172 protein-coding genes, 5 pseudogenes and 1 riboswitch are annotated in these 182,659 nt (G+C 39.0%); of the genes and pseudogenes, 149 read left to right on the top strand and 28 right to left on the bottom strand.

Annotation, left to right across the window (positions count from 1 at the left end; all coding sequences use genetic code 11):
* The 5 genes from HP552_RS09120 to HP552_RS09100 all read left to right on the top strand — a co-directional run.
* Nucleotides 1-364, top strand: a 364-nt coding sequence (locus HP552_RS09120; protein WP_175395207.1) for a hypothetical protein, incomplete at its 5' end; no start/stop codon positions are given.
* A 404-nt stretch (nt 365-768) separates the two neighbouring features.
* On the top strand, nt 769-1,422 hold the full coding sequence (locus HP552_RS09115; protein WP_175395206.1) for a PDDEXK family nuclease: 654 nt from the start codon (nt 769-771) through the stop codon (nt 1,420-1,422).
* Complete coding sequence (locus HP552_RS09110) at nt 1,415-3,409, top strand: TnsB C-terminal domain-containing protein (protein WP_175395205.1); 1,995 nt, start codon at nt 1,415-1,417, stop codon at nt 3,407-3,409. Before HP552_RS09115 ends, HP552_RS09110 begins: the two co-directional genes overlap by 8 nt.
* A complete protein-coding gene (locus tag HP552_RS09105; protein ID WP_175395204.1) occupies nt 3,369-4,397 on the top strand; it encodes an ATP-binding protein in 1,029 nt (342 codons plus the stop codon). The genes HP552_RS09110 and HP552_RS09105 overlap by 41 nt, the downstream gene beginning before the upstream one ends.
* Nucleotides 4,397-5,869: an RING finger protein gene (locus HP552_RS09100; RefSeq protein WP_175395203.1), complete on the top strand. Its 1,473-nt coding sequence runs from the start codon at nt 4,397-4,399 to the stop codon at nt 5,867-5,869. The genes HP552_RS09105 and HP552_RS09100 overlap by 1 nt, the downstream gene beginning before the upstream one ends.
* A 53-nt stretch (nt 5,870-5,922) precedes the next feature.
* On the opposite strand, the gene HP552_RS09095 is transcribed toward HP552_RS09100, so the two are convergent.
* Nucleotides 5,923-6,921 (bottom strand): DGQHR domain-containing protein, encoded by a 999-nt coding sequence (locus HP552_RS09095; RefSeq protein WP_175395202.1) that lies wholly within the window; start codon nt 6,919-6,921, stop codon nt 5,923-5,925.
* Nucleotides 6,922-7,064: 143 nt separating this feature from the next.
* Here HP552_RS09095 and HP552_RS09090 point away from each other — a divergent pair, with 143 nt between their 5' ends.
* Both HP552_RS09090 and HP552_RS09085 read left to right on the top strand, forming a co-directional pair.
* Nucleotides 7,065-7,424: a helix-turn-helix domain-containing protein gene (locus HP552_RS09090; RefSeq protein ID WP_175395201.1), complete on the top strand. Its 360-nt coding sequence runs from the start codon at nt 7,065-7,067 to the stop codon at nt 7,422-7,424.
* Between the two features lie 130 nt (nt 7,425-7,554).
* Complete coding sequence (locus HP552_RS09085; RefSeq protein WP_175395200.1) at nt 7,555-9,831, top strand: AAA family ATPase; 2,277 nt, start codon at nt 7,555-7,557, stop codon at nt 9,829-9,831.
* A 681-nt stretch (nt 9,832-10,512) separates the two neighbouring features.
* Here HP552_RS09085 and HP552_RS35590 read toward each other — a convergent pair.
* Nucleotides 10,513-11,376: a cupredoxin domain-containing protein gene (locus HP552_RS35590; protein ID WP_312884252.1), complete on the bottom strand. Its 864-nt coding sequence runs from the start codon at nt 11,374-11,376 to the stop codon at nt 10,513-10,515.
* Nucleotides 11,377-11,687: 311 nt separating this feature from the next.
* A complete protein-coding gene (locus tag HP552_RS09075) occupies nt 11,688-12,728 on the bottom strand; it encodes a flavin-containing monooxygenase (RefSeq protein ID WP_175395199.1) in 1,041 nt (346 codons plus the stop codon).
* Nucleotides 12,729-12,933: 205 nt separating this feature from the next.
* Here HP552_RS09075 and HP552_RS09070 point away from each other — a divergent pair, with 205 nt between their 5' ends.
* Together HP552_RS09070 and HP552_RS09065 are read left to right on the top strand one after the other, a co-directional pair.
* Nucleotides 12,934-15,588, top strand: a complete 2,655-nt coding sequence (locus tag HP552_RS09070) for a heavy metal translocating P-type ATPase (protein WP_175395198.1) — start codon at nt 12,934-12,936, stop codon at nt 15,586-15,588.
* Nucleotides 15,589-15,862: 274 nt separating this feature from the next.
* The gene (locus HP552_RS09065; RefSeq protein WP_175395197.1) at nt 15,863-16,192 is read left to right on the top strand and encodes an ArsR/SmtB family transcription factor; all 330 of its coding nucleotides are present in this window, start codon (nt 15,863-15,865) and stop codon (nt 16,190-16,192) included.
* A gap of 184 nt (nt 16,193-16,376) precedes the next feature.
* Here HP552_RS09065 and HP552_RS09060 read toward each other — a convergent pair whose 3' ends face one another.
* Nucleotides 16,377-16,865, bottom strand: coding sequence for an arsinothricin resistance N-acetyltransferase ArsN1 family A (locus HP552_RS09060; RefSeq protein WP_175395196.1), 489 nt, complete (start codon nt 16,863-16,865; stop codon nt 16,377-16,379).
* A 159-nt stretch (nt 16,866-17,024) separates the two neighbouring features.
* Between HP552_RS09060 and HP552_RS09055 the strand changes: the two genes are divergently transcribed.
* From HP552_RS09055 to asnB, 15 genes are all read left to right on the top strand, one after another.
* Nucleotides 17,025-17,453, top strand: coding sequence for a MarR family winged helix-turn-helix transcriptional regulator (locus HP552_RS09055; protein ID WP_175395217.1), 429 nt, complete (start codon nt 17,025-17,027; stop codon nt 17,451-17,453).
* A gap of 68 nt (nt 17,454-17,521) precedes the next feature.
* Nucleotides 17,522-18,910, top strand: coding sequence for an NAD(P)-binding domain-containing protein (locus HP552_RS09050; protein ID WP_175395195.1), 1,389 nt, complete (start codon nt 17,522-17,524; stop codon nt 18,908-18,910).
* Nucleotides 18,911-18,998: 88 nt separating this feature from the next.
* The gene (locus tag HP552_RS09045) at nt 18,999-20,036 is read left to right on the top strand and encodes a flavin-containing monooxygenase (RefSeq protein WP_175395194.1); all 1,038 of its coding nucleotides are present in this window, start codon (nt 18,999-19,001) and stop codon (nt 20,034-20,036) included.
* Nucleotides 20,037-20,329: 293 nt separating this feature from the next.
* Nucleotides 20,330-20,659: an ArsR/SmtB family transcription factor gene (locus HP552_RS09040; protein WP_175395193.1), complete on the top strand. Its 330-nt coding sequence runs from the start codon at nt 20,330-20,332 to the stop codon at nt 20,657-20,659.
* A complete protein-coding gene (locus HP552_RS09035; protein ID WP_175395192.1) occupies nt 20,656-22,107 on the top strand; it encodes an arsenic transporter in 1,452 nt (483 codons plus the stop codon). Before HP552_RS09040 ends, HP552_RS09035 begins: the two co-directional genes overlap by 4 nt.
* A gap of 2 nt (nt 22,108-22,109) precedes the next feature.
* On the top strand, nt 22,110-22,535 hold the full coding sequence (gene arsC, locus HP552_RS09030; protein ID WP_175395191.1) for an arsenate reductase (thioredoxin): 426 nt from the start codon (nt 22,110-22,112) through the stop codon (nt 22,533-22,535).
* 1 nt (nt 22,536) lies between these two features.
* Nucleotides 22,537-22,980, top strand: a complete 444-nt coding sequence (locus HP552_RS09025; protein WP_175395190.1) for a protein-tyrosine phosphatase family protein — start codon at nt 22,537-22,539, stop codon at nt 22,978-22,980.
* A gap of 417 nt (nt 22,981-23,397) precedes the next feature.
* Nucleotides 23,398-23,955: a YdhK family protein gene (locus HP552_RS09020; RefSeq protein ID WP_175395189.1), complete on the top strand. Its 558-nt coding sequence runs from the start codon at nt 23,398-23,400 to the stop codon at nt 23,953-23,955.
* Nucleotides 23,956-24,316: 361 nt separating this feature from the next.
* Entirely contained in the window at nt 24,317-25,309 is a 993-nt protein-coding gene (locus HP552_RS09015; RefSeq protein WP_175395188.1) for a stage II sporulation protein P, read from the top strand.
* Nucleotides 25,310-25,561: 252 nt separating this feature from the next.
* The gene (locus HP552_RS09010; protein WP_175395187.1) at nt 25,562-26,470 is read left to right on the top strand and encodes a WD40/YVTN/BNR-like repeat-containing protein; all 909 of its coding nucleotides are present in this window, start codon (nt 25,562-25,564) and stop codon (nt 26,468-26,470) included.
* 227 nt (nt 26,471-26,697) lie between these two features.
* The gene (locus tag HP552_RS09005; protein ID WP_301882200.1) at nt 26,698-27,318 is read left to right on the top strand and encodes an NAD(P)/FAD-dependent oxidoreductase; all 621 of its coding nucleotides are present in this window, start codon (nt 26,698-26,700) and stop codon (nt 27,316-27,318) included.
* 186 nt (nt 27,319-27,504) lie between these two features.
* Entirely contained in the window at nt 27,505-28,896 is a 1,392-nt protein-coding gene (locus HP552_RS09000) for a sensor histidine kinase (protein ID WP_175395186.1), read from the top strand.
* A gap of 89 nt (nt 28,897-28,985) precedes the next feature.
* A complete protein-coding gene (locus HP552_RS08995; protein WP_175395185.1) occupies nt 28,986-29,693 on the top strand; it encodes a response regulator transcription factor in 708 nt (235 codons plus the stop codon).
* A gap of 165 nt (nt 29,694-29,858) precedes the next feature.
* A riboswitch (cyclic di-AMP (ydaO/yuaA leader) is annotated at nt 29,859-29,992 on the top strand.
* Nucleotides 29,993-29,997: 5 nt separating this feature from the next.
* Nucleotides 29,998-30,471: a C40 family peptidase gene (locus HP552_RS08990; protein WP_175395184.1), complete on the top strand. Its 474-nt coding sequence runs from the start codon at nt 29,998-30,000 to the stop codon at nt 30,469-30,471.
* Between the two features lie 210 nt (nt 30,472-30,681).
* Entirely contained in the window at nt 30,682-32,577 is a 1,896-nt protein-coding gene (asnB, locus tag HP552_RS08985; RefSeq protein ID WP_175395183.1) for an asparagine synthase (glutamine-hydrolyzing), read from the top strand.
* A 294-nt stretch (nt 32,578-32,871) separates the two neighbouring features.
* Here the strand turns inward: asnB and HP552_RS08980 are convergent, their stop codons facing one another.
* Nucleotides 32,872-34,461: a multicopper oxidase family protein gene (locus tag HP552_RS08980; protein ID WP_175395182.1), complete on the bottom strand. Its 1,590-nt coding sequence runs from the start codon at nt 34,459-34,461 to the stop codon at nt 32,872-32,874.
* A gap of 149 nt (nt 34,462-34,610) precedes the next feature.
* On the opposite strand from HP552_RS08980, the gene HP552_RS08975 reads away from it, so the two are divergent.
* From HP552_RS08975 to HP552_RS08905, 16 genes and pseudogenes are all read left to right on the top strand, one after another.
* Complete coding sequence (locus HP552_RS08975; protein WP_024634433.1) at nt 34,611-34,931, top strand: metal-sensitive transcriptional regulator; 321 nt, start codon at nt 34,611-34,613, stop codon at nt 34,929-34,931.
* Between the two features lie 311 nt (nt 34,932-35,242).
* A complete protein-coding gene (locus HP552_RS08970; RefSeq protein WP_024634434.1) occupies nt 35,243-35,446 on the top strand; it encodes a cation transporter in 204 nt (67 codons plus the stop codon).
* A 47-nt stretch (nt 35,447-35,493) separates the two neighbouring features.
* Nucleotides 35,494-35,730, top strand: coding sequence for a glutaredoxin family protein (locus tag HP552_RS08965; protein ID WP_024634435.1), 237 nt, complete (start codon nt 35,494-35,496; stop codon nt 35,728-35,730).
* A gap of 181 nt (nt 35,731-35,911) precedes the next feature.
* Entirely contained in the window at nt 35,912-36,241 is a 330-nt protein-coding gene (locus HP552_RS08960) for a four-helix bundle copper-binding protein (protein WP_081718281.1), read from the top strand.
* Nucleotides 36,242-36,497: 256 nt separating this feature from the next.
* Nucleotides 36,498-36,695 (top strand): cation transporter, encoded by a 198-nt coding sequence (locus HP552_RS08955; RefSeq protein WP_024634437.1) that lies wholly within the window; start codon nt 36,498-36,500, stop codon nt 36,693-36,695.
* 19 nt (nt 36,696-36,714) lie between these two features.
* Nucleotides 36,715-39,150, top strand: a complete 2,436-nt coding sequence (locus tag HP552_RS08950; protein WP_175395181.1) for a heavy metal translocating P-type ATPase — start codon at nt 36,715-36,717, stop codon at nt 39,148-39,150.
* Nucleotides 39,151-39,308: 158 nt separating this feature from the next.
* Complete coding sequence (locus HP552_RS08945) at nt 39,309-39,926, top strand: TVP38/TMEM64 family protein (RefSeq protein WP_024634439.1); 618 nt, start codon at nt 39,309-39,311, stop codon at nt 39,924-39,926.
* Nucleotides 39,927-40,093: 167 nt separating this feature from the next.
* The gene (locus HP552_RS08940) at nt 40,094-42,082 is read left to right on the top strand and encodes a peptidoglycan D,D-transpeptidase FtsI family protein (RefSeq protein ID WP_024634440.1); all 1,989 of its coding nucleotides are present in this window, start codon (nt 40,094-40,096) and stop codon (nt 42,080-42,082) included.
* Nucleotides 42,083-42,466: 384 nt separating this feature from the next.
* The gene (locus tag HP552_RS08935) at nt 42,467-43,357 is read left to right on the top strand and encodes a multicopper oxidase family protein (RefSeq protein ID WP_175395180.1); all 891 of its coding nucleotides are present in this window, start codon (nt 42,467-42,469) and stop codon (nt 43,355-43,357) included.
* Nucleotides 43,358-43,402: 45 nt separating this feature from the next.
* A complete protein-coding gene (locus HP552_RS35775; protein WP_376768949.1) occupies nt 43,403-43,696 on the top strand; it encodes an S-Ena type endospore appendage in 294 nt (97 codons plus the stop codon).
* A gap of 377 nt (nt 43,697-44,073) precedes the next feature.
* Nucleotides 44,074-44,169 (top strand): annotated as a pseudogene (locus HP552_RS34935) (ArsR/SmtB family transcription factor); the annotation flags it as partial.
* Between the two features lie 78 nt (nt 44,170-44,247).
* Nucleotides 44,248-44,430, top strand: a pseudogene (locus tag HP552_RS08925) (VOC family protein); the annotation flags it as partial.
* A gap of 266 nt (nt 44,431-44,696) precedes the next feature.
* On the top strand, nt 44,697-45,782 hold the full coding sequence (gene xerS / locus HP552_RS08920; RefSeq protein ID WP_024634443.1) for a tyrosine recombinase XerS: 1,086 nt from the start codon (nt 44,697-44,699) through the stop codon (nt 45,780-45,782).
* 526 nt (nt 45,783-46,308) lie between these two features.
* Nucleotides 46,309-47,019: an HAD family hydrolase gene (locus HP552_RS08915; protein WP_175395179.1), complete on the top strand. Its 711-nt coding sequence runs from the start codon at nt 46,309-46,311 to the stop codon at nt 47,017-47,019.
* A 9-nt stretch (nt 47,020-47,028) separates the two neighbouring features.
* Nucleotides 47,029-48,399 carry a sensor histidine kinase gene (locus HP552_RS08910; RefSeq protein WP_175395178.1) on the top strand — a complete coding sequence of 457 codons (1,371 nt, stop codon included), beginning with the start codon at nt 47,029-47,031 and terminating at the stop codon, nt 48,397-48,399.
* Between the two features lie 56 nt (nt 48,400-48,455).
* On the top strand, nt 48,456-49,037 hold the full coding sequence (locus HP552_RS08905; protein WP_175395177.1) for a response regulator transcription factor: 582 nt from the start codon (nt 48,456-48,458) through the stop codon (nt 49,035-49,037).
* Between the two features lie 80 nt (nt 49,038-49,117).
* On the opposite strand, the gene HP552_RS08900 is transcribed toward HP552_RS08905, so the two are convergent.
* Entirely contained in the window at nt 49,118-49,552 is a 435-nt protein-coding gene (locus HP552_RS08900) for a helix-turn-helix domain-containing protein (protein WP_175395176.1), read from the bottom strand.
* 102 nt (nt 49,553-49,654) lie between these two features.
* Between HP552_RS08900 and HP552_RS35360 the strand changes: the two genes are divergently transcribed.
* The 12 genes from HP552_RS35360 to HP552_RS08840 all read left to right on the top strand — a co-directional run bounded on the left by HP552_RS35360 (nt 49,655) and on the right by HP552_RS08840 (nt 62,040).
* Nucleotides 49,655-49,915, top strand: coding sequence for a helix-turn-helix domain-containing protein (locus HP552_RS35360; RefSeq protein WP_175395175.1), 261 nt, complete (start codon nt 49,655-49,657; stop codon nt 49,913-49,915).
* A gap of 58 nt (nt 49,916-49,973) precedes the next feature.
* Entirely contained in the window at nt 49,974-51,377 is a 1,404-nt protein-coding gene (locus HP552_RS08890) for a DUF3801 domain-containing protein (RefSeq protein ID WP_175395174.1), read from the top strand.
* Nucleotides 51,378-51,443: 66 nt separating this feature from the next.
* The gene (locus tag HP552_RS08885; RefSeq protein ID WP_175395173.1) at nt 51,444-53,309 is read left to right on the top strand and encodes a VirD4-like conjugal transfer protein, CD1115 family; all 1,866 of its coding nucleotides are present in this window, start codon (nt 51,444-51,446) and stop codon (nt 53,307-53,309) included.
* Nucleotides 53,310-53,404: 95 nt separating this feature from the next.
* On the top strand, nt 53,405-53,719 hold the full coding sequence (locus HP552_RS08880; protein WP_175395172.1) for a hypothetical protein: 315 nt from the start codon (nt 53,405-53,407) through the stop codon (nt 53,717-53,719).
* A gap of 56 nt (nt 53,720-53,775) precedes the next feature.
* Complete coding sequence (locus HP552_RS08875; RefSeq protein ID WP_175395171.1) at nt 53,776-54,588, top strand: VirB6/TrbL-like conjugal transfer protein, CD1112 family; 813 nt, start codon at nt 53,776-53,778, stop codon at nt 54,586-54,588.
* Nucleotides 54,589-54,722: 134 nt separating this feature from the next.
* On the top strand, nt 54,723-55,118 hold the full coding sequence (locus tag HP552_RS08870) for a PrgI family protein (protein WP_175395170.1): 396 nt from the start codon (nt 54,723-54,725) through the stop codon (nt 55,116-55,118).
* A complete protein-coding gene (locus HP552_RS08865) occupies nt 55,069-57,438 on the top strand; it encodes a VirB4-like conjugal transfer ATPase, CD1110 family (protein WP_175395169.1) in 2,370 nt (789 codons plus the stop codon). The genes HP552_RS08870 and HP552_RS08865 overlap by 50 nt, the downstream gene beginning before the upstream one ends.
* A gap of 173 nt (nt 57,439-57,611) precedes the next feature.
* On the top strand, nt 57,612-59,609 hold the full coding sequence (locus HP552_RS08860; protein WP_246310814.1) for a C40 family peptidase: 1,998 nt from the start codon (nt 57,612-57,614) through the stop codon (nt 59,607-59,609).
* A gap of 32 nt (nt 59,610-59,641) precedes the next feature.
* A complete protein-coding gene (locus HP552_RS08855) occupies nt 59,642-60,415 on the top strand; it encodes a hypothetical protein (RefSeq protein ID WP_246310813.1) in 774 nt (257 codons plus the stop codon).
* 24 nt (nt 60,416-60,439) lie between these two features.
* Nucleotides 60,440-60,721: a hypothetical protein gene (locus tag HP552_RS08850; protein ID WP_175395166.1), complete on the top strand. Its 282-nt coding sequence runs from the start codon at nt 60,440-60,442 to the stop codon at nt 60,719-60,721.
* A gap of 55 nt (nt 60,722-60,776) precedes the next feature.
* Nucleotides 60,777-61,040, top strand: a complete 264-nt coding sequence (locus HP552_RS08845; RefSeq protein WP_175395165.1) for a hypothetical protein — start codon at nt 60,777-60,779, stop codon at nt 61,038-61,040.
* A complete protein-coding gene (locus HP552_RS08840) occupies nt 61,024-62,040 on the top strand; it encodes a YvbJ-related protein (protein WP_175395164.1) in 1,017 nt (338 codons plus the stop codon). The genes HP552_RS08845 and HP552_RS08840 overlap by 17 nt, the downstream gene beginning before the upstream one ends.
* Before the next feature lie 136 nt (nt 62,041-62,176).
* Here HP552_RS08840 and HP552_RS34925 read toward each other — a convergent pair whose 3' ends face one another.
* Nucleotides 62,177-62,374 (bottom strand): hypothetical protein, encoded by a 198-nt coding sequence (locus tag HP552_RS34925; protein WP_246310812.1) that lies wholly within the window; start codon nt 62,372-62,374, stop codon nt 62,177-62,179.
* The gene (locus HP552_RS34920; protein ID WP_246310820.1) at nt 62,322-62,435 is read right to left on the bottom strand and encodes a helix-turn-helix domain-containing protein; all 114 of its coding nucleotides are present in this window, start codon (nt 62,433-62,435) and stop codon (nt 62,322-62,324) included. The genes HP552_RS34925 and HP552_RS34920 overlap by 53 nt, the downstream gene beginning before the upstream one ends.
* A gap of 401 nt (nt 62,436-62,836) precedes the next feature.
* Here HP552_RS34920 and HP552_RS08830 point away from each other — a divergent pair, with 401 nt between their 5' ends.
* The 8 genes from HP552_RS08830 to HP552_RS08795 all read left to right on the top strand — a co-directional run bounded on the left by HP552_RS08830 (nt 62,837) and on the right by HP552_RS08795 (nt 71,641).
* Nucleotides 62,837-63,157, top strand: coding sequence for a hypothetical protein (locus tag HP552_RS08830; protein ID WP_175395163.1), 321 nt, complete (start codon nt 62,837-62,839; stop codon nt 63,155-63,157).
* Nucleotides 63,158-63,643: 486 nt separating this feature from the next.
* A complete protein-coding gene (locus HP552_RS08825; RefSeq protein WP_091161974.1) occupies nt 63,644-64,204 on the top strand; it encodes a restriction endonuclease subunit S in 561 nt (186 codons plus the stop codon).
* An 18-nt stretch (nt 64,205-64,222) separates the two neighbouring features.
* Entirely contained in the window at nt 64,223-65,815 is a 1,593-nt protein-coding gene (locus tag HP552_RS08820) for a type I restriction-modification system subunit M (RefSeq protein WP_175395162.1), read from the top strand.
* Complete coding sequence (locus HP552_RS35585; protein ID WP_175395161.1) at nt 65,805-67,043, top strand: restriction endonuclease subunit S; 1,239 nt, start codon at nt 65,805-65,807, stop codon at nt 67,041-67,043. Before HP552_RS08820 ends, HP552_RS35585 begins: the two co-directional genes overlap by 11 nt.
* A gap of 23 nt (nt 67,044-67,066) precedes the next feature.
* Nucleotides 67,067-70,222, top strand: a complete 3,156-nt coding sequence (locus HP552_RS08810) for a type I restriction endonuclease subunit R (protein WP_175395160.1) — start codon at nt 67,067-67,069, stop codon at nt 70,220-70,222.
* Nucleotides 70,223-70,493: 271 nt separating this feature from the next.
* Nucleotides 70,494-70,781 carry a phage integrase N-terminal SAM-like domain-containing protein gene (locus tag HP552_RS08805; RefSeq protein ID WP_175395159.1) on the top strand — a complete coding sequence of 96 codons (288 nt, stop codon included), beginning with the start codon at nt 70,494-70,496 and terminating at the stop codon, nt 70,779-70,781.
* Nucleotides 70,778-71,395 carry a tyrosine-type recombinase/integrase gene (locus HP552_RS08800; protein WP_175395158.1) on the top strand — a complete coding sequence of 206 codons (618 nt, stop codon included), beginning with the start codon at nt 70,778-70,780 and terminating at the stop codon, nt 71,393-71,395. The genes HP552_RS08805 and HP552_RS08800 overlap by 4 nt, the downstream gene beginning before the upstream one ends.
* A gap of 33 nt (nt 71,396-71,428) precedes the next feature.
* Nucleotides 71,429-71,641 carry a hypothetical protein gene (locus HP552_RS08795; RefSeq protein ID WP_175395157.1) on the top strand — a complete coding sequence of 71 codons (213 nt, stop codon included), beginning with the start codon at nt 71,429-71,431 and terminating at the stop codon, nt 71,639-71,641.
* A 45-nt stretch (nt 71,642-71,686) separates the two neighbouring features.
* Here HP552_RS08795 and HP552_RS08790 read toward each other — a convergent pair whose 3' ends face one another.
* Nucleotides 71,687-72,115, bottom strand: a complete 429-nt coding sequence (locus HP552_RS08790; protein WP_175395156.1) for a hypothetical protein — start codon at nt 72,113-72,115, stop codon at nt 71,687-71,689.
* 576 nt (nt 72,116-72,691) lie between these two features.
* On the opposite strand from HP552_RS08790, the gene HP552_RS08785 reads away from it, so the two are divergent.
* The 3 genes from HP552_RS08785 to HP552_RS36010 all read left to right on the top strand — a co-directional run bounded on the left by HP552_RS08785 (nt 72,692) and on the right by HP552_RS36010 (nt 76,131).
* On the top strand, nt 72,692-73,963 hold the full coding sequence (locus HP552_RS08785) for an S-layer homology domain-containing protein (protein ID WP_175395155.1): 1,272 nt from the start codon (nt 72,692-72,694) through the stop codon (nt 73,961-73,963).
* 310 nt (nt 73,964-74,273) lie between these two features.
* Nucleotides 74,274-75,371 carry a WG repeat-containing protein gene (locus HP552_RS08780; RefSeq protein ID WP_175395154.1) on the top strand — a complete coding sequence of 366 codons (1,098 nt, stop codon included), beginning with the start codon at nt 74,274-74,276 and terminating at the stop codon, nt 75,369-75,371.
* Between the two features lie 619 nt (nt 75,372-75,990).
* On the top strand, nt 75,991-76,131 hold the full coding sequence (locus tag HP552_RS36010) for a DUF2538 family protein (RefSeq protein ID WP_512698965.1): 141 nt from the start codon (nt 75,991-75,993) through the stop codon (nt 76,129-76,131).
* 323 nt (nt 76,132-76,454) lie between these two features.
* Here HP552_RS36010 and HP552_RS08775 read toward each other — a convergent pair whose 3' ends face one another.
* Together HP552_RS08775 and HP552_RS35770 are read right to left on the bottom strand one after the other, a co-directional pair.
* Nucleotides 76,455-77,210, bottom strand: coding sequence for a hypothetical protein (locus tag HP552_RS08775; protein WP_175395153.1), 756 nt, complete (start codon nt 77,208-77,210; stop codon nt 76,455-76,457).
* Nucleotides 77,211-77,382: 172 nt separating this feature from the next.
* A complete protein-coding gene (locus HP552_RS35770) occupies nt 77,383-77,778 on the bottom strand; it encodes a type III toxin-antitoxin system ToxN/AbiQ family toxin (protein ID WP_376768948.1) in 396 nt (131 codons plus the stop codon).
* A gap of 776 nt (nt 77,779-78,554) precedes the next feature.
* On the opposite strand from HP552_RS35770, the gene HP552_RS35345 reads away from it, so the two are divergent.
* Both HP552_RS35345 and HP552_RS08765 read left to right on the top strand, forming a co-directional pair.
* A complete protein-coding gene (locus HP552_RS35345) occupies nt 78,555-78,680 on the top strand; it encodes a hypothetical protein (RefSeq protein ID WP_281366025.1) in 126 nt (41 codons plus the stop codon).
* The gene (locus HP552_RS08765; RefSeq protein ID WP_175395151.1) at nt 78,667-79,236 is read left to right on the top strand and encodes a hypothetical protein; all 570 of its coding nucleotides are present in this window, start codon (nt 78,667-78,669) and stop codon (nt 79,234-79,236) included. The genes HP552_RS35345 and HP552_RS08765 overlap by 14 nt, the downstream gene beginning before the upstream one ends.
* 470 nt (nt 79,237-79,706) lie before the next feature.
* Here the strand turns inward: HP552_RS08765 and HP552_RS08760 are convergent, their stop codons facing one another.
* Both HP552_RS08760 and HP552_RS08755 read right to left on the bottom strand, forming a co-directional pair.
* Nucleotides 79,707-79,898, bottom strand: a complete 192-nt coding sequence (locus HP552_RS08760) for a hypothetical protein (RefSeq protein WP_175395150.1) — start codon at nt 79,896-79,898, stop codon at nt 79,707-79,709.
* Between the two features lie 58 nt (nt 79,899-79,956).
* Nucleotides 79,957-80,163 (bottom strand): hypothetical protein, encoded by a 207-nt coding sequence (locus HP552_RS08755; RefSeq protein ID WP_175395149.1) that lies wholly within the window; start codon nt 80,161-80,163, stop codon nt 79,957-79,959.
* Nucleotides 80,164-81,836: 1,673 nt separating this feature from the next.
* On the opposite strand from HP552_RS08755, the gene HP552_RS08750 reads away from it, so the two are divergent.
* The 28 genes and pseudogenes from HP552_RS08750 to HP552_RS08615 all read left to right on the top strand — a co-directional run bounded on the left by HP552_RS08750 (nt 81,837) and on the right by HP552_RS08615 (nt 111,705).
* Nucleotides 81,837-81,998: an aspartyl-phosphate phosphatase Spo0E family protein gene (locus tag HP552_RS08750; RefSeq protein ID WP_175395148.1), complete on the top strand. Its 162-nt coding sequence runs from the start codon at nt 81,837-81,839 to the stop codon at nt 81,996-81,998.
* An 89-nt stretch (nt 81,999-82,087) separates the two neighbouring features.
* The gene (locus HP552_RS08745; protein ID WP_175395147.1) at nt 82,088-82,924 is read left to right on the top strand and encodes an ArdC family protein; all 837 of its coding nucleotides are present in this window, start codon (nt 82,088-82,090) and stop codon (nt 82,922-82,924) included.
* Between the two features lie 785 nt (nt 82,925-83,709).
* On the top strand, nt 83,710-83,913 hold the full coding sequence (locus HP552_RS08740) for a hypothetical protein (protein ID WP_175395146.1): 204 nt from the start codon (nt 83,710-83,712) through the stop codon (nt 83,911-83,913).
* 25 nt (nt 83,914-83,938) lie between these two features.
* Nucleotides 83,939-84,118 carry a Spo0E family sporulation regulatory protein-aspartic acid phosphatase gene (locus HP552_RS08735; RefSeq protein WP_312884247.1) on the top strand — a complete coding sequence of 60 codons (180 nt, stop codon included), beginning with the start codon at nt 83,939-83,941 and terminating at the stop codon, nt 84,116-84,118.
* Nucleotides 84,119-84,232: 114 nt separating this feature from the next.
* Entirely contained in the window at nt 84,233-84,748 is a 516-nt protein-coding gene (locus HP552_RS08730) for a hypothetical protein (RefSeq protein ID WP_175395145.1), read from the top strand.
* 1,413 nt (nt 84,749-86,161) lie between these two features.
* Nucleotides 86,162-87,391 (top strand): helix-turn-helix domain-containing protein, encoded by a 1,230-nt coding sequence (locus HP552_RS08725; protein WP_175395144.1) that lies wholly within the window; start codon nt 86,162-86,164, stop codon nt 87,389-87,391.
* A pseudogene (locus tag HP552_RS08720) lies at nt 87,384-87,566 on the top strand (flagellin); the annotation flags it as partial. The gene HP552_RS08725 and the pseudogene HP552_RS08720, both read left to right, overlap by 8 nt.
* Before the next feature lie 544 nt (nt 87,567-88,110).
* Complete coding sequence (locus HP552_RS08715) at nt 88,111-88,365, top strand: sialate O-acetylesterase family protein (RefSeq protein ID WP_175395143.1); 255 nt, start codon at nt 88,111-88,113, stop codon at nt 88,363-88,365.
* A gap of 99 nt (nt 88,366-88,464) precedes the next feature.
* Nucleotides 88,465-88,884, top strand: coding sequence for a VanZ family protein (locus HP552_RS08710; protein ID WP_175395142.1), 420 nt, complete (start codon nt 88,465-88,467; stop codon nt 88,882-88,884).
* Between the two features lie 115 nt (nt 88,885-88,999).
* Nucleotides 89,000-89,782: a tyrosine-protein phosphatase gene (locus HP552_RS08705; RefSeq protein ID WP_175395141.1), complete on the top strand. Its 783-nt coding sequence runs from the start codon at nt 89,000-89,002 to the stop codon at nt 89,780-89,782.
* 74 nt (nt 89,783-89,856) lie between these two features.
* Nucleotides 89,857-91,950: an S-layer homology domain-containing protein gene (locus HP552_RS35580; protein WP_175395140.1), complete on the top strand. Its 2,094-nt coding sequence runs from the start codon at nt 89,857-89,859 to the stop codon at nt 91,948-91,950.
* A 524-nt stretch (nt 91,951-92,474) separates the two neighbouring features.
* Nucleotides 92,475-93,251 carry a YveK family protein gene (locus HP552_RS08695; protein ID WP_175395139.1) on the top strand — a complete coding sequence of 259 codons (777 nt, stop codon included), beginning with the start codon at nt 92,475-92,477 and terminating at the stop codon, nt 93,249-93,251.
* A complete protein-coding gene (locus HP552_RS08690; RefSeq protein WP_175395138.1) occupies nt 93,232-93,927 on the top strand; it encodes a CpsD/CapB family tyrosine-protein kinase in 696 nt (231 codons plus the stop codon). Before HP552_RS08695 ends, HP552_RS08690 begins: the two co-directional genes overlap by 20 nt.
* Nucleotides 93,928-93,977: 50 nt before the next feature.
* The gene (locus HP552_RS08685) at nt 93,978-95,789 is read left to right on the top strand and encodes a polysaccharide biosynthesis protein (RefSeq protein WP_175395137.1); all 1,812 of its coding nucleotides are present in this window, start codon (nt 93,978-93,980) and stop codon (nt 95,787-95,789) included.
* Between the two features lie 42 nt (nt 95,790-95,831).
* Nucleotides 95,832-96,818, top strand: a complete 987-nt coding sequence (locus tag HP552_RS08680) for a stalk domain-containing protein (RefSeq protein WP_175395136.1) — start codon at nt 95,832-95,834, stop codon at nt 96,816-96,818.
* Nucleotides 96,819-96,847: 29 nt separating this feature from the next.
* Entirely contained in the window at nt 96,848-97,732 is an 885-nt protein-coding gene (gene galU, locus HP552_RS08675; protein WP_175395135.1) for a UTP--glucose-1-phosphate uridylyltransferase GalU, read from the top strand.
* A 101-nt stretch (nt 97,733-97,833) separates the two neighbouring features.
* Nucleotides 97,834-98,988, top strand: coding sequence for a DegT/DnrJ/EryC1/StrS family aminotransferase (locus HP552_RS08670; protein WP_281366024.1), 1,155 nt, complete (start codon nt 97,834-97,836; stop codon nt 98,986-98,988).
* Complete coding sequence (locus HP552_RS08665; protein ID WP_175395213.1) at nt 98,985-99,662, top strand: sugar transferase; 678 nt, start codon at nt 98,985-98,987, stop codon at nt 99,660-99,662. Before HP552_RS08670 ends, HP552_RS08665 begins: the two co-directional genes overlap by 4 nt.
* 15 nt (nt 99,663-99,677) lie before the next feature.
* The gene (locus tag HP552_RS08660) at nt 99,678-100,295 is read left to right on the top strand and encodes an acetyltransferase (RefSeq protein WP_175395134.1); all 618 of its coding nucleotides are present in this window, start codon (nt 99,678-99,680) and stop codon (nt 100,293-100,295) included.
* 1 nt (nt 100,296) lies between these two features.
* A complete protein-coding gene (locus tag HP552_RS08655; protein ID WP_175395133.1) occupies nt 100,297-101,388 on the top strand; it encodes a glycosyltransferase family 4 protein in 1,092 nt (363 codons plus the stop codon).
* 21 nt (nt 101,389-101,409) lie between these two features.
* Nucleotides 101,410-102,528, top strand: a complete 1,119-nt coding sequence (locus tag HP552_RS08650; protein ID WP_175395132.1) for a glycosyltransferase family 1 protein — start codon at nt 101,410-101,412, stop codon at nt 102,526-102,528.
* Nucleotides 102,529-102,587: 59 nt separating this feature from the next.
* Nucleotides 102,588-103,682 (top strand): glycosyltransferase family 1 protein, encoded by a 1,095-nt coding sequence (locus tag HP552_RS08645; protein ID WP_175395131.1) that lies wholly within the window; start codon nt 102,588-102,590, stop codon nt 103,680-103,682.
* Nucleotides 103,683-104,133: 451 nt separating this feature from the next.
* Nucleotides 104,134-105,582: a hypothetical protein gene (locus tag HP552_RS08640; RefSeq protein WP_175395130.1), complete on the top strand. Its 1,449-nt coding sequence runs from the start codon at nt 104,134-104,136 to the stop codon at nt 105,580-105,582.
* A gap of 579 nt (nt 105,583-106,161) precedes the next feature.
* Nucleotides 106,162-107,691 carry a lipopolysaccharide biosynthesis protein gene (locus HP552_RS08635; RefSeq protein ID WP_175395129.1) on the top strand — a complete coding sequence of 510 codons (1,530 nt, stop codon included), beginning with the start codon at nt 106,162-106,164 and terminating at the stop codon, nt 107,689-107,691.
* 88 nt (nt 107,692-107,779) lie between these two features.
* Nucleotides 107,780-109,162, top strand: a complete 1,383-nt coding sequence (locus HP552_RS08630) for a UDP-glucose dehydrogenase family protein (RefSeq protein WP_175395128.1) — start codon at nt 107,780-107,782, stop codon at nt 109,160-109,162.
* Nucleotides 109,137-110,168 (top strand): GDP-mannose 4,6-dehydratase, encoded by a 1,032-nt coding sequence (locus HP552_RS08625; RefSeq protein WP_175395127.1) that lies wholly within the window; start codon nt 109,137-109,139, stop codon nt 110,166-110,168. Before HP552_RS08630 ends, HP552_RS08625 begins: the two co-directional genes overlap by 26 nt.
* Before the next feature lie 100 nt (nt 110,169-110,268).
* Nucleotides 110,269-110,973, top strand: coding sequence for a hypothetical protein (locus HP552_RS08620; protein ID WP_175395126.1), 705 nt, complete (start codon nt 110,269-110,271; stop codon nt 110,971-110,973).
* Nucleotides 110,974-111,267: 294 nt separating this feature from the next.
* Nucleotides 111,268-111,705, top strand: a complete 438-nt coding sequence (locus HP552_RS08615) for a hypothetical protein (RefSeq protein WP_175395125.1) — start codon at nt 111,268-111,270, stop codon at nt 111,703-111,705.
* 147 nt (nt 111,706-111,852) lie between these two features.
* On the opposite strand, the pseudogene HP552_RS08610 reads toward HP552_RS08615, so the two are convergent.
* A pseudogene (locus HP552_RS08610) lies at nt 111,853-112,047 on the bottom strand (helix-turn-helix domain-containing protein); the annotation flags it as partial.
* A 416-nt stretch (nt 112,048-112,463) separates the two neighbouring features.
* On the opposite strand from HP552_RS08610, the gene HP552_RS08605 reads away from it, so the two are divergent.
* The 14 genes from HP552_RS08605 to HP552_RS08540 all read left to right on the top strand — a co-directional run bounded on the left by HP552_RS08605 (nt 112,464) and on the right by HP552_RS08540 (nt 128,267).
* Entirely contained in the window at nt 112,464-113,156 is a 693-nt protein-coding gene (locus tag HP552_RS08605) for a CpsD/CapB family tyrosine-protein kinase (protein WP_175395123.1), read from the top strand.
* Nucleotides 113,157-114,982: 1,826 nt separating this feature from the next.
* A complete protein-coding gene (locus HP552_RS08600; RefSeq protein WP_175395122.1) occupies nt 114,983-115,729 on the top strand; it encodes a YveK family protein in 747 nt (248 codons plus the stop codon).
* Nucleotides 115,730-115,860: 131 nt separating this feature from the next.
* Nucleotides 115,861-116,748, top strand: coding sequence for a UTP--glucose-1-phosphate uridylyltransferase GalU (gene galU, locus HP552_RS08595; RefSeq protein ID WP_175395121.1), 888 nt, complete (start codon nt 115,861-115,863; stop codon nt 116,746-116,748).
* 10 nt (nt 116,749-116,758) lie between these two features.
* Nucleotides 116,759-117,445, top strand: coding sequence for a sugar transferase (locus tag HP552_RS08590; RefSeq protein WP_175395120.1), 687 nt, complete (start codon nt 116,759-116,761; stop codon nt 117,443-117,445).
* Between the two features lie 30 nt (nt 117,446-117,475).
* Nucleotides 117,476-118,417 carry a GDP-L-fucose synthase family protein gene (locus HP552_RS08585; RefSeq protein WP_175395119.1) on the top strand — a complete coding sequence of 314 codons (942 nt, stop codon included), beginning with the start codon at nt 117,476-117,478 and terminating at the stop codon, nt 118,415-118,417.
* A gap of 14 nt (nt 118,418-118,431) precedes the next feature.
* Nucleotides 118,432-119,430, top strand: coding sequence for a GDP-mannose 4,6-dehydratase (gene gmd, locus HP552_RS08580; RefSeq protein WP_175395118.1), 999 nt, complete (start codon nt 118,432-118,434; stop codon nt 119,428-119,430).
* A gap of 14 nt (nt 119,431-119,444) precedes the next feature.
* Nucleotides 119,445-120,860, top strand: coding sequence for an oligosaccharide flippase family protein (locus HP552_RS08575; RefSeq protein WP_175395117.1), 1,416 nt, complete (start codon nt 119,445-119,447; stop codon nt 120,858-120,860).
* On the top strand, nt 120,853-121,350 hold the full coding sequence (locus HP552_RS34910) for a glycosyltransferase (protein WP_246310811.1): 498 nt from the start codon (nt 120,853-120,855) through the stop codon (nt 121,348-121,350). The genes HP552_RS08575 and HP552_RS34910 overlap by 8 nt, the downstream gene beginning before the upstream one ends.
* Before the next feature lie 291 nt (nt 121,351-121,641).
* Nucleotides 121,642-122,535, top strand: a complete 894-nt coding sequence (locus HP552_RS08565) for a glycosyltransferase family 2 protein (RefSeq protein ID WP_175395116.1) — start codon at nt 121,642-121,644, stop codon at nt 122,533-122,535.
* Nucleotides 122,532-123,800 carry an O-antigen ligase family protein gene (locus HP552_RS08560; protein ID WP_246310810.1) on the top strand — a complete coding sequence of 423 codons (1,269 nt, stop codon included), beginning with the start codon at nt 122,532-122,534 and terminating at the stop codon, nt 123,798-123,800. Before HP552_RS08565 ends, HP552_RS08560 begins: the two co-directional genes overlap by 4 nt.
* A complete protein-coding gene (locus tag HP552_RS08555; RefSeq protein WP_246310809.1) occupies nt 123,797-125,071 on the top strand; it encodes an O-antigen ligase family protein in 1,275 nt (424 codons plus the stop codon). The genes HP552_RS08560 and HP552_RS08555 overlap by 4 nt, the downstream gene beginning before the upstream one ends.
* A gap of 14 nt (nt 125,072-125,085) precedes the next feature.
* On the top strand, nt 125,086-126,336 hold the full coding sequence (locus HP552_RS08550) for a glycosyltransferase family 4 protein (protein WP_175395115.1): 1,251 nt from the start codon (nt 125,086-125,088) through the stop codon (nt 126,334-126,336).
* Nucleotides 126,337-126,350: 14 nt separating this feature from the next.
* On the top strand, nt 126,351-127,721 hold the full coding sequence (locus HP552_RS08545) for a sugar phosphate nucleotidyltransferase (protein WP_175395114.1): 1,371 nt from the start codon (nt 126,351-126,353) through the stop codon (nt 127,719-127,721).
* Nucleotides 127,722-127,733: 12 nt separating this feature from the next.
* Nucleotides 127,734-128,267 carry a VanZ family protein gene (locus HP552_RS08540; RefSeq protein ID WP_175395113.1) on the top strand — a complete coding sequence of 178 codons (534 nt, stop codon included), beginning with the start codon at nt 127,734-127,736 and terminating at the stop codon, nt 128,265-128,267.
* A gap of 67 nt (nt 128,268-128,334) precedes the next feature.
* Here HP552_RS08540 and HP552_RS08535 read toward each other — a convergent pair whose 3' ends face one another.
* From HP552_RS08535 to HP552_RS08525, 3 genes are all read right to left on the bottom strand, one after another.
* The gene (locus HP552_RS08535; RefSeq protein WP_175395112.1) at nt 128,335-130,128 is read right to left on the bottom strand and encodes a glycosyl hydrolase family 28-related protein; all 1,794 of its coding nucleotides are present in this window, start codon (nt 130,126-130,128) and stop codon (nt 128,335-128,337) included.
* A gap of 487 nt (nt 130,129-130,615) precedes the next feature.
* On the bottom strand, nt 130,616-130,987 hold the full coding sequence (locus HP552_RS08530; protein WP_175395111.1) for a helix-turn-helix domain-containing protein: 372 nt from the start codon (nt 130,985-130,987) through the stop codon (nt 130,616-130,618).
* 856 nt (nt 130,988-131,843) lie between these two features.
* Entirely contained in the window at nt 131,844-132,833 is a 990-nt protein-coding gene (locus HP552_RS08525; RefSeq protein ID WP_175395110.1) for an LCP family protein, read from the bottom strand.
* Nucleotides 132,834-134,720: 1,887 nt separating this feature from the next.
* Between HP552_RS08525 and HP552_RS35765 the strand changes: the two genes are divergently transcribed.
* The 3 genes and pseudogenes from HP552_RS35765 to HP552_RS08515 form a co-directional block, all read left to right on the top strand.
* Nucleotides 134,721-134,849, top strand: coding sequence for a DNA methyltransferase (locus HP552_RS35765; protein WP_376768947.1), 129 nt, complete (start codon nt 134,721-134,723; stop codon nt 134,847-134,849).
* Between the two features lie 219 nt (nt 134,850-135,068).
* Nucleotides 135,069-136,610, top strand: coding sequence for an S-layer homology domain-containing protein (locus HP552_RS08520; RefSeq protein ID WP_175395109.1), 1,542 nt, complete (start codon nt 135,069-135,071; stop codon nt 136,608-136,610).
* A gap of 1,231 nt (nt 136,611-137,841) precedes the next feature.
* Nucleotides 137,842-138,556 (top strand): annotated as a pseudogene (locus HP552_RS08515) (cation:proton antiporter domain-containing protein); the annotation flags it as partial.
* 545 nt (nt 138,557-139,101) lie between these two features.
* Here HP552_RS08515 and HP552_RS08510 read toward each other — a convergent pair.
* The 4 genes from HP552_RS08510 to HP552_RS08495 all read right to left on the bottom strand — a co-directional run bounded on the left by HP552_RS08510 (nt 139,102) and on the right by HP552_RS08495 (nt 143,361).
* A complete protein-coding gene (locus tag HP552_RS08510; protein ID WP_175395108.1) occupies nt 139,102-139,623 on the bottom strand; it encodes an NUDIX domain-containing protein in 522 nt (173 codons plus the stop codon).
* A 3-nt stretch (nt 139,624-139,626) separates the two neighbouring features.
* A complete protein-coding gene (locus tag HP552_RS08505) occupies nt 139,627-141,360 on the bottom strand; it encodes a ribonuclease J (protein WP_281366023.1) in 1,734 nt (577 codons plus the stop codon).
* A gap of 101 nt (nt 141,361-141,461) precedes the next feature.
* Nucleotides 141,462-141,881, bottom strand: a complete 420-nt coding sequence (locus HP552_RS08500) for a universal stress protein (protein ID WP_175395107.1) — start codon at nt 141,879-141,881, stop codon at nt 141,462-141,464.
* Between the two features lie 16 nt (nt 141,882-141,897).
* Nucleotides 141,898-143,361, bottom strand: coding sequence for a SulP family inorganic anion transporter (locus HP552_RS08495; RefSeq protein ID WP_175395106.1), 1,464 nt, complete (start codon nt 143,359-143,361; stop codon nt 141,898-141,900).
* 136 nt (nt 143,362-143,497) lie between these two features.
* Here HP552_RS08495 and HP552_RS08490 point away from each other — a divergent pair, with 136 nt between their 5' ends.
* Complete coding sequence (locus HP552_RS08490; RefSeq protein WP_312884253.1) at nt 143,498-144,067, top strand: recombinase family protein; 570 nt, start codon at nt 143,498-143,500, stop codon at nt 144,065-144,067.
* An 81-nt stretch (nt 144,068-144,148) separates the two neighbouring features.
* On the opposite strand, the gene HP552_RS08485 is transcribed toward HP552_RS08490, so the two are convergent.
* Nucleotides 144,149-144,688 carry a cupin domain-containing protein gene (locus tag HP552_RS08485; RefSeq protein ID WP_175395104.1) on the bottom strand — a complete coding sequence of 180 codons (540 nt, stop codon included), beginning with the start codon at nt 144,686-144,688 and terminating at the stop codon, nt 144,149-144,151.
* A gap of 311 nt (nt 144,689-144,999) precedes the next feature.
* Here HP552_RS08485 and HP552_RS08480 point away from each other — a divergent pair, with 311 nt between their 5' ends.
* The 17 genes from HP552_RS08480 to HP552_RS08400 all read left to right on the top strand — a co-directional run bounded on the left by HP552_RS08480 (nt 145,000) and on the right by HP552_RS08400 (nt 159,101).
* Nucleotides 145,000-146,067: a flavin-containing monooxygenase gene (locus HP552_RS08480; RefSeq protein ID WP_175395103.1), complete on the top strand. Its 1,068-nt coding sequence runs from the start codon at nt 145,000-145,002 to the stop codon at nt 146,065-146,067.
* Nucleotides 146,068-146,114: 47 nt separating this feature from the next.
* The gene (locus tag HP552_RS08475) at nt 146,115-146,573 is read left to right on the top strand and encodes a MarR family winged helix-turn-helix transcriptional regulator (RefSeq protein ID WP_175395102.1); all 459 of its coding nucleotides are present in this window, start codon (nt 146,115-146,117) and stop codon (nt 146,571-146,573) included.
* Nucleotides 146,574-146,653: 80 nt separating this feature from the next.
* A complete protein-coding gene (locus HP552_RS08470) occupies nt 146,654-148,060 on the top strand; it encodes an NAD(P)-binding domain-containing protein (protein ID WP_175395101.1) in 1,407 nt (468 codons plus the stop codon).
* Between the two features lie 335 nt (nt 148,061-148,395).
* The gene (locus HP552_RS08465) at nt 148,396-149,115 is read left to right on the top strand and encodes a winged helix-turn-helix domain-containing protein (RefSeq protein ID WP_175395100.1); all 720 of its coding nucleotides are present in this window, start codon (nt 148,396-148,398) and stop codon (nt 149,113-149,115) included.
* Nucleotides 149,115-149,543: an arsenate reductase/protein-tyrosine-phosphatase family protein gene (locus HP552_RS08460; protein WP_175395099.1), complete on the top strand. Its 429-nt coding sequence runs from the start codon at nt 149,115-149,117 to the stop codon at nt 149,541-149,543. Before HP552_RS08465 ends, HP552_RS08460 begins: the two co-directional genes overlap by 1 nt.
* Before the next feature lie 122 nt (nt 149,544-149,665).
* Nucleotides 149,666-150,655: a PstS family phosphate ABC transporter substrate-binding protein gene (locus HP552_RS08455; protein ID WP_024634425.1), complete on the top strand. Its 990-nt coding sequence runs from the start codon at nt 149,666-149,668 to the stop codon at nt 150,653-150,655.
* 83 nt (nt 150,656-150,738) lie between these two features.
* Nucleotides 150,739-151,656: a phosphate ABC transporter permease subunit PstC gene (pstC, locus tag HP552_RS08450; protein WP_024634426.1), complete on the top strand. Its 918-nt coding sequence runs from the start codon at nt 150,739-150,741 to the stop codon at nt 151,654-151,656.
* Entirely contained in the window at nt 151,657-152,550 is an 894-nt protein-coding gene (gene pstA / locus HP552_RS08445) for a phosphate ABC transporter permease PstA (RefSeq protein WP_024634427.1), read from the top strand. It abuts the gene before it with no gap.
* A 19-nt stretch (nt 152,551-152,569) separates the two neighbouring features.
* The gene (gene pstB, locus HP552_RS08440) at nt 152,570-153,322 is read left to right on the top strand and encodes a phosphate ABC transporter ATP-binding protein PstB (protein WP_024634428.1); all 753 of its coding nucleotides are present in this window, start codon (nt 152,570-152,572) and stop codon (nt 153,320-153,322) included.
* Nucleotides 153,323-153,446: 124 nt separating this feature from the next.
* On the top strand, nt 153,447-153,770 hold the full coding sequence (locus HP552_RS08435; protein WP_024634429.1) for an ArsR/SmtB family transcription factor: 324 nt from the start codon (nt 153,447-153,449) through the stop codon (nt 153,768-153,770).
* Nucleotides 153,771-153,925: 155 nt separating this feature from the next.
* Nucleotides 153,926-154,252 (top strand): ArsR/SmtB family transcription factor, encoded by a 327-nt coding sequence (locus tag HP552_RS08430; RefSeq protein WP_175395098.1) that lies wholly within the window; start codon nt 153,926-153,928, stop codon nt 154,250-154,252.
* 107 nt (nt 154,253-154,359) lie between these two features.
* On the top strand, nt 154,360-155,655 hold the full coding sequence (locus HP552_RS08425) for an arsenic transporter (protein ID WP_312884243.1): 1,296 nt from the start codon (nt 154,360-154,362) through the stop codon (nt 155,653-155,655).
* Nucleotides 155,656-155,693: 38 nt separating this feature from the next.
* Nucleotides 155,694-156,113: an arsenate reductase (thioredoxin) gene (gene arsC, locus HP552_RS08420; protein ID WP_175395097.1), complete on the top strand. Its 420-nt coding sequence runs from the start codon at nt 155,694-155,696 to the stop codon at nt 156,111-156,113.
* Nucleotides 156,114-156,170: 57 nt separating this feature from the next.
* Nucleotides 156,171-156,536 (top strand): arsenite efflux transporter metallochaperone ArsD, encoded by a 366-nt coding sequence (gene arsD, locus HP552_RS08415; protein WP_175395096.1) that lies wholly within the window; start codon nt 156,171-156,173, stop codon nt 156,534-156,536.
* 19 nt (nt 156,537-156,555) lie between these two features.
* On the top strand, nt 156,556-158,337 hold the full coding sequence (gene arsA / locus HP552_RS08410; RefSeq protein ID WP_175395095.1) for an arsenical pump-driving ATPase: 1,782 nt from the start codon (nt 156,556-156,558) through the stop codon (nt 158,335-158,337).
* Nucleotides 158,338-158,354: 17 nt separating this feature from the next.
* Nucleotides 158,355-158,636, top strand: a complete 282-nt coding sequence (locus HP552_RS08405) for a HesB/IscA family protein (RefSeq protein ID WP_076215288.1) — start codon at nt 158,355-158,357, stop codon at nt 158,634-158,636.
* 27 nt (nt 158,637-158,663) lie between these two features.
* On the top strand, nt 158,664-159,101 hold the full coding sequence (locus tag HP552_RS08400; protein WP_076215291.1) for a protein-tyrosine phosphatase family protein: 438 nt from the start codon (nt 158,664-158,666) through the stop codon (nt 159,099-159,101).
* 97 nt (nt 159,102-159,198) lie between these two features.
* Here the strand turns inward: HP552_RS08400 and HP552_RS08395 are convergent, their stop codons facing one another.
* Nucleotides 159,199-159,714 carry an arsinothricin resistance N-acetyltransferase ArsN1 family A gene (locus HP552_RS08395; RefSeq protein ID WP_175395094.1) on the bottom strand — a complete coding sequence of 172 codons (516 nt, stop codon included), beginning with the start codon at nt 159,712-159,714 and terminating at the stop codon, nt 159,199-159,201.
* 383 nt (nt 159,715-160,097) lie between these two features.
* Here HP552_RS08395 and HP552_RS08390 point away from each other — a divergent pair, with 383 nt between their 5' ends.
* From HP552_RS08390 to vcpD, 8 genes are read left to right on the top strand one after another with little or no spacing between them, the layout of a single operon-like run.
* Entirely contained in the window at nt 160,098-160,400 is a 303-nt protein-coding gene (locus tag HP552_RS08390) for a carboxymuconolactone decarboxylase family protein (RefSeq protein WP_024634194.1), read from the top strand.
* Between the two features lie 12 nt (nt 160,401-160,412).
* A complete protein-coding gene (locus HP552_RS08385; RefSeq protein WP_175395093.1) occupies nt 160,413-161,681 on the top strand; it encodes an ATP-grasp domain-containing protein in 1,269 nt (422 codons plus the stop codon).
* Complete coding sequence (locus tag HP552_RS08380; RefSeq protein ID WP_175395092.1) at nt 161,678-162,892, top strand: MFS transporter; 1,215 nt, start codon at nt 161,678-161,680, stop codon at nt 162,890-162,892. The genes HP552_RS08385 and HP552_RS08380 overlap by 4 nt, the downstream gene beginning before the upstream one ends.
* Nucleotides 162,885-163,709: a putative arsinothricin biosynthesis methyltransferase ArsM gene (gene arsM, locus HP552_RS08375; RefSeq protein ID WP_024634197.1), complete on the top strand. Its 825-nt coding sequence runs from the start codon at nt 162,885-162,887 to the stop codon at nt 163,707-163,709. Before HP552_RS08380 ends, arsM begins: the two co-directional genes overlap by 8 nt.
* Nucleotides 163,710-163,745: 36 nt before the next feature.
* Complete coding sequence (arsL, locus tag HP552_RS08370) at nt 163,746-165,020, top strand: arsinothricin biosynthesis radical SAM protein ArsL (RefSeq protein WP_175395091.1); 1,275 nt, start codon at nt 163,746-163,748, stop codon at nt 165,018-165,020.
* Between the two features lie 16 nt (nt 165,021-165,036).
* Entirely contained in the window at nt 165,037-165,750 is a 714-nt protein-coding gene (locus HP552_RS08365; protein WP_217506358.1) for an MIP/aquaporin family protein, read from the top strand.
* A 31-nt stretch (nt 165,751-165,781) separates the two neighbouring features.
* Nucleotides 165,782-166,897, top strand: coding sequence for a GTP-binding protein (locus HP552_RS08360; RefSeq protein ID WP_175395090.1), 1,116 nt, complete (start codon nt 165,782-165,784; stop codon nt 166,895-166,897).
* 15 nt (nt 166,898-166,912) lie between these two features.
* Nucleotides 166,913-167,320, top strand: a complete 408-nt coding sequence (gene vcpD / locus HP552_RS08355; RefSeq protein ID WP_175395089.1) for an ArsD-related vicinal cysteine protein VcpD — start codon at nt 166,913-166,915, stop codon at nt 167,318-167,320.
* A 109-nt stretch (nt 167,321-167,429) separates the two neighbouring features.
* Here the strand turns inward: vcpD and HP552_RS08350 are convergent, their stop codons facing one another.
* Complete coding sequence (locus HP552_RS08350) at nt 167,430-167,879, bottom strand: MarR family winged helix-turn-helix transcriptional regulator (protein WP_175395088.1); 450 nt, start codon at nt 167,877-167,879, stop codon at nt 167,430-167,432.
* A gap of 375 nt (nt 167,880-168,254) precedes the next feature.
* Here HP552_RS08350 and HP552_RS08345 point away from each other — a divergent pair, with 375 nt between their 5' ends.
* From HP552_RS08345 to HP552_RS08335, 3 genes are read left to right on the top strand one after another with little or no spacing between them, the layout of a single operon-like run.
* A complete protein-coding gene (locus HP552_RS08345; RefSeq protein ID WP_175395087.1) occupies nt 168,255-169,355 on the top strand; it encodes an ABC-three component system protein in 1,101 nt (366 codons plus the stop codon).
* Nucleotides 169,355-169,861, top strand: a complete 507-nt coding sequence (locus HP552_RS08340) for an ABC-three component system middle component 2 (RefSeq protein ID WP_081718267.1) — start codon at nt 169,355-169,357, stop codon at nt 169,859-169,861. Before HP552_RS08345 ends, HP552_RS08340 begins: the two co-directional genes overlap by 1 nt.
* Nucleotides 169,858-170,373, top strand: a complete 516-nt coding sequence (locus HP552_RS08335) for an AAA family ATPase (RefSeq protein WP_175395086.1) — start codon at nt 169,858-169,860, stop codon at nt 170,371-170,373. Before HP552_RS08340 ends, HP552_RS08335 begins: the two co-directional genes overlap by 4 nt.
* Here the strand turns inward: HP552_RS08335 and HP552_RS08330 are convergent.
* Complete coding sequence (locus HP552_RS08330) at nt 170,281-171,237, bottom strand: IS30 family transposase (RefSeq protein WP_076210700.1); 957 nt, start codon at nt 171,235-171,237, stop codon at nt 170,281-170,283. The genes HP552_RS08335 and HP552_RS08330 overlap by 93 nt on opposite strands.
* Nucleotides 171,238-171,257: 20 nt before the next feature.
* Between HP552_RS08330 and HP552_RS08325 the strand changes: the two genes are divergently transcribed.
* The 4 genes from HP552_RS08325 (at nt 171,258) to HP552_RS08310 (ending at nt 174,731) form a co-directional block, all read left to right on the top strand.
* Nucleotides 171,258-172,766: a hypothetical protein gene (locus tag HP552_RS08325; RefSeq protein WP_175395085.1), complete on the top strand. Its 1,509-nt coding sequence runs from the start codon at nt 171,258-171,260 to the stop codon at nt 172,764-172,766.
* 374 nt (nt 172,767-173,140) lie between these two features.
* On the top strand, nt 173,141-173,284 hold the full coding sequence (locus tag HP552_RS08320; protein ID WP_175395084.1) for a hypothetical protein: 144 nt from the start codon (nt 173,141-173,143) through the stop codon (nt 173,282-173,284).
* Between the two features lies 1 nt (nt 173,285).
* The gene (locus HP552_RS08315; RefSeq protein WP_175395083.1) at nt 173,286-173,450 is read left to right on the top strand and encodes a hypothetical protein; all 165 of its coding nucleotides are present in this window, start codon (nt 173,286-173,288) and stop codon (nt 173,448-173,450) included.
* Between the two features lie 441 nt (nt 173,451-173,891).
* The gene (locus HP552_RS08310; protein ID WP_175395082.1) at nt 173,892-174,731 is read left to right on the top strand and encodes a hypothetical protein; all 840 of its coding nucleotides are present in this window, start codon (nt 173,892-173,894) and stop codon (nt 174,729-174,731) included.
* A 47-nt stretch (nt 174,732-174,778) separates the two neighbouring features.
* On the opposite strand, the gene HP552_RS08305 is transcribed toward HP552_RS08310, so the two are convergent.
* Nucleotides 174,779-175,120 (bottom strand): helix-turn-helix domain-containing protein, encoded by a 342-nt coding sequence (locus HP552_RS08305; protein WP_175395081.1) that lies wholly within the window; start codon nt 175,118-175,120, stop codon nt 174,779-174,781.
* A 130-nt stretch (nt 175,121-175,250) separates the two neighbouring features.
* Here HP552_RS08305 and HP552_RS08300 point away from each other — a divergent pair, with 130 nt between their 5' ends.
* Nucleotides 175,251-175,577, top strand: coding sequence for a hypothetical protein (locus HP552_RS08300; protein ID WP_175395080.1), 327 nt, complete (start codon nt 175,251-175,253; stop codon nt 175,575-175,577).
* A gap of 71 nt (nt 175,578-175,648) precedes the next feature.
* On the opposite strand, the gene HP552_RS08295 is transcribed toward HP552_RS08300, so the two are convergent.
* Nucleotides 175,649-176,686 (bottom strand): tyrosine-type recombinase/integrase, encoded by a 1,038-nt coding sequence (locus HP552_RS08295; protein WP_175395079.1) that lies wholly within the window; start codon nt 176,684-176,686, stop codon nt 175,649-175,651.
* Between the two features lie 65 nt (nt 176,687-176,751).
* Nucleotides 176,752-177,006, bottom strand: a complete 255-nt coding sequence (locus tag HP552_RS08290) for a helix-turn-helix domain-containing protein (RefSeq protein ID WP_175395078.1) — start codon at nt 177,004-177,006, stop codon at nt 176,752-176,754.
* A 132-nt stretch (nt 177,007-177,138) separates the two neighbouring features.
* Between HP552_RS08290 and HP552_RS08285 the strand changes: the two genes are divergently transcribed.
* From HP552_RS08285 to HP552_RS08265, 5 genes are all read left to right on the top strand, one after another.
* Nucleotides 177,139-177,810 (top strand): TnsA endonuclease N-terminal domain-containing protein, encoded by a 672-nt coding sequence (locus tag HP552_RS08285; protein WP_175395077.1) that lies wholly within the window; start codon nt 177,139-177,141, stop codon nt 177,808-177,810.
* Nucleotides 177,810-179,789, top strand: a complete 1,980-nt coding sequence (locus HP552_RS08280) for a TnsB C-terminal domain-containing protein (protein WP_175395076.1) — start codon at nt 177,810-177,812, stop codon at nt 179,787-179,789. The genes HP552_RS08285 and HP552_RS08280 overlap by 1 nt, the downstream gene beginning before the upstream one ends.
* Nucleotides 179,790-179,807: 18 nt before the next feature.
* Entirely contained in the window at nt 179,808-180,788 is a 981-nt protein-coding gene (locus HP552_RS08275; protein ID WP_175395075.1) for an AAA family ATPase, read from the top strand.
* A gap of 3 nt (nt 180,789-180,791) precedes the next feature.
* A complete protein-coding gene (locus tag HP552_RS08270; RefSeq protein WP_175395074.1) occupies nt 180,792-182,279 on the top strand; it encodes a hypothetical protein in 1,488 nt (495 codons plus the stop codon).
* Nucleotides 182,280-182,375: 96 nt separating this feature from the next.
* A partial coding sequence (locus HP552_RS08265; RefSeq protein ID WP_175395073.1) for a hypothetical protein occupies nt 182,376-182,659 on the top strand: 284 nt, incomplete at its 3' end.

The raw sequence follows: 182,659 nt of genomic DNA, 5'->3' as shown, positions 1-182,659 counted from the left end.
GCATTTCGTCGGTAACACCGCTGGTTTTGGACATGGGATCAATGACGGTCGACCGTTCTGGACGGGAAGGTTTTCTAATTCAACGATGGATGAGATCCTATTTTACTTCCCAGGTGATGATAACTGGTGGCTTGGCTCTTATAATGGATCGGAATTAAAGTGGAATCTTGCTGGTAACACTGTTGGCTTTGGACACGGAATCAATGACGGCCGGCCGTTTTGGGTAGGAGATTTCAATGGTGATGGAAGAGAAGATATTCTGTTTTATTTTCCTGGCGATAATAACTGGTGGATAGGAACTTTCACTGATAGTAAACTTGTGTGGAAGATATATACCAGTAATTTAATGATATCTCATCAATAAATGTAGAAACTTAACCGAAAATTTAATATGCAATGAGCGGTTTGCAGTTTTTAGCACGCTGCTCTTTTTTCGTTGAATGCAGGTGTATAAAATCGTTGTTTATTGGATACCATATGAGAAACGCTGTAAACAACATGGATAGGTAATTTGTGAAGGTGGTAGTGACAGAAAGTTACCCACCAGACTGGAGAATGACACAAAGTTGTACGGTGAACTTAAAATACTTGCATTAAAAGTCTTGATACTCAAGGCTTTTTTTCTTATGCACTAATCTTAACTTCACAAAATAAATGAAGTTAAGATTAGTGCATAACTTAAAAATGAACATAAACTTCTTGCATAACTTCTAGCAATAGGTTAATCTATTTTCAATAAATATTGGAATTAATTTCAAGGGGTGATTTATGTATAGTCCAATCCCATTAACTAAGTCAGAAAAAACAGGAGTTGGGTACTGGGAAGCCTACAGTCCTAAACTTAAGCGAGATGTCACCCTTCTGGGTGATCTAGAATACGATTACTGGCTCTTTATTGAAACAGATCCTAGAATTCTATCGTATTGTGAAAGACCAATTTTAATTGAATCCTCTTTCACAAGTAAAATTATCACCTCCGTACCTAGTTATTGGGTGAAATATCAAGATAACACCGAAGCAATCATCAAAGTTAGATTTTCAAAAGTAGAGAAGTCAAAAAATGGAAAATTAAAAAATCAGTTGTTAATAGAAGAACAATGGTGTAAAGAAAAAAATATTAAACATTGTGTTGTAAATGATCAAGAAATTCGCTCTAACCCTCTTCTTCTCTCCAACAAGAAACTTCTTATCTCAATAGTGTCTAATAGGCTGCATCCAATTGATACAGACATACATCTAATCTCTCAAATACTTAGTCTGAAAAAAATAACTATACAGGAATTAAAAGCTAGCTTAGATAGTAAGATTCCTTTTTTACGAGTAACTGAAGGCGTTTGCTGGATGATTTATAAAGGATTTATTAAAAGTAGTTTAGATAGAGCACCAATAGGTCCAAAATTGGAGGTGTGGATCGATGAGTAAAAGAAAATTAATAGAGAACACTGAATTAGGTCATGCTATTGACTTATCACAGTGGTCTACAGTTAACATCGATAAATTATCCAAACATAATCAAATTGTTTATGAGAAGAGAAAGAAAGCCGTAGAAATGTATTTTGCTGATCATTCTCATTTTGAAATAGAAGATAAGACAGGACTGCATCGTAACGAAGTGGCCCGATTGGTGAAAAGATGTCTTGCACTCGATGCTCAAAAGGCTCCATGGGGATACAGGGCCCTTATACCTAACAAAAGAATAACCGTTTATAAGCGTGAAAATCTTCCAAATGCTGAATTTGAATCATCTGGTATGAACGGATCTTTTGAACTCTTACTTGAAACATATCCTACTATCCGTGATGAAATTCATCGGTTGTATTACAGAAAAAAATCACGCTCTGTCTCAGATCCTGTTACAAGAGGTAAAGACATTCACAGAGCAATGGTAAAGGAATGTAGGAAAGTTGGTTTGAAAGCACCCAATGATTATCCGTTTAATACAAAGGAAGTGGCAAGGCGAAGTCTATACTCTTATCTTAAAACTTTAGAAGACCACGATATCAACAAAGCCTCAGGTCGATACGGTCAGGATATATCCAAGTTAATCAAGAGCACTGGTTCTGATGAAGTGTACAGACAGATCATAAGACCCTATGAGCAAGTACAGTTTGATGGCCATAAAATTGATCTACATGCTGTTTTAGTTCTAAAGACTCCTGAAGGTGATGATATCTATACCGTTATAGATAGAATTTGGTTACTTGTTATCTTTGATGTAGGTACTCGGACCATTTTGGGACACTATTTGAGTTTTAACCGTGAATATTCTTCAACCGATGTTTTACATTGTATTCGTAATAGTGTTGTACCTTGGGTACCTAAAATTTTGACAATCCCAGGATTGCAATATCCAACTGACGGAGGATATCCCTCTACGATCATTGAAGAAACTCAGTGGGCAATATGGGATGAAATTCTTTATGATCAGGCAAAGGCTAACTTGGCCACTATAGTCAAAGACAGATTAAAACAAGTTGTGAAGTGTAGAGTGAATCCTGGGAAAGTTGGTTTTCCTATTAAAAGAGCTCATATCGAAAGATGGTTCGGTATTTTTGAAGAAAATGGATTTCACAGATTACCTAGTACAACAGGTAGCAATTCAAAGGATCCGAGAAGGGCGAATCCTTCTAAATTAGCTAAGAAGCATCGTATAACTGTACAGCATGTTGAGGAATTGGTTGATGTCATGATTGCAGACTACAACGGTACCGAGCATGAAGGAGTGAACTTTATGACGCCACTTGAAACAATGAAAAGTCGGCTTCAAAATTTTTCTGTAAACCAACTACCAGAGGAGCAGAGGAACGAAGTAGCTTTTTTATCTTTACAAACAACACGTGAAATCAAAGGTGACGTTAAGCATGGTCGACGTCCATATATTCAATATGAAAATGTTAGGTACACAAGCTCATTGCTTTCTCGTTCACCTGGTTTAATTGGAAAAAAAGTCGATATTTTTGTTAATGTGGATGACCTACGAGTAATAAGAGCATTTCTACCTGATGGTTCCGAACTAGGAAAACTAAAAGCAGCAGGAAAGTGGGGCATTACACCGCATACCTTACAGGTTCGTAGAGAGATATTTAGGCTTAAGCGAAAAAAGCTAATACGTTATTCTTCTTCAGAAAACCCTATAGAAGTTTATCAAAAATTTCTAGGAGAAGGAGCAAAAACGAGCAGTAGAAAGGCTGGAAAAGCATACGAACTATCCAGAAATCAAGAAAGAAATAAAGATGTCTCACTTGAGCAAGATGATCATATAGATCAGCCTAGTTTGCCAGGTGAAGTTTGCCAAACTGAAGTTAATTCAAATAATACGATTTCCGCGAATCCTAAAAAAATAGTAAAACCGACAGAGGAGGATAAACATGGAGATTCAAGGAAATTTAGAAGAGCTATTATCTACTGAAAAAGAACAAAATTCTCCTCCAAGTTTAAAACGCCCACTTCTGCCTAAAGGAGCTCATCCTGTTGAAACTGGTAAATACGATATCCCTACCAATGAAATTAACAATCTTTATGCAAGGGTGAAGGAAAGTATTGAAGACCGATTACCCGGAACAGTTGTCCATGGTAGACCACGTCTAGGAAAAACCCGTGCCATTGCTTATCTAATGAAGGCATTACCTATGGATTTCGAAAAATTGCCTATGTACAATTTGTTATGTCGTGAGCATACAAAACCAAATGAAGATGTTTTTTTTACGGAAATATTAAAGGATATAGGACATGGATTCTACTCTTCAAGAAATGCTGTTCTTAAGCGGGAGAGGTTATTGAAATTTCTTATTGAACAAGCGGATGCTGCTGGACAAAATCGAACTGTCTTTTTTTTAGATGATGCACAGAGGCTTCATGAAATTCAATATGGCTGGTTAATGGATATTTCTAATGAATTGGATCGTTATGGGATAAATCTAACTGTATTTTTAGTCGGCCAGAACGAACTACTTAATCAAAGATCTGTCTTTTTTGAAGAAGAAAAGTATCAAATCATTGGAAGATTTATGGTGGAGCCATACAAATTTCATGGAATTAGATCAGAGGACGATTTAAATGAGTGTTTGCTTTGTTACGATGAGGGGGCTTTTTACCCATACGATTCTGCGTGGTCGTTCACGAGATATTATTTTCCTGAAAGCTTTGAGAAGGAAGAATTCAGGCTGAGTAATTATTCAAAACAACTTTTTGATGTTTTTGTTTCATTGAGACAAGAAGCTGGGATCAGCAAGTCATTCGAAATTCCTATGCAGTATGTAACTAGAACAATAGAATTTGCTTTGAAAAAATACGGGTGTGAAGGAAATGATGTAGAGAGTCTGAATCAAGCCCTATGGAAAAGAGCAATCAAAAGCTCAGGGTATATAGAAGCAGAAATTTATAGAGGTCCAGATTGATGAGCCCGCCTAAAGATGTTTATACATGGAGAGCAAATTGGATAAAGCCTTATGAATCGCCTTGGAGTATATTCGAAAAATTTAAAATTGCTAATGAAGTTCTGGATTTAGATATTATTAGAAAGTTTGGAATAGATGAGGTGAAAAATCTTCGTGTTATTAGACCTAGCCATTATGATTTAGTTAAAATGTTCTCTTTAAATGAACAGTTAATTAAAGACGTATTTGGTATTGACCTAGTTCAAAGAAATCGTAAAAATTTAGATGAACTAATAAGGCTTTTACCTCAAGACCATTTATTGGGTGTAGTTAGTCCATGGGAAAGTGTTTATTTAAGAGAAAAATTGTACTTTTGTGTTCAATGTTTAGAGCAAGGTTATCACTCAATATTTCATCAGTTCAAACTATTGCATCATTGTCCATTCCACAATAAAAAACTCATACAATGTTGTCCAGAATGTGGCTCGGAATATGACTATTCATTATCCAACAAAATGTTTGATTCCCCATTCATATGTAGTTGTGGTCATGAATATTGTCAAATAAACCAGGATCAACTTTTTTATGATTCTTGGAATCAACCCCAAGAACATTACAATACACTTCCACCTGAGCTTCTTCAATGGCTAACACTAACAAATCATCAGAAGTCCAGGCTTAAAAAAATGTACTTTATCCCTCAAACTGATTTTGAAAAACATCCAAATTCATTAATAAACTTTTTAACTGTTACAAATAAAGCGAACAATATTCCAGGCCATAACTTTGTAGAGAGTAGTAAAAGTATTAAAACAATAAGAAGTTTTGAAGAGAAAAAATTTGCATTCAAATATTCAAAGAAAGGTGATTTCTCAAACCTAAATGAATTTTATATCAAAAAGGCTAGATTTGATATATTGCAGAAAGAATTTTACCAAAACTACAAACGGATTATTGCTGGTGTCTCCAAGCATATAAGGCAAACCATCTTAGCTGAACATAAATCTTGTCTATATGAATTGAAAAATTTCAAAGGGCGTGGACCAATTTGTAGTTATGCTTATGCGTATATAGCTTGGCGTAGAACCATTCAAAATTTTGATCATTTCTCATTAGTCGATAATATGGGGCGTCCAAAACGTCTTAATAAACCTATCTTTGAGTTTCCCTCAAGTGCTTACTTTCTCTATGACCTATATGATCAATGGAATAATCAGATAGATGATATTACCTTGAGTAGTCGAGCGGCCACGAAATGGTTGTTAAATCGAATCTTGGATCAATTTTTGCTAAAGTGGTTTGATAACTGGCTTCAACATTCTAAAGAATTCATTTCAGAAGGAATTATGCCAGCAGTTCCTCAATTTGAAGATAAGTATCCTCTATTTATTGCTGTTTTCTCAAATGAGAGTAATGAAGAACTTGAATTTCATTGGTGGGACGATAAAAGAGAGTATAATGAGCTTGCGTGCCCATTTTCAAATAACAAGTGAGTTCATAAAGGTATAGGAAACTGTTTCATAACCTATACCTAGATCTTTTAATTTTATTTTTCTAAATTCATAATATCGAATAATTCTATAGCTAAAGTCTTAGAACTTGAAATACCTTTTAAATATTTAAAAGGACCATATATAGACCAATCAATCTTTTTTAAGCGTTTCACTGACTTAATAAATTCTTGATGGTCTATTTGTGTTGAGTTTTCTTTTTTACAGTGGAATAGCATTTTGGATGCTGCCATTGCTAATGCATCCAAACATACGATGTGAGTAAGTTTGTATTCTTTATAGTTTAACCATTCATGAGGATATTCTTGACGCATTATATTAAAAAATACAAGAACTATATCTACCTTTTCGTGTTTTGATAAGTTAGTAACTCCAGTGTCTTTGAAAAAATACTTTAACATACGATAAAGATTCTGAAGAGTAATATGTCTTCCTTTACTACGTTTACCTGTGATGCTACCAATATGATAGAAAGGACTATCGTTTAATATCAACAGCTCAGTAGACATCCAGCTTAGCTCGTCGTTTTCTCTTTTCAAAAACTTACTTAAAGAAGTACCTAGCCCTTTGGCTTTTGTATTAATTATATCAAAGAATTGAATTTCTTCATCGTCATCTAAATAATGAAACACCATGAAGGGAACATTTATTTCTGATTGTGTTTCCTTCGTATAACGTTTTATACCACCTAGCCGGTGCTGTCCATCCATTAAAGATGCTTTATTCTTGCAGAATAATCTTCCAAACATTGGTCTACTAGAATCATACGCTGTGAATTCCCACATACCAGATGCATTCAATAGAATCGGTGTGAATAATGCGTTATCCCCTTTAGAAAGGTATAAAGCAAATTCATCAACACGTTTTTGATCAACTGGCCGTTGATATCCTTTTCCAGATGGGTCGTTATATGGTTTAACATAGGTTAAATCCACAGCAATTGAGGATGGAAACGCGCTTTGATAAGCGATTTTTCCCCTCATTTTAGTTTGAACTACATTTTCTATAACTATTTGATGAGGTAATTGTCTCATTAAGTACACTCCTATAGAATTTTTATTATATCTAAATAAAATATATACCTTAAAATATATAATTACTAATGGTAATATATAGTTTGAGTATATTTATTTCATACATAAGTACACCTACTCTTAAAAGAGAGGTGATTGTACTTATGATAAAAATCAGTGCTTTCGTAGGTGAGCGAATAAAATCGTTAAGAAAATCAAAAGGATTGACCCAAGCGAACTTAGGTGAACAAGTAGATCTCCCACAGCCTTATATTGGTGGGATTGAAAAAGGGGAGAGAAACATTTCTTTGGAGACCCTGCAGAAACTAATTGAAGCTTTAGATGTTACACCAGCAGAATTATTCCGTCATTTTGAAAATGAACTACCAAACAAAGAGATGTTTGAAATCTTAGACAGAATTAACGAGGTTCTTTCACAAAGAAATATTGAAGAAATTAGAATAGTTGAGAACTTTATTTATGATCTTCTTAAAACAATTGATAAATTGAAAATTTCTAGTTAAATCTGTTCTTTAGTTATGTTCTTTAAAGCAGTTGATTCAGGTTTAATTAGTTTTTATTTCTAAAGGGAAAACTTGTTTTCTATTTCCTATATTTCTAAAAAATTATTGTCCAAGAGGTGTAAATAATCAAATGATAGAGAAAATTAGATTAAAAGAAATCGCATCTTATAATAATTTTGGCGTTAAACTAGAAAATCTTAAAAATGTCAACTTCATCTTTGGAAATAATGGATCTGGCAAGACAACATTATCAGAGTTTATTCGAAATCCCGTAAATTTCCCAAGTTGTTCTATGGAGTGGAAAGGCAACCAAATGACCACATGCGTTTATAATCGTAATTTCGTAAATGAGAACTTCTTAAGTAATTCCATTAAGGGTATTTTCACACTTGGCAAGGAATCTGTAGAATTACAAACAAAGATTGACGAGTTAAAGGGAAATATTATTAAGCATGATGAAGAGATCAGAAAGAAAAGAATACTACTAGGAGAAAAAAGTCACGACAGAGCGGTTATTGTCGATGAGTTTAAGGAAAAGTGCTGGAGGCTAAAGAAAAGCATTGATCCGGATTTTAAAGAGTTAATTGAGGGGTATAGAAATTCTAAAGAGAAATTCATGCAAAAATGTATAGAGGAATCAAAACTAATAAATTCCACAACCAGTATAAGAACTTTGGAGGAAATTAAGATTCTTAAGGAAGGTTTATATAATGGAAAGGTCGAGCTAGTAGCAATGCCTACACTAATCAATTATGATAATACTTTTGAAAGCGATCCAATTTTTAAAAATAAAATTATTGGAAAAGAAGATGTAGACATCGCAAGGCTTATAACAAAATTAGGAATAAGCGATTGGGTTAAACAAGGAATACTAAAAATCCATGATACAGATGGGATTTGTCCATTTTGTCAGCAATTACTTCCAGATTACTTTACAGAACAAATAAATTTATATTTCGATGATACATATGAACAAAATATTGAAACACTTGGAAATTCCTCTGAAAATTATTTGTTGCACACAGAAGAAATTATCTCTAAAATCAAATCGTTTTGTAATGTTCACTCCAATAATACTTTTGTAGATCTTGAGGAAATAAATTCAACATTACGTTTAATTGAATCAAAACATGAAGAAAATAAATTACTTTTAAAACAGAAAATCAAAGAGCCAAGCAGAAGCATTGAATTGGTTGAAATTTCAGAATTAGTTCAATTACTAAACATTTCAATAACAGCATCAGTAATAAAAATCGAACACCATAACAAACGTATGGAGAATATAAAGCTTGAGCGAGAAAAATTATCAGCGGAAATCTGGTTATACATAGCAGATCAAATAAGCGAAGACTTGAAAATTTTTGATAATATTATAGCAGATAAAGATAAGATGATCAGAGGAATTGAAAATTCTATATCAAAAAAAATCGAGTATAAAATCTCTCATGAAAAAGAACTGGCTATAAATCAACAACAGATAACAAGCGTCGAACACTCGGTAAATGAAATAAATAAATACTTAAATTCTTTTGGCTTTAAAAACTTTAAGTTAGCAGCTGCTGCCGAGGAAGGAAATTATAAAATCATCCGTGAGAATGGTGAAGATGTAAAAGATACACTAAGCGAAGGAGAGAAAACATTTATTACTTTTCTCTATTTTTATCAATTATTAAAAGGTAGTAACGACATCAGTAAAATAACTACAAATAAAGTTGTTGTAATAGATGACCCAATATCTAGCTTAGATAGTAGTGTTCTCTTTATGGTGAGCAGTTTAGTGCGTGAAATCATGTTTGATGTTAATAGTGGGAAGTCAGATATTAAACAGTTATTTATATTAACTCATAATATATACTTTCATAAAGAAATAACTTTTAACAAAGGCTCCAAAAGGTTTGGAGAAGGGACTTATTGGATAATAAGGAAAGATAACAATATTTCATCAGTAAAATATTTTGAGGAAAACCCTATAAGTACTTCTTATGAACTCCTATGGAAAGAACTTAAATATTCAGATAATATCAGTTTTGTCTCTATCCAAAATAGTATGAGGAGAATACTAGAAAACTATTTTAAATTTTACGGTGGTATAAGTCTTGATGTACTTGAAGATAAGTTTGATCACGAGGAAAGAATGATCTGCCGCTCCCTAATATCTTGGGTTAATGATGGTTCTCATTTCATTAGCGAAGATTTGTATGTAGAAAATAATACAGATTTAATTCAAAAATACCTTGTTGTGTTTAAAGAGATTTTCATAAAGAATGGTCATTCTGCTCATTATTCCATGATGATGAAGGAAAATGTCGAACCAGTCTCTCCTGAAGACAAAATCAAGGATTCCAAACAAAGTATGAAGGAGATCTTATCTGGAGTACAGGAAGTTGCAAGTGTAATTTCCGAGTAAGAAATGCTTTCCGTATTTATCAACGAAAAAACGCATATAAAGGTTACCTTATGGGTATATTGCTATTAGGTAGCTAATTGACCTTAACTCACAATATAAGTAAAAGCGTGAACTAATTAGTGAATAAAAAATGCCTTCATAATGGTATTATCCCCTGTTAGTAGACAGTGTAAAAAGAGGACATGTTACAATGAGCTCAAACTCCAGTGAAGAAAGTCCAAACCTTTAATCGATATAGCGAAGAATCGAAGAAAGAGGCGGTTCGTCTGCTGTCTCAGGAATTATTGTTCCATTCAAGGTCGCTATTTTAGCGGCTTTTTTATTTTATCTGTACAAGTTCTTATCCCAAGCCAAGGACAAGAACTTGTACAGATTACCGTAATGGGCAAGAACATGATCCGATTGCTGATTAGGTATATAACTAATCGGTTTCCACCCGTTAATCATTAAGCTAACGGGCAGGATAGTTCAATTGAACAAGGGTATAATCTCACCAAAAAAAAGAGGTGCAATTTGTTCCTAGCACATAGCATATGCTCAGCGTACTTTCTTGGAAAGAAGTTGTTAATATGACATTGAACATCACATTGTATGGGTTTGGATGAAAAAAACTCTCTTTAGGGAGAGTTTTTAGTGAAGGTAAATTCATTTCATGATGAAACCAGAAATAAGCTGAAGATATTACGTAACCGTGATCGTTCCATAATACATGTACATGCCACAATTGAATTGATACGTTCCAGGCTTCAAGTCATTTAAAGTCACGAAGTTATCTCCCTTTTCGAGATACACATCTAATCCTAAATCAGTAGATTCAACGCTTCTTATACAAGTATAACCTGAGTGTTTTATGAAATTTATTTTTGTTGGAACACCCGCTTTTATCTTTATATTTTCATGGATGAAACCCTTAGCTGTTACATCGACTGAAACGATTTGATACCCTACATTTTCTTGAAGGGTACTTTGATCGCTTGATTGTGAGTCTTGTGATTGAATCGCAGAGGTTTGGTTATCGTATAACTGGAAAAACAGTAATATCCCGATCGAAACGGTTCCAAAAGCAACCATAAGTACACCCCAAATAAATGGTAAACTAATACCATTTTTCTTGGTTTCATGAGTTTGGCCCGTTTCTTGATTGGCCAATTGGAGAACAACGCTCATAATAAAAATAAAAAGGATGTCAATAAATAATACCATCATATAGGAAAAACCCACCATGGCCCCGAGCATTGCGCCCATCAATCCACCCATAATTCCTGCAAGCATCCCATCCAAAGCAGCCATTAAGCTTACAGGTTTTCCAATGAAGTATCCCGCTCCCAAACCAAACAAAATGGCGATTATTGATGGGACTTCTAAACTGTGTTGAAACACTAGGCCTAATTGAAAACCGAGTGCAAGACTAGATATCATACCAACGGTCATTGCAATCATCATACCAGCCATACCTGCAAGTTTCTCTTTTCGTTTATAGGCAACTAAACCAATGTATCCAGTGAATAATACAATCATAACTATGCTTAATATGGTTAATATCACATTTTTACCCCCTTAACATCTGGTGACTGAGATAGAGTGAATGTAGTTTCTATTCAATGTAAAGATCGATCTAATAATATATAAAATTTTATATAGTTCTGTACTACGAATTGTAGTGCAATTATTGAAATTACAATAGATCAAATTTCAATAATTCAATAATTGTTCATACATTTATGGCGAAATTGGTCTGTAAGCGAAAAATCAAGATGTTTGATGAGCGATAAGGATTATTCGAAGAATGTGTAGTAGCAAATCATAAGCCGGCCCGATATTGGGCCGGCTATAAAACATGGGCGAAGGCTTTTTGTTTATTTTATTTGGCTCACAATATACTCCGCATCTGCTCCAACGCCTCCGATCAGAGCCGATCCTCTGGATGACTGCCAAGGGATTCCTAGAAAAAACAACCCCTGAACATCACTCACGCCTCTTTGATGCCGCACCCCGCCTTTTTCATTAAATAGCGTTTTTTCTTTGATCCAGGTGTAGTCTGTACGAAAACCGGTAGCCCATATCACATTATCAACCTGCAATTTGCTGCCATCTTCGAACTGTACATGTCGATCCATAACTTGAACCGCCCGTGGTACAAGTTTGATTTTTTTATTACGGATCATCTTTTTTAGGTCTATACCGAAAATAGGGTCGGCTTTCTTTTGAATAAACTTGCCCAATTTGCTTTCAGCACTGACATTCATAATCCCCAATCTTCTGAACCAAGAAAAAATGCTCGTTCCCATGACTTGCAAAGGCATGAAGTGTAATGGACGGCCAACGGATAAAAAAACGTCCCGCTCCTTGGCCAACTCCACCGCAATTTGTGCTCCTGAATTTCCGGCACCAATGACGATAACAGTTCCTTTGTTCAATCGTTTGGGATGGGAGTACGCCGAAGTGTGAATCTGAAATACGCTTTCATGGAATTGATCAGTAGCTAAAGGTATGTAAGGTGACTGAAACGGGCCCGTGGATACAATGACATTTGTTGCTTTTAACATCCCCTTGGTTGTATTTATATCGAAACTTTGCTCGGCTGCTTCAAGCGAAATGACTTCCGTAGATAGCTGAATTGGCAATGTAAAGGTAGTAGCATATTTCTCCAAGTAAGTCGAAATTTCGTCCTTGGTTGCATATCCGTTCGGATCACCTTCTAGCGGCAAGCCTGGTAGCGAACTGTACGATCTTGGTGTAAACAAAGTTAAACTATCATAACGTTGTCTCCATGATTCCCCTATGCGATTAGACTTGTCAATCAATAAAAACCGAAGGTTTCGATTCTTTAAAAAATATGATGCAGCAAGACCAGCCTGTCCCGCACCAATAACAATGACATCGTATCGTTCTATCATGGCTCTCTCCCTTAAAGTCCATTTATTTCAATCTCTTATTACATAACTGAATGAAGGTAATCTACACCTAAGAACAAAGATGTGGTTGAGCATTGACGTATACATTAGTGGATGCTAATATGATTAACATATTAATAGAAACTAATATATAATGCAATACTTTACCGTACAATGATGTGAAGTAAAGAAACGGAGTTGATTGGCCATGTCTGAACGAAATCATCCGGATTCCTGTTGTTCTGAAACGGGAGGATGCAACTCATCAGCAAAACAACCGGAGTCACAACAAATTCAGCATGAAAGTTGTTGTTCAAGCCATTCCTGCACCGATTCTATTCAACCCAGCATCAAACCAGGTGCCACGTTTAAACAGCAGATTCAGTTCACCGTAACTTCCAAACCAACGAAAAATAGTGACTGCTGTGCGGATGAACAAGACTGTTGCAGCAGCGAGGGGCAAGAAAAAGGCAAAGAAGACTCTTGTTGTTCCAGCTCTGCTGCTTCCGTTCCAAGGGTCTCTAAGTCCGATTTGAAATTAGATACAGGACAGATGCTTCAATATCGGGTTCAGGGCATGGATTGTTTTTCTTGTGCTGAAACGATTCAAAAGAGCATCTCCCGCATGGAAGGTACAGAAGAGGTTCAAGTGAATTTCAGTACGGCCAAGATGAGTGTTACCGTCTCTGATCCATCCATCGGAAATCGAATTGAATCGCAGGTCAAAAAACTGGGGTATTCCATTGAATCCATTGCTCAGAAGCAAACCGGACAGACTTATATTATTGAAGGCATGGATTGCGGGGCTTGTGCTGTCACCTTGGAAAAACATATGCTCAAGTTTCCTGAAGTCCGTGAAGTTAACGTAAACTTCTCGACAGGGAAGATGCGGATCGATCATGATTTAACGAATGATAAAGTGAAGGAAGAGGTATCCAAAGCGGGGTTCACGGCATTGTTGCCTACCAATAATCGGTCTTCATCTGATATGGTGGAAGAGAAATCGAAGAAGCCCATACCAGCAACCTTGTACTCCGGCATATTTTTGGTTATGGGATTTGTGGGCTCGTACGGCAATGTATCGGAAATGCTCATCACATTGCTCTATGCCCTGGCTATCGTTATAGGTGGATATAAACCTGCCCGAAGTGCCTATTATGCAGTACGAAGCGCTTCACTCGACATGAACGTATTGATGACCGTTGCGGCTATGGGCGCCGCACTAATTGGCGAATGGTTTGAAGGCGCCACAGTCGTTTTCCTGTTCTCGTTAGGGAATACCCTGCAGAATAGAGCGATCGAAAAAACAAGAAAATCCATTCGTGGTCTAATGAACTTGGCTCCTCCGGAAGCATGGGTCAAACAGGGGCAACAATTGGTGCGCACACCCGTAGAAGACATTCATATCGGGGATGTCATCGTCATCAAGCCCGGTGAAAAAATACCGCTGGACGGTGAAGTTACAAGGGGTCACTCTGTGGTCAATCAGGCTCCAATTACCGGTGAATCCGTCCCTGTGGAGAAGGAACTTAGAAGTATTGTTTATGCAGGCTCGGTAAACGAAAGTGGTTCTCTTGAGGTAAGCGTCACAAAACTGGTGGAAGATACCACGATTGCGAGAATCATTCATCTGGTGGAGGAAGCACAAGAGAAGAAAGCCCCTTCGCAAGCCTTCGTAGACCGTTTTGCACGAATTTATACCCCAATTACATTTGCTATCGCTCTTTTAATCATGGTAATCCCTCCTCTGTTTGGATGGGGCACTTGGGGCGATTGGTTCTACCGAGGGCTTGAGTTGCTTGTCGTGGCCTGTCCTTGTGCATTGGTCATCTCCACACCGGTCGCCATCGTGTCTGCCATCGGGAACGCAGCCAAAAACGGCGTGCTAATCAAAGGCGGAACATTCCTAGAGGTTGCTGGCTCGATCAAGGCGATTGCCTTTGATAAAACAGGAACACTGACAGTGGGTAAACCTCAGGTATCTGCGTTATTTACGCAAAAGGTCTCCGAAGAAGAATTACTTCGCATTGCGCTAACGATTGAAGAGCATTCGCAACATCCAATCGCATCAGCCATCGTGGAGCACGCGAATCAGCGGGAAATGTCCCCGCTCCAAGGTGAACAGTACGGAGCTCTCGTGGGTAAAGGTGCGTATGCAACCATTCAAGGCACCAAATATTTCGCTGGTAATCCAAAGCTATTTCAAGAAATGGGCGTACCGATAGTGCATCTGGAAGAGCAGGCTTCCCGACTCCAACAGGAAGGAAACACCTTGATCCTTGTCGGTACGCAATCCAATCTGCTCGGCATGATAGCCGTGTCTGATGCAATTCGGGAGACTACAATAACCACGATGCAGGCGCTGAAACAATCGGGCATCGAGCAAGTCGTGATGCTTACCGGAGACAATGAGGGCACGGCACGCAAAATCGCAAGGGAAGCTGGACTTGATCGTTATTTCGCCGAATTGCTTCCGGAAGAGAAGGTTTCCGCAGTGGAGCAGCTTCAAAAAGAAGGCAAGCTCGTGGCCATGGTAGGAGATGGGATCAATGATGCTCCTGCGCTGGCTACAGCCAACTTGGGCATTGCAATGGGAGGAGCCGGCACGGATACGGCCATGGAAACAGCAGACATCGTCCTGATGGCCGATAATCTGGAAAAACTTCCTCATACGATGAAACTGAGCCGCAAAGCGCTTCGAATTATTAAGCAAAACATCTGGTTTTCGCTGTTAGTAAAAGTCGTTGCTCTTTCTTTCATTTTCCCTGGCTGGTTAACCTTATGGGCAGCCGTGATGAGTGACACAGGAGCGGCATTGCTGGTGATTTTGAACAGCATGAGATTGTTGCGAATGAGAAGCTAAGATCTGAACGTTATTTAGAGACGAGGTTAATTTCTGAAACAAACAGCATTCGCGAAAATTGATCATTGCTACGTTACTGAGTGCGTTATTGCGGGGAGTAGGATAAATCATATATGACTACTCCCAGAACAACCCTGTACTTTCCGAATTCCACGAGTAGTTGTTTGAAGCTCATAAGCCTTAAACCTTGAAGTACAACGGTTGAATTGAATCTTCTATGGCAACATGCTAAATTTAAATTAGTATCAATAGTGTAAGGTTTGGGGGGATAAAATTGAATACAACCGGCTGTGAGGTAAAAGCCAAGTTTCTGAGAGGATTCAGCGACAAAACGAGGTTGCTAATTCTAGATTCCATACATCAGAAAGAAAAAACGGTTTCGCAAATTGTAGAAGAGCTTGGGGGCAACCAATCCAACATTTCGCAGCATCTCGCCTGTTTAAAAGGATGTGGAATTATCATAAGCAGACAGGAAGGAAAGTACATCTATTATTCCTTAAGAAATGAACAGATCAGGAACCTATTGCAAGCCATGGATGATGTGTATGCACAAGTGGAGAATGAAGTAGCCTCATGCGATAGAAATGAAGCGTTGAACCTATAAATTTAACTGTCATGTACTTTTGACAGAAAATAACCTAAGAAGCTGATTCCTTCAGGAATCGGCTTCTTGTCGCTGGTAGCAGGATTATTTACCGAGGTGCAATTTTTACTGAATTGTACTCTAATAATTCGAAGGTTTTCTTAGAAGACCAATTATGACAAACAATACATATACGATACGATGCTTAAAGTAATTTCTCCATTGCCATCACATCTACAAAATTCCCCTCTAGAAAGCCATGATTCTGAAATACACCTACCTCTCGGTATCCGGCTCTATGATACAAGCTCTGCCCAAGCGTATTAAATGGAAAGGTGAAAAGAACAAACTTATAGAAGTTATGCTGCATACCGATTTTCTCTAATTTCCCAAGCAACTGTTTGCCTATCCCTTTGCCGCGGTGATCACGATGAATATAAATCGAAAGGTCACCGACACCGTCATAAGCGCTTCTAGGATTGTAGACATTAATGGATGCCCATCCGATAACACATTGGTTCACTTCAGCGACGAGTACGGTGTAGCGTCGCTGGTGTTTTTTAAACCATTCATACATATACACCTCGTCTTTTAACTCGGTTTCTAGCGTGGCAATGCGGTCTTCGATACCTTGGTTGTAGATAGTCAAAATGCTACCCAGATCCCCTTCGGTAGCTTGTCGTATTATTACCATGATGATCACTCCTACGTTTGTTTTTTACATGTTTATATATCATACTGTAATTCGAAATGGGAAGGGCAAAGAATAAAACAAAAAAACATTTGCGTTTTGCAAATAATAAGGGTGTAACTATAACAAGAGGTGAGGGAATTGGAAAACAACTTAAGAGTGATGTTTCAGATCATGACACGGCGTTTTGGATTATTGGATAAAAACTGCTGCACCGCAGGAGGGTTGGATATTTCACTCGTTCAAAGTCATATCATTTATGAAATTGATCGTAAACATAATCCCTCCATTCAGCAGGTGGCAGATGCACTTTCCATTGACATCACAACGTTTAGCCGTCAGGTTCAAAGTCTCGTGAAGTTGGGATTGGTTCAAAAAACGCCATTACCAGAAGATCGGCGGATTTACATATTATCCTTGACTACACAAGGTAAATTTGTCGCTACTGTCATTGATGAGCAGATGAATAATTATTTAAAAGAAGTTTTTTCGCATATGTCTGAGTTTGAACGTGATATGGTGATTAATGCGGTCAAACTGCTAAACGAGAGTATGGCGAAATCCAGCGTATGCTGTACACCACTGGGATAATAATTAGTTATCCCATTTGCTTCATATAATACTTGTAAAATGCAAGTAATTTTGAGGAGGAAAATATAATGTTTAAAAGTATCCCTGTTAACCAAGTGAACTGCTGCGAATCACCCGTAAAAGAAACAAACCAATTACCTGTTGCGATCATTGGAGCTGGACCGGTTGGTCTTGCGGCAGCAGCACAACTCATTTCAAAAGGTGAGCCATTTATGTTGTTTGAATCCGGAGATGAAGTGGGAGCAAACATTAGAAAATGGGAACATGTACGTCTGTTCTCACCTTGGGAATATAACATCGATAAAGCTGCTAAAGAATTGCTGCTTTCCACGAATTGGGTCGCTCCTCAAAACGAAACCATCCCAACGGGTAAGGAGATTGTTGAGCATTATCTAAAACCCTTGGCTGCACTACCTGAAGTAAGTCCATACATGCATTTGAATACGAAAGTTACTGCGATCAGTCGTAAAGGGTTAAGCAAAGTGAAAACAAGTGGACGCGAGAAACTTCCGTTTGTTATCCATGTTGAACAAAACGGATCCCCGTTTATTTATGAGGCGCGGGCAGTTATCGATGCTTCTGGAACATGGTCCAATCCAAACCCGCTTCGTTCAGACGGTATTTTTTCAGAAGAAGAAAAAGCGCTTGAAAGCCACATTTCATACGGTATTCCTGCTGTATTAGGGAAAGAGAAAAATCGTTATAAAGGCAAGAAAGTTCTTGTTGTAGGAAGCGGACATTCTGCGATCAACACTTTGCTTGAACTTGCAGAGCTTCAAAAAGAGGAATCGGGAACTGAAATTGTTTGGGCAATTCGTAAGGCAAATATTGAAGATGTGTATGGCGGTCGAGAATTAGACGGGCTACAGGCAAGAGGAGAACTGGGTACCCGAATTCAAAAGGTGGTTGAATCCGGTACAGTAAAAGTCATGACGGCATTCCATATTGAAGAACTTAAACAACAAGGTGGAAAAATACAGGTTTCCGGAGCCATTCGAAATGTAAAAGTGGTTATTGATCATATTGATGAAATCGTAGGTAATACAGGTTCTCGTCCTGACTTATCGATTGTCCGCGAAGTGCGGGTATTAATGGACCCCAGTTTAGACTGCGTTTATGAGCTCGCGCCATTAATTGATCCCAATATACACAGCTGCGGTACAGTTAGACCTCATGGCGAAAAGGAACTACGTCAACCTGAAAAGGACTTTTATATCGTTGGTGCTAAAAGTTATGGAAGAGCACCAACCTTCTTAATGGCGACGGGATACGAGCAAGTCAGATCCATTGTAGCGGCTTTAGTGGGAGATATGGATTCAGCACAAAAAGTAGAGCTGGAACTGCCGGAGACAGGTGTTTGCAGTCTGGGTGCTAGTGGTGCAGATAGCTGCTGTGAACCCGTACAAGTGGAGGAAGCCTCTACGAATTGCTGCTCTCCTTCAAAATCGGAAAGGTAGGATCAAATTCTTGCTACGGATAAACAAGAATTCAAAGCTACTACATCCTTAACGTGATGCAGTAGCTTTTTTATAGAAGGAGGGCAAAATGGAAAACATTATTTATGATTGCATTGTCATTGGCGGTGGTCAATCAGGTTTGGCAGCAGCATATTACTTACAGCAAGCTAGACGGAGCTTTATTCTACTCGAAAAAAGTGAAGAACATTTAGGATCATGGGCAAATTATTATGATAGCTTAACGTTGTTCTCACCCGCAGCGTACTCCTCATTGCCAGGACTTATATTTCCAGGCGGTGCAAATTATTATCCGCGCAGAGATGAGGTTGTTCAATACTTAATTTCCTATGCGGCTACATTTAAGTTTCCAATATACTCAGGGCAAGAAGTAATCAAGGGGGATAAGGAAGGCAATATCTATACGGTCCATACCTTGAGCGGAGAAAAGTTTCTTACACGGTCCATCATTTGCGCAAGTGGGGCATTTGTAAATCCTCGTATTCCAGACATTCCAGGGATGGATCAATTTAAGGGGGAAATGCTTCATGCCAAAGACTATCGAAATGAGGCAGAGTTTAAAAACAAACGCATCGTTGTTGTGGGCGGAGGGAATTCAGCTGTCCAAATAGCCGTTGAACTTGCCCGGGCGGCCCATGTAACAATTGCATCCAGAAGTCCGATCAAATTTAAGCCGCAGGTCATTGCGGGGAAAGATATTCATTTTTGGCTAACCATACTTAGACTCGATCAATCGACTTGGGGTAAACGCTTACTGCAGAAAAACAGTGAAGGTGTCCTTGATAATGGTTTTTATAAAGATGCAATTGATAAAAATAGGCCAGACACTAAAAATATGTTTAAAGCTTTTACGGAAAAAGGTGTAGTGTGGTCAGATGATGCTCGTGAAGATGTGGATGCCGTTATTTTTGCTACAGGTTATATTCCAAATTTTGAATATCTTAACGGATTGAATGTTCTTGATTCCCTGGGTAACCCCTTAAAACAAATCGATGAAAATATTCATTTTGTAGGTATACCCTGGCAGACATCATTTGCTTCGGCGACGATTCGAGGTGCAGGGGAAGATGCGAAGAAAGCGGTCCTAGCGCTTGCGAAAAAATTGTGAGGTATTGGATTTAGAAATGGTATAAGCTGTGAACTAAAATGAAGGGGAGTCATTGAGTATCAGACGAAGGATATTAAAGATGGAAGACGGTCACTCTTTCATTAAGTCAAAATGTGTATTTTTAGTTCGAGAGAAAAGATAGCGACGTTAAAGTCGGTAATTTTATTACCGGCTTTTTCGTGAATTGAATTTTATATAATTTTATATATATTCGCAATTGATTATATAATTGGTTTATTATATGATTATATCATTAAATGAAGCCAACGAAGATAATCACAGGGGAGGTACATATGGAACAAAAAATTCAGGAAATGGCTGAGGCATATAAGTTATTAGCTGATAAAACGCGGTTGACCATTATTGCGCTACTTCAGGAACAGGAACTTTGCGTATGTGATATCACAGACATTATTGGGATGTCTCAACCAAACGCCAGTCAGCACCTTCGAAAACTGAAGGCAGCTGGTTTTCTTAATGAAAAGAAAAAAGGGCAGTGGGTTTACTACTCCCTTAATCCTGAAGCGAAAGCATATGTTCAATGTGTGTATCCGTACCTGCCTTCCATGAAAGACAACATAGCAGGATTGAAAAACTGCTGTGGTCCTGAGGAGGAAGCATGACACTCATTGCAATTTTAATCTTTTTGCTTACACTCACTTTTGTGATTTGGCAACCTAAGGGACTTAATATTGGGTGGTCAGCATCTGCTGGAGCTGTTCTCGCTCTCCTATTTGGGGTCGTAAGTCTATCCGATGTGGGTACGGTTACAGGAATTGTATGGAATGCCACGCTTGCTTTTGTAGCCATTATTCTGATTTCACTTATTTTAGATGAGATCGGTTTTTTTGAATGGGCTGCTCTACACATGGCAAGGCTCGCAAGAGGCAATGGTAAGCTGATGTTCGTTTATGTTGTGCTACTTGGTGCAGGGGTAGCAGCGTTCTTTGCGAATGACGGTGCCGCACTGATATTAACGCCTATTGTGCTTGCCATGGTTCGAGCGCTCAAGTTTGATCAAAAGATGATTTTGCCTTTTATTATTGCAAGTGGTTTTATTGCAGATACAACTTCGCTCCCACTTATAGTCAGCAACCTCGTCAATATCGTTTCTGCTGATTACTTTGGTATTGGTTTTGTGGAGTATGCAAGTCGGATGATTATCCCTAATTTCTTCTCAATATTAGCGAGTCTTCTGGTCTTGTTCTTGTTTTTTAGAAAAAGTATTCCAGGGAACTACGAAGTCAGTCAGCTCAAAACGCCAGTTGATGCAATCAAAGACAAGAAGCTGTTCAAATTCTCTTGGGTGATTTTAGCCGTGCTTCTTGTCGCGTACCTGATGAGCGAGTTCATTCAAGTTCCGGTGTCTGTCATCGCTGGGATTATTGCAATCTTGTTTATTTTGGCTGCACGCCGCAGTCAGGCAATACAAACGTGGAAGCTCATTAAAGGGGCTCCATGGGCAGTCGTGATTTTCTCAATTGGTATGTACGTCGTAGTTTATGGACTACGAAACGTGGGATTAACGGATGAACTTGGGAAAGTCATTCAAGCCATTGCCGACAAGGGGCTCTACATCTCCACAATCGGCATGGGATTCCTAGCTGCGATATTGTCTTCGGTCATGAACAATATGCCCACAGTGATGATCGATGCGCTAGCTATTGATGCGACCAATACGCAAGGTGTGATTCGAGAATCACTGATTTATGCCAATATTATCGGCAGTGACTTGGGTCCAAAAATCACACCGATCGGCTCGCTTGCAACACTATTATGGTTACACGTACTGTCCCGTAAGGATGTAAAAATCACATGGGGGAGTTATTTTAAAATTGGGATTGTGCTCACTATCCCAACGCTCTTTATCACATTGACAGGACTATATTTGTGGCTTCATTTGATCCATGCAACAAGCGTAAATGTTTGGTTAATCATTGCGGTTATCACTGTAGTATTGATTGTTATCGCTATGTTGGTAAAAGCTTTGATTAACACAAAAATGGGCAAAGCGAAATTTCAAGATGAACTAGTAAAAGTTAGCCAAACCGAAGATAAAGGAGATCAATAAACATGAACAACAAACCACTTGTTTACTTTTTGTGTACAGGAAACTCTTGCAGAAGCCAAATCGCCGATGGATTTTTGAAAGCACTTGGAAGTGATAAATACGAGGTGAGAAGTGCTGGTCTAGAAGCTCACGGCTTAAATCCCCGTGCTGTTCAAACCATGAAAGAAGCTGGAATTGATATTTCAAATCATACATCGGATGTAATTGATCCTGAGATTTTAAAACAAGCAGATTACATCATCACGCTTTGCGGTCATGCCAATGATAATTGTCCCGTTGTACGTAATGACAAGGCTGAAAGATGGCATTGGGGCTTCGATGATCCAGCAAAGGCGACAGGTACGGAGGAAGAAATCACAGCTACATTCGCTGATGTCCGTGATTCAATCAAAGCTCGTATAGAGCAATTCTTGAAAGAGGGTAAGTAAAATGAATCATGCCGAGAAAAAGTACCATGCACTCATTGCTGACAAAATCTTTATGGGCGGAGCGGCAGACGTTGAGGCAATGGTTCTTAACGAAGGCATTGAAGTCGTGGTGGATCTGCGGGAAGAAGCAACAGAGTGCGCGTATCCTGCGGATCATGTGAAGTGGGTGAAAGTTCCGCTTGATGACAATACAAAAGAAAATGAAGCCGAGCTTTTTAAACATGCAATTGATGAGGTTGTTGGAGCTCATAACGCCGGCAAGAAAGTTGCCTTTCACTGTGGAGGAGGCAAGGGCAGAACGGGGACCGTTGCAGCTGGTATACTATTAGAACTAGGTTTGGCAAGTACACTTGATGATGCTGAAACAAAGGCAAAAGAAATCAGAAATATCATCAATATTAAGCCTGTGCAAAAGGAATTATTACAAAAAATATATTCCAAATAGATTTGATAAAGTCGAATTAGGAAACAATATCGTCCGGATTTTGCTTTCGGGGAACGATAGCTCACTGTAAACAAGGAGGCCGTCGGCCAAGAGGGCGAGCTGCTTTTGTTCTACTACCGGGAAACGTTAGTTCAATACAACAAAGAAAGCAGCTGATCAATGTGATCGGCTGTTTTTGTTCAACTAACGGGCCAGGATAGTTGAATTAAACAAGGGGATAATATCACCAAAAAACTAGAAATGCAATTTGTTCCTAGCATTTGCTCAGCGTACATTCTTGAAAAGAAGTTGTTAAAATGCTCAAATCAATCGGAGTATCTTCACAATATCTTCAAAGTTTTTGGGTAAAATGTTAAAGTGACTCGATTACACCCACCCATAAGTACAAAAAAATAAAAGTAAAGGTGCGTGAAAGCAGTGAAAAAATCACTTGTTTTACTTAGCTTGGCAGTTATATTGGTGTTGAGTGCCTGTGGGAACAAGGAAAACAGCAACAATTCCAACACGGCTACAGAAAGCGAGCACTCGAATATGGGTGAGATGGATCATTCAGGATCGGGTGAGGTTCCGGAGGGTATAAAGGATGCGGAGAATCCTACTTATAAAGTTGGAGACGAAGTCGTCATTCAAGCTGATCACATGGAGGGTATGAACGGAGCAAAGGCAACAGTAGTAGGCGCATATGATACGGTAGCCTACACAGTAACTTTTACTCCGACTACTGGAGGAGACCCAATACCGGATCATAAGTGGGTTATTCAAGAAGAAATCAAAGATGCAGGCAGTGAGCCCTTAAAAGAAGGGGACAAGGTTACCCTTGAAGCTGATCATATGGAAGGCATGATGGGTGCTGAGGCCACTATTGACTCAGCTGAGAGAACAACGGTTTATATGGTCGATTATACACCAGCAACCGGTGGAAACCCGGTTAAAAATCACCAATGGTTAGTAGAGAGTGAACTTTCTACAAAATAGCTCTTTATGATGAATGACGTCAGTAATGACGTCATTCTTTCTTATGCTGCAATATGTAGCGAAGTTAAACTACATACTTTATAGACTGTCGTGTTCAAAATCTCAAAAAATTAAAGAATATCTTTCAGAAGATCTAGCCTCTTAGTCGCTAACCATTGTTGGTATACACATGAAAAGAAAAAGTAAAAAAATTGAGGTCGAGAACAGGCAATTAATTCAATAAGATCGATATATAAATCCAAAGGAAGGCTTTCAAAGGCCTTCCTATTTTTATTGCGGGTAAGGGAAGGGCATTTGTTCTATTCTATGAAAAAGCGAATAGAAATGGTAGAGACAAAACGAAAAGGAAGTGAGGAACGAAATGGCACGTAGAAGAAGAAGGAGTAAGTTAGTCGTTTTTACATTTCTAGCATCCTTCATAATTTCCTTGAAGGTTATCCCTATGTACATTGACTTCATTCCTGAAGAGGAAAGCCTACCTCCACGCAACCAGGTAAAGATGAACAACATTACTTCAGATCAAACAGTCGGAATAAAATCTAAAGAAGTAACCAAACTGAGTAAGGATAATCAGGCTTCTAAAGATAAGATAACCAAATCAACGACTAAAACAAAAAATGAAAATACAAACCATGAGCATGTGACTAAGAAGCCAAATAATATAACCGTCACGAAAAACAAAGACCAGCAAAAAAGTGGTTCTAGATCCACACAACCACAAATTCTTATTTATCATACTCATAACCGTGAATCTTGGTTGCCGGAGCTGCAAGGCAAAACCTCTGCAGATGAAGCATTTGACTCTAATATTAATGTCACCTTACTAGGAGAGGACCTCACTAAAAAACTAACAGCAAAGGGGATGAATGTGATTCAATCTACTGCTGATTATCCAAGTGTAGTTAAGAACTTCGATTACGCTAAATCGTATAGTTATTCGAAGGATACATTGAGCCAAGAATTGTCTAATCATAAATCCATTGACTATGTCTTTGATATCCATCGTGATTCACAACCCAAAGATCAGACGACCATAGAGTTTGATGAACTTAACTATGCACAATTATATTTTGTCGTAGGAAAAGAAAATCCCAATTGGCAAGAAACGATGGAGTTTGCCACCAAATTACAGAATAAATTAAACAAGAAAATACCCGGAATATCAAAGGGGATATACTCAAAAGATCATTCTAGCGGTAACGGACAATACAACCAATCGCTTGCTGAATCTAGTGCCCTGATCGAAATCGGTGGTGTAGAAAATGTACTTGAAGAAAATTATAGAACGATTTCGATCTTGGCCGATGTAATCCATCAAATCTGGCATGAAGACCATGGCTCAACCCTCTCATAACAGTAAGTATGCACTCACCCTAATTAGCTCTGCTGATTGGGTTTTTTTATTGATTTTCCCCCACTAAAAGCTGATCATGGGCTGATACATGGAAATCGTGTTGACCATTGGCTATTGATGCGCTTGTATATTTAAGCTATTACATCTTGTAGATATAGGGTGTCCTCCTTTATATTTTCGTCAAAACACGCAGAATCTTCACAATTTTTCTCTATACTGACCTAAAATTATTTTAGACAAGGAGAATGACCCATGCCAAAAAAGAAAAAAGGGCTATCCCTGGGTGTTGGATTTTATCTCGCATTATCATTAGTAGTGATTGTCGGTTTTATTTTCTGGGGGGAGAGTAGAGAAGACAGGACTGCAAATTTGGATCTATTAACACCTCAGTCCACCACCCATCCGCATATCTTTAGTTTTGCAGATGATGATACAACCATATGGATGGGAACTCATAATGGTATATATGAATTTATAGATCAAAAATGGCAGCGAACTCGTAAAGAACTTATGACAAGTGATGTAATGGCAATTGAAACGAATCCGAATAATCCCATGAACATCTTTGTCGCGGGCCATGGTTTTGTGAAACGTTCTAATGATGGTGGGGAGACCTGGGAAACTGCAGAGAATGGACTTCCAAATAAAGCAAAACCCAATGAGCCGGATGTGCACTACTTAGCGATGGACCCGAGGAATTCAAGTCGATTAATTGCGTTGTTGGCTAGTGCTGACAACAATGTGTATCAAACGAAGGATGGTGGGAAACAGTGGAACAAAATCGGAAGTATCCCCCAAGGGGCGTATTCGATTTCTATACTTCCTTCGGCTAAAGAGACCATTTTGGCTGCAACGGAATCAGGGCTGGTTCGCTATAATGTCAAGGGCAGAGATTTGGAACAAATCCAGATTACAAACGAGCCCGCATACGGAGTACTGTCTTTGTTCGATGGAGGAACGATTATCATGACAGAGAGTGGATTTTTAAAATCTACTGATTTGGAAATATGGTCTGACCTCGACGTAGACTTAAATGGTGAGATGCCTTTGGGGATCAAAAGTTCAAAACAAGATCCCAATCGGCTCATCATTGTGACAGATCAGTATTCGGTTTATGAAAGCAATGATGGTGGAGAGAACTGGTCTTTAGGGGAATCGTGAAAGAATAAACCTAGGTAGCTCCTTTATTATGAAAAAGAATTTAAATCAAATTGTATATATAAAGAAAAAGCTTGATAATTATACTATAGGGGGGTATTCTAAAGTCATCAAATGCAACGGTGGACTTAAGTAAGAGTTGCTTTGATTCAGTCATATGAAATACATGAAGAGGGCAATAAACTAAACGCATTCTTTATAACATTAATTCGGTTAAAGGAGAAAAAGAAGTGAACAATGAAAGATTGATGATTGCAGTTTCCCCACCGATTCAAGTAGGAGGAAGCTTGTTTACTGCAGTACAACTTTCAGCTATCAGTAAACTTATGGGTCCAGAGCAAAAGACCGAGATGACTCCGTTTAAACAATTTTATATTGAAATATCGGCTGAATCGGAAGGCGTCGTAACTGACAATCTTCGAAGCATTGGACTTGAGGTAAACCCTGCAGGTTATGCAACTAAGGCCTTGATCGCTTGTAATTTCTGCAGAGGGGCTGAAGATTCCGGACTAGACATTGCTCAAAAGTTAAATCAAGCTATAGCTGGGATATTGACACCGACACCTCTGAAGATCGGATATGCTGGCTGTGCACTCGGGACTAGTGAACCCCTCTTGAGAGATATCGGAATCGTTAAAATGAAAGACAAATTCGATATGTATATAGGTGGAGATCCAAAGGGAATCAAAGCTTCTTTGGCTGAACTTTTTCTAGCTGGTTTAACGGAAGCGGAAGTGACACAAAAGGTAATGAAAATAATCGATTATTACAAAATTCATGCAAAAGGTAAAGAAAAATTCAGCAAGTTTTTGAAGAGAATCACTGCTGAAGAATTAAAGAGAATGCTTTAATTCTATAGTATTTGGCAAAAATAAAATTAAAGCACTGCAAGTGGGGAACCGTCTAATAACAAATGAAGTGCATACTACGTAGCGTGAAAAACAATTCGTCCTTTCTGAGTCAAAATAAATTTTATGAGTCGCCATAATGGCGACTGTTTTGTTTTCCTAATATGATTTCAAAAGGTGATATATTCGGTGTGGAATAAAATTCATTTAAAACTTAGCTTTACCATTTTCAGCTTGTTTATTGGGATTTTAATATTGCTAAGTATTGTACTTAACCTCATATTCACGAATTTTTTGTCATCAAAGGTACACGATGAAGCTAATGAGTTAGCAGCACATTTGTCTACTATGCTTGAGGAGCAAGGCAACAGTGCGGAACAAATGGCTGATTTTACAGGCGTCCAGATGTACATCTTGAGTTCACAAGGAAGATTCATTGAATCAAAGACTTCAGACGCCTCCATTTATCCTAACTATATCTGGGATAATCGCAAATTGTTAGAAGGGAAGAAGGTGGAAAGAGAATTCACTTTTAATAACGAACTTTACCTGCTTCATGGTATCCCCGTAACCACTAATCCAACGGTCAAAGGGATTTACGTGATTAGTTCTCTAGAAAATATGAAAGATTCGATCCAAACGATTAGAAATTTACTGTTTATCACTGGATTTGGAGCACTGTTATTGGCGTTGGGTTGCATATTTTTTCTATCCAAAAGATTATCGAATCCATTATTAAAAATTGAAAGTGCAACTCGCCAAATTGCCAAAGGAGAACTGAATCTTGAAATTCCTGTGGAAACTAAAGATGAGATTGGTTCATTGTCACAAGCCATAAACGACCTCGCTAAAGAATTAAAACAATATCGAGATAATCGTTCGGAGTTCTTTGCCAACGTCTCTCATGAATTGAAAACACCCATTACTTATATGGAAGGGTATGCAGACATATTGGCTAAAGATCTTGTGGAAAATGATGAAGAAAAGAAAAAATATCTACAAATCATTTCTGAGGAAGCACGACGTTTAAATGTAATCATAAATGATCTCTTTGAATTGTCTAAGATGGAAGAAGGTAAAATTGACTTGAAACTGATGTCTGTAGAACCCACTTCGATTATTCAAAGGTCTATAGATAAGGTTCAATTAAAAGCCCAAGAAAAAGATCTTACGATTCGAAGTAAGTTGAGTCCCGTACCCCATATTTTTGTAGACTCTAACCGACTGGAACAGATTATTTTGAATCTATTGGATAATGCCATTCGTTACACAGCCGAGGGGTATATTCAAGTTTCTTTAACTTCTGAATTAGAAGGGGTTGTAATAAGCATTTGCGATACGGGGCCCGGAATTTCAACAGAAGAACTTCCCAATATATTTGAACGTTTTTACCGGGTTGAGAAATCCAGATCCCGGGCATATGGAGGAACAGGACTGGGGCTGTCCATTGTTCAAAGTCTTGTTTTACAACAAGGAGGAACAATTCATGTGGAAAGTAAAATTGGAGAGGGGACGCGATTTAAAGTGATGTTCCCGTCCATCACCTCTTCTTCATTAAAATCACACAGCTTCAAAATATAATATGTGAAACAAATGAGCTAATGATCGTTCAAATTTACGGTCAGAAACCGCATATTACTAAAGATTAATGAAATGGATGGGATGACCATATGAATAAATTGAAAGCATTAGTTATTGATGACGAATGGAACATGAGAAATCTGTTGCGAATTTATTTAACTAAAGAGGGTTTTGATATTACGGAAGCTCATAATGGAACCGAAGGACTGTCCTATCTTCAGAAAAATTCGTATCATGTCATTTTATTAGACGTTATGATGCCGGATATGGATGGATGGCATCTTTGTGAAAAAATCAGATCGTTTACTGAAACACCTATATTGATGCTTACAGCTCGAGGGGATGTGAAGGATAAGGTACATGGGTTAGGTGTCGGTGCTGATGATTATATGGTGAAACCTGTAAATTCTGATGAACTCATTGCTCGCTTGTTTGCGCTTGTTCGACGCTCTTCACAGTCTTTAAGCCTTAAAGAAATCGGTAAAAAAATCATGTATACTGACATGATTATTTATCCAGATCGAAGACAGGTTATGGTACTCGACACAAATCTGGATTTGACCCAAAAAGAACTTGATATATTGCTTATATTGGCCGAGAATCCACAAAGAGTTTTCTCTAGAGATGAAATCATTGAACGTCTCTGGGGAAGTGACTTTTTTGGGGATAACCGAGTCGTAGACACCCATGTGAAAAATATCCGGGAGAAGTTGCAGTTGGCTGGATTGGAACAGAACCCCATTCAAACGGTTTGGGGCATAGGGTATAAGTGGTTGTATAGTGTAGAGGAGCCTTGAACTTATAACTAGAATTCGGCAATACAAAAAGAACATGTGCTAAGAAGCGATCGCTCCCTAACTTCAGCAGGAGACGGTCGTTTCTTTTTTAGAATAAGATATACGAGAATTCCACATTAAATCCACACAATTTAACAATATAATACTCTATAGGTTACAAATATTTAACTATTTTTGCCGAATTTCGTATTGAAAACGGGGGAACCATTTGTTGGGTGAATTATTCTTGTAAGAAAAGAATATAGGGAGCCTTTAACCGAATCCTTAAGCTAACTCCGTAGGCATCTAAGGGAGGAACAAAAGTTTGAAGAAAGTCATTTTATCGTTTCTTGGAGCAGCAGTTTTATTTACCTCCACAGCAACAGGTGCATTTGCTAGTCAGGCAAAGCTAACAGAAGAAATAAAAGAAGTGGTTGGAACGCCATACCTTTATGGTGGGACAACAACATCTGGTTTTGATTGTTCCGGTTTTATCCTGTATGTTTTTAATAAGTTTAAACTAGATTTGCCGCGCACCTCTAGTATGCAAGCAGCAAAGGGATCGTTTGTAGAGAAAGAAGAATTACGCCCAGGGGATCTCGTTTTCTTCAATACGAATGGTCGCAGCATTTCACATGCGGGAATTTATGTAGGTAACAATCAATTTGCACATTCATCAAGCAGTAAGGGTGTTCGAATTAGTAGCTTATCTGAAAGTTATTATAAAACCAAATATGTAACAGCTCGTAGAGTGGTTAGCGAGCAGAACTATCTTAAAATGGTTAACGATAGTCATTAAAATGGACAAGCCCGTGGGTAATTCACGGGTTTGTCCATTTTGTTTAGCAACTTGCCTCGAACAGATAGAACCATTCTCCAGTGAACTAAACTAATAAATAAGTAAATAACTTATCTAAACTGTGATTTATGATATGGACGGTAATCTTTCACAGATTCCACATACATAAAAGCTAAACTAATCTTATATTGATTAGAGGAGAATAGCCCTATGTGTGGATTTGTAAGTTTATATAACAAATATCGTATGCCAGTAGATGCAAACATTCTGCAACATATGACCGACTCCATAGCTCATCGTGGCCCAGATGATGAAGGGATATATATCCATGATCATATCGGTCTGGGTTTTAGGAGACTAAGTATACTGGATATTGAGCACGGGGCACAGCCCATGACCAATGAGAACAAAGATATTTGGTTGGTATTCAATGGAGAGATTTATAATTATAAAGAGTTGAGGGATTGGTTGAGTCAGAAGGGGTATACATTTTATACAGATTCCGATACCGAAGTATTACTGAGGCTTTATGAGGACGTTGGAATTAAATGTGTCAACTATTTACGAGGCATGTTTGGGTTCACCATATGGGATCAAAGGAGTGATCTTTTATTTGCGGCACGGGATCATTTCGGAATCAAGCCTGTTTATTACAGTGAGACCGCCTCCGGATACATGATTGGCTCTGAAATTAAAACGTTGCTGGCTTCAGGTAGGATTGATAGGGAAGTGGATGAAAATGCTCTTTATCAGTATCTCACATTTCAATATGTACCTGAACCTCTAACGATGTTCAAAGAGATCCATAAACTGAAAGCAGGCCATTATTTGATTGTACAGAATAATGGAATGACCATCAGACCGTATTACGAAGTGAAGTTTGAGCCCCATGAAAGTAGGTCGTATTCCGATTTAGTAGAGGAAACACGATCAGTAATAACGGAATCTGTTCGTATTCATAAGAACTCAGATGTCCCTAGGGGAGCATTCTTATCGGGTGGTATTGATTCAAGCAGTTTAGTAGGTTTACTTCATCGCTTGGAGCCAACCCAAACATTCAGCGTTGGATTTGATATGCCGGGCTATAGTGAATTGGATGATGCTAGGAAGACAGCAGCCTATTTAGGGACTGAGCATCATGAAATTCGGATTAATGCCCGCGACTATATAGATATACTACCTTCTCTAATATGGCATATGGATGAGCCAGTAGCAGACCCATCAGCCGTGGGTCTCTACTTTGTATCGAAGTTGGCTAGTCAGCATGTTAAGATGGCATTTTCAGGTGAAGGTGCAGATGAATTTTTTGGTGGCTACAACATTTATCGGGAACCCTATGCTCTCCGCATGTTTCAGGGTCTTCCAGGTCCATGGAGAAGTCTTGCAGGACATCTTGGACGATTAATGCCTACCGGCATGAAAGGCAAAGGATTCTTGGAAAGAGGGAGTCTTATTCTGCAAGAACGTTACTTTGGAAATGCGAAGATTTTTATGGATCATGAAAAAAGCAAGGTATTAGCACCATGGTTATCGGAGCAGGGAGTATGTAAACCAACCCAGCAGGTGACTAAGCCACTTTATGAACAAGCGAAGTTATATGATGAAGTCACACAGATGCAGTATATTGATATTCATACGTGGCTACGTGGGAATATCCTAATGAAAGCAGACAAAATGTCGATGGCAAATTCCTTGGAACTTCGCGTTCCCTTTGTAGATACCAAAGTATTTGAATTAGCTGCTACCATCCCTACAAAGTATAAAGTTACACCCACAGCAACTAAATTATTACTCCGTGATGCTATGAAAGATGTGGTTCCACCTGATGTACAGCAACGAAAAAAATTAGGTTTTCCTGTCCCAACGAGAGTATGGTTAAAAAGTGAATGGTATTCATGGGCTAGGAATCTGATTATGACAGCAGACGTAGATCAATGGATCAATAAAACGTATGTATTGCAGCTACTTGAGATCCATAAGGAAGGGAAATTGGATGCAAGCCGTAAATTGTGGACCATTCTTGTATTTATCTTATGGCATCAAATATATATTGAAGATCGTGCGTATTCCTTTTCAGGTCCATCTTCCAATAGAATGATATTGTAATAAAAAAGTCAGTAACGTCGCCAATATAGTTCTGAAATATCGTCCCCTCGGATTAGAGTTCATTTTAATGAGTTCTCTATACCTGGGGGATTTTGGTATGCTAGCTAATAGAAGAGAATGATATGCATTTAAGCGCAACAGTATCGCTTTTTTACAATTAAGGTGTTTCTAAAAAAATGCGGCAACCAATCCTCGGTTACATTCCGGGAAAGATCGCCGCATTATAATTTCTTCTGTTTATCTTTTAACGTATTATTAGCAGATCTTAATAAAGAGTAAATCAATGCTACTTATTTATTCCGCTACGTTCTCCACACTCGGATCAGGTGTATAGTTACTTTCATAATCTGTATACATGACTTCCGTTACCATTCCCGCGGAAGCATGATGCAAGTCATGGCAATGGAACATCCAATTTCCAGGGTTATCGGCTTCAAAAGCAACAACATAAGTTTCCCCTGGTTTAACATTTAGTGTATCTTTTATGATCGTTGACCCCTGATAGGATTGACCATTTTTACTTAGCACTTGGAAAAACTGTCCATGGAGATGCATAGGATGGTCATCCGTTTTGGACTGATTCACAAAAGTAACTTTGACCTTGTCACCTTTCTGGACTTTTATGACATCTGTATCCGGAAATACCTTTCCGTTAATGGTGTACACCATTTCTCCATCTTTCATTTCCGTATTTAAATTCATTGTCACGTTTTGATCAAATATCTCATTCAACGAAAATAATGGATCTGACATGTTACCATACTTTTCGAAGTCAAACACAGGAAGCGTAGCTGAAGCATTGGAATTGTCATTTTGAACTTTTGAACCTTCGTATTGGATAACGGCTTTCATATTTTGTTTCGGCGACTCAATTCCATGTTCTTCAAGTAGCCAGGAGCCTGGATTATCCGCTGTAAATTCAATATCATAACGTTCTCCAGGAGCTATAGAAAGTAATTGATCTTTTATCATCTCGGGTTCATTTAGGGGCTGTCCATCCGACGCTATTACTTTAAAATTGTGGCCATGTAAGTGCATTTGATGACTGATGTATCCTGCATTAATTAAGCGAATTCTAACTTTATCGCCCTCTTTAACCATGAGTTTATCAATGGCAGTACCTGATTTCCCGTTTATCGTGTATAGGTCATACATGCTCATATCATGTCCGCCCATACCCGTAGTGTTCTCGTCCATGTTCATATCCGATCCGGACATATTCATTTCATTATGATTCATCTCTTTCATACCCATATTGTCGGAATCACTCGTATTCATGTCGCTGGAACTCATCCATTCATCTAACATGAGAGTATAGTCCCGGTCATAGTCATTTTTCAGTTCCTCAACAACAAGGGAACCGTACAAGCCTTTATCCACTTGGTTTACACTGTCTTGATGAGAATGATACCAATAGGTACCTGGTACATTAGCTTTGAACGTATACGTAAATGTTTTACCTGGTTCAACGGCATCTTGTGTAACGCCAGGAATGCCATCCATGTTATTCGGAACGGGGTAGCCGTGCCAATGAATGGAGACAGGCTGATTCAACTCATTTTTTAGATTGATTTTTACGTTGTCTCCAACCTTTACACGGATTTGAGGTCCGGGGACAGAATTGTTGAAAGTCCAAACAGGTAATATCTTACCTTTGGAAACTTCAAGATTGCTCTCTTGTGCGGTGATCGTAAATTCTTTGCCATTTACCACTGGAGTACTAGATGTGAATTTCACAGGACTGGAACCAGCCGAAGTAGGATTATTCGTGTTTGAATGATCCATTCCTTCCATTGCATTATTTTTAATCGCATTAGTACATCCCGTAGCGAGAATAGCTAAAGAACCAATTACGATAAACCTCTTTAAAAGCATCAATTTCATATTCTTTCCTCCACCGTTTTGTATTTGATTGGTAATAACGATAATAGTATAGAAAATATATGTAGAAATAATGTAGATGAATTTCATTTTGTATAGTATAGGGGGGCTATAGTATAATATAAGATAAAATAATGAGGAGTGATCGGAAAATGGGAGACCTAATTCAAGAGCATGAGTCATGCAACACGGAAGAACGCAGGAGCCATCATTCTGAGAAAACAAAGAATAATTTAATTAACCGACTTAACAGAATTGAAGGACAAGTTAGAGGGCTAAAAGGATTAATCGAAAAAGATACCTATTGTGATAATGTGCTGAATCAGATCTCTTCAGTCCAATCGGCTTTGAACGGTGTTGGAAAACTTTTGTTAGAGCATCACATGAAAAGCTGTGTAATTGAACGAATTCAGGAAGGTGAAAACGAAGTTATAGATGAATTGTTAGTGACCATAAATAAATTAATCAAATAGTGCTGTAAACAAAAGAGGGTTTGCAAAAACTCTTTTTTTGTTTACAGCTAAATACTTTGACAAATATAGTGAGGGGGGGTATGGTATTAATGAAGGAGGTGATGTACATTAAAAGTCATTCATTTGGACAATATAGGATGAAGTTAATGGTCCAATGACAAACAATCATTGAGGCCTAATGCTCCTATCCGCTGCAGGTGCACTTAATGGAGTCAACAAAGCATATTGAAGTAGTGAATGAATTAATCAAAAGAGTTCATGCCTCAATGAAATAACATATATTTAAACTCAATTAAAGGGGAGTATGAAAAATGGAAAATGTCACACTAAAAGTAAAAGGTATGTCATGTGGGCATTGTGTAAATTCAATTGAAGGTGCCTTAAATCAAATAGGCGTAGAAGGAAAAGTAATTCTCGCGGAAGGTAAGGTTGAAGTTAAATTTGACGAAACCAAACTAGAGTTTTCGGATATTAAAGAAGCAATTGAAAATCAAGGCTACGACATAGTCGAATAACATGATCTTCTTGAATCATTACTTCAAGTTAGAAGAAGGTGAAGCGTATGCATGTCGAGGTATTTACAACGCCAACTTGTGAAGATTGCAAAAATTTCAAAAAATTCTTAAATGATCATCAAATACCGTATACAGAGTTTAGTATAGCTGATCATCCAGAAAATGCTGTCCTTCTGCGCGAACGAACAGGTAAAAATTTGGTCCCTACAATTTTCATTGAAGGTAAAGTTTATTTCGGATTTGTCTTCAATCGTCAAGAAATTGAAAAAACACTTCTTGGATAAGAACCCTAAATGATATTTCGGTTCACTCCATCGATTGTGAAATGTGCACAGAATTATCCTCTTTCACACTCTAGAGTAGTAGATTATCTTCTGAAATGCCGCCATGAATAGAAATTTCTATATGGGGTAAATATAGAATAAGGGACTACCCTACTACTTTAGATACGAGAGGAGAATTATAATGTCACATCAAAAGTACAAAGAGTGTATTGAAGAGTGTTTAAAATGTATGGTTGCATGTAATCATTGTTATGTTTCTTGTTTAGATGAGGAGCATATTGGAATGATGAAAGAATGTATTCGCTTGGATCGTGAATGTGCGGATATCTGTGAATTTGCCGCTCATGCCATGTCGATCAATAGCAAATATGTTAAAGAGATATGTCTTGCTTGCGCAGACGCTTGTGAAGCTTGTGGGAACGAATGTAAAAAACATGATCATGAGCATTGTCAACAATGTGCAGAAGCGTGTTTTGCTTGTGCAAAAATGTGTCGTGAAATGGCCGCTTAATAAAAGAAATGTAGCACAGAAGGAGTTTTCTCAGAATCAGTTCATAAATTCTGAGAGAACTCCTTTTATTAAATTCCTAAGAAATAATTCGAATTTTGAAAAGGAAGAATAACATAATTACATATCAACAATAAAATGGGCTTAAAATTTTCGGGTATTGCGCTTGACAAAATATAGGGTAGGGGGGTATGCTTTATACATGAAGTGAAGTTAATATTACTGAAATAAAAATCTCATATATAAGGAGAAGTGAATTATGAAAAATGAAGTGTTAAATGTGAATGGCATGTCTTGTGTACATTGTGTCAACTCAATCGAAGGTGCTTTGAAATCGCTCGGTGTTCAAGGGAATGTTAATCTTGAAAATGGCACTGTTACCGTAGTATATGATGAAAATAAGGTGACTCTAGAGACCATTAAAGAGGCTATTGAAGAGCAAGGATATGAAGTCTAAAAGGTGAGGTGTATATATAGTGTCAACAATTGAAGAGAAAAAATCACAAACATCAATTCAACTCTCAGGTATGACTTGTGCTGCTTGTGCTTTAAAAATTGAGAAGGTTTTGAACAAGCTGGAAGGTGTATCAGAAGCTAACGTAAACTTTGCGATGGAAAAAGCGACAGTAACATATGACCCAAGTAAAGTCGACATCGGTAAGATGGAAGCAAGCATTGAGAAGCTTGGCTACAGTACAGTTAAGGAAGCCGTTGATTTGGAACTTGTCGGTATGACTTGTGCGGCTTGTGCCTTAAAAATCGAGAAGACTCTGAATAAGTTACCTGGCGTAAGCACGGCCACCGTAAATTTCGCCATGGAAGTTGCTCATGTCGAATATAATCCGGCAGATGTTTCTGTGACTGATATGCAAAAGAGAGTAGAGAAACTCGGCTATCAAGCTGTACCGAAACAGGAACAAAGCGACCCAGCTGAACGTCGACAAAAAGAATTATCAAAACAAAAAAGAAAACTTCTTATTTCTGCGATTTTATCGTTTCCCTTACTCTGGGCAATGGTAAGTCACTTTTCATTTACTTCGTGGGTATGGTTACCAGATCTCTTTATGAATCCATGGTTCCAATTGGCATTAGCAACGCCAGTTCAATTTTATATCGGAAGACCCTTCTATATTGGTGCATATAAAGCTTTACGCAATGGCAGTGCAAACATGGACGTTCTTGTTTCATTAGGGACCTCAGCTGCTTATTTTTACAGTCTGTATTTAACCATCGTTTGGGCAATTGAAGGCGGTAGCGTACATCATGGACCTGCGATGTACTATGAGACAAGTGCCGTGTTGATTACCTTAGTGGTTATGGGGAAACTGTTCGAATCCCTGGCAAAAGGACGTACGTCAGAAGCTATTAAATCCCTAATGGGACTTCAAGCCAAGACGGCGATAGTTGTCCGAGAAGATCAAGAATTGACCATTCCCGTGGAAGAAGTGATTGTAGGTGATGTTGTAATTGTTCGACCAGGGAGTAAAGTGCCTGTGGATGGGGAAGTTCTGGAAGGACTCTCGTCTGTGGATGAATCGATGCTTACTGGTGAAAGTCTCCCTGTAGAAAAAAAAGTGGGGGATGCTGTTATCGGAGCAACCATGAACAAAAACGGTGTGCTTCGAATGAAAGCAACAAAAATAGGTAAAGAAACAGCTCTTGCACAAATTATTAAAGTTGTCGAGGAAGCGCAAGGATCAAAAGCTCCTATTCAACGGGTAGCAGACGTCATCTCAGGGATTTTTGTGCCGATTGTTGTAGGAGTCGCTGTAGTGGCATTCTTGGTATGGTACTTCGGAGTAACACCGGGTGATTTTGCTGGTTCTTTAGAAAAAGCAATTGCCATTCTGGTTATTGCTTGTCCTTGTGCACTTGGGCTTGCTACACCAACCTCCATTATGGCTGGTTCTGGACGTGCAGCTGAACTTGGAATCTTGTTTAAAGGTGGAGAACATCTGGAACAGACCCATAAAATTGATGCAATTATTCTCGATAAAACAGGTACAGTAACAAAAGGTAAACCTGAACTTACCGATGTTTTGGTCGAGGGCGATGAAACAGAATTCCTTAAACTTGTGGGGGCAGCTGAGAAAAATTCAGAACATCCATTAGCTGAGGCTATAGTTGCGGGCATTATGGAAAGAAATATTGAACTGCTCAGAACAGAATCCTTTGAGGCCATTCCAGGCTTTGGAATCAAGGCTGTTGTGAGTGGTAAAGAGTTATTAATTGGTACACGTCGTCTAATGGATAAATTCGATGTAGAAGCAAAACAAGCTTACAACATGATGTCTACTTTAGAGGAATCCGGGAAAACAGCTATGCTTGTCGCTATTGATAAAGAGTATGCGGGGATGGTTGCTGTGGCAGATACCATTAAAGAAACCTCTCAGGCTGCTGTCAGCCGTTTGAAGGAGATGGGTATCCAGGTCATTATGATTACCGGGGACAACGAACGGACGGCAAAAGCGATTGCGGCTCAAGTTGGCATTGACCACGTCCTGGCTGAAGTTCTCCCTGAAGGTAAAGCGGAAGAAGTTAAAAAACTGCAAGCACAAGGTAAAAAGGTAGCGATGGTAGGAGATGGTATAAACGATGCTCCGGCCCTTGCTATGGCAGACATCGGAATGGCTATTGGTACAGGAACAGACGTTGCTATGGAAGCTGCTGATGTAACATTGATGCGTGGCGATCTTTCAAGTATCCCTGACGCTATTTATATGAGCCGTAAAACTATGGCTAACATTAAACAAAATTTATTTTGGGCACTCGGATACAATACGCTGGGTATTCCAATAGCTGCGATCGGCCTTTTGGCTCCATGGGTAGCTGGTGCTGCAATGGCATTAAGTTCAGTATCTGTTGTTCTTAATGCACTTCGGCTACAACGTGTGAAAATACGTAATTCTTAAAAACTGACGTGATAAAATCATTGTATAATATAAAGATAGGGGTACGTTTGTTTTACATTATATAAAGTATCAGTAACAGGGGTACCCCTATGTGTACGTTAGAAAAACATTGCCAAAACTCACTTGTAAACTAGAAATTCGTTCAGGAGAATGTTAGGTTGAAAAAATGGATTATATTCTGTATTAACCTGGTTGTATTTATGCTTGTTTTCATGAAGCGGGATTTATTGTATGCATGGATAGCTGGGGATAATACGGCTAGCTTACCTCTGATGTTTCTTGTAATTACTATTCTTGCTATGTTTCCTGTGATCCCGTTTGGCATTGTAGGTGGAGTGATCGGCGCTAAATATGGTGTAGTATTGGGCAGTACTATGAACGTGGCCATATCCACTTTAGCTGCGATTATTGTCTATCTATTGGCAAAATACTTACTTTATTCTTGGGGAAGAAGGATTACCCAGAGATTTACATCTCTAGATCAACTACATGCGATGAGTAGCCAGCGCCTGTTTTGGATGATTCTATCAGCTCGCATCATACCCATTTTACCAGCTGCGGCAATCAATATTTACGCAGGAGTATTCCATTTAAATTTTAAGATTTTCATACTCGCAACCTTATTAGGTAAAATCCCCGCAATGATGACCTTTGCCTATATAGGGCATGAAATATGGAATGAAGGAACACGACTAGTACAAGTCAGTTTGATGTATGCTTCATTTTTATTACTGGTTTTTATCGGCTATAGAATATATCTTCGATATAAAGAATAAATACAATTCAATAAGGTGACTAAAAAGGCTCTACGTCCTCGTAGAGCTTTTTTGGTTTGCCTTCAGCTATTTGAAATTTGGTTGTATTGATATAACAAAAAAACACACTTCCTTCAAATTTAAAATTTACACTGTTACTTAAGAACGACCAAGAGGAGTATTATCAGATGAACAATCATTACGATGCAGAAGAACCAAAACCAATCAGTTCTAAGTTTCGCATTAACTTTTTCTTTTTTGTATCCTTTGTCATTTTTTCAGTTATCATCATTCGTCTCGCTTATATGCAATTCGTAGAAGGCCCCGAGCTTAGCCGTTTACAAAGTGAAAGTGTCACCAGAACAAGTCCTTTGTTGCCCGTTCGTGGTTCCATTTATGATTCATCAGGTAAAATAAAATTGGCATATTCCGAGCCCATTCAGTCGTTATACATCACATTGTATAAAAATTATAGTCAACAGGAGGGGGGGCCTAAAAATCCCAATCGTGAGGAAGCTGGTCAATTTGCAGAAAAATTGTATGAAGTATTTCAGGAATTTAAAGATCCAGGGAGTAAAGAGTTCTCGGTAGATGATATTTTGAATGCGATGGATCTGGAATATCGACAGACCCAAGGTTATTCTCCGAGATTGATCAAGAGTGACCTATCTGATAGAGAAGTCGCTTACTTTCTTCAGAATAGAAATATCATTCCTGGATTGAGTGTAGTGGAAGAAAGCAAACGCAAATATGATAAGGATGGCGTGGCTGTTCAAGCTATTGGTTACATGAAAACATTCAAAACATCAAAGACACTAGCAAAATACAAAGAAATTGATCGTTTAAATCCAACTCAAACCAATCCTGGGCTTGTATACTCTGAGCTAGAAAATGTTGGTGTTGATGGTCTTGAACTTCAATATCAGGACGTGTTACGAGGACAAAGTGGTTTTAAAGAGATCCCCATTAATGCGTTAAATTTGCCTGAAGAGGGAGGAAACATGCTCCCTCCAGAAAAAGGATACGATATCATCTCGACCATCAACAAAAACGTACAAGTTCAAACAGAACAAGCTATAAAAGAACAGTTGAATTGGTTACAGCGGACTCCAGTTTCAGGAAAACTTCATACTAATGCAAAAACAGCTTTTGCTGTCGCAATGGAAGTAGATAGCGGTAATGTCGTGGCTATGGCAAGTATGCCTGATTATGATCCGAATGCGGAATGGGATTATGAAAAGATTAAGTACATCTATAGAAATGGTACAGTTGAATCCTTTCCTCCAAACGACACCGGAAAGCACCCAGAGTCAACCGTATTATTGGGGTCAACAATAAAACCATTAAGTGTTTTGATTGGCTTAAATGAAGGTTTTTTTGCTCCGAATTCAACATATCAGGATCGCGGATACGCGGAGTTTGGTAAAGATCGTACCAGAGTCAGAAACTCTTCAGGAAGCGTATATGGTCTTTTAAATCCAGAGACAGCAATCACGAAATCATCAAATGCTTTTATGATTGACATGATCGGTGAGCAGCTTTGGAACAAGTATAATGTGGAAGGTATTAAAGTATGGGACAGATATATGAAAGAATTCGGCTTAGGCGTGGATACTGGAGTGGATTTACCCAAAGAATTTAGAGGCAGAATTGAATATAACCAAGAAAATCAATCTGCACTCACAGGCTTGGCTTTTGCTTCATTTGGACAACAAGGCAAATATACAACAATGCAGCTCGCACAGTATACCGTGATGTTAGCGAATAAAGGACAACGTCTTGAACCACACCTGGTAAAAGAAATACGTGACTCTGAAGGTAATGTCGTTAAAAAAATTAAACCAAAAACACTAAATACAGCAAATTATGATGACAGATACTGGCGCACCATTCAACGTGGAATGTCTACCAATGTAGATGCCGCGTTCAGTGGGTTTCCCTATGATTTCGCGAGAAAGACAGGCACCTCTCAACAGACTATTTATATAAATGGTCAATCGATTAATGTTGAGAACGGCGTATTTATCGCCTTTGCACCTCGTAAGAATCCAAAACTGGCAGTAGCCGTGGTTGTACCTGAAGGGGGGTATGGATCAAGTAGCGCAGCACCCATTGCTCGTGAAATATTTGATGCCTATGATAGGGAATATGGACTGGGTAGCAATCCAGCAAAATGAGCCGTCAAATAAAAACAAAAATATTATTCAATTGATTTATAGTGACCATATGATAGCAAGAGTTGTTAGTAAGAACTGGGGGATAGGGCAGAATTCCGATTGTTGCACGCTTTTCTTGTTTGGACTTGAAAAGTGAAGAAGAAGTCACTTAGGGGATATCGTTTAGGCTCCTGCGACACAACACAGAAATAACTATATCGGAGAACAACAACGTAGGCTGAAAATCATAAATGTCCTTGGATGTACTAGCGAGCAAGCATTTGATATAAACTAAGGTTCATCTTAGACATAGTATTCGGCTATGGAAATAAAGTAATAGCACAAGCCTCGAATTTCATATATATCCTCCATTGTAAACAATTCCATTTGGGATGGAGGAGTACTATGGTTATCACACCGGATATCCCGGATCTTCCCTTTACCGTCGAAGAGGGAATGAAGTGCTTTGTGTTAGTTGCGGAGCCTGTAACGAGAGAACTATTGCCTGGAATAAAAATGAAGGGCTGGGGGTATAACGGTTCCATTCCGGGTCCAACTATACGAGTTAAACAAGGCGATTGGGTTAAGATCAGGGTTATAAACCATCTACCGGAGGCAACCAGTGTCCATTGGCATGGCCTGGATATCCCCAACTCTATGGACGGTGTTCCTGAAGTTGAACCAACACCCAAAATTAGACCAGGTGAATACTTTGATTATTGTTTTCAGATTATGAATGCACCGGGAACGCATATGTATCATACTCATCACAATACAGTTACTCAAGAATTAATGGGACTAGGGGGTGGATTTATAATAGAATCGGGATGTAATGACTATATTCATAGAGATTACTTCATCATGCTTCAGGAATTTCATCTTCAAGGCCTGCCTAAGGGTGAATTGAGGAAAGGAGATTACGATTTAGACCCCTTAACGGACAGTTTTAATTTTTTCACAATGAATGGGCGTTGTTTTCCATATTCTAATTCTTTACCAGTTAAATATGGCGAAAACATTCGTATTCGTCTTGGGAACATAGGAATGAATGCACATCCCATTCATCTTCATGGACATCAATTTCTTCTCACAGCTGCAGACGGTAATGAAATCTCAAGTTCCGCCAGATTACTTCGAAATACGATAGAAGTTTCGAGTGGAACGACATACGACTTACTCTTTTGCGCGAATAACCCAGGAACATGGCCCTTCCATTGCCATATGCCACATCATATATCCAATAACTTCACTAAACCAATTGGTGGAATGTTTAAGACAATTGTCTATGAGAAATAAGAAAAAAATGATAACCCAGTAAAGAAAGCGAATGGAGGGGCTAAAATCTCATTAAGTGGAGAAATATTTTTTGATCCAAAGACGGGATTAGAGAACCTTACGATCTGGTCCTCTATAAATAACAAAGAACTACATACATCAATAACCATATATAATGATCAAAAGAATACAACCTCACTTTTAGTTCATATATTCTATAATGATGGTTCGTACATTTTTCCAGTATACCCCGGAAATTCAAGAGCATGTAGCTGTCAAAACATAACCCAAATAATTGTAGCACCTGAATCAGAAATTACGAATAACTGTAGTGGGAAATTTATTATGGAAATATTCTGACTACATTCAGCAGTTCTAATGGTAATTAAATGAAAAAATGAAAAGAGATCCTCAAACCTCTCGCTATGCACACATTGTGGCAGCAGACCGCAGATGGCGAGGGACAAGAACATATTCCCATTGAAGTCGCTATTTTAGCGGCTTTTTTATGTTATCGGTACAAGTTCTTGTCTCAAGGTAAGGACAAGAACTTGTACCGATTGCCGAAATGGACAAGGACAAGAACATATTCCGATTAGATGATCATCTAAATATAAGCATATGTAGTTAAAACCTCAATAACACTTAGAGGTTCACCGAGTATCGGGAGAAGGCTGTTAGCATTTAAAAATTAAACTAACTCTCAAGAGTAATTAAAGCTTTTTCTGGACAAAATTCTTGAGTATGTGCAGGAATGTCTTGATCTACCCCAATCAACCGTATCTCAACATTTGCAGAAACTTCGCAGTGCCGGTGTTGTCGCTACAGAACGGATCCATTATGTGGTATTATTTGGATTGAAGATAAAGCTCTACGGAGGACGTACAAAATATGTAGGAAAGGGTGTAATTATGAAATTAAATCATCTGAACCTAACAGTTACTGATGTTCCTGCTGCTCGCGAGTTTTTAGAGACTTATTTTGGTATGAAATGTGAAGGTACGAGGGGAAACGCATTTGCAGTTATGTTTGATGATGAAGGCTTTATTCTCACTCTAATGAAAGGTAAAAACGTACTCTATCCTAGTGACTTTTCATGCATCCATGGGTGGTACTTCTACTGCTGTCGCTGCGCCAAATATACCGGAATTTTGCTCCCCGCCGGAAATAATGTTTAATTTGATGTTAAATTTATCCTTGATTATCTTCCCAAACCAACCCGGCTGCTGGTATGGATATATATGGTATGGTAAGAACGATATCAAATAATCTCATATAATTACGTAAAATAATAATTTGACGAATAAAAATATTGAATTATAATATGTACAAAGTATCCTTTAGAAAAAAGGAGAATCCCATGGAAAAGCAAACAAAAATTAAATATTTAGAACGTATTGAAGAAAAACTTGATGATTTGCCCTGGTATGTTACAGAGTATATAGATAGCAGAAAAAGAAAATTATCACCAACCACCATGCTCAACTATTGCCATGATTATATAATTTTTTTTGACTGGCTAATTTCTGAGGGGCTTGTTAAATGTAGTCGTAAAGAAGTTGAGTTAAGTACACTGGAATCATTGACTATACGTGATGGGGAAAATTTTCTTTTCTTTTTGGAGAATCAACTAGGGAACTCTAAAAGTACTGTGAACAGAAAATTGGCTGCACTTAAATCATTGTTTAATTACTTACAGAATAAAGCTGAAACTTCTGAATTAGCTCCTTATATTAAGCGTAATCTGATGGCCAAGTTAGAATTAAATCCTGTTTTAAGCACAGCTCAGTCGAGTGCACAAAAAATCAGTGGTAAGATTCTGAAGCATGAGGAGTTCAATCTATTCAGACAATTTATTGCAAATGATTATGGTGAATTGATTAAAGGAAATAAGAGATTATATAACTATTTTTTATTTAATCGTGAGCGTGATACAGCCATCGCTTCTTTGATTCTGGGATCTGGATTGAGACTGTCCGAAGTGGTTGGCGCTAATATTGAAGATGTAGACTTGACTGAAAATTTACTACGAGTAGTCCGTAAAGGCGGTAAGGAGCAGTATGTTTACTTTAGTGATCTTGCATTATATGACATCAAAGAATATATAAAAATTAGAGATCAAAAGTATAAACCCAGCTCAAAAGAGATAGCCTTATTTATAGCTGCTCCTGTAGGAAGAAAAGGAGGCACACGAAGACTTACTCAAAGAGCCATAGAAAAGTTAGTTCAAAAATATGCTAATCTTTATGGTAAACCATCTTTAAATGTGCATGCATTGAGACATTCATTTGCAACTCGATATCATAAGGCTAACAATGATGTTCCAAAACTGAAAGATCAACTAGGTCATTCATCAGTACAGACAACGATGATATATACACATTTATCAGATGATGATTTGAAGAAAGCGGTTAATAAAATGGATTTAAATTTTTTTATGCAATAAACTTTAAGTTCAATTGTTAACTCAGTAGATCATTATTGAAGATAAAGTTATTGCATATTGGATGGATGCTATGATTTAAGCAATAACCTTATCTTCATTCATTTGATGATGATTTGAAGAAAGCAGTTAATAAAATGGATTTAAATTTTTTTATGCAATAAACTTTAAGTTCAATTGTTAACTCAGTAGATCATTATTGAAGATAAATAAAGTTATTGCATATTGGATGGATGCTATGATTTAAGCAATAACTTTATCTTCATTTTTTGCTTGTGCAATAACCTTAAGTTCACTAATGGGACGCCCTTTTAAAGGTCACAGAAGAAAGAAACCGATGCGGGAATTAAATCGTACTCATTTGATATGATGGTCGCGATTTAATTCCTTTTTTGTACACGGAAATTTGGACTAAGTTCTAAAGATCGGGACTACGCGCTCAGATTTTTTGTATATAAGGACTCATTTTGCCCGAATGAATAACTGCTAAAATGGATTAGTAACCAGTTATTAGGTGAAGGGAGAACGTATGGACTACATTACAGACTTTTCTTACATTGACGACTTAATTGATCATAAAGGAGTGAGGAATGCTGTTATTGATGTAGACAACACAATAACTAAAAGTAACATCGTTCAGTTTTATCTATTTATTAAAAAACAAGAACTCGGTGAGAAGTTATGGCCGCTATACTTCTCATCTTTTGTTCTTCGTGCCCCATACTTTTTGGTATTGGATGCCGTGTCTAGGGATGCCTTTAATAAACTATTTGTATTGAGGAAATTTAAAAAGTATTCTTATGCGCAGTTGGAACACTATTCTAAGTTATTTTTTGAAAAGACCTTAAAGGAGAAATTCATTAGCTTTACCCATGATTTAATCTTTCATCTGAAAGAAAAAGGCGTTCATGTAGAATTGCTTTCAACAAATTTTGATTTACTGGTAAAACAGTATGGTCAGTATTTTGACGTACCTTATCGTTGTTTGAATGTAAAACCAGAAGGGAATGGAGTAACAATTGATTTCTCAAATCTTGATGGATTTAAGAGTAGAGAAATTGCAAAGTTTGATCCTGCTGTAACATTATCGATTGGGGATTCAAAATATGATTTGCCAGCTCTTAATCATGTAGATTATCCTTTTGTGGTTGCGAAGAAGGATGAAAAATGGATGGGACAGATAAATAAAGAACCTCGCTTTATTAAAGCCGACATAATTCAAATTGGCGAGACATTGTAGGGGGCAACCATGGTATTTGTTCTTATATTTTTATGGACAATCGCTGCTGTGCTCCTTGTAAATAATCCGAAAAATGAATCCACTCGATGGGTTGCCTTTTCAGCTTTTGCAGCTGGAGGTGGCGGTTTGTCTCGTGCGATGACAGAAACAGCCATTCCTTACTTACATACGCATGAGTTGATCACGCCGACGATTGAAGATGTACTCTTTAAGTTACACATCATTGGTTCATTCATGAATCATAATGGGTTGCCCTATTGTTTTTTAATGTTTGCGATTAGTTATAGCGGATTCTTCAACAAACAATTGAAGAACAAGCTTGCTTTTATGTTGATGATCCCAATAGTATTTATGCTTTTCAATACATCATTTTATCCAGACATAGAAAATAACTTTCGAATTCTCTTCATGTGGTGTGTACCATATCTACTGGTCGGGATGGTCCTGCTAACGGTAAGTTACTCTAAAGAGAGCATTCAATTAATTAAAAGGAATCGCTTCTATGTTATTTTGTTTACTTTCCCACCGATCATCTTTCAAATTTTTGTGAACTACACATTTAAAGCGTTCTTTAATTTTGAAGAAGTATGGAGATTAATGCCTTTAGTTATAACCCTCTTGTTCATGACTTTTATTATTTTAGTTTCCAAACATGGACTTTTAGGTGTAAGGCTCAGATTTGACAACACTAGGCGTGAAAGCGCAATGCGTGCGGTTACTTCGGGGGCATCAGCACTGAACCATACTATAAAAAATGAAATAGGAAAAATTGATATTCTTTCTGACCGGATTAGGTATGAGGCTGAACGGGAAAATCCAAAACCTATTGTAAAAGACATTGATACTATATTGGATTCCACTTCACATATGCTCTCAATGGTTGACCGGATACAGAAGCATTCTCAAGAAATCATACTTATACCCGATTACCATAAAGTCTGTGAAGTGATCGAATCAGGCGTTGAAATGAGTTTACCTTATTTGGAAAAGAAGAATATTGACGTTGTTAGATATGTTAGAACGCATGAGAAAGTGTACTGTGACAGTGTACATCTTCAAGAGGTTCTAAGGAATCTAATTAAGAATGCATCAGAGGCAATGGAACATAACGGGCAGCTGAGGATATCTGCATACGATACTCGAAAGGCTATCGTAATTGAAATACAAGACAATGGTCTAGGCATCGAACAGGAGGATATAACCCGTATTTTCCATCCATATTACACAACTAAAAACAGAAGTAAGAACTTTGGCTTAGGCCTGGCTTATTGTATGAATGTTATGCAGAAGCACAATGGGAAAATTACTGTACAGTCCAAGAAGGGTTCGGGTACAACTTTTATTCTACAAATTCCTATAACTACTGAACAAAACGTATAACGCCTCATTGTGTGTTTAAAACGAAAGTTTTTTTACCCGCTATAGGAGGGAATTCGATGACCCAAATAAATGTAATGTTGGTTGAGGATGATCCAGTGTGGGAAGACTGCTTATCTTCTTTCATTGAGAGAGAGAGGGACTTAAACGTAGTCAGCTGCGCGCCGAGTAAAGAAGCTGCAATTAAAGCATACAAAGAAAACAACGTTGATGTTGCCTTAGTCGATGTCATGTTGAGTCCTAACGAATGTGATGGACTGGATACGGCCTTAGAGTTAAAACAGCTAGGACTTAGCAATATAATTATGCTGACTGCGTTAAATGACAAAGAGATCATCCTGGATGCCTTTGATAAAGGTGCAGTTAACTATATTACTAAGACGTCTTACAGAGACATTCCGAGGGCTGTGAGAGAAGCTTTTGGTGATAATCCAAGTATTCATCCTGATGCATCGGCTGTACTTATAGCTGAACTGAAAAAGGAGCGAAAGTTAAAATATATCTTAACTCCTACAGAGAGAGAGGTCTACGATCTTCGGGAAAAGGGGATGAATAAAACCGAGATTGCAAAGGTATTATTCAAGTCTGTAGAGACTGTAAAGAAGCAAATCAAACAAATACAAGTCAAAATAAAGGGCTAACCCAAGAGGTTAGCCCTTTATTTATTTGAGGGGTATAAATTTAACCCTCCCTCGATTTTGTCGAAGCCTGTACGATATAGCTATAACCTGTTATTTAATATCGAATAAAAAATGTTCTGTAAATTATCGCGTGATTTTTCATCCAATTCATCTAAAGCTGTGATTAAAGGGGTGATTTGCTTTATTATTGGCAGAATGTTGAGCGAGAGCAAGGTTTGTATGGTTTTAATTTCTGCATCTGTTAGTTCGTCTAATACACCAAGCAATTGTCTTTTTCCAGAATGATCAGACTCGGAACTAGGCAATGAGCCGGCAGGAAGAATGTCATAGAGCGAAACTTTGAGAGCATCGCAAATCTTTATTAGGATTTCGATATTGGTTGAGCTACCGTTTTCGATTTTGCTGATTGTACTTTGTGATGTATCCGATAACTCAGCCAATCTCGTAGTAGACATTTTTACTGCTTTTCTGAATTGTTTTATATTAGCTCCGATAATGTTGTTTAGTTGATCCATTCATTTCACGCACCATTGCTGAAAATTTTACTTAAATCATAACAGAAAGTAATAAGAGATGCCCATCAATCAATAATTTATTCGAATAAGAATAAAAAGTTGTTGACTAAAATATTCGATTTCGAATATTATGAAATCAAGGAGGTGCGAGTTATTTATAAACTTAAAAAAAAGAGAAAGGAGAAAGGTTGGACTCAGCTGAAGCTTTCGGAAAAATCGGGAGTTCCACAACCAACTATATCCCAAATTGAGAAAGGAAATCGAAAGTATCCGACTCATGAAAATATAAGAAAACTTGCTAAGGCGCTGGAGGTCGATATTAGGGAACTTGAGGATGAAAATGAAAGTGCAACAACAGTGTGATGGTCTTTAAAGAAACGTGTACTGTTCCAGAGGTGAATTCGAAATAAGGAGCGATAGAATGTCTGATATCGGCGGTGATGTTTCGACAATTGTTACACGAATGGCTTCTGATTTATCAAGAGAAACCGCTAAAATGACTAATGAATCAATTAAACAGATGTTGATATTCTTAATCAATAGAGCTAAAGAGCAGGGCGACAAACCGGGAGAAAAATCCTTGAAAAAGCTTCTTACCAGTAAGGATGAGATAAAAATGTTTGATCTGGAGAAAAGCAGATTAAGGGAATTTGCGGATAAAGCAAAACGCTATCAAATTGCCTATGCTGTGGTTGAAGATGGCGGTCGACACTCTGTTTTCTATAAACAAAGTGACGAAGTTCGTGTCAAAAGTATTATTGAAAACCTTATACAAAAAGAGCTGACAGCGACTGATCTTACCGTTAAGCAACATCAGCCTGAAAAGGTTTTACCCTATCAAGTGGTTGGAGAATCAAGCATAAGGGTTCCTAATGCAGTTCTAAATATGGATATTGAATTTCAACGCGATTTAGCTGAAAAGGCAGGAGTTAATTTAAAAAGCCTTCAAATGGATAAAGTGAGTATTGAAACTGAGAAGGTACTAAGAGATAACCAAAATGCAGTAAACAACGGTGAATCGAAATACAGTGTTGTCGGTGTGTCTGAAATTAAAGTTAGTGATGCCGTATTAGATATGGATATTGAATTCCAACGTGGTTTAGCTGAAAAGGAAGGAGTTAATATTGCTCCTTTCACTGATCTGTCAAAAAACATTGATGGCGAACATTATTTACAATCTGTTGATCTTGCTAGACAGGCGGCAGAAATAGCCATTCCGAAACTACAGTCTGAGCTTAACGTTGGCTATGATGAGGCGAGAGGAATTATTGATCGGATGGAGTCAGAGGGACTTATATCTGCTTATGAAGGGACTAAACCACAGGTATTCATTGGAGAACAGTCTAAGGATGCTGAGGTTGAGAAGAAATCACAAGAAAATATTCCTGAATTTCTCAAGCAGAGAGGGGATAGACAACCCGAGGTAAGTAAGTCTGTACCGGAAAATCAAGTTACTTATAAAAAGCTTGTAGGAAATAAAATAGAGGTTCCACATGTAACACTGGATATGAATAACCCTCAACACCGTGAATTAGCAGAAAGTTACGGAATAAAAGTCAATGAAATTGACTTCAAACGTGAAACGTCTGACTTGGTTATTGAGAAGGCGGAATTGAAGGGGAGGGAATCACTAACAGAAAGGTTAGGCGCGGCTGACAAGGAGGCAACACAGGGTGACAGATCTTCACTAGTTCATGACATGATGAGCAAAATTACTACTCGCATGAATTTAGATGAAAGAAGACAACAGATCAAGCCTCTTGTTGAAGCTCAAAAACAGGCTCCACCTACAAAAAATAAAAACAGAGAGAAGGGAGGGAGGTAGCTTTGTCAAAGTTAGGAGCTGCGGAACCTTTACCCAACATGCTTGCAGGGACAAAGGAGGGCGCTAATGACTGATCAAGAAAAAAGAAGAAGACAGACTAGGAATTTTTTGATCTTCTGTGGGCTCCTTTATGTTGCTATCGCTTATATAACCTCTCATGTACATCATGTAATTGAGCTTTCAGGGAAGCCGTTTGATATTCAAAATGTAGATGTAAAGCAGCTTACCGAAGCTTCTAAAGCCAGCATGATCAACAACATTTTCGTTTTCCCTAGTGAGAAAACACTCCAAATTTTGTCCTTTGAATTAATCACTGTATTCATTTTTGCATTGTATAAGATCACAACTCAAAAAAACCTAATGCCGGGAAAAGAACATGGTACAGCAAAGTGGGGAGGTAATACAGACCGAAGCCGAATACGGAATAATAAGGATCAATTTGCGAATGTTATCTTAACGGAGACTGAACGACTTAGCCTCGATACAAAGAAGGTAAAGAAAAACTTAAATCTCTTAGTTATTGGGGGAGCTGGTACAGGTAAAAGTAGATTTGTTGTAAAGCCCAACATTCTACAGGCAAATACAAGTTTTGTCATAACAGACCCTAAAGGTGAGTTGCTTCGGGACACAGGTCATTCACTCGAGCAGCAGGGATATAAGGTTAAGGTCTTTAATCTAATAGACATGTCGCAAAGCTGTAGATACAATCCCTTTGCCTATGTCAAAAAGGAGAGTGATATCCTAAAGGTCATTAACAACCTGATCAAGAACACCAATGGAAATAAAAATGGAGCATCAGATCCATTCTGGGAAAGTGCAGAAAGAGCACTATTACAAGCGATATTCCTCTACATTTTCTATGAACTGCCAGAGTTCGAACATAGATTTGCAACAGTATTTACGATGTTGAGGCTGGCAGAGGTAAAAGAAGACGAAGAAGATTTTAAAAGTGAATTCGATTTTCTGTTCGAAATGTTACGTGAAGATAATCCTAACCATATCGCGGTCAAGCAATACGATATTTTCAAAATGGCTTCCGGTAAAACTGCAAAGAGCATTCTAATATCAGCAGGTGTACGTTTATCACCATTCGGTATTGAGGAAGTGGAACGTCTACTAAGTGATGATGACCTGGAGTTGCAGGCGTTAGGGGATGAGAAGACAGCACTGTTTGTATTGATACCGGATAGTGATTCAACCTTTAATTTCCTAGTAGCCATGATGTACGCTCAATTATTTGATTCACTGTATTATCAGGCTGATTTTGTGAGTGGTGGCAGCTTAAAGTATCATGTGAAATTCTGGCTTGATGAATTTGCGAATATCGGGCAAATTCCGGAGTTTGATAAACTAATCGCCACAATGCGAAGCCGTAATATTTCAGTAGCTCCAATTATACAAAACATGACACAGCTTAAATCGCTCTATAAAGAAACATATGAAACGATTATAGGTAACTGCGACACCATTCTGTTCTTGGGTGGACAAGAGCGTTCAACTCTTGAGTGGGTGAATAAAGGCCTTGATAAACAGACGATTGATACAAAAAATACAAGTCAATCGAGAGGGAGGAATAGCTCGTCAAGTATCAGCTACGGCAGTCAAGGCCGTGATCTAATGACAATTTCCGAGCTTGCACGAATGCCAGATCATAAATGTGTTCTCTTTGTAAGGGGGCTTGATCCTTTTTACTCTGACAAATACAAACTAGAATCCCATCCGAATTATAAGCTGCTCTATGAAGCGAATGAGAATAACTACTTTGATTCTTCCATGGGGTGGAAACAATCATCATCGAATTCTGATCTAATTTCTGAATTGGTGAACATGAGAGTTCCGGAACAAGAACTTGCTGAACGGATGGATGAATTATCTATTGTAAATGTTGATGAGTTGGATATTTTAGAAAAGCAAATGGATGAGTTAATCTAACGAAAGTTAGATCAATCGTTGGTGTTCTACGCAACTAATCCCTATTTTTTCGATTGGAAAACTAAAATTAAAATGTGAAAGAGGTAGATTTTTAAATGAAAAACTTATTCATGAGCATGATTAAAAAACCTATGGCCGCTAAAGTTCTGTCCTTGTCTTTTGCCTTAATGCTAATGACTACTAGAATTTACGCAGCCGCAGAGGGCATGGATCAGTTTGACGGGGTTGTTGAAGTGATTGCTACTTGGGCAGGAAGAATTGGCCTCGTTGTTGCCTTCTTTGGGGGTATTCAAACAGCATTAGGTTTTAAACAAGATGATGCCGATGGAAAAGTTCGTGGTATGAAGACAATGGCGGCAGGGTTTATGGTCTTTGGTATCTCCAAATCACTGTCACTTTTCGGATTGTAATTATAAGGGGCTTAACGGCCCCTATCCTATCTCAAAAAAAGTGGGTGGTGAAATAGTTGGCAACGTCTCCGGTTGATGATATAAAAGCTGCTTTTGAAGGATTTAGCGGAATTATTACAGAGGTTACAGGGATGGTCAATCAGGGGCCATCCGAGTATCCGGGAGTATACTCAGTTATAACCGAAATACATCAAGCCATCCTGCCTGTAGCATACAGTTTGCTAACTCTATACTTTTTGTTGGATTTCATGAATAAGTCAATGAATTTCGCGTTTTTCAGGTGGGAAACGGTCGTGTCTTGTATGCTGAAACTGGTTTTCGCCAAGTTGATTATGGAACATACACTCGATTTTCTGAACATCATTTTCTATCTATCATCGTATATCTCAAGTCTTGTAGGAACCACAGGTTCGGATGCATCACTTTATAAGATAGATTTTTCAGCTATGGAAGCTGAGTACGAAAGTATGGGCTGGTTCGATAAAAAGCTTTATGCAGTTAAGCAGATGCCTTTTGAATGGATTCTGCAGGGTATCAAGATAGTTATCATGTTGATCGTTTTTGGGCGACTATTCCAGCTATTAATATATACGGCTGCTGCCCCTATTCCAATAGCTGCATTTATACACGATGAACTGAAAGAAAAAGCCAAAAGATTCGTATTTGATTATGCTGCGGTCTGCTTGCAGGGGATTATTATCATTATCGGATGTATTGTGTACGTTGCGATAATAGCCAATGTATCTTTCGGATTTTTCACCGGAAACGGAGCAAACATGGAACTTTGGAAAGGTATGCTAACAGCCTTGGCTCTACTACTAGTCGTGATCAAATCAGGATCATGGTCAAGAAAGATAATGGGGGACTAATTTTGAGTGTACACAATCAAGCCGGCTCATCAGTCCCAGGAATACTTCATTATTTTGCGTACATTCATCATCTCATTTGAACTTGCTGGAAATAAGTGAGTAGTCTGAAATGATCAAATCTTAGTGGAGGTACTATGATTGAAATAAGGATTCCAAAAGAGATTAGAACGTACAAAGAGAAACTGTTCTTTGGTCTGACACTCAGGCAGTTAATCTGTACCTTAATAGCCGTTATAGTTAACGTTCCGCTGTACTGGTTCGGCAGAGACATTATCGGAGCTGATGCGGCAAGCTGGGTGGTTATATTCGTTGCGATGCCATTATTCTTAATCGGATATTTTAACTATAACGGAATGACCTTTGAACAATTTATAAAATCTGTGATTCAACAGGAATTCGTTTATCCGCAGAAGAGAAAATATATCACTTTTAATATGTTCGAACTGCTTACAACAGAAAACAAAAAGGAGGGGAATAAACGTGCTGTTCCTAAACAAAAAAAGCGCAAAAAAGAAAGCAAGAATTCCTAAATCAAGTCAACAATCTATACCATATTCCGCAGCTACTGAGGATGGGATTTTGAAGCATGGTAAAGATCGGTACTCTAAAACCTTCTCCTATGTAGATATCAATTATCAGGTTAGTAAGCAAGATGATCAAGAAGAAGTGTTCTCTAAATACTGCGAGTTTTTAAATTTCTTTGATGACACTGTTAATCTCCAAGTAACTACAATCAACAAAAGTTTTAACAAAAATGATTTTGAGGGGAGAGTAATGATTAAGTCAAGGAACGACCATATGGAGTCGTTTCGTGCAGAATACAACCAAATGTTGAAACGCAGAATCTCGGGCGGCAAGAATGAAATAAAGAAAGAAAAATTTATCACCGTTAATATTGAATCTATTTCTATGGACGAAGCACGTAATACGTTTCTTCGAATGGAAAGAGAGACACAGGCCGTATTTAAAAGAATGGGTAGCTCTATCAGTGGGTTAGACCTTAATGAGCGTCTGGAACTGCTGCATGATGTTTACCGCATGGGGCAAGAAGGCCACTTCACTTATGATCCTAAAGAACATAAAAGGAAAGGACTTATCACCAAAGACCTTATTGCTGCGGATGCTCTTACCTTTAAGCGGGATCATATGATAATAGGCGATAAATACGCAAGAGCTATATACATCAAAGACTTACCAACGTTTCTAAACGACAAGTTTCTAAGTGAAATTACAGACTTCACCTTTAATCTGATTACGACTATGAACATCAAGTCTGTGGACTCTTATAAGGCTCTCAGGATCGTTAAGAAGCAAATTACAGGCATGGAGGCCAATAAGATTGAGTATCAAAAGCGAAGCCTTAAAAACGGCTATCTCGAAGCTTTTATACCTCACGAACTAAAACACTCGCTTACCGAGGCAAATGAACTTTTGGATGATTTGATTAATAAGAATCAAAAAATGTTCCTTACAAACATTATTGTGGTTCACTTTTCGGATACTCTTGAGGGCTTGAATAAAGACACCAAAGAGATTTCATCCATTAGCAGTAAGTTTCTTTGTCAAACTGGAACATTACATTATCAGCAAGAAGATGCTTTGAATTCATGTTTACCATTTGGGCTAAACCTGCTTAAGATATCACGTACTCTAACAACGGAAAGTACAGCTATTTTTATGCCGTTTACGAATCAGGAGTTGTTCCAAGAGGGTGGGATGTATTATGGGCTGAATGCAGTATCACGAAAGCTTATTATGTTTAACAGGTTAACGCTGGATACACCGAATGGATTTATATTGGGAACGCCGGGATCAGGTAAATCCTTTGCTGCAAAAAGAGAAATGGTTAACGTCCTTCTTAACACAGAGGATGATGTAATCATTATCGACCCTGAGCGTGAATACACAAGGCTAGTGAACAATTTCAAAGGGGAAGTTATTCACATTTCGGCTGGATCGAAAAACTATATCAATCCTTTGGATATGACAATGGACTATGCAGATGATGATGATCCACTGATGCTTAAATCTGATTTTGTACTCTCTCTATGCGAGGTAATAGTCGGGGGAAGATATGGTCTTACACCAAGAGAGAAATCCATTATAGACCGTTGTTTGAAGCTCACATATCACCAGTATCTACAAACGTTCTCTAAAGAGGACATACCGACATTAATTGATTTCTATGAACAGCTTAAGCTTCAAGAAGACCCGGAAGCTATCGAAATTGCTACAGCGCTTGAGTTATATGTTAAGGGGAATTTGTCCGTATTCGCTAATAAAACGAACATCAATATTGATAACCGACTTGTATGCTTTGATATTAAGGATTTAGGCAAACAACTCAAGACAATGGGAATGCTCATAGTGCTTGACCAAATTTGGAACCGGATCACACTAAACCGCGGCAAGGGTAAGCGGACCTGGATTTATATTGATGAAATATACTTGCTATTTGCTAATGAGTATTCAGCAGCCTTTTTATACGAGCTGTACAAACGAGCCAGAAAATGGGGTGGGATTCCAACAGGAATTACCCAAAACGTCGAGGACTTGCTCAAATCAGACCTTGCGCGGACGATGCTCTCTAACTCTATGTTCCTAATGATGCTCAATCAAGCTAAATCGGATCGCCGCGAATTGGCAACTTTGTTGGACATATCGGAGACACAACTTAGCTATGTGACCAACTCAGACAGTGGTCAGGGACTAATGTTTATTGGTAACGGTGAAGGAAAGGGGATTGTGCCATTCCACGATGAGTTCCCGAGGGATACACAGTTGTACAAAATGATGACAACCAAGGTTGATGAAGTTCGGGAAGCTGATCTGGAGATCCATACAGCATGAGGACAAATAACATACGTACCCAAGCCTCACCTAAAACCACTGTCAGGCATGTATATGCCAAGCGCACTCTCAGCAACCGAGTGAAGGTTAATCGAAAGACAACGGTTCATTCTTCCAGCAGTCCCGGAGGGTTGCAAACCAGCGCTCGCAACCATGTTTCATGGGAAGGCCATATGGAAGAGGTAAAGACCAATGCGAGAAATAAACATGTTAGGCGTGGTCTTACTAATAACCGTATAAAGTTTGATCGAAAGGCAACAACACATTCAAAGGAAAGGCAGAAGGAAAAGGCAAAGACAAAGACCACCGTCAGAAACACACATGTTAAGCGTGGCCTCACTAATCAGGTGAAGATTAACCAGAAAACAGCTGTTCATTCTCCCAGTAGTGACGGAGGGATGAAAGGCGCAATACGTAGACACATTTTAAGTGAAAGCCAGAACAGAAGGATAAAGACTACTGCCAGAAAAGTATATGTTAAGCGTGGTATTAATAAGAAAGCGAAGCTTACTAGAAAGACCCCTGTAGATCCTATAAGTAGCAGCAAAGGGATGAAGGCTGCCCTTCGTAAGCATATTGCAAGACAAAGCAAGGATAAGATAAAAACTACTGCTAAAAAGGTTGTGAGACAGCTTGGAAGGTCAGTAGACCCTTATGATCATGAAGAATCGCATGACATTGTTAAGTCCTTGGAACTTCCGAGGGATACAGTAAGGAAAACCAAAAATGCCTATAAGAATGTTAAAAAATCAACAGATCGGATTAAACAGGCCAACCATTATATAAAAAATCGCCGCTATCGTGTGCCAACTGTCTCAGCACATCGAAAAGTAAAGGGTAACATTGCTTCTAAAGTCGGCTCTAGCAACAGTGTTAACAAGATCAAGACACTAAGCAGTAAGTTTGTACCCAAAGGGCGGTATGCATCTCTTGGCCTTAAAACAGGAATGAGGAAGGCTGCTACTTCTGCCGCTTCCTATTTAAAACTCGCTGCTCAACAGGTTGGTAAAAAGATGATAGCGGCTGTAGCGGCCAATCCAAAGGTTTGGATTGTAGGAGCGGCAGCGGCGGCCGTGATGTTTTTCCTGATGATGTTAACAAACGGTTTGGGAGGGACTACCGCATCATCAGCTGGCTCGTTTTTTATGACCGATGAAGACAATGCTAGAGAATACAAGAGTGTTGTTGAAAGGCTTGATAATGAATTCCAAGAAGAGGTAAGTCGCCTTCAAAGTAGTAACGGCTATGATGATATTCGAACTGACTATATGAATGAAGATGGTTTTGCTCATGCTAGTTGGGTTGAAATGTTTGCGATACTTGCAGTTCAATTCGAACAAGATCTGGAATTCACAGATGAGCAAAAAGAATTCATGGAGGAAATCTACGGGAAATTTAATGAGATAGAAACAAAGACAGAAACTTATACAGAACGAGAATGTTCTACGGACAGCGAAGGGAATAGGGACTGTCACACAGTAACTAAAGTGCGACTGATAATTGAGATTTACACGTATGATATGGAGGATATTTTCTTAAAAATTGGGTTTGACGAAGAACAACAAGAGTGGGCTAGACGATTTGTAACCTCGGGAGCAATACAAGAACAGTTTCCTGATTTGGCTCAAGAGTTACCCGGAGGAGGAACACCGGGAATACCCGGAAACTATCCGCCGCCTGAATTTACTGGTGATGTAAGCGAGGCTAGGAAAAAGCTAATTGAAACTGCTCTAACATTGGAAGGCAAGGTAGGTTATTTCTGGGGAGGGAAAAGCGCACCTGGTTGGAACGATAAGTGGGGAACTCCAGTTAAAGTAACTGCACCCGGAAGTAAAAAAACTGGGACATATCAGCCTTATGGGATGGATTGTAGTGGTTTTATAGATTGGGCCTTTAAGACAGCTGGGCTTGGAAGTTCATTTTCTGCCGGCGGTACATCTTATCAGTGGGGTCAAACCTATGCGATCAAGGAAAGTGACCTCATACCCGGAGACTTGGTATTTAAGAACATACCAGGACAGGGTGGTGTGAATCATATCGGTATTTTCATTGGTAGAGACAGTAAAGGTAAGGCTGTATATGTCCATTGTGAGGGAGGATCAGGGGTTATTGTAAATAGTTATAAAGGCTTTAAATATCCGCGAAGACCATTATTATTTTCAGGAAAGTAGGTGAATATGTGCGAAGGCGTTTAGCTTCTTGTTTGTCGATCGTTACTGCAGTTTTTTTTACAATGTCTGCTGGTTCTGCCTTAGCGGCGGAACCTACTAAAATGCCGCCTTTGTCGAAGACGGAAAACCAAACAAATAAATCTGAACAGAAGAAAGCTATAGAAGGAACAACTTCCAAACCATCTAATAAGCCGAAGCAACCAGTTGCAGATTCTAATGTGGGGAATGGCCTTCAAATAAGCGCTGTTGTACCTACAGACTTTGATAAAACGATCCTTATTAATTTCACCTCTACAGACAAAGAAAATGTAATGGCACGGTTGGACAAACTGAATGGCTATGTATTTAAAGAAGATGTGAAGCCAGGTAGTTACAAAGTTGATTTTATTAATGTAGTTGGTGAAAACGCTACGGATTATGACATTGAATCATCAGAGAAGGTGATTGTTAAGGATGACAACACGAATGAGTTCAAAATACACCTTTCTCTAAAGCCAACGGCTGAGCAAGTAGAACCTAATACAAATCTGGAACCTACAGAGGAAAGCATCGAGAAAATGCTAAATGGTACGGAATCGAGCAGGAATCAGGACACCAATACAGATTACGGCGTTAATAATTCCATAGATGATACTTCAAGTGAGGTGCCTCCTGTTAAACCTGTTGAAAAAACTCAGCGGCAGAAGTTTACTATAGAAGCCCAAACACTGAAAATTATTATTGGATTCACTGTTATTGCTGTGTTGGCACTGATGGTGTTCCTATATAAAAAGATTAGTTACAAGCACGATTACTATGATTGTTAAAGATGTATTGAAGGAGGTCTTTTGGTGGAGGACAAATTGCTAAAACTGATGGAGAAAGAAGAGGCATTAAAAAAGAAAAAGGAGAAAATTGAGGATGACTTACGGAAGGTAGCTAAACAGATCAAAGAGGTTGAGCATCAACAAAAAGTAAGAAATATAGAGGATAGCATAGTGGTTTTGAGTAACCACGGCATAAATCTGAATGATGTAATCAAGGAAATACAACAAGGGAAGTTTAATCATTTGAAGAAGTTTCCTGATGCTGGAGAGGCATCTAGTGAGGATGGAGACTCAGGGCAAATATAAATATATTGAAGGGGCTGAATGATCGTATTCAGCCCTTTATTTTGAGGGGGAATAGATGATGTTCAAACGAAAAAAATGGTTGTTTGTGAGCCTCGGTGTTATCGTTTTGCTTGTGATCGCTGGATTAATTGTAGTGAATAAAAGCAGCTCAAGAGAAGGTGTTTTAGAAAAGATTAGCGGGGCGATTGATAGTAATGATATTGAATTACTCATATCAGTAATGCCTGATGAAATAAAAACCTACCCGATGAGATTCGGCACAATTTTTCTTGAAAACAGCTACAGACAACAAGGAATTGACGATGCAACTATTGGATAAGGAGAATGCTGATGTAGCAAATAGCGTTAAAGAAATGCGCGTAAGTGGAGACTTTCCGTTTAGTGTAGAAAAGTCAGGAAAAACGTTACTTATCTTTAATAATTACGTGTTGGTGCCTAAAGAAACCTATATCACTCTTAAAGATGTTGATGAGGATGTGACGCTAAAGCTCAATGGGAAGAAGGTAAAGCGAGAAGATTTGCAGAAACCACTCTTAGCAGGAGGTTATGAGGTTGAAGCGATCAAGACCTCTGCATGGACAAATATTACAGATGAAAAATTAATAACAGCCGGGGATAAGGCGAACAGGGAGCTATCGTTTGATCTAACAGGGTTTGTGCTGGACTTGTCAAATGAATTAAAAGGCGCAGAAATTATATTCAAAGGTGAAGGGACAGGAATTCGTATTGGTGACCCTAAATCGGTGGAATTTGGGCCTATTGAGGAAGCAGACTCGAAAGAAATACAGCTTTCAGCGCAATTTCCTTGGGGCGAAACAATAAGTTCAAATTACGATAAAGCATATTATACGCTTGGTAGTGGATCACACATCTACTTTATACCTGATGAAGAATTCGCTAATAAGCTGTTCCTTGGCTTTGCGGAGGAATACGCTCAAGCAAGCGTCAAGAAGAGTGTTGAGCCTTTTAAAAGTGCCACAGACAAATACAAGGCTAAACAAGTTAATGCTTATCAACCTTCTATGTTCGGTAACTACTCCTACAACTTGATCAAAACCTATTTCAATAAGGAAACCAAAAAAATCACCACCGATAAAGAGGGTAATCCAATCATGCAACTGGACGGAATTATACGATTAAATAGGCTGAAAACCGATTATCATAGGGAGAAGGAGTATGTTTATTCTCTTTCCTTGAAAGCTTTATATGATGAAGAAAAACAAACATGGAGTATTGATGAGGCAAACTTAGGCTCTTTCGTAAGTATTCCAAATCAAAATGAAGAGAGCAAATATGTTATAACAAGTGCAGAAAAATAGAGCTACGTTCTTCAGTACTCATAAACAAGAATGGCCACTATGGATCAATGGGTCATTCTTGTTTTTGTAGATAGTTCTAGAATGAACCGGCAGCTTATGAAATATTACAAGGCCAGGTTAAGAACTTCTACAGTGCTTATACTTCGTCGAATACTTCTTTCAAAATATTGAGCGCTTTACGTTGTTCTTTTTCGCTTCTTTTTAAGAGTAAAGCATGGATTGCCACAATATCCTCGTTATCCTGTCTTTTGCCTAAACTAAAAAGTTCAAAAAAGTCAATATTAAGGGAGGTTGCAATTTTTCGTGATTGTCTCAATTGTGATGTTACTTTCACCGCGCTCAACTCTGTCAACAAAGCTGAAGGATGAGCCTATTTCATCTGCTAGAGATTGCAGGGTTAATCCAATCCCCTTTCAATTCGTAAGATTTTTACGATAGCACCAATTTGTTCAGCAATTGTTTGATTAATATAAGTTATCTACTCCTCTTACTTAGAAGTGTAGACAATAGACGAATTTCGTTGTAGTCATTATAAGTTCCATTAAGGGTTTTAAAATATAAATGTAAACGTAAACGTATATGTATACATACATTTTGAAAACAAATCGTCTATTCATGAATACTCATAAAATACTACTTCTTTAGGTTGAAATACCGATACATAGAAGAAGGAGATTTAATGCGATACGTAATTGCAGGAGCATATCCTTGCGGACTAAAAAATAAACCTTGGCACAGTTGTGAGTATGGTTGAACTGCTTGCCACATTGCATAAATTTGTTTGGAGGAGATAGGATTGAACGATATTGATAACGATAAAGACAACCTTCTTAAAAGATGGGAACAGGAAGACAAGGAACGTGAGTATCAAAGAGAATTCAAGCAAAGCCAAAGAGAATATCAAAGGGAGTACAAGAGAAGTCAAAGGGAGCATTATTGGAAGGGGTCAAGTCGTTTCCTAAATTGGATTGGGGTAGCGATAGTTATTTTAGTACTTTTAAAAGCGTGTAGTGGTGTATCAAGCAAACCTCTTCCAAATGATTGGGATGGGGATGGTGATAATAACTGGGATAAACAGGACACAGAAACTTACTTTAGGTATAAATCAAATCAATAAAAGAATGGAACAGATCTAACACAAATTGGTGAAGTGGCCAAGACGCCGAGAGTAACATATTACTTAAATTTATGGCTGATGGCATGACAATATCTAAGTAGATATTGAAATAGACTTTTACTAAGGTTACTTGCTTAAAACAAGTAACCTTTTTTATATAAACAAGGATACAAAATACATCGTACCTAGGATCATTAAAGTTATACCTTTACAGACTATAGAAAGTGGTGTCAACCAAGCCAGTTACAAAATCTAGCTAAACGTAAGGTGCGTAGTTAACGTAAATAAGTTTACGGTATTATTGCCTTAATGTTGTCCGCTACTCTATTGAAAATTTAAAGATCTTCAGTAATAACATCGTTGGTTAATTAAGTAATTCTTGAAAATTACATAAAATTATTGACGAAATGCTATTAGAGCATTATGATTTAAATCGTCGACGTATAGTAATTCTAAAGAAATACTTTTTTAGGATGAGGGTGGGATATGAAGCTTGAAGATGTTGTAACGGTTAGAATAGGAAAAAACCTTTCCAGAGGAAATGAGAAAAATGATCTAACTTTAGTTGCCTATTCATACGAGGATTTAGTAAATGATTTAGAGGGCTCATTTATTGACTTCCAGGCTAATCTTTATCATAAACAGACAGATGGCTATTTGAGCAGTACTGGAGATGTTGTTTTCAGTTTTGTGAGTTCCAAGGCAGGGATCGTAAGTGACTTAAACCAAGGAAAAATCATCAACCAGAACTTTGCGAAGCTCATTTTTGATCATAGGACTCTGGATCCCTGCTATTTATGCTATGCCTTGAATGAATCCTATTCCGTGAAAAAACAAATGGCGATTTCCATGCAAGGTAGTATTGTACCTAAATTAACCCCAGCAATTCTTAAAGAGTTTGAAATTAAGTTGCCAACTATTGAGAAACAACGTACTGTAGGTAAAGCTTATTTCACTTTAAAAAAACACCATGCTTTAGCTAAGAAGCAAGCACAACTTGAAGAGAAACTTTATTTAGAAATATTGAATCAATTAGACCAACAATAGACAAGTGAGGACTCTAACATGGCTGAATTAAACTCTAAATTATTTAGTGCCGCAGACAACCTGCGTAGCAAAATGGATGCATCAGAATACAAAAACTACTTACTAGGACTGATTTTTTACAAGTACTTATCCGATAAATTATTAGAAAAAGTAGTTGAAATCGCTGATGAGTCGAAAGAAGAATACAACACACAAGAAAAACAAACCCAACTGTATAGAAGCTTATTGGCCGATAAAGAAGTGGAAAAGGATTTAATTGACACATTAGTAGATACATTAGGATATGACATTGGACCAGATAGTTTATTCAATGTATTGACCAACCAAGCAAAACAAAACATATTTCAGTTAAATGACTTGAATAAAGCTTTCATCGATCTGTCTACCAAGTATGACCAGTTTAATGGATTGTTTGATGATGTGGATCTGACATCCAAAAAACTAGGATCCGATGACCAACAACGAAACATTACCATTACCGAAGTTTTGAAGAAATTAAATGATATTAATGTGCTTGGACATAACGGCGATATCATTGGGGATGCCTATGAGTTTTTGATTAGCCAATTTGCTTCTGAGGCTGGTAAAAAGGCCGGTGAGTTCTATACCCCTCACGAAGTTTCCGACATGATGGCCCGTATAGCTGCCATCGGCCAAGAAGACAAGAAATTGTTTAGCGTATTTGACCCCACAATGGGCTCAGGTTCATTAATGCTGAATGTCCGAAACTATATAAACTATCCGGATAATGTAAAGTATCATGGTCAAGAGCTCAATACAACGACTTACAACCTAGCAAAGATGAATCTTATTTTGCACGGTGTAGATAAAGAAGACATGCGTTTACGTAACGGGGACACCTTGAACAAAGACTGGCCGACAGATGAGCCATACACCTTTGATTCTGTCCTTATGAATCCACCTTACTCCGCCAATTGGTCTTCAGATGATACTTTCCTAGATGATTCACGTTTTAACCGGTACGGGAAATTAGCGCCAAAATCGAAAGCAGACTTTGCCTTTCTTTTACATGGGTTCTACCATCTGAAAGATTCCGGAACCATGGCCATCGTTTTACCGCATGGGGTACTTTTCCGCGGAGCTGCAGAAGGTGTGATCCGGAAGAAACTATTGGAGGATGGAAGTATTGATGCGGTCATTGGTATGCCGGCAAACCTATTCTACGGGACCTCAATTCCAACAACTGTCATCATTTTAAAGAAAAACCGTACGACTCGTGATGTATTATTTATTGATGCAAGTCATGAATTCAAAAAAGGAAAGAACCAAAACAATCTTTCTAAAGAACATATTGATAAGATTGTCGAGACTTATAAAAGACGAGAAAATGTTGAGAAATATGCCCATGTCGTTACATTTGAGGAGATTAAAGAAAATGACTTTAATCTAAACATTCCTCGTTACGTTGATACCTTTGAAGAAGAAGAGCCTATTGATATGGCCAAAATCGGTTCAACTATTCAAGACATCCGAAAAGAAAAAGAACAACTCGAATCCAGCCTATACAACATGATTTCTTCACTGCAACATGAAAAAGAAAACGCAGAATGGATCAAGGGAGCATTAGAGGTGTTTAATCGTGGAAAATAAGCGCACACCAGAGATCAGATTTGCAGGATTCACTGACACTTGGGAACATCGTAGGTTGGGGGAGATTGCGGCTGACACTTACGGAGGAGGTACACCTGCAACATCTAACGAAGAGTATTGGAATGGAAATATACCTTGGATACAATCATCTGATTTAACAGAAAATCACTTGTTTGGAGTTGCCCCGAAAAAGCATATTTCTGAATCTGGATTAAGAAAGTCCGCAACAAAATTAATCCCCCAAAACTCTATTGCTATTGTCACTCGTGTAGGTGTCGGGAAGCTTGCTATAATGCCAACTCAATATACTACTAGTCAAGATTTTTTGTCATTGAGTAACCTGAAAGCAGATGTATGGTATAGCGTATATGCAATTTACAAAAAGCTACGAGGAGAACTAAACGCTGTTCAAGGCACTTCAATTAAAGGAATTACAAAAGAAGAATTACTTTCAAAGAGTATTTTTGTCCCTCAAATTGAAGAACAAGCTAAAATAGGAAAACTCTTTAAACAACTGGACGACACGATCGATCTTCATCAGCATGAACTAACCACCTTAAAACAAACAAAACAGGGTTTCTTGCAAGAAATGTTTCCAGCAGAAGGGGCGTCTGTGCCGAAGATTCGGTTTCCGGGATTTACTGGAGATTGGGAAGAGCGTAAATTGGGGGAGGTTATAGACAATCAGTATAATGGTCAAACCCCTTCGAGAGAGAATACTAGTTTTTGGGAGGGAGATATTAATTGGCTTTCTAGTGGTGAGTTAAACAGAGGTGTTGTTGCTAAAACTATTGAAAAAATTACAGAAGATGGAAGAAAAAGTGCTAATCTAAAAATTGTTCCAAAGGGTACATTTGTGATGGCAATAACCGGATTAGAAGCAGCTGGAACTCGGGGAAACTGTGCAAAGTTAGGAATAGATACTACTTTAAACCAGTCATGTATGGCATTGTATCCTAACGAAAAGTTACTTAATTCATCATTCTTGTTTCAATGGTATCGAAAAGTAGGCCAAGAATACGGATTACAATACACACAGGGAACAAAGCAGCAAAGCTACAACGCTGAATTGATAAAAAAGCTTCCGATTATTTTACCCTCTGTAAGTGAACAAATACTAATTGCCGACTTTTTTGACAGTCTCGATAACCTCATCACCCTTCATCAGCGCGAACTAGATGCCCTAAAAGAAACAAAAAAAGCATTCCTACAAAAAATGTTTGTCTAATCAACTAGAAGAGAGGAAAACCGATGACGAAGATACCGCATAATGATGAAGCTGAAATAGAAAGGCGCCTCATCGAAGTACTTGGCGAAGGACGTAATCAGTGGAATTATCGTCCGGACCTAAAATCAGAAGAAGACTTATGGAAAAACCTACGTCAGAAACTTACGCAAAACAACTTATCAGAAATTGGGGAACATCCCATTTCTGATAAGGAATTTGACACGATCAAAACCGAATTACTATTGAAAACCCAAACCCCCTTTGATGCTGCTAAATGGCTCAAAGGGGAGAATGGAATTGCTCGGATTACGATTGAACGTGAAGATGTATCCCTAGGATCATTGTCTTTAGTCCTGTATTCGAATCAAGACATTGGCGGCGGAATCTCTACATATGAGGTTGTTCATCAGATTGCGAAAAAAAAGGCTAACGTTGATGACCGTGATCGCCGGTTTGATGTGACCCTATTAATTAATGGCCTGCCTATTGTTCAAATTGAACTCAAACAAGCCAGTGCGAAAGACGGCGTGTTTCAAGCCTATCATCAAATTAAGAAATACGCAGAGGAAGGGATGTTTCGAAATAATATCTTTTCTACGCTGCAAATCTTCGTCATTTCTAACGAACAAACAACGCGTTATTTTGCTAATGCATTACCTAAATATATGCATAAGAAGTTTATCTTCGGTTGGCGGACAACAGACAATCGAAAAGTAGAAAATCTCTACGAATTCGTAAAACAAGTCTTAAATATTCCGGATGCGCATCGTTTGATTGCCAATTATACGATTGTGAGCGAGGATCAGGATAATAAAGCCTTAATGGTGTTGCAGCCGTATCAAATCCATGCAATTGAAGCATTATTTACCGCTGCCATGAAGCATCAATCTGGCCATATATGGCATGCCACCGGTTCGGGGAAAACCTTGACCAGTTTTGTTTCGACGAAGTTATTAGCTCGCAAACCCGGTGTAGATCGTACCATTATGCTCATTGACCGAAAAGACTTGGACAACCAGACAACAACCGAATTTACCAAATTTGCTTCCGAATTTAATACTGGTATTTCTTTAGGTAATGCCAGGTCTAACAGTTTGATTGTCGGAACCGGAAGTGCTAAAGAACTGAGCAAAACACTATTATCTGATGCCAATTCTAATATCGTAATTATTACGACTCGCCAAAAATTAGAGGCAGCCTTACGCTATGCTCAGAAACAGGAAGCGCAAAAAGGCACCCAGCGTTTCAAGAAGCTGCTGGGGCAGCATATTGTTTTTGTCGTAGATGAATGCCATCGGGCGCTAAGTGCAGAAGGAATGGATGCGATCAAGGGATTCTTCCCCAACTCCACATGGTTTGGTTTTACAGGCACACCGATATTTAAGGAAAATAAAAAGCAGGCAAAAGGACAACTGGCTCGTACCACGCATGATCAGTATGGAGAAGTCTTGCACACGTATACGATCAAGAATGCTTTGGATGACGGGGCTGTATTGGGGTTCCAGGTAGAACATGACGATACGATTGAGCCTACTTCATTAAATAATCATATTCATAAACAACTTCGCATGAAGTTCCCTGATGATAGTGATGATGATATTAATGAACGAATCGATCAAATGGAAGGAATAGAGAAGGAATCTTATCTTGATCCTTCTACATTTGAAAGTGATGAACATATCCAGAAGGTGATCCATAAGATCTTTCGGCCTGATAATGCCTACATCAAGTTTGATTTCCAAAACGGTCGGCCGCAAAAGTCTGCTATCTTAACCACAAGCTCCATTGATATGGCCAAACGGTATTATCAGGCGATTAAAGAGATGACTCAAGATCCGGAGTGGTTAACGAAAGAATTTGCCGGGCATCCGATTCGAACAGGCCGTACCATTGAGGATCCAGACTTCCCTCGGATTGCTATCACCTATTCGATGCAGGAAAATGAAGAGAATTCCAAACAAATTCAAGATGAGATGAAGGGAATCATAAAGGATTATAACGATTACTATCGTACGGCTTGGTCTATAGAGGATATTGAACGATATAATGGCGATATCAATAATCGGTTAGCCCGTAAGAAAGCGGAATTTAAACAACTTGGAAAACAAATTGACCTGGTCATTGTTGTAGATCGCCTGTTGACTGGATTCGATGCTCCAACGATCCAAACGTTATTTGTAGATCGAAATTTGAGTTACGCCAATTTGATCCAGGCTTTCTCTCGGACGAATCGTACCTACCCAGACAAGAAAAAGGGATTGATCGTCACCTTCCGAAAGCCTGCATCAATGGAGCAAAATGTGAAGGATGCCACGAAGTTGTATTCACATGCACAAGAGGAATCCACTCTTGTTTATCCAACTTATGATGAATCCAAGAAACGTTTCCAGAAGGCTCACAAAAAGCTAACCAAACTAGTTCCAGATCCAAGTGACATCAACGAACACTCGGCCCTAGAAACCCGGATTGAATTTGTGAAGGCATTCCAGGAGTTAAACAACGCCTTTGAAGCTTTGGTAACTTACGATGACTACAACGATGAGATGGAAAAATCAACGGCACTTCAAGAACAGGCGAAGACTTTAGAAGAGTATATTGGTATTTACAATACGGTTAAGGGATCATTAATCGTTGAAGTCAGCGACGGCGACGGACCCAGCCCCAACTTTTCGGACATAGAATTCTATGGAGATAATACCATTAAGATCTATGATATAGACTCAACCTATATTGATCGATTATTGGAATCATACTTGGCCAATAATCAAAATATCCGTGACGAGATCGAAAAGGCTCTGCAAAAACTGAAAAAATCAGAAATTGTTAAAGGCGTATACCGAGCGATTTTAAACGCGATTGACACTAAAGAGATAGACGCCGAAGAAGATATTCTAGTAGTGAAACGGAGATTCTTCAAGAACGCACGTAACACGACGATTCAGGAATTTGCGCAAACTTGGTTTGTGGAGGAGAATGAACTTTATTTATCTGCGGTTCAATATTTAATAGGTATGGATCCGATCCCAAATATCGGAAGTATAATTAATAGCAAGCAGTTTGATAAGTATAAAGCCATACATCCGGATGCCAAGCCATTGAAATACGCACCAGAGATGAAGCGCCAGTGGAAAATTGTGCTAGATGAAATTATTGTACCGTTGGATGATGAGTTGCGCTAAATGTCATCATGCAGCAAAAAGGTAGCTAGTTAGACATAAGAGTGTTAATTAATATACGTAATCCGGCAGCCGATTAATATGATCGGCTGTTTTTTCATTGAAGGCCTACTCGTATGTGTTGTTCGCCTCAGACATAATCAAATATATCGGAGGAGATCAGTTCGAAATCAAGAAAAGACCATACAACCTCTCCCGAATTTTAAAATGAATCAGGAGGGTGAATTTAATCACTTGTCATCTTCTATATGTGAAAATTGAAGGGGGCATAAAAATGTCTACGATGTTCGGACTGTTCGAAAAACAGTTGCGCCAGTCAGGAGTATCCGAACGCACAATCTCTAATTACATATCGACCTGGAACAAGTTTGAAAAGTGGATGTTGAGATCAGATCCGGATTTAAAAGATGCGGGTGAGGCTACACAGAAAGATATCTCAGATTATAAACGGTACATGGTTTCTTCAGGAGGAAGGAATGGTCAACCTGCGAAACCGAGTTCGATGCAGCTTACCTTTGTACACTTAAATAAGATTTTCCGTTCTTTTATGAACATGGCATGATTCCAGATAATCCAGTAGGGCCCATTAAAAAACCACCGGCAGCGAGACGAACACCCAAGTGGCTCACCCGTAATGAACAAAATGCGTTTCTACGGGAAGTAAGGGGTCAGAATAATAAAAGAGACTATGCAATTATGATGCTTATGCTTCGGGCAGGTCTACGAGTTCATGAGCTGTGTGAACTACTCAAATCCGATATTACGATGAGTGCTCGCGCTGGCGGCGTGTATATTCGGGGAAAGGGAGACAAGGATCGCGTGGTACCGCCTAATAGCGAGGTTCGTTCTGCGCTTCAAAGTTATTTTGAAGAGAGAGAAGATGAGAGTCCATATGTCTTAGTTTCTCAGCGATCAAAGAAATTGTCCGTTCGCGGGGCACAACATATGGTTGAGAACTATCGGAATCGAACAAGGATTGAACATCTTTCTTGCCATGCACTAAGGCATACGTTTGGGCATGATTTAATAAGTGCCGGTAATGATCTGCAGCAAGTGGCCATGTTAATGGGACACTATAAGGAAGATGGAACACCGAATATTCAGATGACTATGATTTACACGACTCCTGGTATCGAGGATCTAACGGCGGCAGTGGAGTCGATTAGCTGGACTTAATAATAGACAATATAACAGAAGGGAAGTGTGTGTATGCTCACACCTACAGCTAAAGCGAATATCGAGCATATGGCGGAATGGGATCAAGTTACCGTTGGGGGATATGCAGTAGGAGAAAATATACGTTTTGAAGTAAACCGTACCGACAAGATATTTACGGTTAAGATGTTCGATCGCCTTGTACTTTTAGATGAGGATTCTTTCTTAACGGCAACTGAAGTAATCAAGTATATAGACAGATTTTAGAACTCTGTCGAAGTCGATCTATGTCTGGACACTTAAAAGAACCCATTAACAAAGGGGTTCTTTTTTCTGTTCCAGCGCCCGAAGTATAGCCAAGTGACTTCGGTCCCCTAATCTTCGCGTGCAACTGATCTGAAAAATTGTAAGTGCCATTAAATGATGAATGTACTGACAATTACGCCCTTCTAAAGCATTAATCACTCGGATATATACTGGATCGCTAAATTCACCGAAAAATTCTGAAACATGAAGTAATTGAACACTCATAGGGAGCCTTATAAACTTCTTTAAAGGTTCGTCTTGATTATGTGGATCATAAAACCACTGAAATTCTTGGCTTTCATTACTTCTATGTATGGAAGATATAGATTTTTCTATAATACTCCGTGCTTGTTTCCCAATTGTAGTATCTGATTCTACGGGGAGTTGAGCAAGTATGTACTGCAGGTGCGATAGATCTAAACTAACTTTGGCCATATGATGTCCCCTTGTCTACTTTTAGCACTAAAAGGAGTTCCACTATGAATTAATATAGTGAAAGCCTTTAAACACTATAAACTACTTCGAATGTGAATTGAACTGTGAACTAAAAATTGGACAGCAAGTCTAATTCCCATTGTAAAGATCTACTCTTCCAATCGATATCAGCCTGATGTGTGGTATTCACTAAATCAGCGTTCATTTTATGAGCGGTGTTTCGTTCTTAAAGGTAGGCTTTGAAAAACAATCGTCATCTTCAAGAATACTTTAATAGCTTGAAAACTACTATGTTTATACCGATAATATATAAAGCAATTCGTCAGATTAAAATACAGATAAATAATAGAAGGAGATTTCATGAAACACATTAAAAAGATAGTTACAGCCGCTTTGTTTATGAGTTTAGCTTTAGGCGTACATAATGCAAGTGTCAGTGAAGAGTTTTAGTTTGTTTTAGCTTTACATAGTCAGTATCAAAATAACTTATATGGGAGAAGGGGTCATTGTGAAAGATTTTGTAGAAAGATTGCTCCATCAGATGAAATAATCAATCACAAATTCGGAGGGTTCAAAATGAAAAAATTTGGAATAGCACTGACTGCTGCATTGTTAACTACTAATATCTTAATGGCATCATTTGCTTCAGCTGAAGGTGATACAACTGAAACTAAACTATATAATGGTTCTGACTTCGGAACTACTGAACAATCTACAGTATCCAGTACTGGAACTACCCTTACAGATATCAACGGGCACTGGGCTGAAGCTTCTATCAAAAATGCCGAAAAAGCCGGCTATGTTAGCGGTTATGCTGATGGTACTTTCAAGCCGAATCAGGAAGTATCACGCGCAGAATTTACAAAAATGTTGGTTGCAGCATTGGGATTGGAAACATCCGGCTCAGGTAGCACTTGGTATCAACCTTCTGTAGATGCAGCTACTCAAGCAGGAATTTACGCTAATGACTTCAAAGGTGACTGGAACAAAAAGATGCCACGTAAAGAAATGACACTGTTGGCGGTACGGGCAGGAATTAGTGGATACAAAAAAGATTACGATATCAACCGTAACTTGTATGAAGGTGCTAAAGCCGGTTTGATTCAAGGTACAGCTCCTGGCGTAATTGCTCCTGACGGTACAACAACAAGGGCACAGGCAATTGTCGTAATCGAACGTGTACTCTCAGTAAAGAATGGTAAAACTCTTGCCTCTGATAAATATGCTACCGCAGAAGCTGAAATCCTCTGGCACAAAACAAATATATACACAATGTTGCCGAGATACTTTAGTTCTCCTCAATACGGGGATTTCAATGATTCCGTAATGTCGTATTCTATCAAGAATGGTAAAGCTGTTTGTTCTATCGAAAAATTCGTTGTTATTGATTTAGACAATCCTAAAGACCCTAACATGAAATATATCAAAAACAACGATTTGGCTTGGTTGAATAATAAATATCATAAACTAAAAGACACTAAAAATGGATACGCTGTTTTGGCTATTACCGATATCAACATCAAGGAGAGCCTCAATAATAGCCATCTGGATGTATGCAGTATCGCACTATACAACGAAGATTGGTACGAAACACCACAAACATCCGGAAACTCTATCACAAGAAGTCATGGAGTAGGTATGTGGAATAGTAAATTCGAACAGCTGTATTTTTCCTTTGACGCAACTAAGACTGGAAAATTCAAGTGGATTTCGGGTTACGTGCTACCTAAAGGTAATTTCACATCTAAAAAAGAATTTAGACTTAACTTCGACCAAGGTGGAACAGGATCAAACAGCAGAAGTGTACCTCTACTGAACTCTGTGCTTAATCCAAAATTCAACCAGTAGGTAGATAAGTTGAGAAACAGAGTAAAATTACTTCTATTGACACCGGCTGTACACCCAACCTTCTTCCACTCGCATCTCGCCAACCTGAAGCAACAACTCATCGAGACAATTATCCAAGAGGAAACTGACGGTGCGGACTTATCTGAGACGTTGACTCAGGTCGTTGCGGTGCAAGCTGAGCATTTATTGAATAGCATGAACGCATTCGAATCCCGATATGGATTTGACTTAGGAAAAGCCTTCTGACGCAGTATAGAATTGTTGAATTGTCATTTCCACGTACCGAATTTACAGAGACAGGAGAAAACTTATGTTTAAAAAATTAGCGCTATGCGGAGTTATGATACTAGGATTGTTAAGTTCTTTTAATATGCCCAATGCTCATGCTGAGACGACTGTAACCTATGCAATTGATCCCAAATACATTCTAGCTGAGCCTTTCAGCGAAGGGTTAGCTGCAGTATACGGAACCGGTGGATGGGGTTTTGTGGATAAGAACGGAAAGGAAATAATAAAACTTTCTTATACAGGGGCAAAAAGCTTCAGTGAAGGATTAGCCCCAGTTAATGTTGCGGAGTGGGGCAAAGGCGATAAATGGGGTTATATTGACCAGACGGGAAAAATCGTTATCCAGCCGAAGTATTCTATTGCAAAGCCTTTCGTTGGAGGATATGCCGTTGTTTACTCTAAAGATCGTAAAGCTGGAGTAATCAACAAGCAGGGGAAAGTAGTAATAAATTTGAAGTATGATAATATTAAGCTTTATGACGGTATTGCAATTACAGATATTCGTCCAACTAAAGAACAAGGCTATAGTCAAGCTCTTGATATGACTGGGAAAGCATTATTTAAATATCCATCAATCGGAATTTTCAAGGAAGGATTAGGTGTATACGCTACATATTCAAAACGTACGCCTCGTTATGGATTTATTGATAAAACAGGAAAAATAGTAATAAAAGCAAAGTATGAACAAATACTCGCATTTTCAGAGGGACTAGCCCCCGTTAAACAAAACGATAAGTGGGGTTTTATCGACAAGCAAGGGAAAGTCATTATCAAACCTCAATATTATGATGCTCTTCCATTTAGCGAAGGGTTAGCCGCAGTAAACGGAACCGGAGGGTGGGGCTTTATCGACAAAAATGGAAAGAAAGTCGTTAAGCCGAAATATTATAGTGTCAAGGCATTTAGTGATGGGTTAGCAGCTGTGGAGTTAAGCAATAGAAAATGGGGGTTTATTGATAAAACAGGAAAAATGGTTATAGATGCCCAGTTCTTTAATGTAACAGAAACTAATAACCTCAATGACACAGGCGCATTTCGGGAAGGACTTAGTGCAGTTTTTGTGAGCAATAAAGATAATAAAAGATGGGGATATATTCTAAACCCTTTAAATAAACCGTAATGTTCCTTCCGAGTGAGCAAAGCTAGAACTAAAAGCTGCAAAATTATTTCTGTATGAAATACTAAAAAGCTGATGGGATCGTTGCAGAAATGCTGACGATCCTTTTTTGTATACCTTTACAGACGGTAGAAAACAGAAAAATATTCAAAGAATAAATCATTACTCATGATAGCTCATTAGCTAAAGGACAGGATCACTCTTCTCCCTATGAACACAGTTTCCAAGCAATGTCAACGATGCTGAGAACAAGGATGAGGAACTAATGCCGCATCTTCCAGTCGTTGCAACCAGGTGCGACGTAGAAGCTCTGACGTTGCTATTTAAAGCGTTTAGAGAAGATGCCCTCGGCTATACAGCAACAACAGAGCGAGCAGATCGTAGAACTAAAGACAACCATGCTACAAATGCAGGAAGATAATCAAACCATGCATCGTCAGCTCCAGGATCAGATCGAGGAACGAGATCGAGTAGTCACTGAAACGTTACATGTCATCAGCGAATCAAAAAAACAAATTGCAACAAACAAAAAAGCTGAATCGAAATCGTTATGGAAACGAATCTTCAACCAGAAAATCGTCTATCATTCTAAAAACAACAATTCAGGGGAGGATGACCTTAGATGTATTTTTATGACGATAAGCATGAAGCTAATTTCGCAAAAATGGTAGAGCGGTTTCCGCTTTCGAAGAATGACAATGAATACAAAGTAGTGTGCTACGTGATTGCACACTCTGAGATTTTTGAAAAGGCTACACGATAAAATTGGAATGACATTTTCGACGACTGGATGGAGCAAGAGGACTTTTCGACAAGCATTCGTTTATTAATAGATCTGGCGTTACATTTATTTGGTGGAGGTAGTCATGCATTTAAACTTGCAGACGGAATCGCCGCCTGGGAGACTGCAAATTTTCAAGTATTTCAAACAGCATGCGAAATTTGAAAAGGCTGGTCATAACTTCAAAAGGTCACGCTCCATATTTGCTCGAATTCGATCATAATCTCTGATTTGATATCGTGGAACAATAGCAAAAAAACGGCTCTGTTCGCATCAATTGTGCGAGAGCCGTTTTGTCCGTTTTTCTACATCTCAATTACATTCCAGTACCATTCTGTAAACAAGTATGTATCATATTTACTTGTTATCTGTTCAAGAACCCTTTCCCAATTGATGTTATCAAAAGATTCTCTATCAATAGCGACACGAAAGTCCTCTTGCTTATTATCAGTTACGCCGTTCCATAGAATAAGACGTATGTTGGATACATTTTGATAAGCTTCTGTACCAAATATTTTTTGAGAGCTGTAGATAAACGTATACATGGCAATGTCATGAAATTGAACAGTGTCTTTAGCATTGTGGTTGATAATAAAGGAGTTATGCACCCAAATTTCTAATGTTCCGTCAACATTCAATACTGTTTCAATATCTTTGTTGGTTACTTCTTCGGGAAATCCATATTGTTCCTTTTCTATTGCTTCTAATAAGCTCGATTTTACGATAGCATTTGTACTTGGTGTATCTTCTGTAGCTTCTACAGTAGCTTCTTCTATAGCTTCTACAGTAGCTTCTTCTATAGCTTCTACAGTAGCTTCTTCTATAGCTTCTACAGTAGCTTCTTCTGTAGCTTCTACAGTAGCTTCTTCTATAGCTTCTACAGTAGCTTCTTCTGTAGCTTCTACAGTAGCTTCTTCTGTAGCTTCTACAGTAGTGTCTTCTGTAGCTTCTACAGTAGCGTCTTCTGTAGAAGCTACAGTAGCTTCTTCTGTAGTTGTTTCGCAAGCTGTAAGAGATAAAGTAAGAATTACGGATAAAAGCATAAATTGGAAAAGTTTCATCTTCTTTTGTTCCCTCTCTGTTAGTTATTTTAATAAAACGATTCGACATATTCCAAGAAATTTCTTAACTATTCGTCATAACAAATAACCAAACATGACATTAGGAGGCATCATAACCAAAAAACCAAAAGCAATGCTCAAATTGATCCAAATACGACGATCAGCGGCAAATTTACCTCCGTAGAACATTCAAAAGAAACGGCTCTGTTCGCATCGATCGGCGAAAGGGCCGTTTTCGTATTTTTACCGTATTGCTCCAAATTGCTACCCGATCCCGTTGCTGAAAAGGTTGGACATGTATTTTCACAAAAAATATGGGGTTTAGTACATATGTACTAAGGCGTAGCTGGCTGTTTACCAAAATTAACGTATTCTTTTCTAACAACAAAAAATCATTAGACAAAGATTTATAAAATTGTTGTCCTTTCACTACCGCCTCATACAAGTCTTTGACTTGTTCCCTGATCGCCTCTTTATGTTTATCTATGTAGCTATACTCTTTATTCAGTAAGTCTTGATAGAATTGATTTTCTAAAGAAAAGTCCATCCATGCAATTTCAGTTTGTATAATCGGGTCATGTTATTAATGTGAATCATCGCCAAAGGTTTCGGAGGTGTAACACTATCATCCCAGATTTTAAATACGAAATATACTGTTTGTTCAAAAAATCAGGGACGAAGTATAAGAACGCCTGTTTAAAGGACGTTTTATTTTTTCTTATGTGATGAATCGTAATTAAAAGCCCAATCTTTATTCAGAGTGGGCTTACACGCGCCTAGTATGTATTATTCTGGTTGCCTCTTATTTCGTTTTCCTAAGTAAACAAGTCCACTAATTATAGCACCACCTACAAGGAACCAATACCAATATGTAACTACGAATGCGAGGGCGACCATGCCTACCAACATACATCCAATAAACGTAGCACCTATCGCCTTAAATCCGTAATAGGTAATGTTTATAAACCTATTTAAAATGACAAACACAATGAGACCAAGTACAAGGCCGATAACAATGCTTACTCCATCCATAGCTAAAAATCCTCCGTTAAATATTTCATGTCTCTGGAACTACATCTAGAATCAGTAGTTATATTATACCAGTATTATAGAACTACTTCTATATAAAAATAAACAGTCTGTACGCCGAAGTAGCAAATTAAAGAAGAAGAGCATTAAGCAACACGTATCGGATCTGGAGCGCGGATAGAGAACAAGTATTCAAGCTGGCTCCAGTATACATATGGAAGTAACATTCTGGACTTTTATTCCACAGAAATATACACTAAACTGACATATTAACGTAAGTCAATATGATCATATGTGGTGAGGGGTTTTAAGGTAATGAGTGAAACATTGAGTAGAACATTTTGGGGATTCTGGATTATTGCCATCGTGGTTTTATTCGGATGGCAAGCAGTAGCCAGTGATTACAAAGATGTATACAACATAAAAGTTGTTTTGGCATGATGGTCTGAATACCACTTCTGACCAATTATTAAGCCTCACAGAAAGTGATGTAAGTACTAGTGGCGCAAACGTTGTTGCATTAATTGAAACTATACATCCGTCGCTTAAAAAATCAGAAGCAATAGAAAAGAGAGCATTAGCTACAGCATTTGGAGAAAATGATCTACGTTATCATCTGAAGTACGCATCGGGTAATTTTGTTCCGACCACACTCGATTTCTCAACCAATATTCTTTATAACTATTCTTATATGATTAATACACCTTCAAAACTAGTACATAATTTAAAGTTAGACTTTACTCTAGATGACGTATTTATGAGTGGAAGTAAGCTAGACCAATTGCATGGGAAGTTTGTGGTACTGACTTATGTCATTTGGGACATTCTACATACAGTTGTTGGATTGGGATTGGCATTCATTATGCTGTTCATTGGCGGCATATTCGGTCTTCTTTTTCATCCAATTCATAGTATATTCAACTTCTTCCCAACAATGTGGCAGATAGTTGCTACAAGCTGGCATGGGTTGTCCAATTTATTCAACTTGTTTAAATAATACAACGAACCTTTGTATTATTCGTCAATTATTGTCTGTCTGCAAGAAATTGGGAAATTGGCAACTCATGAAATTGTAGTGCTACCTGGATGTTCCTAAATGCTCCTACTGTGGTATAATAAAAGTATAACAAGTGTAAAATAAACAAAAGCCACGATGCTGTAACATCGTGACTTGTCTAACAAAGGCCGGTGGGCGACCACGGCGAATTTCAATCAAACGAATGAAAAACCACCGGATTGCAAGGCGACCAACCTAATCCCGGTGGTTTTTCTTGTTCCGCGCTGCTTTCCACGCACTACATAAGGCTATTAACCCCACTGCAATACTAACTAGCTTATCGCTAATTTCAAGAAAATGCTGCACGACTTCAAGAAGTGACACGGCGTCACCCCCTCTCGGGTAAGCTTCGCCGTGCCGATAATCCCACCGGTTACTTTGTCTTCTTTATTATACCATAGTCAGCCTATTTAACGCTCTAATTCAGGCGTTGATTTTGATTTTGGTACATCAATAACATTAGACTTCTCTTGTACCTTGGGTTGTTCGTCTCGATCAGCCGAAGCTGCAGCCACTTCTTTAGCAACTGCCAATATAGAACGTTCGCCTTCTTTATTCAATGACTGCGTTTTTGTTGCTTCCTGTATGCGTTCCCTATTCAATTGATGATCTATCTCACGAATAATATGATTAGCGTTTTTTTTGGATCTCACCCAGGGCTTATTTGGCCAATTGAATATCTTTTGACCAGGTCGTAATATAACCGGCGCTGTAGGCTTCCGTATCCACCCCGTAATACTTTGTGACCATAAAGGCCGTGGCTTCAGCCTGGGCTTCCTTATGCTCTCGTGGCAAGTCCTTCAAAGGACTGTCCATGCGGTGGAGCAGCGAATGGACATACTCTTGGAATAATGTTTTGAACTTCATTGTCGAATTTTCAATAGCAGGATTGATCCGGATGGCATGATCCTCACGATCATAATATCCACGCACATAAACAGAGGGGCTAATATGGAGAGTAGACGGTAAATCCCTGCAAGTCGATGATGGTTCAGTGAAATCCTCCCTCTCAGTCTGCGAGGATCACGCGATGACACCTAATGCTTGTCGGACTCAACATACTGCTTCTAACGAGCAGTATGTTTGTTGTTTTATTCAGTTTTGTTATAAATAGCAAAAAAAGGCCACTGCAAAATGCAAATGGCCCTTTAAGCAAACTTACATTTACGTTTACATTTACATTTACGTGTACTTAATTGTAAATGGTAAAAGAATGTACTTATATGGTTGTTTTGCTACACTTGAAGCATAGGTTTTCTGTTTCATCACAATTAGTGTGTAGTGTTTTGTCTCGATTTCGTTCGTGCTGATATGAGCCATATATGGATTGGGATTGATACTAAAGAGTACGCGATAAAGATTAAATTGAATATTGTCTTATGCTGGAAAGTTTGTGCTTGGATATAATTGCAGGAAAAATACATAAGTATTGCCGTAACGAAAACATATTTGTTGTATGCTTCTCGATTCGTACTAATTCGCAGGAATACCGCATGAAGCCACGCCACAAAAGATAAAATGGCTATAGTGAAGATTGCTGCCATTCCTTCACGCTCCCTTCTAATAATATAGTACCCAAAATTGAGAGTTTTAGCCCTGTATTGTATTCAGAAAATTGGATGTTTTTAGTTACAGTTACTATCTAAAAGGGTTCCTCTTTTTGTTTCACATCGTTGAACAATATTATGTAACTAATGACTCCTAAGTTTCACGTCTTACCTGGAGAAGGGTGAGTTCCATTAGTTGATGAATCTATTGGACATTGAGCTGTAACAGAAAAAAAAATAATTACGTAGACGTAAACGTATATGTTAATCGATATAAATAAAAATAAGCGCTGTATTCCCGCAGTTCATCGTCCCTAAATCCCAAGCGACCCCGGATAAGTCGTCCGGGGTCCATTGGGATTCTTAACGGAACTAGCAGGGAAGCTAAAGACATTGGGGCAGTGCTCATACATCATAGGCATTGCTTCGCTCCGTTTCACTCCACTTCACAATACCCACCATGTACTACGAAGCAAATAAGGAACCATGACTCCATTACGCTTCGCTTTATTCCTTCATCGTTCCAAAAAACGTCCGGGTAGACCTTTGAAGTAAAACCTTAGTTTGCATAATCGAAGAAGAAAAACAAGGCACGTTCGCAGTATCCTGCGTGCAGCCTTACCATATTCCGTTTTCAAAGAGATCATTCACATACCGTAGCCATCTAGTCGCATGGGATCATACAGAACCTCTCCGGACAAGGCGAAAAATTATTTGAGAATATCACTCAAATAATTTTATCGTCCCTTCGGGCAACCTTGCCCTGTGAGAACCTATATGATCTTAAATCTGCGACGGCTACGGTATACGAATGATTTTACTCTTTGAAAACTTCATAAGGTAAGGCAAGTCAGCAAGCAGGAAACTGCTCACAAACCCTAAAGGATTCCGCTCATCGCCGCTAGGGCTAGACAAGCAAACGGTGCCGAATGAGGGTTAGGGCAAAAAAAAGTTAACTCAAATTAATGGATTTTGGAAGGAGGTGATATCGACATGGGTACTGAGGCATTGCGTAATCAGATTGAAGAGTTGCGAGAAGAACTTATTCATTTAGCGGAACGGATGGGTTTAACAGCGATGGAAGTTGTGGAGAAATCGCAAAAGTTGGACAAAGTGCTAAATGAGTATGATCGACAAAATCAAAGAAAAAAATAAAGCCCGTTTGTTTAGCAGAACAAACGAGCCGGGGCGAAGATTTGAGACCCCTTCGCCCTTCCATTATATCACATAAGGGAGAGGTTAACATGAGTGAAAAAATCTATGAAATGATTACAAATAAAATGATTGAGCTTTTGGAAAAAGGGGCTGTTCCTTGGCGCAGACCGTGGAAGGTGGGTGGTGCTGTGAACTGGAAAACTCAGAAGCCTTATCGAGGGATTAACACCTTACTACTTGAACCCGGCGAATATGCAACTTTCAAGCAGATTAGTGAAGCCGGGGGAAAAGTCAAAAAAGGCGAAAAGTCAGAAATCGTCGTGTTTTGGACATGGCTTGATAAAGAGGACAAAGACGGTGAAAAGGTGAAAATACCGTTCCTTCGATACTATAAAGTATTTGAGATCAACAGACAATGCGAAGGGCTACAGAGTAAAAGGAAGGATGAAATATTTGACCATGATCCTATAGAAGTAGCGTCACGGATTTGTGAAGAATACCAGAATGCTCCTCCTGTTCGATATGCATCTGGTCGTGCGTTTTATCGTCCAGCTGACGATATTGTGAGCGTTCCGCCTATCTGTGATTACAGTAAACCAGAAGAATATTACAGTACATTATTCCACGAGCATGTACACAGTACAGGCCACGAAAGCCGTTTGAATCGTTCAGGGATTACAGAGCTTGCAGCCTTTGGAGATGAGAGCTACAGCAAAGAGGAATTAGTTGCCGAAATAGGTGCGGCGATGCTTTGCGGTGTGGCTGGCATTGATAACAGCACCATGGAGAACAGCGCGGCTTATGTGGCCAGTTGGTTACGTAAGCTGAAAGACGATAAGAAGTTAGTCGTACAGGCTGCAGGGCAGGCACAGAAGGCCGCAGATCATATTTTAGGCATATCATTCCAAGACACAGCTTCCGAGTAATCAGAGCGAGCGACACACGCTAATCCCATGCCCTTTCTCCGTTCTCTTAGCTAACCATATATAATCCTGGTGAACAAGGTGGGAAAAAATTTGAGAATGGCGCTCAAATTTTTTCCCATCCCTAAGGGCAGCCTTGTTCCCAGAACATATATGGTTTAAACGCTATGACAGCGAAATGGACATGGGATTAAACGCTCTTTGACAACAGCATACGAAAACGGCACTTATTTTGTTCAGTATTTTTCTTCAGTCGATTACGTTCCTGCTTAATTGGTCAACGCAAAAATACAATGACCGGAAATAGGAAGACCGGCAGCGGCCGCCAGGCTGCTGCCCACATCCGTCATTTTAGAGCCAAGAGTAGGAGGAAGAACATGAAAACTCATAAACTATAAATTTTAGCAGCTGTGACTGTGTGTCATGACATTTATAAAAAAATGGTCTTTGTCTTGAATGGACAACCGGTTAAAATATACTTTCTACCAATGAACGAGTACCGCGAAATGGTTGATAATCTCACAACCTGCCCGAACTCATGAATGGGCTGGTATGCTGAAAGGTCGATGAAAGAAAGCTTATCTATTATTGAATTTGGACGGTGAAAGTTAATGAGTATCACTTGATTGATAACTAACAAGATCCAGGAACTAATAGATGCGGTCATTACTGAACATGTCGCAACTTTTGAAATGGATATTTCCTCTTATTGAAATTCGTGGCTAGCGAGAAGCTAATTAATTTATTGCGCCGGGTTTCACCCGGCGCATAAAGGAGAATCAGAAAGCATGAAGAGTGTTCATAAAAGCAGCTTAGTACTGAATGATAAAGTCATTTTGTTCCCTCAGAAGAAACCTTCTTTTGTTGAATACCTAACCGCGGAACAGGAAATGAAATATTTCATGCTAAAAATGGCTGTGCCGGTGATTCCTGGTTTGGAAGATAGATTAATTCGAGCGGGTAAAGCTGCTGATAATTGTTTGCGATGGTAGAAAATCAATTATTTGGAATTAAATAATGGGAGCTGGTGAGCTGATGGACTTGAAATGTCGCATTGAGGTTGAACGGCAGTTACTTAATGAGCTGGCCACGAACTATGGTATAAATGATTCGAGAACAATAATGAAGTCCCAAGAGCTTGATTTAGTGCTAAATCAGTATAATGAGTTGATAAAAAATAAAAAGCCGACTGCATAAGCAATCGACTTAGGGTGAAAAACTTTACCCGGTCGCTCCCCCTTCCTATTTTATCATACATCACTGAAGTACACAGCAGGGTTGAAGTCATGGAAAGAGAGGGTGGATAAAAGAATGGTGATATATACATGCCCGTATTGTGGTGTTGAGCTGAAGAGTGAAAACGGTGCGTATTACTGCTGTTTTTGCGAAATGTCTATTACTACCGAAGATGCACAGGAGAATGGTGAGCGCAAGCAGATCCCTTTCCTGCTAAGCAATGTTACCAGTTCAGATGCAGAAGAGAACACCATACAGCTCATGCAAAGATCAACGAATGATTTAATTTTGATGCTTCGTTTGGTTCGTCAGAAGCGGGCCAATTTCTATAACTATTTGAGAGTTCTTAATAAGGCCAATGAAGAACAAAGTGATTACCAGGAACATGCCGCGATATCAGGCAAGGACTATGAATATTGGACACGTAAGGCATGGGTACTGGAAAACATATTGCGCGATCGCACTGGTGTATTTCCTGAGAAAATAACGGATGACTATTTACTTAGTTTGTCCAGGAGAGCTGACAAGATCAACGGCAAATCTATGAAAATAAGAGCTAAAAAACAAACCATTAAAGATACACAAGGCTAGCACGCGGGTGCTCTCTCCGATTCTAAGGAGATTCGCTCCATTCTATAGCGCCCACCGGCGCACCATTGATAGGTATTCAAAAATGTAATTTATTTTCTTATGTTGTGTATCTTTGGTAACATAAATTAATGAATCTTTGCCGGTTATAGGAGGATAAAGCACAGGGGAGTGATGATATGTGCTAAATGAGAAAAAATCTTCGAAAGAGTAAGGGAACACGTTCCTTGATATGAAAGCAAAACCGTGGGAGTAGCCCGACAAGGTACTATTTATATTTTCCGGAATGTGGAATCCGATCGGTCATTTGAGCGATGCCGAATATCTGACACGCTATAAGCTTGGTAGAAGTGACTCTGTAGAGCCGCTCAAACGCTCTACAGAGCGGCAATGGGTTGAACAGGAAGAAAGGTACCAAGTATACGTAAATGCCTTTCAGATCGATTTATGCCTATCCTAAAAGTTTATTGGCAAGGGAATCGAACTGACCTAGGAGTGTATTGGGCCATAAAGCTAGGGAGTTAGAAGAAAATGAGTCGTCTAATCTTAAAAGAATTGATCAGGTTTACGAGATGATCAAGGGAATTAGTATGATATTTGAAGTTAGGGCTGGACACAGCCCAGTAGGAACAGAGTCCATATATTTCAAAACAGATGATTCTATTTTCTGGAATGGGTGCTAAGGAGAAAATATGAACATGAAGTCTAAGCAATAAGCGGCTCATGCATGAGCTGTTTATTTTTGTTTACTGATCAAAATAGATTGGAAAAGATTATAGATTATTTATCCACACCGTCTAACTATGCCATAAAACATCACCTGGGATAAGAATATCCCTAACGATACTCTTGTTGTATTGGACTAGCAAAACCATGTAGTACCTATCGATGCTGTACAGCGCAATAGGTATTAAAAAGCAACTAGATGGCCACTACGTTAACTAGTGGTTTGTTCAACGATTTATTAGGAGTTGAATTTGAAGTAGGGATACATTTTTATAAGCAGTTAAGAGAGGGTTTAGTAGATCTATAATCCTTCCTTGTCATCATAGCTCCTTTATTGACGATTGTTTGAATTAGGACTGCAATTGCTGCTACGACGCCGATGAAGACGGTAGCGGTGAATCATGGCGGAAACTCCATCGCCCACTGGCAATTTGTTTCATAGTTTTGATGAAGTCAACATCACGGCTATTTTTATCATACCCAATGTCCTTTATTAGTCAGGTCGCAAATTAGAAGTGCCAATGTAATATTTGAAAATGTCCCTACTTATTACTATGATTGATTTTTTCTAATTTAAGTCTGTTGATAACGTATTTTCGTTGTTGACCGACGATTAATTCATAACTACTATATAGTGATATATAGGAATGTAAACCTAAATTATGGATTTTTGCGAGGGGGTGATGTGCTTTGGAATCTGCTAATTCTATTCGATATGAACTAATGCAGTATATGAAAATCAAGAAATTTAAATATTCCCAATTTTCTGAAATAGCGGGTATCAATTCAGGTACACTTAGCCGGATTTTACAGGGGAATAAGTCTATATCTATGAACCAGCTGGTTGCCATTACCGCTGGGATGAGGCTACCTGAAGACTATTTTTTCGAGGATTACATAGAAGAATGTTTTTCTTTAGTTATATCTATACGACGTATACGACCTTTTATTATTCGTTGTGCTGAACTAGATCGTTTAGATTGTGTAGAACAGATAGTAAATCGTTTACTGGATGACCTTGCCTATGTTTCTGTGCTTTTTGAGATTGCTGAAGAGTTGTATGAGAACAACAAACGCTTTGCGGCTAGGGTTTTATACAGAAGTGTGAGCGAAACTGAGAAGTATCAACACTCTGAACGGTTGGCGCTGTGTCAATACCGCTTATTTCTTATTGATTTAGGAGAGAACCTGGAAGGAAATGTTCGCGCAGCAACTCAATTTGAGTTATACGTCTATCGTCTTGATGAAGCGAATCAAATTGAAGCCTTAAAACAGCTGATGCACGTTTTCGGGATGGGGCATAAATGGGCAAAGGTCGATGCCTTAGCTAAGGAAATGCACCGAATCGCAACCATTCGATATGATTTGCAATGTGGCTCTGGGCGACTAGTAGAAAGTCAGAAACGGACGGAACAGCCTTTATATTACTATATTCTTTATGCTAACTTGGCCCGATCTACAGCTAGTGAAGAGTGCGGAGACTACGAAAGAGCTTTAGAATTCGTCTCTAAATATGCTGCGGGGGAAAGTTGGATACAGGAAAAGGATGAGGAAGCCAGACATATCATTAAACAATTTTCAGAATGGGCGGTTGCGAACACCTTTCTTTATCGCTTAATGTCTGGAGAAGTGGGTGTGTTGCATGAATATGTAAATTATATAGCGTCCCATGAGGATGAAATATTCATTGCTGTACGCCATATGGTTCAGGCGGCGAATTTGTATAAGTTAAACATTGATAACATCCTGGAGCGCTTTGCATCGTATATACCATATCAATCGAACAAAACAGAATTTGGCCAGTATAAGCAGGCCATTTTGAAAGAGAGCTACGCCCAGTTTCTTAGTGATCTTGCGGTATACCGTTTGGATCAAAGAGATACCATCTTGAGCATTACGGGAAGCTTGGTCCACAATTAACAACTTAGGTACTTCTTCTGAGAACCTGACAGCCGCTGAATCCCGTGTCCGTGACGTGGACATGGCGAAAGAAATGATGCAACAAACGAAAAACAACATCTTGGCTCAAGCATCACAAGCCATGTTGGCACAAGCAAACCAACAGCCACAAGGCGTTCTGCAATTGCTTCGTTAATCCAAGTTTTTACCAAAAGGATCCTAGGGAATCTAGGATCCTTTTTCTTTTTGCAAGTCTGAAAGTGCGATGAAGCAAAAAGGCATTACAGAGATTAACTTCTTGTAACTTTCTTTATTTGGAAAATAGATTATAATGGGATACAAAATGGAGCATTCTTTGTAACTACCATCTCTTTTAATTTAATAAAAAAATGAGGAGGTAATACCCATGCCATTAATCTATATGAAAAGGATCTGGACCCCTCTCGAAATTTTTGGACTATCAATTTATCGAGGAGAGGGTGGGATTTGGTACTCCAAAAGAAGAAACAAACCTATGAAGAAGCTCTTTGATTCAAAGTGAAATGATTTTTACCTTCGCTACCGCAATTCAACATCTTTTCTCCTGAAATCGTTAAGTTTTTCACGCAACTTGCCGATAAATGGTATAAATGAACAGTTTCTATTTTAACATTATGGAGTGTTTACATTTTAAATGAAGACTTCTTTAAGAGGCAATGAATCAATAAGAGCCTATATGGACGGAAGGATTACATTATTTTATGATTGAAAATGACTCTGGTCAGGAGAAGATATCTACCTTTATATCTGACTTACGAAATGATTTACAAAATGTGCTAATCAAAATACAACAAAAAAGATACATTAAGTATCAACCTCGATACTTGGAGCACGTATATTTGCCAGCAATAAAAGAAGCTCAGCTGAATATTTACTTGCGCCCAGGAGTAGGTAATCAACATGCTAGATGGGTAAGGCAACTTATGCAAGTGAAAATGAAATTAGAATGGACTTAAAGCAGGGCGAAAATACGTTTTATGCTGATGTTAATTAATACATACATGTTAATTGAAAAGACCAACTACTTTATCAAGCTAAAGACAGGATGGTATGAAATGAGACGAACAGCAATCTTAGCTTGGTGCATCCTTCTATTTTTAGGGACTTGTGTAAAAGATGTTAGACATATTCTAACGGATTTTCAGTTTGTGATGAATTTTCATCCAGAATGGTCTGAGTTTTTGCATAAAGACAATTACCGATCCACCTCATATATTATTCAAAAGATAGGCCACTTTGGTGGCTTTTTTGTGCTTTCGGCACTAGCCAGTAATCTTGGGCGGTATAAAAGTGGATTAATGTTCGCAATAGGGTATGGTATATTTACCGAGCTTATTCAGCCCTTTTTTAGTCGGGATGGGCGGATTCTCGATATGTTCATTGATGCTGCGGGTGCAGTGCTAGCATATATTATCGGTAGTAGGATTTCCAGGGATAATCATCTGATAAATGGTAAAAAAAGCACGAGAAATTAGGTGTTTTATATCGAAAATTGTACACTTGTGTTACAATTTGGATAGGAAGGAAGTACTATTATTTGTTCTTATGTTCCAATTGCAAAAAGACACCCTTATTTTAGGAGTTTTTAAAATGATTGATATTCATAGTCATATCATCCCTTTTGTTGATGATGGACCACCCGATTGGGATATTGCTATCCAAATGGCAAAGCAAGCCTACGCGGATGGTATTCGGGGGATTGTAGCCACGCCCCATCATAAAAGTGGAAGATACATCAACCCTGGTCACGAAGTAGTGCAGTGGGTTGGATTATTAAATGAGAAAATTCAGGAAATGAACATGGATTTGGTTGTATTCACAGGCCAGGAAGTTCGAGTTCACGCTGAGTTACTTGCCAGCCTAAGAAATGGTGACTTATTAAATTTACATGAGTCCCGCTATATGTTGTTAGAGTTACCCTCTACCAGCGTACCCACATATGCTGAGGACATAGTGTATGAGCTTTCTTTGCTAGGTATCCAGGCAATTATCGCTCATCCAGAGCGAAATGCAGAAATTGCAAACAATCCGATGTTGTTAAGTCGTCTTATCGAAGCTGGGGCTTTAAGTCAAATCACGGCCCAATCCATCACTGGCCATTTTGGGCGGAAGCTTCAAAAGATTTCACTGCACCTATGTAAATTGAATGCAGTTCACTTTGTAGCGACAGATGCACATGATCCGGTGAAAAGGGTGTTCTGTTTATCTGAATGCTACCATTACATTGAGAGGAAATTAGGGGTTGAGTGGATTCACTACTTTAAGGGAAATGCTGAAAAGGTTATTAATGATGAACCAATTCATCAACCAAGGGACCAAATAAAAGAAAAAAGATCAGGGCTTTACAGTAATTTCCTTGGCAAATTCCGTTAATCGGTTTAAGATGCTTTAATGGAATATACTGAGGCCAAACTTTATATTCAAATACATATCCAGAGGTGGAAAACGTGACGATTAAGAAGAAGATTACAGTATCAACACTAGCTGTTAGTATGGCAGCTGCATCGATAGCCGGTTTACCTTTAAGCAGCAAAGGGCTAGCGAATTACTTTGGTAGTACAGTAGTTTCAGCAGCACCTAGTTCGAACTTGGATAATGTGAAACAGAGATTAGACCGTGTTTACGGAGCACTAAATGCTAGTGATAAACTGAAGTTGCAGGCATTACGGACTGAGATTAATACCAAGATTACTAAAGAAAAGTTTGAGCAGATCGTGGGTCCTGTACTGCCACAATTAAATGATTCGGGAGTCTCAACGGATACATTGTTTGATTTCTTTACAGCCGTTAGCACATTAACGTACGATCCATCCTATGATAATTTAGTAGCGATTCGTAACAATCCTACATATATTACCGCGATTAAAAACATTGGACAAGCCGGTGGAATTGATAATTTAACCGTTGATGACTTGGTTGAGGTAATCATGGGCGGTAATGGTAGTGTAGGTGTTGAAAAGAGCTTGGTTAATTTGATAAAAAACAAATCATTGGTAGAACTAAATAACATACTTAACAATAGCCAAGCACGTCATGATTTGCTACGTGAGGCGTTCCAAAGTGTTTCTAATAACTCTATTGGAAACACGACCGTCTCTAGTGTGCTTTTTAATCTAGGTATTACTGATGAACAATTAGCGACCAGTATCATAACTACAGAAAGTGCGCTCGACAAGGATATCGTAAAAAGCGCATCGCTAGTCTTGGTCCTTGCTTATTTAAAAGCAGAGGGCATTGATATTCCTTCTCCTGGAGGCGGGAGTGAGACCCCCCCTGTTGAGACCCCAGGTGGAGGTGGGAATACTGGCGGTGGAGGAAGTGCCGGCGGTGGAGCCTCAGGAGGAGGTGCAGTTACACCAACACCAACACCAACACCGGGATTAAGTGGATCCTTAGAATCTTTGCTGAACGTAGATGTTTCCAAGTTGTTTATTATTCAAGATGGCAAAGCAACGCTGCAATTGAATGATGCAGATATCCTTAATGTGATCGAAGCAATTAAAGCTGCAGCTGGAGCTCAACAGGATCTCACTCTATCCTTGGATCTTGGAAAGGTAGAAGCAAGCACAATCTCGACGCCGATTTCTAAAACGATCTTAAATGCTGCTAAATCTGCTGGAATTAAAAATATCGCTGTAAAGGTAAATGGATTAACGATTACACTTCCTTTGGAACAGTTTGAGGCATCATTAAATCTGGTCATTACAAAACAGGAGGATACCACAGCAACCTCTTTAACAAAGCTCCAATTGGCATCCGATGTCTATGAGTTTGGAGTTCAAGAAGATGGGAAGCAGATAACATCGTTCCAGAATCCAATTACGATTCGAATTCCGCTTCGTGATATGAATGTGGATAAAGAATTACTTTCAGTTGCAAAAATTGTGAACGGCTCTCTAGAATTCCAAGGTGGAGTTGTGGATGGCCAGTTTATTGTTGAACCAAGGGATACATTCTCGTCCTATGCAGTATTCGAGAACAAGGTTATTTTTAATGATATTAGCAGCGTCGAAGCTTGGGCTGGGCGTCAAATCCAAGTAGTAGCAGCTAAAGGAGCTATCGAAGGTAAAGCAGCTGGTGTCTTTGCACCCAAAGATGCGGTAACAAGAGCTGAATTTGCGAAAATGCTGATTCGTGCACTGAATCTCGAGAACAGCTCTGCATCAGAATCATTCAGTGATGTCAATGCATCGGATTGGTTTGCTCCATACGTTGCAGCTGCGGTTGAAAAGGGGATTATTCAAGGCCGTACATCGGAACGTTTTGCACCGCAGGATCAAATCAGCCGTGCAGAAATGGCAACAATGATTTCTCGGGCATTGAAAACAACTGGAAACTTGGAGGAAGTCAAGGATGTTACTTCTGTGTTGAGTCAGTTTAGTGATGCGAGTCAAATCAATAATTCACTGAAAACTGATGTTGCACTGGCTGTATCGAATGGAATAGTTATCGGGGCAAACGGAAAGTTCAACCCTAATATCAGTGCAACACGTGCAGAGGCAGCAGTGATGATCTACCGAACAATGAACTTTACAAAATAATAAACACCATTAATAAAAGATACCTCTTCTCACGTGGATGAGAGGAGGTATCTTTTGGATGGGCTGCAATATGAAGTTTGGGCACCAAGTGAAAATAAATAAAATGGGCTCATGGCCGGATTTGTGAAGAAGGCAGTCACCACAACAACCATTCACAAAAGGAGAATCCACCATGAGCTACACACATCTTTGCATAATGGGACGCAGCAAGCTAGAAATCCCTCATCAACTGGAGGGAAGTGCGAGAGACTAGCATCCTGCAATCTTCAAAGGAAAACTTTAGGCGACATGGTCTCCCGAGCATCATGGAGTGTTTTAAAGGCAAGCGGAAGAAACCTGTGTAGACTAGCGGTACATCTGCCGCAGCTATCCCGTCTCCCAACGCTATAAAGAGGTAGACAACTGGTCGTGGAAATGCAATGGGTTCTTTTTCATAAGAAGTGTCACTCTTGGTTTGGCAATTCGTCTTGCAAATGACATTGGATAGTAACAGAAATTTATATCACAGCTTGGAGGAAAGGCATGTGTCGCAGGAATTGGATTTAAGGGGTTATTTCCAGATTGTACGTAAGAGAAGCTGGCTCATTGTATTAATTGTAGTCTTGGTATGTTTGTTGGTCGGCGTCTATAGTGCTTTTATTAAAAAGCCCGTTTATGAGGCCTCGACAAAAATCGTTGTCAATCAGAAATCAACTCAATCTGATGTCAACCAACTAGATTTGAACCAGATTAACACAAACATTCAATTGATCAATACGTACAAAGAAATTATTAAAACACCAGCAATCTTGGATCGGGTGGTTACGAATTACCCGGAGCTCAAATTGTCGGCTGAACAGTTGTCGGAAATGGTGAATGTAAGTTCGGTTAATCAAACACAAGTTATGACAGTTCAAGTTCAAGATACTTCATATGTGAGAGCGGCAGAGATCGCAAATGCAATTTCAGATGTGTTCCAAAAGGAAATCCCTACAATTTTTAACGTTCAAAATGTATCCATTTTAAATAAGGCATCGATCGAGCCATTAACCAGACCAGAGCCAGTGGCTCCAAATATTCCATTAAATATGGCTATTGGATTTATCATAGCTTTAATGATTGGTGTTGGGCTTTCAATTTTGCTGGAATACCTGGATGATACGATCAAAACCGAGGAGGATGTTAAGCAAATTCTGGATATGCCGACACTTGCAATGATTATCAAGGTAGGTCAGGAAGAGAAGGCGACTGAAACCCCTCGTTCACAAGCGAGTACAATTCCAAAGAGAGGGGAGAGAAATCATGGCACGATCTCAAAATAATAGAAGGCATCTGATTGTTCTAACGGATCCGCGTTCTCCTATATCAGAATCGTATCGAACATTACGCACAAATATTGACTTTTCGTCCGTAGATCAAGTTACCCAAGTCATCATGGTAACTTCGTCTGGTCCTGAAGAAGGGAAATCTACCGTCGTTGGTAATTTAGCAGTAACATTTGCCCAAGACAACCGAAAGGTCTTGCTAATCGATGCGGATATGCGTAAACCGACAGTTCACCGTACCTTCCAATTGTCGAATATTGCAGGACTTTCCTCCGTATTATCACGTCAGTTTAGTCCAGATGTCGCAATACAATCAACGGAAGTTCCGAATCTCTATGTTATGACAGCAGGGGCCATTCCTCCAAACCCAGCCGAGATGCTGAATTCAAAGAGTATGGCACAGATGATGGATAAGCTTCGAGAGCAGTTTGACGCCATTCTTATTGATACTCCTCCTGTACTAGCAGTAACCGATGCACAACTGCTTGCTTCGCAAAGCGATGGTGTATTAATGGTTATTAACACAGGGAAAGTGAAAAAGGAAATAGCTTTAAAAGCCAAAGAAACATTACAAAGAGTAAATGCAAGGATGCTAGGTGTCGTATTAAATAATGTGAAACGAAAAGCCAGCGAAGATTATTATTACTATTATTATGCATCCAATGACAACTAGATCCATGTCTCGCTTGCGTTAGATCATTATATACTTCGGAGGCGCTGAAAATGAACACTCGCAAAACTCTTGCGATGCTAATAATCATAGACATGGTTGTCGTATGGTTTAGTATTATAACGTCTTATTGGTTTCGATTTGACAAAGGGATTTCATCTGGTTATCTGCTTCAGATGCTCCTCTTCGCTGTAATATCGACAATAAGTTTAGGAGCCTGTTTATATTATTTTCGGCTATACCGACGGGCTTGGAAGTATGCCAGTATTGAAGAAATCCTAGCCATTTTTAAAGCGGTCATCTTAGCTAGCGTCATCTCATATCTATTTTCTCTGTTTGTCTTCCCCGAGCGTGTACCGTTATCCATTGCGGTACGTTCCATGCAAACCATCCTCTTACTTGTAGGTGGCATACGGTTTGTATGGAGAGTAACGGGAATACGGAGTGAGGGGGAGATGGGAAGTAATACCTTAATTGTTGGTGCTGGAGATTGTGGGACCTTAGTTTCAAGAGAACTTCGAAACTCAAGTCTTGGTTTACAATTGGTCGGTTTTATTGATGATGATTTGAACAAATTGAAGTTACAAATTCATGGGCACCCGGTTTTGGGTACTCGGGAAAGAATACCTTCCATTGTTAAAGAAAAGCAGATCAAGGAAATCATCATCGCCATCCCTTCCGCAAGCAAAAAAGAAATATCGGATATTGTAGAAATATGCAAAAATACAGGCGTTAAATTGAAAATGATACCGCGGCTGAATGATCTTATATCTGGGAAGGTGTCATTAAGCAAGATAAGGGATGTAAGTGTAGAAGATTTGCTGGGAAGAGATCCAATTACGACAGATCTAGATGGAATCATGAATTATGTACAGCATAAACGCGTACTTGTGACGGGTGCGGGTGGGTCAATTGGCTCTGAATTATGTCGACAATTAGCAAAATTCAGGCCTAGGAAACTACTTTTGCTGGGTCATGGTGAGAATAGTATTTTTAATATTGAGATGGAGCTCCGTAAAACATTCCCTGAGCTTGAACTTGAGACCCTTATTGCCGATATTCAAGATCGGGAACGAATGAAAAACGTTTTTGACGATCATCACCCACAAGTTGTGTTTCATGCTGCAGCCCATAAACACGTTCCATTAATGGAGCGGAACCCAACCGAAGCAGTCAAAAATAATGTGTTCGGAACACAAAATGTGGCAGATTGTGCGGATCTGTACGGGGTAGAGAGATTTGTCTTAATCTCATCAGATAAAGCAGTAAATCCAACAAGTGTGATGGGGGCAACAAAACGCATTGCAGAAATGTACATACAAACAATGAACGCGTCAAGCAGTACGAAATTTGTTGCCGTCCGTTTTGGAAATGTATTGGGCAGCCGTGGCAGTGTGATTCCATTTTTCAAACAACAAATTGCAGATGGTGGGCCGGTAACGGTAACACATCCAGAAATGGTCCGTTATTTTATGACGATTCCTGAGGCCGTGCAACTGGTTCTGCAAGCAGGCTCCTTCGCCGAAGGAGGCGAAATTTTTGTTTTGGATATGGGGAGTCCGGTCAAGATTTTAAACCTGGCTGAGGATCTGATTAAATTATCTGGTTATGAGCCATATGAGGATATTGAAATTAAGTTTAGTGGTATACGTGAAGGCGAAAAGCTTTATGAGGAACTGTTAACAGATGAGGAAAATGTAACAGCGACTCAGCATAACCGAATCTTTATTGGTAAGCCTTCTGATTTGAATCGTCATCACTTAGAACTTGAGATCTTAAGACTGCAGCGGGTGATGGCTGATGGATCAAGCTCTATTAAGGAAATCATTGATCAAATTGTTCCTATGTACGAAGTAGTCTCCTAAAATATAGTTATACTACAATAAAAGATATGGAGTGATACAACGATGAAGAAATTAAGAATACTCCCAGTTTCAGTAGCTGTCATTGCCCTACTCATTTTTATTTTGCCTATGTCTGCATTTGCGACGGGTAACAACGTAAAAGTCCAACCAATTGGCGCGAATTTTGTTTTTGATGGGAATCAGATTAAGCCACCGGCAGGGCAATTTTCGTTTAGTTATCAAAGTACAACGTACGTTCCGATTCGATTTGTTTCTTATGCACTTCAAAAAAGTGTGAGTTGGGATGGAAAGCTTCAAAAAGTAACTGTGTCAGATCCAACTCCGAGTCAATTGGTGTCAATAAAGGAAAGTATCATGAATTCTCAAGCTATGAAAGATACAACTATTCCATCGAATAAAATTAGTATTGAACCGATGAAGGTGAGCTTTGTATTTGATGGAGTGAACAAGAAACTTCCAGCAGGACAGCTCAGCTTTATATATAAAGGAACGTTGTACGTCCCTATTCGTTTTGTTGCCGAATCTACCGGATCTTATGTTACCTGGAATCAGAAGACTAAGACAGTAACTGGGAAAACCAAAACCTATTTAGAAAAAGAGAAAAGCACGGAAACAACAAAAAATGATAATACAAAACCTGAATCTGAGAAGCCCTCGGCGTCTCCAGAAACCAAACCATCTGCTGGAGGAGAAACTAACACAGGAACCACTCCAGGTAAAGTATCTTACGACACTATCACTGATTCAACGCAAACAAAACTTGAGGCACTAAGAGCAGAAAGTAAAGCTGTTTTGTTTGATTTAGCTAAAGAATATTTGTCGGCAACAGATGATACATCTAAGAGGAAACTTCTTTCAGAGGGACAAAATAAGCTGAATGGTTTTACTGCTACATTTGAGAGCATTGTAACAGACACAGAAGCTCAGTTGAAAGCTAATGGGTACAGTACTGAAATCATCAAACAATATCGGAAAACATTTAACGATGAAATCGAAGCAGGAAAACAATTAGCGGAAGAGCTTGCATAAAGCTCTTCCTTCTGAAAGGATCATAACTAATGAGAGTACGGAAGGCAATTATTCCAGCAGCGGGTTTAGGCACACGGTTTCTTCCAGCAACAAAGGCAATGCCGAAGGAAATGTTGCCGATAGTAGACAAACCTACAATTCAATATATTGTTGAAGAGGCCATTGAATCTGGAATTGAGGACATTATTATAGTCACTGGTAAAGGAAAAAGAGCCATTGAAGATCACTTTGATAATTCATTTGAGTTAGAGCAAATCCTTTTAGAAAAGAAGAAGCTTGAGTTGCTGAATGAAGTTCAAAAGTCATCCAAAATGGTTGATATCCATTACATTCGTCAAAAGGAAGCAAAAGGATTGGGGCATGCTGTTTGGTGTGCTCGAAAATTTATTGGTGAAGAACCATTTGCCGTATTATTAGGTGATGATATTGTAAAAGCTAAAACGCCTTGCTTAAGACAGATGATCGAACAATATGAACGATTTAAATCATCTATTATAGGAGTTCAAAATGTAGCAGATGACGAGGTCTCGAGATACGGAATTGTTGATGGTAAAGAAATTCATGATCGTTTTTATAACGTTAACAATTTAATTGAAAAACCCAAACGTGCAGACGCACCATCCAATCTCGCGATCCTAGGGCGATATATACTAAGTCCTAAAATTTTTGAGATTCTTGATCATCAAAGGGCAGGGTTGGGGGGAGAGATTCAACTTACAGATGCTATAGCAGAGTTGAATCGTTATGAAGCTGTCTATGCTTATAATTTTGAGGGTGTTCGGTATGATGTGGGTGAGAAATTGGGTTTTATTCAAACAAACATTGAGTTTGCTTTACAACGCGAGGAACTGAGACCACGATTACTGGAGTACTTGGATAAGCTTTTAACAGAAGAGGTTACTGGTAAAAAGTAGGTATCCCTAAGCCTTGATTATTTAATGATTTGAAATTCGCATGTTAAATAGGCTTTAGATGAGTTAACTTTGGTGAAATGATTTGAAGGGAGCAGCTAATAATGTCAGGTCAGACTATGAATATGGTCCACAACAAGATTCACCTCGCATCACCTCATATGAGTGATGAAGGGTATGAGATGCAGTACATACGTGAGGCGTTTGATACGAATTGGATTGCTCCACTTGGAAATAATGTAAATGAGTTTGAAAATGAATTAGCCGCTATGGTTAATAGTAAATCTGCTGCAGCATTAACATCAGGTACGGCAGCAATACATTTGGCATTAAAAGCAACAGGGGTTGCCGATGGGGATATAGTTCTCTGTTCCTCTTTAACTTTTTCGGCTTCAGCAAACCCAATCATTTACCAGAATGCAATACCTGTTTTCATCGACAGTGATATTGAGACGTGGAATCTTAGTCCGTTCGCCTTGGAAAAGGCAATTAAGAAATACATTCGTATGGGAAAGAAACCTAAGGCTGTGTTAATTGTACATTTGTACGGTTTAACTGCGGACATGGATAAAGTTATAGAAATTTGTCAGAGATATAATATAACACTAATTGAAGATGCTGCGGAATCTTTAGGGGCCCTATATAAAGGGAAACATACAGGCACACTTGGAAATTACGGTATTTTCTCATTTAATGGTAATAAAATAATTACTACGTCTGGTGGAGGAATGCTTGTTTCTAATTATGAGGAGAACATTGAAAAGGCAAAATTTTGGGCCACCCAGAGCCGTGACCAGGCAAGACACTATCAACATAGTGAGCTAGGTTTTAACTATAGAATGAGTAATATTGTTGCGGGGATCGGTAGAGGGCAGTTGAAGGTATTAGATCAAAGAATTAAGAGAAAAAGAGAGATTTTTGAATTTTATCGTAGGGAAATTGGCTATTTTGATGGAGTAGAAATGATGCCTGTAAATGATTGGAATGATCCAAACTATTGGCTAAGTTGCATTACGCTTAACGGAAAAGTCAGACCCTTGGACGTAATTATAGCATTGGAGAAAGAGAATATCGAATCTAGACCGGTTTGGAAGCCGATGCATATGCAACCCTTTTTTGCTGGATATGACTACATAGGCGAAGGTGTGGATGAAAAAATATTTGATGATGGTGTTTGTTTGCCAAGTGATACAAAGATGAGTGACAGTGATCTCGAAAGAATAGTAGGAGTTATTAAACGATTGTGGGAGAGAAGATGAAGATTGATTATAGATCTAAGATAACTACTAAGTTACAGTTGAAAATTCGATTTTTTTTATATAAAAAGTTTCTAAAACGTCCAATAGATTTTATCTTATCACTTTTCTCAATTATCATATTATCACCCATTTTTCTTGTTTTAATTTTACTTGTTAGATTAAAACTCGGCAGCCCAGTAATTTTTAAGCAAGAAAGGCCAGGACTCAACCAGAAAATCTTCACGCTTTATAAATTTAGAACAATGACAGATAAAAAAGATGAAAGTGGACGGCTATTACCTGACAGTATCCGACTCACAAAATTCGGAAAAATGCTTCGTTCAACATCTTTGGATGAATTGCCGGAACTTTTTAACATTCTTAAAGGTGAAATGAGCTTAGTAGGCCCTAGACCACTCTTGGTTCAGTATTTAACGCTTTACAATGACCATCAGAGTCGTCGACACACGGTAAGACCTGGTTTATCCGGATTGGCTCAAGTTAGTGGTCGTAACGCCCTGAGTTGGAACGATAAGTTTGATCTTGATGTTAAATATGTAGATAATGTCACTTTTTTTTTAGATTGTAAAATTATATTTTTAACATTTAAAAAGGTGTTTATACGTGAGGGGATTAATAGTGGGAATTCGGCGACGGTTGAAGTATTTAAGGGATCAAAAACTGAAGAAGATTGATAATGTGATAGATATATGAAAAGTAAACTTCTTATTATCGGTGCAGGTGGCCATGGTAAAGTAGTGGCTGAAATCGCTATGAAAATGAATAGGTGGTCAGAGATAGCCTTTCTTGACAATAATGAAAGCAAGAGATCTTCATTAAAATTTGAAGTAATAGGGAAATCTGATGATGCCTTTAGGTACATTTGCGGATATGATCTCTTTGTTGCCATCGGTGACAATAGGATTAGAGAGGAACTACAAGAAAAACTTGAAAAAGCAGGTGCCAGTATACCAGTATTAGTTCATCCTCAGTCTATTATTGGTAACGACGTTAGTATAGGGATGGGAACCGTACTCATGGCAGGAGTTATTATTAACTGCTGCAGTAAGGTTGGAAAGGGATGTATAGTAAATACAGGAGCGACGATAGATCATGACAATGTAATAGAGGATTTTGTACACTTATCTCCTGGTACTCATATAGCCGGAAACGTAAGGATTGGTAAAGGTACATGGATTGGCATTGGTGGTCTTGTTAGTAATAATGTAAGCATTATTACTAGAAGCATAATTGGTGCAGGCGCTGTAGTGGTTAAAGATATTAATACTGCGGGGACTTATGTTGGGGTTCCAGCTAGAGGAGTATAATATGGCACGTATTCTAATATTGGCTAATAGCGATGTGGGTTTATATAAATTTAGAAAAGAGTTAATAGAAAAACTTGTAATGGAAAATGAACTGTATGTATCATTACCTTACGGCGAATTTACGAGTAAACTGAAAGAAATGGGCTGCAAATTTATTAATACACCTATTAGTAGAAGAGGGACCAATCCTATAACAGATTTAAAGTTGTTAATGGACTATATAAAAATTATTAAGAATATTAAACCTAATGCGGTTTTAACTTATACTATTAAACCCAATGTTTACGGTGGTTTGGCTTGTAGAATAAAGGGAATCCCTCTCTTAGCCAATATTACTGGACTAGGTTCTGCATTGGAAAATGGGGGACTACTGCAAAAGGTTACTTTGTTATTGTATAGAGTATCATTGAAAAGAGCATCATGTGTTTTTTTTCAGAATAAAGAAAATAAGGAGTTCTTACTTAAGAAAATTACTGTTAGTAATTATCAATTGTTACCCGGATCTGGAGTGAACATTGAGGACTACTTATTATTAGAATATCCTCCCCAAGATAAAATAAATTTTCTGTTTATTGCTCGGATAATGAAAGAGAAAGGTATCGACCAGTATTTAGAAGCAGCTGAATATATAAAAGAGAAGTACCCAAATACTACATTTCATGTTTTAGGACCCTGTGAAGAAGCGTATGAAAGTAAATTGAGGATGATGCAGGAAAAAGAAATGATTCATTATCACGGAATGCAAAGCGATGTTAAAAAGTTCCTAAGGTTTTCTCACTGTACAATTCATCCTACCTATTATCCAGAAGGCATGTCTAATGTATTGCTAGAAAGTGCCGCATGTGGAAGACCCATCATTACAACTAATAGAAGTGGTTGCCGGGAGATCGTTGATGATGGAGTAAATGGTTACATTGTAGAGCAAAAAAACAGTAAGGATCTTATTGAAAAGATTGAAAGATTTTTAAATTTAGACTATGACTCTAAAAGGAAGATGGGTCTAAAGGGTAGAGAAAAGATAGAGAGAGAGTTTAATAGACAAATTGTTGTAGATGCATATTCAAAAACAATAGAAAAAATAACAAATAAATAAGATAAGATAGGAATCTTTACTATGAAAAAGCCCATTCGTGTACTGCATGTGTTAGGTCGCCTCAATAGAGGTGGTGCTGAAACAATGGTTATGAATTTATATCGAAACATTGATCGGTCAAAGGTGCAATTCGATTTCATTATTCATACTAATGATAAGTGTGATTACGATGATGAAATATTGTCTTTGGGAGGGGTCATACATAATATTCCTCAATTTAATGGGAAAAATTTTTTGCAATATAAGATGGCGTGGCATCGTTTCTTTAAATCACATTCAGAATATAAAATAATACACGGGCATGTCAGAAGTACTGCGTCAATTTACCTCTGGATTGCAAAAAGATATGGGTTAATTACAATAGCCCATAGTCACAGTACATCATCAGGTGTTGGTATCTCAGCGTTTGTCAAAAACATTCTTCAATATCCGATTAGATATATTGCTGATTATCTAATTGCGTGTTCAAAATCTGCAGGACAGTGGTTATTTGGCGAAAAAGTATTGAAAAGGAATAATTTTATCATACTAAAAAATGCAATAGATTCACAACAATATACGTATGATCAGGATAAAAGATTAAAAATAAGAAAGGAACTTCATATTGAAGATAAGTTTGTAATAGGTCACGTTGGAAGATTTAATAATTCTAAAAACCACGATTTACTCATTGATATATTTAACGTTGTACACAATAGAGAAAAAAAATCAATTTTAATGATGGTCGGTGATGGAGAGTTACGTCCGAATATTGAAAAAAAGATTAGTGATTTAGGATTAATGAATTCTGTGATATTTTTAGGAGTTCGACCAGATATTCCTGAATTATTACAATCTATGGACTGTTTCCTGTTCCCTTCAATATTTGAGGGATTAGGTATTGTCGCAATAGAAGCACAGGCTGCTGGACTGCCTTGTTTAGTATCAAACTCAATTCCTGAGGAAACATACATTACAGATCTAATTGAATCGCTTCCTCTAAATTGTTCACTAGATCAATGGGCAGAATGGATCATATTGCATTCAAATAACAGTAAAAGGGAAAACATGACGGAAGAAGTTAAACGCTCTGGGTACGATATACACCATACTGTACAATCAGTTCAGAATTTTTATCTAGAAAAATGTAGTGAATTATAAATTTGATAGTGTAGGTTATTATATCCATTAACAATAGTTTGTAAGGAAGTGTAGCTGAGATGAAAAAGATACTTTACTTTGGAATGAGTGGAACGTTAGGAGGGACAGAAAGTTTCGTTATAAATTTTTGGAAAACGTTTAATAAAGATAAAATTTCTGTTGACTTTATTAAAGCAGGGGAATCACTATATTTTGAAGAAGAGATTTTAGATGGGGATAGTAGAATCATCACTTTACCGGCAAGAAGAAGGAATCCTATTAAATATTTTTTTTCAATTTATAAGCTATTAAAAGGTCAATCTGAATACGAAATTATCCATGTTCATTTAAATTCATGTAGTAGCATAGAGCCAATAATAGCTGCAAAGTTGTGTGGTAAAAAGGTTTTTGTTCACAGTCACAGTGCAATGAATAGAAATAGATTAATTACAAGAATTCTTCATAATGTAAACAAAAGAATTATGAATCATATGGTTGATGAAAGGCTCGCATGCTCTAATAAAGCTGGTCAATGGATGTTCGGTAAACACGATTTTATTGTAATAAATAATGCGATCCCCTTAAGAAACTATTTATATAATAAAAATAACCGTCAAGAAGTTAGAAAACAGCTCGGAATAGAGAATAAGTTTGTAGTAGGGCATGTAGGTCGCTTTACAAGTATAAAAAACCACGAATTTCTAATTGACATTTTTAAGAGTATCCGAGAAAAAAATAAAGATGCTGTTCTTCTATTGGTTGGAGATGGTGAACTAAGATCTAAGATTGAAAGTAAAGTAATAGAGTTAGGTTTGAAAGACCACGTCATAATGACCGGAGCACGCACGGATGTTTCAAACTTGTTACAAGCAATGGATGTATTTGTATTTCCGTCTTTTTTCGAAGGACTAGGAATCGTTGCTATTGAGGCACAGGCAGCGGGGTTACCTTGTATAGTGTCTGAATCTATTCCAGTTGAAGCCTTTGTTACGAAATTAATAAAAAGTGTTTCTCTATTTGAAAGTTCCAGCAAATGGTCAGAAATAATATTGAAATATAGCAAGAGTTTTAAAAGAAGAAGCACATATAAAGAAATTAAGACAGCTGGATATGACATTTCCGATGCTGCATTAGTATTAGAAAGGTTATATTTAAATGATTATGACGAAAAATAGTGTGATATTGCTTTGATTTTTAATTTTAACTGTACGTAGCTGAAATACAAACTGACACAATTTTAAGGATCTGAATATTAGACCTGACGAAAGAAGAGGTGTGCATGGCGTGCAAACTTTCATAGCTAATGGAATAGAACAAGCCGGAAAGATCATGAAACTGAGGATTCCAAAGAAGACTTGCTCCATACAAATTGGAACTGACTGATCGCATAGTTGTCAATCTGGTGATATATGCGTTAACTAAGCTAATGCTGCGTAAAAGTCACATCGCAACTCTGATCAAGGAGCTCTATGCCTTTCCATAGAGTACCCAAACTAGCTTGAAAGTGACATAAGCAACTGTTATTACAATTCATGAAATTTTGATTTTTGTCAGTACATTAAAGAGCAGTATGTATATTAAATAAAATAATGTTTTTCTATACGATATAATTGGGGATTGATGAATGTGAATTTGGTAAAAAACAATCTTAATAAAATACCAAATGATATGAATAAAAATTTGGCAGGATTAATTTTTATAATTATTATTACAAGTAGTATTTCTACGTTTTTTTTGGTTTTTGACAAAGATGTGCCAAGGTATTATAGTCTATTGCCTATTTTACCTTGCTCCTTTGGTTTAATCTCTTGTATCTTTGCAAATATATACAGCTTTTTTTTAAAAAGTATTAGTATAACAATAATAACTAGTACATATTTTATAAGATTTGTAATCATTCCAATTTGTTTGAGTGTTGGGGGGTTTTCAACAAAAGTTGTAAACATTGATGCTTATAGCTATATAGAGTATGCAATTTTATTGATGGTTTTTGAACTTTTCGTTGTGTATTGTTATTTATCACTTAATACTGGAAGATATCTTAATTACAGAAAAAATAACCAAATAGAAATTACAATAAAAGAAAATAATACAAAATCATCATTACTTTTTCGGTTTATTATAATTTCGCTGTTTTTATATGTAGTATTTGTATTGATCAGATATCCTGAAGAGTTTTCATATTTAGGTTTGTTTACTCAATTCTCTGAGTCCGATAGGATTCTAAGTGCTAAAAATCGATTATATGCAGTGCAAATAGTACCAGGTATAATCGATACATTTTATACATTGTTTATTTCTATTTTGCAAGTTTTTATTCCTATTTTATGTATTCAAACTATCAAAAAGAAATATGGTATGAAAAATAAGAAAAGAGCCGCAAATTTGTCAATCCTTGTGGTCTTATGTACCGCAATAATTATGACATCAGAAAAGGCTTATTCTGTAACAATTGCAATTTCTCTATTTTTAATTATTTTTAACTTATACCCTTCTCTAATGAAGAAAAGAGCACCGTATTTGATTATGATTATGATTGTATTCGTATTCGGAGGTTTAATTTTCAAATCAGGCGCTAATCAGAGTGATGACTTTTTAGCAGAAGTCTCTACTATATTAAATGCCTATTTTAGTGGGCCGATCAATATAGCAGTATCATTTATGCTAAAAAATGATATAACATTGAATATCATTTTTTCAGATTTGGGGAATTCTATACCGCTAGTTAAATACTTTTTTCAAGATCTAAATACGAGTCCCAAACTTTTTAACCTAGCTTTATATGGTAACAAAGATAACAGTGATCAAATAATTCCCTTACTAGGACAAGGGTATTTTTATTTTGGATTCTTGATAGCACCAATTTTAACGGTAATTGTTGTTAAGATCGCATTAATTCTAGAAAGACTAGTCCATTTAGAAAAAAATCTGTTTACTAAATATATTTATATACATGCGGTAGTGATTCTTTCGTTAGTACCTGTATTATACAATTTAAACATAATGATAAATTCACTTTTACTTCTTGCAATAACTTTGTTTATAGCAAAGAGTTCAAAAAATAAATTAATTTAACTTATATCAAGAAAATGTTTGTACAATTTAAGTTATTGCTTAGAAGGATATTATCTTATTCTTGTAAATGTGGATTACTTCGGTGTGATTTTATCTGCTTAAGTGTTGCACCCTTTTCCACTTACGCTCGTGATGTGATGAGGCCAAACTCCCGCTTGATCCACTCCGCCATTGCGAGAGTATCCGGGTGTACCGAGTTATAAGATCAACATTTTCGTGTCAAAGCTGCTCGGATAATTGACGAGGGTGCTCTTTACTGAGGGACATTGTTATTTCAATTTCAATTAAAAACTTAAGTCTGTGGGGGTTGTCAGAAAAATAAGACTTCTCAACAAAGGCCTGAATCATGTAGAATGACCAAAAAAACCGAGGATCCGATGATTTATATACAGCACTAATAGGGGGAAGTGTTTTGGGCATTATAGAGATTTAATCAGACTCATGCTGCCCATTCTCAGTAACAGGACAACTCTGATAGCGTACTACTTTAAATCCTAAGTTGTTAGAATAACTCTCGCACTGGCTTGTAATTCCGTCCGAAACAAAAAAATATACTACAAGGGGCTTATCTGAGTTTAAATGTTAAGAACAAAAAAAGCACTGGTCAATATTGTTGTGGCATTATTTGGCCAAATACTGGGATTGTTTGTTAGTTTCATTGCCCGAATATACTTCGTTAAGTATCTCGGAGCGGAATATCTTGGACTTAACGGTTTGTTTACAAATATTATAAGCATATTATCACTTGTTGAATTGGGAATAGGACCTGCTATTGTTTATAGTTTATACAGACCACTGGCTGAAAATGACATACAAAAAGTGAAATCACTAATGAAATTGTATAAAAAAGCATATACACTGATTGGCATAATTATATTCATCGTTGGATTGCTTGTTATTCCTATATTACCTCTTTTTGTTACAAACAAAGCAAATATAATTGGTTTAGAACCTATCTTTGTGTTGTTTGTAATAAATGCTTCTATTTCATATTTTTTCTCATATAAACGAAATTTAATAATAGCTGATCAATATCGTTATGTTGCAACGATTTATCGATATTCCTTTTTTATTTTTTTGAATGTACTTCAAATTTTCATCCTCTTCTTGACTAAAAATTATTTGATTTTCTTAATAATGATGATTTTATGTACTTTACTGGAAAATATTTTTGTTGCAAGAAGAGCTGATCGAATGTATCCCTTCTTAAAGAAAAAAAACGCTTTAAAACTTGACAAAGGTACCATACTAGAAATCAAAAGAAACACAAGCGCTTTGATATTTCATAAAATTGGTGGTGTGGTAATTAATTCCACTGACAATATTCTAATCTCAATAAATCTTGGTGTAATATGGGTTGGATTATACTCCAACTATCTACTAATAATAACAGCACTACATACAATGATTGGTCAAATTTTCACGGCAGTTACTGCTACTGTTGGAAATTTAGTAGCTGTGGAAAGTAAGAAGAAATCCCTCTTTATGTTCCAGGTGATATATCTCGCCAATTTTTGGATATATGGTTTGTGTTTGATAGGTCTCTTTCTATTAATCAATCCCTTTATGAATTTTTGGTTGGGAAAACAAATGTTGATATCAATGGATGTGGTGTCTTTTATTCTGATCAATTTCTATATACAAGGTATGAGAAAAACAGTACTTACTTTTCGTGAAGCTTCGGGTCTTTATTGGAATGACCGATATAAACCCCTTTTTGAAGTAACAGTTAACCTAATAGTATCTATTATTCTAGTTCCTCATTATGGTTTACCAGGGATATTTATTGGTACAATAGTAAGTACTATGACAATATGTTTCTGGCTAGAACCTTATGTGTTGTATAAACATGGATTCCATTCACCTTTAAAACCTTATTTCCTAAAATATATATATTATTTAATTGTATTATTGGTAGCAGGTGTTATAACTCATGAAGTTACATCATTGATTGCTGAAGAATCGGTTATTTCTTTTATATTTATTGCATTAATAAGTTTATCATTACCTAATGTCATTTTTCTTATCTTTTTTTATCGGACAAAGGAGTTTCAATATTGGTTTAATCTATTCAAATCTGTTTTTAAAAAAAGAATGCAAAAAAAGTAATCAATTAAATCAGTTCCATAGAAAATAAAAAGAGAATAAAGTCTTCTTCTCGAACCATTATTTAAATAATAAGCAAAGGAAGATTGTAATGTATAAAATAGCAGTGGCGGGCACGGGTTACGTAGGGCTCGTTGCCGGCGTTTGTTTTGCCGAAATAGGCCATCAAGTTACGTGTGTCGATCTTGATGAAAGAAAATTGGAGCTTATGAAATCCGGAGTCTCTCCAATCTATGAAGCAGATTTAGAAGAATTGATGCAGAAGAATTATTCTGCTGGAAGAATTGATTATACCACCGATTATAAATCGGCTTACAAGAATGCGGATGCTATCTTTATAGGTGTCGGTACACCTGAACAGCATGACGGTTCTGCAAACCTTTCTTACATAGCCACAGTCGCTAGGCAGATCGCCGAAACAGTCGAAAAGGACTGCCTTGTCGTTGTAAAATCAACCGTTCCCGTTGGAACCAATGATAAAGTGGAACAGTTTATACAGGACTTCCTACTTCACGATGTCAAAATAGAAGTGGCCTCAAATCCGGAATTCCTGGCTCAAGGCTCTGCCGTGCATGATACATTGCATGCTGAAAGAGTTGTGATCGGAACAGAAAGTGAGTGGGCTGAAGAGCAACTCACGAAAATCTATGAACCATTCCATATTCCGATTGTTTCGGTAAATCGAAGATCTGCTGAGATGATCAAGTATGCTTCTAACGATTTCCTCGCTTTGAAAATTTCGTATATGAATGATATTGCCAATCTGTGTGAGCTGGTCGGTGCGGACATTCAAGACGTCGCAAGAGGAATGAGTTTTGACCAACGGATCGGCAGTAAGTTCCTAAACGCTGGCATTGGTTATGGAGGATCGTGTTTCCCTAAGGACACGAAAGCATTAGAGTATATTGCCAAGCAGAACCATTATGAATTGAAAACCGTCAAGGCTGCAATCGACGTAAATAAAGAGCAGAAGACCTTGCTTTATAAGAAAGCGTGTAGAAGGCTAATTACCTTTAATGGCCTTAAGGTTGCGGTGTTAGGTTTGACCTTCAAGCCTGGAACCGATGATTTACGGGAAGCTGCCTCTCTTGAGAATGTACCTCTTCTTATAGAGCAAGGAGCGAATATTTATGCTTATGACCCAGTAGGCGCCAAGAACTTTGCTAAGATTCATCCTGAAGGGGAAAATGGAAATGGCACAATTACATATGTATCAGACATTGAGCAAGCGTTAGCTGGGGCGAATGTCTGCTTCATTTTTACGGAGTGGGGTGAAGTGAAAGCTGTCACACCTGAATTGTATAAGAGACTGATGCGTACTCCTCTTGTCTATGACGGACGGAATATTTACGGTGTGGAAGATATGCAAGTCGCGGGAGTTGAGTATCATTCGGTTGGAAGAAGACCTGTTGTTCCAACTAGAAGTGAATTGAAGGAGTTGAATAGCCTTGAATTACAGGCCGCTAAATTCTAGTAAAAACTACCTTGTCACCGGGGCGGCGGGATTCATTGGCTATTACCTGTCCAGGAGACTTTTGGAACAAGGCTGTGTCGTGATTGGCATCGACAATTTAAATGATTACTATGATGTTAATCTTAAGTATGCCCGCTTGAATCAGCTTAAGTCTTTTGAGAGATTTACGTTCATTGAAGATGATATTGCTGACAAGGTGATGATCAAGTCGATCTTCGAAAACTATAAGCCGAATATAGTCGTGAATTTGGCTGCACAAGCTGGAGTGCGGTATTCAATCGAGAATCCGGACGTCTACATCCAAAGCAATATCATCGGGTTTTATAATATACTTGAAGCATGCAGGCACTATCCAGTAGAGCATCTCGTATACGCATCATCGAGTTCGGTTTATGGCTCCAATAAGGAGGTACCTTTCAGAGAGACTGACTTCGTAGATAGCCCGGTATCGTTGTATGCGGCTACAAAGAAATCCAATGAATTAATGGCCTATACTTATAGCCATTTATACGACATCCCTGCTACAGGACTTCGCTTCTTTACGGTTTACGGCCCACTGGGACGGCCGGATATGGCCTATTTCAGCTTCGTTGATAAATATGTAGCGGGCGATCCGATCAAGATCTTCAATAATGGTGATTTTGAACATGATCTTTATCGTGATTTTACGTTCGTCGATGATATAGTGACCGGCATTGTGCGCCTATTGAGCAATCCCTCTATTGGGGAAGATGGTGTTCCCCACAAAGTATTTAATATCGGTAATAATAATCCTGAAAAGTTAATGAACTTTATTGAATCACTCGAGAAGTGCTTGAGTAATGCTCTTGGTAGAGAAGTTGTATTCGAGAAGGTGTATGAGCCCATAAAGCCAGGTGATGTGCCTGCTACATATGCATCGACTGACTTATTACAACAAGTAGTAGGGTTCAAGCCAGAGACTCCAATTAAAGAAGGATTGCAAAAATTCGTGGACTGGTATGTTGAATTTTATAATGTGAAGTAAGGCGAGACGGAAACTAATTTAGTTTCGAAAATTCATGCGATTATTTACTCATGGTTTGAAAACGATTTTGATTACTTTTAATGTCTGCGAGGTAGAAATAATGACTGAAGTTAAAATAACAAGGAAAAGAAGAAAAAAGAAGCGTAAAGCCCTATGGATTACCTTAATTACACTGCTAATTCTTGCTGGATCCGGCTGGGGTGGATTTCATTATCTTACCCATAAGGATGTTCAGGCTGAAGACGTTGGAGTAGATCAGGACTTCTTTGACTTCTCTAATTTTGATCTTGAATCTAATATACCACCGGTCTCTAACAATGGAAAAGAAGAAGAAAAATCTCCCTCCAAGGTGGCTTCTGGAAATTCCAGCAGCGATGGACCCAGTACTAATACAAACAATACAAACGTAGAAAATACAACGAAACCAGAATCAGGAGATGCAGAGCAAGAGCAAAATACTGATCCGAAGGATATAGCACAGGAGATTGAAAATAAATATTCTGCAACTTTTAAAAGTTTAGAGGTTGTCGCTACTACGAAACTTAACACTTTAGCTGAAAATGCATTGAAAGACTATAGATCTGGGCGGTCACTAACGGATCTCTCCTCAACCTATATGAGTGCATCCAATAAATTACAGAACAAAGTGGATTCAACATTCTATAAACTACTAGATGAGATGAAGGCAGAACTGAAAGCTAACGAACTCAATAATGACCTAGCTCAAAAAGCGGAATCTACTTACACACAAGCAATTGCTGCTAAGAAGTCAGAAATGCTCGATAAAGTGCTACAATTTAAATAGAAGAGAGATAAATATTTGGTTTCATCTGGTTCTTCATAACCGCTTCTTTACTTTGAGGAGCGGTTGTTTGCTTATGTGAGGTGACTTATATCGCTCTTTCAAGCCATTTTCGAACCTTAATTGGTAGAACTTCATCTGATCAAAAAAGGGAATTAACGTAACTTTGTTTAAAAAAGTGGGACGAAATATATAAAACATAAATAAGGCTGGTTACATCAGATTAAAAATAAACTACTTGGTAATAGGTATCCGATTATATGGCATTAATCAGAATATAGGAGCAGGTGATAATTTATGGTTTACTATTTATCTCAGAATAAAAAGAAGTGCGCTGAATGTAATAAGGACTTGATTGAAGGAAGAGATAAAGTAACATGGCTCTCTGAAGAAGGACAAGAGCCACTTGAACTTATAACTGACTTATTGCTATGCACTACATGTAGACGCTTGTATATCAAAAGCAATCGAAAAAAAATAAATGGAGAGGTTTATTTCGTTCCTACGGTGGAAGTTACCCCAAAAAACAACAAAAGAGAAAATCAGGCCAAAAGAAAACAAAGTTTAGGGATTTTTGCTTCTTCCAGTAACAGTAAAAGGTGTTCCACATGTGAATTTCATTCAAATCATGTATGCGCCATCCATTTGATCAAAACAAATACAAAAGATCTATGTAATCAATATAAGAATCATTATAAACGAATTGTTTATGGCGGAAGCTTTTCTTCAAAATAGATAAGAGATTACGCTAGTATACCTGGGGTTATGGTTATGTAAGTTCGGGTACATTATTTCAAATCACTCCGTTTTTGGCCAACCATAACACCATACACTGAATACTATTCTTTCTTTAGTAAAATGGATTAGGATATATCATTAATCTGTTCTTCCAAGGATAAAATCAATTGAAACATGAAATATATCGGCGAGCTGCGATAGCGTGTCAAGGTCTGGCTTCCTGCGATTCTTCTCATAGTGAGACAATGCAGCTCTGCTTATCCCAATTGTCGAAGACAATTCCTCTTGAGTCCATCCTTTCTTTTCCCTTAGTTCCGCAATACGATTGCCATAATTCATTTATTTCCCCCCTACTGATTTGAATAATAGTAAACAGAGAATTACAACCCCTGCGTTACAGAATGTATCGTAATTGAGTTACCACGTCAAGTGCAGGCATGATATTTTAATCTGTCAATCCATAAGTTAAACAATGGAATTAATAATATAGTCATTGTCTCTATCCTCTAGACAATCACTGCCTTATTATAATTCTTAAAGTTGGATTTATTGATGTATATGTATAACTAAGCATAGGAGAATATTAAGGAATTAATTGATTACTATATTAAAAAGGGGTTGACATGATACATATTGTATCTTAAAGTAAAGTCGTTAACGATACTAATCGTATCATAATTGCTTAGGTACATAAAGATATATTAGGCAAAATTACTGGTTTTCCATTTTAAAAAAATGAAGGAGAGAAGAGAATTATGGCAAGGGCCTCGAGTAAAAGTACATTGGTTACTGTAATGAATCCCATGTCTCCTGCAGCGGAGGGATATCGCACGCTTCGAACCAACATCCAATTTTCGATATTGGATAAACAAATTCAAGTGATTATGGCTGCGTCTGCTCAAATGAATGAAGGGAAAACAACAACGATTAGCAACTTGGCAGTAACATATGCACAAGAAGGGAAAAAGGTCGTGATTATAGATGGGGATCTCCGCAAACCATCTTTACATCATATATTTATGCAACCAAACCATAATGGTTTAACAAGCGTCCTAAGCCGGCAGTATGACCTGGACGAAGTCATAAGACAGACATACGTTGATAATTTGTATCTCATTCCATCTGGCCCGATTCCACCTAATCCCACCGAGCTTTTAGGCTCGCAACAAATGAATGACCTTATGGAACAATTAAAACGAGACTATGATGTCATTTTATTTGATACCTCACCAATAATGGCTGTAACGGACGCATTAATCATTAGCTCTCTATGTGACGGGGTGGTCTTAGTTATTCATGGAGGCAAAGTTAAAAAGGAAATTGTTCATAAGGCAAAGGCACAACTTGATCATGCTAAAGCAAACATATTAGGAGTTGTACTCAATCAAGTACCTGTCCGTGGAAATGATGCTGATTATATCTATTATAATGATACAAAATCTTTATAGAAGGGGTTTATCTCGTGTAACGAACGAAATTGACCCGTAGGCGAGTTCCCGATAATTTAAATAAGAAGATTTTGAGGAATTTGAAAAGGATCTGTTCTTCTTTTGCGGTAGAGCCGCATATCTATAGTATGCTGCAGGCTATGCTGGGCAGAGGACATTTCCACAATTTCTTATAAACAGATCAATTGGCAAGGTTGACAGAAAATGATGAAAGTTCTAAATGTTTTGACTAAAAGTGAGCAGGTAATTTTCTTGATGCATATAATCAATTACATCTCCCTCAACAGACGATTTTGCAAGAAAAGTATTTTGGTAAGTTATCCGCACGATGGCTAACAGAAGGAACGTTCTGTGCTTTTAGGCATTACACATGGTGCTCTTGGTAAGGAAATGAATAGATACGTTAAAGAAAGAAAACATTCGGACCTTACTCTTCGGGAAATCGTTACCGGTGGCTGTCTGCCTATACAACATGCAGAGAAAGTATTGAAATCACATATTTTGAGCCTTCATAGGTAGAGGTATATTGAAGTGCCTTGCCGTAGCTGGAGCAATGCCTCCGAACCGCTCAGCCATTTTTAGATGAGAGAGAAAGACTGGAACTGCAGCAAAAGGCGAGTAGCCCTTCAAAGATCAGTCTGTGGGAAGTCATACTTTTATCCATACCGGCGTTTGATGATGTGCACTGCTGCTTTCCTCAATCTTTCTGTTCTATTTAAAATGGTCCCTCCCTACATAACCAAACCCATATTTGATGAAATAGCTGCTCCTACCGAACGGACGGGGAATCTTCCTTGGATGAACGTTGGCTTTGCAGTGCACTTATCGGAAACACCTGTCCTGATGCCACGTTGATACATAAGTATTCATACTAGCGGCAGGATTGTTGGTGATAATCGGCGAGATATGTTTAATGCGATCATAGCTCAAACGTTGATTTTTCTTTATTAAGTTCTCATATCACAATTCATCGGAAGAATACATCATGATATACCGAAATGAAATCGTTTTGTCCGGAGGTATTACATAAATTCTAGCCAGATATTAACCATTGAATGAAATTTTTACATGTTAATCTACCTGAACGGGTGGTTATCATTAAAGGTTATATTTTTTTGTGTGATGTGATTTTGGGCAAAGATCCACGTCCTTTGGCAGGCCCATTAGCAATCTACAGTCCATATACAAGTAGGATCGGAGAAGTATTTTAGGGCAATTCGTGCCATCTAGGCTTTGGGATAGGAAAAAACATATAGAGGAATCATCTATACAAACTTTGGCGTGTTTACCCGGTTTACAGGTGGGCGGAGTGTAATCTCTGATGAGATGACGATTGAAAACCTAAGCACATATACGGCTTACTGAATGATTTTTTTGGTCCGATCCGATGTTTCTCCCTATCGATTAGTTGGGTGAGTCGAAGCGAAGCAATATTATAGGTCTACAAAGATTTTATTGGGCTTTTCACTTTGCTGCAAGTAGAGCCAGCGGGTTTGAAACGTCGACACAGATTATCGAGAAAAAACTTTCTATGGAAAAGAAAAAATCATATTAATGTCATACAGTGACAGATTGTGAAGGAAGCCGTTTTGAAATTCCAGATATTTTGCTTCTCGAAGCTCACAGCGTAAAAGAATGGACAAAATTCAACTAATCATCAGATGAATCTTCTTAGTTATACAAGTGGTAACATGAAACTATTTGTATCAACAAAGTTAGATAGAGAAAAATATGGCTTGACACGATACTTTATGTATCATATAGTGAACTACGATACATAATGTATCGGTAGGAGGGGTTGTTTAATACTAAAAGGGGGGGAAAGCATGGAATTAGAATTGAAAGAATACGCACAAATTGTCAAAAAAAAATTATGGCTCATTCTTTTTATCGTGATTTTGGTTGGTTCGACAACAGGAATCTACAGCTATCTTTTCGTTCAACCTAAATACGAAGCGAGTAACAAACTGATCATCACCAGTGGAGAGAAAGATCAAAAAACAGGTATTCAAAAGAATGATGTAGATATGGGGATACTGTTGGTCGATACGTACAAAGAGATGCTTTCAACCACTGCTGTTCTTGAGAAAGTAGTTGATCGTTATCCTGATCTTAATTTGACTGTAGATGCCCTTCTGGAAAATATGAAGGTTGAAACGGTAGCAGATACTCCTGTACTGATTGTTTCTGTTAGAGAATACAGCTATTCTTCAGCTTCGCAAGTAGCGGATGCGGTGTCAAATGTATTTAAATCTGAGGTTCCCCGCATTATTCAAGCCGGCAGCTTAACCATCTTAAAAGAAAGGAGTAATAATCCATCTCCAGTCACTCCCAGCCCTCTAATGTACACGATCATCGCAGTGGTAGTCTCCCTAATACTTGGCATCGGTCTTGCCTTTTTAATTGAATACTTGGACGATTCCATTAAGAGCGAGGAAGATGTAACACAGCTTCTTGGGTTAACGACACTAGCCGTTATTCGGAATATGAAGGCATCAGATTTACGGGATAAAAGATCTGTCAGCTCAAAACTGCAAAAATTACGGGAGACGGGTACAGTTATTCAGCAATAATTTTCTCAGTACATTTCCTTCCTGTCGACTCAATCAGTCACACAATCACCGTGAAATACCCTATGTTCATTTCCAAATAAATGATTGAAATCAAAAATAATTATACTCGTTTGATGATAGGAGGAGGACTTGTGACAAAAATCAAGAAGGCCATAATTCCCGCAGCAGGTCTGGGCACGAGATTCTTGCCGGCAACGAAAGTGATGCCTAAGGAAATGCTGCCAATCGTTGATAAACCCACGATTCAGTATATCGTGGAAGAAGCTATCGAATCTGGGATTGAAGATATCATTATTGTTACGGGGATTGGAAAGAGAGCGATAGAAGATCACTTTGATCATGCATTTCAATTGGAACATAAGTTGTTTGAAGCTCGAAAAATGGATCTGTTAAAGGAGGTTCAGCACCCTTCGAGATTGGCGGACATCCATTTTATTCGGCAAAAAGAACCGAATGGCCTAGGGCACGCCGTGTGGTGTGCTCGGAAATTTATCGGGAATGAGCCGTTTGCAGTTTTACTTGGGGATGACATTGTTAGAGCAGATACACCATGTTTGAAACAACTGATGCAACAATTTTCCCTTACCCAAAGTTCGATCGTTGGCGTGAAACAGGTAGCCACTGAAGAGGTCAGTCGCTATGGAATAATCGCGCCTGGAGAAGAACGCTCCAACTTATATCATATCAATCATCTTGTTGAAAAGCCCTCACCAGAGCAAGCCCCTTCGAACTTGGCCATCATGGGCCGTTACATACTCACACCTAAAATATTTGACTTCTTAGACGAAATGGAAATCGGAGTGGGCGGTGAGATCCAGTTAACAGATGCGATCCAGAAGCTGACTCAGGTCGAAAGAGTATACGCCTATAATTACGATGGCATTCGTTATGATGTCGGAGAAAAGTTAGGGTTTATTCTGACCACGTTGGATTTTGCCATGATGAGGGATGAGCTTCGTGGACCGCTGCTGAAAGCGATGGAACAAATATTTGATCAACAACATAATACGGTAAGTTAGGTTTATAGCCATGAATATGAACCTATTAGAAAAAACGTTGGTTGTAGAACAAGTCAATGAAGCGTATAACGTTCCTCTATCGAAGGAACGAGTCCAATATTTAATGTGCAAAAGATCTCTGGATGTGATTCTCTCTTTTCTAGGCCTGATCCTGCTGACCCCTTTATTTCTTCTCTTAGCCATACTGATTAAAGTTGAGGACCCGAAAGGACCAGTATTTTTTTCGCAAACTCGTGTTGGTAAAAACGGAAAATTATTTAAAATGTACAAATTTCGCTCAATGGTACGTAATGCCGAGGAAAGATTAAGTGAACTTATTCATCAAAGCGATGTACAGGGTGCGATGTTTAAAATGAAGCATGATCCACGGATTACGAAAGTGGGGAGAGTGATTCGCAAGTCCAGCTTGGATGAATTACCGCAACTACTAAACGTATTACGTGGAGACATGAGCCTTGTTGGTCCTAGGCCACCCCTGCCTCGAGAAGTTAGTGAATACACTTCCTATGATATGCAGAGGCTTCTTGTTGTTCCTGGCTGTACGGGGCTATGGCAGGTCAGTGGTAGAAATCATATTGGCTTTCGAGAAATGGTGGAATTGGACTTGAAGTATATTCGCGAACGATCTTTTAAAAAAGATATATATATTCTGCTGAAGACGGTAAAGGTTCTGGTCGGTTCTGATGATGCCTATTAACATGCTAAACCTAAAGGAGAGGTTTTTGGAATGAATCTTGAATCTAAAATTTACATTGCTGGACATACAGGGCTTGTGGGCTCTGCAATCGTAAGGGCAATCAAGGCACAAGGATATCGGAATTTGATTTTCAGGAGTAGTCAAGAACTAGATTTGCGTGACAAGGAACAGGTGGTTCGTTTTTTTCATGAGAATAATATTGATTTTGTGTTTCTCGCTGCTGCTAAAGTAGGTGGGATTGTAGCGAACAACGATTATCCAGCAGATTTTATCCGCGATAACCTCCAAATTCAAACGAATGTTATTGATACAGCTTACCAGTACGGTGTAAAAAAGCTATTGTTTCTTGGCTCTACTTGTATTTATCCAAAGTTTGCTCCTCAACCGCTGCGGGAGGATTACTTGTTAACGGGTGAATTGGAAGAGACAAATGAGGCTTATGCAATTGCAAAAATTGCTGGCATTAAAATGTGTCAGGCCTATAATCGGCAATACGGAACGAAGTACATTTCGGTTATGCCTACAAATTTGTATGGTCCAGGAGATAACTTTGATTTGGAAACCTCCCATGTATTACCTGCGCTGTTACGAAAAATACACGAGGCTAAACAGAATCACCTTGACACGGTCGAAATTTGGGGGTCCGGGAGCCCTCGTAGGGAATTCCTCCACTCTAATGACTTGGCAGATGCTTGTTTATATTTAATGAATCACTATGAAGGTGATGACATCGTCAATATCGGTACAGGGGAGGACATTTCCATATATGAGTTGGCCAATCACCTCAAATCTATTATTGGATTTGAGGGAGAGTTTGTATTTAACACCTCAAGGCCTGACGGAACACCAAGGAAATGGGTGGATGTCTCCAAATTAAAGGCGATGGGTTGGGCTTCGCAGATCTCCCTTGTTGATGGCTTGAAAGCTACATATGAGTGGTATACCAAACAAGAAAAAATACTTAGTAATTGAGGGGGATCACGCGGATGAAAAGAGCATTAATTACAGGTGTCACCGGACAAGATGGTTCTTACTTGGCTGAATTTTTATTAGAAAAGGGTTATAAAGTCTACGGGCTTCGCCGTAGAACAAGTACACCTAATTATGAGAATGTGCAAAAAATTAAGGATCAAATTGAATGGTTATCAGGTGATCTTACGGACATGGCTTCACTGATGGAGGCAGTTCGAGTTTCACAGCCTGACGAGGTTTACAACTTAGCAGCTCAGTCCTATGTAGCTGCTTCATGGCCACAGCCACTTGCGACGGGGCATATGACCGCTATTAGTGTAACGAATATGCTAGAAGCTGTTCGTTTAATGAAGCCAGATGCGAAATACTATCAGGCATCAAGCAGCGAAATGTTCGGGAAAGTACAGGAAACCCCACAGCGAGAAACTACCCCATTTTATCCTCGCAGTCCATATGGTGTTGCCAAAGTGTATGGACACTGGATTACGGTTAATTATCGTGAAAGTTTTAATATGTTCGCATGTTCCGGAATTTTGTTTAATCATGAGTCTCCTAGAAGAGGGTTGGAATTCGTAACCCGCAAAGTTACTGATGCTGTCGCACGTATTAAATTGGGATTGCAAACAGACCTTAAAATGGGTAACTTGGATGCTCTTCGTGATTGGGGGTTTGCGGGAGATTATGTTAAGGCAATGTGGCTGATGCTGCAGCAGGAGGAGCCCGACGATTATGTCATCGCGACTGGTGAGATGCATTCAGTAAGAGAATTGCTTGAGACTGCTTTCTCCTATGTTGATCTTAATTACCGTGACTATGTGATCATTGATTCTCAGTTTGTTCGGCCTGCAGAAGTAGATTTACTTCTTGGGGATTGTAACAAAGCAAAGGAACGGCTTGGCTGGGAAATTGAACTTAGTTTTAAACAACTCATCCACATGATGGTAGACGAAGACCTAAGACGCGTGCAAGCTGAACAAAAATATAATGAGGAATTATCCCGGGTGATGGTCTAAGGAGCTCTGTAAAGATGAAAACGAAGCTGAGATTGTTGAACAACCGGGTTATCAATGGTGGCATATGGACATTTATTGGAAGATCCGTGTTTGCTTTCTCAGCACTGGTCACAAATGTACTACTGTCAAGACTGTTAAATACTATGGATTTTGGGACGTATATGCTGGCTTTTAGTATTTCCTTTTTTGGAAATATCGTAGGTATTCTTGGAATTAATCAAAGCATTATTCGATTTACTACGGAGAACATCCAGCGAAAACGCTATTTCCAAATGAAAAGAGCGGTTCATGCATCATTATGTATCGCATTGGCAGGAGCCATAGGAACGGTTATTTTGTACGTACTGCTTCAGCATTTTGTCCTGAGCCGATTTATGAATTCATCTCAGCTAGATAACATTGCGTTATTAACTGGAATTTGGATTTTAGCGAATATAATACAGCAATTTATCGGAGAAACCTTCCGTGGGTTACATGAGATTAAGTATGCTTCCTTATTTGGTGGAGTACTTAGCAACATATTATACATCACATGTCTAATCACAATGATGATTTTAGGATCCGGACAATTGGATCTATCTACAGTCATCCTTACGGTGAGCGTATCGCTATTATTAAACTGCATTTTAGGTGGGTGGATTCTTCGTAGGAAGCTGAAGTCTTTTCCTAATCATGACCAAGGGACCGTTCTAAATACAGATAAGGTGAAGTCTTCAGTTATATTCCGAGTTTCATATCCGATTATGCTTTCAAATGTGGCGATTTTTTTTCTTACTTCCACAGATCTATGGATCTTAGGTGTCTTTCAAAGTGAAGAACAGGTTGCGATCTATGGGGCGGCCGTACGTTTGATTGCAACAATCAATTTTTTTGGAGTTCTCCTCAATCTGGTTTTGTCAACACACATATCTGAGAAGTATGCCAGCGGACAGCTGAATGAACTAGAGAAAACGGGGAAGTTAGTAACCTTCCTTGTGACTCTTCCAGCCATTTTCCTGGTACTTGTTTTTATGTTTTTGGGCGAAGAGATTCTTGGTGTATTCTTTGGTTCCTACTATTCCAAAGCAGAGCCAATACTCGTTGTACTCAGCATCGGTCAAGTAATTAACTTACTCGTAGGACCCTCGGGTTTGATTCTTACGCTTACAGGCAATGAAAGAATGATGTTAAAAATTTCTTTGTTTACAAGTTGCATCACGATAATTGGAGCAAGTATTGCTGCGAAATTAGCTGGTCCGGTTGAAGTTGCTATTGTTATGGTGGCTGGATTGGTATTGCAAAACGCAATATTGCTTTATGCGACTAAGAAGAAACTAGGTATCATGATTTTTTTCAACCCATTACTTATGTGGAAGTATTCTCGTTCTGGTATACGTTTGGTCCGTTTCTGGTTCAAGAAAAAATCAAGGGAGACTATTTTAAATGAATAGAACGGGAGTACAACCAAGATTAACATCTGGCGGAGTATTTATTTCAATCGTAACGGTTTGTAAAAACAACAAAGAAGGACTTATACGTACTTGGGAAAGTGTTTTGTTACAGGAAACGAATGATTGGGAATGGATTGTTATCGATGGAGTCTCCGTTGATGGAACGCTCCCATTTTTAAATGAACTTTCCGATCCAAAGGTCAATTATATTAGTGAACCAGACGAAGGTCTTTATGACGCCATGAACAAGGGCATTGAAAGAAGCTCCGGTCAATATATATTATTTTTGAACTCGGGCGATCAGCTGCAAAATCCCGATGTTATCAATTTAATCAAACATTCAGCTAAGCAAAATAACTGTCCAGATTTCTTATATGGTGATTCGTATGAAATGACTTTACGAAAGGATCTCCTATATAAACGCGCTAGAACTTATCGGACATCATGTTCACAAATCATCAGGCGATGGTGTACAAAAGATCAAGTATAGGGGATATACGATATCGCCTTGAATATCCGATCGGTGCCGACTATGCATTTACAGCAGAAATACTTCGTACCAGGGCTACTTCCTACTATATTCCGAAATCCATATGTATTTTCGAGCAAGGTGGTCTCTCTTATACACACCAGAAGCGAGGGGAAGAGGATCAATGGCACATCCGCAGGGATATATTGGGTTTGTCATGGTTGCTTAGAATCCTGATTAAAATACTCCATGTGACTATCTTTCGGTTTAAAAAAAGTTTCCCCAAATACTATGAGAAGGTGCGATTTACATATGGAAAATAAAATCCCGGTTTCTGTCATCATCATGACAAAAAATGAGGAGAAGAACATACGCAAGTGTATAACATCTGTCTCAGAGTTTGCTGAAGTTTTTGTTGTTGATTCAGGTAGCACGGATAGAACGACTGAGATTGCATCCAATATGGGAGCGAACGTCGTAGATTTCCGTTGGAACGGCCAATACCCTAAAAAGAAACAATGGTGTTTGGATTATCTCCCTTTTCAGCATGAATATGTACTCTATGTGGATGCTGATGAAGAAGTTACTTCTCAACTAGCGCAGGAAATTAGAACCACTTTCCGAAAGGGCACGCTAAGTAATGGATACTTTGTAGGTTTCGATCTTGTGTTTATGAACAAAGTACTCAAGTACGGGCACCGGATGTATAAGCTTGTACTGTTAAACCGCCACAAGGGTAAATTTCTTGATTACAATGATTTAAATGCCTCAAATATGTGGGAGGTTGAGGGACATTATCAACCACAAATTGAGGGAGACACAGCTGTTTTGAAAGGAAGCATGGTGCATTACGATCACGACTCATTGTTTGATTATTTTGCCAAACATAACCGGTACTCGGATTGGGAAGCGGTTGTCCGTTCGAATGGTGCTATGAGCAATTTGAATGAATCTCAAATTTTTATCCGAACTTTCCAAAAACGCATTTTTAATCGGATTCCAATGAAGTGGTTAGTGTCATTTCTCCATTCTTATATTATCAAGCTTGGATTCCTTGATGGATCTGCTGGATTCCATTACGCGTTTGCTCGTTGTATGTACTACTGGCAAATAGGTATCAAAATGAAAGAAATTGAATTTCACCAAAATCAGCAACAGAGAATGAAACTAGAGTCTGAGCTTAGAAAGGCGCAGGAAGGGATATGAATTCTAAAACGGCGGTGACGTTGGCAACGCCAGGAATTGAGACTGTATTAGCGGGAGGGAAGGCGTGGACTAGTTATGCATTTATTTGCGGGCTACTTATTTACGCAGTATACAGTGCGCCCTTTCCAGCCCAACCGGGTCTTATCGAAGGTATTATTGCTGCACTCCTCATCGTTTTTGTTTCCGTCCCAACAGGCATTGTGGTTATGAGTGGTGGGTTTACAATCTACCAAAAATATAATCTTTTCCCGGTTGCACTTCATATTGGATTCTTTACGATGCTGTGGTTAGGTTTGTTTAACGGAGCGGTTGTATATTCTTGGAATGTTGTTGATATCATTCGAGATCTTATCCCATGTGTGTACATATTTGCTCCCTTTTTGCTGTTGCCAGCGATGAAGCGATCTAAATTAGATTGGTTCAAGATACTGCCTTGGATTTTGTCCATTAACGGAGTGGTATTCGCTGTAAGATTTTATCTTGAGGCAGGCATCTCACCTTTAGATGTTGGGAAAATGTATTACTCCGATAATCTTCTATATTTGCCTTATGATCCGAGCGTAAGTTTTGCAAGTATTTTTCTTCCCATTATGGCCGTACATACCTGGAAGGGAACAAACCTATTCCGTTGGAGCGGTAGTCTACTTATGCTTGTAGCTGGCTTAGTCTCACTCGGTTCCTTGATGGCTGTGGCCCAACGGGCACCACTCGGATTAGCTGTGCTTAGTTATTTTATCTATTTTTTGATCGGGTCTCGGAAATCATTCAAAAAGATAATACTACTCCTCATCATATTGATCTCTGTTTTCATTTTAGTGCAGGATCAGTTAGCAAGTACATTCGATTTGCTAATGACTAAACAAGAAGATTACGGCATGAATGGAAAAAATAACGAGATGATCGCTGTACTGCATGAAACTTCTCGGTCTATATATTCTTTGTTTTTCGGAATTGGGTGGGGTGGACTATTTTATGATCCAACCTATAACGCAGAAGTTTCATTTACTCACTCAGCTATAACCTTCTTTTTGTTAAAAGGAGGGATTATTGGCCTATTGGTTTTTCTGTATTATCTGTCATGGATATCTAGAAGAATACTGTTGAATATGACAGTTAGCAAACTTCCATATAGTTTGTCGGTTATTGTCCCACTTACCATCGGCTTAATATTTCAGCCAACGTTTAAGACACTTTCATATGGAATGGTGCTTACATTCCTGTGTCTACTGTTTCCCAATTCACATACAAGGAGGCAGGAATCTTGAATCAGAAAGCTACCATGCATGTTAGCCTAACCTCCCTTCAGATGCTGGACTTCAGAAAGAATGTTCTTGGCAGTTTAGCCTTTATCATCGCGCTGCTTAGCTATTCCCTTTTTAGTGCTCCTTTTCCAGTGAAGATGGGCATTGCAGAAATATTAATTGGAGGCCTCCTAGTTTTATTTGTATCCATACCGACAGGACTTATTGTAATGACGGGAGGATTTACGCTTTATCAGAGGTATCATGCATTACCAATGTGGCTTCATATGGGGTTCTTCCTTCTCTTATGGTGGGGATTATTTAACGGTGGGATTATCCAAGGATGGAATGTTACAGATATTGTCCGTGATATCATCCCTTGTGTGTATTTGTTCGTTCCAATGCTGTTGCTTCCTGCGATGCAGCGATCCGGAGTCAATTGGCTACAATATCTCCCATGGATCATAGCCATTATGGGGGTCATCTTGTCCTTGCGATTTTACCAGGTCGCTCAAATCTCACCACTGGATGTAGGCAGAATGTATTATTTTGATAATTTTTTATACTTATCATATGATCCCTCAGTAATTTTTGCCGGCATCTATTTACCGCTAATGGCCGTTCATACCTGGAAAAGCAATAAACTTATCAGTTGGTTAGGAAGTCTGATGATGGTATTAGGTGGATTCTTAGCACTTGGCTCATTAATGGCCGTTGCGCAACGGGCTCCACTAGCACTGGCTGCCCTATGTTTCGGCGTATATTTGCTAGTTGTTACACGTCAGTCTTTTAAAAAGCTGCTGCTCCTGATCTTGTTACTTGTAGGCATATGGCTTTTTGCCCAGGATCAAATTCAAAATTCATACCAGTTGCTTGTTGATAAGCAGGAGAGTTTCGGTGCTAATGGTAAAACGGATGAGCTTGCTGCCGTTTTGAAGGAAACTTCCCAGTCACCTTTTACATTATTGTTTGGTGTGGGATGGGGAGGAGTTTTCCATGACCCTGCTGTAGACAATATGCAGGTTACTTACACGCATTCAGCACTTACCTTCTTTATGCTTAAGGGAGGAATTATAGGTATTATTATATTCCTTTCTTATTTGTTATGGATTTGTCGGAATTTCCTTCAGGGTTTTTCCATGAGTAGATTTCCACTGATATTAGCATGCGTCGTCCCGATTTTCATCGGTCTTTTGTTCCAAGTGAGTTATAAGACCCTTTCATATGGCATGATACTCACTCTAGTATGTCTCCTCTTCGATGCAAAGAGAGTTGAAAATGAAAATATTAAATGAGCCAGGGTGATGATATGTCCAAGAAAAAAATTGTATTTGTGGCTAGCTACTTTTATCCGGACTATGCTTCGACGGGGCAGCTTCTAACAGAGCTGTGTCTAGAATTACAGCATCATTTTGACATTACAGTCATTGCTGTGCAGCCCGAGATAGAGGCGGCACAAACAAACAAAAAGAGATTATTTGAGGAAGATTATTTAGAGCAGATTCGAATTGTTAGATTAAGAGCACCCTCGGTCGATAAAACGAATAAACTTAGCCGAATCAAGTTTATCGTATCTTATTTCTTCTTGGCTATAGTCGCGCTAATGAAACAGCGTGAGGTCGACTTGATTTACACGATTTCATCACCGCCTGTCATCGGAGGGTTAATCGGAGCAGTTGGAAAATTAATGAGGAGAACTAAGCTCGTCTATAATATCCAGGATTTTAATCCTGAGCAGGCTGAGGCGATCAGTTATACACGCCAGAAGTGGTTATTCAAAATAGCCAGAGGTCTGGATAATATTAGCTGCCGTGCCTCCAACCACATCATTACGGTCGGTATGGATATGCAGGAAACTCTAGTTTCTCGCTTCCGTGGAAGCCGGGTTCCAGTTAATAGTGTGATAAATAACTGGACGGATGAAGAGGATATTGTTCCTCTACAGCGGGATCATCCTAAAATCAAGCAATTTCTGGCGGAACATCAGCTTGAGAATAAGTTTATCGTTATGTATTCAGGGAATCTTGGGCTTTACTATGATTTAGAAAACATCATACAGATTACGAGTGATTTTAAAGACAATCCCGAATTTATGTTTGTCTTTATTGGAGAGGGTGGAGTCAAAAAGAAAATGGAACAATACGTTAAAAATCATGAAATTTCTAATGTATTGTTCCTTCCGTTCCAGCCGAAAGACAAAATAAAATATACCCTTAATGCGGCGCATGTACATTTGGTTGTCAATCAGAAAGGGATTAAAGGGGTTTCTGTCCCAAGTAAAATATATGGTGTGATGGCAGCCGGCAAGCCGATCATTGGTGTTCTTGAGAAAGGGAGTGAGGCATCGTCATTAATTGAGAACAGCGGTTGTGGCGTAGTGGTTGAGCCTCATTCTTATCGGGATCTGGTTCGAAGTATAGAAACCATAGCACAAATGAACCGGAATGTGTTGGATCAAGTAGGGCTAAAAGGTAGAACGTATTTGGAGAATCATTTGGCCAAAAAGACAGCGATTGAAAAGTATAAGCATTTGCTGCAAATGGTTTCTAACAATGGTTGAGGGAGGATAATTCCATGAAAATCATATTATTATCGGGTGGATCCGGCAAACGTCTGTGGCCGCTTTCTAATGACCTTAGATCCAAGCAGTTCTTGAAGGTTCTTTCTGGAACTCGGGGTGAACCTGAGTCTATGGTGCAAAGGATTTGGAAACAGCTCACGGAGGCCAGTTTGGATAAATCAGTCTTTATAACTACTGGAAGGGCTCAAGTAGATATGGTACATAGTCAGCTTTCAGGTCATGTTCCGATCATTGTAGAGCCGGAACGGAGAGATACATTCCCCGCAATTGCACTTGCATCTGTTTATTTATATTCCATTGCTAACGTTGATTTAAATGAGACAGTCGTTGTATTGCCAGTAGACTCCTATGTCGATAATTGTTTTTTTGAAACAGTTAAAGGACTGGATCGCATTCTGGAAACGTCCGAAGCTGACATAGCGCTTGTTGGTGCAAAGCCAACATACCCATCTGAGAAATACGGATATATTATTCCTCATGCAGAGAGAGAAGGCGGGGAGTCATTCCAGCGAGTAGCTTTTTTTAAAGAAAAACCCCAAGAAGATCAAGCTCAACAGTATATTGAGCAAGGCGCTCTTTGGAATTGTGGTGTTTTTGCATTTAAGTTGAACTATTTGATTCAAATGCTCATTGAAAAGCGAGTGTCTATTCAATACGATGAACTGTCGAAGCAATATGAGAATTTATCTAAAATCAGCTTTGATTACGAGGTTACAGAGAAGGCAAAACATGTGGTAGTTGCGTCTTATGAAGGAGATTGGAAAGACCTAGGCACATGGAATACGCTGACTGAACATATGGGAAGCGCGATAACTGGTCATGGTTTTATCAGTCATGATTCTGTTGGTACACACCTGGTTAACGAGCTAGATATCCCGGTAGCTGTTCTTGGACTGTCTCATATTGTCGTTGCAGCTAGTCCAGATGGAATATTAGTAACAGAAAAAGCAGCTAGCCCAAGACTCAAAGAGTTTATTCAACATATCGATCAGAGACCGATGTATGAGGAAAGAAGATGGGGATCGTATCGTGTTTTAGATTATCAGAAATGTAACGATAAACATGAAGTTTTGACAAAACGAATACGTATTCATTCAGGAAAAAATTCAAGTTATCATTATCATTTACATCACGATGAATTTTGGACTATCCTTTCAGGTAGTGGTGAAGTGATTATCCAAGATCAGTTGCAACATGTTAAAGCAGGGGATGTTTTGAAAATTCCTTCTGGTACCTTGCACAGCATTCGGGCAATCGAACACATCGAGTTAATTGAGGTTCAATCGGGTACGAGTGTCACGGAAGAGGACACCGTAAGGCTAACACTTCATTGGGCTGAAATGGTTCAATCAGTGGTGTACTAGGAGAGTGATAGGTTGTTAAGGAAATTGAAGCCATCCAAAGGGAGAATAATCATATACAGTTTAATCGCCATTATTTGGGCTGTGTTTATATTTACAATGTCATCTCAAACCTATGGTCAGCAAGATATTCAACCCCTATTACAAAGACACCTGCCGATTTCCCGGATCGAGGAATCACTATCAACCCTGGAGTTCAAGTATGGGGGCGAATCGATCAGTATGCGCGAATCCGGAGCGGCAGGATTGACCCAATTTATCATTCGTAAGGCAGCACATTTGTTCGAATACACTGTGTTTTCATGGATTTTATTTCAATTGTTTTATCGGGGATTTCGTTTGTCTATTCTTTATTCCGCGCTTATCGCGGTAGTGCTTTGTTTTGTTTATGCGGGATCTGATGAGTTTCACCAAATATTCGTAGAAGGTAGAAATCCCAAGTTGGCGGATGTCATATTAGATACAACAGGTGCTGTTTTAGGAGTATCCCTTTCCAGTTTTTTTGGTTTTTCTAAAATGCGTAAAAATCAAAGACTTACGATAAATTAAATTCAATAGGCTGACGAATACCTGGTAAAGACATTAGCTCATAGGATAAATTTATCAAAATATTTTCTTAACCGATGGGTACCCATTCATAGTTATCTACAGCATTCTTTTTACAAATATAAAGCATATCTGAAACCCCGCTACCGCCTTCAATTCTAATTATCTTTCCTCTATAATCAGTGCTGGGATTGGGCAATTTACTCGTTGGAGTAATGCTTAGTTCAGCTGTTTCTGATACTGTAGCAATCAGTTTCGAAACAGCTGTCGATTCAGCCCCATATGGAATCTGGTTTACAATGTTTGGAAGTACATAGACAGCATAAATGTTAAAATCGACTGGTTCATAAACCACAATGTCGACGATATTAGTCGACTGCTTTCTAAGTGTTTTATTGATTGTGAATCGTTCTGACCCACTTGGAAGAATTAGCGTTAGATCATTCGTATCCCCGCCGATGTCAACAAAAACTGGAGATGACTTATGAGCATTGTTACTTCCAACCAGTACAAAAGTGTAAAAATCATATTTGTCTAGTTGCTCGCTGGTGTACATTCTGATCTTCTGCTTTCCATTAGACAAACTTTGTTTGACTCTACATCCAGAAGGGGGAAGTTGAGCAAAAGTAAAACCATGGTCGGCTTCAACAGGAGCTTCTGTTGGGGAGGAGGAAAAAAGACCGGGATTTTTCAATAGATTAGTTCCTGATTCTCCGATAACAGGAACAGTTCTTCTTTCTGTCAGATAAAATGAGTCTCTGTACGGTGTATTGTCTTCAAAGTTCATAACCACCACGCAGCCAACAGGATCTAAAATGATTGGACCATGTGTAGTATCAGGATGATTAGATTGCACACGGTAATTACGAGGTCCCACAATGATAGAAGTTGAACTAGTTGATTCAGGGTCAATAGTGACGATGTAGCCTTTATTAGGATTATAACTCGTTATGGCGTAGTGATCGAGTCTACAACCATCTATGGTGACTTTCGATGAATGATTGTAAACTCCAACGAATGTTTCATACGTTGCTTCTGCATGAGATTCCAGGATAGAGATAGAGTGGGAATTATCGAGCTTAATTAAAGGAGCTGTCATTTTACTATTGGCTGCCTGTGCCTCGATTTGGACCAACTCTTCTGTTCTTCCAGTGGAAGGGTTCGCTGGGGGAACGTATTGCTCTGATCTTTCAAATGCGGTAGAAGTTATATGAACGCCATGGCTATTAACTATCTCCAGATGTGGGTAATTACGAACAGATCGTGAAAAGAAACAGTTATTAAATTCCGTACATAAGACAACATCCTCTATTTTTACACCTGTACCTAAATAACCGGTCTCCTGCCAAAAACGGCAATTTCGAAATGATAACATGTATGAACCGTAGCCTTCCATACTCGTCCCCGAACGCGTACCCTGAATATAGATACCATACTTCCCTTCACCGCAGGCACTTGAGAAAAATCTCTCAAACATTTGATGAGCCCCTTGGGGAAGACATATCCCTCCTCCATTAGCATGGTTGATATAGAAGTCTTGAAAAAGAATGGTCTCTGCCAAGCTCTTATTCGAAAATATTGCGTAGTTTGATCCAGTATAAATAAGACCGCTGTCATACATTCCATCACCAGTTATTTTCAATCCTGTTCCCTGAGTTGCGCTAGTATTAGGCCGCACTTGTTCAGGAAGTAACAGTGTCTTGGTGATTTTGTATTTTCCCCTAGGAAGATACACAGTGGTATAAACCCCAGAGGCACAGGCGTTTATTGCCTTCTGTATTGCAGCTGTATCATCAGCTTTCCCATTTCCTTTTGCACCGTAGTCTTTTACGTTAGCACGATAATTAGTGAAAAAGTTAGTCATACTCCCCACCACCCTTTTTATAAGAATAGAAATGAAATGCCTCATACCATTTCTGATGTAACATCATATTCGTTCAAATAATGGTTTGTACTAGTTAAATACATGAATTATTCATACTATTTCAGCTATTTTTTTTACATCCTTTTGTTCATTAGAAAGTTTGTATGAATGATATCAATAGAGAATAAATAAATAAATGAGTGTAAAAATGTTGCGCTAGTTTTTAACAGACTTAATGTTTTAGTTTATTAATTCTGATTCGAGAATGGTTTTGGATTCTATTGAGACGGTTTACATAACACGGCTGCCATGTTTTTAAATGAATTTATGATGGCTATAATATAGTAAACGTTTAAAGATGAAGTAGTGGTTAAGGCTAAGGATAAGGAGTTGCTTTTTTGATGATATAAGAGGAGAGAAATTAATTATGAAGTTCTTAGTTTGATGAAAGGAGATTGATCAAAGAATGATAAAACATTTATTTAGTTTAGCTCTTCAACCCTCGTTCAATTCGCATAAAAGCGATAAAACGTTTGGCTTCCTCATCGGTTAAAGTGTTTCCATCGATTGTTAAGTTAAAGTTCTTCAGCAAGTCCTTGTCAGATAGCTCAAGCTGATCCAAAAAAACCTCTACTTTCGGATCCATCATAACATTGGGCTGCCTAGTACGTCCGACGAGATAATCGATCGATACGTTAAACATGTCAGCAAGCATGTTGAGAATTTCAAAATCGGGTTTTCGGCGGCTCTTTTCGTAGTGGGAGAGAGCAGCTCTTGAAATCCCTATAGAATGTGCTAATTCTTGCTGGGTCCAGCTTCGTTGCTCCCGCAATTCTGCGATGCGGTTACCTTGATTCATAAATTAATCTCCTCCGATCACCTGGAAAATCCAATTAATTAGAAACGAACATCGCAAGCTTGCGACAAGGGGTTAACATTTATACCAATAGTAGGGGGTTCCCGATTATTAAATGACATAAGTCAATCTAATGCGTTTATGGTTTTATCAAGACGGGAACGAAACGTCTATGTTTCGGTCAACTCGTCCTGAAAATTCCTATGTTACTTGTCTAAAGCCTCGGAAGGTACAAACTTTTAGTTATAGACAAGATTTTAACATTGTATCCCTTTATCGCAAAGGAAGACACCAGCAATCACACACAGTACTGCAGAAAAAACGGCCTCCATATAAAATTGCGACCTAATAGCGATGGCGACAGTACTTTTTGATATTAAGATAATAATTGATAGTTTTCTAAATGGGAATAGTGGTATTTTACTATATTTACCCAAGATTTCAAGGTTCTTTATTTAGAAATTGATCAAACTGTGCTGACCTAGGGAAGGGATCTAATCAGAAAAATAAGCGTCAGAAGCTGTGCAAATTTTTTGAAGACAAGCACATCTCCCAGCGCCCTAAAGAGGTTCACTCACGACTCACGAGAAACGTTTGGGCACAAGGAGATGGATACGGTGGTCAAAGTCGTGGAAAAGTAGGAGGTGTGGCTACATTCATGAACAGATAACACAGCAATTCGTATGACAGATCAGCCTTAGCTATGGAGATCGCTTTTGTGTTAGTTACTTCATAATACTCATTTAAAGTCTTTGGATAGGCATTCAATTATTTCCGTGGTCTGTGATTAATCAGATACAGTGAACAGCGAGTTTGTCATCTTTGAATCCCACTTTGCCAAGACTTGGCTTCACGTCCGTCAATCGATATTTTTAGGATGTAGAAGTTCTTTATTAGAATTACTTAACCAGCTTGAAATAAGATCTTGTACGTACTCTAGATCTTCAGGATCAATATCGTAATACCAAGTAGTTCCTCTCATTTTTCCGTTTCCTTGAAGCATGTAATTTTCAAATGTAGGAGGGGAGTCCTTTAAATAGACGTTCTCTGCTAAGTTCAAAATAAATTCAGAATCCATATTAGTAGTAAAGTTAGAACCAGCCAGATCTATTAATTCAGGTATTTTAGAAATGTTTTTAAACTCCAAAACTTTATCCATCAAAGAACTGATAAAAATACGTTGACGCTCGGTACGTTTGTAATCAGAATCTCCACGATAACGGACATAGCTTAACGCATCTGGACCATAATAAATTGGCTTATTAGCCTCTACTCTTAAGCCTTCATTGTTTAGAAATTCTTCTGTTATGGGAAGTTTAACTCCGCCTATTGCGTCAACAATATCCTTCAGCCCGTTAAAATTAACTACAGCATAGTAATTCACTTTGTTTTTCAGAAGATTCTCAACGGTATCTATACTCATTTTCGCCCCGCCATAAGCATATGCAGAGTTTATCTTTGATGTTACATCTCTTCCTATTATATTAGTATAAGAATCTCTAGGGATAGAGAGTAGTAGTATTTTACCATCTTTAGGTCGTATTACAGAATAAATAATTGAATCGGATCGACTAGGTTCCTCTTTACGTTGGTCGATACCAAGCAGTAGTAAAGAAAAAGGTTCACTCACTCCTAGTATAGGGATCTTGTTTTCAATCCCCACTGGTTTATAAGATTTATCCAGTGTAGTTTTGACTTCTTTTTTTAACACTGCATTGAAACCAAATACAGATAGCTCCTTTCTATACCAAAAGCCAGTACTGGCCAGAAGAATAAGGGCTATCAGAGAAATTATCACCCACTTTTTGTTGAATTTTCTACGTTTATTATTTTGCTTTTTTGATACCATGAATTATTCCACTCCTTCTAAATAATCAATACGAATGGAAAGCGGGTTCTAAGAGGAAAAAACAGTTCTTCTAAAGATTCCTCAGAGGTTCTCCAACCTAAGCGTTTCGTGGTCTGATGAAATGAAGGGTTCTTTCTTTATCTGCATCGGTAATGCGAGCTAAATCCGCCCCATAGGGAAAGAGCTCTCTCAGCAAGCCATTGGCGTTCTCATTTAGGGCTAAGCTGCAAGGGAGAGTTACGGATCAGCATAGTAGACTTGAACGTCATAGGAAGGTTCCAGGCTCAATAATAGGCAAACTCCTTGCTCGGTAAGCTGTGGTGGTTATAGAAGATGCCGACAGGGTACCGTGAGGCTACATCATAGGCTATCTTCATGGATTGCGCCGTGCGATGGCATCTGAATCATAGATACAGACGTATCTTGCACTCGACAAAGGTAGGTATACACGACGGTATCCATACCCAGTGCCAAACATTTCATGGAAACAGAAAATTTTTGGAGCTTTTGAAATGGCGTACCTACCCGGAAACGCGCCACGGGTTTCTGACGAGTGACTTGTGCCCTAAGTATAGTAAGCGTGCTTTACGCAGCAAACTTTTATACAGATGACAATAAATGGCTTTGAAACATACTATACGTTGTCTTTCTTGACACAACTGTTCTGCGATAATGAACCATGAATCGCGAGATTCTGAGTTACATTTAATGAAAGTTAAGTTCTTGTTGAGTTGAGGCAAACGAATTGAACACTGATCCACTGCAACCAGTCTATTGAGCTGAATCGTTTAAGTTTTGGGAACTAAAGGATATTGATTAAACAATTCCTGTTTATGTACGTGTGCGTTTTTGAGGCCGTTTCTCAAAACGTTATGCATAAAAACGCGATATAAAGCGCACAAATTGGGTTGATGTTAGCCAAGATGTAAATCAGAAAAAAATATGAATGTAAATTTGTTTGATAAGATATCGAAGTGGCCATGAGAAAAAATGAGAGGAATGAAGCAACGCCTTTCGATTACTACATTGATCTCGATTTGGTCCATATTTTTACTTTCGTCAATCATTTAATGCGTAATCAGCCTTTTTAGGTTTTGGGGAAGCACAACATGGAAAGCGATTACAAACAGAGTGTGGATAAGACACCTAATTATTTCTATGAAGGAGCATACTGCACTATTGCTTCCCTTTTTCATAAGGCGGTTTGTTTTCAGTCTCAGAGGCTACAGCTGTCAGGATCCGGAGTGGGTAAGCAATTGGTCCAGCAAAAACGACAAATTCCTGTTGAATATATTATCGCACATAAACGAGGCACAGAAAAGAAAAGAATCAGAAGCTTTGTTTCCTACTAGTTGTGGTGGAAAACCTAACAATGATCGTAAGTTCGATACAAATAGATACTTAGCTAAGTCGTAGGAGGAGGTGTTCGGTTTCCAGACAGCTTTAAATGAAGACATCATTGGAATTATGCAGAGCTATATGTGTGAATTAGTTTGATAATCTGCCTTTGTAATAAACATTTATATTTAGTACATCTCCAAAAAACTCCTAGAAGACAAGGATAGTATTTTTGATGTTTCATTCTTAATTAATTTTTGTGCTGAGCGATCATTCCTCCCACCCACATATTCTAAAGGAAATCGCCTCGATTTCATGAGGCGATTTTTTCTATGCATTACCTGAAACCTTAGTTATATCCACACTTTTATGATTAGCTTCATACACATACTTTCAGTGTAACAAAACATAAATATTAAAAATTGTAATGGAGAGAATGAAGCATTCGTCTGTAGGTATTACGTTTGATCGTTATTAGCAATTCGTTCCTAGGTGGAGTAGGGATGGGTATTATGACGGGGATACGGCCGAAGTACGATTTATCTTTAAATGGTGGGAGGCGACTCTCGAATCTCTAATTTAGGAAAGAGATTGATAATAGTCAGAGTGTCTGATCCAGCATGCGGTACAGGCAACTTTCTAGTTATCGCCAGTAGTAATCATAAAAGTAACAGCTAGATTTACATACTGAATTTCCCACTACTAAAGTAACGCATTACAAAAATCCTAAACATCTTAGGAATAGAGTAAAAAGTACTAGATGGTTATAATGTGATATGGTAGAATATACCGATGTGAGTTAGCTGAAATGTACTAGTATTTCTTGTTTATCTCATAATTGCTCAACGTTTAACAACTCTTTATAGGTCAATCATTATATAAAATTCGGAGGGTATCATGGGAAAAAGGAAAATGCTACGCGGGGCAGCTGCTGGGGTATTAAGTATAAGTATGGCATTGGCTTCTATGGATGCTGTTTCTGCACAAACTGCTAGTGATGTACAAGGACATTGGGCAGAACAGCAAATTCAGAATTGGATTTCCAGCGGAAATCTGAAAGGTTATCAGGACGGTACAGTAAGACCAAATAACGCAATTACACGTGCTGAGTTTATTGTGATGATTAATCGTACGTTTGGATTTACAGATACGACAGGGACTAACTTTAAAGATCTTTCACCAATGAGCTGGGCGTATAGTGATATCTCCAAGGCGGTTAAAGCCGGCTATGTAAAAGGATACTCGGATCAAACGATTCATCCGGGATCTAATGTTAGCCGTCAGGAAGCTGCAACTATGATTTCTACTATTCTTGGATTGGATATAAGCAATATCGACAGTGTTAAACAATTTTCGGATGCAAGCAAAATTCCTGCATGGAGCCAAGGCAGCATTGCTGCAATTGTTGAAAAGAGCATCATGAAAGGCTATCCAGACGGTACATTTGGAGCGCAGAAGCAGCTTACTCGTGCTGAAGCTGTAGTACTTATTGATTCTGCTATCGGCAACAAAACTCTAGCCGCCGAGACGCTAACAATTGATCAGCCTGGGACGTATGGTAACGATCAAGAGACAACAGTTGTCAACGGTGACGTAATCATCAATGTACCTGGTGTAACTCTTAATAACTATGAAATTAAAGGGAACCTGCTGCTGGGAGCTGGAATCGGCAGCGGCGATGTCATCATTAAAAAAGTTAAGGTTCATGGTACTACGAATGTTGAGGGCGGTGGAGAAAACTCTATTCACTTTGTGGATTCCGTGCTGGTAAACGTTGTGGTAAATAAAAAAGAAGGTACAGTGCGCTTAGTAGCAGAAGGTACAACTCATGCTGAAAAAGTTGTAGTTCAGTCCTCTGCTAAGTTGGAAGAAAGCGATTTAAATGGAGAAGGTTTTACCGACGTGGAGTTGGCTAAAGAACTACCAGCCAATACAACTGTGCAGCTTAATGGTAAATTTGACGATGTTAATTTCTTCAGCGTATTGGTAACAGTCCAATTGCAACGTGGCTCAATTCAGGATGTAACTGTAGACGCAGGAGCTTCCAACAATACAATTCAACTAAGCAGTGGTACTCGTGTTGCCAATCTTGTATTAAATGCCATTTCCCATATTCTTGGTGCAACACAACTAACAAACGTAGTAGTTAACGAAGGGGCTCAAAAATCTACTTTTGATACAAAACCTAGCCAAGTGCAAGGAATCCAACAAAATAACATTATTGTGAATACTCCATCTACTGTAATTTCTCCAGGTAGTAGCGGGAATTCTTCTGGTGGATCTGGTGGATCTGGTGGTGGGTCTACAGGTGTCGAGGGACAAGAACATAGACCCATTGAAGTCGCTATTTTAGCGGCTTTTTTATTTTATCGGTACAAGTTCGTGTCCCGAGCAAAAGACAAGAACTTGTACCGATTGCCGGAATGGACAAGAACATAGTCCGATTACCGATTAGATACACGTCTAAATAAAAAGAGAAATAATTAAAGTCTCAATAGTCAGTATAGTGCAGGACAGTTTTTTCATTTCTAATGGATCAAATGAATTGATTAGAGATAAATCACGGGCAGATAGGGTAAAGAAAGCGAAATATTGTTATCGGAACTAGCTTTTAGGACAAGAACTTGTACCGATTGCCGAAATGGACAAGAACATGATCTGATTACCGGTTAGATGGATATCTAAATAATCAGCGTATGCACTTAATACTTCATTAAGCTACATTAAACATGAAAATGTTCACGTTGTTTTGGGACAAAAGGCAAGATGTGAGAAGTAAATATGGGCGGCTTGGCATTAAAAACCGAAATCTTGGTTACTGGAATTTGCTTTTGGGGACAAGAACTTGTGCCAATTACCGGAATGGACAAGAACATAGTCCGATTGCCGATTAGGTATATATCTAAACATTTAACACACGCAGTTACAACTTCATTAAATACCTTAATACATAACAATTTTTATATTGTTAAAGGAAAACTGACACGATGAGAGGTTAAACACGGTCGGCTTGGCATTAAAAAAGAGAATTATCAGAATGAACTGGCAGTTGAGGACAAGAACTTGTACCGATTGCCGGAGTGGACAAGAACATAGTTCGATTACCGATTAGACATATTTCTAATAAAGTTTTCGCTCATCAATTCATTAGGCTAACAGGTAGATTAGTTAAACAAATGCAGAGAAAAGGAGGTGGTTCATAAAAATACAAACGACGGTTGCCTTTGAGCTATACTGTGGATCATAGCAAAGACGGCTGCCTACTGCAGAGGAAGAAAAATGACTCTTAGCATGCACAACGTTACAAGACCAAACAAGATGGTCTGATTATAGATCATTTCAAAGAAGATCCTTCAGTCAAGCTATTTGGACTATGGTGATGAAGTTGATTTCATTATTTCAGGCAAGATGCGTATGCAAGTAGAGTATTACTGAGGGGTTTCCCTTCTCAGTGATTATGTTTTTTTGTACATATTAAAAATCGACCATAATGCTTGTTTTTAGGCTTTTAATTAAAAATGCGTATACGGGGATTATCAAGGGTTATCATAAGTATTACAACTCTATTTCGTTGGTTTAAATGCTATATTGACCTAAGGTTTTAGGTCAATTATTATGTTCAGGAACGCGTTCAAGTTGTTTTACATGTTGTTGTTGAGGAGTAGGTGTAATGGAATTTATATGGTATTTGGCTTTAATAATTCTCAGTACAAAAATAGCAGGACATGTATCAGTGAAATTGGGGCAACCTTCTGTGCTCGGAAAACTGGTGGTCGGCATTATTTTAGGACCTGCAATTCTCGGGTGGATTGATAATAATGAATTCATTCATTACGTCTCGGAGATAGGTGTCTTATTACTTATGTTTATTGCTGGATTAGAAACAGATATAGACCAATTAAAGAAAAACTGGAGATCAGCAGTTGCCGTTGCTCTTGGTGGAATTATCTTACCTTTTGTAGGTGGATTTGGAGTAGCAGATCTATTTGGACTATCCACGAACTATGCACTTTTTATGGGGGTTTTATTCAGCGCAACATCTGTAAGCATTTCAGTACAAGTATTGAAGGATATGGATCGCTTAAGTTCAAGGGAAGGCACAACTATCCTTGGAGCTGCCGTAGTAGATGATATTTTAGTCGTTATCCTTTTGGCATTTATGATGAGTTTCTTGGGTACAGGTCAGGATGTATCTTTAGGACTCCTAGTAGGAAAGAAAGTGTTATTTTTTCATAGGCGTATTTGTTGCAGGGGTATTTATAGTTCCTCGCGTTATGAAGTGGCTCTCCACTCTTAAGGTAACAGAACCCATAATATCTATCGCACTCTTCATTTGCTTTGGATTTGCGTACTTTGCTGATTTGATGGGGATGGCCGGTATACTTCACTTCAGTTATTATAATGGTTATACTTACAACTTTAATAGCGCCACCAATGTTAAAGATGTTATTTAAGCCACGTAAGGAAACTGCTTCAAAAGAAGGCGGACTATAAGAGTAAACGGGGGCTGATTATCATATCTAAACTCTACTTGTTTTCTTACAAGCCTAAAAATGAAGGATGGACCGAGGAGTGTATTAACTTTCATCTTGAACATCTGTTTGAGGTCAAACATCTTCATGACAGAGTGTATTTAATTAAAACAGCTGATGATATTGATTTGTTAGATAAGTATTTTCTTGAGTGTCTACGTACACACGATAGTTATTTTTTGCTACAAATTAGTGAAATGCCTGTCACACATCGTCAGAATGGTCTTATATCTGAAGATGTAACTAGATGGCTTCAACTCTAAATAATTTTATCGGACTTTCATTAGATAGTTCGTTATAGACAGGTTAGTTTAATTTTATGGCCCCATGTTCTTGTCCTGGTTGAGGACATGAATGTGGGGCCATTACAAATTACATTGCGAATCTAATATTCTAATCTAAAAAATTAATTCGGATACAATCAACTCTAAAACAATCGTCTCTCTTTCAATGGAAAATCCCATGGAAGCCTCTTTATTCCTTATTACCTGCCGGTTATGCAAAATGGCCTGGTGAATGTCGACCCAAACGGCAGACATGCCATTATTCATCTCATAATCTTCGAGTTTGGCTTCTCCAAGCTGTTCATGAATGTTGCAAACATAGTAATAAGATAACATATGGATCAGATCATATTCGGGTTTGTAATGGGGACGATACTCTTCAATGTAGCCGAACTCGTTTGTCACCTCAACCTGGATAGCTCCGGTTTCTTCAGCAATTTCTCTTCTTAGCCCACTTAGTAGGTCCTCATCCGCTTCCACACCACCTCCGGGAAAACTGTAGTCGTTATATCTACGGGTATAGAGTAGAAGAATCTCAGAACCACGCATAATAATGCCACGTGCTGCTTTTCGTTCAAAAATCCGTCCATTTAGGGCGGGTGTATCGGGATGAATTAACTTTTGAATCATTCTCATTGTTTAGTCGTCCTTTACTTGAGTAGGATGTGAAACGCTATGAATGGAAGAGAAAATGACAGGAGTACGTTGTAATTGTGAGTAAAAGAAGTTCTGGAGTACTTCTGAGATCTTATGTTCCCAGATTTCACAGCGGGCTTCTTTTTTCTGCTCTAGTCCATATAGTGCGGATTTCAAATGTGATTCTGCTGTTTTCATTAGTTCATTAGCATCTCGTACATAGACAAACCCTCGGCTAATGAGGTCAGGCCCTGCTATCATTTGGCATGTCTCATTGTTTAAGACAAGTGCGACAATAAGTACGCCATCCTTAGCCAATCTATTGCGTTCATCAATGAGTTCAGGCTCATGACTTTCAACTTTACCACGTATCACAAATGACGATCCCGAAGGGAGATTTCTTCCTTTTCGAGCATGATATTTAGTAATGAGGAGAGGCTCTCCAATATTCAATACATATATTCTGTTGGAGGGTATTCCAACTTGCTCAGCTAGTTTTTGATGACTTACCAGCATTCGATATTCTCCATGGATCGGTATGAAATATTTCGGGCGCATGGTCCGTATCATCAGTTTTAAATCCTCACGTGATCCATGCCCGGAAGTATGAATGTCATACTCCGCTCCGTAGAGGACAGCGGCTCCAGAACGCATCAGCATATCTATGCTTCGATTGACTTGAATGATGTTACCAGGAATCGGAGAAGAAGAAAAGACAACTGTATCTCCTGGAAATATTTGAACGTGACGGTGGGAGCCGGCTGCAATACGGGTTAAAGCTGCATTAGGCTCTCCTTGACTACCCGTGCATAAAATGATGACTTGATGATGTGGAGTGGTGTGGATTTCCTTCATATCCATTAGCATACCTTGTGGTATATGAAGGTGTCCAAGTTCTTGACCAATGGAGAATATTTTTTCCATGCTGCGGCCCAGTATTAAAATTCTCCGATTACACTCCGAAGCAGCATGAATAACTTGTTGTAACCTGTGGACATTGGACGCAAAAGTCGCAAACAAAACTCGACCTTCACATTGCTGGATTAATTCCAAAACAGATTTACCCACTGTATGTTCTGAAAGAGACTGACCTTCGCGTTCACTGTTGGTACTATCAGACAGCAAAGCAAGCACACCTTTTTCACCTAATTGCATCATTTTATGAAGGTCCGCTGTCTTTCCTTCAGGTGTCATATCAAATTTGAAGTCACCTGTGTGCACAATAGAACCATAGGGTGTATCTACAACGATACCAAAAGCATCGGGTATGCTGTGTATTGTTCGGAAAAAATGAACAGAAAGATGCTGAAATGACACGCGTTCGTGATCCTGAATGATATGAAAATCCACTGAATTCGTTAACTTGTGCTCTTCCAACTTGGCTTTGACCAAGTCGATCGTTAGTGCACCGCCATAGATTGGAAAGGAAAGATGTTTGAGCAAGTAGGGGACAGCACCAATATGATCTTCATGTCCATGGGTAAGGAAAAGAGCTTTGATCTGTTGAGGCTTGTCCAGCAAATAACGTATATCAGGAATAATGTAATCTACACCATTCATATGGGCATCTGGGAATTTCAAACCTGCGTCAATCAAAATGATTTCATTTTTGTATTCGATCCCATACATGTTCTTTCCAATTTCCCCGAGACCTCCAAGCGCAAAAATACGTACAGCAGGAGGAAGATAGCGTGATGTTTTTTGTGGTTTTTGAGTCTTTAATTTGGAGTGTTCCAAGATATTCTCTCCTCCAGTCAACGTTTAAATGATCTAATTCCTTTTAGAAAAAGAAGCGAGACCTCTGCAATTGCAGAGGCCCCATGCTTCATATCCATCATCTATTTCACAATCATAACTGGACAATGAGCCCTCTTAACGACTTTATGACTCACACTTCCAAGTACGAATTCCTGTAAGGAGTTCAGTCCCCGACTTCCGATAATAAGCAGATCAACGCTGTTCTTATTCGCGTAATCAACAATCGTAGGACCAGGATCTCCATTTACGAAGGTAACTCGATAGTTCACATGTTTCTCTGTAAGTTCTTGCTGAACAGGCATAAGTTTCTGTTTACGTTTCAGTTCAATTTCCTCATGATTCTGAGAATGGAGAACTTCCTCTTTGACCTTGGACAGGTCTACAACAAACAGAATCTCAACTTCGACATCTGGAATCAATGATGCAATATAAGCGGCTTCTTTCGCTGCCCGAATGGCATTGTTAGAACCATCTGCAGCAAGTAGAATATGTTGATACATGTTCATCTCTCCTACCTTAATGTGATTTTAATTGTGCATTTGGATCTTGATACACCGCTAACTTATTTACGAGTTTTTCACTTGACGTATTCAGTCCTTTAATCTTAACTCGGTTATGATTCTCCCGATATCTAATGACTACTTTATCGACAGCCCCTACACCTGAGTCATCCCAAATATGTGCATTTGAAAAATCAATGACAATTTCCGAATCCGCAATCTCGAAGTCAAAAGATTCAATAAACCCTTCCACGGATGCAAAGAATAATTGACCCGTCACATCAAATCTTACGTTTTTCTCCGTGGAGAGATGCCTCACTTTAACCTTTGAGATTTTGGAAGCGAAGAATATCGCACTAAGAATGACGCCGACAATGACACCCAATGCAAGATTATCGGTCGCTACAACAACAATAACGGTGACTAGCATCACAAGTGCATCACTTTTAGGTGCTTTACGGAGATAAGAGAAGGAAGACCAGTCAAACGTTCCGACGGCTACCATGATCATGATCCCGGCGAGTACAGGCATAGGGATCTGAACAACGATACCGCCAAGTACAAGGATAAGGAACATGAGGAATACGCCTGCAACGAGTGTAGATAACCTTCCTCGCCCACCAGACTTGACGTTGATCACAGACTGTCCAATCATGGCGCAACCTGCCATCCCGCCGAAGAAACCGGTAATGACATTGGCAATTCCTTGTCCGCGAGCTTCTTTGTTTTTGTTACTGTTCGTTCCCGTCATATCATCCACGATGGAAGCCGTTAATAGAGATTCAACCAATCCGACAATAGCCAGAGAAATGGAATAAGGGAATATAATTTGCAATGTTTCGATATTAAAAGGAATATCGGGAATAAAGAATGAGGGAAGAGATTGTGTGATAATGCCTAACTCTCCAACTGTTCCTAAATTCAGGTTCCCCCAAATGGCAGCTGCGGTTAGAACCACAATGGCAATAAGAGGTGCTGGAATGGCTTTGAAGAATCGGGGTAAAACATATACAATAAGTAAGGTAACTCCAACGAAGATGTAGGTCAGCGTAGATATGCCTACAAAATGGGGAACTTGTGCCATGAATATCAGAATAGCGAGAGCATTCACAAAGCCGATCATGACAGCCCTCGGGATGAATTTCATGAGTTTCCCGATTTTGAATACGCCAAAAAGCAATTGGATAACCCCAGTAAGAATGGTGGCAGCCAGTAAATACTGAACGCCATGTTCCTTGACCAAAGGAACCATAAGTAAGGCCATGGCTCCAGTAGCAGCCGAAATCATCCCTGGTCGGCCACCAATAAATGAGATGATGACAGCAATACAAAACGATGCATACAGACCCACCATGGGATCTACACCAGCAATAATAGAAAATGCAATGGCTTCGGGGATGAGTGCCAATGCCACTACAATCCCGGCTAATATGTCCCCTCGAATATTAGAGAACCAATCTTTCTTAATCCGTTCAATCACGTGTACTTCCACTCCTTATCTTTTTTTATGACTCTTACTCGACTAAAAGTCATATCCGGTTGAAGTATATTGATCTTATCACAGGGAGTCCCAAAAAGGAACCATTTTGGTTCTTATTTTGTGTTATAATTTTATAATGTCAGTTGCAGTTAGGAGTTTTAACATGATTATTGGCTATATGAGACCTTCACAGGATGATCCGAGATGTCAAAATCAACACGAAATTTTAAAACGGAAATCCTGTGATCGAATATTGAAGGAAGAACATTCATCTGCAAAGCAAAGAACGCAGCTAAATGCCATGATGAACGAGCTCCAGGTAGGAGATGTCGTCGTTGTTACTCGATTGTTCTCCTTAGCTGACTCTACAAAACATCTTGTCGATCTGCTGAAGGAATTTCAAAAGCGAGAGGCCCATCTGTATTCTCTGAATGAAAATTTGAATACACAGGACAGTTCTGGTCGTATTTTTCTGGAGCATGTGAAGGCTTTACTTGACTTCCAAGGAGATTTAAGCAGTGAAAGCACGAAAAAAGGAATGGATGAAGCGAAGGAAAAGGGGACGAAGTTAGGTCGTCCTCGTAAATTGGATGGGAACGTAATGAAGGCGATACAAATGTATGAAAGTAAAGAGTACAGTCTTGCTGAAATTCGTGAAGAAACAGGTATTAGCAAAACAACGCTGTATCGATACCTCGATAAGTAATTAAATTAAGAAATAGCCTGATTTTTCTCCACGACGATGAAGAGAAATCAGGTTTTGTAAATTGCATTAGAATACGATCAACTAACTTTCAGAAGACATGGCAATGGCTTTTGTTCCATGCACTGTCCCATAAGGATGCTCAGGCGGTGCATAGATCACGTACACTTTAAGAGGTATACTGCCTGTGTTGGTGATATTGTGCCATTTTCCAGCAGGCACCATAACGGCATAGTCCTCACAGGCCATCGTTTGAAAATTCAATTTGTCTTTCTCGTCTCCCATTTGCACAAGTCCCTGACCTTCTTCAATCCGTATGAATTGATCGGTTGTCGGGTGGACTTCCAGACCGATATCTTCGCCAACACGGATACTCATCAGAGTCACTTGAAAGTGCTTTCCTGTCCATAGAGCCGTACGATAATTTTGATTATACTTTGTAGCTTGATCAATATTGATTACAAGTGGTTGTTGTCCATAATCTCTTAATTCTATATTTCCACCAGGGTGACTAAGGTTCACATTTCCATGGCAATACGGAGGGGTGAGGACCTGTCCGTTGTTATTCCGGATGTTAGGCACTGGATTATGCCATTGATTTCGATTTGATAATTTAGGGTACATAGTCATTCTCCTTCTTTGGTGAAATATCTACTCACACCCTATGCAGCCGCCTATAGAAAGGTATACAACATTTGCAATAATGGGCATAAGCCTACATGTTTACATTGGTTTTATGACGTGGAGCGTTTACGTAAGTAAACGTTATAATTTTTTTACCGAGCGTTTTAATGAACACTTCCAGGGTAGCTTTTTAGATGAGATAACTAGTCATCGAAGAAATATACTTGCAATTTGCAAATAAACAATTATACTAAACGAGTACATACCTTGTAAGAATGAATCACTCTAATTATATTTGAAGGAGATGTGTTATGGAGCCAATCTGGGATGTCATTGTTATTGGTGGAGGTCAGGCAGGACTTGCTTCCGGTTATCATTTAAAAAAGAAAAGGCTGTCTTTTTTGATTTTGGAGGCAGGAGGAGCAGCGGTAGGGGCGTGGCCACAGTATTACGATAATTTGAAGTTATTCTCACCGGCCAAGTACTCGTCTCTGCCGGGGCTTTCGATAGATTCTCCAGGGGATCGATACCCACAACGTGATGAAGTTATTCAATACTTGAAGGACTATGCTTCTCATTTTGGATTGCCTTTGGTTTATAACAGCCATGTAGATCAAGTATCCAAAGAATCCGGGGTTTTTACAGTAACAACTTCAAGTGGAGAGAAATACGTGGCTCGCAATCTGATTTTGGCAACTGGATCGTTTAGTAGACCCTATACCCCTTCGATTCCAAACCATGAACAATTTGAGGGAGAAATCTTACATTCCGCGACGTATCGAACACCGGCCCCTTTTCATAATCAATCGGTCATTGTTGTAGGGAGAGGAAATTCCGCGGTTCAGATTGCGATGGAACTATCCGAAGTAGCTGAAACAACACTTGCTGTGAGAGAACCAGTAGCACTAATCCCGCAGCGTCTCTTGGGCCAGGATATTCACTTCTGGTTTAAGCTAACGGGGATCGATTCGTTTTGGAAATTTGGGAAGTCATTTGCAAACGGGTCATCCGTTCTGGATTTGGATGGATATAAGCAGCGGCTTAAAGCGGGGAACCCGAAACAAAAGAAAATGTTCACCGCATTTTATGACAGAGGTGTGATCTGGTCTGATGGAACACAAGAAGAGGTCCAAACCGTCATTTTCGCGACAGGATATCGTTCCAACGTTTCTTATATTGATGCATTAGGTGGACTGGATGGTCAAGGCGAACCCGAGCAAAAGAACGGGATTAGCAAGACAATCCCCGGACTTTATTTTGTAGGCTTGTCTGGACAGCGCTCCTTTGCATCAGCAACTCTTCGGGGTGTGGGGCCAGATGCTGAGTATGTCGTTAAGCATATCCAAAACAATTTAGAAAAGCAGAATAATTTAAAATAGTTGCAATATACAAATAATATGATTATAATAGACACCAAGAGGTGATCATGTTGCCGGATAACCAAAACCCAAGAGAGTTATTACAGATCATGGTACGTCGCTTCGGCTTGCTGGATAAAAATTGTTGCACGGTTGGAGAGCAGGAAATATCTTTAATCCAAAGTCATATCCTATATGAAATTGACCATCAACATGAGCCATCTATGCAACAAATTGCCGAAACGCTAGCCATGGATATTACAACCTTTAGTCGTCAAATACAGACGTTGATTAAGAAAAACCTGGTCTTAAAAACACCTCATCCTGAAGATCGGAGAGTATACATTCTGAGATTGACGGTAGAGGGGAAGTTTGTAGCGACAGCTATAGATCATCGGATGAATACACATCTGGAAGAGGTTTTTTCTTTCATGACCGATACAGAAAAAGCAATCGTTATGCAATCTGTTAAACTGCTTAATGAGAGTATGTTAAAATCGAAAATGTGCTGTACGTCAGTGGGGTAATGAGCATTATTACCCCGTTACATTTCTCTAATACTTGTAGGTTGCAAATATATTTAACTAACTACTGGAGGTCATTTGAAATGAAAAACATTGAATTTAAACCAGTCGAGTCCTGTTGTGAACCTACGCTCATGGAAAAGCAGATCTCTCTTCAAGATCCTGTACACCAAGGAGAGCTATCTCATTTACCTGTAGCCATCATTGGTGCTGGGCCTATTGGTCTGGCAGCAGCGGCACATCTGATTGAAGCTGGCCAATCCTTTATCATTTTTGAGGCGGGGAGTAAAGTAGGTGAGAATATCTCCAAGTGGGGCCATGTTCGTCTATTTTCGCCATGGCAGTATAACCTAGATAAAGCAGCAGAAAGGTTGTTGACGAAGAATGGGTGGATTGCCCCATCTCCAGACGAATTACCGACGGGACATGAGCTGCGTGATCAGTATTTACGACCACTCGCTGAGTTACCCGAGATAAACTCCGATCTTCATTTGAATACACGTGTTGTTGGGACCAGTCGCAAAAATACAGATAAAATGAAAACACCCGGTAGAGAACAACAACCTTTTGTCATCTATGTAGAAGAAAAAGGAAAGGCCAAACAATATGAGGCGAGAGCTATCATTGACGCTTCGGGAACCTGGGGAAAAGCAAATCCGGTGCTTTCAAGCGGAGTACTGACTTCGCAGGAGCAATCTCTTCATAAACAGATATTCTATGGTATACCGGATGTACTTGAAGCCGATCAAGTGCGCTACACGGGTAAACATATTGCTGTCGTAGGTGGCGGCCATTCAGCCTTAAATACCTTACTTGATTTAGCTAAACTGCAAGAAACGAATGCTCATACAAAACTGACCTGGATTATGCGAAGAGATCAAGTAGAGGAAGCTTATGGTGGAAAAGCGAATGATCAACTGGAAGCTAGGGGGGAATTAGGCAGTCGCATGCATGAATTGGTGGATTCCGGAAAGGTTAGTGTGGTCACTCCGTTCCACATTCAGGAGTTGAAGCAAGATGGGGAGAGAATCACTATTCGTGGAGAGCAGCTTGGGGAAAGCCGCGAACTGCAGCACATGGATGAAATCATTGTGAATGCAGGAAGCCGACCTGACTTTTCCTTCCTTGGCGAACTACGTTTGAGCATTGACCAGGCAACAGAAAGTGTGGAAACGTTGGCTCCGCTGATCGATCCGAACGTTCATAGTTGCGGTACCGTTCGACCTCATGGGGAAAAGGAATTGCGTCATACAGAACCAGGCCTGTATATTGTGGGTATGAAAAGTTATGGCCGTGCACCGACCTTCCTGATGGCCACAGGTTACGAACAAGTTCGATCTGTAGTTGCTTTTCTGGCGGGTGATCTGGAGGCTGCTGCAAAAGTAGAACTCGATCTGCCTGAAACAGGGGTATGCAGTGTCAGTCGTCCACAAGCAAAGCAAGTTCAAGCCACCGGTGATTGCAATTCCTCTTGTTCTAATGAAGGATGATATAAGTTGAAATTTCAAAAAAGGTACGTTAACAACCTAATTGTTAACGTACCTTTTTATATTCTTCTTGAATTTTCCTGCTTCCGTCAATTATTATGGCTCGGTCTACTTCTTCAAACGGTAATTATGTTGATATGGTTATCTTTTAGCCACTCAATCAGGATTGCTGAAAACCAGCCTTTTGTAAAATTTCTGTAAAACCATTTGCTTTAGGCAAATTGAGTATTACAATATAAGCATAGGCTTATATTTGTCTGAAATAAAGTTTTTTTATCGACACTCAAGTATCTCAAGAAGATTGATTATAGTCTACGGAAGAAGGTGTGCTTTTGCTTATGGAATGGATGGACTTTGTACCAAAACAAATTTTAGTTATTCATCATAATCCAATGATGATCAGCTTATTACAATTCGGTTTATCCAAGCAAGGATACCACGTCAAAAACTTTGAAGATAGACACTATACAGATTCGAGTCATCTGGATCTGATTATTTTAGATTCGAAGCGAGCCAAGGAGAGGGATATTCTTTTGACAATACAGTCTTTTCGACATACGCCACCAATTCTCTTGCTTGCTGAGACGCCCGTTGATGATGAAAGAAATGAAGCTGGAGAAGGTTTAGATTTTGTTAAGGAAAATCTTAACGTTCCTTTTGAATTTGAGGAATTGAACTTGAAACTAAAGTTGATTTGGGCCAAGTACAGAATGAAGATTCGACCTTATGACTGGCAAGTATCTGTTCAACATAAAGCATTTAAGTTAAATGAAATTGAAATTTATCTCGATTGTATGGAGATACGTTTGGGGCATGTTCGTCAGGCACTACGCAAGGCAGAAATTTATCTGTTAATGCAACTTCTTCAACGGCCAGAGCAGTATACATCGGCTGAACAGCTAAAACTTTTGCTAGCGAAAGACATTGTACTGGACCGGAGGCGTGTTGAGTATTACGTGAATGAACTGCGGCGGAAGATAGAGATATTTGATGATTTGATTCATATTCAGACGAAACGAAACTTTGGATATTGCTTGCAATTTAAAGGAGTGAGTTAATGAAGCAGCCCAAACGAATATTTTTCTGGTGTACACATAATCGTTGTCGAAGTCAGCTCGCGGCTTCGTATACTTCTTTCTATGCGGACAGACGGGTTCAGGTCGATAGCGGAGGAATTGATCCGAGGCCTGTTCATACACTCACCGTTCAAGTTCTTCAGGAAGAACATGTGCCTTGTCATGAAGAGTCGGGCAAGCTCCTCAATATGATTTCATTTGTAGATTCCGACGTTATTATTATACTGTGCGATGAGACCAGAGAGGCCTGTCCCGTAATCCCTTTTGGTCTGGATTACCGAGTATGGCCGATTACCGATCCACTCGCTGCAAATAATCCTACGATCCTTGCTGTTCGTCAAACTAGAGATGAGATCAAAATGTACGTGAGAGAGCTACTTAACGAATATGGATTACTCCGGACTTTTTGAATCCAAAACGATTGTGGCTAAACCTTTTACACAGATTTAACACAAAAGGAGAATTCATTTAATCATATAAACTAATAATGATATGTGTATATAAACATTAAATTTTAGGAGCGATGGGGATCATGAAAAAGGGAAAATGGTTTTATATGCTGTTGGTGCTGGTAGGAGCACTATCTTTGTCAGCATGCGCAGGGGGTACAGCTAGTACAGGTAGTAACGAGAGTTCAGGGAATGGACAAACCGCTACATCAGAAGAACAAGGCACCTCGGAAAAATTGACAGGAACGGTGGATATTGACGGATCAAGTACGGTATATCCCGTTACTGAGGCGGTAGCTGAAGAGTTTGGTAAAGAACATGGAGATGTCCGTGTCACCGTTGGTGTTTCAGGTACAGGAGGCGGGTTTAAACGATTTGCTAACGGAGAGACGGCGATTAATAATGCATCCCGTCCAATTAAACCGGAAGAAGCCGAAAATGCGAAAGCAAATGGCGTAGAGTATCTGGAACTTGAAGTTGCATATGATGGTCTTTCCGTCTTGGTCAATCCCGAGAATGACTGGGTCGATCATCTGACTGTAGAAGAGTTGCACAGCATCTTCAAACCTGGAAGTACAGTCATGAAATGGAGTGACGTACGCAGTGAATGGCCAAATGAGAATATTAAAATCTACTCACCAGGTGCCGATTCAGGAACATTTGACTACTTCACAGAAACGGTAAACGAGGAAGCGCAGCAAAGCCGGAACGATGCGCAAGTTACATTCAGTGAAGATGATAATACACTGGTTCAAGGTGTGGCAGGTGAGAAGTATTCCCTTGGGTATTTCGGATTTGCTTACTATGAAGAGAATCAGGACAAGTTGAAGGTGGTTCCCATTGATGGAGGAAACGGTCCAATTACACCTACACACGAAACGATTAATGATGGGACCTATGCACCTCTATCCAGACCGCTTTATATTTATGTGAACAAACAAAAGCTGGAAAATCCTGAAGTTATGGCATTTGTTGAATACTACTTGACGAATGCTGCTGAATTGTCAGAAGAGGTCGGCTATATTCGTTTGCCAGAAGAAATGTATAAGGAAGATTTGGAGAAGTTAAAGTAACCGCGTAAACCTTAACGTGTGTGATGCTTCTTGGGGACCAAGAGGCGTCACACACGCTTTAGTTTTTAATGAGGAGAGCTGATATGAACACAATACCCCAAGGAAATCATCCTTTTCGCTCTAACCAGGTGCGATACGCAGATTATGTGATGCCTTTCCTTTTATTCTTATGTGCATTGGTGTCCATCCTTACAACAATAGGCATCGTATACACACTCGTTTCAGAATCCATTGCATTCTTCAAGCAGGTGCCGATTCTTGAATTTTTAACAGGTACGACTTGGGCGCCGTTAATTCAGCCAGTAAGCTTTGGGGTAGTTCCGTTAATGTTTGGAACATTGATGGTCACGCTAATTGCTTGTTGTATTGCCATCCCTGTAGGGCTGGCAACAGCCATTTATTTGAGTGAATATGCAACACTGCGAGTACGAAACATCGTGAAACCTGTGCTAGAGGTTTTGGCCGGAGTTCCAACCATCGTTTATGGATATTTTGCCTTAAGCTTTATTACCCCTGTCATTCAAACGCTTATTCCCGGAACGAGTCTGTTTAATGCCCTAAGTGCAGGAATTGCCGTTGGCGTGATGATCATTCCTATGGTTTCATCACTCAGCGAAGATGCCATGAGAGCTGTGCCCAGCAGTTTGCGATACGGGGCTTATGCGCTGGGGGCAACACGATTTGAAGTGGCTGTACAAGTTGTTCTTCCTGCAGCATTATCCGGAATTATCTCTTCATTTGTTCTTGCCTTTTCTCGTGCTATAGGAGAGACCATGATTGTAACTGTTGCAGCAGGTGCGACTCCTCAGCTTACGGCGAACCCACTTGATAGTATTCAAACCATGACAGCTTACATCGTGCAAGTGAGTTTGGGTGATACTCCGCATGGATCACTAGCGTATGGATCTATTTTTGCTGTAGGTCTTACGTTGTTTGTAATCACGCTTATCTTAAATATCATTGCTGCGGCTGTATCGAAAAGATATAGGGAGGTCTACTAAATGCCTGAAACGGTTGTGAAGCAGAACATCCAGAGTACAGAAACAAAACAGGTTCAGGCCAGAAAAAAAAGAGACGGTTGGATGAAAATTTTGTTTCTGGCGGCGACGTCCGTCGGGGTACTTGCACTTATGCTTCTTATTATCGATATTATGATTGACGGAGTTGCTACATTTACTCCTGAGTTATTTACCAATTACCCTTCTCGCAGGGCAGAGGGGTCTGGCTTGAAGTCAGCCCTCGTTGGAACGCTCTATATGGTCTGTATCATGGCTCCAATTTCATTTCTTATTGGTGTCGGAGCAGCTATATTTTTGGAAGAGTACGCAAAGAAAAACAGGCTGACTAGACTAATACAGCTTAATATTAGTACACTTGCCGGAGTTCCATCCATTGTCTATGGTATCCTGGGACTCACCATTTTTGTGAGAGGATTAAACCTGGAGCGAAGTCTGATATCCGGGGCATTAACCATGACACTGCTTGTCCTGCCGGTGATTATCGTGTCTGCACAAGAAGCGATAAAAGCCGTTCCAGGTTCCCGCAGAGATGCTTCTTTTGCACTGGGAGCCAGCAAATGGCAGACCGTACAACGTTCTGTCCTTCCGTCCGCTTTTCCAGGGATCTTGACGGGGATCATTTTGGCAGTGTCCAGAGCAATCGGAGAAACGGCTCCTCTGGTGATGATTGGAGCTTTAACCTATGTAGCCTTTTTACCTAGTAATCTGATGGACCAATTTACGGTGCTTCCTATACAGGTATACAACTGGATATCCAAACCGCAGACTTCGTTTCACGATTTAGCCGCGAGTGGTATTATTGTTCTGCTCATTCTGCTGCTTACACTTAATCTGATTGCCGTTGTATTGAGAAATAAATATCAGAAAAACCTGTAATTTTAAGGAGACATATTGTATGAACGCCATTCAAATTCAAGACTTGAGTGTATTTTATGGACAGCAACAGGCTGTGAAAAATATTAGTCTAGATGTACCTGAACATTCCATTACTGCGTTTATTGGTCCTTCGGGCTGTGGAAAATCAACACTTCTTCGAACCATTAACCGGATGAATGATCGTATCGATGGGGTGCGAATTGAAGGAAATATTCGCATTATGGGGCATGCTATCTATGATGATCAAGTGCGTGTGGAACTACTCCGAAAAAAAGTGGGAATGGTGTTTCAGCAGCCTAATCCGTTTCCCAAATCAATCTATGATAATATCGCTTATGGTCCTCGGTTACACGGCATTACCCGCAAACCCGAGTTGAATGATATTGTGGAGAAGAGTCTGAAAGCAGCGGTTTTATGGGACGAAGTGAAAGACCTGCTAAAAAAATCCGCTCTGCAGCTTTCAGGAGGACAACAGCAGCGCTTATGTATCGCCCGAGCTCTGGCGATGAATCCTGAAATTTTGCTGATGGATGAGTCTACTGCTGCATTAGATCCGTTATCCACCCTTAAAATTGAAGAACTCGTTAAAGAACTTCGACAATCCTATACGATTGTGATGGTGACTCACAACTTGCATCAAGCTGCAAGGATTTCAGATCATTGTGCCTTTTTTCTGGATGGAGAACTGATTGAATACGACGACACAAGCCAAATATTTAGTAACCCGAAAAATCCAAAAACGGAGAATTATGTTGCAGGTCGTTTTGGTTGAAGGTTATGTTCACGAAAGAAGCATTACACTGACTTCCTTGATTTCAACATATCCTTGCTTTAGAATATAAATATAAACTTATATATCAGTTAGGATTGTTGAACGCAGGGAAGGATGAACGCAAATGGAATCTATTGAACAAATTTCAGATAAGTTAAAGTTGCTTGGAGATAAAACCCGTCTGACCATGCTCATTCTCTTAAGAGAGAAAGAATGGTGTGTATGTGATTTTGTTGAAGTACTTGATATGTCTCAACCCGGAATTAGCCAACATTTACGCAAATTAAAGTCTCAGGGGATTGTTAGCGAAACACGCCGGGGGCAGTGGGTATACTATTCCTTAGATGTAGAAGATAAGCCATATATTAAAGCGGTGCTCGATCAGATGCCAGATCAGGAAACTGTGCTACTGTCTTTGGGGAAAAAAGGAGTCGGTTCCCAGTGTTAAGGGAGGCTGAATACTCAACCGAATAAAACGGTGTGCGTGGACTTTTTATACCATGGAGTCGACGCACACTTTTTTTACGGTAAAGGATTGATACAATTAAATAATTATATTATAATATAATTATTAGATTATATATTCTGGAAGGAGGAATTCAATTGAAGACCATACATGAAGCGGCAGACAAACTAAAGCTCTTGGGAGACAAAACCCGTTTAACCATGTTGACGCTCCTTAAAGATCGGGATTGGTGTGTTTGCGAATTTGTTGATGTCTTGGATATTTCTCAACCGGGGATTAGTCAGCATTTACGTAAATTAAAGGATCAAGGGATGGTTAAGGAAAATAAACGAGGACAGTGGGTCTACTATTCTTTAAATGTGGATGATACACCTTATATCAAAACCGTTCTGGACGCCATGCCTGATTCCCAAAACATTCTCCGGACTTTGAACAAGGTGGACGTACCTCGCATTTGTAGTTGAACTTTTGATCATTATATAAGTACATCATTATATAATGATTGAATGACATGAAGGTATGAGGAGAATGTTATTAGCTATACTGTATTTGATTAGAGGAGGTAGAACTTGTGTTTTCTGTCGTCATGGCCTGCATTATCTTTTTAATTACGCTAGTCCTCGTCATCTGGCAGCCTAAAAACCTGTCCATTGGTTGGTCAGCTTGCGGCGGAGCAATTCTTGCTTTACTTGTGGGTGTGGTCAATCTCCAAGACGTCTGGGATGTGACGCAAATTGTTTGGAATGCCACGCTTGCGTTTGTAGCGATCATTCTGATTTCGTTAATTCTGGATCGTATCGGATTTTTCGAGTGGGCTGCCTTACATATGGCCAAGGCTGCTCACGGAAATGGTGTCCGGATGTTTGTTTACGTCTCGATCTTGGGTGCTGTGGTTTCTGCCTTCTTTGCCAATGACGGAGGCGCACTGATTCTGACACCGATTGTTCTAGCCATGGTACGCGCACTGAATTTCGATGAGAAAAAAGTGTTTCCATTCATTATCGCCAGCGGATTTATTGCGGATACGACCTCTTTGCCACTGGTTGTAAGTAACCTGGTCAACATTGTATCTGCTGACTTCTTTGGGATTACATTCATGGAGTACGCAGGAAGGATGTTTGTTCCGAATCTGTTCTCACTGGTTGCGAGTATCGGCGTATTGTATCTCTTCTTCCGAAAGAGTATTCCCAAACGTTTTGATGCCAGTGAATTGAAACCTCCGGTATCTGCCATTAAAGATATGAAAATGTTTCGATTGTCGTGGGTGGTCTTGGGAGTTCTGCTCATTGGATACTTCACCAGTGAATTCGTTGGTATTCCCGTATCCCTTGTGGCCGGTGTTGTCGCGATATTCTTCCTGTTCATGGCTTCCCGCAGTTCTGCTGTACCGACTACATTGGTGGTCAAAGAAGCGCCGTGGGCCATCGTATTCTTCTCCATCGGCATGTATGTCGTAGTTTATGGTCTACGTAACGTGGGTTTAACGGATCTCCTGGCCGTGGTCATCCAGGCTGTGGCGGATCAAGGATTGTTTGCTGCAACGATTGGTATGGGCTTTATCGCAGCAATTATTTCATCCTTGATGAACAATATGCCTACCGTGCTAATTGATGCACTTGCCATTGATGCAACAACGGCTACGGGAACGGTTCGGGAGGCGCTCATCTACGCCAATATTATTGGATCAGACCTGGGGCCAAAGATTACCCCGATCGGTTCACTGGCGACGCTGCTCTGGCTTCATGTGCTTAGCACGAAAGGCGTCAAAATCTCATGGGGAACTTACTTTAAGACAGGTATCATTATCACCGTTCCGACTCTGCTTATTACGCTATTGGGTCTGTATCTGTGGTTAAGCATTATATAAAAGCATTCTATAATTCAAACAACGAGGAGACGATGAACATGAGTAAAAAAACACTGTACTTCCTATGCACAGGCAACTCTTGCCGGAGCCAAATGGCCGAAGGCTGGGCCAAGAAATATCTAAGTGAGGACTGGAACATCTATAGTGCAGGCATCGAGGCACACGGTCTGAATCCAAAAGCAGTGGAAGCCATGAAAGAAGTTGACCTGGATATTTCCACTCAAACTTCCGATATCATTGATTCAGAGTTGTTGAACAATGCTGATTTTGTAGTCACATTGTGTGGAGACGCCGCGGATAAATGTCCAATGACACCACCACATGTCAAGCGGGAACACTGGGGATTCGATGATCCTGCCAAAGCGCAAGGTACAGATGAAGAGAAGTGGGCTGTATTCCAAACGGTTCGTGACCAGATTGGGGAGCGCATTAAAACGTTCGCTGAAACCGGCAAATAATACAAACTGCCGGGAGAATGTTTCCCGGCTTTTCTAATTTCGAAAGGGGTGTTCGGTTTGAAAACAATGGAGATCTACGATCCTGCGATGTGTTGTTCTTCCGGCGTGTGTGGTCCGGGTGTTGATCCGGAACTGATTCGTGTATCTGCTGTCGTCCATAATCTGCAAAAGAAACAGTTTCAGGTATCTCGTTATAACTTATCCAGTGAACCTGATGCTTTTGTGTCAAGTCCGCTCGTAGGACAGCTTTTGGCTGAAAAGGGTCCCCAAGTGCTGCCAATTATTATTGTTGATGGGCAAGTCGTAAAGGAAAGTGCTTACCCAAGCAATGACGAATTTGTTCAATGGACGGGTCTGACGGAAGAAGAGCTAGTGGCTAAACCGAGAATACGACTTGAAGTCAACACCAAATCTAAGCTTTAGGGAAGAAGGTCCTCTCAACATGTTAAACCGATTTGAACCGAAATCCATGTCGTTAACCCCTTATCTGTTTTTTACCGGAAAAGGGGGCGTAGGCAAGACGTCCACGGCTTGTGCAACAGCCGTATCCCTTGCCGATTCGGGAAAGCGTGTTTTGCTGGTGAGCACCGATCCAGCTTCTAACCTACAGGATGTTTTTGGTATGGAGCTTTCTAATCACCCCGTACCTGTAATTGGAATGAAAAATCTGGATGCCGCCAATCTCGATCCTGAAACCGCTGCTAATGAGTACAAAGCTGAGATGGTTGGGCCATACCGCGGCGTGCTTCCAGACACAGTGATCGCGACGATGGAAGAGCAATTATCTGGAGCCTGTACGGTTGAAATAGCTGCCTTTAATGAGTTCAGTTCCATGCTGACTAATCAAGAACTGCGAGAGCAGTATGATCACATCTTGTTCGATACGGCTCCGACAGGGCACACGCTGCGTTTGTTGCAATTGCCAACCGCCTGGAGCGGGTTTTTATCTGAAAGTACACATGGGGCTTCCTGTCTGGGACCGCTTGCCGGTCTGGAAGCGAAAAAAACATTATATGAGGATGCCGTCCAGACCTTGTCTGATTCCAATGAAACGACACTTGTACTGGTCACTCGTCCGGATGATTCTCCGCTGAAAGAAGCTGCGCGGGCATCGCAAGAGCTTGGAGAGATCGGTATTCAGAATCAGTTGTTGATCGTGAACGGGATGCTTTCTTCGGTTATGGAGCAGGATACGGTTTCTTCTGCTTTTTACGGTCGACAGGTACGTGCATTGGAGAAGCTTCCTGAAGCCGTTCAGCAGCTTCCAATTTATCAAATTCCTCTAGCGCCATTTAACATCACTGGCATTGAGCATTTGCGTCATTTCTTTGATGCCCCGGAGGTTAGCCTGGTACAGGAGAAAAATGTAAATCCTTCGTTGGTTTTCCCCTTGCAACATCTCATAGATGATATGGAGAGCAAAGGGATCCGAGTGATCTTCACCATGGGAAAAGGCGGCGTAGGCAAAACAACGGTTGCATCTGCTATTGCAGTTGGTCTGGCAGAGAGAGGTCACCGGGTACATCTGAGCACAACCGATCCCGCTTCCCATCTGAGTCATGTGCTCGAACAAGAGACGGACAACATCACCGTGAGTTGTATCGATCCGAAGGTTGAACTGGAACGATATAAACAGGAAGTCCTGGAGCAGAACAAGGATTCTTTGGACGAGGATGGTCTGGCTTACCTGGAAGAAGATTTAAGATCGCCTTGTACTGAAGAAATTGCAGTTTTCCGTGCATTTGCCAATCTGGTTGAACGAAGCAGCCATGAGATTGTCGTTATTGATACGGCTCCAACAGGGCACACGTTACTTCTTCTCGATGCAACGGAAGAGTATCATAAGGAGATTGCACGTTCAGCAGGTGCCATACCGGCTGCGGTTCAGCATTTGTTACCACGACTTCGTGATCCGAATGAAACAAGTGTTGTTATTGTTACACTCGCAGAGGCTACACCGTATTATGAGGCTTTTCGTTTGGAACAGGACTTGCAGCGGGCCAGTATACCAACCAAGTGGTGGACTATTAATCAAAGTTTTGCCGTGACAGACACCATGGATCCTATTCTTAGCGGACGAGCCATTGCTGAGCAGGAATGGATTCAGCAGATTCATAAAGCTTCAGAGGGAAACACCGTAATTATTCCTTGGGAATCCAAAGAGGTTGTTGGTTATGACAGTCTAAAGACCTGGACTGAAGTAGTAAGCCCGAATGAAGTATAAAAGGAGACTGATCGACGATGGTGATTACCGATGGAGCAAAAGCCTATATTGTAGAAATGATGAGAGAAGCAGGCGTGCATACGCTTCGATTTGCCATGGTTAGCGGAGGGTGCTGTGGGCCCAGTTATCAACTAGGGCTCGCTGATCCTGATGAGAATGATGTGGTACAGGAAATAAATGCGATTCGCGTAGCTGTTGATCCTGAGATAGTAGCTACCGTAAAATCAATCACCCTGGATGTGGAACAATACGACGATGGACTTGGACTCGTCGTTAGTGGAGGCTCAAGTTGCTGTTAAGCACAATTAGAAAACAGGAGGATAACGATGTCTAACTATCATGAACTGGTTAAAGGTAAAGTATATATTGGGGGAGCAGATGCTGCTCTAAGTGCGATTAAGGAGCAAGGTGTAACTGAGGTATTTGATCTCCGAGATGATGGTAAGGCACAAGAAGGATTTCCTGATTCAGCACACCGACATCATTATCCAATTGTTGAAAATCGGAATGATCAGGAAGAATCCATCAAGTCCGCTATTCAAGCCGTGACTGAAGCTGTTCAGGAAGGTAAAAAAGTATTCTTTCACTGTGCTGGTGGCCGGAACCGTACGGGTACAGTAGCTACAGCTCTTTTGATGAACTTGGGTGAAGCTACTACAGTTGAAGAAGCCGAAAAACTCGCAATGGAGAGACGTCCGGACATTTCAATCAAGCCTGAAATGCGTCATGTACTGAAGAATATGTATGAAGCAAATAATAGTTAATATTATTTCTTTTAATAAAGGGACGTTGTCATACACAATGACGACGTCCCTTTATCATTTTTTTTAGTAGTCGCTGAAGAGCGTTGTTTTCATCCCTTTATCCGTGCATTCCAGCTTGGTGAATGAGTTTTTCCATAATCATAATATCAATAAGTTCGCCATCCATAATACCTTGCTGTTCAAAAACACCTACAGTTCGATACCCCAGTTTCTGGTATAATCCTTGCCCAGCCTTATTAAAGGGAAAGGTAAACAACACAATTTTATGAAAGTTATGCTTCCTCGCTTCATTTTCTAACTCCAAAAGGAGCGCATTTCCAATGCCTTTTCCACGATACTCTCTATGAATATATATCGACAAATCAGCGACACCGTGATAAGCACAACGGTGCGAGTACGGATTTAACGAAGCCCATCCAATAACTTGTTCTGATACCTCTGCTACCAATGCGACATGTCTCCCTTGATGTTGGTTAAACCATTTTTGTATGTATATCATATCTTTCGTTTCCGTTTCTAGCGTTGCAATTCGATCTTCAATGCCTTGATTGTAGATGCCCAATATACTATTTAAATCGTTCACTTTGGCTTGGCGGATAGATACCATTTGCATATAAGAATCCCTCACTTTTTAACTATCTATTGTAAGTAAATAATGAATTCATGAACAGACTTTAGCATGACTGTTTTTGGAAATCAACACTTAAATTTAATGTTGAACAACGAAAAATAAAGTTGCTATTTGCAAATTATCAGAATATAATAAAGGAAAATTATTCAAGTAAATGTATTTTGTATCCTTATTTTAAGGTGAATTAAGCCATAAATAATGAAGTGTATTCAATGTGTGATTCTTATTCATTTAAATGTGATATATAACAAGGCGTGTAATTACTTGCGTTAAACAACTATTATAAGTGAGTTATCATGTCTGTCTTTACATAAGGATAGATTGATATAAATGTACTAACCATTCTATCGTGAGGTGAATTTAAAATGCTCCAATTATTGCCTGAGCTACATCGGAAGTATACTGATTTTGTGGAAGAAGCTCTAAGAGCGGAGTACCTCTCACCCAGAGATCGAGCATTAGTTGAACTAACAAGTGCGATGATAATCGGAGATCAAGAAGATTTGAGGAAGGCACTTATTTCTGCTAAGCAAGAGTTCATTACGAACGAAGAAATTGGACAAGTTGCCGGTATCATCGCCGTAGCCAAAACAAAGAAATTATTCAATGAAACCTCCACTCAAGAAGGTATCTTGCCACAGAGTTCCCAATCCGAGTGTTGCAGATAAGGAGGGATTAAAATGGTGAATCGTCCTGCAGTTCTGCTTATTGGTCGGCGAGATGATGTTGAGGAAATCCTTTTCATAAAGGAACAAGGCTATAAGGTGGTTCTCATGAATACGAAGATACCTTTTGAAGATGCCATGATTGCAGATTTCCCTTTTGAAATGGATTTGAATCAGGAAGAAGAGGCAATCGCTAAGGCAATCGAAATATCTAAACGGCTTTCTATTGTTGCTGTGTATACGAATAATGAATATCGCATCGTTCTAGGTGCGAAAATAGCCGAGGCCTTGGGTCTGCAATTCCACTTATCTTCACAGGCCGCTTTAAATTGCCGCAGCAAAGCACAAACCCGCGCATGTTTAACCAAACACCAGGTATCCCCCATCCAATACGCTTTAATCCAAACACCTGCAGAGATACTACACATCCTTAGTGAAATGAAGTTACCCGTTATCGTAAAACCTTCTAATGATGCGGGCAGTCATATGGTACAAAAATGTAATACGTTAGAAGAAGCATGGAGTGCTGCTGAACTTATTAGCACTAATGCTCTAAACTGGGTTGGACAACCTTTAGAGAAGCATATTCTCGTAGAGGAATACATCGAAGGACCTGAATTTAGTGTTGAGTCATGTACGATCAATGGAACCACACATATCATTGCAATTACCGCTAAAAATACATCCGCATTAATTGAAGAAGGACACTTGGTACCCGCTCTATTATCAGAACAGGATTCTACCCTGATTCAAGAGGTCGTTATTAAGGCTTTGGCGGTCCTAGGCGTAGATTATATTGTCTCCCACACTGAAGTTAAGCTTTCTACTCAAGGACCCAAAGTAATCGAGGTGAATGCGAGGGTGGGCGGAGATCAAATTCACAACTTGGTTCATGCTGTTACCGGATATGATCTGCGTAAGTTGGCATTTCATATTGTTACGGGGGGAACCTTTGCAAGTGCTCCTAGGGACATACCCATCACGGATTCAGCCCAAATTCAATTTTTACTTGCGTATCAAGATGGAAATGTTCGATTGAACAAGAACGCAGCTCAATCAATTGAAGGAATAAAGCAAGTTGAGATCTCTGTTCAAAATGGTGATTACGTAACGATGACTAAAAGCAACTATAATCGGTTGGGCTATATGATAGCTCATGGTGTAGATGGTAAGCATGCATCTCAAGTCTTGAATACTGCGAAAGAAGCCATGCATTTTTTCATAACAAAGGATCAAGATGGAGAGGTGCCTTCGTCCACTGATAAACGTATGGGTGTCATATGAAAAAGAATATTATTTTCCTGTGTTTATCTGTCTTTATATTGGTCGTAGGTACCGGGATTGTAGCGCCACTACTAGCTCCTTATGCAAAAAACTTAGGGGCAACCGGTTTGTGGGTCGGAACGTTGTACAGCGGATTTTACGTAGTTCGTCTTTTAATTGGTACACCGATCGGGAGATTGGCAGATAAAAAAGGACCTAAAGCCATCCTGATCTATAGCCTGATACTTTATCCCTTTATCGCACTAAGTTATGGATTAGCAAGTAGTATAGCGGGACTTCTAGGGGCGCGGTTACTTCATGGCGTAGCATCAGCCATGATGCTACCTATGGCTATGGCTTACATGGGCGAAATCAGCCCTAAAGGGCAAGAAGGCAAGTATATGGGGATATACAACACTGCTATTTTCTTGGCAAATGGGTTGGGACCCTTGCTCGGTGGATATATATCAGTTCAGTACGGGACACAGAATGCATTTTTCTCCTTACTCGGCCTTGCGATCATCGCCTTAGTTATTGTCTTTGTTTTACCTTCATCAAGGGCGAAGAAAGAAACCAATGTGGCTGATCTTAACGAAACCAATTCAGAGCGTACTCATCTGAAACGATCTCCCTGGAGACATCCCGGGATTCTAGCATTGTCCTCCGTCAATGTCATTGTAGCTGTTCTTTCCATGTTCATGATTTCCTTCTTCACCCTATACGCACAAAGCAGAGGGCTTAATGCCCTGATGATTGGTTTATTAATTGCCTTAAACAACATTATTATAGGTGCAACACAGGTCCCGCTAGGTTGGGTGGTTGACCGTTTTAATAAAATGAAGTTAATTCTCATCTCAGCTATGTTAACCACGATTCTTTTAATGATGTTTCCATCTATGCATTCGCTTTGGACGATCGCCTTACTAATGATTGGAACCGGCCTAACTTCTGCAGTCACGCTTGCTTCATCTTCTGCACTGTCAACTGTTCTAGGAAGAGAGGCGGGGATGGGGGCGACGATGGGATTCCTGGGTTCTGCGACAAGCTTGGGAATGATTTTGGGTCCGCTGACATCTGGCATTCTAATGGACACTTTTCAAATTGACACTACGTTCTATTTCTCAGGTTTCCTTTGGATTCTAGGCACCCTTGTTTTCTATGTATTATGGACTGCCTATGTCCGTTCCATAAAAATACAAAGCATCTCGAAGGGAGAAATAACAAATGTCTAATCAAGAACTGGTAGTTTCCAATGTTTCAAACTGCTGCTCACCTGGTCCAGCTGAATTGGATGCAGCAACGCAAGCAATCAAAGACTTTTATAACTCTGTAGCTGAAGGTGAAGGTAACTACTCGGAAGGAACGGATAAATTTTCTCCGTCCGGACCTACAGAACGTATTAAAGAGTTTGTTCTTGCTTCAGATAAACAGCGAATTCTCGATATCGGTTGTGGTATGGGAACAACACTGCTCTCTTTGGTGGAGTCACATGAAGATGGAAAGCAATTTATTGGTGTAGATTTCAGTGAGAACATGATTGCCCGTGCCAGGGAAAAAAGCACCCAATTTCCAGATGGGTTTCGTAAAAAGTTGGGCTTCTTTGTTGCCGATGTCCAGTCGCTTCCGTATATGGATGGCCAGTTTGATTTGATATACAGTGAGTGTGTTCTGAATCTGGTGCCTGACCGGATTAAAGCCATCCAGGAAATTACACGTGTGTTAGCACCTGGGGGTACCTTTATCTACACGGATTTTGTTTCTTATGCACCCGTCCCGTCTTCCATCAAGAATGATTTGTCCTTGGTTAGCGGTTGCCGCGCTGGGAGTATTCAGTTAAGCGAGAACATTGCCCAAATTGAAGAAGCGGGGTATATCGATTTGGAAGTTATCAATTTTACAGATGACAAAAACAAACGATATCGTGAGCTGATGGAATCGAGTGAAGAGTATAAAGATGAATATCTGCAATTTCAGCAGGATCATGCTGAGGCCCATCATTTTTTAGAAGAAAAAGTAGGCTATTACTTGATTAAAGCCACGAAAGTTTAACCGAAGAAGAACCTTGAAAGATAGGGAGGAAGGCTCATGAAGGTCCTGTTGGTTTCTAACTTTGAAGGTGGCTATCAACCGATGACGGTAGCTACAGCCTTGACCGCTTTATTACATGCAGATTTCGATGTGTCTGTGCTTGATACTTATGTCGAAGGAATTGATGAAGGACGATTTCTGGATCAAGAGCTTATCGCCATTTCCATTCCATTATTTGATGCTGTTCAAGCGGCCACTGAACTAACTCAAATCATTCGTCAGGTTAATCCCAAGGCTCATATTACGTACTTTGGTCAGCATGCAACTATTAATGCCAGCCGACTTGCCGGGAAGTATAGTGATTCCTGCGTTTGTGGAGAGTGGGAGAGACCTTTGGTCAATCTTGCAAAGTATCTGTCTGGAGACACTGATTGTACCCTGGATGGGGTTCTCATCGGACGTGATGCTCTGCAGGGTAAAGAAATTCATCCGTATATGTCGAGAGATCATTTAAGCGTTCCGACACGGCATATGCTTCCGCCGCTCTACAAGTATCCCCAGAAGCAAATCAACAAACTATTAGGCTCTGAGCAGATCGTGGGCTCCACTGAAATCGCACGCGGGTGTCATCATAAGTGTCTGTATTGCTCGGTATATGCTGCCTATGAGGGTAAAGTCATCCTGGTATCTGAATCGATTGTACTACAGGATGTCAGAAACCTTGTCGAAGGGGGAATGACGCACTTATCCTTTATTGATGCAGACTTCTTTAATGCAAAATACCACGGTATCAAGATATTGCGTCAGTTACATGAGGATTTTCCTGATCTCACTTACGACTTCACTACCCGAGTAGATCATATTCTTGAAAATAAAGAAACATTAGCTGAAATGAAAGGGCTCGGTGTTAAGTTCATTACATCAGCGTTAGAATTTCCATCGGAAGTTGTACTGGATGCCGTAGCCAAAGACACCTCTATTCAAGATATCGAACAGGCTATTGCATATCTCCGCCACATCGAGATTTCACTCAATCCAACCTTTATCATGTTCAACCCCTGGACCAATACAGAGGATTTAACAACTTTCCGCTCTTTTGTAGATGATAATGACCTGAAGAGCATCATTGACCCCATACAATATGAAACAAGACTGTACCTATATAAGGGCTCCCCTTTACTGAGACAAGCCTCTATACAAACACTTGATCTGATTGAACATGAGTTCTATTACGAATGGAAACACCCTAACCCCGATATGGATGAACTATTTCAAGAGATCGTTACTGTTCCTGAAGACGGTATTTTTAAACGCTGTTGTTTAAAATGTTAAGAGGGGGGACAACCATTTGAATGCGACAGAAGTCAAAGATGGTTTTCCATTATTGAGCTTTGAAACCAGTCGCAGTTCTTTACTACTTGATCTCCGAAAAAAATGGATAGCTGAGTTTATTGGAACCTTCTTCTTAGTATTTGCCGGCACAGGTGCGGTAGTAGTAGATACCACTACAAAAACATTAACACATATCGGGGTAGCTATAACGTTTGGGCTTGTGGTCATGGCTTTGATATATGCTTTTGGACATGTATCAGGTGCTCACTTTAACCCGGCAGTCACCCTCGCTTTTTATTTCTCAAGACAAATCACAGCGATTGAAGCCTTCTCTTATGTTTTCATACAATGTGTTGGAGCCTATGCAGCGAGCCTTACCTTACTATTTATGTTTGGTAATGTAGGGAGATTGGGAGCAACGCTTCCTTCAGGTCCCTGGTTGCAAAGTGCCATTTTGGAATTCATTCTATCCTTTATTTTAATGATGGTCATTTTAAGTTCTGCTGTCCATGCAAAAGCATCAAAATCATTCGCTGGAATCGCTATAGGAGGAACAGTCGCTCTAGAAGCGATGTTTGGAGGTCCTGTAAGTGGGGCATCTATGAATCCTGCACGATCTTTAGGCCCAGCTTTGGCCTCCGGACACTTGGAGTTTTTATGGATATATATCCTATGGACAACCATGGGCGCGATCACGGCTGCTTATGTCTACAGAATACTTCACGAATAACCATTTTGAATGAAAGAGGAGGAGCGTTTATATGAAAAAGGTCCAAATGGTGTTGTTAGGTGGCTTCCTAGGAGCGGGGAAAACAACAACAATGATACAAATGGCCAAAGTTTTACAAGAGCAGGGGAAACAGGTCGCCATCATTACTAACGATCAAGGGAAAGAATTAATTGATACTGAACTCGCACAAATCAGTGGACTGGAAACCAAAGAAGTAACAGGGGGATGTTTCTGCTGTCGGTTTGAAGACTTGTATGAACATTTGAACCAACTTACTTTAGAAAAGAAACCTGATTACATCATTTGTGAAGCCGTTGGTAGTTGCACGGATCTCGCTGCAACGGTCATTCAGCCCTTAAAACAGAATTATGCTAACGAGTTCACAACGGTACCCTTGACTATTGTGGTTGATCCGGCTAGATTGTTGGCTGAATTAAATGAAGAAGAAGCAGGACGTCTTCTATTTTCTCAATCGGTTAGTTATATTTTTGAGAAGCAGTTGGCCGAGGCAGATATTATTGCTGTAAATAAACTGGATCAATACACGGAAGAAGAGATGGATAGAGTGGTCACGTATCTTCATCAACGCTATCCGAATTCAATCATACAGCCGATCTCAGCGACTACAGGTGTTAACTTAGCCCCTCTACTCGATTTATGGAATAGTACAATTCCAAGCGGCCACAAACTTTTGGATATTGATTACAGTGTGTATGCTGAAGGGGAAGCCAAGCTTGCGTGGATGAATATGCTGGGTGACGTGAAGCATTCGGATGGAAAAGCATTCGATCCTCAGCAGTGGGTAGATGGACTTTTAAGTAAATTAAACGGGCATTTTTTGAGGGAAAAGATGGCCGTAGCGCATCTGAAGGTACATGCTGGTAATGATACAGGCTATGTCAAAGCAAGTGTTGTTCAAACAGGTGCAGCACCTATATACACCAATAGCTACTCACAAATGGGTAATCAGTACCGGGTCGTTCTGAACATTAGGATTGAAGCTTCACCGGGACTTCTGGACTTAGTCGTATCGGATGCGATTGCCTCCATTGATCAGGACCTGGAAACGGTTTGGGATCAAACGTACCACGAATGTTTTAGTCCACTGCCTCCACAACCGACTCATCGGATGAAAGTAACTTCTTAAAGTGAGGAGGAACATATGTTGAATACAAAAAACTCTATCGAACTCTTTCCAAATATAAATAGTCAGCAAACAACAGATTGTTGTGATGAAAATGGGTTAGAATCTGCCGATTGCTGCTCTACTCCAGACTATTCCGCTTCTTTGAGTGTATATACTGAAATTAAGCAAAAATTAAAAGAGACATTTGAAAACGAAGTTACTATTCATGTGTATGATTATTCCCTACCTATGGATCGAGCGCTTGCAAAACGGAAGTTAAGATCTCTATTCGAAGAGCGAGGTTTTGCACATATACAGTCAGATAAGCTCATCGAGTTTGCTACACCTGCCGTTGTCATTAATGGTGAGCTTATGAGTTTTGCGGAACAGGTTGAATATGAACATCTCGAGAAAGCTTTACGTTCCAAGTACACACTACAGTAATGTATGAAGACCGCCGAGAGACCTCGGTGGTCTTTTGTTGTATGTAACATAAGCCAGATAATAGATATCTTAAAAAATCTGTGACTGTAGGAGGAGTTAGAGTGTGTGTTTATCCCTTCACAGGTTGACAACAGTTATCAGATTGAAGCATTGCTTTATTCAACAGTTTAATTGAGTTAATCACCATCTCCTTCTCAAATCCACTCATATGCGAAAAGATTTCATCTAGATAGGCACTCATTTGCTGATCAATAGTGGTTGCAACAAACTTCCCTTCGGTTGTAAGTGAGAGTAGATATACACGTCTATCTGTAGAATCTGGTGCTTTGTTAAGTAACTTAAGCTTCACCAAGGATTGAACCTGTCTACTGAAGGTTGTAATATCTGTTCCTAAAGTGTCGGCAATTTGCTGCATGGAGGGATTGTGCTGACGATCTACCTCATACAATATATGACTTTGGGCCGGCGACACATCAATAGCTCCCACGGTACAACAATTCTTATTGAGCAGACCAAACCGTCTGGTCATGATTTGGAACAACTCGCGTACATTTTCCATGTTTTATCACCTCACTTCAGTTATATCTTAACGCATGCAAAATCACAATTGTATATTTGGATTTTCGTTTGTTGAAAGTGTTAGCAGATAAGAATAACACATAGGACTACATAAAACTCAAGTTTTATATAGGAATTATAAGAATTTGTACTGTTAATGTCAGTTGCAAATATGTAACATGTTTTATAACATATGATTCGAGAAATCCCCTTAATCCATGTCATATCAGACACAACAGACTTTAATTTAGCTTTTTCGTTTTGTGTGTTACAAATATCATAATACCACCTCTCAATTGATGGAATATTTAGGTGATTATACTGGCTGCATGTGGTACTATTTTACTAAATATTGTATAGATTGGAGTGAACAAATGTGAACGATGAGGAAGAATTAGAGATACCAATTCCTGTTATTCAGAAGAAAATCACAAATGCGGATTTACTCTTAGGAAAGACTATTGAACCGATTAAAAGATTACAAGTTATTTCCGAAGATGACTTTGAAGATTTAGTTTGTGAATGGGCTACAGGATATCTTGCTCAGACATATGTAAAGGTTCGCCGCTGTGGGGGAGCCGGTGATATGGGTAGAGATGTAGTTGCATATTCAGTCTATGACAAGAAGGAGCAACTTATATGGGATAATTATCAATGCAAGCATTACGATAATGCTCTTACTCCCAGCAATATTTGGATAGAACTTGGAAAACTTTGTTACTACACTTATATTGGTAAATATACTGTTCCTAGAAAGTATTACTTCGTAGCCCCAAAAGGTGTATCTACAACTTTAGGAGATTTAATAGATGAGCCTGAATCTCTAAGAAAAGGACTCATAGCAAACTGGGAAACAAAGTGTAAGAAAAAGATTACCATTAAGCAGAATATTGAATTACAAGGAGATTTCTCTGATTATGTTACCTCCTTCGATTTCACTATTATTGATAGTGTTGAACCACAAAGATTAATCGAACAACATGCTCAAACTAGATATTTCCCTTATAGGTTTGGTGGACTTCAAAAGAACCGGCCTCAGCCAGTGCTTCCTCCTGAACAAATTGCAGAAGATGAGTTGTTATACATTACGAAGCTCCTTGAGGCATATTCTGATAGTCATAAAGTAAAGCGGATTATTGTTAAAGAGCTTCCTGAACATCATAACTTTTTTAACCATTTTGAAAGGCAAAGGAAATCTTTTTATTCTGCTGAATCACTAATGAGGTTTGAAAGAGATACACTTCCTCCTGGTGTAGATGCTTTTAAAGAGCTGAAGGAAGAAGTTTACGATGGCATAATAGATATACTTGAGTCTGAACATGAAGATGGATTTGAGAGAGTCAAAAAAGTTTGTCTAGCAGCTCGAAACCTAAATGTACCGAGTTATCCTCTATACAATTCACTGAAGGGTAATGATTTGGCAGGGATATGCCATCATCTGGCTAATGAAGACGAAATTAAGAAATGGGTGAACTAATGGCAGAGCATTCGGCGAATGATATGGCTTTTAATTCTCCATTGGAGATTGGATTAAGAGCTTTAATCATATTATCAGTGAATCAGCCGGCTTATCTCGATTTGCAAAGATTGGTTTACTACGATTACTTAGTATTACATACCAGGGATATCGGTGATCCCAATTCACCGGATTCAATTCACCCCGCTACTCCTCATCGTTCAGGAGAAATTGTTGTTCGAAGGAAAGCTATGCAAGATGGGTTGGATTTAATGTACAGTAGAACCTTATTAGAAATTGTTTTTGGGGGAAATGGTGTTTCTTATATAGCCACGGAATTATCAAATGCTTTTCTAGATCTTTTTGAGTCTGAGTATTATAAGTTATTACGGAACAATGCATTTTGGGTTAGTCAATTTTTTTCAGAATACTCGGATGAAGAACTAAAAGGATATATTGATAATAAACTTGGAAGTTGGGGAGGAGAGTTTATGTACGAAGCTCTTACAAGGAGTGGTCTTGAATGATTTACGGCTTTGAACTTAGAAAGCTCCGAATTATAGGGAATGATGAGAAAGCTTCAGAGGTTTCGTTTAAGAGTGGATTGAATGTGATTGCAGGCCCGTCGAATACAGGGAAAACTTATATTTTTGAATGTATTAACTTTATGTTAGGTGGTACCGAGTTACCTGAACCCATCGATGAAGCTAAGGAGTATCACACTGTCCAGCTTGAGATAATCAGCCGTAATAACCAAGTCTATACTCTTGAGAGAGGACTGACAGGGGGAAAAGTTAAAAAATATAACTCAGCTATTTCGGAAATTGAATCTAATAGCAAATTTACAGAATTAGCTCAAAAGCATGCGAAGAAAGAAAGCGTATCCAGTTTTCTCATGAAGTTGTCTGGCTTTATAAACACAGAGTTATTTGTAATTGACAGATTGTCAAACCAAGTGCGACAGTTCCTCTGTGAAAGATTCGTGAGCGGTTCTCCAGCCCAAGCATTTTCGGGGTCTGTGGTTAATCAGATCCAGTGAGTGGCCGAGATCTTCATCCTCTACTTGAGCGAAGTCGGTGCCCTTGGGATGAAACTCCCGCAGTAGTCCATTCCCATTTTCGTTGGAACCGCGTTGCCAGGAAGAATACGGGTCAGCAAAATAGACGTGAAAGCCATGTGTGTCTTCCAGGTTTGCATAGCAAGCAAATTCCTTGCCTCTGTCAGCCGTGGCTGTAAGGAAGGTGCCTTTAGGGTACTGGGAGATGGCTACACCAAGCGCAATTTCCATGGACAAAGCGGTACGATCCGGCATGAGAATGGCGGTATACAGCCGGGTTTTGCGTTCAATGAGCGTGGCTACGCATCCTTTACTTTTCCCACGACCTGATACGACGGTATCCAGTTCCCAGTGCCCAAACGTTTCTCGGGAACGAACCTCATTGGGGCGATCCGAAATGGATCTGCCGATAGCGAATTTACCGCGAGTTTCTGTGGGTTTCTGACGCTTCCCTTTGTGTCGAAGGACCTGTAACACGCCTCGAACTAGACGTCCGGCATAGAGCCAACGATAGATGGTTTTAAAGGAGACCGACGGCAGGCCTTGGATGCGGAAACGTTCCGTGATCTGTTCCGGAGACCACGTTGCCTGCAGTTTTTCCTCCAAGGAAATAGCTAAGACTTCGGACCATTTACCAGGTGAGACAGAAGCCTTACGACGCTCCTCATACGCGCTCTGAGCCTGTTCTGCCTGATAGGCTTGCGATGAAGTAGCACGATTCAATTCACGACAAATCGTCGAAGGATGTCTTCCTAATTCTTTTGCGATGCCTCTTGAACTTTGACCTTGCCGATGGAGGATTTCTAGCTTGCTGCGCTCGATTATGCTAAGATGTCTGTAGCTCATGGTGGATTCTCCTTGTGTGAATGGTTGTTGTGGTGACTTCATTCTACACGAATCCGGCCATGGGCCATTTTTTATTTATTTCCAGCGGGTGTCGCACTTCATATTACAATCTGTCAATTAAAAACAAGGGAACTAAGGAAACTCAAAGGTTCAGCTACCGTAGTTTTAACGATTATATTCTTATTAATGAGGTTGAGATCATTTCAAAGAACTCACCAATTCAATCTAAAAATAACAACCAAACCGCAGAGGAATCTATTTTTAAGCTTATCATCTCAAATAAAGATGATTCTGTAACACGAAATACAGTAAAGACTGACAACCAAAATGGTTTTTTTAATGCTCAAATAGATATTATTAATAAACTAATTTTGGATATAGAAGCGGAAATTAAATTATTAGAATTGCCACAGAGTGACCACAATTTATCTGGAGATATTGAACAGTTGTTATTAAAACGGAGTGGATTAAGTTCGGAAATCGAAACATTAACGGAAAAACGTAAGATCTTCTGGGAGAATATTCAAAGTAATGAGTCTAGGCTACTCTCTACTAATCAATTAATCAAGAGATTTTATCTCCTGAAAGAACAATATGAGACTGACATTAAAAGGTTATCATTCTTGATTGAAGGGGATCATTACTTTTCGATGTTAGACTTTGAAAGGTGTCCTCATTGTAATCAACTAATTACAAATACAGAAGATTGCGACCACGTAGAAATTAAACAAAGGAAGGACTCATATACGAAAGAACTTCTTAAAATAAATAGTCATCTTAAAGACCTTAATGATGCACTTGAGTCTATGGAAGGTGAAAAAGCTTTACTGTTAGAATCAACCTTAGATGTTAATCTAAAGTATGAAGAAATAAGTATTAAACTCGATGAGCAACTCTCTCCAAAGATACTATTCATTCAAGAGGAATTGACAGCATTTCTAAAAAAGCAAAAAAACATAATTGAATATTCTGGTTTTCGATCCTCGATTGAAAAACTGATGAATGAAAGAGAATTAATAGCAAGTAAATTAGTTTTAACAAAAGTAGACGAACAGAATCAAACTGTTGAAATGGACTACACTGGATTAATAGCTGAATTGTGTGTGCATATACAAAGATTTTTGACTGATTGGAACTTTCCGGATTCTTCTACTGTTGATTTTGATCCTAAAAATAAAGATGTTCTTATATCAGGAAAAGCAAGGAGGTTATTTGGAAAAGGATACCGATCTATTAGTTATGGAGCCTTTATTATAGGATTAATGGAATATTGTATTAGTAGCGCTTTGCCTCACCCAGGATTTGTTGTCCTTGATTCCCCTGTAACCTCCTATAAGGAACAAGATGAAAACGAAGATAAGACGCCTGAAGAACTGCAAAACAAATTTTTTGAAGAATTAGCTCAAACAAAACGACAAGTAATTATATTGGAAAATAAAAAACCTCCAATATCTATTTTAAAAAAAATAAATTACATTGAGTTTACAAAAAACAAAGAAGTAGGGAGATATGGTTTCTTTAATGTATAACAGCTTGTATTTCTTTCAATTAACAATTCTTTTTAATGTTTGTTATTGGGAAATGTGATGAGTATAAGCTGGTATGAACTCACTATCGAGACATGAGATTGAATAAAATTTTCTTGAACCGTTAACCGTTGATCTGAAAATGATCGACGGTTTTTTTGTGAAAAGGGGCTAATTAATAAAACGTTGTTACATTTATGCACAGATAAACATAGAGTTAGAACAGAATACGGTACATAACGACATAGGGTGGATATAATGCAGTTATTACCATTGTTTCTTTTCCCGATCTGGGTAAACCGACCTTTGAAGTTGAAAGGTCGGTATTTTTTGTCTTAATGTAACATTCAATTAGTATGGCAGAGTGTCATTTTCACATGAATTATGTTATCCTTTGGGTAAATTGTGTCACTCTTCATATCGGAGGTCAGGAAGAGGTTTCGATTGAAGAGTTTGCTACTTTAGATGAAGAAAATCAAGAACCGATCACCACATTAAATTATCTCCATGAGGGGGATTAAAATGAGTAAAACGAATGAAGAGTTTATTAAACAACAGCGAGTTGGCGACCTCCCGAAAGTGAAACTCATGGCTCCTTCGTTAGATGGTGGTCCTGATCGCGAAGTGACCGTTGTTTACCAGCGAAAGGCAAACTATGGTACGCCGTCATTCCTCAAAGATAAATAAACGATTTCTAATGAAAAGCCAACGCTTATATGTTGGCTTTATTCTTTATATGTGATAAAAGAAATTATAACGTTCAAGCAGGTGTGGACCACCCCAATTTCAGGACTCATTTAGCTTGGTGAAAGGCAACAACAATTACATAATTGAATTGAATTCTACAAGTTAAAATGAATATTTTTGTACGATTAAAAAGCTTGGATTGGATGTTTTGCTCAATAATGGGGGTTATCAGGCAGCAATCCATAGTAGAAATATCTTCATACCGTTGGCATATTAAACTATATGAAATGAGAAGAAATACTAGGAACATAGATACAGATAGGCACATTTATCCATACATTGAGACCAACTTCCGATACTCACTACTCTTTACTTTGAATAAAATATACAGAAATAGTAAATACCACTCACTAATCTGCTGAGGCAAAGGAGAATAGATTAGTGAGCATAGAAAAAATCGTTCATTTTGTTCAATCATCAAACTATGAGCAAATGCACAGTTCAGGTGCAAAAGTACAATTGCTGAGACAAGCGATTGGTGAATATCAATCATCCCTTGGACTTCAGAGACTTGAGTGGACAGAACAAAATGTTGTTGGCAAATTTATTGCAACTAAAGAGTACGATTTGAAAAATCAGCAATTGTTTGACTTATTTGATAATCATGGTGTTCTATCTAAGGTGGTCCGAATTAAATTAAACAACCTAAATGAGTCAGAGAAATTATCACTTCAAGAATTCTATACAGCTAGCAACCAATACTTAAGATTTTCTCCGATTAGAGCTAATAGTGGCCACAGAGAAGAGGAACTCTGTGCGTATAGAAAGAACATCACAAAAAACAACATATACTGGCTTTTAGATCAATGGAAACATTATAAAAGGATTTACTCAAGCTTTGTTGAACAGTGGGAATCCATACGTAATCTCGTATTTAAGGAGATGCTACGAATAGAACAGTACAAAGTATCTTTACCTATAGGAAGGCTAAGTGTAGTAATTCCAAATCCATACATTGATGCTGATGCTGTATATAGGCTTGGAGGGAAGAATCTGATACAACGGAGTGGAAAGATTGATATGGAGCAAGTAAAATTATATGCAGCTAGAAGATACTTTTCATTATCACAAGTGTATGAGCTTCTAAATGTTCAGAACATCCAATCGAAATATTTGCTTTTAACATTAACGAGTGAGCGTAATATGATGGAGGGACTAGTACAGCAGAATAATCGATACTCATGGATTAATTTACAAAGTGAAACATCGTGGAAGGAATAAATTTAAAACACAAAAAAGCCGATGTCAGAGACATCGGCTTTTTTGTGTTAACTATCGAAAAATTCAGATAAGAGCAGGTTAACCTTTTTTAAATCGGAAGATTTCATAGGCCAAAGCTTCTCATTGATCTCGTTTAGCAATTTCTCTTTATCATTGTTTCCAATCTTAACATACTTGCTGTAATAAAAGAGTTCATGGACATTGACTTGAAGAGCATCCGCAATTTTTTGAAGATTTAACAAGGTGATATTTTTCTCGGCACGTTCAACGCCCCCAATGTAGGAGAAGTGAAAACCAGCCATTTCGCCTAATTCTTCCTGCGAATATCCTTGTTTTTTCCGTAATTCGCGAACACGTTGTCCTACTAATCTTAAAACAGGTTCGTTCATTGCCACACCTCTAAATTCAGTCTAAACAATGGGAAACCTTCGATACATTAATGTATATAGATTATTTTAATAAAATGATAAGTATATATATCAATTTATCTGGACATAAATGATAAAGGAGGTTGAGAGGATGACAAATCACATAAAAGCAGATGTTGGAGTTGCTACCATAACAGCTCAAGGAATTTTATTTAACGACAGAATATACACGAATCGTGCAGTGATAAAAAAGAAATGGTTTGATTTGGCTAGAGAACAAGGAGAGTGGAAGATTCCTATCGTTCATATCAAAGACTATCGTGAAGCAATTCTGATCATTTCGTTAAAATATCAAGAAGTAAGTGTCGCTACATGGGTGAGCTTAGAAAAGAGAAACGCAAAGGATGTGGATGATTATCACGATCGATTGAACCAACTAAAGCTGCTAAAGAAGAACATTACAAAACAGATTAACTGAACACGGTAAACAATAAAAAAAAGCCTTGTTCAAAGAGAACAAGACGTAGGAAGGTGGAATTCAATCAAATTTCAATCAATGAGACTCGGCAGTATAAGGTACTTCTCTAGTGAATCAATATTACGTTGGGCCAATTGTTGTTTCATATTGCGGACAGTATTCGTAGCTGCGTATTGAACTCCAAATGAATGGGTGAGCTGGCGTACAGTAACTTCTGAGGCACCAAATTTCAAAGCATACTTCTTAACCATAGCTTGAATCGCACGCTTTGAAATTCGTTTGCCTTGTGTTTCACCGTTAGGTTTTGCCAAGAATAACGCTCGCTCACCTGATTGAGGAGCATACGTATCAGTTCTGACTTTCAAGTAATCGTACAGATAGGTTTTTGCATTATAACCAAACATAATTCGGTGTTTCGTTCGTACGCTAGCTTGCTGCCTTGTCACGATAATGTAGCCTTCCTGAAGGCTAATATCATCCAGATCCAAATTGACAATATCACTTACCATGACTCCAGACTCTAAGAGCAAGGTAACAATACTGACATCACGAGCTCGATTCAGGTTATGGAACCACTGGGCTTGTACATTATTTTGTTCTATAACGCCTTCTTGTACAAACTTAACAAATGCAGGAATTTCATTGAGACGTAGGATCTTGTTCTGTAACTGACGTGCGACCTCAATATTATTGCTGGGTCTTTCCATGATGAAAGTAGCGAAAACATTACGTTTCAAAATAGGAGTTTCGTTATACTCAAATCTCAAATGAAGATAGGTAAACAATGAGCGCAACGAATGAAACTTACGAACCAGGGACTTATATTGCAAATTTCTAGACGTTGTCAAGTAATCTGCGAATTCTTGTACATGTTCACGCGTTATATCATTGAACATGTCTAAGGTAAGTTCTTTCTCGGTAGCAACGAACGGCCACAGATTTGGTGCGATCCAGCCAAAAAAAATACGAAAATCTCGGGTATATTCTAACAAAGAAGAAGGAGACCGATCATGATCTAGCTTATGTTCAATAAAACATTTTACGGCCAAAGGTAACTCGTCAATCAGCTCTGATAGCAAGGCTAAATCTCTGGATTCTTGTACTTTCATAAACATGGACACCTTCCTTGATCTCTTTTCAGGTTGTGTGCCCAAAATACCTTGGTTTAATACGTTCATGATGAAATTTCGTCGATTAAATTACTGTTTTGAAGATGATTTTTCAGCAATGATTCGAGAGGGGCATCCAAAACTTGTAACAGCAGATACAAGTTGTATGCACTGATCACATGCCTTCCCCGCTCAATATTGGCAAGGGAAGAACGAGCAAGATGATAGTTCTGACATAACTCTTCTTGCGTTTGCTTTTTTAATTTGCGAAGATCCCGAAGCTGCTCACCTAACCATTTATAAAATTCTTCTTCTGACATATAGAATTCTCTCCCTCTATCATTCTATTACTTCTTAGTATGTTCATAGAAAGGCAAGTTTTATACATGCATGTGTATAAAAACTTGAATTTTTGTTTATACAGGTAAACAAATCTAAAGGGGTAACTTGCTATGAATAGAAAGGAACTCTTGAAGTACCAGCCCATCAAGATTCTACGAGGCAAAAAATATGGAAACAATTATTGGACCCCGCGTGGAAATAAAGTCGATAAGCGAATTGTCGAGCTATATAGTGATCTGGAATACGATCACTGGGTTGTGGTTGATTCGGATCCTGAAGTCATAACTTATTGTGAGCAACCATTAGAGATCTCCTATGTATTAAACGGCCAACTCCGTACCTCTATCTTTGATATGTGGATTTTAAAAAAAGATGGATCGGAAATTTTTGTGGAAGTCAAATACAACAAGGAACTGACATCTAAACATCCAAAACACGCGAGAACACTACGACAAATCGAAGCACAAAAAGAATGGTGTCGTATCAACAACAAAAATTATGTAGTTCGTACAGAAGACGATATAAGAAAGGGCCGACATTCAGTTGAGAACCGAACCTCCTTATGTATGTCAGTAGTCAATAGTAAGAAGCCTGTTTATTTAAACGAAGTGCTCGGTGTTATTTCACGTGAAGGGATAAAAATTAAAGAAGTTGTGTTAGAACTATCTAATCTTCCTGTTGAAGATATACTTTTAAGCCTAAAATGGCTCCTTTATGAGGGGGATATCAAAGCGAACATGGAAGATCAACTTATCGGATTTGAAATGGAGGTTCGGAGATAGTGAGCAGATCGCGAATATATGAGCAGGATGGATTAGAACCTGACCAAGCAAATCCTGAACTTTGGCCCTCTGTAGATGAGAATGTTCTCACTGAATCTGCACTTACAGTGTATGTGCAGCGTAAAAACGCAGTAATAATGTATTTCCGGAGGGATGATTTAAATAATATTCAACACACAACCGGAGTTTCACCTCGAAATCTGAGAAGATTAATTCAAAGATGTATTCAGTACGATCAAGATGGAGTTGTTTTTGGATTTCGAGGATTGATTCCACAAAAAAATATAAAGAAATATGAGTTAGATTTATTAGGTCAAAAAAGAAATAAAGATCAAAAAACCGGAGAATTCAATCGTTTTATGGACATGCATCCAGATATTAAAGACCTGGTAGAAGACCTTTTTTTAGGAAGAAAAAAGCGTTCATTGGAACCTGTCATGAAGTTAAAGCACATACACAAACGATTTATTGATCAGTGCAGGGAAAAGGGAATAACTCTCTCTGATTACCCTTTAAATACAAAATGGATGGGGTATAAGGCTTTACAACGTTACATTAAACAAATAGCTGAGAGAAACTTTAGAAAGGCTGCATCTCGCCATGGTAACGATGCGTTTCAAAAAGCAAACCGAGTAGGGGAGGCGGATCAAAACTCACTATCAAATCTATTCCCCTATCAGAAAGTTCAGTTTGATGCTCATCGAATTGATGGTTTTTTTACAGTAGATATTGTTACACCAGACGGAGATCCTATGACCTTAACGCTTGAACGGTTCTGGATTCTTACCATCATTGATGTAAGTACTCGGAACATTTTAGGATATTCTATTTCACTAAGTAGAGAGTATGGGGGAAGTGACGTGATGCACTGTGTTCGTAATGCTATCATGCCACATAAACGGCTTGAATTGACAATCCCAGGCCTGAATTACCATCCCCCTGGTGGTTTCCCATCAGAAAAGTTTCCTGAGTTAGAGTGGGCAGTGTGGGATGTGATGTGTCTAGATAATGCAAAATCTCACTACGCTAAAATGGTACAAGATCGACTCACGAATTTAATTGGATGTACACCGAACTTTGGTCCCGTAGCACTTCCAATGAGAAGAGGAGTGATTGAAAGGTATTTTAAAAACTTAGCAGGAAGCTTATTTCATCGGTTACCAAATACAACGGGGAGTGGTCCGGATGACCCTAGAAGAAATAATCCTGAAGAGACCGCTCTTCGTCTTAACATCACATACGAACATTTATTGCAACTCGTGGATGTAATGATTTCTAATTACAATGGCACACCTCATGGAGGGATTTATCATCAAACGCCACTTGAACTTCTTGAAAAAAGGATACAACTAAGAGGTTTATTACCAAGGCGCCTGGAAGAAGAGAAACGATCGGAGATGTTATTTATGCAAACCCAAATAAATCGAACCGTAAGAGGCTCTCTAGTGACTGGAAGAAAGCCTTACATTCAATATGAAGGTGTAGAGTACCGGAGTGAAAAACTTGCGAACTCTGCCCATCTAATAAAGCAAGAGTTAATTATACATGTAAATGTTGACGATCTGCGTACCATAAAAGCATTTCTACCCGACGGCAGTGAATTCGGTTATTTAACAGCCAGTGGAAGGTGGTCACTTACTCCACATTCCTTGCAAACGAGACGTGCAATCAATTCATTAGTTCAGCGGAGGCTAATTCATTACACGACTTGGGATGACCCTATCTTCGTGTACACTGACTATTTATTGAGTAAAGAAAATTCCAAGAAATCAACAATAAATAAAATTACTCAAGTAAAAGAGGTAAGTAAACAAAAGCCGACAGCTGAAGCAGAAGAACAAACAAAAGCATTAGAAGAAGCAAAAGCACAAAATGATTTATTAGACAAAGTTCGAGAAGAACAATTGAATAGGGAAAAGCTCAATGAGATGGATAATTATGAGCGTTTATTAAAACAATTCAAGACAAAAATGTACTAAAAAAAGGAGAAGATAACATTGGATAATCACTTGATACCTGTTGGAACACACCCTATTGAAGTAGGCCATTATTTACTCCCAACCAAAGAGGTACTCCGTTTAATGGATAATCTCAAAAAGATTGTACTGAACCGCTTACCAGGAATGATTGTCTATGGTCGGCCACGTCTCGGAAAAACTACTGCATTAAAATTTGCTTTGGAGAATCTGCCGCATTTTATGAATGCACCCATACCAATCTTTATAGCCAACAGCAACTCATACAAGTTTCCCAACGAAGGAAAATTTTATGCGGATCTTCTCCATGACTTTGATTTTCCGTTTATAGCTAGAAGACAAGCCGATGAAATGCGGAATCAAATTGTCAATTTGCTAAAAGAAAGAGCGGAATTGTCTCGCTTAAGAAGGGTTATCTTGATTATGGATGAGGCACATCGCCTAACAGAATCACATTTTATTTGGTTAATGGACATCCACAATCAACTGGATCGTGCGAAAATTAGTATGACTGTGATTTGCGTAGGTCAAGAAGAGTTGCTCACGAGAAGAACATTCTTTCTAGGACAACGTAAGTCTCAAATCATTGGACGCTTTATGACACATGAGCATCGTTTTTTCGGTATCACTTCCTTGGACGATATCAGAGCTGTTCTTCGATGCTACGATTCATCGGAAATCTCCGCATATCCCGAAAACAGTGATTGGAGCTTCACTAGATATTTTTTTCCTGAAGGATATGCGAAAGGTCATCGCTTGGAGGAAGATGCTGCTTTAATTTATCAACAATTTCAAAATATTCGTAGCGAACATGGGGTTCATTCAAAACTTGAGATCCCTATGGAGTACTTTACGTATGCTGTTGAAAACGCTCTGAAGATATACGGAGCTCATGGGGAACAACTTGAATGGATTTCATCTCAAGATTGGTTAGAATCCATCAAACTTAGTGGCTACATTGAGTCAGAAATTTATATGTCTTTAGCAGGTAGTGGTGATTAATAAATGAATGTTGTTTGGAGGAAAGAATGGATCAATGAATATGAATCGCCCTGGTCTGTATTTGAAAAATTGGCTTTGGTAAACCTTACGGATCGGAACGAGATTCTAAAAGTCCTTGGCAGTACTCATGTAAAGAACATTAAACATCACATTGGAGATAACCAAAGAGAACTATTACAGTTAAATGGTTTTAACGTCGAAAGACTTCATCAAACATTGGATTTCAACTTACAAGAGCACAATAATAAAATTATTCATTCGTTGATAACTCCATTTTCTGAATTATATAGTTCCTGGGAGCATTGGTTTCATCCAGATTTACACTGGTGTTCGCAGTGTATGGAGGGAGGGTTTCATTCTTGGTTGCATCAGTTCAGGCTTTTCGATGAGTGTGTATTTCATGATCTTAAATTGAATCATGTTTGTCCAGGCTGTAGGTCAGCAATACCTTTCTTGTTGTCGAATAGACAGTTAAAACATGCATTTCAATGTAAATGTGGACATGCCTTTTCTAATTTTCATGTGTCCAGTTGGAACGAATGGAGATCGCCTGATCAAATGAATCCCGATGTCCTTCGTTGGCTCCAAGCAAACCAGGCAAGCATGATGACGTCAAATATGCAGTCTAAATGGATCATTCATGCAGAACATTGCAATCTGAAGCGATTAGTTAAGGAGTCGCCTGAAGCAATAAAAGTATTTCATTCAGACGACTCCTTACATAGGGGAGATTATTTCTCTAATCGTTTCCAAAAAGAATTACTGCGAGTTATTTCTGGTACTGTTCAACGAGTTGTAGAGCGACTATTTCAGGATTCACTCCAAAACCATCAACATTGCATCACTCAATTAATGGAGCTAAGAAAATCGAATGAAGCAATTGAGTTTCCTGAAATTTGTCCCTTTGCCTATGCTTATGTTTTTTGGAGGAAATCTATTTTAAAGGAGGAACATTTCTATGGCTATAATTCTTTAAGAACAACCTTGATTTCTGATGCTGAACCACTAATAATCAGGGATCTTCTGGAGTATTTTTCTGATCAGGTCTTCAGTTATCAAATGAAGATTCTCCAAAGGCTTGATGCAAGGATACTTTTTTGGATTCTTGAAAAACTAGTTATGCAGTTCAGTGAAAATTTCTTCTGTACTTGGTTAGAGATTGCAGGGAAGAGGAGTAAAGAAATTAGCGTACCATCTTGGCAGGAAATTGAAAAAATGAGAGATCAGTCTTTTCCAAGTGTTGCTTTTAAGTACAATTTTGATGAGAGCAGTTCTTCCAGCAGCATTGAGTATTATCATCTAAGTAAAAATGAATCGATACTTAATAAATTCGAATGTCCTTATCAGCATGAAAGTGCTAAAGCGGATATTCAGTCAATGATATCGTACATGCCACAAAAAGTTGCAATGCTTATCATGAACAATCCAAGTGATGAGAATAAGATGCTACAAAAAACAGTCGAGACATATGTAAAAAAATTGAATTTCTGATAACCGTTAATCTGAAAAGATTGACGGTTTTTGTGTTTAATAATTCGTTAAACGTACTCTGAAAATGGAAAGGGGAACGGCAATCGGTACAAGTTCTTGTCCTTTAACGGTACATGTTCTTGTCCTCCGACAACAGGTAATGAAAGCCAAGTTCCTTCGACACCTGTTACGATTTACGTCCCTGTAGTAAATGGAGAGAACGCAACTAAAGAAGCGAAACTCGCAGCCGTGGAAGCACATGTTACACAACCGCTGGAAGGTACGCCGATCACAGCTACAGTAGTAGCCGGAAGCAAAGCTGGAGAGTATATCGTGACGTATCATAACGGAGCACAAGAAACAGTGAAAACACTCACTGTAGCCTTCGTAGTCCAAGCTGC

This window comes from Paenibacillus xylanilyticus, assembly GCF_013359935.1.
In the GTDB taxonomy this organism is placed as follows: Bacteria; Bacillota; Bacilli; order Paenibacillales; family Paenibacillaceae; genus Paenibacillus; species Paenibacillus xylanilyticus.
This window is presented reverse-complemented; position numbering and strand designations above follow the sequence as displayed.

Bases quoted from the DNA above. Each gene is read 5' to 3' on its own strand.
- HP552_RS08465 (WP_175395100.1), top strand. From the start codon at position 148,396: ATGGAATGGATGGACTTTGTACCAAAACAAATTTTAGTTATTCATCAT.
- HP552_RS08635 (WP_175395129.1), top strand. From the start codon at position 106,162: ATGTTAAGAACAAAAAAAGCACTGGTCAATATTGTTGTGGCATTATTT.
- HP552_RS08740 (WP_175395146.1), top strand. From the start codon at position 83,710: ATGAAGAGTGTTCATAAAAGCAGCTTAGTACTGAATGATAAAGTCATT.
- gmd (WP_175395118.1), top strand. From the start codon at position 118,432: ATGAAAAGAGCATTAATTACAGGTGTCACCGGACAAGATGGTTCTTAC.
- HP552_RS08530 (WP_175395111.1), bottom strand. From the start codon at position 130,987: ATGAATCAAGGTAACCGCATCGCAGAATTGCGGGAGCAACGAAGCTGG.
- HP552_RS08840 (WP_175395164.1), top strand. From the start codon at position 61,024: ATGCAACTATTGGATAAGGAGAATGCTGATGTAGCAAATAGCGTTAAA.
- pstB (WP_024634428.1), top strand. From the start codon at position 152,570: ATGAACGCCATTCAAATTCAAGACTTGAGTGTATTTTATGGACAGCAA.
- HP552_RS08790 (WP_175395156.1), bottom strand. From the start codon at position 72,115: ATGGCCAAAGTTAGTTTAGATCTATCGCACCTGCAGTACATACTTGCT.
- HP552_RS08300 (WP_175395080.1), top strand. From the start codon at position 175,251: ATGACAAATCACATAAAAGCAGATGTTGGAGTTGCTACCATAACAGCT.
- HP552_RS08955 (WP_024634437.1), top strand. From the start codon at position 36,498: ATGAAAAATGAAGTGTTAAATGTGAATGGCATGTCTTGTGTACATTGT.
- pstC (WP_024634426.1), top strand. From the start codon at position 150,739: ATGAACACAATACCCCAAGGAAATCATCCTTTTCGCTCTAACCAGGTG.
- HP552_RS08350 (WP_175395088.1), bottom strand. From the start codon at position 167,879: ATGGAAAATGTACGCGAGTTGTTCCAAATCATGACCAGACGGTTTGGT.
- HP552_RS08545 (WP_175395114.1), top strand. From the start codon at position 126,351: ATGAAAATCATATTATTATCGGGTGGATCCGGCAAACGTCTGTGGCCG.
- HP552_RS08620 (WP_175395126.1), top strand. From the start codon at position 110,269: ATGACTGAAGTTAAAATAACAAGGAAAAGAAGAAAAAAGAAGCGTAAA.
- HP552_RS09015 (WP_175395188.1), top strand. From the start codon at position 24,317: ATGGCACGTAGAAGAAGAAGGAGTAAGTTAGTCGTTTTTACATTTCTA.
- HP552_RS34910 (WP_246310811.1), top strand. From the start codon at position 120,853: ATGAATAGAACGGGAGTACAACCAAGATTAACATCTGGCGGAGTATTT.
- HP552_RS08780 (WP_175395154.1), top strand. From the start codon at position 74,274: ATGTTTAAAAAATTAGCGCTATGCGGAGTTATGATACTAGGATTGTTA.
- HP552_RS09035 (WP_175395192.1), top strand. From the start codon at position 20,656: ATGACACTCATTGCAATTTTAATCTTTTTGCTTACACTCACTTTTGTG.
- HP552_RS09085 (WP_175395200.1), top strand. From the start codon at position 7,555: ATGATAGAGAAAATTAGATTAAAAGAAATCGCATCTTATAATAATTTT.
- HP552_RS08605 (WP_175395123.1), top strand. From the start codon at position 112,464: ATGGCAAGGGCCTCGAGTAAAAGTACATTGGTTACTGTAATGAATCCC.
- HP552_RS08490 (WP_312884253.1), top strand. From the start codon at position 143,498: ATGTCAGTTGCAGTTAGGAGTTTTAACATGATTATTGGCTATATGAGA.
- HP552_RS08825 (WP_091161974.1), top strand. From the start codon at position 63,644: ATGAAGCTTGAAGATGTTGTAACGGTTAGAATAGGAAAAAACCTTTCC.
- HP552_RS08575 (WP_175395117.1), top strand. From the start codon at position 119,445: ATGAAAACGAAGCTGAGATTGTTGAACAACCGGGTTATCAATGGTGGC.
- HP552_RS09090 (WP_175395201.1), top strand. From the start codon at position 7,065: ATGATAAAAATCAGTGCTTTCGTAGGTGAGCGAATAAAATCGTTAAGA.
- HP552_RS08940 (WP_024634440.1), top strand. From the start codon at position 40,094: ATGAACAATCATTACGATGCAGAAGAACCAAAACCAATCAGTTCTAAG.
- HP552_RS08960 (WP_081718281.1), top strand. From the start codon at position 35,912: ATGTCACATCAAAAGTACAAAGAGTGTATTGAAGAGTGTTTAAAATGT.
- HP552_RS08485 (WP_175395104.1), bottom strand. From the start codon at position 144,688: ATGTACCCTAAATTATCAAATCGAAATCAATGGCATAATCCAGTGCCT.
- HP552_RS35345 (WP_281366025.1), top strand. From the start codon at position 78,555: ATGAGTGAAACATTGAGTAGAACATTTTGGGGATTCTGGATTATTGCC.
- HP552_RS08500 (WP_175395107.1), bottom strand. From the start codon at position 141,881: ATGTATCAACATATTCTACTTGCTGCAGATGGTTCTAACAATGCCATT.
- HP552_RS08435 (WP_024634429.1), top strand. From the start codon at position 153,447: ATGGAATCTATTGAACAAATTTCAGATAAGTTAAAGTTGCTTGGAGAT.
- HP552_RS08395 (WP_175395094.1), bottom strand. From the start codon at position 159,714: ATGCAAATGGTATCTATCCGCCAAGCCAAAGTGAACGATTTAAATAGT.
- HP552_RS08400 (WP_076215291.1), top strand. From the start codon at position 158,664: ATGTCTAACTATCATGAACTGGTTAAAGGTAAAGTATATATTGGGGGA.
- HP552_RS08645 (WP_175395131.1), top strand. From the start codon at position 102,588: ATGAAAAAGATACTTTACTTTGGAATGAGTGGAACGTTAGGAGGGACA.
- HP552_RS08470 (WP_175395101.1), top strand. From the start codon at position 146,654: ATGAAAAACATTGAATTTAAACCAGTCGAGTCCTGTTGTGAACCTACG.
- HP552_RS08845 (WP_175395165.1), top strand. From the start codon at position 60,777: ATGATGTTCAAACGAAAAAAATGGTTGTTTGTGAGCCTCGGTGTTATC.
- HP552_RS08480 (WP_175395103.1), top strand. From the start codon at position 145,000: ATGGAGCCAATCTGGGATGTCATTGTTATTGGTGGAGGTCAGGCAGGA.
- HP552_RS08535 (WP_175395112.1), bottom strand. From the start codon at position 130,128: ATGACTAACTTTTTCACTAATTATCGTGCTAACGTAAAAGACTACGGT.
- HP552_RS08615 (WP_175395125.1), top strand. From the start codon at position 111,268: ATGGTTTACTATTTATCTCAGAATAAAAAGAAGTGCGCTGAATGTAAT.
- HP552_RS08690 (WP_175395138.1), top strand. From the start codon at position 93,232: ATGGCACGATCTCAAAATAATAGAAGGCATCTGATTGTTCTAACGGAT.
- HP552_RS08385 (WP_175395093.1), top strand. From the start codon at position 160,413: ATGGTGAATCGTCCTGCAGTTCTGCTTATTGGTCGGCGAGATGATGTT.
- HP552_RS08965 (WP_024634435.1), top strand. From the start codon at position 35,494: ATGCATGTCGAGGTATTTACAACGCCAACTTGTGAAGATTGCAAAAAT.
- HP552_RS08550 (WP_175395115.1), top strand. From the start codon at position 125,086: ATGTCCAAGAAAAAAATTGTATTTGTGGCTAGCTACTTTTATCCGGAC.
- HP552_RS08730 (WP_175395145.1), top strand. From the start codon at position 84,233: ATGGTGATATATACATGCCCGTATTGTGGTGTTGAGCTGAAGAGTGAA.
- asnB (WP_175395183.1), top strand. From the start codon at position 30,682: ATGTGTGGATTTGTAAGTTTATATAACAAATATCGTATGCCAGTAGAT.
- HP552_RS08325 (WP_175395085.1), top strand. From the start codon at position 171,258: ATGGTTGTTGTGGTGACTTCATTCTACACGAATCCGGCCATGGGCCAT.
- HP552_RS08295 (WP_175395079.1), bottom strand. From the start codon at position 176,686: ATGAAAGTACAAGAATCCAGAGATTTAGCCTTGCTATCAGAGCTGATT.
- HP552_RS08685 (WP_175395137.1), top strand. From the start codon at position 93,978: ATGAACACTCGCAAAACTCTTGCGATGCTAATAATCATAGACATGGTT.
- HP552_RS08745 (WP_175395147.1), top strand. From the start codon at position 82,088: ATGAGTGAAAAAATCTATGAAATGATTACAAATAAAATGATTGAGCTT.
- HP552_RS08600 (WP_175395122.1), top strand. From the start codon at position 114,983: ATGGAATTAGAATTGAAAGAATACGCACAAATTGTCAAAAAAAAATTA.
- HP552_RS08590 (WP_175395120.1), top strand. From the start codon at position 116,759: ATGAATATGAACCTATTAGAAAAAACGTTGGTTGTAGAACAAGTCAAT.
- HP552_RS08315 (WP_175395083.1), top strand. From the start codon at position 173,286: ATGAGTAAAACGAATGAAGAGTTTATTAAACAACAGCGAGTTGGCGAC.
- xerS (WP_024634443.1), top strand. From the start codon at position 44,697: ATGGAAAAGCAAACAAAAATTAAATATTTAGAACGTATTGAAGAAAAA.
- HP552_RS08360 (WP_175395090.1), top strand. From the start codon at position 165,782: ATGAAAAAGGTCCAAATGGTGTTGTTAGGTGGCTTCCTAGGAGCGGGG.
- HP552_RS08710 (WP_175395142.1), top strand. From the start codon at position 88,465: ATGAGACGAACAGCAATCTTAGCTTGGTGCATCCTTCTATTTTTAGGG.
- HP552_RS09055 (WP_175395217.1), top strand. From the start codon at position 17,025: ATGTTTCAGATCATGACACGGCGTTTTGGATTATTGGATAAAAACTGC.
- HP552_RS08405 (WP_076215288.1), top strand. From the start codon at position 158,355: ATGGTGATTACCGATGGAGCAAAAGCCTATATTGTAGAAATGATGAGA.
- HP552_RS08980 (WP_175395182.1), bottom strand. From the start codon at position 34,461: ATGAAATTGATGCTTTTAAAGAGGTTTATCGTAATTGGTTCTTTAGCT.
- HP552_RS08455 (WP_024634425.1), top strand. From the start codon at position 149,666: ATGAAAAAGGGAAAATGGTTTTATATGCTGTTGGTGCTGGTAGGAGCA.
- HP552_RS08715 (WP_175395143.1), top strand. From the start codon at position 88,111: ATGATTGAAAATGACTCTGGTCAGGAGAAGATATCTACCTTTATATCT.
- HP552_RS08335 (WP_175395086.1), top strand. From the start codon at position 169,858: ATGATTTACGGCTTTGAACTTAGAAAGCTCCGAATTATAGGGAATGAT.
- HP552_RS08935 (WP_175395180.1), top strand. From the start codon at position 42,467: ATGGTTATCACACCGGATATCCCGGATCTTCCCTTTACCGTCGAAGAG.
- HP552_RS08995 (WP_175395185.1), top strand. From the start codon at position 28,986: ATGAATAAATTGAAAGCATTAGTTATTGATGACGAATGGAACATGAGA.
- galU (WP_175395135.1), top strand. From the start codon at position 96,848: ATGAGAGTACGGAAGGCAATTATTCCAGCAGCGGGTTTAGGCACACGG.
- HP552_RS09075 (WP_175395199.1), bottom strand. From the start codon at position 12,728: ATGATAGAACGATACGATGTCATTGTTATTGGTGCGGGACAGGCTGGT.
- vcpD (WP_175395089.1), top strand. From the start codon at position 166,913: ATGTTGAATACAAAAAACTCTATCGAACTCTTTCCAAATATAAATAGT.
- HP552_RS08520 (WP_175395109.1), top strand. From the start codon at position 135,069: ATGGGAAAAAGGAAAATGCTACGCGGGGCAGCTGCTGGGGTATTAAGT.
- HP552_RS08970 (WP_024634434.1), top strand. From the start codon at position 35,243: ATGGAAAATGTCACACTAAAAGTAAAAGGTATGTCATGTGGGCATTGT.
- HP552_RS08755 (WP_175395149.1), bottom strand. From the start codon at position 80,163: ATGAAGTTCAAAACATTATTCCAAGAGTATGTCCATTCGCTGCTCCAC.
- HP552_RS08795 (WP_175395157.1), top strand. From the start codon at position 71,429: ATGCTCACACCTACAGCTAAAGCGAATATCGAGCATATGGCGGAATGG.
- pstA (WP_024634427.1), top strand. From the start codon at position 151,657: ATGCCTGAAACGGTTGTGAAGCAGAACATCCAGAGTACAGAAACAAAA.
- HP552_RS08390 (WP_024634194.1), top strand. From the start codon at position 160,098: ATGCTCCAATTATTGCCTGAGCTACATCGGAAGTATACTGATTTTGTG.
- HP552_RS09010 (WP_175395187.1), top strand. From the start codon at position 25,562: ATGCCAAAAAAGAAAAAAGGGCTATCCCTGGGTGTTGGATTTTATCTC.
- HP552_RS08680 (WP_175395136.1), top strand. From the start codon at position 95,832: ATGAAGAAATTAAGAATACTCCCAGTTTCAGTAGCTGTCATTGCCCTA.
- HP552_RS08735 (WP_312884247.1), top strand. From the start codon at position 83,939: ATGGGAGCTGGTGAGCTGATGGACTTGAAATGTCGCATTGAGGTTGAA.
- HP552_RS08340 (WP_081718267.1), top strand. From the start codon at position 169,355: ATGGCAGAGCATTCGGCGAATGATATGGCTTTTAATTCTCCATTGGAG.
- HP552_RS08900 (WP_175395176.1), bottom strand. From the start codon at position 49,552: ATGGATCAACTAAACAACATTATCGGAGCTAATATAAAACAATTCAGA.
- HP552_RS08330 (WP_076210700.1), bottom strand. From the start codon at position 171,237: ATGAGCTACAGACATCTTAGCATAATCGAGCGCAGCAAGCTAGAAATC.
- HP552_RS08565 (WP_175395116.1), top strand. From the start codon at position 121,642: ATGGAAAATAAAATCCCGGTTTCTGTCATCATCATGACAAAAAATGAG.
- HP552_RS08510 (WP_175395108.1), bottom strand. From the start codon at position 139,623: ATGAGAATGATTCAAAAGTTAATTCATCCCGATACACCCGCCCTAAAT.
- HP552_RS09025 (WP_175395190.1), top strand. From the start codon at position 22,537: ATGAATCATGCCGAGAAAAAGTACCATGCACTCATTGCTGACAAAATC.
- HP552_RS08665 (WP_175395213.1), top strand. From the start codon at position 98,985: ATGAAGATTGATTATAGATCTAAGATAACTACTAAGTTACAGTTGAAA.
- HP552_RS08460 (WP_175395099.1), top strand. From the start codon at position 149,115: ATGAAGCAGCCCAAACGAATATTTTTCTGGTGTACACATAATCGTTGT.
- HP552_RS08775 (WP_175395153.1), bottom strand. From the start codon at position 77,210: ATGAAACTTTTCCAATTTATGCTTTTATCCGTAATTCTTACTTTATCT.
- HP552_RS08910 (WP_175395178.1), top strand. From the start codon at position 47,029: ATGGTATTTGTTCTTATATTTTTATGGACAATCGCTGCTGTGCTCCTT.
- HP552_RS08880 (WP_175395172.1), top strand. From the start codon at position 53,405: ATGAAAAACTTATTCATGAGCATGATTAAAAAACCTATGGCCGCTAAA.
- HP552_RS09070 (WP_175395198.1), top strand. From the start codon at position 12,934: ATGTCTGAACGAAATCATCCGGATTCCTGTTGTTCTGAAACGGGAGGA.
- HP552_RS08655 (WP_175395133.1), top strand. From the start codon at position 100,297: ATGGCACGTATTCTAATATTGGCTAATAGCGATGTGGGTTTATATAAA.
- HP552_RS09115 (WP_175395206.1), top strand. From the start codon at position 769: ATGTATAGTCCAATCCCATTAACTAAGTCAGAAAAAACAGGAGTTGGG.
- HP552_RS08785 (WP_175395155.1), top strand. From the start codon at position 72,692: ATGAAAAAATTTGGAATAGCACTGACTGCTGCATTGTTAACTACTAAT.
- HP552_RS35765 (WP_376768947.1), top strand. From the start codon at position 134,721: ATGGTGGGAGGCGACTCTCGAATCTCTAATTTAGGAAAGAGATTGATA.
- HP552_RS08290 (WP_175395078.1), bottom strand. From the start codon at position 177,006: ATGTCAGAAGAAGAATTTTATAAATGGTTAGGTGAGCAGCTTCGGGAT.
- HP552_RS08975 (WP_024634433.1), top strand. From the start codon at position 34,611: ATGGGAGACCTAATTCAAGAGCATGAGTCATGCAACACGGAAGAACGC.
- HP552_RS08885 (WP_175395173.1), top strand. From the start codon at position 51,444: ATGACTGATCAAGAAAAAAGAAGAAGACAGACTAGGAATTTTTTGATC.
- HP552_RS08525 (WP_175395110.1), bottom strand. From the start codon at position 132,833: ATGGTATCAAAAAAGCAAAATAATAAACGTAGAAAATTCAACAAAAAG.
- HP552_RS08670 (WP_281366024.1), top strand. From the start codon at position 97,834: ATGTCAGGTCAGACTATGAATATGGTCCACAACAAGATTCACCTCGCA.
- HP552_RS08805 (WP_175395159.1), top strand. From the start codon at position 70,494: ATGTCTACGATGTTCGGACTGTTCGAAAAACAGTTGCGCCAGTCAGGA.
- HP552_RS08660 (WP_175395134.1), top strand. From the start codon at position 99,678: ATGAAAAGTAAACTTCTTATTATCGGTGCAGGTGGCCATGGTAAAGTA.
- HP552_RS09045 (WP_175395194.1), top strand. From the start codon at position 18,999: ATGGAAAACATTATTTATGATTGCATTGTCATTGGCGGTGGTCAATCA.
- HP552_RS36010 (WP_512698965.1), top strand. From the start codon at position 75,991: ATGTATTTTTATGACGATAAGCATGAAGCTAATTTCGCAAAAATGGTA.
- HP552_RS08285 (WP_175395077.1), top strand. From the start codon at position 177,139: ATGAATAGAAAGGAACTCTTGAAGTACCAGCCCATCAAGATTCTACGA.
- arsM (WP_024634197.1), top strand. From the start codon at position 162,885: ATGTCTAATCAAGAACTGGTAGTTTCCAATGTTTCAAACTGCTGCTCA.
- HP552_RS09100 (WP_175395203.1), top strand. From the start codon at position 4,397: ATGAGCCCGCCTAAAGATGTTTATACATGGAGAGCAAATTGGATAAAG.
- HP552_RS08820 (WP_175395162.1), top strand. From the start codon at position 64,223: ATGGCTGAATTAAACTCTAAATTATTTAGTGCCGCAGACAACCTGCGT.
- HP552_RS08705 (WP_175395141.1), top strand. From the start codon at position 89,000: ATGATTGATATTCATAGTCATATCATCCCTTTTGTTGATGATGGACCA.
- HP552_RS08870 (WP_175395170.1), top strand. From the start codon at position 54,723: ATGATTGAAATAAGGATTCCAAAAGAGATTAGAACGTACAAAGAGAAA.
- arsC (WP_175395097.1), top strand. From the start codon at position 155,694: ATGAGTAAAAAAACACTGTACTTCCTATGCACAGGCAACTCTTGCCGG.
- HP552_RS08270 (WP_175395074.1), top strand. From the start codon at position 180,792: ATGAATGTTGTTTGGAGGAAAGAATGGATCAATGAATATGAATCGCCC.
- HP552_RS08905 (WP_175395177.1), top strand. From the start codon at position 48,456: ATGACCCAAATAAATGTAATGTTGGTTGAGGATGATCCAGTGTGGGAA.
- HP552_RS09060 (WP_175395196.1), bottom strand. From the start codon at position 16,865: ATGGTAATAATACGACAAGCTACCGAAGGGGATCTGGGTAGCATTTTG.
- HP552_RS08305 (WP_175395081.1), bottom strand. From the start codon at position 175,120: ATGAACGAACCTGTTTTAAGATTAGTAGGACAACGTGTTCGCGAATTA.
- HP552_RS08320 (WP_175395084.1), top strand. From the start codon at position 173,141: ATGAATTATGTTATCCTTTGGGTAAATTGTGTCACTCTTCATATCGGA.
- HP552_RS08915 (WP_175395179.1), top strand. From the start codon at position 46,309: ATGGACTACATTACAGACTTTTCTTACATTGACGACTTAATTGATCAT.
- HP552_RS08810 (WP_175395160.1), top strand. From the start codon at position 67,067: ATGACGAAGATACCGCATAATGATGAAGCTGAAATAGAAAGGCGCCTC.
- HP552_RS08585 (WP_175395119.1), top strand. From the start codon at position 117,476: ATGAATCTTGAATCTAAAATTTACATTGCTGGACATACAGGGCTTGTG.
- HP552_RS08475 (WP_175395102.1), top strand. From the start codon at position 146,115: ATGTTGCCGGATAACCAAAACCCAAGAGAGTTATTACAGATCATGGTA.
- HP552_RS09095 (WP_175395202.1), bottom strand. From the start codon at position 6,921: ATGAGACAATTACCTCATCAAATAGTTATAGAAAATGTAGTTCAAACT.
- HP552_RS08800 (WP_175395158.1), top strand. From the start codon at position 70,778: ATGATTCCAGATAATCCAGTAGGGCCCATTAAAAAACCACCGGCAGCG.
- HP552_RS09105 (WP_175395204.1), top strand. From the start codon at position 3,369: ATGGAGATTCAAGGAAATTTAGAAGAGCTATTATCTACTGAAAAAGAA.
- HP552_RS08560 (WP_246310810.1), top strand. From the start codon at position 122,532: ATGAATTCTAAAACGGCGGTGACGTTGGCAACGCCAGGAATTGAGACT.
- HP552_RS08860 (WP_246310814.1), top strand. From the start codon at position 57,612: ATGGAAGAGGTAAAGACCAATGCGAGAAATAAACATGTTAGGCGTGGT.
- HP552_RS09040 (WP_175395193.1), top strand. From the start codon at position 20,330: ATGGAACAAAAAATTCAGGAAATGGCTGAGGCATATAAGTTATTAGCT.
- arsA (WP_175395095.1), top strand. From the start codon at position 156,556: ATGTTAAACCGATTTGAACCGAAATCCATGTCGTTAACCCCTTATCTG.
- HP552_RS08650 (WP_175395132.1), top strand. From the start codon at position 101,410: ATGAAAAAGCCCATTCGTGTACTGCATGTGTTAGGTCGCCTCAATAGA.
- arsL (WP_175395091.1), top strand. From the start codon at position 163,746: ATGAAGGTCCTGTTGGTTTCTAACTTTGAAGGTGGCTATCAACCGATG.
- HP552_RS08630 (WP_175395128.1), top strand. From the start codon at position 107,780: ATGTATAAAATAGCAGTGGCGGGCACGGGTTACGTAGGGCTCGTTGCC.
- HP552_RS08380 (WP_175395092.1), top strand. From the start codon at position 161,678: ATGAAAAAGAATATTATTTTCCTGTGTTTATCTGTCTTTATATTGGTC.
- arsC (WP_175395191.1), top strand. From the start codon at position 22,110: ATGAACAACAAACCACTTGTTTACTTTTTGTGTACAGGAAACTCTTGC.
- HP552_RS09110 (WP_175395205.1), top strand. From the start codon at position 1,415: ATGAGTAAAAGAAAATTAATAGAGAACACTGAATTAGGTCATGCTATT.
- HP552_RS08890 (WP_175395174.1), top strand. From the start codon at position 49,974: ATGTCTGATATCGGCGGTGATGTTTCGACAATTGTTACACGAATGGCT.
- HP552_RS08750 (WP_175395148.1), top strand. From the start codon at position 81,837: ATGGGTACTGAGGCATTGCGTAATCAGATTGAAGAGTTGCGAGAAGAA.
- HP552_RS09050 (WP_175395195.1), top strand. From the start codon at position 17,522: ATGTTTAAAAGTATCCCTGTTAACCAAGTGAACTGCTGCGAATCACCC.